We start from the raw sequence: 230,686 nt of genomic DNA, 5'->3' as shown, positions 1-230,686 counted from the left end.
CCCGAGCTGACCAAGCAAAAGGAAATCGGGGTCAAGAGCGACTGGCTCGACGACCGCTTGAGCACCACCCTCGCCGTGTATGAACTGGAGCTCTACAACCGCCGCACCCGCGACCCAGAGAAGCCACTGATCACCCTGCTCAGCGGAATCCAGCGTTCCCGTGGTATCGAGCTGACCACCACCGGCAAAATCGTCGGCAACTGGTATGTACGCGGCGGCATCGGCGTACAGGATGCCAAAGTGGTGAAAGACAACAATGGCTTTGAAGGCAAACGCATCAGCGACGTGGCCAAGCGCAACGCCAGCCTGTTCGTTACCTGGAAACCGGAAATGGGCTGGTACGCCGAAACCGGCCTGACCCTGGTGGGTGATCGTTATGCCGATAACGCCAACACCGTGGTGTTGCCGGGCTATGGCCGCTGGGACGCCCTGGCCGGGTTCCGGCACAAGGACTGGGATGTGAAGGCGGCGCTCAATAACATCAGCGACAAGACGTACTACGCGTCGGCGACCAGCGCCAACCAGATCCAGTTTGGTGAGCCGCGCAGCCTGGTGGTAACGGGGACGTACAACTTCTAAGCCACATGCGGCTCATGGGGGAGCGGGCTTGTCGGATCGCCGCATCGCCGCGAAGACGTCGGCCCAGCCAACATTGATGTTGACTGACCCACTGCTTTCGCGAGCAAGCCCGCTCCCACAGGGGATCTGCGCTTAACTGACTGGCATTAGGGCAAGCCCGCTCCCACACTTGCAGATCAGTGGCAGTCAGTTGCGGATCAATTCGCATAGCACTTGCACCTCATCCTCACTGAACAACCCCAGCGGGTAGCGCTCACTCATCACCCTGCGTGGATCAGCCTGCCGGATCCGGCGCGAGCCGTTTTCCTTCAACCAGAGTGCCAGCGCGTGAATCGCTTCGCCCCGAACTGCCAGGGGGTGGGGCGCGCGTGTATAGACCAGGTTGATATCGGCGTTCATTTCAGCGCTCTCTCCTACTGCTTGAGCGGCTAACTTACTCAAGGTTTATGACAGAACTGTGCAGTCACAAACCCCGATCACTGTCACAACGCCGATACAAGAGCTATGCCAATAAGCCCGATTTACGGGCTTGCACACACAAAAAAGCCCACGGCCCCAATGGGCCGTGGGCTTGCTGTTATTGCCCAGTGCAGTGGCTGGCGATCAGCCGTCGTACGGCGAAATCGCCTGTTACAAGTGCACTCAGTTTTTGTGCGGCGCGGGCTGTTGTTGGGTCAGACAGTGGATATTGCCGCCCCCCAGTAACAGTTCACGACCTGGCACCATCACCACTTCATGTTGCGGGAACAGACCCTGAAGGATTTCCTCGGCGCGACTGTCCAGCGGGTCATCAAAACTCGGCGCGATGATGCCGCCGTTGACGATCAGAAAGTTGACGTAGGAACCAGCCAAACGCACGGTCGGATTACGCTCCTGGGAACCGTCCACCGGATCAACACCGGCGCACTCTTCCTCAGTGGCGTACAACGGCCCCGGGATCGGCATTTTATGTACGATAAACGCGCGGCCCTTGGCGTCTGTGCTGTTTTGCAGCACGTCCATGGCGGCATGGCAGCGCGCATAGTTCGGGTCTTGCGGGTCGTCGGTCCAGGCCAGCAATACTTCGCCCGGGCGCACGTAGCAGCAGAAGTTATCCACATGGCCGTCGGTTTCGTCGTTGAACAGACCGTCGGGCAGCCAGATGATCTTATCCACAGCCAGGTTGGCGCTGAGGACCGCTTCGATCTCTTCGCGGCCCAGGTGCGGGTTGCGATTACGATTAAGCAGGCATTCCTCGGTGGTGATCAGCGTGCCTTCACCATCAACGTGGATCGAACCGCCCTCCAGCACAAAACCCTCGGTGCGATAACGCGGGCTGCGCTCGATCTCAAGGATCTTGCCGCCCACCTGGGAATCGCGGTTCCACGGCGCATACAAGCCACCGTCAAACCCGCCCCAGGCGTTGAAATCCCAGTTCACGCCACGCACTTCGCCCTGGTCATTGATCACGAAGGTCGGCCCGCTGTCGCGTACCCACGCATCGTCGCTGGACATCTCCACCACTCGGATATTCGGCACATCCAGGCGCGCCCGGGCGTTTTCGTACTGGCCGGCGGAGACCGCAACCGTCACCGGTTCAAAACGCGCAATGGCCTTGGCCACTGCCGCATGGGCCGCCTGCGCCGGCTTGCCGCCCAGGCGCCAGTTGTCGGGGCGCTCGGGCCAGATCATCCAGGCCTGGGTCTGGGGCGCCCACTCGGCTGGCATATAAAAGCCGTCAGCGCGAGGCGTGCTGTGCAAAGTGGTCATGGCGATCAGGACTCCAGGGAACCGTCGAGGGTCTTGAGCGCGCCGTACAGGTTCGGCCGGCGATCACGGAACGAGCCCCACGCGCTGCGGATGTGCTCCAGCTCATCGAGGTCGAAACTGTGCACCAGGATGCCTTCTGCGGTTTCGTTGAGCTCTTCGACTTTTTCGCCGAACTGGTTGGCAATGAACGACGAGCCGTAGAAGGTAATGTCGTAGCCGTCCTGCTCTTCGTTGCCGATGCGGTTACTGGCGATCAGCGGCATCAGGTTGGCGCCGGCATGGCCTTGTTGCACGCGCTGCCAGTGGTCGCGGGACGAAATGGTCTTGTCGTGTGGCTCGCTGCCGATGGCGGTCGGGTAGAACAGGATCTCTGCACCTTGCAGCGCCATGCTGCGGGCGCATTCCGGGAACCACTGGTCCCAGCAGATGCCCACGCCGATCTTCGCGTAGCGGGTGTTCCACACTTTGAAGCCGGTATCACCCGGGTTGAAGTAGTACTTTTCGTGGTAGCCAGGGCCATCCGGGATGTGGCTTTTACGATAAATCCCGAGGTTGGAGCCGTCGGCGTCGATGATCGCGATGCTGTTGAAACGCGCACGGCCAGCCAGTTCGAAGAAGCTGATCGGCAGCACCACTTGCAGTTCCTTGGCGATTTTCTGGAAGTGCTTGATGGCCACGTTGTCGTCAACCGAGGTCGCCAGTTGCAGATAGTCCGGGTTCGGCTTCTGGCAGAAGTACGGGCTTTCGAACAGTTCCTGGATCAGGATGATCTGCGCGCCTTTGGCGGCGGCCTCACGGACCAGCTTTTCAGCGGTCTCGATATTGGCTTCAAGGTCCCAGGAACAAGCCATCTGGGTAGCGGCGACGGTAACGATACGGCTCATGAATCATCTCCTGGGCGGTGGTCAGCGGCCAGGATAACCAGGGCCGATGACAGAAAGGGGAATGCTGCGCGACTTTATAGCGGATAAAAATCGGCTTTTAAAGCGCGCAAACATCCGACTATCTAAAAAACTCAAAATAATACCGATAACAATCGGCTTTAAAAGTGAAACCCCAATCAACTGTGGGAGCATTTCAATTTATTGAAGGGGGTTACAACCCTTCATCCAGCACCTTCGACAACATGTCGACAAAGAAATCCACACTGCGTTTAGACGTGACCATCGGCGGCTTGATCTTGAGGATGTTCAAATAGTCCCCGGTCGGCTGCATAAAAATCCCCAGCTCACGCAAGCGATCACACAGCTTGGCGGTTTCTTGCGTCGCCGGCTCCAGAGTCTGCCGGTCCCGCACCAACTCCAGCCCCAGATAAAAGCCCGAGCCATGCACCGCCCCCACCAGCGGATGGCGCTCGATCAGCGCCTCGAGCCGCGCCTTGAAGTGCCCGCCGACCACCTGGGCGTTTTCCCAGAGCTTTTCTTGCTCCATCACATCCAGCACCGCCAGACCAATCTGGCAACTGACCGGGCTGCCGCCGGAGGACGAGAAGAAGTACCCTTCGGCCTCCAGCGCTTCGGCGATTTCCCGGCGGGTAATCACCGCACCGAGGGGCTGGCCGTTACCCATGCCCTTGGCCATGGTGATGATGTCCGGCACCACGCCCTGCTCTTCAAAGCCCCAGAAGAAATGGCCCATGCGCCCATAGCCGACCTGCACTTCATCGGCGATACACACACCACCCTGGGCGCGCACCAGGGCATACACCTGCTGCAAATAGCCCGGTGGCAGGGCGATGCCACCGGCATTGCCATACACCGGCTCGCAGATAAAGCCCGCCAACTGGCGCTGGCTGGCGGCGATTTTCGCCAGGTTGTGCTCAACGCTGCGCACGTAATCCGGCGCAGTGTCCGGGCCACGGAATTCGCCGCGATAGGTATTGGGCGCGGTCACGGGGTGCACCCAGTCGGGCCGGCTGCTCAGGGCCTGGGGGTTGTCGGCGATCGAGGTGGACACCGCATCGGCCGCCACCGACCAGCCGTGATAGGCCTCCAGCACACTGAGCATGTCGCGCCCGCCGCTGTAGGCCCAGGCCAGGCGGATCGCCAGGTCGTTGGCTTCGGTGCCACTGTTGACCAGGAACACGCGGTCCATGGACTCGGGCGCCAGCGCCAGCAGACGCTCGGAAAACTCGGCAATTGCGGCGTAATGAAAGCGTGAGTTGGTGTTGAGCAGCGACCACTGCCGCGCCGCCACCTGGGCCATGCGCGGATGGCCGTGGCCCAGTACCGCGACATTGTTGAGCATGTCCAGGTACGAGCGGCCCTGCATGTCGATCAGATGATTGCGCCAGCCACGCTCGATGCGCGGCGGGTCGACGTAATAGTGCTTCTGCGAGCGGGCGAAGCTGGCGTCGCGCCGGGCCAGCAAGGCTTCTGGATCCAACTCCGGCTCGGCGTCACAGGCCAGGCCCAGCAGCGTCGCCGGCGATGGGCACAACGCCTGCCAGGCCGCAGCGCGGGACGGCGTGCAGAACAATGGCGGATCAAGGTCAACCCGGCACAGTTGCACGGTCAATGCCCCGCCCGCCTCCCCCAGTACCTGGCCTTTGAGCACCGCGGCACCGGGTTGCAAGGCATTTTTCAGGCCCTGTAGCCGTACATTCAGTTGCGCGCTATGCAGACTTAATACGCCATCGGCAGTGCTGCGCAGGATGCCGGCGAACGGCGCCTCTACGACGCTGCCCTGGGGCACATACAGTTCGACGTGCAGGGCGAACGTGTGCGGTTCGCTCGCGCAGTCCGGACGCGTGCGGGACAAGCGATACTGGCCATAACGACTGGCCGCCAAGCCGTGGACCGTTGCAGCCTGCTGCAATAGATGTTGGTCGATGCCAGGGGTTTCCCAGTTTCCGGCTTCGAAATGTTCACTGAGTACACCCAGGTCGATCAGCGCGAACTCGCGCCCCACCAGGCCCGGCAGCAGCGGGGCAAAGCCTTCGCTGGCCACTGGTTTGGGGGTTGCACCGACGCACGCCTGGATCGCCGCCTCCATCAATTCAAACGGCACCGAGGTGGCAACGTGGAAAATTTCCCACTCGTGCTCGGCATTCTTCAACAGGTAAGAGTTATCTGGGTCCAGGCGCTGCTGCTGTTCGCTGCTCAGGACTAGAACCGCCGCACGGGCCACAATCAGCGGCCACAACGCCTGCAATTCCTGGGGTTGCAAAGGGGTCAACGCGTGACAGGCCTGGATCGCCGGCAGGATCGCAAACGGGTCGCCGTCGGCGTGGTGCAATAACGCGGCGCAGGTCACCGACAAATCAGCAATCCGCCAGGTATGCACCAAATCACCGAAGTCGATAACGCCCTGCACCTGCCAATGCCGCTCGGCATCCCGCTGCCACACCACGTTGTCATCGGTGATATCCATATGCACCGCCTGCCACGGCAATTGCTCGGCCAGGGGGCGCAGGCGCTGCTCGACCTGGGCGGCGACCTGTTCCAGGGCCGCACGCTGGGGCAGGTTGTCGAGTGTCGAGAGTAAATGACGGATCAGTTCCAGGGCGTGGCGCGGGTCCCACTGCAGGGTGCGCTCCAGGCCCTCATGGGCGAAGCCGGCCAATGCCCGGCTCATCTGCCCGCACAGCTGGCCAAACCCGGCGATCAGCTCACGGCCCAGGTGCGGCAGGTGGGTCAGCGGCTGGCCGTCGATATAGTCCAGCAACCGCAGGTGCACCGCCTGCCCGGCCACCGTCAGGCTCAGCAGTTGCTCGCCATCAAGGGTACTGATGACCGTGGGCACCCGAACCGCCGCATGTGCCTGCAGGTGCGCCAGAGCGGCGTGCTGGGCGTGCAGCTCGACGGCGGCATACTCGCCACGGCAGATTTTCAGGACGAAGCGGCCCCGGTCACTGTCGACCCGGTAATTGAGGTCTTGCTGGCTGCCCAGGGACTGCAGCGTGCCACTGAGGCCGTAATGTTGCTCAAGCAACTGCAAGGCTTGCTCCGGCCCGACTTGAGGGCACGGCAAACTGGCGCGGTGGATCAATGTATCGAGCAACATGTGACGGCCCCTGGTTTTTTTGTCCGGCGCTTATATCGCCATTGTTAATAGGTCGAATGCAACCCTAGCCCATTGTGATGGTCTTCTTTGAGCACGCAAGCCGGGCCAATCTGACCACCGCCCCTTGCACCGCCCATCGCAAGCCCGCAAGCTATGCCCCATTCGCTCAATGTCCGTCTAAGGAAAAGGCCTCTCGACATGCGTATTCTTGTTACCGGTGGTGCCGGTTTTATCGGTTCCGCACTGATCCGCCATTTGATTCAAAACACTGAACATGAAGTTCTCAACCTCGACAAACTGACCTACGCGGGCAATCTTGAGTCGCTGACCAGCATCGCGACCGACAGCCGCTATGAGTTCGTCCAGGCCGATATCATCGACCAGGCCACCGTCAGTGCAGTCCTGGCACGCTTCCAGCCCCAGGCCATCATGCACCTGGCGGCCGAGTCCCATGTCGACCGTTCCATCGACGGTCCGTCGGACTTTATCCAGACCAACATCGTCGGCACCTACAGTCTGCTGGAAGCCACTCGCGCCTACTGGCAGCAGTTGGCAGAGCCGGCCAAGAGCGCCTTCCGCTTCCATCACATTTCCACCGACGAAGTGTATGGCGACCTGCATGGTGTGGATGACCTGTTCACCGAAACCACGCCTTACGCGCCCAGCTCGCCTTACTCTGCGAGCAAGGCCGCGTCCGACCACCTGGTTCGCGCCTGGCAGCGCACCTACGGTTTGCCGGTGCTGCTGACCAACTGCTCGAACAACTACGGGCCGTTCCACTTCCCCGAGAAGCTGATCCCGCTGGTGATCCTCAATGCCTTGGCAGGCAAGGCCCTGCCGGTGTACGGCGATGGCCTGCAAGTACGTGACTGGCTGTTTGTCGAAGACCACGCCCGCGCACTGCTCAAAGTAGTCACCGAAGGTGTAGTGGGCGAGACCTACAACATCGGCGGGCACAACGAGCAAAAGAACATCGACGTGGTGCGTGGCATCTGTGCACTGCTCGAGGAGCTGGCGCCACAGCGTCCGGCCGGCGTTGCCCAGTTCACCGACCTGATCACCTTCGTCAAGGACCGTCCAGGCCATGACCAGCGCTACGCTATCGACGCCAGCAAGATCGAGCGCGAACTGGGTTGGGTCCCGGAAGAAACCTTCGAGAGCGGTCTGCGCAAGACCGTGCAGTGGTACCTCGATAACCTGGAATGGTGCCGCCGGGTCCAGGACGGCAGTTATCAGGGCGAACGCCTCGGCAACACCGAAGCGAAGGACCTGATTGCATGATGAAGGGAATCGTACTGGCCGGTGGCTCCGGGACGCGCCTGCACCCCATTACCCTGGGGGTTTCCAAGCAGTTGCTGCCGGTGTACGACAAACCGATGATCTACTACCCGATTTCCGTGCTGATGCTCGCCGGAATCAAGGAGATCCTCGTGATTTCTACGCCGGTGGACTTGCCGCAATACCGCAACCTGCTGGGCGACGGCAGCCAGTTCGGCGTGCAGATCAGCTATGCCGAGCAACCCTCGCCCGATGGTTTGGCACAGGCCTTCCTGATCGGCGAAGCGTTCATCGGCAATGACCCGGTATGCCTGATCCTGGGCGACAACATCTTCCACGGCCAGCATTTCAGCGAGCAACTGCGCGCCGCCGCCAAGCGTCCATCCGGCGCCACAGTGTTCGGCTACTGGGTCAAGGACCCGGAGCGCTTCGGCGTAATTGATTTCGACGGTGAAGGCCGCGCGCTTTCCATCGAAGAAAAACCCGCCAAGCCAAAGTCCAGCTATGCCGTGACCGGCCTGTACTTCTATGACAACGATGTGGTCAAGATTGCCAAGGCCGTCCAGCCCTCGCCACGCGGCGAGCTGGAGATCACCGACGTCAACAATGCCTACCTCAAGCGCGGCGACCTGCATGTCGAGCGCTTCGGCCGTGGCTTCGCCTGGCTCGATACCGGCACCCATGACAGCCTCCTGGAAGCCTCGATCTATGTGCAGACCATCGAGCACCGCCAGGGCTTGAAAGTGGCTTGCCTGGAAGAAATCGCCTACGAAAACGGCTGGATCGACCGCGACCATCTGCTGGAGCGGGCCAAATACTTCGGCAAGACTGGCTATGGCCAATACCTGTTCTCCCTCGCAGGGGAAACCCAATGAATGTGAGCGGTACACCGTTGAAAATCCTCATCACCGGCCAACACGGCCAGGTTTCCCGCGAGCTGCAACTGCGGCTCCAGGGCCTGGGTGAACTGGTCGTGCTCGGTCGCGACCAGCTCGACCTGGCCAACCCCGAGCAGATCCGCCAACAGGTGCGCAGCCTTCGCCCTGGGCTGATCATCAACGCAGCGGCCCATACTGCTGTCGACCAGGCCGAGAACGAGCCCGAGGTGGCCTTCGCGATCAATGCCACGGCGCCCGGCATCCTCGCCGAAGAAGCCAAGGCCCTGGGCATCCCGTTGATCCACTACTCCACCGACTATGTGTTTGACGGCAGCAAGCCGGCGCCCTACACCGAGGACGATGCGCCCAACCCGTTGGGTGTCTACGGCCAGAGCAAGCTGGCGGGCGAGCAGGCCATCGCGGCGGTGGGCGGTCAGTACCTGGTCCTGCGTACCAGTTGGGTGTATTCGAGCCACGGCAAGAACTTCCTGCTGACCATGCAGCGCCTGCTCCAGGAAAAACCGCAGATGCGTATCGTCGCCGATCAGATCGGTGCGCCGACCTGGGCCGGGACCATCGCCAACAGCACCCGGGCACTGATCGAGCGCTGGCAGGCCGGCCAGGCCGGGGACTGGGGCGTCTATCACTTGACGGCCCAGGGCGAGACCTCGTGGTTCGGCTTTGCCCAGGCCATTGGCGAGCAACTGCTGGCCGAAGGCAAGGCGTGCGCCGAGCTGGAAGGGATTCCCGCCAGCGACTACCCCACGCCCGCCAAGCGCCCGTTGAACTCGCGCCTGGACTGCAGCCGTCTGCAACAGCAATGGCACGTCGGCCAACCGCAATGGCGCGAAGCATTGCGCGAGTGTCTTGCACAGCAGCACTAGGCATAATGCGCCTGTACCCACAGGCGCAGACTTACATGACTCCACCCCTTCCACGAAGACCCCGCTGGCGCAGCCTGGCGTTGCTGGCGTTATGCCTGGCACCGCTGCTGTGGCCGCTGGAGCATCTGGCCGAACGTTACTACCGCAGCGAGCTGGCCGGGCAGAACCGCCAGACCCTCGACCTGTACGTCGCCAACCTGCTGGGCACCCTGCACCGCTACGAAATACTGCCGCAAATCCTCGGCGAATTGCCGGCCTTGCGTACCGCCCTGGAAGCGCCTCACATCAGCACCAACCTGGTCGCCGCCAACCAGTTGCTCAAGGAGGTGTCAGTCCAGGCGGGCGTGGAAGTGATGTACCTGATGGACACCCGTGGCAAGACCCTGGCCGCCTCGAACTGGGACAAACAGGACAGCTTCGTCGGCCGCAACTTTTCCTTTCGTCCGTATTTCAGTGAGGCCATGGCCGGGCGCCTGGGGCGTTTCTTCGGCCTGGGCACCACCTCGGCCAAGCGCGGGTACTTCTTCGCCGCTGCGGTGCGCGAAGACGAACATGTGATTGGCGTGCTGGTGGTCAAGGTCGACCTGGACCACACCGAAAGCCTCTGGGGCCAGACCCCCGAGCAACTGCTGGTCACCGACCACAACGGCGTGGTGATCCTGACCTCACGCCCACAATGGCGTTTTCGCGCGACCCGGCCACTGACCGAGGCCGAGCACCAGGCGATCGTCGCGATCCAGCCCTACCCGACCCGCGACCCACAGCCCCTGACTTTCAGCTCCAATGCCTGGCTGCGCCAGTCCACCGAAATCGCCGAAACCGGCTGGAATGTGGAGATTCTTGCGCCGCGCACCCTGATCGACCGCCCTGTGCGCACGGTGGTTGCCGTCGGCGGCGCGACCTTACTGGTGCTGATGCTGCTGCTCGGCCTGATGATGCAGCGCCGTCGCCACTACCTGGAACGCATCGCCTTTGAAGCCAAGGCCCGGCGCGAGCTGGAAATGCGCGTGGCCGAACGCACCAGTGACCTCGAAGGCCTCAACCGCCGCCTGCGCCAGGAAGTACTGGAGCGCGAAAATGCCCAGCAGGAATTGGTGCGCGCCCAGGATGACTTGGTGCAGGCCGGCAAACTGTCGGCGCTGGGTACCATGTCGGCGAGTATCAGCCATGAACTCAACCAGCCCCTGGCGGCCATTCGCAGCTACGCGGAAAACGCTGAGATTCTCCTCGATCACCAGCGCACCGACGACGCGCGGGGCAACCTCAAACTGATCAGCGAACTGACCGGGCGCATGGCCTCGATCATCGCCCACTTGCGCGCCTTTGCCCGCCGCGACCGGCATGCCCCGGAAAGCGTGGCCTTGCAACCGGCCCTGGACGATGCGCTGGCATTGCTGGCCAAGCGCCGGCGGGCCATGGAAGTGGAGCTGATCCGCGACTTGCCAGAAGCCTCCCTGTGGGTGGAGGCCGGGGAAACCCGCCTGCGCCAGGTGCTGGGCAACCTGCTGGCCAATGCCCTGGATGCGTTGACCGAAAAGGGTCCGCCGCGCAAATTGTGGCTGAGTGCCGAATCCACCGAGCAGGGCGTCAACCTGTACATCCGCGACAATGGGCCGGGGTTCTGCATGGAAGCCCTGGGTCGCGCCAGCGAGCCCTTCTATACCACCAAGACCCGCACCCAGGGCCTGGGGTTGGGCCTGGCCATCTGTGACACCCTGATGCGTGCCTTTGGTGGTGAACTGCTGTTCGCCAACCACAAGGAAGGCGGCGCACTGATAACCTTGAAACTGCGCGCCGGGGCACCCGGCGTCAGTCTGCAACCGTCCGAGGACCGCAGTGTATGACTATCGATAACCAGATTCAGGTGGTGTTGATCGACGATGATCCACACCTGCGTCAGGCCCTGTGCCAGACCCTGGACCTGGCCGGGCTGAAAGTCCTGCCCCTTGGCGAGGCCACCGGCCTCACGGCGCGCCTGACGCGGGATTGGCCAGGGGTGGTGGTCAGCGATATCCGCATGCCCGGCATGGACGGCCTGGAGCTGCTCACCGAGCTCCACGGCCAGGACCCGGAGTTGCCAGTACTGCTGATCACCGGCCACGGCGATGTGCCACTGGCGGTGCAAGCAATGCGCGCCGGCGCCTATGACTTCCTCGAAAAACCCTTCGCCAGCGACGCCCTGCTCGACAGCGTGCGCCGCGCCCTGTCGCTGCGCCGGCTGGTGCTGGACAACCGCAGCCTGCGCCTGGCCCTGAGTGACCGCCAGCAATTGAGCACGCGCCTGGTAGGCCAGTCGGCGCCGATGCTACGCCTGCGCGAGCAGATTGGCGCGCTGGCGGCGACCCGCGCCGACGTGCTGATCCTCGGCGAAACCGGCGCCGGCAAGGAAGTGGTGGCGCGCGCCCTGCACGACCTGTCGAACCGCCGCACCGGGCCCTTCGTCGCTATCAACGCAGGCGCCCTGGCCGAGTCCGTGGTCGAAAGCGAGCTGTTCGGCCATGAGCCGGGGGCGTTTACCGGTGCGCAGAAACGGCGCATCGGCAAGTTCGAATTTGCCAACGGCGGCACGTTGTTCCTCGATGAAATCGAGAGCATGAGCCTGGATGTGCAGGTCAAGTTGTTGCGTCTGCTACAGGAGCGGGTGGTTGAGCGCCTGGGGGGCAATCAGCAGATCCCGCTGGATATCCGCATCATCGCCGCGACCAAGGAAGACCTGCGCCAATCCGCCGACCAGGGGCGCTTTCGCGCAGACTTGTACTACCGCCTGAACGTCGCGCCGCTGCGCATTCCGCCGCTGCGCGAGCGGGGCGAAGATGCCCTGATGCTGTTCCAGCACTTCGCCGACGAGGCCAGCAGCCGCCACGGCCTGCCGCTGCATGAGCTGCAGCCGGGCCAACGGGCAATGCTGTTGCGCCATAACTGGCCGGGCAACGTGCGCGAACTGCAAAACGTCGCCGAGCGCTTCGCCCTTGGCCTGGAACTGGCCCTGGACAGCGCACCGGACGGCCCGGCGCCGGGTGTACCGATGTCGACGGGGGGCTTGAGCGAGCAAGTCGAGCACTTTGAAAAAGCCCTGATCGCGGCCGAACTCGGCCGCCCCCACAGCTCTGTACGCAGCCTGGCCGAAGCCCTGGGCGTGCCGCGCAAAACCCTGCATGACAAGTTACGCAAGCACGGCCTGAACTTTGCCGACAGCGGCAACGCCCACGCTGACGACGATTGACCTTTTCCCCCCTGCCAAGAGACTGCCATGAGCCGCGATAGCCGTTACCTGGAATCCATTCTGCACCATGACATCCCCCTGACCCGGGAGATGGGCCTCAAGGTGCTCGACTGGCAGGACCGGCAACTGCGCCTGCACTTACCGTTGCAAGCCAATATCAACCACAAGAGCACCATGTTCGGCGGCAGCCTGTATTGCGGCGCGGTCTTGGCGGGCTGGGGCTGGCTGCACCTGCAATTGCGCGAGGAAGGGATTGAAGACGGGCATATCGTGATTCAGGAAGGGCAGATCAGCTACCCATTGCCTGTCACCCAGGACGCCACGGCGATTTGCCAGGCCCCGGAGGACAAGGTGTGGAAGCGCTTTTTGGCGACCTACCGGCGCCATGGCCGGGCGCGGCTGGCGTTGCAGGCGTGGATCGTGAATGAGGGCAGTGACGCGCGGGCGGTGGCGTTTACCGGGCAGTACGTGTTGCACCGCTAGGCAAGATCATCCAAGGCCTATCTGGGAGCGGGCTTGTGTGGGAGCAGGCAAGCCAGCTTGTATGGTTAGACTTGTAGGGGTGGTGGGACTAAAAGCCAGCATCTGACTCTAGCCAGTACAGACCGTGGGAGACTTCGCCCCACCCCTTCACCAAAGCGCCGATAAGGAATGCATCGGCCATGACCGACGATAGAAGCAAGCCAGCGCAACGGTGAAGCCCCGACAAGCCCGTAAACCCTAACCCGGAGCTTTTCTCATGGCAATGACTGTCTCGCAATCAATCATTGGAGTGGATGTCGCTAAAGCCGAAGTAGTTGTTTATCAAAGTGAAACTGCTGAAACAAAGATCGTATCGAACAAGAAAAGCGAGCTGAAGGCATGGCTGAAGTCTTTGCCTGCGGGCAGCGCCATCGCAATTGAAGCCACCAATATCTATCACGTGGATACCGTCAACTTGGCTCATTCGATGGGCCATATCGTTTACGTGATTGATGGATATCGCCTTAGCCATTACCGCAAAGGCACAGGTGGTCGCGCTAAAACAGACTTCAGTGATGCGCAGTTGCTGGCTCGCTACTTGAAGAATGAACAGGCTGATTTACGCGCCTGGAATCCGCCGCCGAAGATTTTATACCAAGCTTCAAAGCTTGCTGCGTCGACGCGCAGCGCTGGTGAAAATGCGTGTTGCACTGAATCAGAGCTGGGCGGGCGAGCCATCACTCAAGGCCTCGTCCAAGAGCATTTCAGCGTGTCTTGATAGGCATGAGGGGCTCATTGAGAAAAGGATATTAGATGCTGTTACTGAGGCGGGGCTTTTGCATCAGGTCAAGCGCTGCCAAGCCGTCGAGGGCATTGGTTTTCTGACAGCGGTTGCCCTGGTAATGGCGTTTCAGCGAGGAGAATTTGAAAGTGCTGACGCTTACATCGCGTTCTTGGGAATGGACTTGAGAGTATCCGATTCTGGGCAAATGAGCGGACGCCGCTCATTGAGCAAGAAGGGAGATTCAGAGATACGTAGATTGCTGCATAACGCGGCGTCAGCAGGTATCAGGTCAGAAGCCTGGAAACCTTTATACGAGGGTTATCTGGCCAGGGGCCTGAAAACGATTCAAGCCCTGGTCATCATTGGCCGCAAGCTGGCGCGCATCGCCTTTTCGCTCATGAAAAACCTGAGCGAATACCAGTCAAAAGCGGTTTTGGGGGCTTCCCCAAAACCATAGAATCTCCCACATTTGATCTGCATTGCCTTCAAGAACGGGCCAGAGTCAGCAAACGCTCGCGCCAGGCGGCCTTGGCCGGCAAGGCCAGGAAGAACGGGTTCAACAGCGACTCGCGCGCCGGGTAGCTGAACGGCTGGCCATTCAACTCCAGCACTTCGCCGCCAGCCCCTTCCAGCACGCCCTGGGCGGCGGCGGTGTCCCACTGCGACGTCGGCGCCAGGCGCGGATAGCAATCGGCGCTGCCTTCGGCCAGCAGGCAGAATTTCAAGGAGCTGCCGATATTGGCCAGCTTCAACTCCCCCAGCCCTTCACTCAACCCATCGAGCAAGCGCTCCTGTTCGGGGCTGGTGTGGCGACGGCTGGCAACCACGGTGAACGCCTCGCCTGCGGCCGGCTTCTGGCGCACCTGGATCGGCCGGGGTGCGGCATTCACGTCGGAGCGCCACGCCCCAAGCCCGGCGCCGCCGAAGTAGCAGCGGCCACTGGTGGGCATCGACACCACGCCAAACACCACCTGCCCCTGTTCGATCAAGGCGATGTTGACGGTAAATTCTTCACTGCCGCTGATAAATTCCTTGGTGCCGTCCAGCGGGTCCACCAACCACCAACGCTGCCAACCGGCACGCACGCTCTGGTCGATGTCGGCATCTTCTTCCGACAGCACCGGGATGCTTGGGTCCAGCGCAGTGAGGCCGGCGAGAATCAGGTGATGGGCGGCCAGATCGGCGGCGGTCACCGGCGAATCATCCGCCTTGGCCGTCACGGCTACATTGGCGCGCCAGTACGGCAGGATGACCTCGCCGGCCTGGCGGGCCAGTTCAATCACCGGGGCAATGTACGGGTGGCCGAGGAACAATTCGCTCATGACTGGAAGGCTCCACGCTGGGTCAACAAGTCCCGCACCAGGTACAACGCGGCCAGGGCCCGGCCTTCGCTGAACTGCGGGTTCTGCGCCAGTTGTGCCAGCTCGCGCAGGTTGACCCGGTCCACGCGCATCGGCTCGGGCTCGTCGCCTTCCAGGCGCTCTTCGTACAGCTCGGTGGCCAGCACCACCTGGATTTTCTGGCTCATGTAGCCAGGGGACAGGGACAGTTCGGTCAGGTGCTCCAACTGCCGGGCGCCATAGCCCGCCTCTTCCTTGAGCTCGCGGTCTGCCGCCGCCAGCACGTCTTCGCCCGGCTCGATCAGGCCCTTGGGCAATGACAGTTCATACTCATCCGTGCCACCGCAGTATTCTTCCACCAGCAGCGCGTGGTCAGCGTCGATCATCGCCACGATCATCACCGCGCCATACCCTGCACCCCGGCCCACCAGGCGCTCGTAGGTCCGTTCAACGCCATTGGAAAAGCGCAGTTGCACTTCCTCCACGCGGAACAAACGGCTACTGGCGACAATTTCGCGGGCGAGGACGGTGGGTTTCTGGCGCATAGAGGGCTCCTTGGCGTGATCGGGTTACTATACCGTGGCTTTTCCGATTGTCTGTGTCGGATATATTTACTTACCTGCTTGAGAACCCACCATGCCGCCACTGCCCTGGTCCGATATCGACACCGTCCTGCTGGACATGGACGGCACCCTGCTTGACCTGCATTTCGACAACCACTTCTGGATGGAACACCTGCCCCGGCGCTATGCCGAACTGCACGGTGTGAGCCTTGCCCTGGCGGAGATGGAGTTGCAGCCGCTGTTCGAGCGTAACGCCGGCCAGTTGCAATGGTATTGCCTGGATTTCTGGAGCACCGAACTGAAGATCCCGGTGCGCGAACTCAAGCTGGAAACCGCCCATTTGATCGCCCTGCGGCCGGACGCCGATACCTTTCTGGCGGCCATCAAGCAGGCCGGCAAGCGCGTGATCCTGATCACCAACGCCCACCGCGATTCGCTGTCGTTGAAGTTGGAACGCATTGAGTTGGCGCCGTATTTCGAGCGGCTGATCAGCTCTCACGACTATGGTTTTGCCAAGGAAAACCCGCAGTTCTGGGACGCCCTGCAAGCGGACATCGACTTCGACCCGGCGCGCAGCCTGTTTATCGACGACACCTTGCCGATTCTGCGCAGTGCGCGGGATTTTGGCGTGGGGCATTTGCTGGCGGTGAAAGAGCCGGACAGCCGCAAAGGGCCGAAGGATACGGCGGAGTTTGATGCAGTCGGGGATTACCGGGAATTGATCAGCGGGCTCTAAAACTAGATGTGAGGCCCCTGTGGGAGCGGGCTTGCCCGCGATAGCGGTGGGTCAGAGCTAGATCTGCTGACTGACACACCGCAATCGCGGGCAAGCCCGCTCCCACATTATTCAGTTGCTCCGGGTATTACTCAGGAATACGCAGCGTCTGCCCTGGGTAGATTTTGTCCGGGTGCGACAACAGCGGCTTGTTGGCCTCGAAGATTTTGTTGTACAGGTTGGCATTGCCGTAGACCGACAGGGAAATCGCGCTGAGGGTGTCGCCCTTTTTCACCACGACAAAACGGGCAGCCGCAACAACAGGGCCCGACACAGTGATCTGGTCATCCACGGTCGCCACGCCGGCAATGTTGCCCAGCGCCAGCAGAATCTTCTCTTTCTCCTCCTGGGTGGCGACTTCACCGGTCACCGTCACCTTGTCGCCCACCACGGTGGTCTGCACATTCGGGTTACCCAGGCCGACCTTGGCAACGTGATCCTTCAACTGCTCACTCGCGTTTGCATTACCCGGCGTCAACAGATCAACGATTTTCTCGCCGGCTTCTTTGATAAAGCTAAAAAGACTCATAGTGCGCTCTCCTTGGGATTGGGTTTCCAGATGCCAAAGACTAGACCAGTCTTACAGACCTTGGTTCCAGCCCGACCAATGACGCAAACGCGCTAGAATCCCTGCGCCATTGGAATAAGCCCCCGGAGCGAAGATGGACATCAAACAACTGAAATTCCTCATCGCCCTCGACGAAACCCGTCACTTCGGCCAGGCGGCCGCGCGCTGTCACATCACCCAGCCAACCCTGTCGATGCGCCTGCGCAGCCTGGAAGAAGAGCTGGAGCTGCCGCTGGTCAATCGCGGCCAGCGTTTCGAGGGTTTTACCGCCCCTGGCGAGCGGGTGCTGGCGTGGGCGCGTACGGTACTGGCCGCCTATGACGGCCTGCAGGCCGAAGCGGCCGCCTGCCGGGGCAACCTGGTGGGGACATTGCGCCTGGGCGTGGTGCCGCTGTCGAGCTTTGATCCGCTGGCCTTGATGCAACAGTTGCACAGGCAACACCCCAGCCTGCGCTTTGAGCTGTCGGCGTTGAGCTCCGAGCAGATCCTCGAACAACTGGCGAGCAATCGCCTGGACCTGGGGGTGTCCTACCTTGAACGCCTCGACAGCGAGCGCTTTGACTCCCTGGCCCTGGACGAAACCCGCATGGGCCTGTTGTACGACCAACGCTTTTTCAGCTTTGGCGAAAAGCCCCTGAGCTGGGAGGCGCTGATCGAGCTGCCCCTGGGCATGCTCACCAGCGGCATGCATTTTCGCCAGTCCATCGACCATAACTTCCATAGCCGCGGCCTGACGCCACACCCCTTGCTGCAAACCGATGCCGTCCATCAGTTGCTGCAGGCCGTGCATGGCGGCCTGTGTTGTGCGGTGATGCCCCTGGACGGCGGCCTCGAAGCCCTGACCGAACATCTGCGCCTGCAACCTATCGAAAACGCGCAAACCCTGGCCAAGCTGGGGCTGATCATGCGGCGCAGCGCGCCACGTTCGGCGTTGGCCGAGGCATGTTTCGCGCTTTATCAGTAATCGCTACCGGAGCATTGATCGACGTCATCTATCGGTAGATCAGTATTGGCGATTAGACGCGACCCTTTGTCGCGCCTAGTCTTCACTCTGAACACTTCGCCGGTGACTAGACTTGATGAACGCCCAGCGCCCAGCGTGCGCGGCGCCTGCCCTGACAACGCCCGCGCCTGCCGCCAGCCAGAGTTATCAATATTGCAGCCTCGACCACACGGAATCGGCCAGCACCGCGCTGGCCGAGGAAGTTGCGTTGGCGATTGCCTACAACGACATCAGCCAGGCCGTGATGCTGGTGACGCCCACCGATCTTGAAGACTTTATCGTCGGCTTCAGCCTGGGCAGCGGCATCATCAGCGACATCAGCGATATCTATGACCTGCAACTGAGCGGCGCAGGCTCGGCCCAGTACGCCCAGGTGCAGATCTGCAGCCGCGCCTTCTGGAACCTCAAGCAACAGCGCCGGCAACTGGCCGGCACCAGCGGCTGCGGCCTGTGTGGCGTGGAAGCCGTGGAGCAGGCGTTGCCGGACCTGCAGGTTTTGCCGGGCGCACCACTGCCGCCTGCCGCCTGGCTCGAGGGCTTGCGCCAGCGTATCAGCGCCTTCCAGCCGTTGGGCCAATACAGTGGCGCGGTGCATGCAGCGGTGTTCATGAATAACCAGGGCGAACTGCTGCTGGGCCGCGAAGATATCGGCCGGCATAACGCCCTCGACAAACTGATCGGCGCCCTGGTGCGCCAGCGCATCCCGACCGAAGGCGGCGTGGCGATTGTCACCAGCCGTTGCAGCCTCGAATTGATCCAGAAAGTCCTGCGCGCGGGCATCCAGACCCTGGTCAGCCTGTCGTCACCCACCGGCCTGGCCCTGCAATGGGCGCGCCGGCACAACCTCAATCTTATCCACCTGCCGCAAAAAAGCGCGCCGCGGGTCTACAGCCCTGCGATGGAGTACCAGCCATGAGCAATCATCACCAAGCCGACCAAACCCCGACCCCGCGCTACAAGCCCTACAAAGGCCCGGCGGGTGGCTGGGGCGCGCTGATCAGCGTGGCACAGGCGTGGCTGACCAGCGATAACGCGCTGAAAAACCTGCGCATGATGCTCAAGACCAACCAGAACGGCGGCTTCGACTGCCCGGGTTGCGCCTGGGGTGACTCGCCGGAAAGCGGCATGGTCAAGTTCTGCGAGAACGGCGCCAAGGCGGTCAACTGGGAAGCCACCAAGCGCCGGGTGGATGCGGCGTTCTTCGCCAAGCACAGCGTCAGCTCCCTGCTGGAGCAAAGCGATTACTGGCTCGAATACCAGGGCCGCCTGACCGAGCCGATGAGCTATGACGCCGAGACCGACCGCTACAAGCCAATCAGCTGGGAGTCGGCCTTCGACCTGATCGGCAAGCACCTGCAAGCCCTGCCAAGCCCGGACATGGCCGAGTTCTACACCTCGGGCCGCGCCAGCAATGAAGCGGCATACTTGTATCAGCTGTTCGTGCGCGCCTATGGCACCAACAACTTCCCGGACTGCTCGAACATGTGCCACGAAGCCAGCGGCGTAGCCTTGGCGCAAAGTGTGGGGGTCGGCAAAGGCACCGTGACGTTTGACGACTTCGAACACGCCGACGCGATTTTCGTCTGGGGCCAGAACCCCGGCACCAACCACCCACGCATGCTTGAACCGCTGCGCGAAGCAGTGAAACGCGGTGCCCAGGTGGTGTGTATCAACCCGCTCAAAGAGCGTGGCCTGGAACGCTTCCAGCACCCGCAACATCCACTGGAAATGCTCACCAACGGTGATAAACCGACCAACACCGCATATTTCCGTCCGGCGCTGGGGGGCGACATGGCCATCCTGCGCGGCATGGCCAAGTTCCTGCTGCTGTGGGAGCGCCAGGCCCAGGCCGAAGGCAAAGAGGCAGTGTTCGACCACGACTTCCTCAATGAACACACGGTCAATGTGCTGGATTACCTGGCCAAGATCGACGACACCTCCTGGGATGAAATCGTCGAACAGTCCGGCCTGAGCCTGGTGGAGATCGAGCAAGCGGCGCGCATGTACGCCAAAGGCAAGAACGTGATCATGTGCTGGGCGATGGGCATCACCCAGCATCGGCATTCGGTGCCGACCATCCAGGAAATCGCCAACCTGATGCTGCTGCGCGGCAACATCGGCCGCCCAGGTGCCGGCCTGTGCCCGGTGCGTGGCCATAGCAACGTGCAGGGCGATCGCACCATGGGCATCAACGAACGGCCGCCCGTGGCCTTCCTGGATGCCCTGGAGCGTCGCTTCCAGTTCAAGGTACCCCGTGACAACGGGCATAACGTGGTCGAAGCCATTCACGCCATGCTTGAGGGCCGCGCCAAGGTGTTTATCGGCCTGGGCGGCAACTTCGCCCAAGCCACGCCTGACAGCCCCCGCACCTTCCAGGCCTTGAGCAACTGCGACCTGACCGTGCAGATCAGCACCAAGCTCAATCGCAGCCACTTGGCCCACGGTAAACAGGCTTTGATCCTGCCGTGCCTGGGTCGTACCGACATTGATATCCAGGCCGATGGCCCGCAAGCGGTGACGGTGGAAGACTCGTTCAGCATGGTGCACGCCTCCAACGGCCAATTGCAGCCGCTGTCGAAGCTGATGAAGTCGGAACCGGCCATTGTCGCCGGCATCGCCGCCGCCACCCTGGGCAGCAAACCGGTGGACTGGAACTGGCTGGTGGCCGACTACCGCCGCATCCGCGACTTGATCGCCGACACCATTCCCGGCTTCAAGGACTTCAATGAGCGCGTGCAGCACCCAGGCGGTTTCTACCTGGGCAACAGCGCCGGCGCCCGCCGCTGGAACACGCCGTCAGGTCGCGCCAACTTCCGCGCCAACATCCTGCCCAAGGACCTGGTGCATGAACGCACCCGCGCCACTGGCCAGTTACCCGACCTGATCATGCAATCCATGCGCTCCCATGATCAGTACAACACCACTATCTACGGCCTGGATGACCGCTATCGTGGGGTCAAGGGCCAGCGCGACGTGTTGTTTGTCAACGAAGCCGACATCATCCGCCTGGGCTTCAAGCCGGGGCAGAAGGCCGATATCGTGTCGATCTGGGATGATGGCCGTGAACGCCGGGTCAAGGGTTTTACCTTGCTGGCGTTCGATATTCCGGCGGGACAGGCGGCGGCCTATTACCCGGAGGTCAACCCGCTGGTGCCGTTGGAAAGCACTGGGGATGGTAGCCATACGCCTACTTCCAAGTTCGTGGCGATTCGCCTGGAAGCGGCCAGCGACAATGGTCTGATCATGGCCCGGACCGCCTGATCGTCTCCATGTCTGGGAACGATTTTACGGGCACAAAAAAGGCCGCTTTTGTATAAAAGCGGCCTTCCCGAAGTAGCTAAAGACCGGCAAAAACGACTTAAGTTCCCTAGATAAAACAGTAACTTAGCTAATTGTATACAACCTGCACCACTGGTCGGAATTCGATTGTAAGAATATTCCGACAACCTCAGGATCGCGCCGTCATCCCCTTGAGGTTCACCTATGAAGTTCTCCTCGATTCTCTTGTTGTCCCTTGGCCTGGTCAGTGGCGCAGCCACGGCCGGTGGCACCACCGAAGCCGGTGTAGGCGGCGCATTGGGCGGGGTTTTAGGTTCGGTCGTCGGCCAGCAGATCGGCGGCAATACCGGTTCGGCCATTGGTGCGGCCCTGGGCGGCGCCGGCGGTAGCGCAGTGGGCGCAGACAAACGCAGCCGTGGCGAAGCAGCCATTGGCGGCGCACTGGGCGCAGCAGGCGGCAACGTGGTCGGGCGCAGTGTCGGCGGTAGCACCGGCAGCCTGATCGGCGCGGCAGCCGGCGGTGGCGCGGGCGGCGCGCTGGGTAACTATATGGGCAATAAGAGCGATGACGACGACCGTCGCTATCGCGGGCGTGATAACCGCCGCTATGACCGTGATGATCATCGTGGCCGTGGGCATGCTTATGGCCATCGCAAGAACAAGCATCACTACCGTCACCGGTAAACACAGCAAACTCAATGTGGGAGCTGGCTTGCCTGCGCTAGCGCAATGCCAGCAACCAATAGGTGGCCTGACACTGCGCTATCGCGGGCAAGCCCGGCTCCCACATTAGCTCTTCATTGTTTCGCAGGCCGCCGTCAGACCGCCAGGTGTTGCAGTGCTTCGCGCAGTACCTGTGGAATCGTCACCGGCTGGTTAGTCGCCCGATCCACAAACACATGCACAAACCGCCCCGCCGCACAGGCCTCATCTTCGCCGGCCTTGAACACCGCCAATTCGTACTGCACTGAACTGTTGCCCAATTTGCCCACCCGCAGGCCAATTTCGATACGGTCGGGGAAAGCAATCGAGGCGAAGTAGTCGCACGCCGAACTCACCACAAACCCCACCACTTCGCCGTCATGGATATCCAGCCCGCCCTGTTCAATCAGGTAAGTGTTCACTGCTGTGTCGAAGAAGCTGTAGTAGGTGACGTTATTCACATGGCCGTACACATCATTGTCGTGCCAGCGCGTAATGATCGGCTGGAAGTGGCGGTAATCGGCACGCTGCGGCATTGAGTCAGGCATGGACAAGTCTCGTTGAAGTGAATTTACAGGTCGTTCAGGTGGGCCTCGGCCCAATCCCGCACCTCGGCATACGGATACTCTTCCAGCACCGCAAACCCTGGAATCCCCCGGGCCTTGAGCTTGGTAAACAGTGGCACGCTGATCCCGCATAAAAACCGCGTCAAGCGCTCGGCCCCTGGCAAGCTGCCAGTGTGTTGATGATGCCTGTGGATAAAATCCCCGCACAGTCCCTGGAAGTTTTTATCCACAAGCGGTGCCAGGCCCGGTGGTGCCGGCAGATGGGCGACCTGTCCAGAACAAACCGAGCAATGCCCACACTGGCGGGGGGCGGCTGCATCGCCAAAATACTCGGCCAACCGAAAGCCCAGGCAACGCTCACTGGCGAACAACGCCAACATCCCATGGATCCGCGCCACTTCCGTGGCTTCGTGCTGCTTGAAGCCTGTGTATAACTCGGCGCTCAAGGCCTGGGGATCAAACCCGGTATCGAGCAGGCTATAGACCTCGGTCATCTGCTTGCTCTCCAGCTCGATCAGGCCCTGCTCCTGGAAATAATCCAGCGCCTTGACCACCCGGCCGCGTTCGGCCTGGTGCTGTTGATAAAGCGCATCAAAGTCCACGGTGGCCCAGCTCCTGGCCCGTTTGCACGCTTGGATAATCGCGGCGACAAACTGCTGCCGCTCACCGGAAAAACGCGCCAGCAATACCTCCGGTTCTACCAGGTACTTGAAGCGATACTCGGCATAAAACGCATAGCGCGGTGCAATCACCCCCTTGAGCTCCAACTGCACCAGCAAAGTCTTGAGCGGTAGCTCGCGGACATTGCTCAGTTCCGCTAACGAGCGCAGCAGAAACTCCCATTGCCCGTCATCACCGGCCGCCAGCAGTTCCTCCAGCACCAGGCGGATGCCTTCCTGCTCCGGCGTATCGCCGTACACAAAGTTCTCCAGCACATTGAGGCTGTCGCGGTTGGCCAGCACCAGGCACTCGGAAGGCTGGCCATCGCGACCGGCACGCCCGATTTCCTGGCTGTAGTTCTCGATGGATTTGGGCAGATCGAAATGCACCACATTGCGGATGTCGCTCTTGTCGATGCCCATGCCGAAGGCAATGGTAGCGACGATGCAGTTGGACTGGCCGCCCATGAACCGGCGCTGGATGCCTTCGCGCTTATCATGGGGTAAACCTGCGTGATAAGCCTCGGCCTGGATGCCATGGCGATTCAGGTGCTCGGCGATCTGCTCGGCAGTCTTCTGCAAGGTGACATAGACGATGCTCGGCTGGTTGGCCCGCTCGCCCATCCACTCCGCCAGGCGCCGGCGCTTGTCGGCGCCGCTGACCGGCTCCACCCACAGGTTGAGGTTGGGCCGGTAGAACCCCGTGGTGATCACGTCGGCGGGGGCGATGGCGAACTTGGCCTGCATGTCCGCAATGACCTTGGGCGTGGCGGTGGCCGTCAACAGCAGCGCCTGGGGAATGTTGAACTGGTGTTGGTAGTCGGGGAGTTTCAGGTAGTCCGGGCGGAAGTTGTGGCCCCACTCGGAAATACAGTGCGCCTCGTCCACCACCAGTAGCGAAATCGAAACGCTGTGCAAAAAGTTGCGAAAGCGCTCGTTCTTCAGGCGCTCTACGGAAATCATCAGGATCTTCAATTCGCCGGAGCGAGCGCGGGCCATTACGTCATTGGCCTGCTCACGGCTTTGTGTCGAATCAATGCTGCCGGCCGAAATGCCATGGCGCTGCAAAAAGTCCAGTTGGTCCTGCATCAACGCCAACAACGGCGACACTACCAGTGTCAGGTGCGGCAGCAACACGGCTGAGAGCTGATAACAGAGGGATTTGCCGGAGCCGGTGGGAAAGATCGCCGCCGCCGAGCGGCCGGCCAGCACGGCGCTGACAGCCGCCTCCTGGCCTGGGCGAAACTGTGGATAACCAAAGACCTGCTGGAGGGTGTCGTGCATAAGCTGTCACTCCATTGACCGCTGAACAGGCCTAAAACATAGCCCGGGATTTTCAGCGAATCGAGAAAGGTCGCGTGGAAAAGAGAGACAGGATGATACACAGGCGGCGAGGGTGAAGCCGGTAGCAAACGGCAATCTATAAAACACCCCAAAACAAAAGTGGGAGCGGGCCTGCCCGCGATGGTGGTGCCCCAGTCGATACTGCTGTTGACTGTTACACCGCTATCGCGGGCAAGCCCGCTCCCACATTTTCAGATCTTTGCTACAGCTCAATCAGCGGTTTTGCACACGCTCAATGGCTTTGTCATACACCGGGTTGGCCTTCTGTTCCTTGGCCAACTGATAGTGACGCAGCGCATCGGCAAACTGCCCGGCCGCTTCGTAGATCCGCGCAATGTTGTAGTAGGAACCGGCGCGCACGGTGGCCGCTGTCGGGCCACTGGCCAGGGCGATCGCCTTGCGGTTGGCCCAGATCGACTCGGCGGTGTTACCGGCTTTCTGATAGGCCAGGCCGAGGTTGCCGTAGGCTTTACCGAAGGAATTGTCCAGTTCGATAGCCTGACGGAAGTAGTCGATTGCCTGGTCCAGGTTACCGGCTTGGTAGGCCGCTTCGCCTTTGAGGTTCAGCTTCTTCGCATCGCCCTGTACCGCAGAACTGACCACCACCGCATCCACGGCAACGCTGTCGTTGAGCAGGGGTTTGACTTCGTTGAGCACATCCTTGGCTTCGACCAGTACGCCGGTAAAGGTATTGATGTCCTGGAAGTCGCCGCTGCCGGTCATGCGGAACACGGTCCACAGGTTACCGGTACGGTTGGTCGGCACGTAGTAGGTGCGAACCAGGGACTGGCCCATGTACACAAACACCTTGGCCTGGCTCTCGGACAGTGCAGTGGAGCCTGTATTGGTGCGGTTGGAGAAGTCATGCACGGCGTAGACGTAGCTTTCGCCGTAGTGTTTTTTCTGCAGCGTGATGGTTTCCGGGCCGTAGCTGTCGGTGTCATCCACATCCAACTCGGCATCGGTGCCGGTCTTGCTGTTGAAGTAGATGTTGTTGCCGGGGAAGATCATGTGGGAGTCGAGGTCCGAAGGCGATTGTCCCCAGGTCAGCACTACACGCAGGCCGTCGAGGTTTTCCATCACCGGGCTGATGGCGTATGTCATGCCTTTGCACGGGCACTTCACCACCAGGTTGGAGTAGCCGGGCTTCTTGATGATCAGCAGATTGTCGGCGCCATCGGAAACTTCGCTGGTGAGGGTGACCTGGCCCTGGGCGTTGGTGCGCCCCACCACGTTCTGTGCGCCGTTGCGTTGCAGCAAGACTTCAGCGTCGGCGATTTTCTGGTCCTTGACCACCGCACTGAGCACTTCAATTGGCAACTGCTCGGCCTGGACAGAAAACGCCACCGCACACAATGACATCGCCGAGGCGATACGAAGCAAACCCATGCTTAACTCCCTTTAAGTAGTGGGCGGAATTGCCCTACAAGATTTTGCGGTGAAACATACGCTGAATTCAGGGGTTTTGCCGGGATTTTATACAAAATGTGACGTGGTTTTTATCACGCCTGCGCCAGGATGCCCGACAGCCAAATTGCCAACATCAGAAGACTCTGTAGGAAATTGCTTGGTCGGGCACCATACGCTTCCCAAACTGCCTCAGGTGCCCACTCAACCCTCTACAGAATCGGCCAAGCCTGACCGAAACTAGCGCCCTCGCAACCTTCTCGGCAAGAAATCCGTGAACCTTGAAAGGACTCAGTACATCGGCCATTACGGCGTCACGTTCAGCGTGATTCGTTTCACTGTTTTCCCTGGCGATCGGCAGGGGCTATCCAGCCTGTATCTGCTAGAAGCAGGCATATGTGCAAACCAGCTGCGCTATCAACTGATGGATCTCTACGAAAAAATGCTCGCACGTGATTTACCCTGCAAAATGGCCGTCGCGATTTGCAAGCCACTCACTCGGCGACAGGCCGACTTACTCAATGAGCGCGGGACTATTGTTGCAGGACTAATTAGTAGCGCCTTTTCCGCCCCCATAAGCCTGGTATCGCCTCTGGTTGGAGGCGCCGTGGGAGGCACTCTTGGCCTGATAATTAAGGGCGCTATTCGCAGTTACCACGCCGGCGATGTTGTTATCGGCCTAGACGCTCAGGTCAATGGCGGGATCGGCCCTCAGCGCTCATTGTCGGCCTTGGTTCGACAGTTTCAGGGCAGGTAATACGATGACCGAATACGCCCCCTGGATCACTCTCTCCATTCTCGTCGCACTTACCGCTCTGCTCGACAAGAGAATCAAGTGCTCCATACTCAGAACATGGATTGGGTTCGCTCTCGTCGCTATCGGGCCAACGCTTTTGTTCGGCGCAACCCGATGGATTAGAGAGTTACAATTAGACAGCCTTCCGATTCTGTCTTTTCTTATAGGCATCGGTTTGCTGCTCACTCGAAACAAATACCATCAGCAACACCTCCCCCCTCACCCACTCCTGCGTGCTCCCACCATGAACCTGGCCCCCCACTTCCCCGAAGACCCTGTCATGCAGCAGCTCCTGCAATTGCTGCATGAAGAAATCGGCCTGCCCAAGCACAAGACCATCCGCCTTAAAACCTCGCTTAACTTCGACCTCGGCTGCGACGGCGCCGAAGCCAGGCAATTTATGGAGGCGCTGGAGCAGACATTCGATCTCGACCTGGGTGACTATGATGCTTATCGTTACTTCAACCCGCCGGTCTTCGATGTATTCCTCAAACACCGCGCCAAGGGCCGGGGCGAGAAAATGCCGCTCACCATCGGCATGCTCTACCTGGCGATCAAGACTCATAGCTGGGATACGCAAACGCTGGAAAATCTGAGCTGAAGAACACTGAGTGGTTAATGTGGGCCTTTTTGCCGCCCTGCTCTACGCTCATCGAGATTTCCACGCGCACAAAAAAGCCGCCCACTAGGGGCGGCTTTTCAACAGCTAGCGAATCTTACAACTTCGGACCCGCTGCCTTGATCGCGTCGCTCACTTCAAATTTCTTGAAGTTCTCGACGAACAGGCCGGCCAGGGCCTTCGCTGCTTCGTCGTAGGCAGCCTTGTCAGCCCAGGTGTTGCGTGGGTTCAACAGGCCGGTCTCAACGCCCGGTACGGCCAATGGCACGTCGAGGTTGATGGTGTCCAGGTGCTCGGTTTGCGCACCGATCAACGCGCCGCTCTGGATCGCTGCGATCACCGCACGGGTGGTCGGGATGTTGAAGCGTTTGCCGACGCCGTAGCCACCGCCGGTCCAGCCGGTGTTGACCAGGTAGACCTTGGAGCCGAAGCCACGGATGCGCTTGATCAGCAGCTCTGCGTATTCGCCAGCTGGGCGCGGGAAGAACGGTGCGCCGAAGCAGGTGGAGAAGGTCGACTTGATGCCGCTGCCCGAACCCATTTCAGTCGAGCCCACCAGTGCGGTGTAGCCGGACAGGAAGTGGTAGGCCGCTTGTTCTTCATTGAGGATCGACACCGGTGGCAGTACGCCAGTCAGGTCGCAGGTCAGGAAGATCACCGCGTTTGGCTCGCCGCCCAGGTTCTTCTCGGAACGCTTGGCAACGTGCTCCAGCGGGTACGCCGCGCGGCTGTTCTGGGTCAGGCTGACGTTGGTGTAGTCGGCGTGCTTGGCATCGTCGATCACCACGTTTTCCAGGACGGCGCCGTGCTTGATGGCTTTCCAGATGACCGGCTCGTTCTTCTCCGACAGGTCGATGCACTTGGCATAGCAACCGCCTTCGATGTTGAACACCACGCCTTCGCCCCAACCGTGTTCGTCGTCACCGATCAGGTAGCGGCTTTCGTCGGCGGACAGGGTGGTCTTGCCAGTGCCGGAGAGGCCGAAGAACAAGGTCACGTCGCCTTCTTCACCGATGTTGGCAGCGCAGTGCATTGGCAGCACGTCAGCGGCCGGCAGCAGGAAGTTCTGCACCGAGAACATGGCTTTTTTCATCTCGCCGGCGTAACGCATGCCAGCAATCAGGACTTTTTTCTGGGCGAAGTTGAGGATCACGCAACCATCGGAATTGGTGCCGTCACGCTCAGGCACACATTCAAAGTTGGCAACGTTGAGCACTTGCCACTCTTCACGCCCGCCACTCTTCACGCCCGGCCGGGTTGTACTGGGCCGGGTTGATGAACAGGCAACGACCGAACAGGTTCTGCCAGGCAGTCTGAGTGGTCATTTTCACGGCCAGGTAGTGTTCTTCGGCAGAACCTACATGCACGTGGGAAACGAAATGCTCTTGCGCGTTGTTGAAAGCCTCGACGCGAGCCCACAGGGCATCGAACTTGTCGGCCGGGAACTTGCGGTTGATCGGGCCCCAGGCAATAGCGGCCTGGGTGGATGGCTCTTCAACGATGAAACGGTCGACCGGCGAACGACCGGTACGGTGACCGGTTTCTACGACCAGCGCGCCAGTATCGGCAAGCACGCCTTCACCGCGCTGCAGGGCTTCTTTGACCAGATCGTCAACACTCAGATCGGTGTATACGGCGTTATTGGCTTGCGTCATGAGGTTCCCCGTCGGCCTATGGCCGAGTGCTCCAAACGTTTTGTAGTAGAAAGTTGCGCACTACTACCGCGAAAAAAGTGGGCCGGATTATGCCAGAAAAGCCCAAAAAAAGTAGGGCCCTCCCGTCAGAACACCTCTAATCCGGCGTTTGTCAGGTGATTTACCTGTGCTTAAACGTTTTAGTGGTGGGTACCAGAAGGGGTGTCAACGCCAGCGCCAGCGAACAATTGGGCGATATCGGCAGCGTCGAACAGGTAGCGCTGGTTGCAGAACTGGCAGTCGATCTCGATTCTGCCACCGTGCTCCACCGCCAGGTTCTGCGCATCCTCAAGGCCCAGGCTCACCAGGGCATTGCCCGAGCGCTCGCGGGAGCAGCTGCAATGGAAACGCAGCGATTGCGCATCGAACAGGCGCACTTCCTCTTCATGGTACAGGCGGTGCAGGATGGTTTCGTTGTCCAGGCCCAGCAGCTCTTCAGCGGTCAGGGTACCGGCCAGGGCAGTGAGGCCGCGCCAGCTTTCCTCGCGCTCATCCTCGTCCTTGATACGGTCCGCCGGCAGCTGTTGCAACAGCAGGCCACGGGCGCGCTTGCCGTCCGCATTGAGCCAGAAGCGGGTGCCCACTTGCTGGGACATGACGAAATAGTTGGTGAAGCAGTCGGACAGGGTTTCCCCGTCCAGATCGACAATGCCCTGGTAACGCTGGCCAACGGTCGGGTCGATGGTCAACGCCAGCACGCCGTTGGGCATCAGGTCGGCCAGGGTCGCGTCCGCCGGGATCTGGTCTGCGTCATAACGTGCCAGGCCACGGATTTCCCGCTCACTGGAGCACTCGATCATCAGCATCGGCACCGGGCCTTCGGAGCGCGCCTGGAGGATCAGCAAGCCATCGAACTTCATGGTGCCCACCAGCAGCGACGCGGCGGCCATCAGTTCGCCAAGCAACTGCGCGACCGGCTCCGGATAGGGATGCTTGGCAAGGACTTCGGCATAGCTGCGCTCCAGGGCAACCAGCTCGCCACGAGCGTCGTTGTCGTCAAAGAGGAAACGTTGGGTGAAGTCGGTATCCGGTAGATCAGTCATAGGTCTGGGTATCTGAATTGATGACAAAGTGATGACAATGTTTCTAAAATTATGCGCTTTAGCACCAATTTGGTGCGCTTTTCTTCTGATAGGTGAAGAGAGTTTAGAGCGAAGAGGAAACAGTTTATGAACAATCCGGGTTTGTTCCAAGCCAAGTGGAACCTCGGGCGATTGGCCCTGTGCAATTTACTCGCTCTGGGGCTGCTGTGTTTTTGGCTATGGCCCGCAGGCCAGATGCTTTGCGTGATATTCGACGAATGGCTGTTTCATCTGCTCAACGACCCGCTGGCCAGCAACCCGACCTGGCTGCATGTATGGGCGATCGCCAGCCTGCGGCCATTTGATGCGGTGGTCGGGGTGATCCTGCTGATGCTGCTGATTCGCGGCGAATGGGTGTTCAAGGCGATTGAAGTGCGCCAGGCGTTTTTCGGTTTCCTCGCGATTCTGCTGTTACTGCTGTTTATCCGCATGCTGTTTTCCAAGCTCGCGGCGCAGATGGGCTGGCAGCACAATAGCCCGTCGATGGTGATCAGTGGAGCGATCCATATGAGCGACTATTTCCCGAACCTGGAAAAAACCTGGGAATTGAAAGACCGTTCCAGCCAGAGTTTCCCCGGTGATCATGCTTCAGTGTTGCTGATCTGGGGGATGTTCATGAGCGTGTTTGCCAAGCGGATCGGCCAGGTGGTACTGATCTGGGGCCTGGCACTGCTGTTTATGATGCCGCGCCTGGTGGCAGGTGCTCACTGGGGGCAGGACGACTACATCGGTGGCGTACTGCTGGCGCTGTTAGCGCTGGGTTGGGGTTACTACACACCGTTTGCGGCGAAGGTCTCAGCTTGGCTGCTACGCATAACCGAACCGGTATTCCGGCTGCTTCAACGGGTACCCGCGATCAATCGCCTGAGCGTGATCCGCAACGCCTGAGCCCTGGTGCAGGAGCCTGATCGGCTCCTGCACGTAACCCCTCAATCATCATTGCCGCTGCCGCGAAACTTGAACAGGTCGCGGCGCTTTTTCTTGCTCGGCTTGCCGTCGGTGCTCATACCCAAGGCTCCGGCCTTGCGCATGGCCGCCGCATTCTCGCGCTTGGCAATACTGGCGGGGGTCTCGGTGTACAGCGCCTGGGCTTCAGGCGCGCCTCGGCGGACGATGGAGAGCGCCTCCACCAACACGGTTTTCTCATCAAAGCCGATGCGAATCTGCAACTCGTCGCCAACACGCGGTTCCTTGCCCGGCTTGCAGCGCTCGCCTCGGCAGTGCACCTTGCCGCTCTCGATGGCGGCCTTGGCCAAGGCCCGGGTCTTGTAGAAACGTGCGGCCCACAGCCACTTGTCCAAACGGACTTTTTCGTCCTCTTCCTGCTTTTGAGCCACTTGAATTCCTCGCTCTGAAAAATGTCGCAACTTAACAGTCGAATCCCTTCGACGCACAAACGCCAAGGCTCACCTAAGATACGCCAGGTGTCAGGCAGTTTCCCTTCAGCCGTCGTTTTTTATGGTGTGAAGATATCTGTCGCCATTTGGTGAATATTCTGCGTGAATACCGCGAATTCGGCGCCAAGCGCTCGTCAACGGTCCTGGGTTGTCACAATCCGTGAGCTATTGGACGCTAGTGTCGTATGACGTCGAAATTTCCCTGATTGCCGGTTGTTCATATTGAAGACATTTGACCATTTGACCGTTGTCGGTCTGCGTGAATGGGTGGCACTTCCCGATTTGGGCGTGGCGGGCCTGCGCGCAAAGATCGACACCGGCGCCAGTACCTCCAGCCTGCATGCCACCGAGATCGAGCCTTTTGAGCGTGACGGTGAAAAATGGCTGCGCTTTACGGCGCACCTGGGCAGCGTGGTGCAACTGCGTCACCGGCGCTGCGAAGCACCGCTGGTGGCCATGAAAACCATTAAAAGCTCCAACGGCCAGGCGCAGGTGCGCTACGTCATCAGCACCACCCTGGCCCTGGGTGATCGGGTATGGAGGGTGGAGTTCACCCTGGCTTGCCGCAAAACCATGCGTTACCGCCTGTTGCTAGGTTCCAAAGCCCTGATCGACGGCCAGTTAGTGGTCAACCCGGGGCTCAAGTACGTTCAAGACAAGCCGGTGTTCCCGGTCTCCACTATTGCTGCCACAGGTGTTGCATGAAGATCGCTGTGCTGTCGCGTAACCCGCGTCTGTATTCCACCCGCCGTCTGGTCGAGGCCGGCACCGAACGGGGCCATGAGATGGTGGTGATCGATACGTTGCGCGCCTATATGAACATTGCCAGTCATAAGCCGCAGATCCACTACCGGGGCAAACCACTGGAAGGCTTCGACGCGGTGATCCCGCGTATCGGGGCCTCGGTGACGTTCTACGGCTGCGCGGTCCTGCGCCAGTTTGAAATGATGGGGGTGTTTCCGCTCAACGAATCGGTGGCCATTGCCCGCTCCCGGGACAAGCTGCGCTCCCTGCAATTGCTGTCGCGCCGGGGCATCGGCTTGCCCGTGACTGGTTTTGCCCATTCCCCCGATGACATTCCCGACCTGATCGAGATGGTCAACGGTGCGCCATTGGTGATCAAGGTGCTGGAAGGCACCCAGGGCATTGGCGTGGTGCTGTGTGAAACCGCCACGGCGGCAGAGTCGGTGATCGAAGCGTTCATGGGCCTCAAGCAGAACATCATGGTCCAGGAATACATCAAGGAAGCCGGCGGGGCCGATATCCGTTGCTTCGTGGTGGGGGACAAGGTGATTGCCGCGATGAAGCGCCAGGCCAAGCCGGGGGAGTTTCGCTCCAACCTGCATCGGGGTGGCAGCGCCAGCCTGATCAAGATCACCCCGGAAGAACGCATGACCGCCCTGCGCGCAGCCAAGGTCATGGGCTTGAGTGTGGCGGGCGTGGATATCCTGCGCTCGAACCACGGGCCACTGGTGATGGAGGTCAACTCGTCACCAGGCCTGGAAGGAATTGAGACCACCACCAACAAGGATGTGGCGGGGATCATCATTCAGCATCTGGAGAAGAACAGCGGGCCGAATCTGACCCGGACCAAGGGCAAGGGCTGAAATACGCCCTTTAGGGCAGCACAAACCAGTGTGGGAGCTGGCTTGCCTGCGATGACTGACTAACATTCAACATCACTGTTAGTTTTTTTCGCAGGCAAACCAGCTCCCACATTTGATTTTCGTCGTGGCTTAGACCGCATCCCTTGGCAACATCAGCCCCAACGGCAAGCGCACCCGCGCTTCCAGCCCGCCATCGGCACGGTTGCGCAGCTCAACATTGCCACCATGCATCGAGGCAATCCGCCGCACAATCGCCAGCCCCAGGCCGGTGCCTTTGCCACCACGGGCACGGTCGCCACGGGTGAAGGGGTTGAAAATGCCCTCCAGCTCCGCCGGATCAATCCCGGCGCCACGGTCCATGACACTCAGCACCACATAGGGCGCGTTGGTGTCACCAGACACATAGGCGGCGACTTCCACCTCGGTGCCCGCATGATGCAAGGCGTTGCCGATCAGGTTGTTCAACAGGCGCTTCATCGAGACCCGGCGCAACGCAAAGGGCTGGATCGGCTCCAGGCGCATGTGTACCTGCTCGCCATTCTGGTTATAGGGCGCCACGACCTCGCGGACCAGGTCGGTCAGGTCCACTTCTTCCACCACCTCATCGCGACCATCGCGGATAAACGCCAGGAACTGGTCGAGAATCGCGTCCATGTCTTCGATATCACGGACCATGTCATCGGTCAGGTCGGTGTGGTTGCCCATCAGTTCCAGGGACAGGCGCAAGCGTGTCAGCGGCGTGCGCAGGTCGTGGGACACCCCGGCCAGCATCAGCTCACGCTCGCGACCGGCCTGTTCGACATCCTCGGCCATCTGGTTGAACGCGCTATAGACCTCGGTCATTTCGCTGGGCGTATCGCTGATCGGCAGGCGCACGCTGCGCCCCTGCCCCAGTTGCCTGGCGGCGAACACCAGGCGCTTGAGCGGCTGGTTGAGCTGGCGCACGAAAATCCAGGCCGACGCGGTGGAAAGCAGGCCGATGGCCAGGAACCAGCCGAGTACGTTCCAGATCTTCTGCCCCCGCAGCGGGTGCGGATACAGCGGAACCTTGATCCATGCATCGCCCAGGCTCGGCGCGCGCACCCAGAGGGCGGGTGATACATGCATGCGCAAGCGCACCTCGGTGTCTTCACCCAGTTCGGCCTGCATCTGGCGCTGGTAGATCTCGCTGTAAGGCCAATGCTGCTCGCCTTCCGGCACGCCAGCCCCATCCACGCGGGTCAACGTCGACGCCTTGGCGACTTTTTCGCGGTTCTCGGGATCCACAGCCCAGTAGCCACGCAATGTCAGCGCAACACCATGGCTGTACTGCCGGTCCACCAGCACGTCTTCGTTCATCAATAGATAAACGAGGGTCAGCGCCTTGGAAAACAGCACGACGATCAGCACCAGCCAAAGGGTGCGGGAGAAGAAACTTTGGGGGAACCACAGCGGGGTTTTCATAGAAGACAGCTAGACACCTGGCAAGAGCGAGCCACGCTCGCAGAATTGCAGACGCCGGGCATCCGGCCGACCCCTTGGGATCGAACTCCGGAATACCCGCATGTGCAAATCATCGATTACTTGGTTGCAGTGCCGTCCGGCACAAACACGTAACCCACGCCCCACACTGTCTGGATATAACGCGGCTTGGACGGATCCGGCTCGATCATCCGGCGCAGACGGGAAATCTGCACATCGATGGAGCGCTCCAGGGCGTCCCATTCACGACCACGGGCCAGGTTCATCAGCTTGTCACGGGTCAGCGGTTGGCGAGCGTTCATCACCAGCGCCTTGAGTACTGCGAACTCGCCCGTGGTGAGCATGTGGACTTCTTCGCCACGCTTGAGCTCACGGGTAGCCAGCGACAGCTCGTAGTCACCAAAGGTCACGCTTTCATCTTCGCTGCCTGGCGCGCCCGGTACGGGAGCCGCCTGGCGACGCAATACGGCCTTGACCCGCGCCATCAGCTCGTCGGGGTTGAATGGCTTGGCCAGGTAGTCGTCGGCGCCCAGTTCCAGGCCCTTGATACGGCTCAGCTCATCGCCCTTGGCGGTCAGCATGATGATCGGGATCTGGTTGTTGGTGCTGCGCAGGCGCTTGCAGGCGGTCAGGCCGTCTTCGCCGGGCAACATCAGGTCGAGCACGACCAGGTTGAAGACTTCGCGCCCGAGCAGGCGGTCCATCTGCTCGGTGTTCGGCACCGCGCGGGCACGGTAGCCCTTGGAGGTGAAGAACCGCTCCAGCAGGCTGCTCAGCCCCGGATCGTCATCAACGATGAGAATTTTTTCGCCTTCAGCAGTTTGTGCAGTGCTGCTCATTGGATGCTCCTCTTATCTGGCGCGCATTATGGCTTAGCTGCCGTTATACGCACGGTACGCATTGTTAGCAGATTTTTCTCCAACCACCAGTGCGCCGGCGCCTGGCGCAATCCCCCCAAGAACGGATCGCTGGTTATAATGCCGCGCCTCAGTGCCGGGCAATACCGTGGCCGGCCTGGTGTTTTTTCATCTGCTTGTCGTGACTTTTTCGATTTCGAGGGTCAATAGGCTGCCTCTTGACCCAGGCAGCGGCGCCAGTCGGGCCGCTCAACCAGCCGCGCAGAGCCTTGTTTTCCGGGCCTGCGCACTGCTTTCAAGAATTTCAGGTGGTTTTATGGACAGCATCAACAGCCGCATCGCCGAGGAACTCGGTGTACGCCCACAACAGGTCGAAGCGGCCGTCGCTCTACTGGATGAAGGCTCCACCGTGCCCTTCATCGCCCGTTACCGTAAAGAAGTGACCGGCAGCCTCGATGATATCCAGCTGCGGCATCTGGAAGAGCGCCTGCGCTACCTGCGAGAACTCGACGAACGGCGTGTCAGCATTCTCGCCAGCATCCAGGAGCAGGGCAAGCTGACCCCGCAACTCGAACGCGATATCAAGCTCGCCGACACCAAGACCCGCCTCGAAGACTTGTACCTGCCGTACAAGCAGAAGCGCCGCACCAAGGGCCAGATCGCCCTGGAAGCCGGCCTCGGCGAGCTGGCCGACGGTCTGTTCAACGACCCGTCCCTGACCCCGGAAACCGAAGCCGCGCGCTTTGTCGATGGCGAAAAAGGCGTGGCCGACGTCAAGGCCGCCCTCGAAGGCGCCAAGTACATCCTCATGGAGCGTTTCGCCGAAGACGCCAACCTGCTGGAAAAATTGCGTAACTACCTGAAACAGGAAGCCACCCTCAGCGCCCGTGTGATCGCCGGCAAAGAGGAAGAAGGCGCCAAGTTCCGCGATTACTTCGAGCACGACGAACCACTGAAAAGCATGCCGTCCCACCGCGCCCTCGCCATTTTCCGCGGCCGCAACGAAGGCATTCTCAGCTCCGCGCTGAAGGTCGGCGACGAACTGCCGGGCACCATGCACCCGTGCGAAGGCATGATCGGCCAACAATTCGGCATCCAGAATCAGAATCGTCCTGCGGATAAATGGCTCAGTGAAGTCGTGCGCTGGACCTGGAAGGTCAAGCTCTACACCCACCTGGAAACCGACCTGCTGGGCGAGCTGCGCGACGGCGCCGAGACCGAGGCGATCAACGTATTCGCCCACAACCTGCACGACCTGCTGCTGGCCGCTCCGGCCGGCCCGCGCGCAACCCTGGGCCTGGACCCGGGCCTGCGCACCGGTTGCAAGGTCGCCGTGGTCGACGCCACCGGCAAGCTGCTGGACCACGCCACCGTGTACCCGCACGTGCCGCACAACAAGTGGGACCAGACCATCGCCATCCTCGCCGCCCTGTGCGCCAAGCATGCGGTAGACCTGATTGCCATCGGCAACGGCACCGCCAGCCGCGAAACCGACAAGCTGGCCCTGGAGCTGATCAAAAAATACCCAGGCATGAAAATGACCAAGGTCATGGTCTCCGAGGCGGGCGCTTCGGTGTACTCGGCGTCGGAACTGGCCTCCAAGGAATTCCCCGACCTCGACGTGTCGATCCGTGGCGCGGTGTCCATCGCACGCCGCCTGCAGGATCCACTGGCCGAGCTGGTGAAGATCGACCCTAAATCCATTGGCGTCGGCCAGTACCAGCACGACGTGTCGCAGCTGAAACTGGCGCGCGGCCTGGATGCAGTGGTGGAAGACTGTGTGAACAAGGTCGGCGTCGACGTCAACACTGCCTCGGTTGCCCTGCTGGCGCGGATTTCCGGCCTCAACTCCACCCTGGCGCAGAATATCGTCACCCATCGCGATGAAAACGGCGCGTTCAAGACCCGAGCGGCGCTGAAAAAAGTCGCACGCCTTGGCGAAAAAACCTTCGAACAGGCCGCCGGCTTCCTGCGCGTGATGAACGGTGACAACCCGCTCGACGCCTCGGCAGTCCACCCGGAAGCCTATCCGCTGGTACAGCGCATCGCCGCTGAAACCGACCGCGATATCCGCTCGCTGATCGGCGACGCCGCGTTCCTCAAGCGCCTGGATCCGAAGAAGTACACCGACGAAACCTTCGGTGTGCCGACCATCACCGACATCCTGCAAGAACTGGAAAAACCGGGTCGCGACCCGCGTCCGGAGTTCAAGACCGCCGAGTTCCAGGAAGGCGTCGAAGACCTCAAGGACTTGCAACTGGGGATGATCCTCGAAGGCGTGGTGACCAACGTGACCAACTTCGGCGCATTTGTGGATATCGGTGTGCATCAGGACGGTTTGGTGCATATCTCCGCGCTTTCAGAGAAGTTCATCAAGGATCCGCGTGAAGCGGTGAAGGCCGGGGATGTGGTCAAGGTCAAGGTCATGGAAGTGGATATCCCGCGCAAACGCGTGGGCCTGTCGATGCGCATGAGCGATACCCCCGGCGAGAAAATCGACGGTGCCCGTGGCGCACGCCCGGGTTCAGCACCGCGCCAGTCGCAAAACCGTTCGGAAAACACTGCACCGCGTAAGGAAGCCACCACCGCAGCCCCGGCCAATAACGCCATGGCTTCGCTGTTCGCCAACGCCAAGCAACTGAAAAAGCGCTGATGGAGCTGCCAGCCGGCTTGACCCACAGCGCCTTCAGCGAGCTGCTCGGCTGCCGTCTGCAACGCCTGGACCAGGGCGTTGCCGAGGTTGCCCTGAGCCTGGAGCCACAATTGCGCAACCGCGCGGGCAAGCTCCATGGCGGGGCGATTTTCAGCCTGGTGGACATTGCCATGGGGCTGGCCTGTTCCAGCTCCCACGGTTTTGACCAGCAGAGCGCGACCATCGAGTGCAAAATCAACTACATCCGTGCCGTGTCCGACGGTGACGTGCTGTGCACCGCCCGGGTCATCCACCCCGGCCGGCGCACGCTGGTGGTCGAGGCCGAGGTGTATCAGGACGAAAGACTCGTCGCAAAAGCACAAGGCACCTTCGCTGTCCTATAGCTCCCTGTCATCAATTTGGGTTAATTTCGGCGCTGCGAAAACAGCGTCGGAATTTTCTTCCTGCGCGATAGCCAAATTCAGGGAATGAAGTCGGCACTTTCAGAGCAGGTTGTTCCGGCTCGAAAACCAGGCGATAACGCCAGTTTTAACTTCACCCTTGTAGACCGTCTTGCCCACCCCCATATTGGGGCGACTGACGCGTGAAGGAATCCAACTTGAGCGAACTTCTCAACCGCCGCCTGGCTCTGCTCGGCAAGCGCGAACACCTCTCTTTGCTTGAGCACTGCCTGCACGGCATCGAGCGTGAATGCCTGCGTGTCACCGGCGAAGGCCGCCTGGCTCAAACGCCGCATCCAGAGGCCCTGGGCGCCGCATTGACCCATGAGTCGATCACCACCGACTATTCCGAGTCGCTGCTGGAGTTCATCACGCCGGCACTGCCCAACCCGGCAGATACCCTGCGCAGCCTCGACAAAATTCATCGTTTTGCCTACAGCAAGCTCGGCAACGAGTACCTGTGGAGTCCATCGATGCCGTGCCCGTTGCCGGCCGAGGAAGATATTCCGATTGCCTACTACGGCACCTCCAATATCGGACAGCTCAAGTACGTGTATCGAAAGGGCCTGGCCCTGCGCTACGGCAAGACCATGCAGTGCATTGCCGGTATCCACTACAACTTCTCCCTGCCGGAAGAGCTGTGGCCGTTGCTCAAGGAAGCCGAAGGCTTCGTGGGCACCGACCGTGACTACCAGTCCACGGCCTATATCGCGCTGATCCGTAACTTCCGCCGCTACAGCTGGCTGCTGATGTACCTGTTCGGTGCCTCGCCAGCCCTGGATGCGGGTTTCCTGCGCGGGCGTTCCCACCAGCTGGAACAGTTCGATGCCGACACCCTGTACCTGCCCTATGCCACCAGCCTGCGCATGAGCGATCTGGGTTACCAGAGCAACGCCCAGGCCGGCCTGACGCCGTGCTACAACGATCTGGCCAGCTACACCGACAGCCTGCGCGAAGCGGTGGCAACGCCCTACGCGCCCTACGTCGAAGTCGGCACCCATAAGGATGGTGAGTGGGTACAGCTCAACACCAACATCCTGCAGATCGAAAACGAGTACTACTCCAACATCCGCCCCAAACGCGTGACCTACACCGGCGAACGGCCGATCCAGGCGCTGATGGCCCGTGGCATCCAGTACATCGAAGTGCGCTGCCTGGACATCAACCCGTTCCTGCCGATGGGCATCGACCTGCCGGAGTCGCGCTTCCTCGACGCGTTCCTGCTGTACTGCGCGCTGGACGACAGCCCGCTGTTCGAAAACAACGAGTGCGGCAATGCCACGTCGAACTTCCTCAGTGTGGTCAAGGAAGGCCGGCGTCCGGGGCTGCAATTGCAGCGTCGCGGCCAGGCGGTGGAAATGAAGGAATGGGCCGCCGAACTGCTGGAGAAAATCGCCCCGCTGGCTGCCCTGCTGGACCAGAGCCAGGGCATCAGCGAACACAGCCAGGCACTGGATGCCCAGTTGGCGAAGATCCAGGATTCGTCCCTGACCCCGTCGGCCCAAGTGTTGGCCGCGATGCAGGAGCACAAGGAAAGCTTTGCGCAGTTCTCCCTGCGTCAGAGCGAAGTGCATGCCGAGTACTTCCGTAGCGAGCCGTTGCCGGCAGACGAGCAGGCGCGTTTTGAAGAGCTGGCGCGTACATCGCTGGCGCAACAGGCGGAGCTGGAGCAGAACGAAGTGGGCGATTTCGACGTGTTTGTCGGGGCGTACCAGGCGAGCATCCTGGCGATCAGTAACTGACGCCATCCGATGCCCCCAGTGGGAGCTGGCTTACCTGCGATGAGGCCGTCACATCCAAATAAGATGTCGGCTGTTACACCGCTATTGCAGGCAAGCCAGCTCCCCCATTAATTTCATGGCCCTGAAGCTCTGTTTGCACTTTTCTCCTCATAAGCTAATTCGAAAAGGTTATTTATTTTCGGATTCTTAGATCATTTAGTCTCCTCACACGCCAACGTCTGGCCGCCTGATGAGGAGCTTCTCCATGCTACGACCTTCCCCTTTACGCCTCCTGGCGGCCCTGTCCCTGGCCGGCGCCAGCCTGTTTGCCCAGGCGGCCGACGTGAGCATCGCCTACCAGACCACCGTTGACCCGGCCAAAGTCGCCCAGGCCGACGGCGCTTATGAAAAAGCCACGAACGCCACTATCGACTGGCGCAAATTCGACAATGGCGCCGATATCATCGCCGCCATCGCGTCCGGCGATGTGCAGATCGGCTACCTCGGTTCCAGCCCGCTGACCGCAGCCATCACCCGCAAAGTGCCGGTGCAGACCTTCCTCGTCGCCACCCAGATCGGTGGCGCCGAAGCCCTGGTGGCGCGCAACGGTTCCGGGATCAACAGCCCGCAGGACCTGATCGGCAAGAAAATCGCCGTGCCGTTTGTTTCCACCGGCCACTACAGCCTGTTGGCCGCGCTCAAGCACTGGAACATCGACCCGTCGAAAGTCACCGTACTCAACCTCGCCCCGCCGGCCATCATCGCCGCCTGGAAGCGTGGCGATATCGACGCCACTTATGTCTGGGATCCGGCCCTGGGCGTGGCCAAGGAAAACGGCAAGGTGCTGATCACCTCGGGCGAACTGGCCAAGTTCGGCGCTCCGACCTTCGATGCCTGGATCGTGCGTAAGGACTTTGCCGAGAAGCACCCAGAAATTGTCAGCGCCTTTGCCAAAGTCACCCTTGATGCCTACGCCCAATACCGTAAAGACCCACAAGCCTGGCTGGCCGATAAGGGCAACGTCGACAAACTGGTGAAGCTCTCCGGCGCCAAGGCCAGTGATATCCCGCTGCTGCTGCAAGGCAACGTCTACCCACTGGCCGCCGACCAAGTGACGCTACTTGGCGCCCCGACCACCAAGGCCGTGACCGATACCGCCGCGTTCCTCAAGGAACAAGGCAAGGTCGAGGCCGTGCTGCCGGACTACGCCCCTTACGTCAGCGCCAAGTTCATCACTAACTGATCAGGAGTTCATCGCGATGGCCTTGCTACAGCTGGAGCGCATCAGCGCACAGTACCCAGGCGCAACCACGCCCGTGCTGGCGGATATTTCCCTGACCCTCGGCCCCCAGCAATTGCTGGTGGCCCTCGGCCCTTCCGGCAGTGGCAAGACTTCGCTGTTGAACCTGATTGCCGGCTTCGTCGAACCCAGCGCCGGACGCATCACCCTCGATGGCGTGCCCGTGCAAGGCCCGAGTGCCGAGCGTGGCGTGGTGTTCCAGGACGACGCCCTGCTGCCCTGGCAAGACGTGCTGGCCAATGTCGGCTTCGGCCTGGAGCTGGCCGGTGTGCCCAAGGCCCAGCGGCAAGTCCGCGCCCGGGAAATGCTTGCCCTGGTGGACCTGGCCGGCTTTGACAGCCGGCGCATCTGGCAGCTGTCTGGCGGGCAGAAACAACGCGTCGGCCTGGCCCGCGCCCTGGCTGCCGACCCACGGGTGCTGCTGATGGACGAACCCTTCGGCGCCCTCGATGCCTTCACCCGTGAACAGATGCAGGAACTGCTGCTGCAAGTCTGGCGGCGCACGGCCAAGCCGGTATTCCTGATCACCCATGACATCGAAGAAGCGGTGTTCCTCGCCACCGACCTGATTCTGCTGGCGCCCAACCCCGGGCAAATCGTCGAGCGCCTGAGCCTGGACTTTGGCCAGCGTTACGCGGCCGGCGAGTCGGCCCGTGCGATCAAGTCCGACCCACGGTTTATCGAAACCCGCGAACACGTGCTGAGCAAAGTGTTCTCGCAACGGCAGGTGTCCGCATGAGCAGTTATGAAATCCCGGCCACCGCCGTCAGCCCGGCCACCCCGGCGCTGCGCCGCAACCTGAGCACACGCTGGATCAGCGGGCTGACCCTGGGTGCGCTGCTGGCGCTGTGGTGGGCCGTGACCGCCAGCGGGCTGATCGAGCCGCTGTTCCTGCCGCCTCCGTCTGCCGTGCTGCAAAAGGGCTGGCTGCTGGCGACCAGCGGCTATATGGACTCCACCCTCTGGCAGCACCTGGGTGCCAGCCTTGGCCGTATCGGCCTGGGCCTGGGCTTTGCAGTGCTGACCGCCGTGCCGATCGGCATTGCTATCGGCGCCAACCGCATCGCCCGCGGCATTCTCGACCCGCTGATCGAGTTCTACAGGCCGATCCCGCCGCTGGCCTACCTGCCCTTGATCGTGATCTGGTGCGGCATCGGTGAGCTGTCCAAGGTGTTGCTGATCTACCTGGCGATCTTCGCCCCGATTGCCATCGCCACCGCCACCGGCGTGCGCACGGTCGACCCGGCCAAATTGCGCGCAGCGCAGTCCCTGGGCGCCACGCGGGCGCAGTTGATCCGCCATGTGATCTTGCCCAGCGCCCTGCCCGATATCCTTACCGGCGTGCGCATCGGCCTGGGTGTCGGTTGGTCGACCCTGGTGGCCGCCGAGTTGATCGCCGCCACCAGCGGCCTGGGGTTCATGGTGCAGTCAGCCGCGCAATTTTTGGTCACCGACGTGGTGGTACTGGGCATTCTGGTGATCGCGCTGATCGCCTTTGCCATGGAAATGGGCCTGCGCGCCCTGCAGCGTAAATGGGTGCCTTGGCATGGCCAGGCCCACTAGGAAGAGAACAACATGAGCCACCTGACCGTTACCCCCTTAAGCACCGCCCTGGGCGCCCAGATCAGTGGCGTCGATATCACCCAGGCGCTGAACCTCGAACAGCGCGACGCCATCGAGCGCGCGCTGCTCCAGCATTCGGTGCTGTTCTTTCGCGACCAGCCGATCACCCCGCAGCAGCAAGCGCGCTTCGCGGCGAATTTCGGTGACCTGCACATTCACCCGATCTACCCCAACGTGCCCGAGCAGCCTGAAGTGCTGGTGCTCGACACCGCCGTCACCGACGTGCGCGACAATGCCATCTGGCACACCGACGTGACCTTCCTGCCCACCCCGGCCCTGGGCGCGGTGCTCAGCGCCAAGCTGCTGCCGGCCTTTGGCGGTGACACTTTGTGGGCCAGCGGTATTGCGGCCTACGAGGCACTGTCGGAACCGATGAAGATTTTTTTGACCGGCCTGACGGCAACCCATGACTTCACCCGCTCGTTCCCTCAGGAACGTTACGGCAACACCGCCCAAGACCTGGCCCGCTGGGAAGAAGCGCGCAAAAAGAACCCTCCCCTGTCCCACCCGGTGATCCGCACCCACCCGGTCAGCGGGCGTAAATCGCTGTTTGTCAGTGAGGGTTTCACCAGCAAGATCAACGAACTGGAGCCGGCCGAAAGCGAAGTCATCCTCAAGCTGTTGTTCGCCCACGCCACTCGCCCGGAATTCACCCTGCGCTGGCGCTGGCAAGCCAACGACGTGGCCTTCTGGGACAACCGCGTGACGCAGCACTACGCCGTGGACGACTATCGGCCACAGCGGCGTGTGATGCATCGGGCGACGATTCTGGGTGATGTGCCGTTCTGATCCGACACGCCCTGTAGGCGCCGGCAAGCCGGCGCCTACAAAGGTTGCATCAGCGGACCAGATGCAGGAACTGCAAGTGCCGTTCGTACTGGTCGAGGATGTCGTTGATGATCTGCTCTTTGGTGTAGCCCACCAGGTCGTAATCCTGGCTGCCTTCGCTCAAGTGCACTTCCGCGCGGTAGTAGCGACGGTTGTTGATTGCCTTCGAGCCCAGGCCACCGAGGGCAAAGGACGGCGTGAAGTAGCCGCGCATCTGCACCTGATAGACAAACGGACGCTCTTCGCCATGGCCGATTTCCAGGCTGACGCTGTCGTTGGACGGGTCAGGCTGGGTGACGACGTTCAGGCCCTTCTCGACAAACACTGCCGTCACTTCTTCAATCGCCGGGCGTACCGTGGTTTCGAGGAAGCGGTACACCTCATCGCGCGACGGGAAATGCACCGCCTGGCTCAGGCGCTGGCGCCAGCCGCCACGGCCCCTGCGGGAGGCCGCCGAGACGGGTGCCAGGGAATGCATCCGGGCGATCTGCTTCGATTCGAGGTAGAACGCCTTGTGCAGCCCCCACACATCATCAACAGCAGGATCAACGAGAACGGTAACGACGTCAGCACCACCGCCGACTTGAGCGAGTCAATGCTACCGGCAAACAGCAAGGCGCTGGTCACCAGCGCGGTCATGGCGCCCCAGAACACCCGCAGCCACTTCGGCCCGTCTTCATCGGCATTGCCGCCCTTGGACGACAGGGTCGACAGCACCACGGTGCCGGAGTCGGCCGAGGTGACAAAGAACACAAAACTGATAAACACCGTGACCGCGATGACAGTCTTGCTCCATGGATAGGTTTCCAGCAGCAGGTACAGGCTCATCGACGGGTTGTCGATGGCCGACTGCCCCAGCGCCGCCATGCCGTGGTTGAGCACCTGGTCAATCGCACTGTTGCCGAAGATCGACATCCAGGCCAGGGTGAAACCCAGTGGGATCAGGAGCACGCCGAAGACAAATTCGCGGATGGTCCGGCCACGGGAAATGCGTGCGATAAACAGGCCCACGAACGGCGACCATGCGATCCACCAGGCCCAATAAAACACGGTCCAGCCGCCGAGCCAATCGCTGGGCTCGTTGTAGGCGTAGACGTCAAAACTCTTGGTCGGCAGTGCGCCCAGGTAGTCACCGACGTTCTGGATCAGGGTGTTGAGCAAATGCTGGGTGGGCCCGGCGAACAACACAAACAGCAGCAGCGCACAGGCCAGCAGCATGTTGATGTCGGACATGACCCGCACGCCCTTGTCGACACCGGCCACTGCGACCAGGATCGCCGCGCCCATCATCAGGGTGATCAGGCCGACCTGGATCCATTGGGTGTGGGCGATGCCGAACAGGTAGTCCAGGCCCGAGTTGAGGTGCAGCACCCCAAAACCCATGTCCGCGCCCAGGCCGAACACCGTGGCGATGATGCCGAAGCCATCCACCGCATAGCCGATGGGGCCATTGATGCGCTTGCCGATCAGCGGGTACAGCGCCGAACGCAAGGCCAGCGGCAGGTTATGCCGGTAGGCGAAGTACGCCAGGGCCATGCCGACGAACGCAAAGACGCCCCAGCCATGCAGGCCCCAATGCAGAAACAGCACCTGCATGGCCTGGCGCGCCGCGTCGGCGTTCAAGGCCTCGCCCTGGGGCGGTTGCACCAGGTGGGTCAAGGGTTCCGAGACGCAGAAGAAAAACAGCGTGATGCTGATCCCGGCGGCAAACAGCATGCCGGCCCAGGACAGGTAACTGAATTCGGGCTCGTCGTGGTCGGCACCGAGTTTGATCTTGCCGTAGCCAGACAACGCGGTGACCACCACGAAGACCAGATACAGGGTCATCGCCAGCATGTAGTACCAGCCGACCGTATTGGCCGCCCAGTTTTGCGCGGCCAGCAACCAGGCGCCGGCCTGCTCGGGGATCGCGATTACGGTGACACCAAACAGTAGGATGAAGCTGGCGGCGAAGTAAAACACCGGTGCATTCATACGCACCTGGCCGCTTGAAGGAACAGACGATGCACTCATGAACGGTGCACCTCGAGGGTATTGGATGTGGCTGTATAAAACGGACTCAGCAAAGGTAAGCCTCCTGTTGTGAGCGGGCAGCGAACCACCGGTTTAACTTGAACGAACGTTCAAGTTAAACATGGATAGGCGGTCTTGGACTAATCGCAGGGCTGAGTGGTAGGTAATTCCTACACTAGCTCAAGGAAGGGTATGACGTGTGGGGAAGGTAAAACGTTCAGCGATTGCTGGCCTAAATTGAAATGCCATCCCCTGTGGGAGCGGACTTGCCCGCGACAACTGAGTGTCAGGTTAGAGGTATTTGACTGGCCTACCGCCATCGCGGGCAAGCCCGCTCCCACACAAGCCCGCTCCCCCATCAGGTCGTCGCTACTTCTGCGTCCCGTCATCATGCTGCAAGTTCGCCTGCGTGATATTCGCCCCCGCCGGCACGCTGCGGGTCAGCCACACGTTGCCGCCAATGGTCGAACCCTTGCCGATGGTGATTCGCCCCAGGATCGTCGCCCCGGCGTAGATCACCACATCGTCCTCGACAATCGGGTGGCGCGGATGGCCCTTCTGCAACTGCCCATCTTCATCCGCCGGGAAACGCTTGGCGCCCAGGGTCACCGCCTGATAGATACGCACCCGCTCGCCAATGATCGCCGTTTCGCCAATCACCACACCCGTGCCGTGGTCGATAAAGAAGCTCGGGCCGATCTGCGCGCCTGGGTGAATGTCGATGCCGGTGGCCGAATGCGCGATTTCCGCGCTGATCCGCGCGAGCAGAGGCAGCCCGGCGCGATACAAATGGTGGGCCAGGCGATGGTGGATTACCGCGAGGATGCCCGGATAGCACAGCAGCACCTCATCCACCGTGCGTGCAGCCGGATCCCCGTGATAGGCCGCCAGCACATCGGTGTCCAACAAGCTGCGCAGCGCCGGCAAAGCCAGGGCAAAGTCCTGGATCAAGCGGATGGCCAGTGCATCGACTTCCTTATCGGCATTGCCGCCCTGGCGCGCGGCGTAGCGCAACTCCAGGCGGGCCTGGGCGAGCAAGGCGTTGAGCGCCACATCCAGGGTATGGCCGACGTAGAAGTCCTCACTTTCCTCACGCAGATCCACCGGGCCCAGGCGCATGGGGAACAGCGCACCGCACAGCGCTTCAAGAATTTGCGCCACGGCCTCGCGCGACGGTAACTCGCGACCGCCCTGCTCGCCGCTGACCCGCCCATTGCGGGTACGCCACTGATCCCGGGCGCCGCGCAACTGGCTGACGATGGTCTGTAACTGCCAATGACTGGAACGCTCACTCACGGTATTCCCTCCTGAGGTAATGGCCACACTTTACGGTATGCAACCGGGCGGCCCTTAAGAACCAATGGTGCGATGCTAATAACACTTTGGCATAAGCATCTGGCGGTTGCCCCGGCAAAAAGCCCTGCCTATAGTCCTCCCCATCTTCTATTACCCGTGCGTAACCATGATCAAACAACAGCTCGACCGTTTTAATCGTCTGAACCTGCTGGGCGGCGCCACCGCCCTGGAAAAACTCGAACGACTGTCGACCTGGCTGGGCCGTGATATCTACATCAAGCGCGATGACACCACGCCGCTGGCCATGGGCGGCAACAAGCTGCGCAAGCTCGAATACCTCGCCGCCGATGCCCTGGCCCAAGGCGCCGACACGTTGATCACCGCCGGCGCGATCCAGTCCAACCATGTGCGCCAGACCGCAGCCCTCGCCGCCAAGCTGGGCCTGGGCTGTGTCGCCCTGCTGGAAAATCCCACGGGCACCGACGACCCCAACTACCTGGGCAACGGCAACCGCCTGTTGGTCGAGCTGTTCGACGCCAAGGTCGAATTGGTCGAAAACCTGGACAACGCCGACGAGCAACTCAACGCCCTGGCCGAACGCCTGCGCAGCAACGGCAAAAACCCCTACATAGTGCCCATTGGCGGCTCCAACGCCCTGGGCGCCCTGGGTTATGTGCGGGCCGGGCTGGAACTGGCCGGGCAGATCGAAGACAGCGGCCTGCAGTTCGCGGCAGTGGTCCTGGCCTCCGGCAGCGCCGGCACCCACAGCGGCCTGGCCCTGGCGTTGAGTGAAGTGCTGCCGGACTTGCCGGTGATTGGCGTCACCGTGTCGCGCACCGACGAAGCGCAACGGCCCAAGGTTCAAGGCCTGGCCGAGCGCACGGCGCAGTTGCTGGGGGTGGCGGTACCCGACGCCTTCAACGTGATTTTATGGGACGAATACTTCGCCCCGCGCTACGGCGAACCCAACGCCGGCACCCTGGCGGCAATCAAGCTGCTGGCAAGCCAGGAAGGCCTGTTGCTGGACCCGGTCTACACCGGCAAGGCCATGGCCGGATTGCTCGACGGTATCGGTCGCCAGGCCTTCGCTGAAGGGCCGATCATCTTCCTGCACACCGGCGGCGCGCCGGCGTTGTTTGCCTATGACTCAGTGTTCTGATTGGACACATTGAATCTCTACTTCATATGCAAAAATGGAATATAAAGTTTAATTTATATTATTTTTAACGCTTTCAAACTCGCCCTATAGTCGCGCTCCCACACACCGCGTTTTTAGGGCAGGATACGACCACTGCGTCACCTGCTTCGCTCACCATAAAAAACACAGGGGCTTGTCATGACTATTTCTGTACTGCGTCGCACGTTGCTGGTTGGCACATTGGGCCTGGCGCTTGGCGCCGGCTTGCTGGGCCAGGCAGTTGCCGGCGAGCAACTGGGCAACATCAAGAAGGCCGGCGAGATCAAGATCGGCCTGGAAGGCACCTACCCACCGTTCAGTTTCGTCGATGAAAACGGCAAGCTCAGTGGCTTTGAAGCCGAGCTGTCCGAAGCCTTGGCCAAGGAGTTGGGGGTCAAGGTCAAGCTGCAGGCTACCCCGTGGGACGGCATCCTCGCCGCCCTGGAATCCAAGCGCCTCGACGCAGTGGTCAACCAGGTGACGATCTCCGAAGAGCGCAAGAAAAAATACGATTTCTCCAAGCCCTACACCGTCTCCGGGATCCAGGCGCTGACCCTGGCGAAAAACGTCGACACCATCAAGACCGCCGACGACCTGGCCGGCAAGAAAGTCGGGGTGGGCCTTGGCACCAACTACGAACAATGGCTCAAGGACAACCAGCCCAAAGCCATCATCAAGACCTATAACGACGACCCCACCAAATTCCAGGACCTGCGCATCGGCCGTATCGACGCGATTCTGATCGACCGCCTGGCGGCCCTGGAATATGCGAAAAAAGCCAAGGACACCGCCGCTGCCGGTGAAGCCTTCTCCCGCCAGGAAGCCGGGATTGCCCTGCGCAAAGGCGAGCCTGAGCTGCTTGAAGCGGTCAACCAGGCCCTCGACAAACTGCGCGCCGACGGCACTTTGAAGAAGCTGTCCGAGAAATACTTCAACGCTGACGTCACCCAATAATGGAAGCAGGTTTCCAACTCGCGCTCGATTCCGCGCCCTTTCTGCTCAAGGGCGCGTACTACACGGTGATTCTCAGCCTCGGCGGGATGTTTTTCGGCTTGCTGCTGGGCTTCGGCCTGGCCTTGATGCGCCTGTCGCGCTTCAAGCTCTTGAGCTGGACGGCCAGGGTCTACGTCTCGTTCTTTCGCGGCACGCCGTTGCTGGTGCAGCTGTTCTTGATCTATTACGGCTTGCCGCAGGTGGGCATCGAGCTGGATCCGATCCCGGCAGCGATGATCGGCTTCTCGCTGAACATGGCGGCCTATGCCTGTGAAATCCTGCGCGCCGCCATCGCCTCCATCGAGCGTGGCCAGTGGGAAGCTGCCGCCAGTATCGGCATGACCCGCGCACAGACCTTGCGCCGGGCCATCCTGCCGCAGGCAATGCGCACGGCCCTGCCACCCCTGGGCAACAGCTTTATTTCGCTGGTAAAAGACACGGCGCTGGCCGCCACCATCCAGGTGCCCGAGCTGTTCCGCCAGGCCCAACTGGTATCGGCACGCACCTTTGAAATTTTCACCATGTACCTGTCCGCGGCCCTGATCTACTGGGTTCTGGCCAGCATCCTGGCGCATTTTCAGAATCGCCTGGAAGACCGGGTCAACCGGCATGACCTGGAGTCTTGAAGCATGATCGTGGTTGAAAAACTGACCAAACAATTCAAGGGTCAGGTGGTGCTCAACGGGATCGGCCTGGAGGTCCAGGAAGGCGAAGTTGTCGCCATCATTGGCCCCAGCGGCTCGGGCAAGACCACCTTCCTGCGCTGCCTGAATTTCCTCGAAGAACCCACCAGTGGCCGGATCAAGGTCGGCGACATCGAGATCGACGGCAGCCGCCCGCTCAACCAGCAACAGGGCCTGGTGCGGCGCCTGCGCCAGCATGTGGGTTTTGTGTTCCAGGGCTTTAACTTGTTCCCCCATCGCACCGCCCTGGAGAACGTCATCGAAGGCCCGCTGGTGGTCAAGAAGATGCCACGCGAAGCCGCTGACCGCCTCGGTCGCGCACTGCTGGCCAAGGTTGGCCTGGCGGGCAAGGAAGACGCCTACCCCCGGCGCCTGTCCGGTGGCCAGCAGCAGCGGGTGGCCATTGCCCGAGCCTTGGCGATGGAGCCGGAAGTGATCCTGTTCGATGAACCGACCTCGGCCCTCGACCCGGAGTTGGTAGGCGAAGTCCTGGCGACCATCCGCAGCCTCGCCGAAGAGAAACGCACCATGGTCATCGTCACCCACGAAATGAGCTTTGCCCGTGACGTGGCCAACCGGGTGATCTTCTTCGACAAGGGTGTGATCGTCGAGCAAGGCGAAGCCAAGGCGCTGTTTGCCAACCCCAGGGAAGAACGCACCCGGCAGTTCCTCAGCAAATTCCTCACCCACTGACCCACCCCCTGTAGGAGCCGGCTTGCCGGCGCCTACAAGGTTTGTGACTTTCGGAAAAATCCCCGTATTCATTCGGCAAAGTGCCTGTCAGACCCCCCTTTAATAACACCCTCCAGTAAGACCCTTCTGAATAATCCCAAACCCGCCGCTTAGCCTTTTGCCGCCATTGACGCCCCCTGGCCAACCCTCTTATCTAGGGCTCAAAGGATTGGATCCCATCCTGGCTTTTCAAAAAAATCGTTCCTTTCGAACCCCACGCCTGAGGTTCGGAACGATCGCTGCTGGCTGCATCAAGGAGATTATTTATGACGCACATTACCCCCCCGGCCATGCTCGCCGCGCCGACAGTACCCCAAGCTCATAAACAAGGTATCAACGCGCAGGCCGCCACTCATTTGCAGGTCGATATCGCCCCCTACCCGAACATGGGCAAGGGCGACTTGATCGAGTTGTTCTGGAACAACTGCTTTGCCGCCTCCAAGCGTGTAGGCGCCGCCGATATCGGCTTGACCAGCCATCTGCGGGTGCCCGAAAGCTTTGTGCAAAACGGTGCTGCACGCATTCATTACCGGGTCATGCAAGTGGGGCGCGGCCCGGCGCGCTCCATGATTACCCGGGTGCAGGTCAAGACCGCTTGCCCGGGTGGGCCGCCTTCAGTGCTGTGTGCCGAAGAAAACCAGAACCTGGCCCCCGTCGCCCTGCCTGAAACCATCCGCCGCCATGGCGTCAACCCCAGCCAGATCCGCCGGGGCGTACCGTTGACCATCGAGCCCTACCTGAACATGGCCGCCGGTGATGCAATCACTCTGCGCTGGGGCGACGCGCGCCTGGACCTGCCCCCGATCCAGGCCGCCGAGGTGGGGCACCCCGTGCAGGTCTGGGTGCCTTCGGCGCTGATCCTGGAGGCCGGGGACGATGCCCGCCAGGAGGTCACCTACTGCGTGATCGACCGCGTGGGCAACAACTCGCGCTGGGCACCCGGGCGCATCGTGAGCATCGCCCAGGCCAACGCCACAGGCGCAGCCGATGCTTTGTCGGTGTACCAGCCCCGGCGTCCTGGCTCGCCGTGCGAACCGGGGTGACAGACCTTCTATGCATATTCCTAAAAGTTAGTTTATTTAAAAAATAAACACGCTTAGGGTATATGCACCGGACCACCGGACATTCCTGATTTTTAGCTTTTCCACGGATGTGAGGTAGGTATGGTCAACATTACCCCGGTGCACAACGCCAGGGCATTACGTGTCGCCACGCAGGGGCGCACCGATGTCTAACTTGGCGCAATCGCCCCTCCAGAGCGATCTGGATATCGCCCCGCTGCTGTTGCCCACCCAGGTGCTGCGCAACGACAGTGAAGCCCTCGCCGCTGCCCACGCGCTTGCCCAGGCCGCCCGCCTGCAAGCCGGGCTGCGCGACCGCCAGCGCAAACTGCCCTGGGCCGAAATCGAACAGTTCACCCGCAGTGGCCTGGGGAGCATTTCCATCCCCCGCGAATACGGTGGCCCGCAAGTGTCGTTTGTGACCCTGGCTGAAGTGTTCGCGATTATCAGCGCCGTCGACCCGGCCCTGGGGCAGATCCCGCAGAACCACTTTGGCATCTTGCACGTGCTGCAAGGCGCCGCCAGCGAATCACAGAAAAAACAGCTGTTCCAAAGCGTGCTCGACGGCTGGCGCATCGGCAATGGCGGGCCGGAACGCGGTACCAAAAACACCCTGGATGTGAAGGCCCGGATCAGCGCCGAGGGTGACGGTTTTGTCATCAACGGCCAGAAGTTCTACTCCACCGGCGCGCTGTTTGCCCATTGGGTCGCGGTCAAGGCCCTGGACGACGAAGGCCGCCAGGTCATGGCGTTTGTGCGCCGTGGCACCCCGGGATTGCGCATCGTCGATGACTGGTCGGGCTTTGGCCAACGCACCACCGCCAGCGGCACCGTGTTGCTGAACAATGTGCCAGTGGACGCCGATCTGGTGGTACCGATCTGGCGCCTGGGGCAAACCCCGGGCATCCAGGGCGCGGTCTCGCAATTGATCCAGGCGGCCATCGACGCCGGCATCGCCCGTGGCGCCCTCGACGACACCATCAGTTTTGTCCGTGAACGCTCGCGGCCGTGGATCGACGCCAAGGTCGAACGGGCCAGCGACGACCTCTATGTGATCGCCGACATCGGCAAGCTGAAAATCGAACTGCATGCCGCCGAAGCCCTGCTGCGCAAGGCCGGCCAGGTGCTGGACCAGGTCAGCGCCGCGCCCATCACCGCACACTCCGCCGCCCGGGCCTCGATTGCCGTGGCACAAGCCAAGGTGCTGACCACCGAAGTCTCGCTGCAGGTCAGCGAGAAACTCTTCGAACTGGCCGGCAGCCGCGCCACCCTCGCCGAGTTCAACCTCGACCGCCACTGGCGCAATGCACGGGTGCACACCCTGCACGACCCGGTGCGCTGGAAGTATCACGCGGTGGGCGCCTGGCACCTCAACGGAACCTTGCCGGCCCGGCATTCCTGGATCTGACGACCAGACCTCTGGAGAAAAACATGACGCTTTCCCATTCCGTCGCGGTCATCACCAGCGATGAACAAGCCCTGATTGTCGCCAGCGACCTGGCCGAAGACTTTCGCCGCGACAGCGCCCTGCGCGACCGTGAACGCCGCCTGCCGCTCGCCGAACTGGAAGCCTTTTCCCGCTCCGGCCTGTGGGGCATCAGCGTGCCCAAGGCATACGGCGGCGCTGGCGTGTCCAACGTCACCCTGGCCAAGGTCATTGCCCTGATCGCCCAGGCCGATGCCTCGTTGGGGCAGATCCCGCAGAACCATTTTTATGCCCTGGAAGTGCTGCGCATCAATGGCAGCCCGGCGCAGCAACAACGCCTGTATGCCGAGGTGCTGGCCGGCCAGCGCTTTGGCAATGCCCTGGCAGAACTGGGCACCAAGACCGTCCATGACCGGGTGACGAAACTTGTGCGCGACGGCGACGGTTTTCGTATCAGCGGCCGCAAGTTCTACGCCACCGGCGCGATCTACGCCCAGCGCATTCCCACCTCGGTGGTGGATGAGCACGGCGTGCAGCAACTGGCCTTTGTGCCACACGACAGCCAGGGCCTGACGGTGATCGACGACTGGAGCGGCTTCGGCCAGCGCACCACCGGCAGCGGTTCGGTGGTGTTCGACAATGTGTGGGTCGCAGCCGAAGACGTGATCCCGTTCCAGAGCGCCTTCGAGCGCCCGACCACCGTGGGCCCGCTGGCGCAGATCCTTCACGCGGCCATCGACACCGGCATCGCCCGCGCCGCCTTTGAAGATGCCCTGCATTTTGTGCGCACCAAGACCCGGCCGTGGATCGACTCGGGCAATGACACGGCCAGCGAAGACCCGCTGACCCTGAAAAGCTTCGGCCACCTGAGCATCCGCCTGCACGCCACCGAAGCCCTGCTGGAGCGCTCCGGCGAATTCCTCGACCGCGCCCAGGCCGACAGCAATGCGCAAACCGTCGCGGCGGCGTCGATTGCCGTGGCTGAAGTACGTGCCCTGAGCACCGAGATTTCCCTGGCCGCCGGCAGCGCCCTGTTCGAACTCGCCGGCAGCCAGGCAACCCTCGCCGAGCATGGCCTGGACCGCCACTGGCGCAACGCCCGGGTGCACACCCTGCACGACCCGGTGCGCTGGAAGTACCACGCCGTCGGCAATTATTACCTCAACGATGAAAACCCGCCGCTGCGGGGGACCATCTGATGTCGAAGAAAAAGATCCTGCTCAATGCCTTCAACATGAACTGCATCGGGCATATCAACCATGGCCTGTGGACGCATCCACGGGACACCTCGACCCAGTACAAGACCGTCGAATACTGGACCGAACTGGCGCAACTGCTGGAGCGTGGGCTGTTCGACGGCTTGTTTATCGCCGACATCGTTGGCGTGTACGACGTCTATCAAGGCTCGGTCGAGGTGCCGCTCAAGGAGTCGATCCAACTGCCAGTCAACGACCCACTGCTACTGGTCTCGGCCATGGCCGCCGTAACGAAAAACCTCGGCTTCGGCCTGACCGCCAACCTGACTTACGAGCCGCCGTATCTGTTCGCCCGGCGCATGTCCACCCTCGATCACCTGAGCCGTGGCCGGGTGGGCTGGAACATCGTCACCGGCTACCTGGACAGCGCCGCCAAGGCCATGGGCCTCACCGAACAGGTCGAGCATGACCGGCGCTACGACCAGGCCGACGAGTACCTGGAGGTGCTGTACAAGCTGTGGGAAGGCAGTTGGGAAGACGACGCGGTACTCAACGACCCGCAACAACGGATCTATGCCCAACCGGGCAAGGTGCACAAGGTCGAGCACCATGGCGAGTTCTATCAGGTGCAGGGCTATCACCTGTGCGAGCCCTCGCCGCAGCGCACGCCAGTGCTGTTCCAGGCCGGCAGTTCGGAGCGCGGCCTGGTGTTTGCCGGGCGCCATGCCGAGTGCGTGTTTATCAGCGGGCAGAACAAGGCTGCGACCAAGGTGCAAGTGGACAAGGTACGCGCCAGTGCGATCGCAGCCGGGCGCAACCCAGACGACATCAAGGTGTTCATGGGGCTCAACGTGATTGTCGGCGCCACCGAGGCGCTGGCCTGGGCCAAGCATGCCGAGTACCTGAGCTACGCCAGCGCCGAGGCCGGCGTGGCACATTTCAGCGCCTCCACCGCCATCGACTTCTCGCAATACGAGCTGGACGAACCGATCCAGTACGTGAAGAGCAACGCGATCCAATCAGCCACTAAAGCCTTGCAGAACAACGACTGGACCCGGCGCAAGTTGTTGGAGCAACACGCGTTGGGTGGGCGCTATATCACCCTGGTGGGTTCGCCTGCGCAGGTGGCTGATGAGCTGGAATCCTGGATCAGCGAGACCGGGCTGGATGGCTTCAACCTGACGCGCATTGTTACGCCGGAGAGCTATGTGGATTTTATCGAGCTGGTGATTCCCGAGTTGCAAAGGCGTGGGTCATACAAGACTGCTTATGAGACCGGAACCTTGCGAGAAAAGGTCTTCCACCGCGAAGCGCACTTACCCGAACAACACACCGGTTCCACCTACCGCCACTCCCACATTTAGACCTTTATTGCTCATACCAACACCTTATGACTGGAAATCGACCATGAAAACAACACTGCTCTCCCACCCAGTCAAAGCACTGGCCCTGGCCCTCGGCCTGTTCAGCTCGGCGGTGTTTGCCGCCGATGCGCCGCTGAAAGTCGGCACCACGGCGGCCTTCGCCATTCCCCTCGAAGCCGCCGTCGAAGAGGCCGGCAAGCAGGGCCTGAAAGTCGAGCTGGTGGAGTTCACCGACTGGATCGCGCCCAACGTCAGCCTCGCCGCCGGCGATATCGACGTGAATTACTTCCAGCACATTCCGTTCCTGGAAAACGCCAAGGCCGCCGCCGGTTTTGACCTGGTGCCGTTCAAGCCGGGGATCATCAATAACGTCGGTCTGTACTCGAAAAAATTCAAAAGCTTCGATGAGCTGCCCCAGGGCGCCAGCGTGGCCATCGCCAACGACCCGATCAACAGCGGGCGCGGCCTACAACTGCTGGCCAAGGCCGGCCTGATCACCCTCAAGCCGGGCGTGGGCTACAAGGCCACCGAAGACGACATCGTCGCCAACCCGAAACAGCTCAAGATCCTGCAGGTCGAAGCGGTGCAGCTAGTGCGCGCCTATGACGACGCCGACCTGGTGCAGGGCTACCCGGCCTATATCCGCCTGTCCAAGACCTTCAATGCCGAGTCGGCGCTGCTGTTCGATGGCCTTGACCACCCGGAATACGTGATCCAGTTCGTGACCCAGCCCAAGGGCACAACCGACCCACGGGTGATCAAGTTCGTCGAGATCTACCAGCATTCGCCGGTGGTCCGCGCGGCCCTGGATAAATCCCTGGGCACGCTGTACCAAGTCGGCTGGGAAGGCTGAATATGAGCGCCGCCAATGCCCAACTGCGCGACCTGGGCACACTGCCCAGGGACGCGCAACAGACAGAGCTACACCCTGACTTGAACCACGCCCATGTGCGTTTTATCAACCTGGGCAAAACCTACGACGGCACGGTGCATGCGCTGCAAGGCATCGACCTGGCGATCCAGCGTGGCGAAGTGTTCGGCATCATCGGCCGCAGCGGCGCCGGCAAGTCGTCGCTGATCCGCACCATCAACCGCCTGGAACAACCCAGCAGCGGCCGAGTGCTGATCGACCAGGTGGATATCGGCGATTTCGACGAAGACCATCTGGTGGCCTTGCGGCGACGCATCGGCATGATCTTCCAGCACTTCAACCTGATGTCGGCCAAGACCGTGTGGCAGAACGTCGAGCTGCCACTGAAAGTCGCCGGTGTGCCCAAGCCGCAACGCGAGCACAAGGTCCGCGAGCTGCTGGAGCTGGTGGGTTTGCAGGACAAGCACCAGGCGTACCCGGCGCAGTTGTCCGGCGGGCAGAAGCAACGGGTGGGCATCGCCCGCTCGCTGGTGCACGACCCGCAGATCCTGCTGTGTGACGAAGCCACCTCGGCCCTGGACCCGGAGACCACCCAGTCGATCCTCGGCCTGTTGCGCGAGATCAATCAGCGCCTGGGCCTGACCATCGTGCTGATCACCCACGAGATGGCGGTGATCCGCGAAATCTGCGACCGCGTGGTGGTGCTGGAACACGGGCGGATCGTCGAGCAAGGCCCGGTGTGGGAAGTGTTTGGCAACCCCAAGCATCAGGTCAGTAAAACCCTGCTCGCGCCCCTGCAACATGGCTTGCCCGAGGAACTGCAAAAGCGCCTGCGGGCCACGCCAGCGTCGGTGGATGCGGCCGTGGTGCTGCGCCTGCAATTTACCGGCGCCAGCGCGGATGAACCGGACCTCGCCGCACTGTTCAGCGCCCTGGGTGGGCGCGTGCGCCTGCTGCAAGGCGGGGTCGAGCGCATCCAGGGCCACGCCCTGGGGCAATTGCTGCTGGCAGTGACCGGCTCCGCCCTGGACGCCGACACATTACGCACCCGCGCCACGCGCTGGGCACAACAGGTGGAGGTGCTGGGCTATGTGGTTTGATCGTTTATTGCAGGGCGCCATCGACACCTTGTTGATGGTCGGTGTGTCGTCGTTGATCGCGCTGCTGGTGGGTATCCCGCTGGCGGTGTTCCTGGTCACCAGCGACAAGGGCGGCATCTACCAGGCCCCCGCGTTGAATAGGGTGCTGGGGGCGTTCGTCAATCTGTTCCGCTCCATCCCGTTCCTGATTCTGATGGTGGCGCTGATCCCCTTCACCCGGCTGATTGTGGGCACCACCTACGGTGTATGGGCCGCCGTGGTACCACTGACCATCGCCGCCACGCCGTTCTTTGCGCGAATCGCCGAGGTCAGCCTGCGGGAAGTCGACCATGGCCTGATCGAAGCCGCCCAGGCCATGGGCTGCCGGCGCTGGCATATCGTCAGGCATGTGCTGTTGCCGGAAGCGCTGCCGGGGATTGTCGGCGGGTTCACCATTACTCTGGTGACCATGATCAACTCGTCGGCCATGGCCGGAGCGATTGGCGCCGGTGGCCTGGGGGATATTGCCTACCGCTACGGCTACCAGCGTTTCGACAGCCAGATCATGCTCACGGTGATTGTGTTGCTGGTCCTGCTGGTGGCCGCGATCCAACTGGGTGGCGATCGCCTGGCGCGCGGGCTGAACAAGCGCTGAGGTATAGTCGGCACCTCTCTTTGCCCTGGTGCCGACTGCCATGAAACTCGCCCCCGACGACCTCGACCAGATCACCTCTACCACCCTGGGTCACTACAACCAGGTGGCCGAAGATTTTCGCGAAGGTACCCGCGACCATGATGTGAGCCAGAACATCGACGCGTTGCTGCGGCATATCCAGGCGCAGGCGCCGTTTACCGTGCTGGACTTCGGCTGCGGACCGGGGCGGGATTTGCAGACCTTCACCCGGCTTGGGCATATCGCCGTAGGCCTGGATGGCGCCGAGCGTTTCGCGCAGATGGCGCGCCAGGACAGCGGCTGTGAAGTACTGCACCAGGACTTCCTCAAACTGGATCTGCCGGCCGCGCGCTTCGACGGAATTTTTGCCAATGCGGTGCTGTTTCATATCCCCAAGCAGGAACTGCCGCGCATTCTCCAGCAACTGCAGGCTGCGCTGAAACCGGGTGGGGTGTTGTTCAGCTCCAACCCCAGGGGGGAAAACCAGGAGGGCTGGAACGGCCCGCGTTATGGCTCGTATCACGACCTTGCGGCCTGGCAGGCGCTGCTGACCACCGCAGGGTTTGTGGAGTTGGAACACTACTATCGCCCGGCAGGACTGCCGCGCGAGCAGCAGCCTTGGTTGGCCAGTGTGTGGCGTAAGGTAGGGGCTGTCTGAGCGGACGCTATCGCAGCGATGCGGCGACCCGACAAGCCAGCTCCCACATTGTTTTGTGGTGTGTCCAGAATTCCCTGCCGGGTCGAGCCCCCCCCTGTGGGAGCGGGCTTGCCCGCGATGGCGGTAGTACAGGCACTATCTTTGGTGGCTGACATACCGTCATCGCAGGCAAGCCAGCTCCCACATTGGTTTGCGGTGTGTCCAGAAGTCCCTGCCTGGTCAAGCCCCCCTGTGGGAGCGGGCTTGCCCGCGATGGCGGTAGTACAGGCACTATCTTTGGTGGCTGACATACCGTCATCGCAGGCAAGCCAGCTCCCACATTGGTTTGTGGTGTGTCCAGAATTCCCTGCCTGGTCGAGCCCCCCTGTGGGAGCGGGCTTGCCCGCGATGGCGGTAGTACAGGCACTATTTTTGGTGGCTGACATACCGTCATCGCAGGCAAGCCAGCTCCCACATTAGTTTGTGGCGTGTCCAGAATTCCCTGCCTGGTAGAGCTCCCCCTGTGGGAGCGGGCTTGCCCGCGATGGCGGTAGTACAGGCACTATCTTTGGTGGCTGACATACCGTCATCGCAGGCAAGCCAGCTCCCACATTGGTTTGTGGTGTGTCCAGAATTCCCTGCCTGGTCGAGCCCCCCCTGTGGGAGCGGGCTTGCCCGCGATGGCCTCAAGGGCGCTGCCGAGCCACCTGATACACCACCGGACTTTCACCCACCACCCACGCCGTCACACTCTGCCCCGCATACCCGTCCCTCTCCTCCTGCGCAAAGTTGGCCACCAACCGCGTGCCATCGGCAAACGTGGTCTGCTGCACCAGCCGGTCGTTGCTCAGCCAGCGAAAATCCGTCATTGCCTGGGTCGCCAGACGCTCATGCAACGGCCGGAAGAACCCATCCTGACGCTGGATCATCGGCAAGCGCTGCTTCAAGGTAGCGGCGCTCAAGTGATAGAGCGGCGGCACGTTGTACAGCAGTTGGGCCAGCTCGTTTTCCGCCTGCACATTGCTCAGCTTCAGGCTGTCGAACAACCAGTGATGGCTGGTAATGACCGAGCCATGGAACACCGCCTGATACAGCGGCAGGCGCATCGCCGGGGCAAAGTACACGCTGCGCAGCGGCTCTTTGAGCGGCACGCGTTTGAAGAACACCGCCGGTTCCTCCGGTGGATACCAGGCCCCCACGTAGTACGGTGATTGCTTGTCCTGGGTCATCTCACGATCACCCCAGCCCATGACCGGGGTTTGCATGCCATGGGCGAACAACACGCCGCGAGCGGTGGTGGCGTTGCCATCTTCGGAACCCACCGGTAACTGGAGGTGGCTGGCGATCCAGCGGGCGGCGTCGATGTTGCCTTGGGCGTTCTGCGCCTGGGTCATGCCCAGCACCGAGCGATAGCTGTCAAACAGCATGCCGGTGGCGTAGGCGTCGAGGAACCAGGCATTGAACCCGGCCTTGGCCTGCACCGCCGTCACCCGCGCCTCCAGCAATGGGCGGACGCAGCGCGGGTCGGTGTAGTGCCCGGACTTCTGGAAGCCGGTCTTGAGCTGGCCGTTCTTCAGCATGATCGCGCAGTCGCGGTAGGCGCGGCTGCCCAGGTGCGCGGTGGTCCAGTCGGGGTTTTCGCTGGCTGCCAGGGCGGTTTCATAGGAATCATAAGGCGCCATCAAGTACCCGGCCGCGACCCCGTCACGCACCGCCTCCGGGTGCCAGAGCCCGCCCTCCCAGCCTTCGCCCAGGGTCAGCAGCAGGCGTGGCAGGCCACTCTCCTGCAGGGTCTTGATCGTCGTCGAGGATAACGTGCTGCCCCAGGTTTCGGGGTTGGCACGCAAGGCACCGGCAAACGCCAGTGCCAGTTGCTGGCGCAGTGCGCCGTAGCCTTGGGCAAGCGCGGGCATGTCGGGCTCGGTCGTGGCTTGCCAGCCCTGGCGCGCCTTTTTGTTGAGCGCCGCGTTGAGCCCTCTGAGCAACACAGCTTGCTGGTAGCGATCCAGAAACGGCTGGGGGGCTTGCACCACCTGTGCCGCCTCCGAGTCCAGTAGGCCATTGAGTTGTGCGCCCAAGCCATCGGGTGCACGCAGTACGGTGCGTAACTGCTCCCAATCGCGCACATCGCCCAGGCCCAGCAGGTCATTGCCCCACAGGTAGACGTGGCTGGCACCCAATAGCTTTTCGCCGGCCGGCAGGCGTTGCAGTTTGTCGGCCAACGGCTCGTAGAGCCCCTGTTCCACCAGCCATTGGCGGTAGCGCTTGGCACCGGCCAGCAAATCGGCCTCGCCCAGATTCAGGCGCAGGGTCATGGGCGCGGTGGGGTCCAGGGCGGTGAATTCATGATGCAACGACAAGCCCAGGCCCGGGCCCTCGGCCTGCCACTGCAAACGGTTGTTGTAGGGGTTGGTCAGCAGCCAGTTGAGGGTGAAGCTTGCGTGATCAACGCCCCATAACGGCAGGCTCAGGTCCTGGGTGCTATTGACATCCCCCTGCTCCAGCAAAAAGCGCTGCCAGAGGCTGTTGCCGGCTGGCACGTAATGCCCCTCGGCAAGCGGCCAGATCAGGCCCTTGCCCATGGCGCTGGCCGGCTGGCGGACGATCTCCAGCTCGCCGGCCTCGCGGGCGGTGATGGTCAGGATCAGGTCACGCTGGTCCAGGGTGGCGTTCAGCCGATAGGCACCGTTGTCCCATTGCCAGTTGGCGTGTTGAGTGGACTGCTGCAACTGGCTGACCTTATGGGTAGCCACGCCGCTGGAGGCCTGCACCGGCTCGCCGCCGGAAGGGGTCACGCGCACGGCCAGGTTCGCCGGGTCGAGCTCGATGCGCCATTGGGGGTTTTCCAGAACGGTGCCGGCAACGGCCAGTGGCGACAGCAGCAGCACGCAGATGCACAAGGCTCGGCGCAGGTTAAGGGTCATGACGTGGGCCTTCACAGGAGCGAAAGCCCGAGGGTAAAACAGTTCGTTGACCGGAACTAATCCAATACACATTCAGAGAGTTTTCCCACTGCCTGCCCCTGTGGCGAGGGGGCTTGCCCCCGTTGGGCTGCGCAGCGGCCCCTGTAAGATCCACCGGGTTGTATCAGACACACTGAGGTGGCCGGTTTTGGGGCTGCTTTGCAGCCCAACGGGGGCAAGCCCCCTCGCCACAGTAGTGATGCCCAACAGCGTGTTTGCCTTATGGCGCGGCCTCAGGCTCGCGGATTTTGTACCAGGCCACATACAACGCCGGCAAAAACAGCAGCGTCAGCAGGGTGGCGATGATGATCCCGCCGATCATCGCGTAGGCCATCGGCCCCCAGAACACTTCCCGGGCGATGGGGATCATGCCCAGGCTGGCCGCCGCCGCCGTCAGCAGGATCGGCCGGCGCCGGTGCTCGGTGGCCTGCACCACCGCGTCCCATGGCGTGTAGCCTTCCTGTTCATAGGCGTCGATCTGGGTCACCAGGATCACCGAGTTGCGGATGATGATGCCGATCAGCGCGAGGATCCCCAGGATCGCCACAAAGCCCATGGGCGTACCCGTGGGAATCAGCGCCAGGACCACGCCAATCAGGCCCAGCGGGGCCACGCTGGCCACCAGGAACATCTTCTGCACGCTGTGCAACTGGATCATCAGGAAGGTCGCCATCAAGAACAGCATCAACGGCACCACGCTGGCAATCGGGCCCTGGGCCTTGCCGCTTTCCTCCACGGTACCGCCGGTAGCGACCGTGTAGCCCACCGGCAAACCGGCGCTGAATTTCTCGATTTCCGGCTTGAGCTGCTTGACCAGATCGGTCGGCTGCATCTCGTCGCGCACGGCGGCCTTGATGGTGATGGTCGGCTTGCGATCGCGACGCCACACCAGCGGCTGCTCCAACTCGTAACGCACGGTGGCAAAGGCCAGCAGCGGGATCGAAGTGCCGCTGGGCGTGACGATCTGCAGGTTCTGCAAGGTTTCCGGAGTGCCGCGCTCGGCGTCTTCGGCACGGCCGACCACGTTGATCAGGTAGATATCGTCGTGCACCTGGGTCACCGCCGAGCCGCTGACCACGCTGTTCATCAACTGCGCCACGTCTTCGGACGACAGCCCGAGCTGGCGCGCCTTGTCCTGGGCAATATCGATCCGCAGCACTTTGCCCGGCTCGTTCCAGTCATAGATGATCTCGCCCAGGTGGCTGTTTTTATCCAGCAACGTCGCCAGCTCGATGGCGTGTTTACGCACCTGGTCGATGTCCTTGCCCGACACCCGATACTGGATCGGCCGCCCGACCGGCGGGCCCATTTCCAGGGGCTGGACAAAGCTGCCGACGCCCACGAAATCATCGCGCAAGCGCTGTTGCAGGCGCTCGATCAACGCGCCGCGCTCCTCCAGGCCCTTGCTGACGATCACCAGCTGCGCGTAGTACGGGTTCTCCAGTTGCTGGTCCAGGGGCAGGTAGAAACGGATCGCGCCCTGGCCGATGTAGGTGCTCCAGCGCGCGATATCCGGGTCGTCCTTGATGATCGCTTCCAGCCGGTCCACAGCCTTGCGCGTTTCATTGATCGAGGCGTTTTGCGGCAGGTTGAGGTCGACGAGGATCTCCGGGCGATCCGACGACGGGAAAAACTGGTTCTGCACAAACTGCATGGAAAACACCGACGCCGCAAACAACAGCACCGTCAGGCCAATCGCCCACCAGCGATTGCGCATGGCCCACAGCATGCCGGCGTTGAACACCCGCCCGACCCGCCCCGGCTCGTCACTGTGGGGTTTGACCTTGGTGCTGAGGATATGCACGCCGATCACCGGCGCAAACAACACGGCCACCACCCACGACACCAGCATCGCCACGGCAATCACCGCAAACAGGGTAAAGGTGTACTCACCCGCCGAGCTGGCGTTAAGGCCAATCGGTACGAAGCCGGCCACGGTCACCAGGGTGCCAGTGAGCATCGGGAACGCGGTGGAGGTGTAGGCGAAGGTCGCCGCCTGCTCCAGGGTCTCGCCCTTTTCCAGGCGCGTGATCATCATTTCCACGGTGATCATCGCGTCATCCACCAGCAAACCGAGGGCGATGATCAACGCGCCCAGCGACACCCGCTGCATGGTGATGCCGCTGTACTCCATAAAGACAAATACCAGCGCCAGCACCAGCGGGATCGAGCACGCCACCACCAGCCCGGCGCGCAGGCCGAGGCTGATAAAGCTCACCACCAGCACGATGATCACCGCTTCGAACAGCGCACTGGTGAAGCCACCAACGGCCTCTTCCACCACCTCGGCCTGGTCCGAGACCTTATGCACGCCGATGCCCACCGGCAGGTCGGCAGTCAGCTCATCCATACGCTGGTGGAGCGCCTTGCCGAATTCCTGGATATTGCCGCCCTTCTGCATGGCGATGGCCAGGCCGATGGCTTGCTGGCCATTGAAACGAAACATCGGCCGCGCCGGATCCACATAACCACGGCTGATATCCGCGATATCCGCCAGGCGATAAAAGCGGTCATTGAGCCGCAGGTTGACGTCGGCCAGATCCTTCTCCGAGGCAAATTGCCCGGAGGTGCGTACCGAAATTCGCTCTGGCCCGGCCTCGATCACCCCGGCCGGGGTCACCGCGTTCTGCGATTGCAGGCTCTGCACCACTTGCCGTTGGTCAATCCCCAGGGCGGCGAGTTTGCGCGTGGAAAAATTCAGGTAAATCACTTCGTCCTGCTGGCCGATCATCTCGACCTTGCCCAACCCCGGCACCGCCCGGATCTCGGCGCGCACCTGTTCGACGTAGTCGCGCAGCTGGCGCATCGACATGCCATCGGCGGTAAAGGCATACACCGAGCCAAACACATCGCCGAACTCGTCGTTGAACGACGGACCCTGCAAGCCTTGGGGGAAGGTGCCGCGAATGTCGTCGACCTTCTTGCGCACCTGGTACCAGATCTCGGGGATCGCCTTGGCGCTGGTGGTGTCTTTGAGGAACACGAAAACCGTGGACTCACCGGGCCGGGTGTAGCTTTTCACGTAATCCAGCGAGTCCAGCTCTTCGAGCTTTTTCTCGATGCGGTCGGTGACCTGCTTGAGGGTTTCTTCCTGGGTTGCGCCCGGCCAGCGGGTCTGGATCACCATGGTCTTGATGGTGAAGGACGGATCTTCTTCACGCCCCAGGTTCATGTAGGAAAACACGCCCATCAGCAGCGCAACGAACATCAGGTACCAGACGAAGGACTGATGCTTGAGCGCCCAGTCGGATAAGTTGAAGCTCCCTTTCATCGTGGGCTGTCCTCGTCGGTTTTGACTTTTTGTCCGGGCTTGAGGCTGTTGACGCCGGCGCTGACCACACGCTCGCCAGGCTGCACCCCGCCGCTGAGCACAACACTGCTGGCATCACGGCTGACCAGGGTCACGTCACGGGGCTGCACGGTCTGCTGCTGCAGATCCATGACCCAGATGCGGGTCTTGCCCTCGACGTCCTGCACTGCGCTGGCGGGCAGTTCGATACGTGGGGCGATGGCCGAGCTCAAGGTCACACTGATCGCCGTGCCCAACCGGAACGCCGGGGGCGTCTGGGCCAGGGTCAGGCGCGCGCGACGGGTGCGGGTCGCGCTTTGTGCCTGGGGTTCGATCTCGCGCACGGTGGCGGTGGTGTTGATGCCGGGCTCCAACTGGCTGGCCACCAGAAACACCACATCGGGCGGCAAGCGCTCGGCCAGGCCAGCCGGCAGGTCGATCACCGCTTCCTTGATATCCGGGCGGGCCAGGGTCACTACTTGCTGGCCGGCGCTGACCACCTGGCCGGCTTCGGCATTCCAGGCGGTCACGATGCCGCCGTGGTCGGTGCGCAGTTCGGCGTAGTTGAGCTGATCCCTGGCCTGGGCCACCGACGCCTTGGCCTGGTCGAGAGAGGCCTGGGTGGTTTTCAGGTCGGTCTGGGCAATGTCCAGCTGCGCCTGGGCGCCGACGCCACGGTTGAACAGTTCCTGCTGGCGGCGTGCATTGGCCTGGGCATTGATAAATTGCGCCTGGACCCGCGCCAGTTCGCCCTGGGCGGCGCGCAACTGGTTCTGCTGGTCGGTGGGGTCAAGCACCGCCAGCAAGGCGCCCTTGCTCACTTCGGCGCCCACATCCACCGCGCGCCGGGCAATGCGACCGGGCACTCGGAAGCCCAGGTTGCTTTCGTAGCGTGCCTGGATCGTTCCGGCGAAGCGCCCGAGGTTTTCCTGGTCTTCAGCTTTCACCTCGACCCAGAGCACTGGCCTTATAGGCTCCGGCGCCGGCTCTTCCTTGGAACAGGCGATCAGCAACAGGCTGCTGGCGAGGATCAGCGTCAGGCGCTTCATGGCTGCACTCCGCTGGCCTGGGCCTGGTCCGGCGCCTGGGCGATCTCCACCAACATGCCTGGGTGCAGCAATTGCCCGCCGGCCACCACGACTTTTTCGCCGCCTTTGAGGCCATCGCTGATGATCACTTTGCCGGTCAGGTAGCGCGCGACAGTGACCTTGTGCAGTTGCGCCTTGCCGTCACCGTCCACCAGCCACACGGCAGGCTCGCTGAGGTCTTTGGTCAGTGCCGCCCAGGGCAGCTCGACGCTGGGTTTGGCTTGCCCATTGGCAGTGGCACTGACGACCGACCCCAGTTGCATGCCCTTGGGCAAGGCATCCAGGGCGATCTTTACTTGCACCGTGCCGCTGTTGGCGGCGACGGCCGGGGTCACTTCACGCACTCGGCCCACGGCCTTGATGCTCGGGTTGTCCAGCAGGCTGACAGTGATTGGTACATCCGGTACAGGCTCCGCCAGCAGCGATTCGTACACGTTGAACACCGCATCGCGCTCGCCATCACGGGCCAGGCTGAAAATCGGCACGGTGGCCTGCACCACCTGGCCGACTTCGGCCTGCCGTGCGGTAATCACCCCTGGCGCTTCGGCGATCAACGCCGTATAGCCCAGTTGCTCACGTGCGTTGGCCAACTGCGCCTGCGCGGCCGCCAGGGCACTTTGGCTGCTGCGCAATGCAGCCTGGGCGGCGTCGTATTCGCTGCGGCTGGTGTAGCCCTTGGGCAGGAGTTTTTCCTGGCGCACAAAGGCCGCGGCCGTCTGTTTGACCCGTGCCTGTTCCGCCACCACCTGGGCCTGGGCGGAATCGACATTGGTCTGCAAATCCTTGGGATCGAGCTTGGCCAGCACTTGCCGGGCTGTCACGCGGTCGCCGACATCGACCATGCGCTGGATAATTTTGCCGCCGACGCGGAACGACAAATCGGTCTGCACCCGCGCCTGGATATCCCCGGTTAGGGTCACTGCGGCGGCGAAATCGGTCGGCTGCACCGTTTGCACAAACACCCTGGAATGGGCCTTGGGTTCAGGTTTTTCCTGGCCACAGCCGCTCAGCAATGCCAGCAGGGCAAGGCCACAAATAACTGTTGAGGTGGGACCGCCCATGCAGACTCCTTTCGCGTAATACTGACGTGCCAGTGTGTATGCGACTGTGAGCTTAGTTCAGGGTTCCACCTTCATCTGAGTGATTTACAGGCCTGCGATGATGCGGTTCTACGCGATAAGATGTTGGTCCATGCCGGCGCGGAACGCCCTCAATGCTCAAGACCTTAGCGGTAGCCAATTACCGCTCGATCAATAAATTGGTGGTACCGCTGGATCGGCTGAACCTGATCACCGGCCCCAATGGCAGCGGCAAGTCCAACCTGTACCGCGCCTTGCGCCTGCTGGCAGAAACCGCCCAGGGCGGCGTGATCAATGCGCTGGCCCGTGAAGGGGGCCTGGATTCGACGTTCTGGGCCGGCCCCGAAAACGTCAGCCGGCGCATGCTCAATGGCGAAATCCCGGTACAAGGCAGCGTGGCCCAAGGCGCCAAGCGCTTGCGCCTGGGCTTTGCCGGGGAGGATTTCAGCTACGCGATTTCCCTGGGCTTGCCAGTACCCAGCTCGTCGTATTTTTCCCTCGACCCCGAGATCAAGAAGGAATGCATCTGGGCCGGTCACGTCTATCGCCCGGCCAGCCTGCTGGTGCAGCGCTCCGGGGCGATGGTGCGCGCCCGAGACGGGCAGGCCTGGGATGTGCTGGCCCAGCACACGCCGAACTACCACAGCCTGTTCGACCAGGTCGGCAGCCTGCACGGCTCGCCGGAAGTGCTGATGCTGCGCGAAAGCATTCGTGGCTGGCGCTTCTACGATCACTTTCGCAGCGACGCCGATGCACCTGTGCGCCAGCCGCAACTGGGTACGCGCACGCCGGTGCTGCATCACGATGGCCGCGACCTCGCGGCCGCGTTGCAGACCATCCGCGAAATCGGCAATCCCGAGGCATTGCAGCAGGCGGTGAGTGATGCGTTCCCCGGCGCACGCCTGCATATCGAGCCGTTGCAGGGCGGACGTTTTACCATTGAGTTTTATCAGGAAGGCTTGCTGCGGCCACTATCGGCGGCAGAGTTATCGGACGGCACCTTGCGTTACCTGCTGCTGATCGCCGCCCTGCTGACGCCACGCCCGCCGACGATGATGGTGCTCAACGAACCGGAAACCAGCCTGCACCCGGACCTGTTGCCGGCCTTGGCGCGCCTGATTATCCAGGCATCAAGGCACTGCCAGGTGTGGGTGGTGTCCCATGCCAGCCGCTTGATTGCGGCGTTGCAGCAGGATGAGGGATGCAATTCGATTGTGCTGGAGAAGGTGCTGGGGCAGACGCAGATTGTGGGGCAGCGGGTGTTGGATGAGCCGGCCTGGCATTGGCCGAGTTAGGCGGTGCCTGCACCGGCCTCAGATCAATACCGACTCATAGGTGCGCTCGATGATTTGCTGGCCGACCTTGATCACATCCACCACGCCGATCAGCACCGCCAGGGAACTGGTCTTGATGATCCGCGTGTAGACGTTGATGGTTGGCGGCGTCATGCGCTTGAGCGCCTGGGGCAGCAGCACGTAGCCATAGAGTTGCGGCGCCGACAAGCCAATCGGCAGGCCAAAAAACAGCAGATACAGCCACACCAGCACCGGAATCGCGCGGAACAATTCCAGGTAAATGCGCAGCAGCAGGTTGATCGCGCGCGCATTCAAAGTGCGCAGCACCCCATACACCACCCCGCCAATCGTGCTGAAGGCGATGCTCAAAAACGAAATCGACAGGGTTTGCGCAGCGCCCTTGCCCAGTTGCGGCAGCGACAGCGGCAAGAACAGCAGCACGCAAATCAGCGTGAGCACGGCGAGCATTTCGTAAGTCTTGTAGTAGAGGGCGATGTAGCTTTTGGTGGTCTAGAGAATCACTGGCGCCGCCACTGCCGAAACCACTGTGGTTTCCTTGAGCAAAAAAATGAAATTGGCGAACAGCGCCGGCAGGCTGAGGATCCCGGCCTGGGGCAGGATCACATGGCGCAGCAACTGCCAGTCGGACAGGCCGATGGACTTGCCCGACTCGATCAGCGCCACCAGCAGCGAGGTGCCAATGGCGATCAAGCCCACTTGCAGGGTTACCCCCACGGCCTTGAGAAACGCCGGCAGGGTGCTGAGGATAAACGCGTAGTCTAAGGTCATTTCAAGTCCTGGGCGCCGCAGGGGTAATGCGGCGTAAACGCAGTCCGGTTCGACGCGGTAACGTCGGCAGAAGCTGACTTTAAAGGTATAAAAACCAAAATTTAAATACCGAAATAGCATATTGATATCACCCAAAAAGCTAACCTGCGAATTCGCCGGGATGGCAGGTGACAGCTATTGTTCTGGGGGATGTAGGAAGGGTCTTTTTTCAGCGCTGAACCACAAGGAAGGACAGCGCATGGCCAGACTGAGGGCCATTTAACCAGCGAGGGAATGACAGATGAACGAGGCGAAACCGATTGATCCGCAGGACTTGGTGAAGTGGCTGGTGGCGCTGCGGCGGGCGATCAACCGCCGGGATTAACAGGCATAACACCAACCCAATGTGGGAGCAGGCTTGTGTGGGAGCTGGCTTGCCTGCGATGCAGACACCTCGGTTTATCAGTATTACCGAGGTGATGCTATCGCAGGCAAGCCAGCTCCCACACAAGCTCAGCTCCCACATTTCTTGAAGGGGGTTTGGCAAATCAGAACGCTGGCAAGACCGCGCCGCTGTATTTCTTCTCGATGAAGGCTTTGACTTCAGGGCTGGTCAGGGCCTTGGACAGTTTCTGGATCGCGGCGCTGTCCTTGTTGTCTGGACGAGCCACCAGATAGTTCACGTACGGCGAGTCGGCGCCTTCAATGATCAGTGCATCCTTGGCTGGGTTCAGGCCGGCTTCCAGGGCGTAGTTGGTGTTGATCATGTCCAGGTCAACCTGGTCCAGGACGCGCGGCAGCAGGGCCGATTCCAGCTCCTTGAACTTCAGGTTCTTCGGGTTGCTGGCGATATCCTTTGGCGTGGACAGGGCGTTTTTCGGGTCCTTGAGGGTAATCAGGCCGGCCTTTTGCAGCAGCAACAGGGCGCGACCGCTGTTGGAGCCTTCGTTGGGAATGGCCACGGTGGCGCCGTCTTTCAGGTCTTCAAGCTTGGTGACTTTCTTCGAGTAGCCGCCAAACGGTTCTACGTGCACGCCAATCACGGTGACCAGGTTGGTGCCTTTACCCTTGTTGAAGTTTTCCAGGTACGGCAGGGTCTGGAAGTAGTTGGCGTCCAGGCGCTTCTCGGCCACTTGCACGTTCGGTTGCACGTAGTCGGTGAAGACTTTGATTTCCAGGTCCACGCCTTCTTTGGCCAGGGTCGGCTTGATCAGCTCAAGGATCTCGGCGTGCGGCACCGGGGTGGCCGCGATCACCAGTTTTTCGTTGGCTTGAGCGATACCGGCAGTCAGGGCAGCCGCCAGGGCGGTGAACAACAGAACCTTTTTCATGCAGTGTCCTTAATCGAAAATCCGGGACGTCGGTGACGGCCACTTCTTATGGGGGTGCCAGCGATGTGCTATCGCGGCGTGGAATGGACAATACCGATATTTTTTATTCCCGAACAATACCTTTTATTCACGTTGATATTCCATTTTGTTCATACAGAGCCCAAGCCCCGAAACAGACGCGTCAACGCTGCGCGCTCGACTTCGCTGCCGCTGCTCAGGATCTGTCGCACCTGATGCTCAATCTGCGCCACCGACGCCACCGGCAGGTTCAGATGCTCCGGCAGGATCTCATCGCCACTGCTGACCAGCAGCGCAAAGTGGATCACGTTCTCCAGCTCCCGCGTATTGCCCGGCCAGCTGTGTTGCTCCAGCAGCCGCTGCGCGTCCTCACTGATTAGCGGCACCGGCAAGTCCAGGCGCTGGCTGTAGATGCCCAGGAAGTACTCGGCCAGGGACAGGATGTCGCCTACGCGCTCGCGCAGCGCCGGCAGCTCCAGTTGGCCTTCGCTGAGGTAATGGAATAGGCGCTCGTGGAACTTGCCGACGGCCACGGCCTGGGCCAGGTCGATGCTGGTGGCGGCGACCAGGCGCACATCCACCGGGCTCGGTTGATGCGCCCCTACGCGGGTGACTTCGTGGTTTTCCAGGGCGGCGAGCAGCTTGATCTGGATCGGCAGCGGCAAGTCGCCGATCTCATCGAGGTACAAGGTGCCGCCGTTGGCCGAGCCGAACCAACCGGCCCGGCTGCTGGCCGCGCCGCTGTGGCTGCCGGCGGCATAGCCGAACAGTTCGGCATCGGCATAAGTCGGGCTGATCGCACCGCAGTTGACCGACACAAACAAGCCGCTGCGGTCACTGCCGCGATGGACATGGCGCGCCAGCAGCTCTTTACCGCTGCCGGTTTCGCCGCGAATCAGTACGGGCAAGGCACGCGGGGCCAGGCTTTCGAGGTCTTCGCGCAGTTGCCGGGAACGGGGGTCGACAAATACCAGCGCCTTGGCGCGGATGCTCAAGGGGCTTTTTTCGGCGTCGGGGAAGGTCAGCAACGGCTGGCCGAAGGTTTCATGCAGGCTCATGGCAGGCTCCCGCCCCGTTTCCATTCAAGGGACGGGGCGTTGAAAAGGTATTAGGCGCGGCGTCGGGAGTGATGCTCCAGACGGTTTTGCAGGCGATAGAGGTAGGCGAAACCCTGCTCCCAGCGCTGGTGGCCGGACTTCACGTTGATATGCCCGGCACCTGCGAGAATCCCGGCTTCAGCCCCCCAGTTACGCGCCAGCTCCAGGGCCCGAGGGGCGCTGACCGCACTGTCGTTGTCGGAGCTGACGACCTGGCTGGGAAACGGCAGCAGGTCACGGGGAATCGGTGCAAAGTTGCGCAACGCCGGCGCACACGCCGGGCGCTCGACATCTGCCGGGGCCACCAGCAAGGCCCCACGCACCTGGCGCAGGAACTGCAACGGCGCGCTGGCCGCCCAGTGCGCCACGGTGATGCAACCCAGGCTGTGGGCGATAAGAATCACTGGGGTGCTGTCGGCCGCAATGGCTTCGGCCAGGGCCGCCACCCAGTCTTCACGGCGCGGGGTCAACCAGTCGGCCTGCTCCACGCGGGCGCTGTTGGGCAGGCTGTTCTGCCAATGGGTTTGCCAATGATCTTCTGGCGATCCCTGCCAGCCCGGCACGATCAGGTAACGGATCAACTCGCTGTGCATGGGTGTGCCCTCCTGCAGCGTTTAACGTTGCTGACCAGTATAGGGACGGGGCATATATTCGTTAAGGAATAAGAAGCTATTTACTAATAACCAAAAACACAGTCACTTCAATAAAGCCGGGGTCTTCAGGTACGCGGCGTTGGCTGAAGACCCCGGCGCCGGCAGGGAAAAACCGAGGCTCATCGGTGGAACTTCCGGCGGCACAATCGGCAGTACCGGCACCGGTTTCTGGCTGACCCAGTAGATCACCGCGCCATGCAGCGCCAGCGTCAACAGGCCCACTAAAATGCGTTCACGGCGACTTCAGGATGCTTTACGCGCCTGCAAAATATTCCTCAAAGGCATGCCTCAGCGCGGGTTGGCCTCGCATAAATCCCACAATTGCCGCTGCAGGCTCTGCCCCGCCGCCCCCATCCCATTGCGCCCATACAGCGCCAGCCGCACGCCCTGCACCGCGGGCAAACCACTGTCGGCGCCGAGCACCACATGCCCGGCCTGCACCACTCGCTCAGGCAGCAGGCTGATGCCCAACCCCGCCGCCACCGCCGAACACACACTGGCCAGGCTCGCGCTGGAATAGCCAATGCGCCAGCGCCAGCCACCGACCTCCAGATGCTGGAGCATTTCATTGCGGTACAGGCCGCCCACCGGGAACGCCACCAAGGGCAATGGATCGCGGCCCAGGGCCGGCATGTGGCGGCTGTCGACCCAGCACAACGGCTCCGGCCAGGAGGCCAGGCAGTCGTCGCTGTCGCCCATCTGCTTGACCAGCAACACATCGAACTCACCGCCGCGATACTGGCGCAACAGCGCCGGCCCCAGGCCGCTGGTGACCTCCAGGCGCACCCGTGGGTAGGCCACGACAAACGCCGACAGCAACGGCATCAAGCGCTCGGCGGCAAAATCTTCGGGCACGCCCAGGCGCAGCACGCCGTCGCTCTGCTGGTTGATCAGCACATCGGCGGCTTCTTCGTTGAGTGCCAGGATGCGCCGCGCATAGGCCAGCAGGCGCTCGCCCTCGACCGTCGCCACCACCCGGCGCTGATCCCGGTCGAGCAAGCGGCAGCCGACACTGTCTTCCAGGCGGCGCAATTGCTGGCTGACCGTAGATTGGGTCAAGTGCAGGCGCTCGGCGGCGCGGGTGAAATTCGCGCAATCCACGACGGCGACAAAACTGCGCAACAGCACGGGATCGAACATGGGCACCACCATCTCGTTTGCCACTGGTTGGCATGGTTATATTTAATTTCAGAATACCCCAGGCGGTGGCCATACTTCGCGTTCATTGCACTGAAGCGAGGTTCCCATGGCATGGCCCATTCCTTTCAAAACCGCCGTGCTGGCGCTGGGGTTGATGGTGGCGAGTAGCGCCATGGCGGCCGATAAAGATCTGCTCGACGCCGTGCGCGGCGGGCAGTTGGCACAGGTCGAACAGTTGCTGGCCAAGGGCGTTGACCTTGATGTCCGCGCCATTGATGGCAGCACCCCGCTGTTGCTGGCCACCCAGGCCAATCGCATCGACATCGCCCGCGCCCTGATCGAAGCCGGGGCTGATGTGAACCGCAAGAACCTGATGCAAGACAGCCCCTACCTGCTGGCCGGCGCCAGCGGCCACGATCAGATCCTGGCCATGACCCTGGCCCATGGCGCCGATCTCAAGAGCACCAATCGCTACGGTGGCACCGCCCTCATTCCTGCCTGTGAGCGCGGGCACGTGCAAACCGTGCGCCTGCTGATCGACGCTGGAGTCGACGTCAACCACGTCAACCGCCTGGGCTGGACCGGCCTGATGGAAGCCATCGTGCTCTCGGACGGCGGGCCGCCGCATCAGCAAATCGTCGCCATGCTGATCGCTGCCGGCGCCGACGTGAACCTGCCCGACCGCGACGGCGTCAGCCCACTGCAACAGGCGCAAAAACGTGGTCAGGTCGCCATCGCCCAACGCCTGCAAGCAGCCGGTGCGCAATGAGTTCACAGAGCGATCAAGCCTGGCTGCAGCGCGCCGTGGCCCTGGCGCAGGACAACGTGGCCCAGGGTGGACGGCCGTTTGGCGCCGTCCTGGTCAAGGACGGCGCAGTGCTGGTGGAAGCGGTCAACCAGATCCACCTCGACCAGGACCCCACCGCCCATGCCGAGATGCTCGCCATGCGCCGCGCCAGCCAACAGCTCGGTACGCGCCTTGAAGGCTGTGTGATCTACGCCAGCGGCCAGCCGTGCCCGATGTGCCTGGGCGCGATGTACCTGTGCGGCGTGTCCCGCGTGGTGTTTGCCGCGAGCAATGAAATGGCGGCACCTTTTGGCCTGTCGACCGCAGCGATTTACCAACAGATGAGCCTGCCATTGACCGCCCAGCAACTGCCCGTCGAGCACCTGCCGGTGCCGGCCATGCAAGCCCTTTACCGCCAATGGAAGACCCTGCATGCCCCTGAATAAATCCCTCGCCGGCTGGGGCCTGCTGGTCGTGCTGGGCCTCAACCTGCGGCCGATCCTCAGCTCTATCAGCCCGTTGCTCGGGGAAATCCGCCTGGCCACCGGCTTGAGTTTCCAGAGCAGTGCCCTGCTCACCAGCCTGCCGGTGGTGTGCATGGGTTTGGTGGCGCTGGTGGGCATCCGCGTCGAAGCGCAGTTGGGCGAGCGGCGCGGGATTGCCCTGGGCTTGATGATGATCCTGCTGGCGTGCCTGGCGCGCTGGCTGCTGGGTCAGGCACCGGCGCTGCTGGCCACGGCCTTGCTGGGCGGGGCCGGGGTGGCGCTGATCCAGGCGCTGGTGCCGGCGATGATCAAGCGCCAGTTCCACCACCGGGTGCCGCTGGCGATGGGGGTGTATTCGGCCTCGTTGATGGGGGGCGGTGGCTTGGCGGCGCTGCTCAGCCCGCTGGTGGCCAGCCATTTCCAGCACTGGCAGGCCGGCCTCGGCATCTGGCTGCTGCCGGCGCTCGGCGCGTTGCTGCTGTGGGCATGGCTGCCGTTGGGCGCGGCGAAAAACCTGCAGGCGACGGCGCCGCTCAAGGGCCTGCGCAATTGCCGTGCCTGGTTGCTGGCGCTGTATTTCGGCCTGGTGAATTGCGGGTACATGAGCATGGTGGCGTGGCTGCCGGCGTACTACCAGCAACTGGGTTGGGGCGTGCTGCCCAGCGGCTCGCTGCTGGCGTTCATGACGATTTTCCAGGTGATCGCCGCGCTGTTGATGCCGGCGCTGGCGCAACGCGGTATCGACCGCAGGCCCTTGCTGACCATCAGCCTGCTGGCCCAGACCGTGGGCTACCTCGGCCTGCTGCTGGCGCCGCTGCAATACCCGCACCTGTGGGTGGCGCTGATCGGCTTCGGCCTGGGGGCGTGCTTTGCCCTGAGCCTGCTGTTGACCCTGGACCATCGCCGCGACCCACGGGAAGCCGGGCAACTGGCGGCATTCGTGCAGGGCGTGGGTTTTCTGATCAATGCTGTGTCGCCATGGATGACCGGTTGGCTGCGCGAACTCACCGGCAGTTTTGTCAGCGCCTGGGTGGTGCTGGCCGTGACGGTGATCGCGATGCTGGTGGTGACCCGGGTCTTCAGCCCGGCCACCTACCGCAGCGCCACCGTCCCTGGCTAGAAGTCGTAGCGCGCCAGGTGCACGATGAACACACCGTCACCGGTTGGGAGCTGTTCGGGCGCCGGGCGATTCGCCAGGGGCAGTGGAAGGCGGTGTACATCCCCGGGCCCTTGGGGCCGGCGACCTGACAGTTGTATGACTTGGGCAGGGATCCTGGGAGATCCATGATCTGGCGTCGAGCCAGCCGGACTGAGGTTATTTAGTGCCTGGGAGGGCCCTTTCGCGAGCAAGCCCGCTCCCACATTTGACCGAGTACATTCTTTGGAATGTGGTCGGATGTGGGAGCGGGCTTGCTCGCGAAAGGGCCGCTACAGGCACCGCCTACCCCTGCGCCATCTCCCGCAACCGCTGGGCATCGAGTATCTCAATCTCCCCATACCCCAACCGCACAACGCCCTGCTCTTGCAACGCCTTGAGCAGCGCATTGGTGGTCTGGCGCGACACACCCAGCATCGCCGCCAAATCCTCCTGCGCCAATTGCACCACACGCCGCGAGCCGTCGATCTCGCCATAACCCTCGGCAATCATCCACAACCGATGGGCCACCCGCACCGATGCGGGCGCAAGGCTCAACTGCTCGATATTGATAAAGGTCAGCCGCAACTTCTGGCTCATCAGCAAGGCCATGTCCCGCCAATAGGCCGGGCTTTGCGCAAGCAAGTGCAGGATCGCCGACTGCGGGACCTGCAACAGCGTGCAAGGCCCGACCGCACAAGCGTCGTGGGTGCGTGGCAGGCCGTCGAACACGGCGATTTCGCCAAACCAGAAAGGCGCTTGCGCCAGGCTCAACAACGCTTCCTTGCCCTGCTCGTTCACCGCGCTGATGCGCAGGCTGCCATCGAGCACCGCATACAAGCCGCACGGTGGGTCGCCGCGCTTGAACAGCACCTGCCCCGCCGCCAGCTGCCGCACGCGGGCGTTGGCCAGCAAGCTATGCTGCAAGGGAGCAGGCAGATGGCGGTACCAGTGGCCGCTGGACAGGCGCCCATGCCAAGACTCTGCGTCCATGAGAACTCCAAAGATTGTCGCCCAGTTGACAGTTTGTCGCAGTCCTACAGGGCATGATCAAGCATCCTACAGGAGGAATAACAATGAAAAGCCTCGTCGACCATCTGAGCCAATACGCCGCCTACCACCGCGACCCGCGCAACATCGCCAGCCACTTTATCGGCATCCCCATGATCGTGGTGGCCGTCGCCGTGCTGCTGTCACGCCCCGAATGGCAAGTGGCCGGCCTGTGGCTGTCACCGGCGGTGCTGCTGGCACTGTTTTCTGCGGGGTTCTACCTGCGCCTGGAACTGGCGCTGGGGGTGTTGATGAGCGTGCTGATGGGCCTGTCGGTGTGGGCCGGGCATGTGCTGGCGGCGCAAAGTACGCTGGTGTGGCTCAGCAGTGGTATCGGCCTGTTTGTGCTGGGCTGGGTGATCCAGTTTGTCGGCCACTACTACGAGGGGCGCAAGCCTGCGTTCGTCGATGACGTGTCCGGGCTGATCGTGGGGCCGTTGTTTGTGGTGGCGGAGCTGGCGTTTCTGCTGGGGTTGCGCCATGAGCTCAAGCGGCAGATTGAAGAGCGGGCGGGGCCGGTGCGCGCGCGTCACAAGAACGCCACGATCTGAGAAGCACCGGTAATCCAAATGTGGGAGCGGGCTTGCTCGCGAAAGCGGTGGTTCAGTCGGTACATCCAGTGACTGACACTGCGCGTTCGCGAGCAAGCCCGCTCCCACAGATTTTTTGCAATTTTTTAAGCCTTTTGCCAGACCTTGGGCTTGAAGAACAACGTCTCGCCCCGCGCCAGCCCGGTCAGGCTGTCGTGATCCTTCACCACTTCCGCTTCGATCAGTTCGCTCTGGCCTTCGACCTTCAGCGTGACCCGCGTGGTGGCGCCCAGCGGGCGGATGTCGCGCACTTGCGCGGCATGGTGGCCTTCCAGTTCATGGCGTGACAACGACACTTCGTGGGGGCGGAACAGCAGGTGCTGGTCTGCACCCAGGTGCAGGCGGTTGGAGTCGCCGAGGAAGTGATAGACGAAATCGCTGGCCGGGTTTTCGTAGACGTCGCCCGGTGAGCCGATCTGCTCGATCACGCCCTTGTTCATCACCACGATCCGGTCGGCAACTTCCATGGCTTCTTCCTGGTCGTGGGTCACGAACACCGAGGTCAGGTTGATGTCCTCGTGCAGGCGTGCCAGCCAGCGGCGCAGCTCTTTACGGACCTTGGCGTCCAGGGCACCGAAAGGCTCGTCGAGCAGCAGTACCTTGGGCTCCACCGCCAGGGCACGGGCCAGGGCGATCCGCTGGCGCTGGCCGCCGGAGAGTTGTTCCGGGTAGCGGTCCGACAGCCAGTCCAGTTGCACCATGTTCAGCAGTTCGTGGACCTTGGCGGCGATCTGGGTTTCGTTCGGGCGCTGGTTCTTCGGCTTCATGCGCAGGCCGAAGGCGACGTTGTCGAACACGGTCATATGGCGGAACAGCGCGTAGTGCTGGAACACAAAGCCGACGTTGCGATCACGCACATCGTGGCCGGACACGTCTTCACCGTGGAACACGATGCTGCCGGCATCCGGGGTTTCCAGGCCGGCAATGATGCGCAGCAAGGTGGTCTTGCCGCAGCCGGAGGGGCCAAGCAAAGCCACCAGCTCGCCACTCTGGATATCCAGGTTGATGCTGTCCAGGGCCTTGAAGGCGTTGAAGTTCTTGCTGACGTTACGGACTTCGATCGACATGACTTATTCCTCAGCCGCACCGGCGCGCAGGCGGTTAATACGGTTCTCGCTCCACTGCTTGAGCAGCAGGATGAAGAGCGCCAGGATCAGCAACAGACTCGCCACCGCAAACGCGGCGACGTGGTTGTATTCGTTGTAGAGAATCTCGACGTGCAGCGGCAGGGTGTTGGTCACGCCGCGAATGTGCCCGGACACCACCGACACCGCGCCAAACTCACCCATCGCCCGCGCGGTACACAGCACCACGCCGTAGATCAGGCCCCACTTGATGTTGGGCACGGTGACATGCCAGAACATCTGCCAGCCATTGGCGCCCAGCAGGCGTGCGGCTTCTTCTTCCTGGGTGCCCTGCTCCTGCATCAGCGGGATCAGTTCACGGGCCACGAACGGCACGGTGACGAAGATCGTCGCCAGCACGATGCCCGGCAAGGCGAAGACGATCTGGATATCGTGATCCTGCAGCCACGGGCCGAAGAACCCCTGGGCACCGAACATCAGCACATAGACCAGGCCGGCGATGACCGGCGAGACCGAGAACGGCAGGTCGATCAGGGTCACCAGCATGCTTTTGCCACGGAATGAGTACTTGCTCACGCACCAGGCCGCACTGACGCCGAATACCAGGTTGAGCGGCACCGAAATCAGCACCGCAATCACCGTCAGCTTCAAGGCCGACAGCGCGTCCGGCTCAAAGATCGCGGCAAAGAATGCGCCCAGGCCGAGCTTGAGGCCCTGGGACACCACGATAAACAGCGGCAACAGCAGGAACAAAGCGAAGATCAGCCAGCCAAGGCCGATCAGGATGCGTCGCGACACCGCACTGCCACGGCGGGCAGCATTGGCCGAAGACGCGGCGGAAATAGACGATTGGGACATGTTCCGCGCCTCCTTATGGGTGTTCGATGCGCCGCTGCAACAAGTTGATCAGCAGCAGCAGGACAAAGGAAACCACCAGCATCAGCACGCCGATGGAGGTAGCGCCGGTGTAGTCGTATTGGTCGAGCTTGACCATGATCAGCAGCGGCAGGATCTCGGTTTTCATCGGCATGTTACCGGCGATGAAAATCACCGAACCGTACTCACCCACACCTCGGGCGAACGCCAGGGCGAACCCGGTCAGCCAGGCCGGCAGCAGCGCCGGCACGAGGATGTAGCGAAACACCTGCCAGGGCTTGGCGCCCAGGCAGGCGGCGGCTTCTTCGATTTCCCGGGGGATATCGGCCAGCACCGGCTGCACCGTACGCACCACGAAAGGCAGCGTGACGAAGGTCAGGGCCAGGGTGATGCCCAGCGGGGTGTAGGCGATCTTGAAGCCCATGTCGGTGGCGAACTGGCCGACCAGGCCGGACGGCGCGTACAGCGCAGTCAGCGCAATACCGGCCACGGCGGTGGGCAGGGCAAACGGCAGGTCGATCATCGCGTCGATGATCTTGCGCCCAGGGAAGGTGTAGCGCACCAGCACCCACGCCAGCAGCGTACCGATCACGCCGTTGATCAGCGCGGCATACAGGGCGGTACTGAAGCTCAACTTCAAGGCTGCCCAGACCCGCGGCGCCGAGATGATGGCCCAGAACTGATCCCAGGTGAGTTGGGCGGCGTGGACGAACATGGCCGCCAGCGGTATGAGCACAATCAGGCTGAGGTACACCAAGGTGTAGCCCAGCGTCAGCCCGAAGCCGGGTATGACGGGGGAGATACGACGCGACATAAAAGTCCTTGGTTAACAGTTCAATACCACTGCAGGAACGAACTCATGTGGGAGCGGGCTTACTCGCGAAAGCGGTGTGCCAGTCAACGCATTTAGTGACTGACATACCGCTTTCGCGAGCAAGCCCGCTCCCACACAAGCCGCATTCCACAGGGAGGCCGTGTTGGTTATTGGGCAGTGTAGATCTGGTCGAACACGCCACCGTCATTGAAGAATTTCGGTTGGGCAGTTTTCCAGCCGCCGAAGTCTTTGTCGATAGTCACCAGCTCCAGTTTCGGGAACTGCTGGGCGTACTTGGCGGCCACATCCTTGTCACGCGGGCGGTAGAAGTTCTTCGCCGCGATCTCCTGGCCAGCCGGGCTGTACAAGTGGTTGAGGTACGCCGTGGCGATTTCGGTGTTGCCCTTTTTCTCGGCGTTCTTGTCGACCACGGCCACGGGTGGCTCGGCGAGGATCGACAGGGACGGCACGATGATGTCGAACTTGTCAGCGCCGCCATCTTCCTTGAGGGCCAGGAAGGCTTCGTTTTCCCAGGCCAGCAACACGTCACCCTGACCGTTGTTGACGAAGGTGATGGTCGAACCGCGAGCACCGGTGTCGAGGATCGGCACGTGCTTGAACAGCGCTTTCACGTATTCCTGGGCCTTGGCTTCGCTGCCACCGACCTTGAGGCCATAGGCCCAGGCGGCGAGGAAGTTCCAGCGGGCGCCGCCGGAGGTTTTCGGGTTCGGCGTGATCACCGAGACGTCGTTCTTGATCAAGTCGCCCCAGTCCTTGATGCCCTTGGGGTTGCCCTTGCGCACCAGGAACACGATGGTCGAGGTGTATGGCGTGCTGGCTTCAGGCAGGCGGGTCTGCCAGTTCTCCGGCAGGGTCTTGCCCAGCTTGGCGATTTCGTCGATGTCGCCGGCCAGTGCCAGGGTCACCACGTCGGCGCGCAGGCCGTCGATCACCGCCCGGCCTTGCTTGCCCGAACCACCGTGGGATTGCTGGATCTTGACGTTGTCGCCAGGGTGCGCCTTTTTCCAGAAACTGGTGAATTCGGCGTTGTACGCCTGGTACAGCTCACGGGTCGGATCGTAGGAAACGTTAAGCAGCTCGTAATCCTTGGCCACTGCGGAACCGGCAAACACGGCGCTGGCCAGGGCGGCCAGGGCGTAACGGCGAATCGACGACATAGACAAGCTCCTGAAATTCTTGGGTGTTGGCTTTTCTTATAAGTACGGGTCCTGCAATCGAAGCGCCGTCTTGGCTCAGCTCGTTTTGTTGCCTGGGCTCTGCAGGCGGAATTTCTCTTTACGTTCGATCTGCACCACTTGGGCGTTGTGTACGGTGATTTCCACTGCGCCGAAACGCAGGTCACGCAATGCGCTTTGGATCTCGCGCAAAATGGCTGCTTCGTCCTGGCCGTCGACGCTGCGTAGAGATGCGCTCATGGTCGTGCTCCTGAAATGAGAAGTGCCTGGCAGTGGCGGCACTGCTTGCGGCGTGAGAGCGATAGTAGATAAGCGCTGATATTCTTAAAAATACTATTTAAGAATGTTTATATAACCAGAAAGAATTTTCAGGCAGGACACGACGTTAAGGCGTGCGCAGATAAAAATGTGGGAGCGGGCTTGCCCGCGATGACGGAGTGTCAGCCAGTAAATCTGGCACTGATACACCGCTATCGCGGGCAAGCCCGCTCCCACATTTTTTGTTGCATTCCACCCCGGAGGGTGGGGTTAGTGGATGGCGGGGGCCAGGGCCCAATCAATCTCTGCCGCCAGCATCGGCCGGCCAAACCAGTAGCCCTGGCCCAGGTCGCATTGGTGATTCAACAGGAACCGCGCCTGTTCCATCTGCTCGATACCCTCGGCTTGCACCTGCATACCCATGCTCTGCGCCAGGGCGATGACTACCCGCACAATCGCCGCATCGTCTTCATCCCACGGCAGGCCGGCGACGAAGCCCTGGTCGATTTTCAGCTTCTGCACCGGCAACCGCTTGAGGCGCAGCAGTGACGAATAGCCAGTGCCGAAGTCGTCGATAGCCAGGCTCAGGCCCAGTTCGCGCAGGCGGTGCAGTTGTTCCAGGGCCACTTCCGGGTCGTCCATCACTGCGCTTTCGGTGACTTCCAGTTCCAGCTTCGCCGGGTCCAGGCCGGTGTCGTGCAGCACCTTGGCCACCTGCTCGTACAATTCGTGACGGGCAAACAGGCGGCTGGAGATATTGACCGCCATAAAGGACAGGTTCTTGCCGTCTGCCAGCCACTGGCACATCTGGCGACAGGCCTGCTCCATGACCCAGCCGTCAATCTCGGCGATCAACCCGGTGCGTTCGGCAATCGGGATAAATTCTGCCGGTGACACCAGGCCGCGCAGCGGGTGCTGCCAGCGCACCAGGGCTTCCACACCAATCATCCGGCTGGTTTGCAGGTCGTGGACCGGCTGGTAGTAGACTCGCAACTCTTGCTGATCGAGGGCGCGACGCAGCTCATTGCCGATCTCGATCCGGTGCTGGGCGTGGGCGGTCAGTTCCTCGGTGTACAGGGCGTAGCCTTCGCGCCCGGAACTCTTGGCCTTGAACAACGCGGAGTCGGCGTTGCGCAGCAACTGTTCGGCACTCAGGGCATCGCTGGGGAACAGGCTGATGCCAATACTGACGCTGACAAACAGCTGGTGGCCGTTGAACACGAACGGCTGCTTCATGCCGTCAATGATGCGCTGGGCCAGGGCGGCCGCCTGGACCACCTGTGGACAACTTTCCGCCAGCACCGCGAACTCATCGCCACCCAGGCGCGCCAGGGTCACGCCGGGACCGAACAAGCCCTGCAGGCGCTCGCCCACGGCCTTGAGCAACTGGTCGCCGACGTTATGACCCAGGCTGTCGTTGATGATCTTGAAGTGGTCCAGATCCAGCATCAACAGCGCACAGCCACGCTTGTGAATCTGCGCCGAGGCCAGCGCCTGCTCGGCGCGGTCGGTGAACAGCAGGCGGTTGGGCAGGTCGGTCAACGGGTCGTGGTGGGCCAGGTGCGCCAGTTCGTGCTCGGAGTGCTTGATGGCACTGATGTCAGAAAACACCGCCACGTAATGGCTGACCTGGCCCTGGTCATCATGGATGACACGGATGGTTTGCCACTGTGGATAAATTTCCCCGCTTTTACGCCGGTTCCAGATCTCGCCGCTCCACTCGCCCTCTTGGTTGAGCGCGCGAAACATCTGCTCATAAAAGTCCGGCGAATGGCGCCCGGACTTGAACAGGCTCGGCTGGCGGCCCATCACGTCTTCCACCTGATAACCGGTGATTTCAATAAACGCGCGGTTGACGTGGACTATCTGCCCGCGGGCGTCGGTGACCAGCACCCCTTCGCGGGTGCAATCGAACACCGCCGCCGCCTGGCGCAGGCGCTCGCGGTTTTCCGTCAAGGGTTGCTGGATGCGATGGTTGCGGGCGCTGCGGGCGCACAACAGGAAAATAAACAGGGCGCTGAGGGTCACCCACAGGTAGCCGCGCAGTATCTGCCAGTGAATCATTTCCTTGGGTTCATCAATAAAATTGATAAATACCTGCTGACTGAGCTGTATCCACAAGACCGAAAGCAACAAGTACACCAGCCCTGCACGCAGGGCACCTCGGTATGAAAGCAGCATATGACTAGTAATCCTTACTAAAAAACAGAATCGCCTTACAGAATCTGCGGATTATAGGACAAGTAACATCTCGTCACTCCTATCTGAAAGGGTGACTGGTTTTATCTGTAGGCTAAGTGATAATGCGTCAGCTGTTCTTATCTTTATCTGAGGGCCATACAGCCTATGTGGTACAACGGTTTTCTTGACTTGTCAGCCTGGCAACTGGTGGCAGTCACTCTGTTGATGACCCACGTGACCATTATCGGTGTCACGGTCTATCTACACCGCTATTCAGCCCACCGCTCCCTGGAGCTCAATGCTGGCCTGAAACACTTCTTCCGCTTCTGGCTGTGGTTGACCACGGCGCAGAATACCCGCGAATGGACCGCTATCCACCGCAAACACCACGCCAAGTGCGAAACCGTCGACGATCCCCACAGCCCGGTGATCAAGGGCCTGTCCACGGTCCTGCGCAAAGGAGCCGAGTTGTACCGCGCCGAGGCGGAAAACCCCGAGACCCTGCGCATCTACGGCAAGAACTGCCCGGACGACTGGATCGAACGCAAGCTCTATACCCGCTATCCGCTGCTGGGCGTGGCCCTCATGGGCGTTATCGACGTGCTGCTGTTCGGCACCATCGGCATCACCATCTGGGCGATCCAGATGATGTGGATCCCGTTCTGGGCCGCCGGTGTGATCAACGGCCTGGGGCATGCCATCGGTTATCGCAACTTCGAATGCCGCGACGCGGCGACCAACCTGGTGCCGTGGGGCATCATCGTCGGTGGCGAAGAGCTGCATAACAATCATCACACCTACCCCAACTCCGCCAAACTGTCGGTGAAGAAGTGGGAATTCGACCTGGGCTGGGCCTGGATCCAAGTGTTCAGCTTCCTGCGCCTGGCCAAGGTGCAGCGCGTGGCGCCGATTGCCCATCGGGTGGAAGGCAAGGGCCACCTGGACATGGACACCGCCATGGCGATCCTCAACAACCGCTTCCAGATCATGGCCCAGTACCGCAAGTTGGTGATTGCGCCGCTGGTCAAGCAAGAACTGGAGAAGGTCGATCATTCGGTACGCCACCAGTTCCACCGGGCCAAGCGCCTGCTGTCACGGGAAACCAGCCTGCTGGATGAGCGTCACCATGTGCGCATCCAGAGCATGCTGGAGCACAGCCAGGCCTTGAAGGTGATCTACGAAAAGCGCCTGGCGCTGCAACAGATCTGGCTCAAGACCAGCAGCAACGGGCATGACATGCTCGCGGCCATCAAGGAGTGGGTGCACGAGGCCGAGGCCAGCGGGATCCAATCCCTGCGCGACTTTGCCCACCAGTTGAAAACCTACTCGTTGCGCCCCGCAAACGCCTAGGTGTTGCAGGAGCCGGGAGGACACCCAGTCCTTACCGGCTCCACAGTTTTTTGGCGCCATTTCACAGTCACCGAACATTCCCTCTCAATCGCGACTGATAACGGAACTTAGCTGCAATTCCCCTCTCTCAAACAACACTTCGCCATCCTGGCGGGCCTTGTTTTGACTGCTGTTCAATGCTGCGGCATGTCCAGAGAGAATTGTGCCGATGGTCCACGAAACGGACTCCCCGATCCCCACCACGCCTGACTCAACGGATACGTCCCGGCCGGCTGCCGCTACCTTGCTGGCGTTGATGCATGCCCAGGGCGAAGTGGAGCGTCTGAGCCAGCGTGAACAGCTGTTGAGCTCGCTGCTGGTCAGTGTGAACGCCGTGCTCTGGGCCATCGAGTGGGAGACCCGCCGCGTGCTGTACGTAAGCCCGGCCTATGAGCGCATCTTCGGGCGCTCGGCCAGCCTACTGCTGGCCGAGCACCGTGGCTGGCGCGACAGCATCCACCCCGAAGACCAGCATTACGCCGAGCACAGCCTGGCCCAGGTGCTGGAGCTGGGGGCGGTCGAGAATCGCCAGTACCGCATCATCACCGCAGACGGGCAGATCCGCTGGCTCAGCGACAAGTGCTTCACCAACCAACAGGCCACCCCAGGGAAACCGTTGATTGTGGTGGGCATCGCTGAGGACATCACCGAAAAAAAGCACCTGGAACTCGAGCTGCAGCGCCTGGCCACCACCGACGTGCTAACCCGCAGCAGCAACCGTCGCCATTTCTTCGAGTGCGCCCATCACGAATTCGAACGTGCCTGCACCCAAGGCCTGCCCCTGGCCTTCCTGTTGCTGGATATAGATAACTTCAAGGCCATCAACGACACCTACGGCCACCTGGAGGGCGATCAGGTGTTATTGCGTATCGCCGAGAGCGGCCGCGGGGTATTGCGCCGTGGCGACCTGTTCGGGCGCATTGGCGGCGAAGAATTTGCTGCGGTGCTGCCAGGATGCGAACCGGAAAGGGCCATGCAGGTCGCCGAACGCCTGGGGCAGGAAGTGCGCCAACTGGAGTTCAGCCATGACGGCCGGTTTTATGGCGTGACCGTCAGCCAGGGCCTGGCCAGCCTCACCGCCGCAGATGCAAGCCTTGATAGCCTGTTCGCCCGGGCTGATGCGGCCATGTATGAAGCCAAGCGCCAGGGCAAGAACCGGGTGATTGTCGGCTGAATGCCTGCCCTTTCACGGCGCTAAACAATAGCGCCTGGACCACCGCCATCGCGGGCAAGCCCGCTCCCACAGGGGATCTCGACCAGACTGGGAATTCTGGATACCCCACAAACCCCATGTGGGATCTCGACCAGGCTGGGAGTTCTGGATACTCCACAAACCCCATGTGGGAGCTCGACCAGGCTGGGAGTTCTGGATACCCCACAAAACCCATATGGGAGCTCGACCAGGCTGGGAGTTCTGGATACCCCGCAAACCTCATGTGGGAGCTCGACCAGGCTGGGAGTTCTGGACACACCACAAATCAAATGTGGGAGTTGTCGAGCTTTAGCGAGGCTACGATGGCGGCGGCACATTCAGCATTGTTGCTGGCGGACACAGCGCCTACCCAGGCTTGCGGATACGCGTCAGCTCTGCAAACCCGACCTTGAGCAACCTCGCCGTCTTGCCCTTGGCCAACGCCTCGACCCCTTCATGCTCGGTCAGCCCTGCCAGTTGCGCCGCGATGTTCATCACCAGCGCCTCACGGGAATACACCCCGCCTTCCAGGGAGTAGGTCGCCGCGATCAGTTGGCGCAGCTCCAGGGGCAAGCGCCAACGCGTGCGCAGCGCCGAGCCATAGCTGGCGCCAAAGGTGGACAATAACTCGCCAATCAACGCCTCATCCAGCTCACCACCGCCCTGGCGCCACTCCTGCAAGCTGCGCAGCAGGGCCAGGTCGCCCAACCGATGGAGAATACCGGCGCTGTAACAGCGTTCGTGTTCAAGATCGAGCATGCGCGCCAGTGAACGACCGTATTGCGCAGTCCGCTGGGACAACTGCCAATAACGCTCAGCGTATTCCATCAGGCTGGCATCGCTGAGGATCACGTTGTGCTTGAGGGCCAGGCCGAGGATCAGGTTCATGCTCTGCCCGGCGGCCAGTTTGTGCAGCGCCATGGACAGGGTCTGCACCGGTGTGCCGTGCTGGCCGGCGCTGTTGGCGGCGGCGATCAGCACCGCGGTGATCTGTGGATCAACCTTGACCTGCTCTTCCAACTGCTCGAGATCCAGCCCCTGCGGCGTGAGGCTGCGTTGCACAGCCGCCTTGACGTCAACCCGCAGCGGCGCGCCGTCCGACAGCTCGCGACGCTGCTCCAGGAACACCGGCAAGGACATGCCCGCCGCCAGGACGGGGGGCTCGCAATACACCGTTTCGCCTTCGTTGAGCAACAAATCCTGCAGGCGTTGCGTAAGACCCTCCATGTTCAGTGGCTTGGTCAGGTAGGCGGTGGGCGCCAGCGGCAGTGCCTCGCGCACGCTGGCGCCGTCATTGCGTGTACTGAGCAGGATAAACGGCAACACGGGCACCCGCCGACGCTGACGCACACTGCGCAACAGGCTCAGGCCGTCAACGCCCGGCAGCTCCCAATCGGCAATGATCAAATCGTAGGGTTTGTCTCGCAGCAGCTCGGCGGCGTGCTGCCCGTCGGCGCACACATCCAGCCGCGCGTCGCAGCGCACATTCAACAACACCTGCTTGAGCAGATCCCGCGACCAGGGGTCGGGCTCGGCAATCAGCACACGGGGCACAGCAGGTAAATCAACAGCAGTCATGCAGCACGCTCCATCGGCAATCCCTGCACATTAGACAAAGGAAGCACCTGCGTACAAGGAACAAGGCCTGAATAGGTGCATAGCCCACAAAAAAACCCGCCGAAGCGGGTTTTTTCGATCCAGCCAACCTGCGCTTACAGCTCGGAGAAGCACTCTTCGATGATCGCCAAACCTTTGTCCAACTGCTCGTCCGGCGAGGTCAGCGGGACCAGCACGCGCAACACGTTGCCGTAGGTGCCGCACGACAGCAGGATCAGGCCCTTGTCACGCGCCTTGGCAACCACCGCGGCCACCGCAGCAGCGTTCGGCTTGTGGCTGTCGCCGTCCTCGAACAGCTCGACCGCGATCATCGCGCCCAGGGCACGCACTTCGCCGATCACCGGGTACTTGGCCTGGATGGCTTTCAGGCCAGTGACCAGACGCTCGCCAACAGCCTTGCAGCGGTCCAACAGGTGCTCTTCTTCGAACACTTCCATCACGGCCAGGGCCGCGGCGCACGCGATCGGGCTACCGGCATAGGTGCCACCCAGGCCACCTGGGGCAATGGCGTCCATGTATTCGGCCTTGCCGCACACGCCAGCCAACGGGAAGCCGCCCGCGATGGATTTGGCAAAGGTGGTCAGGTCGGCAGCAACGCCCATCTGCTCCATGGCAAAGAAGGTCCCGGTACGGCCGGCACCGGTTTGCACTTCGTCGGCGATCAGCAGGATGCCGTGCTTGTCGCACAGTTCGCGCAGGCGCTTCATGAAGGCTTTAGGCGCGACATAGAAACCGCCCTCGCCCTGTACCGGCTCGATGATGATGGCAGCGATATCACGCGGCTCGGCATCGTTCTTGAAGATGCGTTCGATGCTGGCGATGGAGTCGTCGATGCTCACGCCGTGCAACTCATTCGGGTACAGCGCACGGAAGATACCGCCTGGCATCAGGCCCATGCCAGCGGAGTACGGCACGACCTTGCCGGTCAGGCCCAGGGTCATCATGGTGCGGCCGTGGTAAGCGCCGGTGAAGGCGATCACGCCGGCACGGCCAGTCGCGGCACGCGCAATTTTCACGGCGTTTTCCACGGCTTCGGAACCGGTGGTGACCAGCAGGGTTTTCTTGGCGAAATCACCTGGCACCTTGGCGTTAACTTTTTCGCACAGCTCCACGTACGGCTCGTAGGCCAGGACCTGGAAGCAGGTGTGGGTCAGCTTGTTCAACTGCTCGGTCACGGCCGCGATGATTTTCGGGTGCAGGTGACCGGTGTTCAGTACGGCGATGCCGCCGGCGAAGTCGATAAACTCGCGACCTTCAACGTCAGTCACGGTGGCGTTCTTCGCGGATTCGGCGAAGATCGGGTGAATCTGGCCAACACCGCGCGGTACAGCGGCTTCGCGGCGTTTCATCAAGGAAGCGTTGGTCTTGTTGCTCATAAAGTCCTCATTCGCCACTCATCGGGTGGCGTGGTCCAAGGAATACGTGACGGGGAGGCAACTACGGCAGCATGCGATGATCGACTGCCACAGCTTTCCCGGCCACTTCGAATAACGGTTTGAAGCACGCAAAGGGACAGCGCTCTCGTGCCCTTTGCGTTTGCAGCGATACCTTGCCGGTTAGATACCCAGGCAGAGGTATTTGATTTCCAGGTAATCCTCGATGCCGTACTTGGAGCCTTCACGGCCCAGGCCCGAAGCCTTGATACCGCCAAACGGCGCCACTTCGTTGGAGATCAGTCCGGTGTTGACGCCGACCATGCCGTATTCCAGGGCCTCGGCCACACGGAACACACGGCCCAGGTCGCGGGCATAGAAGTAGGAGGCCAGGCCAAATTCGGTGTCGTTAGACATCGCGATCACTTCGGCTTCGTCTTTGAAGCGGAACAACGGCGCCAGCGGGCCGAAGGTTTCTTCCTTGGCCACGGCAGCGTTTTTCGGCACGTTGGTGAGGATGGTCGGCTCGAAGAAGTTGCCTTCCATAACCTTACCGCCCGCCAACAGGGTCGCACCTTTGCTCAAGGCATCGGCGATGTGTTCCTGGACCTTGGCCACGGCTTTTTCGTCGATCAGCGGGCCAGTCGTGGTGCCTTCTTCCAGACCGTTGCCGATCTTCAATTTGGCTACGGCCACTTTGAGTTTTTCCGCGAACGCGTCGTACACCGAATCCTGGATGTACAGGCGGTTGGCGCACACGCACGTCTGGCCGTTGTTGCGGTACTTGGAGATGATCGCGCCTTCGACGGCCTTATCCAGGTCGGCGTCGTCGAACACGATGAACGGCGCGTTGCCGCCCAGTTCCAGGGAAACTTTCTTGATGTCCTTGGCGCATTCGGCCATCAACTGGCGACCGATTTCGGTCGAGCCGGTGAAGGACAATTTACGCACGGTCGGGTTGCTGGTCAGCTCGCTGCCGATATCGCCAGCGCTGCCGGAGACCACACTGAACACGCCGTTTGGAATCCCGGCACGCTGGGCCAGCTCAGCCAGGGCAAACGCCGAGAACGGGGTTTGCGACGCAGGCTTGAGGACCATGGTGCAACCGGCAGCCAGGGCCGGGCCGGCTTTACGGGTGATCATCGCGGCCGGGAAGTTCCACGGCGTGATGGCGGCGGTGACGCCGATCGGCTGCTTCATCACGATCAGGCGCTTGTCTGGCTGATGGCCAGGGATCACGTCCCCGTAGATACGCTTGGCCTCTTCGGCGAACCACTCGATAAACGAAGCGGCGTAGACGATTTCGCCCTTGGCTTCGGCCAGCGGCTTGCCCTGCTCCAGGGTCATCAGACGCGCCAGGTCATCCTGGTTCTCGATGATCAGCTCGAACCAGCGACGCAGCTTGTTTGCACGGTCCTTGGCAGTCAGTGCGCGCCAGGCCGGCAAGGCCTTGTCGGCGGCTTCGATGGCACGACGAGTTTCGGCGGCGCCCATCTTCGGCACGGTGCCCAGGATCTCGCCAGTCGCGGGGTTGTTGACCTTGATCGTTTGACCGTTGTCCGCATCGACCCAAGCGCCATCAATAAAGGCTTGCTGGCGGAACAACTGGGTGTCTTTAAGCTGCATGTCGGCTTTCCTTAACAGCACCGCGCGCGCGCGGGGCAAATTAGAGTTGTTGAAAGGCGCCTCGAAGGCTGCCGTCAGGGAAATCAGTCACTGGGCGCAAGCTGAAACATCGCGCACGGGAAACAGAGCGTTTGAAATCTCAAACGAATCCTAGGATCAATGGGGGGGCAGGGCAATAGTCTGTTCGAAAAAAAGAACGAAAACGGCGCATTAGCCGAATTATTCTGACAGGCGCACAACAGCCGGACTCAGCGCCAAGGACGCACACCGCCCGGTACAGAGCCTCGCCGCTCCAGAATCCTACCGGCAGACGGCCAAAAACCAGCATGGACGCCCAAGGTCGACATGGGTATGATGGCGCCCGCACAAGCATCCGTAGCTCAGCTGGATAGAGTACTGCCCTCCGAAGGCAGGGGTCGTGGGTTCGAATCCCGCCGGGTGCACCAGATACAGAGAAAAAGCCCCAGGTCGCAAGACCTGGGGCTTTTTTGTGGGCGCTGTCCCGTCCTGAATAAGGTTTACACCTTCTGACCTATCTTCAGGAGGAGTCAATGGAATCGGGCAAAAGGCGGAGCCAGCGTGACTACACGTTAGCCTTTAAATTATCGGTCGTAGACCAGGTCGAAAAGGGCGAGTTGAGTTATAAAGAGGCTCAACGGCGCTATGGCATCCAGGGCCGGTCCACGGTACTGGTCTGGTTACGCAAGTACGGCCGGCAGGACTGGAGCCAAGGCGCCTCAATTCGAGAGCCGAGGAGCAGGTCCATGACCGAGCCAACCCTCCCGCTGACCCCCGAGCAGCGGATCAAAGAACTCGAAGAACAGCTGGCGCTAAGCAATCAGAAAGCGCAATTCTTCGAAGCCGTCGTGAATGTTCTGAAGAATGACTACGGTGTTTCCGTCGTAAAAAAGCGACCCGGCAAGTCCTCTCGCAAGGGCAAATCCAAGGCCTGAGCATCACCAGGCTTGCCTGTTCATGGCATTTCGCGCCAAGCGTATTACCAACGCAATCGGGCTTTCGACGAGAGAGCTCGTCAAGATCAAGAAGTCATGGACTTTGTTCTTGAAAAGCGCCGCCGTCAGCCTCGGATAGGCACGCGCAAGCTGCATTACCTGATGAGCGTCGAAGTTGGCGCATCAGTGCGGGTCGGCAGAGACCGCCTGTTTAGCATCCTGCGCAATGCTCGAAAACTGGTTGTGCGCAAACGGGCTTACCACAAAACGACGGACAGTCATCACCGCTTTCGCCGCCATCCCAACCTGCTCAAAGCAGGTCAGGAGCAGGTCGTGGCCAATAGGCCAGAACAGGTCTGGGTTGCAGACATAACCTACCTGCCGACACAGGAAAGCGTGGCTTATGTGAGCCTGGTGACAGACGCCTACTCACGCAAGATCGTAGGCCATCATGTGCATGAGAGCTTGCATACCGAGTCGGTGATCAAAGCGATGGAAAAGGCCGTTGGCGAACGCCGAAGCACGCTGCCACTGATCCATCACTCAGACCGCGGAGCCCAATACTGCTCTGAGCTTTATCAACGCTTGCACGCTAGTCATGGCGTCAGATGCTCAATGACCGACGGCTATGACTGCTACCAGAATGCTCTGGCAGAGAGGATAAACGGCATTTTGAAGACCGAGTTCCTGCTGTATCGCCCTAAAAATCTGGCGGACGCAGTGAAAATGGTGGATGAGTCGGTGCTGATCTACAACGGGGAACGGCCACACCTGTCCCTGAAATACAAAACGCCCGATGCAGTGCATCGGGCGTTTTGAGACTGAAATAGGTGTAAACCTATTTCAGGACTAGACACGCTGTCACAAAGACTCTTCTGCCGGCCATATCCAACTAGGCAAAGCGCTTTTGCGTTGTAAGTTGGAGTGCGTAAACTGGCAACGCGAAGAGTGCACTACATAAGTTTGTTCTCATTTTTCATCTGGCCGTTAGCTTACTGAGTTGTCACTTCACCGGCCTTGTGAAAGAGCTTTGCGAAGATCATCCACTGGCCATCGACTTTCATCAAGTTCAAGTAGTCGACCATGACGTTATTGAATAGGCGCAAACGCACTTTAACGATGGCCATTTCCGCAGACATCACATCAATCATCAATACTTCATCAAGTTGTGGAAAACCACCTTCCTGTGGCGACTGACGGCCTTGAACCATGGCCCTGTACTCATCAAAAGACCGGACGACCACGGTCGAGTCTTGTGCGCTATATAATACGCAACCCCGATGAAAGACCCGATCAAACAGATTCAAGTCCTGGGTTTGCAGTACATCAAAGTAGTTTTTCAGAAACGACTGGATTTCATTGATCATGGCGAACAACTCCCGTTTTATTAGCATGACATTATTTAAATAATTAAATCGTCGCTATTATCGGTATCTCGCTCGCTTCACGTATAGCGGCTATTATTAGACTTTTCCGTGAAAGGAATTCACCTATTGAAGCTCCCTCCACTCGCCGCATTGCGCGCCTTCGAGGCTTTGGCCCGGCTGGGCAAGGTGAATTTGGCGGCCGTTGAGCTGCACGTGACCCACAGTGCCGTCAGCCATCAGATTGGCTCTCTTGAAGAGTATTTGGGTATTGCCTTGGTGATGCGCAGCGGACGTTCCCTGGTGTTGACGGAAGAGGGGCGCATTTATGCCTACCAGATCAGGCAGGCGCTGGGTGAAATCGCCGGGGTCACAGAGAAGTTTCTGGCGAGAAGCAATTTCCCGCAACTGACCCTGTCGGTGCTGCCCTCCTATGCCATGCACTGGTTATTGCCGCGCTTGCACGGCTTTATGAGTGCCCATCCCGGGCTGCGCCTGAAATTGGAATCGACCATGGCGTTCGCCGGTTTAGAACAGGGCCTGGTCAATTGCGCAATCCGCTTCGGTCACGGCCAATGGCCCGATATGCATTGCGAAACACTGATGAGCGACTCATTGCTGGTGGTCGCTGCTCGCGACTTCAACCACGGTGTATTGCCAGACACGCCGCACGCCATCCTCGAGCAGCCACTGCTGCACGCCAGTGAAAGCTGGGCAACCTGGCTGTGCGCCGCAGGCGTGGAGGGGCAACGCCCTCACGCCTCGCTGGAGTTCACCGACTCCACCTTGCTGCTCGAAGCGGTACGGCTCGGGCACGGCGTCGCATTGACGCGCCGCTCGATCGCCCATTCACTGATTCAACGTGGGGAGCTGGTCAAACTCACCGACATCGAACCGGCGCATTCTTCGAGCTACTATCTGGTCTGGCCACTGGGGATTAAACGTTCGGCGCAATTAACCTCCCTGCACAGCTGGCTCAAAGACCAAGTCGTGGCGTATCAAGACAGCCTATAAAACCGCTGCCTGTAGCTCTTAGTTCAAATCGGGCCGGGAGCCGCAGATACAGACGAAAAGCCCCAGGTCGCAAGACCTGGGGCTTTTTTATGGGCGCGAGTTCAACGCTTTTGCAACGCTTCCAACCGGGCGGGCAGGTCTTCGTCAGGAAAGCGCTTGTGCAGCGCCAGCAGCTTCTCATCCGCCGCCCTGCTCTCTCCCGCCTCGCGCAGATGCACAATCTCCTCAAGCCCCTGCTCCAGGGACTGCGGTTTGGCGGCTATCTGCTTGCTCATTTTCGCCACGGGCTCATCGGCCATGACCGCCGCCATCTCGGCCTGGACCGACGCGCTGTCAGCCTGTGGTGCCATCGCCATACGGGCCATGGGCGCGGGGGCGGCGGGGGCAGACAGTGCCTGCGGCGGTGGCGCAGCGGCATATTCGGCGGCTTCGGGCAGGTCGATATCAGGTACTGGCGAGCGCATTACCACGCCAATCATCAGTGCGACCCCGGCCACGGTGGCAAACGCCATCTGCCAGCGTGGTCGTTGGCAAGCTTGCAGCCAGCGTTGCCACAGGTTTGGCCCGGGAGCCGGTGCTTCGCGGCGGGCGGCGGCGAGGATGAAGGCGTCGAGGGACGCAGGCGGCTCGCTGGCGCTGTGTTGGCGAAAGTGCTGGATCAGCCCTTCGTCAGTCGGATCCTGGGGGTGTCGGGAGTCAGTCATACGGGTACCTCCTCGGCCAGCAGCCGACGCAATTTCTGCTGGGCGTAACGCAAGCGGCTTTTTACCGTTTCCAGTGGGCTGCCGGTCAGGGCGGCGATTTGCGGCAGTTCCAGGTCGCCGTGCAGGCGCAGCATAAACACTTCGCGCTGGTCTTCGGGCAGGTCTTGCAACGCTGCATCGAGACGACCCTGGTCGCGGCTCAGGCTCAGTTGCTGCTCGGGGCCGGAGCCGGCGTCGGGCTGGGCGTGCAGTTGTTCGTCGTAGCTGTCGTGCAGCGGGTTGTGGATGCCGTGCTTGCGCCAATGGTCGATCAGGCGGTTGCGGGCAATCTGGAACAGCCAGGTACGAAAACTCGCGCGGCCTTGTGGCTGGGTAGTGCTGCGGATCAGGCTGAGCCAGGTGTCCTGGTAGATTTCCTCAGCCAGTTCGGCCTTGTTGCAGAGGCCCACGAGAAACCGGTAAAGGCCCTGGCGGTGCCGGGCATAAAGGATTTCGAAGGCGCCTGCATCGCCGCTGCGGTAGCGGGCCAGCAGCGATTCGTCGCTGGGTGGATCATCTGGTACGGCCATGTTAAGTGGCGAACTCCTTTCGATGGATCACTGCAGATTACCTGTGGGAGCCGGGCAAGCCAGCTCCCACATTAGAGCTGTATCGTGTGCAAGATCAGTGTTTGAGGCTCTGGGCCAGTTCCACCAACTGTACAAATTCATTACGCAGGCCGTAGGGATCAACACCGCGGGCCGAGCGGGCCAGGGCGGCGGTGTCTTTTAGGCTCATGCTGCCAGTGTAGCGGCCATCGCCCTTGAGCTGTTGGGCGAAGGCGGCCACGGCGGCCGAGAAGCGCAGGTCGTCGCTGGGCGTGTGTTGAGCACTCTTGATCGGGTGTTCGATCAGGCGACTGCTGCCACCCGCCGCCGGCTTGTAGCGTACCCGCAACATGGCCAGTTCTGTGGCATTGCCATCGCCAGTCTTGGCCTGGGTATAGCGCAGCGGTTCCAGCCAGCCTTTTGAACCCTTGGGTACGATTTCATACAGCGCTGTCACGGTATGCCCGGCACCGATTTCGCCGGCGTCCACCTTGTCATTGCTGAAATCCTCACGTTTCAAGGCGCGGTTTTCATAGCCCAGCAGGCGATATTCGCTGACCTGGGCCGGGTTGAATTCCACCTGCAGCTTTACATCCCGCGCCACCACGGCCAGGGTCGAGCTGAGTTGCTCCACCAGTACCTTGCGCGCTTCGCGCAGGTTGTCGATATAGGCGTAGTTGCCATCGCCCGCGTCGGCCAGTTGTTCCATCAGGTGTTCGTTGTAGTTGTCCACACCAAACCCCAGGGTGGTCAGGGATACCCCGCTTTTGCGCTGGTCCACGGCCATCTGCTTGAGGCTGTCGAAGTCGCTGATGCCGACGTTGAAGTCACCGTCGGTGGCCAGCAGGATGCGGTTGATACCCTGGTCGATAAACCCTTCGCGGGCCATCTGATAGGCCAGTTCGATGCCCGATGCGCCCGCCGTGGAGCCGCCAGCGGTCAGTTGCTCGATGGCGTTGCGGATTTTTGCCTTGTCGCGCCCGGAGGTGGGCTTGAGCACCACCCGCGACTCGCCGGCATACACCACCAGCGACACGCGGTCCTGATCGCGCAGTTGGTCGACCAGCAGCTTGAGGGTGCTTTTCACCAGCGGCAGGCCTTCGCGGCGGTCCATGGAGCCGGAAACATCCACCAGGAACACCAGATTGGCCGGCGCCAATTCGGCCACCGCACGCTCGGAGGCCTTGATGCCGACGCGCAGCAGGCGCGTATTGGGGTTCCAGGGGGTGGCGGCGACTTCGGTGGTCACGCCGAACGGTGAGCCATCGCTCGGCAGTGGGTAGTCGTAGGGGAAGTAATTGACCATTTCCTCAAGTCGCACGGCACCTTCGGGCGGCAGCTGGCCTTGGTTGAGGAAACGCCTGACATTGGCATAGCTGCCCGTGTCGACATCGACGCTGAAGGTCGAGACCGGGGTTTCGGCAACGCTGTGCACTGGGTTGTCCGGCAGGTTTTGATACTGCTCACGCGGCTCGGCGCGGTACTCCATCGCCACAGCGTCATGCATGGCCATCGGTGCCGGCATCGCCATTCTTTTGAGCATGGCGCCCTGAGCCTGGACAGGCGCGCTTTGCAGTTCGGGGACGGCAGCCGCTTCGGGCGCCTTGGCCTCGTCACGGGATGACAGCCCACACCCGGCAAGCGCCACCAGCAAGGTCACGGCAAAGCCCTGGGCAGCGGGGCGCAGGAGGAGAAGAGGACGGGACATGGGCTGAACCTCGTGTGTGAATGATGCGTTCACAAGGTCAGACGTAGGAGCGTCGGGATTCGGGTTAGCGTCTGGTCACTCAACCTATGTGGGAGCTGGCTTGACCTGCGATAGCGGTGGGCGAGTCAATACATACGGTGACTGACCTACCGCTATCGCGGGCAAGCCCGCTCCCACATTGGATCGGCAGTGACTGGTCCAGATCAGTCCGAGCCGTACTTGGGCGAGCGCGGGCCGTACAGGATCCCGGTGCGTTGGCCGGCCGACAACAGGCGCGCGCTGGTGATACCAGCAATCGGATGCGCCGCGTCGGTGGAGCTGTTGATCACTTGCTTGACCGCCGCAGTGATCAGCATGCCCACCAGGCCGCCGCCGTTGTTGTTGCCTTCCTCGCTGGAAGCCCGTGCCGAGCCGGTCCACAGGGTGGTGCCGGTGCGCAGGTCGACCAGTTTGGCCGAGGCTGTCACGGAGGTGTCGCTGGTGATCAGCATGTACTTGGTGCCGTACTCGCTGACGGTGATGTACAGCGCCGCGTCTGCGCCGAAAATCTCATGCAGCTTGCCCGGCGGCACGCCCTGGATATCGTTGGCGGTGGTCAGGCCGTTCTGGCGGAAGGTTTCGTCCACCAGGGCAATCGGCATCACGTAGTAGCCGGCTTCCGCTAACGGGTAGGTCACCTGCGATACCAGGCTGTAGGAGGCCTGCACTTCAGGGGACTCGTTGATCGGTGGCAGAACCAGGATCGACTTCGGCCGCGCCTGCTTGTAGGCCGAGTAATCGACGGTCTTGGGTGCCGCGCAACCGCCCAGCAAGGCCAGGGCGAGCAAGGCGCCGGTGAGTTTCAAAAAGCTCATTTCTTCACCTCTGGGGCCTTGGCGTTCTTGAGCAAAAAGTCCATGTAGGCAGCAGACTCGGGGAACAGCGCCTTCTCGGTGCGCAACTGCTGCACCATCTGGTCATCCTTGCCCATGCTCAGGTACAGCAAGCCCAGGTGGGCGTGGTAGCCCGGCGGGGCCTGGCGGCCACTGGCGTTGATCTTTTGCAGGTCGCGTTCCAGCGCTTCGACCTGGGCTTCCTTGGGCTCGCCCTTGAAGTACTCGTAAACCTGTGGCTGGTAGCTTTCCCATTGATACAGGGGCTTGGGTGCCGTCTGGCACCCTGCAACCAGCGCGGTTGCTGTCAGCATCAGCGCTAACTTAACTGCCTTGCTCATCCGTGTACTGCTCCTTGAAAACACTTAAATCAGTTACGCGGGTTCCAGGCGCCGGCGTTGATACCGTCGACCAGGCGGTTGATCGCTTCGCGCATGGCCAGGTCCAGGACCTTGCCATTGAGGGTGGAGTCATAGCTGGCGGTGCCGCCAAAGCCCACGACTTCACGGTTCGACAGCGCGTATTCACCGGCGCCCTGGGTGGAATACACCACTTCGGAGGTGCTGATGTTGACGATATTCAGGTTGATCTTGGCGTAGGCCACCTGGGTCTTGCCACGGCCGAGAATGCCGAACAACTGGCGGTCGCCGGTTTCTTTGCGGCCGAACTCGGTCACATCGCCGGTCACCACGTAGTCAGCACCCTTGAGGTTCTGGACGGTGCCCTTGATTTTCGCTTCCTGGGAGATTTCGCCCATGTTGTCGCGGTCCAGCACGCTGAAGCGGTTGGTCTGCTGCAAGTGGGTGATCAGGATGGTCTTGGCCTGGCCACCGAGGCGGTCCACGCCATCGGAGAAGATCCCGCGCATGTAGCTGGAGCGGTTATCGAACTTGCCCACGGCAATCGGCACGCGTACGCCGGAGTAGGCGACGCTGGCGCTGGCGACTTTTTCGATCGGCAGTGCGCGGGAGCTTTCCGTGGCGCAACCGGCCAGGGTCAGCAGTGCCGTGGCGGCAAGGCCGGACAGCAGGATTTTGCAGAGTGATTTCACAGGGTGCTCCTAGGTGAATAAATCCGGGGTATTAACGTGAGGGTATGGCGCGCAGGTCGTGCACGATGTAATTGCTCAAGCCACCGGTGAAATGGCGCTCGATATTGGCGTTGCCTTCATTGGTCAGGACCCCGCCAATGGTCTTCCATTGCTGCACCTGGCCGCCCCAGTTATTGGGCACCAGGCCACCCCGATCCTGGGCAAAATGCAGCACCTCGGCGTCGGCTTTCTTGACCTTGACCTTGTAGCCGAAGTCGATGCTTTGCAGGATGGTGTTGTCGTCGACCACCAGGCTGGTGATACCGCCCTTGGAGTCGAGGATATGACGCACGTAGACGATATCCACGTCCAGCAGGTAGTCAGCGGTCTGCTTGCTGCTGGCGTAGCGCTTGGCCTTGAGCAGACGGTCGACCAGGTCGACGCCCAGTTGCTCGCGGACTTTGGCGTCCGACATGAAAATTCGGCCCTGCCCCACCACTTTGACGTCGAAGGTATCGACCCAGAAGGTGGCAGTCTTGGGAATGGTCACGGGTGCTGGAGAGATGTAGTACGGGGGTTTGGAAGCGCAGCCGGCCAGAAAGGAAAGAGCCAGCAGCAAGGCAAAAATGCGCATCTTCAAATTCATCCCTGATTAAGTGCTGCGCATTTTACGGGGTTGAGAGCGGTTCTCAAGTTGTTTCGCACTGGTGGGAGCAGGCTTATGTGGGAGCAGGCTTGCCAGTTCCCACACAAGCTCGCTCCTACCAGGACGGTTTAGAACGCGTAACGGGCCTTGAGCATGACGCCATCGGCATCAAACCCACTGCGAGCCTGGCGGGTGTAGCTGGCGCCGACGCTGAACGCCGAGACCTGGTAGTTCACACCCACGCTGGCTTCATAGCTGTCACGCGCCACCGAAGCGCCGGTCACGCTGAACGTCGAACCACCGTTCACAAAACTGGAAGTCTGCGCCACGCGATCACCCATCAGGTCGTGATAGGCCATCACGGTCGCTTCCGGTTGCAGAGTGCCGGCACCCAGCGCCAGGTTGCCTGCCACACGCAGGCCGGCGCCCAGCTCACCGACTTCGTAACGTTGGGAACCAGTGTTCAGCGCCGCCGAAGAGCCCTTCTCATGCAGGCTGTCCATGTGCACGCTGGAGTAACGCGCGGCGACACGCGGTTCGATCAGCACGCTGTCCGACGCCTTGAAGCTGTAACCGCCCACCACACTGGCCGACAGTGCCTGGCTGTCGTAGCTGCCCTTCGCTGTAGTGCCGGTGATATGACGCTTGCTGTCGTTGTCGTTGACGCCGTAGCTCAGGCTGCTATCGACAAACCAGTTCTGCAGCGACCAGTTGCCATACAGCGACAGCGCGTTGCCCTGCACTTCAGTCTTGTTGCCCAGGTCCGAGTGGATGTTGGAGTTGAGGTAGCTGTACGCCACGCCCACGCGGGTGCTGTCGTTCAAACGCCCGTCCACGCCGACGGCCACGCCGCTGCTGTTGGCTGAGTAACCGTTATCGCCACCGCGACCGTCCTGGTCCATGTTGCTGCTCAGGCCTTGCACCCACACACCGCCGCGTTCGCTGCCATCGCGCTGGCCGGCCAGGCGGTTGAGGATCGTGCCGTTGATCACGGTCTGCCCGGACAAGGCCACGTCCAGCGCGCCACGGTTTACGTCAGGTTTGAGCTGTTCGCCAATCTGCGCCAGTTGCTGGGCGCTGCCGGCGTTGGCCACGGCCTGGAACACTGCGTCGTCCTGGCTCAGTTGCCCCAGCACTTCGTTTTTCAGCAGGTTCACGGCGGTGACTACCGAGGTGCTGGCGCCCACGCCGCCGAGGTCGGTTTGCACCTGCTCGTCTGGCTTCAAGCCCACCACGGCCTTGACCGTCTGCGCATCGGCCGAGTAGCTGAGCACATCGAGCAACGACGAGCTGCTGGCGACCGTCAGGCCGTTGTTTTGCACGCTGCTGGCTTGCAGCAGGGTGTATTCGGTGCCGCTGGGCGCTGCGGTGAAATCACCGGGCTTGGCGCTCAAGGTCACCTTCGAAGCCTGGGCAAAATTCGCGGCGCCGCTGATCGTCAGGTAAGGCGTGGTCGGCACCACGCTGTTGGACAGGCGCATATCAACCCCGGCGCCGCTGGCTACATTCAGGTCGCCAGTGATGGTGGTGCCGGCGCCGGACAGGTTCAACGAACCCGCGTTGACCGATACCGGGCCGCCAATGCGCGCGCCGGTAAAATCGGCCTGGCCGTTGATGTTCACAGCCGTGACACCGAGCACATCACCGACGATTTTGCCGCCGCTCCAGTTCAGGCTCGCCAGGTTGGCCGCGTCGATGGCGGTGCCGGAGTTGCTGCGGATTTCCCCGGCTTGCTGGTTGATTTCGAAGGGGGAGGTTTGCTTGCCAGCATCGACCTTGATCGCAATGCCATCGGCGCTGACAGTGCCACGGTTGACGATGCCGCGAGAGCCGATGGGGCTGTTTTGCGCAAAGCTTGCACCACGGAAGTCGAAAGCGTTGGCGTTGGCGCCTTTGGCTTCTAGGACACCTGTATTGAGGATGTAGTCGACGGTACCGTCATAAAACACCACGCCGGACGCACCAGCGCCATTTGCCGAAAGCAGGCCGCTGTTTTCGATGCGTAAAGGAGTAGTTTCGGTTTCCACCTCAAAGGCCCAAGCGTCTTTACCCGTCACCGACAACGTCCCGGAGTTGAGGATCTTGCCCCCAATACTGGTGAGTTGCGTGCCCCGCCGGTCCAGTGCAATACCAAGGGAATCATCTCCGACCAATGAGATCACACCGGTATTGGAGACATCCCCTCCCACCGTGGCGCCATGCAGGTAAATACCATCTCCGCCTCTCTGGGAACTGGTTGTGGCTTGGATGGTGCCGGAGTTGATGACACTTCCGCCGATGGTCGCTCCACCGATTTCAAGGCCCTCATAACCACCGTTATTCAGGATGATCTTTCCAGCCTGGATCACATCCCCCCGTGATGGTGCTACTACGCGGATTAGTAGTCATTTCCAGAGATGCGTCCACGGCAAGCGCCCGAATGGGGCGGTCGTGATCACCCAGAACGATATCGGCCCGATTGATCAGCGACCCCTCGATCCTCGTATCGGCGATACTCACCCCCATCCAATTGCTCGTGACTAGGTTGGCGGTCACGTTCGTGGGCTGAGTCACCGTCCCGGTGAGGGTCAGTGATTCACTAAACTTCTCACCGCTCCAGGTGCTCTTGCCTTGACCAACGTCCACTTCAACGGCCAGCACTTGAGTGCTGATTGCCCCAACGATCAAAGCCAGCAGGCTTTTTTTAAACGGCTTTGGCTTCACGTAAAACTCCATGTATGACTGGGGCTCCGCTCACAATCTCGGCGGCAGCAGGTATAAAACCGAAACAGCCTGTTTGAGCCCTTGCACTGACCGACGACCTGCATCATTTGAGCTGATCAATGGCCTGCTAAATTTCCCGCAGATTGAGCAAGCGTTCGCGGTCATCGCCGAACAGGTTGTCAGCACACAGGCTCTCAAATTGAGCGAGGACCTCATTTTGATTCACAGCCAACCCATTGATTTATAACGAACAACTACTCATCAAACGTTTAAAGGCGCGCAACTCCGTGATTGTCAGTGGGCCGCCGAGGCGAGATAAATAGGACTACTCTTAAATTTATTGGCGAATCTTCCTGCAACAAAAGGTCACTTTTCCTACGCTCCTAGTTTTCCTGCCCCACCACCAGTTTTAACCCTGGCCGCCGCACCTCAAGGGAGTGATGCGCCGTCACCGCCTGCACCCCGCCCTCCTGATCGTTATGAATCACCAACACCCCCGGCCGGCGTAGTTGCTCAAGCTCGCCTGCCGCCAGGCGGAAGCTCTCGCTCAAGCCGTGGTCGCTCAACGCCTTGGTCGCCGCGCGCCGCTGGGCGAATTGCTTGCCGCGTCGTTGTTGGTAGCGCGCCCAGACGATCAGCAGCACCGCGTTGAACAAGGCGATCCACAGGTAGATCTGCAAGGTGTTCAGCGCGGCAAAAATCGGTGCATCGATGCGTGGGCCGCCATTGCTATCGAGCATCGGCACCAGGCCGCGCACCAGCAGGATCACCAGGCCGGCCCAGGCCATCAGGGTCAGGAAAATATCAATGGCCTGCATCACAGGCCGCTGTGGGGTACGGATCAGGTTCATGGCTTAACTTCCTTGGCAGGTGCCTTGATGCCGCGATCCGGGCTGACCCAGCGCGCGCGTTTTTGATGTTGGCGGAACAGGACTTTGGGGAAGCTGACCAGGGTGGTGAACAGGCTCACCAGCCAGAACACCAGCGGGTACCAGACGGTCCAGAACAGGGTTTTCCACAGGCCGCGCTCGTAGCGCCGGTCAATCATGATGCTCACGGCAAATTGCACCAGGCATACCACCGCCAGCAGCAAGCCGGTGAAGGCCGGCGGCATCAGCGAGCCGACGGCAATCGCCTCGGGCAACGGCACGACTTTCCCTACGCCCCAGAAGATCACCGACAGCAGGAAAGTGAAGGCCCAGCCGGTGGACAGGCAGTACTCGAACAGCAGCGGCCACAGGTAGCGATGGCGCCATTGCCAGATCCCGCGAATATTCTTGAACAGCACTTCGGCGCCGCCCTGGGCCCAGCGCAGGCGCTGTTTCCACAGGCCGCCGAGGGTTTCTGGCATGAGGATCCAGCACAGCGCACGCGGCTCGTAGAAGATGCTCCAGTGGTCCAGTTGCAGCTTCCAGCTCACGTCGATGTCTTCGGTGATCATGTCGGTGCTCCAGTAGTCGACCCGGTCCAGGGCCGCCCGCCGAAACGCCACCACCACGCCGGACACAGTGAAGATCCGCCCGAAAACCCGCTGGGTACGCTTGATCAAACCAATGATCGAAGAGAACTCGCCCACCTGTACCCGACCAATCAAGGTCGAGCGCGTGCGGATGCGCGGGTTGCCGGTGACCGCGCCAAGCCGTGGGTTGTCGAGCATCGGCGCCACTAGGTAGGCCGCCGCGTTGCGGTCGAGCAAGGCGTCGCCGTCGATGCACACCAGGTATTCGCTGCGCGCCGCCACAGCGCCCATACGCAGGGCCACGGCCTTGCCCTGGTTTTGCGCCAGGTGCAGCACCCGCAAGCGTGGCTCCTGCAGCGCCAGGGCGTCGAGCACAGCGGCGGTGTTGTCGCTGGAGCCGTCGTTGATCGCAATCACTTCCAGGTTGCGATAGCGCTGGGCCAACGCCGCGCCGATGGTCTCGGCGGCGTTGTCGCCTTCGTTGTAGCAAGGGATCAGGATCGAGATCAGCGGCTCGCCTTTGAGCACCGGCGCCGGGGTGTCATCGGACCACGGCCAGTGGCGCTCCCAGTGCAGCCAGAAGTACAGGCCGCCGGCGATCCACAGCCCGGACATGAACAACGGGTAGAAAAACACGAACTCCATCAGGAACTGCCCGGTGACCAGGAAGATCAGGCCCAGGGGCACACCCAACACCAATGCCAACACGAGAAGAGCAAGGATTCTGTCGAACATGAGTCAAGGATTCCATTTGTTGGAAAGGGCCGGACGCACGGTGTTCAGATCCGGCGAATTCTCCAGGAAGTTGTCGGGGTAGTAGCCAAAACTGCTGGCACCCTGGCGCTTGAGCACACCCATCCACTCGGCCATTTGCACGCCGGAAATGTCCGGGGCGGCTGGAGTGCGCCAATCCTTGGCCTGTAGCTCGAAGACCGTGCGCTGCATCGCACCGGGCCGGGCCTTGACCGTGGCCACGAGCTTTTCCAGCCAGGCGTTGGAGTTCTTCAGTGACTGACCTTCCATCAATGGCATCGCCATCGGCGCGGTCCAGTCGTAGTGCTGGAGGAAGTCGTCGAGGTTCTGCGCAAACCAGGCTTCGCTGGCTGGGTTGAGCATCGGCTCGGCGAAGATATTGCGCGCGGTGAGCACTTCCGGGCCGCGCAGGGCGCGGACCTTGGCGGTCAGTTCATGGGTGAAGTCGATCAGGTACCGGCTCTTGAAACGGGTCCAGCGCTGCATCACTTCAGGGTCGGCGCGCAGCGCCTGGATGCTGCCCGGCAGGCCGTTGGCGGCGTAGGTTTTCAGGGCTTGGGGGCTGGCGTCTTCAAAGTCCGAGAGCACGGCGTCATCGTGGAACAACACACCGTGGATAGCGCTGGTACGGGCCAGGTCTTCGTAGATCTCACCGATGACTTTGCGCACCTGGGGATCGAACGGCGACAGGCGCTGGTACTGTTTCGGGTCGACGGCCACCTTGCCGGTGGCCGGGTCCCAGCGGCTGACGCGGGGTAGCTTGGCATCCAGGGCAAAGCTCAGCACGGGCATCCAGGCGTAGACCTTGACCAGGCCGGCACGGGTATGCAGCTGCCAACTGACACGGTTGAACAGGTCGGCACGCATCGGCAGATGGCGGTTGGGGAAGTACAGCGAACGCGCCAGGCCATCGCCCTTGGGGTCGGCGAACGCCTGGAGGAATACAGTGTCGACGCCCATGTCCAGCACACGCTGGACCAGCGCGTCGAGGTTGCGCACCTCCTGCGCCTTGTCCGGGTCGTAGACATGATCGAGGTCCACATGCAGCACGCGCATCGGTGCTTTGACCTGCGCCGAGACCATGCTGTTGGCGAAGTCCTCACCGTACGGGTCGTTGTCCACCAGAAAGCGCGGGCTGCTCATCAAGTTGCCGAGGTTGTCGAGGCCGTCCTCCAGGGTCAGGGCCATCTGGTAACCCTGCTCACCCACCACCGTCAGAGCAGTGCCATCCGCCGCCCCATACGGCCATACCCACACACGCGGGGCCTTGCCGGTAACGGCGCGGATCTTATTGGAAATCGCCGCGACGTCGGCGCGCATCCGCGCCCGGAACTGCGCTTCGGACTCATAACTGCGGGTGACCGGGTCATAGCGCCGGGTGGCGGCGGCCGGTTCCTGGTTGCCCTGGGGGTTGGCCAGCACGCCCTTGTGGCTGGCGTCGGTGTGGGCGGCGATTTCCACCAGGCCCGATTGCGCCACTTCGCGCACTTGTTGCCAGGTCAGAAACTCCCCGCGGTTACGCGGCACGCCGGCAAAATCCACCGGCTGGTTCAACGGCGTGTCGACCCAACTGCCCACTGGCGCCAGCACGGCCGGCCACTGGTAGGCACGCAGGATCGGCATAACGCGGGTGTAAAAGCTCGAATAACCGTCGTCGAAGCTGAGCATGACGGCTTTGGGCGGCAGCTCTGGCCCGCCGGCACGGGCGGCGAGGACCTGGTCGACGCTGACCGCCTGGTAACCGTTCTCGCGCAGCCAGGACAACTGTTCGATCAGGCGTTCGGTACGCACCGCCACCACTCTCTGGTCGGGGTCACGGTCGTTGACATCGTGGTAGGCAATGCCCAGGAAATGGTTTTTCGGCCACGGCGCTTCGTTGACCGGTTTGAGTCGTTCAGCAGGTGGCGTAAAAGGCGCGGGGGGACTGGGCACAGGCACTGCTCAGCAAAAAACCCAGGGCCAGCAGGCAACGGGAAACAAGGGTCATGATCGGACTCTTCTAGAAACGGTAAGTGAGGTCGACGATCAGGCGCACATCGCTTTCGCGCTCACCGTCATAAGGTCGGTTGATCCAGCTCAGGTTGGCGCCGGTTTCCAGTACGTCGTTCCAGCGATAACGCTGGCCGTAACTGAGCAAACCAATGGCACCGGTGGAGTAATCGCGCTGGCTGTAAGTGCCCGCACCGGCCTGGAACTGCTGACTCCACTGGGTTTCGTAGCGGTGATAAAGCACATGGTTGACGCTCACCGTGGGCAGCACGCTGAAGTCTGAGCGCGGGTTGAAATACGCGGCTTCTTCCTTGCTGTTGCGGCTGGCGGCGACTTCCAGGCCAAGGTCTACTTGCACGCCCGGCGAGCGGTAGACACCCTCACGGCCGATGAGCGACGCTTCGATACGGTCGTTACCGTCACTGAAGTGGGACGGGCTCAGCGCCAGTTTCCACTCACGGCTCTCGTTGGCGCTCCAGCGGATAAACCCGCTGCCGCCGTTGGCGGTGACGTTGGCATTGAGCGCGCGCAACGGCGTGCTGGCGGCCAGGTAGTCAAGACTGCCCCCGTACTGCCAGTGGTCGTTGATGTCGCGGGCAATCGCCAGGCGTGCGCCCTGCTTGGTGCCTTTGCCGTAGGAGTGATTGGAGACTTCGGCCTCCAGGGTCATATCACGGGTACGCCGCTCCACACCCAGGCGCTGCCAGCGGTGGTGACCCGTGCCTTCTTCAAAGTCGGCGGTGGCGTAGCCGATACCGCCGAATATCCGCCAGTCTTCATCGATGGGCGGGCTGTAGAGCAGGGTTTCGATCCCCCAGTCACGACTACCGGCAACCGCCCCGCCGCCATGGCTTTTACCGGTCTCGGCTTCGATACGCAGCTCGGCCATCTCATGCACCTTGCGCAGGCGCTGGAGACGTTGGACCTGGCGATTGTCCGGGGCGCGGGCGACCACGTCATCGGCGAGCATATCGAGCTGGCGCCACTCCTGCAGATCCAGCGCGTTGTAGCCTTGGGAGACTTCCAGGTCGATGTGGCGCGGGTTCTGGTTTTCGGCGTTCTTGAGGGCAATTTCGGCACGTCGCGGCCAGGCGCGGGCGCGGAACATGTCCGCCTGGGCCACGCGCATGCCGACATTGCCGGGCGAGGTGCGCACCAGGGTTTCCAGGCTTTTTTCACTGGTCGGCAGATCGGCGCCGTAGGTCGCGGCCTGGGCCGCCAGTTGCTGGGCGGCCAGCCACGCGTCGTTGGGGTTACCGAGGGGCAGCCCCTTGAGTTCAACCCGAGGCCTTTGCGTGCTCGCCAGGTCGTTTGCGACGGCGCGAGCTTCGCGGGTCTGGTCGTTTTCCAGCAGGGAGTAGTACAGCGCGGTGCTGTCGACCACTTGGTTGCTGGGGTCGGCATCCGACGCGGTCACTGCCTGGCGATACAGCGGCGCGGCCTTCTCGGGCAAACGCTGGTCGAGGTAGGCGGCGGCCACCCAGCGCAGGGCGTAGTTGGGCAGTTGCACGCCTTGAGCTTGCAAGGCTTCGTAGTCGTGGAGCACCTCGGCGGTACGTGCGCGGGCCTTGAGCGCGCCCAGGCGGTCGATGCGCCAGCGCACCACATCGTCATGGGCACTGGCGTCCGGGGTCCAGGTGGCGAGCAATTGGTCGTAATTCTTGAGGGCGCGGTCGGCGATCACAAAGCGTTCGCTTTCACTGCGCGTCGGGAATTCAGCCAGGCGCACGCGTTCGGCAGCCAGGTCGCCTTCCAGGCGGCGCTGGGTCACCGGGTCCAGCAAGCCGGGGTGGCGGGCGCTCAGGCGCAGGGCCGGTTCCGGCATACGTGCACGTTGCAGGGCGATCAGGTATTCGCGCACCACCTCGGGCTGGTTACCGGCGCGGATAAACGCCTGGTCGAATTCGAACAGCGAATCATAGGGCTGCCCGGCACGGGACAACGCATAGCCCAGGGCCATACGCCGCTCGACATTCTCGGGCTTGGCCGCCACCAGGGTGCGGGCACGCTGCACGGCTTCGGCGGTTTTGCCGCCATCGGCCAGGGTCATGGCCAGGCCCAGTTGCAGGTCCGGGTTGCTCGGTTCGCGCAGCAAGGCCTGGCGATACACCGCCTCGGCGGGGGCCCAGCGCTGTTGATTGCGGTAGGTGCGGGCCACGGTGGTCAGCGCTTGGGTGGTCAGTTGGCGCTGGTGCCCCTGGGCCTCATAGACCTTGAGTACTTCGTCATCCTGGCGCGCCCAACTGGCGATCAACAGGTGATCGCTGACCTGGCCAGAGGTCTGGCGCTCGGCAGGCAATTGGCGCAACAGGTTGAGCGCTGGCGTGTAGTTGCCGGTACGGGCCTGGCGAATCAGGGAATCATAGGCAGGATCGGCCACGGCCAGGGTCGGCAGCAACAAGGCAGCACCGATCAGTAGACGCAGGCGGCCAGGGCCAGAGGGAGAGAAATTACGCAACATGTCGTCAGCTTCCTTACTCGGAAAGCTGTAGCGATAGGTTCGCCTGTACAACACGCATCAGGCCGCCGGTGTCTGATGACCCGGCCAAGCTTTCCTGGGCGCAATATCCCTGAGAAGGATATGGAATAGGACAAATTAGGACAATTGTTCAGAATTGTCCTACAAGCCAGTTGAGATCAAACGTGGGGCTTGTGTGGGAGCTGGCCTCTGTGGGAGCTGGCTTGCCTGCGATGGCATCACCTCTGTTTCACTGACACACCGAGGTGATGCTATCGCAGGCAAGCCAGCGCCTACACAAACCGTATTCCTACAGGGGGTCGGGCAGCCTTATTGGGCGCCGCTGACCGCACCCAGCTTGCCCAGTACGCCGCCGATAAACTGCTCGACGGTCATTTTCTGGCCATTGAAGGTCACTTCATTGTTGGCGTAATGCAGCTTGGCCAGGATGTCGTTGCCTTCCAGGGTCGCCAGTTGCGTGCCCACGGCCATGCCGCTGACCATCTCGCTGGCCATCTGGGCCTGCTGCTCGATGGCTTTGGGGTCAGTCACACCACCGATCTGCGCTTGCAGGGCGGCCACGTCAGCGATCATCGGCTTGGACAGGGTCAGATTGGCATCCAGCAGCGTGATCATCTGCTTGGCCAGTTCAACCGGCGGCAGCTCCATGGTGGACGGCTTGGTCAGGTCTACCACCAGGTTGAAGCGGCTTTCGCCATTGGCGGTCTTCAGGGACAGATTTTCCAGGGCCACTTGCGGCTTGGCGGCCAGCAGCAGATCAACGTTGGCCTGGGCCAGCACTTGCTCGGCTTCGCTCAGTTGCAGCTCAGGAATCGGTTGGCCGGCAGCCTGGGCAGCCTGCACCGGTTGCATCTTGTCCTGATACAGCTTGGTCAGCACCATGGTCGATGGCACATCGATGTTCTTGACGCTCACGGCCATGGCCGCCGAACCCACGGGCTTGCCCTGGTAACCGATCTCGGTGATTTTGTAGTCGACGCGACCGTCCAGGTTGTTGTCCTTGGTATCGCTGCTGTCTTTCTGCTCGAACCCTTTGACGGTCAGCACGGCTTGTTCCGGGCCAAAGGTGAACGTGCTGTTGCTCAACACGACGGTATTCTGGCCGACATAAAAACCAAAGCTGCTCTTGGTCAAGTTACTGGCGAGGGTCAAGCCATTGAGTTCTGCCTGGAACGGTGCCCCCTTGGGGTCGACCAGGGAGACCTTGAGGGCGTCCATGTAACCGTCGACCTTGATCTCTGTCGCCTTTTCGGTGTTGAAGTAGTCCATATTCAGGCCGGAGAAGGTGACGCTGGTGGTGCCGTCCTTGTACTCCAGGGGCAGCAGCTCCAGGTTGCCCGTGACCGAACGGTTGAAACCGATGTTGGCGACGCCTTTGACCGGCGAAACGTCCTTGGTGGCGGCGAACCATTTTTCGGTGGTCGGGTTCTTCTCAAGGGCCAGGTGACTGGTAGCCAGCACTGGCCACCACTTCAGGGTGACCAAGCGCGAGACCGGCAGCGGACCGTGTTCGATACGGTCGACAAACAGCAGTTCGCTGTCTTTGAACTGTTCACCGAACACCGCGCCTTCAGCCTTGAGACGGAAGTGGCCGGTGCTGCTGAACCAGCCGCGATCCAGGGAGACCATCTCCAGGGTCATACGGCCATCGACGCCGGCCAGGGAGCGTTCCATCTCCTTGTTGGCGTCTTCGATCGTGGTTTTAAGCACACCTTCCAATTGGCTGCCGGTGTACCAGGCACCGCCGGCACTGACCACGCCGACGGCGGCAACAAAACCCAAAAGTACAACGGCTGATTTATTCATGAAGTGTCCTGATCCAATCCTGTGCGAAGTGGGCTGTCTTCCCTGAACCCCGAAGTGGGGCGTCGGCTCAAGCCCGCCGAAAATCGGGGCAAGGTTAGCACTGGCGGGGGGGCTCGTTGCAATCTCTTGTGGCGAACAACGCGGCCCAGGGGATGGAAATGGAACATTGTGGCGAGGGGGCTTGCACCCGTTGGGCCGCGTAGCAGCCCCAATAAGACTCACTGAGTTTTATCAGGTCCACCGGACTCAGCCCTGGGTCAGGAGTATTCCATCTCGATTTCGTCGAGTTGGTGATCAAAACTCTTCAGCCGCGCCGTCCATGTGTACACCAGCACTTCAAACTCGCGGTGAATCACCGCATTGCCCGGCGTATCCGCCTTGGGGTCGTAGAAGTCCAGTTGGTAACGCTCGCGGGCCATGGCGGTGGCGACGTCGGACAGTTCCCGGGCGTTGTTCAGCCAGTGCCGCCCTTCGGCCACTTGTCGGTCGAGTACCACGCATTGTTGCTTCAAGGCTTCGAGGCTTTTTTCCAGGGGCGTGCCGGTCAGTTCGCCCATGACTTCCTGGAAGGTGCGCCCAGGCTGCCAGTAGCTGCCCCAGAAATAGCGGTCAAACACGGTTTCGACCCGACGCAGGGCGACCTTGGTGTCCCAGATCGCCACCCGCGTCTTGCCTTGTTCGAGGATTTTTTTCTGGGTGCGCTGGCCCTGGTAGGAAGCCCAGGCCACCACGCCAATGGACAACGCGGCGATCAACGCACAGGCGCTGTCGAGGAACACCATGGCCTTATCCAGTTGATGGGCCAGCATGACGCCGTAAAAGTAAGTCGCCGATAACAACACCAGTGCGAAGAGCACGCACCAGAACGCGGGAGCATAAGGGTTTTTCATTATTGGAATCCCCATGAGCAACGCAGGCAGTGATCAGCGGGCCATCACGCAAGCCCGTCTGATCAAAGCATAGCAACCGCCTCAGGGTTTGCCGGGTTGTGTGCCTTGCGTTCGTCCGCTTTCCCAGCCGCCGCCCAGGGCCAGGAACAGGTCGATCTGGCTCATCGCCACTTGGGTGTTGGCCTGAGCCAGTTGCGCACGCATATCGGTGTAGGTGCGCGTGGCTTGCAGGTCGGCGAGGAACGACTCGCGCCCGGCCTGGAAGAAGCGGTGCGTCTGGTCGGCGGCCTGTTGCGCCGACTGCTCGGCCTCGGCCAGGGCATCGCGGCGCTGCAGTTGGGCAGTGTATTGCGCAAGCCCGGTCTGGGTCTCGCGGATGGCATTGAGCACCACTCCATCGAAGTGCGCCAAGGCGCCCTGGGTCGCGGCTTCGGCTTCGTGGATGCGCGCACGCGAGCCGTTGGACGGCACCGTCCAGCTCAACAGCGGGCCGAAGCCCCAGCGGTTGGCGGCCGGTTTGCCGAGGTTGTCGATAATGCCCACGGTGCCGATGGAGGCGCCGATGCTGATATCCGGGTACAACTCGCCGGTGGCCACGCCAATGCCCGCCGTCGCCGCCGCCAGTCGGCGTTCGGCCTGGCGCACGTCAGGGCGGCGCTTGAGCAGGGTGGCGCCGTCGCCCACCGGCAGCAACTGGGCAATCTGCGGCAACTCGGCGCAATCGCGGGTGCCGGCCGGCAATTGGTCCAGGGGTTTGGCCAGGAGCATCGACAGGCGGAACAAACCGGCCTGGCGCGCCGCCTCAAAGCGCGGCAGTTCAGCGCGCAAAGACTTGAATTGGGTTTGTGAGCGGGTGACCTGGGTTTCATCGCCACGCCCCGCATCGCGCAGGCGCTGGGTCAGGCGCGTGCTCTGGGCTTGCAGGTCGAGAGACTGGCGGGCGATGTGCAGCTCTTCATTGGCTGCACACACCTGGGTGTAGGAGCGCACCACGTCCGCTACCAGGGTGATGCGTGCGGTATCCACCGCGGCTTGGGTCGCGTCGGCATTGGCCTGGGCACCTTCGATGCCGCGCTGCAAGGTGCCGAACAGGTCGAACTGATAGGAGGTGGTGATGCCGATATCACCGACATTCGCCACCGGCACTTTGTTCGCCTGCAAAAAAGCCTCGCCGGACTCCTGCAAACGCTGGGCGCCGAGCTTGACCCCGCCGCTCCAGCCTCCCGCCGATTGCGCTTCCTGCACCTGGAAGCGCGCCCGTTGCAGGTTGGCCGCCGCCACGCGCAGGTCGGTGTTGGAGGCCATGGCCTGGCGCACCAGTTCATCCAGGCGCGGGTCCTGGTACAACTTCCACCAGTCGGCGGGCACCGGCGCCGAGACCACATTACTGCCCTGCCCGGCCAGTTGGCCCTGCAGGTCGCCACGGTTGACGGCGGCTGCATCCGGCAACTGGTAATCCGGGCCCACTACCTGGCAGGCCGACAACAGCAGCCCCAGCCCAGCGGTCGCCAGCAGTTGCTTCATGGCTGGTCTCCGGACTTGGACTGGTCATCCATGATCGACACGGTGGCCGTGCGCCCGGCAATCATGCGGAAGTCCGCCGGCACATCATCAAAGGCGATACGCACCGGGATCCGCTGGGCCAGGCGCACCCAGCTGAACGCCGGGTTGACGTTGGGCAGCAGGTTGGAGCCGCTGGTGCGGTCGCGGTCTTCGATGCCGGCGACGATGCTTTGTACATGCCCGCGCAAACGGGCGTTGTCGCCAATCACACGGATATCCACGCTCTGGCCGACATGGATGCCGTCCAGTTTGGTCTCTTCAAAGTAGCCGTCGATGTGGAAGGAATTGCTGTCCACCACCGACAACACCGGGTGCCCGGCGGTCACGAACTCCTGGGCCCGAGGCGCACGGTCGTTGACGTAGCCGTCCACCGGGCTGCGGATCACCGAGCGGTCGAGGTTGAGCTGAGCGCTATCCACCGTCACCTGCGCCTCGGCCAGGGCCGACTGGGCGCGGGCCACGCGGGACAGGCTTTCTTCCAGTTGCTCGCTGGCCACCAGGTTGCCCAGGCCGCGGTTGCGCCTGGCTTCGCGCTGGGCCTGGGCCAGGGTTTCCTGGCGGTCGGCCACGGCCGCCTGGGCCTGGCGCAGGGCGAGCTTGAAACGGTCCTGGTCCACGGAGAACAGCACCTGGCCCCGGGTCACCAGTTGGTTATCGCGCACATCCACTTGCTGGATCAGCCCGGACACGTCCGGGGCGATCTGCACGATGTCGGCGCGGATATGCCCGTCGCGGGTCCAGGGGGCGAACATGTAGTACATGACCATGCGCCAGACCACGACGCAGGCAAAGGTCACTACCAGCAACGTCAGGACCACACGGCCGATCGTCAAAAAAGGTTTTTTCATGTCATCAGGTATCGACTGAGTGAGTCCACAGCGCCCAGCAACAGCGCGTAGAGAGCCACATTGAATAATGCCCGGTGCCAGACCAGGCGGTAGAAGTGGACGCGGGTCAACAACCCGTGCACCACCAGGTAAAAGCCATACGTAATGCCCATCAGCACCAGCAGCGTGGGCAGGAACACCCCGCTGATATCCAGGTCACCGATCATAGAGGCGCTCCATCGGGTAACGGCGCGTCCATCTCGCCTGTACTGACAAACTCCACGCCGGGCAACAGCGCCAGGCGCAAACCGCTGAGGGCGTGCAGCAGGTGCAGGCGGGTTTCGCCCTCGCCTTGCAGGCCCTGGCCATTGAGGGCGCGGCGGGTGCGGTCCAGGGTCATCAGCAGACCGCTGGGGGCCGGCAGGCGCTCACCGGCCTTCAGGCACGCCTTGAAGTACTCGCCGACCTCGGCCACCACCTGGTCGAGCAACACTCGCGGCACGCCGAGGATGCGGGGTGCGTAGGCCAGCAGGTCGAGCAGGTTCAGCGCCACGCGCAGCTCGCGCAGGGCGACGCCGGTGTCCTGGCCGGTCATGGCCAGGCGCGGCAGGTGCTGCATCAGGCGGTCGAGCATTTGCACGCCCAGGCGCCGGTGCTCGGCGAGGGTGGCCGGCTGCGTGAGGCCGACAATATCGCGCCAGCTGAAACGGGTCAGGCGCTTGGCCGCCAGCTCAGCGCCAAAGGGCCGCGCGATCAGGGTCCAGACAAAGGCAAACAGCAAGCCCACCGGGCCGGCGAGGTTGGAGTTGGCGAAACTCAGAAAATCCGCGTCGTAGGCGCCCTGGATGCTGATAAAGGACGAGGTGTTGACGATGGTCAGCAGCATGCCCAGGTAGAAACGCGGTTGCACCGTCAGGGTGCCGACCCAGATAAAGGGCACCGCAAACGCCAGCACCAGCATCGGAAAATCATGCAGATTGGGCAGGATCAGGAATAGGTAGAGGCTGGCGAACAGTACCGACATCGCCGTCCAGAAAAAGAACCGGTAGATCTGCGGCGCCGGGTCGTCCATCGAGGCGAAGAAACTGCACGCCACCGCCGCGAGGATCACTGCGCTGCCGCCATCGGTCCAGCCCAGCAGAATCCACAGCACCGAGGCGACGATAATCGCGCTGACCGTGGAAAACGCCGAGTAGAGCATCAGGCCGCGATCAAGGAACGGCGTCAGCCGGCCCAGGCGCCAGTGACGATAGACCGCGCGCCACGGGGCCTGGCTTTCACTGTGGATGGCGGCTTGCAGGCTGCGGCAGTCTTGCCACAGGTCGATCCACTCGCCGAGGCGATACAGCGCGTTGGAAAACAGCAACTGATGACGGTCGTCCAGGGCCTCGGCGTCGGGTTGCAGGGCTTCGAGCTGGTCACGCAGGACGCGCCAGCGTTCGACCGGCGCCTCATCGGTTGTGCTTTGCAGCCACTCGGTGGTGGCCGCCAGCAGCGGCGCGAACTTGCCGACCAACTCCGGGGTGCGGCGCTCCAGGGCATACAGCGCGTCATCCAGGGCATCCACCACCGGCAACAGATGGATCATGCGCCCGCGCAGCTCCTTGGTGTTGCGCACCGTTTGTGGCCGCGCGCCTTCGTGGGGCAGTTGGCCGATCATCAATTCCAGGGTGTTAAAGGTCGCGACCATGCCGCCGCGCAGGCTGCTGACTTCCTCGGGCTGTACGTTGCGATTGAGGAAGCGCTGGCTGTAGATCGTCGCGTCGGCAAACCATTTACGCACCGAGTCATCGAACACCGGTGCCAGGCGCCGTGGCCAGAACATCGCGCCGACCACCGCCGCTACGGCGATGCCAAGGAAGATTTCTTCGGTACGCGCCTCGGCCACATCCCACACCGCCAGGGGGTTATCCACCACCGGCAAGGCGATCAACGGCAAGGTGTAGCCCGCCAGCATCAAGGCGTAGCTGTTGGCGGTACGCAAATGCAGGGACAGAAACAGCAAAATGCCAGTCCACAACGCAATCACCACCACCAGCAGGAACGGTGTCTGCACAAACAGCGGCACGAAAAACACCGCGGCCATCGCCCCGAGAAAGGTGCCGATGGCACGGTACAAGGCCTTGGAACTGGTGGGCCCGACAAACGGGCTGGAGACGATATACACCGTGGCCATCGCCCAATACGGACGCGGCATTTGCATCAGCATGGCGATATACAGGGCAATCATCGACGCCGCGAAAGTACGCACACCGTAGAACCAATCCCGGGCCGGCGGCATGCCGGTAAAAAATCCGTTCAAGAAGCCACGACCAACGGTGGGTGGTTGGCTGCTTCAAAAGCATGCAGCACGCGCAACGCGGCTTCCAGATCGGCAGGGGCCATGTCTGCCAGCACTTCATGGCGCAAGCGCACCAGCTGGGCTTCGACCGCCTGCACCAACTCGCGGCCGCGCTCGGTCAGGCTCAACGCCTTGGCGCGGCGGTCGTGCAGGTCTTCGCTGCGGCACACCAGGCCGGCACTGCACAGTTGGTCGAGCAGGCGTACCAGGGACGGGCTTTCCATCCCCGAAGCCTGGGCCACCTTGACTTGATGCACGCCGTCGCCGAGACGGCCGATCATCAGTAAAGGCACCGCACAGGCTTCAGAAATACCGTAACTCACCAGCGTGGCCTGGCAGATTTTGCGCCAGTTACGGGCGCCCGCCACCATGCTGCTGCTGAGGCTCATATGAAGGGTTTCGAGGGTTTGAGGCACGAGGTCATTCGCATACAGTTAGTTTGCTAACTATCAATATGGTGGAGGAATGGAATCTCGTCAAGTTTTGATACAAATTCACAGATAGGCGGTGGGGCCCCTATAACGCGCCGCCTCTGTGGGAGCTGTCGAGCCTTGGCGAGGCTGCGGTGGCAGTAGCACTGCTGGCATTGATGTTGGCTGATCCACCGCTATCGCAGCCTCGCTCGGGCTAGACAGCTGCCACATTCGAATGAGTTCACTTAAGCACGGCTGCTGCGCAACAGCACATTCAACTCATCCACCACTTCCGCCCAATCCGCATCCTCCAGAATTTCTTCGCGTAGAAACGCCTTCTGGCTACCCGTCCAGAAAAACGCATCTTCGAGTTTCAACTCCGGCTTGAGCGGCGAATGCACCGCAACAAAACGCTCAATGCTGGTGGCGTCATCGGGCAGCCCGAGCTGTTTGAACAACGACGGCAGGCTGTGAACAGGCGATTGCATGGCAACTCCAAAAAATCAGTGATTGCCCTCAGTCTAGACCGATAAAACCCACAGATTGGCAGCCATTCGTGCAACATTTTGCAATGTTCACGCTATCATCTTCACCTTTCGCCCAGTGGCATTCACGGACTCCCGGAATAAGGACAATTCATGCGCATCGGTCTTCTGTCATCCCTGACCCTGGCACTGTGTGCCGCCTTTTCCCTGCAGGCCCAGGCCAGCGGCGACGACTCGTGCTACCCCGACTGGCGCGTGTCCCAGGATTCGCTGACCGCCTGCAGCAACATGCCATTCCTGAGCCCCGGCAATGACAGCCGGACCAACCTGCGCCTGTTGCTCGCGGCAAAAAAGAACGCGCCCCTGACCCCTAATGCGCTGGGTGAAGATGACCTGGCCCAGGGCTTCGGCCCGGTGCCGTTCCCGGTGTATCGCCTGGTGCCGCACCCGCCCGAAGGGCAGACGGGCGAAGAGCAAGGCACGGAGCTTGCGCAACTGTTGGCCTCGCTGGGCATCCAGCGCGAGGCCACGGCGGCGGCAGGCGATCAGTTTTTGTGGGGCGAAGGCAGCCGCTGCCGCAGCAACAATGTGCAGAGTGCCACCGACTTTGTGCGCCAAGTGATCAAGGCCGATGTGCCGGCGAATGAGCGAGTGCTGCTGGCCAATGCGCGCCTGAAATTGCTCGGCACCTGCGACTGGCAGGGGGAAGTGCTGCTGGAGCCGCAGTTGATCACTTCCATCCAGGGTCGCGAGCTGACCACCTACCTGCTCGCCGCTTCCGACTTTTACAGCGGGCGCTTTGTGTATGCCGAGCGCGGGTTTGCTGCGGTGACCCTGACCACACTGCCATGGCTCAAAGAAACGGCGGTGTACATGATCGCCCGCGCGTCGCTCAACCATGCCCAGGAAAACGCCTTCGATGAATACGGCCTACCCCAGCGCCAGGCTGTGGATAAGTCCGCGCTGGACGAAGCCGAGCACAGTTTCCTCAGCTACCTGAAAACTTATCCACAGGGTGAGTACGCCCCTTCCGCCCGTGGCCTGTTGCGCCGGGTGCACTGGTTGGCGGGCGATGCGAGCAAGCTGGCGGACGATTACGCCTGGCAACTGACCGAGGCCAGCGATGCCGAGCGCAATGGCTCCATTGATGAACTGGTGGAAGAAACCGACAACAAGCTGCTGACCAGCTACGCCGAGACCATCCGCAACCCATTGTTGCTGGCGATCAACGACCTGATGTGGATGCGCGCCAACAACCCGCCCAAGCTGACCCGCGCCACTCTCGACGGGCAAAAGGCCGCGTTTGCCAACGAGCCGGCGCTGTACGACTACTTGCAGGCGGCGTTCGCCCTGTATGTCGAGCACCAGCCAGACAACGCGTTGAAACATCTGCCACAAGAGCTGCCGTCGAGCCTGGATTACTTGGCCTTCAGCCAGCAAACCCTGCGCGGCCTGGCCCTGGAAGCCAAGCAGGACTGGAAAGGCGCCGAGGCGCTGTGGCTGCAACTGCTACCCCTGGCCAAGCAGCCCTTGCAGCGCGACCAACTGGAACTGGCCCTGGCGATGAACTACGAACGCAGCGGCCAATTGGCCAAGGTGTTCGCCGCCGACTCGCCGATCCAGACCAAGCAAGTGCGCTATATCCTGCTGCGCAGCGTGGCCGGGCCCGAGTTGCTGCGCCAGCAGATCAGCCAGGCCAGCGACCCGCTGGAGCGCAGTACCGCGCAATTTGTTTTGCTCTACAAAGACCTGCTGCGCGGCCAGTTCGCGACCTTTGCCGAGGACTTGCAGCAACTGCCGGCCTCGCCTGCCGCCGACAAGATCGGCACCAGCCTGGGCTATGTGTACGACGGCGGTCAGGCACTGACGCTGTTCCGCTGGAGCGGCGACAAGGCCGCCTCCGGCTACACCTGCCCGACCATCGCGCAAACCGCCAGCACCTTGCAGAGCGAGCCGAAAAACCCCCACGGCCTCAACTGCCTGGGTGAGTTCATCCTGCGCAACGGCCTGGATGGCATGCCCCTGGAAGAAGTGCGCTCGGCCGGTAGCCTGGGCAGCACCGCATCGGCCTTCAAAGGCGAAACCTTCTCCCGGCTCGAGGGTTACAAACAAGTCATCGCCAACCCCAAGGCGCCCCGTGACGACAAGGCCTATGCACTGTTCCGGGCGATCAACTGCTATGCGCCGTCGGGCTACAACAGCTGCGGCGGCGAAGATGTGGACAAGGCGGTGCGCAAGGGCTGGTTCCGCCAGTTGAAAACCGGGTTTGCCGACACCCAGTGGGGCAAGTCGCTGCAGTACTACTGGTAAGCCGGTGAAAGGTTTCTGGCTGGCGCTGCTGGTACTGGCGAGCCCGGCCTTCGGCGCGGTCGATGCCCGCGACTATGAGGCCTTCTGGCTGTGGAGCGGGGTCGCGCCACAGCCGGTGCTCAAGCAGGCCAAGACGCTGTACATCCTCCAGGGCCAGATCAACTCGACCCGCCGCCAGCCCTCACGCGGCGTGCAGTTCATCGCCCAGGGCATGAGCGTGCCGCGCATCCGCCAGGGCGAAGTGTGGATTGTCTACCGCGCCCACACCTTGCGCTGGCCAGAGCCGGTCTACACAAAAATGCTCGGCCAGGTGCAACGCTGGCGCGCAGCGGGCAACCCGGTGGTGGGCATCCAGATCGACTTCGACGCCCGCACCCAGTACCTGCATGAATACGCCGACTTCCTCAACGACCTGCGCCAGCGCCTGCCAAAGGATTTGCGCCTGAGCATCACCGGCCTGATGGACTGGAGCAGCAACGCCGACCCGGCCGCCATCGCCCAGCTCAAGGGCGTGGTGGATGAAGTGGTGGTGCAGACCTATCAGGGCCGCCACAGCATCCCGGATTACGCGGCGTACCTGCCACGGATGAACCGGCTGGGAATGCCGTTCAAGATTGGCTTGATCCAGGGCGGGCAGTGGCAGGAACCGGGGTATTTGCAGGGGAATGAGTGGTTTCGGGGGTATGTGGTGTTTTTGCAGAATCCGGGTTGAACCCTGTAGGAGCCGGCTTGCCGGTTCCTACAGGGGTAGCGTCTTACCAGTCGTAAGTCAGGCTCGACACCACCGTACGCCCTTCGCCGTAGTAGCAATCCAGATCGCTGGTGCACTGCGACACATAGGTTTTATTGGCAAGGTTCTGCACATTCATCGCCAACTTCACGCCTTTAAGCTTGAGAGCCGAGGCGCCCAGGTCGTAGCTCAGGCTGGCATCGTAGACGGTGTAGGACGGCACCGTGAACGCGCCGGCAACGTAGTCACCCATGCTGCTGCGCGTGTAGCGGGCCCCCAGGCCTGCGCCGAGACCAGCCAGCGGGGTGTCACCGATCACGGTGTAGTTGACCCACAACGCGGCCGTCAGGGGTGAGATACCGGCCGGGTGGCGGCCTTCGCGACCTTCGTTGTCCTTGGTGTACTTGATGTCGTTGCGCGCCGCCGAAGCGACCACATCCCAGGAATCGTTCAGCACCGCCTTGGCTTCGAACTCGACGCCGCGCGAACGCATGGCGCCGCTCTGGCTGCTGAAGTTACTCGGCGGGTTGGCCGTCAGGATGTTTTCCTGGTCCAGTTGATAGACCGAGACCTGCACAAAACTTTCCTGGCCCGGTGGCTGGTACTTCACCCCGACTTCGTACTGGTTGCCGGTGGACGGGTCGAAAGGCTTATGGTTTACATCGGTGCCGGACAGCGGCAGGAAGGACTCCGAGTAACTGATAAACGGCGCCAGGCCGTTATCGAACAGGTACACCAGGCCCGCACGGCCGGTGAAGGCCTGGTCCTTGCTGCTGGTGCGGTCATCGCTCAGCGGCGCCTTGTTGACCACATTGGCCCAGTCATAGCGCCCACCCAGCACCAGCGCCCACTTGTCCCACTTGATCTGGTCCTGCACGTACAGGCCGGTCTGGGTGATGGTGTTGTCCCAGCGATACGGCTGGCCGAAATTCAGCGGCTGGCCATACACCGGGTTGAATAGATCAATGATCGGTGGGGTGCGGTCGTAGAGGCCGAGGAACCTGGAGTTGAAGTGGTAGTAATCCAGACCCACGATCAAGGTGTGGGAGAACTCGCCAGTGGTGAATTCGGCCTGGGCGATGTTATCCACGCCAATCACTTTGTTGTTCTGCCTCCAGTCCACGCCGAAGCGTTCCAGGTAGCGTTGATCCATGGCGCCAGTGGCCGGGTTGGCGACAAAACGGTAGCCGTGCAACGGCGCCACATAGCGGTCGTCCACTTCGGCATAGCGCGCGTTTTGCTTGAGGGTCCAGGTGTCGTTCAAGCGATGGGACAACTCGTAGCCGAAGGCAAATTGTTCGCGATTGTACTTGTTGACACCCGGCTCGCCGATAAACACATCACGGTCGATCTTGCCGTTGGGGTTGCGCCAGACCGTGCCGGATGCGGGCAGGCCCTGGGCCTCGGGCATGCCCTTGTCTTTCTGGTACTGGGCGAACAGGGTCAGGCTGGTGTCGTCGTTGGGCCGCCAGGTCAGGCTTGGCGCAATGAATTGGCGGCGGTTTTCGAAGTAGTCGATCTCGCCTTGCTCGTCCTTGAGGCGCCCGGTAAGGCGATAGAAAAACTGCCCTTGATCATCCAGCGGACCACTGAGGTCGATGGCCGCGCTTTTGTGCTCGTAGGTGCCGGCTTCGAGTACCACCTGGCGCACCGGGGTCTCGCTGGGACGCTTGCTGACCATATTGACGATGCCGCCGGGCTGGTTGTGCCCGTACAGCACCGACGCCGGGCCTTTGAGCACCTCGATGCGCTCCAGGGAATAGGGCTCGATCTGCAACGCTCCGCCGGTACTGCCGCCACCGTAAGGCAGGTGCAAACCGTCGAGGTACAAGGGTGTCGGCGAGAAGCCACGGGATGTCGGTTCATCGAACAGCTTCACCCGGTCGGAGAAGCCGCCGGCACTCATGCCAGGGGTGTAGAGCAGCGCCTGGGTCACGCTTTGCGCGCCGCGCGCCTTGATTTCAGCGGCGCTGATCACGTTGATGGTCTGGGGGATTTCCACCAGCGCCGCATCGGTCTTGCTGCCCGTGGCGCTGCGGGTGGCGACGATGCCGTCGACCGGGCCCCAGGCGTTTTCCTGGTGCTGCTGGGCGCTGATCTGGGTCGCCCCCAGTTGCATCGCGTCGTCCCCCGCGAGGGCCTGCACCGACCAACCGCTCCCCGCCTGCATCGCCACCAGGCCGCTGCCGGCCAACAAGCGCTCCAAGCCCGGCCCGGTGGCATAGCGCCCCTGCAAGCCAGGGCTGCGCTTGCCGGACGTCAGTGACGCATCCACCGAGAGCAAAATCCCCGAAGCGCTGGCGAAACGGTTCAACGCCTGGTCCAGGCTGCCGGCAGGGATGTTGTATTGGCGCAAGGCTTCGCCGGCGCTCTCCTGGGCCTGGACCAGGGTCGGGACAAGCGGCACAGTCGCCAGCACACTGACAAACAGGCCACGACGCAGGGCGCGGGCCAGGGGTTGGATTGGATGGTGCGGCATTGCAGGACTCCCCGTGAGAACGCTTCTTGATTGGCTTTCAAGAGGTAACCCGGACGGGATTGGAAAACCGACAAAGAAAAATGGAAAAAAATGCGGCCACTGACTTTCCACACCAAAACACCCATCAATGTAGGAGCTGGCTTGCCTGCGATAGCGGTGTATCAGTGACAGATGGGCCAACTGACCCACCGCTATCGCAGGCAAGCCAGCGCCTACAGTTGATCGAGTCAAACCCTGGCTTTGAGGGTGACCCAATAGCGAGTCACCGCCTGTACCCGCACCGGCAGTGAGCGCTCAAGGGCGGCGAGGATCGCGTCGGTGTCATTCAGCGGAAACACGCCGGTCAGTAACAAGCCGGAGATGGCCTCGTCACAGCGCAACAACCCCGGGCGATAGCGACTCAGCTCAGCCACAAACCGCCCCAGTGGCTGGCGCTCGGCAATCAGACGGTGCTGGGTCCAACTGCTGGCGTTGGCATCCAGCGCGGTCACTGCCGAGGTCTGTGTCGCACTGAACCACAGGCTGTCACCCGCCTTCATCAGCACCGGCACACCCTGCACCGGGCGGACCTGTAAGCGCCCTTCATAGAGGTCGACGCGGCTGCCGTCGTGCAGTTCGCGCACGGCAAAGCGGGTGCCCAGGGCCTGGATATCGCCCGCGGTGGTTTCGACGATCAGCGGCCGGGATGGGTCGTGGCCGCTGGTCAGCAGGATCTCGCCGCGAATCAGGCGGATGCGCCGCTCTGTGGCACTGAAGCGCAGGTCGACGGCGCTGTCGCTGTTGAGGTCCAGCTGGGTACCGTCGCTCAGGGTCAGGTGGCGAATCTCGCCGGTGGCGGTGCGATGCTCGGCAAACGCCGCCTGCCACGGCTGGCTGCCCTGGACCAGGTAGCCGCTGCCGCCGGCCACCAGCAACAGCCCAAGCAGTTTCAACGCCGCCCGACGCTGGGGGTCCGGCGCGTCACGCAACACCGCGCGGGCGCTGTCGGCGGGGACGCCGCCCAAGGTCTGCTGCAACTGCTGCAAACGCTGCCAGGCACGACGATGCTCCGGGTCGGCGGCCTGCCAACGGGCAAAGGCCTGGCGCTGGGCCCCGTCGAGTTCGCCGCCCCATTGCAGCATCAACCACTCGCTGGCCTGCTCGACCACAGCCTGGGCAATCGGCGCGTCATGGCGGGCTCTCATTCTTCGTAGACCACCTGGTAGCAGGCGATGATCGCGCGGGTCATGTACTTCTGCACCGAGCTGACCGTCACCCCCAGGCGTTCGGCGATCTGCGCGTAGGTCAGGCCTTCGAACTGCGACAGCAGGAACGCGCGGCGCACGTTCTCGGGCATGCGGTCGAGCATGGCGTCGATCTGCATCAGGGTTTCGAGGATCAACGCGCGGGTTTCCAGGCTCGGCGACTCGGGTTCCGGCAAGTGGGCAATGCTTTGCAGGTAGGCGCGCTCGATGCGCAAGCGGCGCCATTGGTCGATCACCAGGTTGCGGGCGATCTGCGTCAGGTAGCTGCGGCTTTCTTGGGCACCGGGAAAACGCCCCGACACCAGCAGGCGCAGGAAGGTGTCCTGCGCCACGTCGGCGGCGTGCTCGCGGTCGCCCAGGCGCTTGCGCAACCAGCCTTGCAGCCAGCCATGATGGTCGCGGTACAGGAGATGAAGCTGTTGCTGGCCGTCAGTCGCGGTGTCCATGAATTGCTCGGATACACTATTGAGAGCAATTATCATTACAGCTTGTATCGCGACTGGCAAAAAACTTTATCTGTTACCGCCCGGCGGTCTGCACCGGATACACCGACTCCCAGCCCCCGCCCAGTGCCTTGTACAAGCCAACCATGGCCAGGGACACGCCGGTGGAGCTTTCCACCCATTGCTCCTGGGTCGCCAGCAACGCGCTCTGCACCGTGAGGACGTTGACGAAATCCACCACCCCTTCGACGTATTGGTGCTGGGCGGTGTCCAGGGCGATCTGGTTCTGGCGCACCGCTTCGGCCAGGCTGTCACGGCGCAGTTGGCTGGCGTTGTAGCGGGCCAACTGGTCGTCGATTTCATGCCAGGCGCGCAGCACGGTCTGCTGGTACGCCAAGGCCGCTTCCTGCTGCTGGGCTTCGCGCAGGTCGAGCATGCCCTGCAGGCGGCCACCGTTGAACAGCGGCAGGCTCAGCGACGGGCCGAAAGCAAAGGTGCGCGAGCCCCAGGAGCCCAGATCCGACAATTGCATGGCCTGGGAACCGAGGCTGCCCGACAGGGTGATCCGTGGGTAGAAGTCACCTTTGGCCACGCCGATGCTGGCGGTCGCCGCATGCAGGCGCGCCTCGGCCTGGCGGATATCCGGGCGGCGCTGTGCCAGTTGCGACGGCAGGCCAATCGCAACCTGGCGCTGGGTCTGGGGCACCGCGGCGTCCGGCGACAGCTGCGCATGCAAGGCTTGCGGAGCCTGGCCCATCAACAGGCTCAGGGCATTGATCAACTGGTCCTGGCGCTGTTGCAAATCCGGCAGGCGCGCTTCGATGGCGGCTACTTGCGCAGCGGCTTCAGCGACATCCAGGTGAGTGGCCACGCCATCGGCCAAACGCAGTTGCGAGAGCTTCAGGCTACGGCGCGCCACGTCGAGGTTTTGCTCGGTGACCGCACGGGTGCTTTGCACGCCACGCAGTTGGATGTAGTCCTGGGCGGTCTCGGCCAGCACCGATAGCAGCACCGTGCGGCGGTCGTTTTCCGCCACTTGCAGGGTGGCGTCGGCGGCTTCGGTTTCACGCCGTACCCGGCCCCAGAAGTCCAGTTCCCAGGAGGCGGCGAAACCGGCGTCCCACAGGTTGAAGGCCGAACGGCCGTTGTTGCCGGATGGATCGCTCAGGCCGTTGGCGCTATTGCGTTTGCGCCCGTAGTTGCCATCGGCGCTGAGCTCTGGATAGCGCCCGGCGGTCGTCACCTGGCGTACTGCGCGGCTCTGTTGCAAGCGGCTGCTGGCCAGTTTCAGGTCGAGGTTGTCGGTCAATGCCCGGCGCACCAGGGCTGACAGTTGCGGGTCGTGGAACACATCCCACCACTGTTCTTCCAACGGGTCGCTGACCGCGCGGCTGGCGGCCTGGCGGCCCTGGGGCTCGGCCCATTGCGTCGCTGGCTGGGCATCGGGCCGTTTAAAATCCGGGCCGACGGTGCAGGCACCCAAGCTAATCAGGCCGAGAGTAAGCAGCGCGAGTTTTCTCATTGCTGCGCCACCTCACGTTGCTGCGCAGTGGGATGGGTATTGACGCTGGCCTCCACCGACATCCCGACCCGCAGGCGATGGACCTGTGCCTGACCCGGCTCCAGGATGATTTTCACCGGGATGCGCTGCACCACCTTGGTGAAGTTGCCGGTGGCGTTGTCTGGTTTGACCGAGGCGAAGGTCACGCCCGTGGCCGGCGCCAGGCTTTCCAGGTGGCCGTTGAGGACTTCACCGTCGAGGCTGTCGACCCGCACTTCAACCGCCTGGCCGGCGTGCATATGGGACAGTTGGTTTTCCTGGAAATTGGCCACCACATAGGCGTCGGCCAACGGCACCACGGCGAGGATCTTGCTGCCCGGGGTGACAAAGGCGCCGACCCGTACCGCCCGCTCACCGACCATGCCATCCACCGGCGCGACGATGCGCGTGTACGACAATTGATAGCTGGCCATTTCCAACGCCGCCTGGGCGCGTTTCAAGCCACCTTCGGCGGCATCGCGCTGGGCGCTGAGAATCTCCACCTGCTTGCGTTCGGCGGCCAACACCGCCGTGGCGTTGGCCAGGCGTGCGGTGGCCTGGTCGATGCGGGTCCTGGCTTGCTGGGCGTTCTGCACCGTACCGGCACCGACACCGGCGAGGTGGTTGTAGCGGTTCAATTCGTGCTCGGCAAAGGCCACCTCGGCGCGATCGGCGGCCACCGTGGCCTGGGCCTGGGCGATCACCGAGCTCTGCCGCTCAAGGGTGGCCACCGCGTTTTTCAGCTGGGCCTGGGCCATCAGGGTCTCGGCATCGGCGGCCTGGGCGGCGGCGCGCAAGTCACGGTCGTCGATCAGCGCCAGCAACTGCCCGGCCTTGACCTGTTGGTTGTCTTCCACCAACACCTCTTTGATAAACCCGGCGACCCGCGGCGCCACCAGGGTGTAGTCGGCGGCGACGAAGGCGTCGTTGGTGGTCTGGCGCTTGCTGCCAAACACACCCGGCGCCAGCAGGTACACCAGCACGCCCACGGCGAATAGGCTGATAACAGTCACGGCAATCTGGTCTTTGCGTTTCATAAAAATCCTTGGTCTGCGTCAGCAATCAAGCGGGTGCGCGCGGCGGAAAAATCCGCGTCGGCATCCAGAAAATCAGGAGGATCAACGCCACCGCGACACCGGCCATGACGTAATAAAGATCCGAAGAGGTCAGCACCACGGCCTGCTGGTGCAGCCGGTGGGCCAGGCCCGTGGCGTCGCTGTCGGCCAGGGGCGAGTTGCCCAGGGCGTCCACCAGCATGGTCGAGTGGAAATGCAGGCGGTGGGTGGTCAGCACCTCGATCACCCCGGTGGCGACCACCGCCGCCAGGCCTTTGACCGTGTTGAACCAGGCCGAGGCAAACGGCCCGTCGGCGGGCACGATGCTGCCGGTGGACAACATCAACAGCGGCAACACCGCCATCGGCTGCCCGAAGATTTGCAGCAGTTGCAGCACGTAGAACTCATCACGAATCCACGCCGAGGTCAGTTGCGCGCCGCCGATGCACGACAGGGTCAGCATGCCCAGGCCAATCCCCAGCACCCAGCGGCAGTCGACCCAGCGCAGGTTGCACAGGGCGGCCACCAGGGGCAGCGCGATCAGTTGCGGCAGGGCCATGATCAGCATCACCGGCGCGGTTTGCAGCGGCCGGTAGCCCTGCACCTGCGCCAGGTAGCTGGACGGCAGGATAATCACCGCCTGCAACACCACCAGCACCCCGGCTAGCACAATCAAGGCAAAGGCCAGGTTGCGCAGGCCAAGCATCTGCAACTTGAAGAACGGCATCGGGTGTGACCATTCATTGAGCATGAACAGCACCAACAACAGCACCCCGCCAATCAGCAGCGTGGTGATCAGCGGCGACTCGAACCAGTCCAGGCGGTTGCCCTGCAAGATGCCGATCACCAGCATGCAGATCGCGGGGAAGCCCAGCAGCAGGCCGCGCCAGTTGAACTGCTTGAGGCGCTCCAGGCGCAACGGGTCCTGGGGCAAGCCATAGGCCACGGCGGCCATGGCCAGCAGGCACGGCGCGACGATCTGCCAGAACGCCCACTGCCAGCCGACGTATTCGGTCCAGAGTGCTGCCAACGGCGTGCCGAGGCTGGGGCCGAAGGTGGCGGTCAGGGCGTAGCCGGCCAGGCCGTAGAGTTTGACGTTGGCCGGTAAAAACCGCAGGGCCACGGTCATCAGCATCGGCGGCAACGCGCCGCCGGCCAGGCCTTGCAGGGTGCGCAGCACCAGCAGGCTTTCGTAGTTCGGCGCCAGCGGGCAAAGCACCCCCAGCAGGGTAAACAGGCCGATGGCCCACAGGGTGAAACGGCGCAGCGAAAACGTCACCGAACACCATGGGGCAAAGGCCATGGCCGAGACGGAGGTGGCGGTGTAGGCCGCGACCAGCCAGGTGCCTTCGTCAAACCCGATGTACAGCGCACCGCGAATATCGGCGAGGGCGACCTTGGTCACCATTTCGTTCAGGCCCGAGACCAGCACCGCCAGCAGCACGCCGACCAGGCCGATGATGATCCGTGGGCCGAACACAGGGGGGCTGACGGCGGCGGGTTTGGCGGTGGCCAAGGGCGCGGGGGCAGCGAGGGACGTCATGAAAGTACAACTCGGCAATAGAATACCCGAGCAGTTTAATAAGGCTTAGACATGACGAAAACTGACTTATCGGAAGGTTATAACTGCACCAGACGCAATGATTGAATGTGGGAGGTGGCTTGCCTGCGATAGCGGTGTGTCAGCTAAGGCATCTGTCACTGACACACCGCTATCGCAGGCAAGCCAGCTCCCACACAAGCCAGGCTAGCTCCACACATTTTGATCGTGGTCGTCAGGTGGGTTGGGCTTCGCGCCAAGTCGCGGCGCAGCTTTCGCGCATGGTTTCGCGCAGCCATTTGTGCGCCGGGTCTTTGTCGAAACGCGGGTGCCAGGCCTGGGTCAGGACCAGGGTCGGCAGGGAAATCGGCAGGGTAAATGCGCGCAGTGGCAGTTTCAGGCGATTGGCGCTGTAGAGCGCTTCCTTGGGCACCGGCAGGATCAGGTCGGAGTCAGGCAGCATAAACATCGCACCGTGAAACCCCGGCGCGATCATCGCCACACGGCGTTCCAGGCCCTGGGCACTGAGGGCGGTGTCGATCGGCCCTCGGGCGATACCGCGCCGCGAGATGCTGATATGGGAGTAGCTGGCAAAGCGCGCAGCGGTGATTTCTTCGTCGAACAACGGGTGGCCTTCGCGGGCCAGGCCGACGAAGGTGGTGGAGAACAGGTTCTGCACCTTCACTTCCGGGGTAATCGGCATGGTGTTGCCAACGCGCAGGTCCAGGCGCCCTTCGCGCAAGGCTTCGTCATCGCTGTCGCCTTCCGGGACAAAGCGCAGCTCGCAATGGGGCGCCACCCGCTCCATGGTGTCGAATAAACGACCACCATACACGCCGACAAAAAAGTCATTGGCGCGCACGCTGAACCGTCGGCGCAAGGTGCTCAGGTCAACCTCGTCCGCCGAGCGGAACAACAACGCCGCCTGCTCCACCACGTTGCGCACCTGGCCTTGCAACTCCAGGGCCTTGGGCGTGGGCACCAGACCGCGACCGGCGCGCACCAGGATCGGATCGCCCACCGCTTCGCGAATGCGCGTCAGGGTGCGGCTCATCGCCGCCGGGCTCAGGTTCATCCGCCGCGCGGCACCCACCACGCTGCCCTCGTCGAGCAAGGCGTCGAGGGCCACCAGCAGGTTCATATCCGGTAATTGCATGCCAAGCACTCGTGATGGGTTTGGAGTACAGCGCACGCAATCGTAGCAGGCTTTACCGGTACTGTTTCTACTGCGTCAGGTAACTTTAGGCGGTGGGCAAGGCGGCTGTGGTGGCGGATATAAGATCACTCTCTGGCAGTCAGGAGAGTGACTTTAAATACCGTTAGAGAATAACGATATGGCCTTTTTGCGGTAGGGCTGAGGGATGGGGTGAAGTTGAGGGCCCCTTCGCGAGCAAGCCCGCTCCCACATTCGACCGATTTCCAACATAGGAATGCGGTTGAGTGTGGGAGCGGGTTTGCTCGCGATGAGGCCCGCCCAGACACTGAAGATCAACGCTCCTGCAGCGACTCCGCCCGGGCCTTGATGATGGGCTTGAGCAGGTAGCTGAGGATGGTTTTCTTGCCGGTAATGATATCGACCGAAGCGACCATGCCGGGGATGATGATCAGCGGCTTCTCATCGGTACCCAGGTGGCTGCGGTCGGTGCGCAAGGTGATCATGTAGTAGGTGGTTTTCTTGTCTTCGTCGGTGATGGTGTCGGCACCGATGCGCTCCAGCTTGGCCTTGAGGCCGCCGTAGATGGTGTAGTCATAGGCGGTGAACTTGACCACGGCCTCTTGTCCCGGGTGCAGGAAGGCAATGTCTTGCGGGCGGATCTTGGCTTCCACCAGCAGGGTGTCGTCCAACGGGACGATTTCTACCATGTCGCTGCCCGGCTGGATCACCCCACCGATGGTGTTGACCAGCAGTTGCTTGACGATCCCGCGCACCGGCGAGGTGACCAGGGTCCGGCTCACCCGGTCTTCGAGGGCTTTGCCGGTGGCCTGGGCCTTGTTCAAGTCGGTGCGGGCTTCGTTGAGCTCGGTCAGGGCTTCACTGCGATACTTACCGCGAGTCTCGTCGATCTTGCGCTGTACTTCCTTGATCGCCGAGTCGGCACGGGGGATGGCCAGGGTGGTGGCGTCCAGTTGGCCACGGGTTTCCATTTCTGCGCGCTTGAGGCGCAGTACTTCCACCGGCGACACCGCACCCTGGGCGACCAGGGGTTCGGACATGTTGATTTCCTGGCGCTGCAACGACAGCTGGTTACGGTACTGGCTCTGCTTGGAGGTGTACTCGCGCATTTCTTGCTGGCGCTGGGGTCAGTTGTTCCTGCAAGCCGCCGATTTCGTCCTTGAACTGCTGGCGCCGGCTTTCGTACAGCGACTGCTCGTTGATGGCCTGGGTGGGCGCAGCGGCCCGCACATCTTCAGGGATGTTCAACGGCCGGTCTTCGACCTGGGCGCTCAAGCGCTCGATACGCAACAGCAGGGACAGGCGCTGGGCCTCGGTTTCCCCGGCGTTGGAGACAAAACGTGTGTCGTCCAGGCGAATCAGCGGCGCGCCGGCTTCGACGATCTGCCCTTCCTTGACGAACAGCTCGGCGACGATGCCGCCTTCCAGGTTCTGGATCTTCTGCAGCTTGGAGGATGGAATGGCCTTGCCATCGCCGCGCGTGACTTCGTCGACCTTGGCAAAGCCGGCCCACAGCAACATGCACAGGAAAAACCCGATGATCCCCCAGATGGTCAGCCGCACCACGCGCGGGGCATCTTCGATCAGGGCCTTCTTGACCTCTGGCAATGGCTGGCCGTCCAGCGAATCGGAACCAATGAAATAGCGACGGACCGCGTCCTTGAATTTACGCAACACTGATCTGCCCCTTCTTCAACGCTTCCATCACTACGGCTTTCGGACCATCGGCGAGGATTTGCCCACGGTCGATGACCAACAAGCGGTCCACCAGGGACAGCAGCGACGCCCGGTGTGTCACCAGCACCACGGTCTTGTTTTCCACAACGGCTTGCAGGCGCTGTTTAAGGCGCTCCTCGCCGGTGTTGTCCATGGCGCTGGTCGGTTCGTCCAGCAGCAGGATAGGCGGATTAAGCAGCAGGGCACGGGCCAGGGCGACGTTTTGTCGCTGGCCGCCAGAGAGGTTCTGGCCTCGCTCGCCCACTTGCAGTTCGTAGCCTTGCGGGTGCAGACGGGCAAATTCGTGGACGCCAGCCAGTTCGGCGGCTTGCAGCACCACTTCGTCTTCAACGTAGCGGGCGCCGGAGACCAGGTTGTCGCGCAGGGTGCCGGCCAGCAGTTGAATGTCCTGAGGCACATAGCCGACGTTGTGGCGCAGTTCGCTGACGTCGATCTGGCGAATGTCCACCCCGTCCACCAGCAGGGCGCCGGAGTCGGGCTGGTAGAGGCCGACGATCAGTTTGGCCAGGGAGCTTTTGCCCGAGCCGCTGCGCCCGATGATGCCAATTTTCTCGCCGGGCTTGATCACCAGGTTGATGTTCTTGAGCGCCATGTTCTGCTGGTTGGGGTAGGTAAAGTTCAGGCCCCGGCACTCGATGGCACCTTGCAGGGTGCGGCGGCTCAAGGGGCGCTCTTCGAAGTTGCGCTCCTGAGGCAGTTCCATCATCTGGTCGGTGGAGACCATGGTGACTTTGGCCTGCTGGTAGCGGGTCATCAGGCCCGACAGCGACGCCAGGGGGCTGAGGGCTCGGCCACTGAGCATGTAGCAGGCAATCAGGCCGCCCATGCTGAGGTTGCCGTCAATGATCTGGTAGACCCCGAAGACAATCATGATCACACCCGCCAGTTGCTGGATCAGCAGGGTGATGTTCATCGACAGCCCAGAGAGCATTTTCACCCGCAACTCAAGGCGGCTGAGGGTGCCAATGGTCTGCTCCCACTGGTACTGGCGCTCGCTTTCCGCGTTGTTGACCTTGACCGCATCCAGCCCGGCCAGGGTTTCGATCAGGCTCGACTGGCGCTCGGAGGCCAGGGCCATGGTGCGTTCCATGGTGGCGACCAGCGGTTTTTGCAGCAGGTAACCGATGCCCAGGGCAATCGGGAAAGCCAGCATGGGGATCCACACCAGGTGCCCGCCGAGGATGGCGATCACCATGAAGATCAGCAGGGTGAACGGCAAGTCGATCAGGCTGGTGAGGGTCAGGGACGCGAGGAAGTCGCGCAGGCTCTGAAACTCGTGGATGTTCTGGGCGAAACTGCCGACCCGCGCCGGGCGGTACTTCATCGACATGCCGACGATCCGCTCGAACAGCGTGGCCGAGATGATCAGGTCGGTTTTTTTGCCGGCCAGGTCCAGGCACAGACTGCGCAAGCTCTTGAGGACCAGGTCGAAGACGTAGGCGATGAAAATACCGGTGGCCAGCACCCACAGGGTGGCGGTGGCCTGGTTCGGCACCACGCGGTCGTAGACGTTCATCACGAACAGCGGCGCGGCCATGGCAATCAGGTTGATCAGGAAACTGGCAGCGATGGCATCGGCGTAGAGCCAGCGCGAACGCTTGAGGGTGTCGCGAAACCACGAACGGGCCCGAGGGATCAGGGTGCCGTGGCTGACATCGAATTTGTGCTGGGGCTGGGCAAAAAACACTTTGCCGATGTAGTCATCGGCCAAGGCTTGACGCTTGACGATGGTTTCACCGCCATCGCTTTCGCTGAGCAGCACCTGGGCCTCGTCTTCACCCTGCCAGCCGAGCAGCACGGCACTCCGGCCGTCCTTGAGCAACAGCAGCGCCGGCATGGCAATCGCGGGGATCGAATCGAGCTTGCGTTGCAGCAGCCGGCCTTGCAAACCGGCGCGGGCCGCGGCCCGGGCCAGCAAATCGGCGGTCAGTTGCTGTGACGGCAATGGCAGACCGGTGGTCAGCATTGCCGCACTGGCAGGCTTCTGGTGCAGGGCACAGAGAGCCAACAACCCGTCGAGTAACGGGTCGTCGTGCAATGTGCGTGGATCATGACTGAGATGGACTCGACTAACTTCTGATTCCACGCGGGCTCTCTCAACTAACGGATGGGTCTATAAGGAATAGCTCAATTCATCCCCGGCAGTTGAACTTTCGGCTTCACATCGTTCTGGACGACGGAGGCCATCGGTGCGACCACTCCCTGGCTCTTGAGCAACTCGCCCATGGTCGCCTTGATTCGGTACTGAGTAAATAACTGAACGTTTTTTATCTCTTCCAGACGACGCGAAGCGGTGAACAGTTCGTTTTCACTGTCGAGCAAGTCGAGCAGGGTCCGCTCGCCCAGGCTGAATTGCTTCTGGTAAGCGCCGCGTACTTTGCTGCTGTGGTCGACGTATTGCTGGGCAATCGGCACCTGGGCATTGGCGTTGTTCATGGCGTTCCAGGCCAGGCCCAGTTCTTCGTTCAACTGGCGCAAGGCGTTATTGCGGATATCCAGGGCCTGGTTGGACTGGTAGGACTTGGACTCCAGCTCGGCTTTGTTGCTGCCACCGGCGTACAGGTTGAAGCGCATACGCAGCATCGCTTCCCAGCCATTGTTGTGGCTGGCGTCGCCGTCGATGTTGTTGTCGGCGTTGCGGCCCAACTCGGCGTCGAAGCGTGGGTAGAAGGAAGACTTGGCGGCTTCGTATTGTTTTTCGGCGGCGGCGATGTCGGATTCGGCCGAGCGCAGGATCGGGCTGTTATCCAGCATCTGGCGACGTGCTTCGTTCAGGTCTGCAGGCAGCATCGCCATGAAGCTAGGCGGACGCTCCAACTGATCGGCTTCCTGACCGACAGCGCTCAGGTAGTTGGTCTGGGCATCGGCCAGGTTGGTCTGCTCGGTGATCACGTTGTTGCGGGCCTGGGCCAGGCGGGCTTCGGCCTGGTCCAGGTCAGCCCCGCTGCCGACGCCGCGCTGGGTGCGCAACTTGATCTGGTCGTAAATGCGCTCGTGGTTACGCAGGTTGTCTTCAGCCAGGCGCACGAATTCACGGCGGGTCAGGACGTCCAGATAAACCTGGGCTACCGTTAATGCAGTGCGCTCGGAAGTGCCAAGCAACGAAAACGCGCGGGAGTTAACGGTGGCTTGTTGACGCCCAACTTCACTGGAGGTGGCAAAACCGTCAAAAACCATTTGCTGCAGACGCAGGCTCGACTCACCGCGATTGAGGGTGTCCCAATGGCCACCACGGGCACGGGTGGACGAGCTGTCGGTGCCTTCACGGCCATAACCGGCGTTCAGGTCGACACGGGGCAGGTAACCGCCCTTGGCCGCACGCAATTGATAGTCAGCCGCGATACGAGCATTGACACCTGCCTGAATCTCAGGGTGCACATCCAGCGCTTGCTGCATGGCCTGGGGCAGGGTTTGGGCTTGTACGAAACTGGCGGCGAGAACGAACGGTATTGCCTTAAGCAGGTGCAAACGCATTTAAGAATCCCCAGGACTTCTTGTCTCAAGTCACAGCAACTTGGCGTGCTGCGTTAGAAAATGGCTACCGTAATGACCGTACGTCGGAAAGTTCAAAAGCGGAACTGGTTCACACATGTAGGACGGTTCGCCGCGTGAATATCAATGTGACATTAGCGAGGCGATTGTTTAGGATGGCGCCAAGAAGGTCAATAGTTTGGCATAAAGTAAATCGCCAAAAAATACAGCCAATTATTTGACGTCATTCGTTTTATAAACTACGCACCTCCCAGGCTGATGAATCCCATCAGATCTCAGCCCTAGGAACACCCACAGAATGGATCGCCGGAGAAATCTTCAATGAGCAGTGTTGTTGCCATCGTCAAAAGCATTGTTGGCCAAGTTTTCGTCATTTCTCCGGAAGGGGCCCGCCGGGTGCTTGTTGAAGGTGATCGCCTTTTTGCCGGCGACCAGATAGACACCGGTATGTCGGGCGCAGTCAGCCTGGAGCTGGCCGATGGTCGCACCCTGGACCTGGGCCGTGACACCCAGTGGAGCGCCACCGCGCCCGACTCCAGCACGGACCTGGCACAAGCCACCGCACAGGCTGCACCGTCGGTTGCCGAACTGCAGCAGGCAATCGCCGCCGGCGCTGACCCGACCACCGAGCTGGAAGCCACCGCCGCAGGCGCGGCAGCTGCTGGCACCGGCGCTGCGGGGGGCGGTCACAGCTTTGTGATGCTCGATGAGACCGCAGGCTCGGTTGACCCGACCATTGGTTTCCCGACGGCTGGCCTGGGTTTCGGTACCAATGCGTTGACCAACGAACTCGGCGGGCAGCCGACCGACCCGCTCACGGCAGCACCTTTGCCGTCGACCCTGTCCCTGAGCGCCACCCCGACCATCACCGAAGCCGGCGGCGTGCTGACCTACACCGCTACGGTGACCCAGCCGTCTACCAGCAACCTGACCGTCACCCTGTCCAACGGCGCGGTGATCACCATCCCGGCCGGCCAGGTGACTGGCTCCGTGAATGTGCCCCTGGCGCCTAATGACAGCCCGTACATCGACCCAGGCCAGATCAGCGTCACCGTCACTGGCACCACCGGCGGTAACAACCTGATCGTGACCGTCGACCCGACGCCGGCCGTCACCCAGATCACCGACACCATCGACACCACCACCGTGACCCTGACAGCAGGCGAAACGGTGACCGAAGGCGGTCAGATCACCTACACCGCGACCTTGACCAACCCGGCGCAGACGCCCGTCACCATTACCTTGAGCAACGGCTCGGTGATCAACATCGAGGCAGGTAAGTCCACCGGTACAGTGGTGGTCGAGACACCGGCCAACGACGTCTACAACAATGGCAGCACGGTCAGCACCACCATCACCGGGGCAACCGGTGGCAACTTCGAAAACCTGGTGCCCAACACCACACCAGCCGTCACCACGATTACCGATTCGGTCGACGACACCGGCGTGACCCTCACCGCCACTAACACCGTCACCGAAGGCGGCCAGATCACCTACACCGCGACGCTGACCAACCCGGCGCAAACCCCCGTGACCGTGACCTTGTCCAACGGCTCGGTGATCACCATCAAGGCCGGCGAGTCCGTCGGTACCGTGGTGGTCGACACCCCGGCGAACGACGTCTACGTCAACGGCAGCACCGTCACGACGACCATCACCGGCACGACCGGTGGCAACTTTGAAAACCTGGTGCCCAACACCACGCCAGCCGTCACCACCATCACCGATTCGGTCGACACCACCACCGTAACGCTGACTGCGCCAGGCGATGTCAGCGAAGGCGGGCAGATTACCTACACCGCCACGCTCTCCAATAAAGCCGACACTGACGTTACGCTGAAGCTGGATAACGGGTCGACCATCATCATCAAGGCGGGTGAAACCGTCGGCTCCGTCACCGTCGATGCTCCAGGCGATGATGTGTTTGTCGACAAAAGCACGCAAACCGTAAAGATCGTCGAGACTACTGGCGGCAACTTCGAAAAACTGGAAGTGGCCGGTGACGGCGCGACTACCACCATCAACGACACTATCGACAAGGTCGATGTGGTCCTGACTGCGACTACCACCGTGGGCGAAGGCGGTAATATCGTCTACACCGCGTCGCTGGTGGACAAGGCAGGTAACCCGGTCACCAACACCACCAATCCGTTGACCGTGACGCTGGACAATGGCCAGACCATCACCATTGGTGTCGGCCAATCCGCTGGCACTGCCACCACTGTTGCGCCGAACGACGTGTATGAGGGCAACCAGACCGTCACCACCGCTATCACCAATGTGACCGGCGGCGCGCATTTCGAAAACCTGGTACCTGGCACCACGCCGGTCAACACCACCGTGACCGACACACCCGGCACCACCGACACCACCACCGTCACCCTGACCGCGCCAGGCGAGGCCGACGAAGGTGGCAACATCACCTACACCGCGACCTTGAGCAACAAGGCCGGCAGCGACCTGACCCTGACCTTGAGCAATGGTGACGTCATCACTATCGCCAAGGGCGAGACGACAGGCCAGGTGACGTCCAAGGCACCGAGCGACGACGTATTCAAAGATGCAGGTCCGATCAACGTCACGATCAATCCGGACATCGTGGGTGGTGGTTTCGAGAAGCTTGATATCGCACCGGGTGGGGCGACGACGCAGATCAACGACACTATCGACAAGGTTGATGTGGTACTGACTGCTACTAAAACTGTGGGTGAAGGCGGCGAGATCGTCTACACCGCTACCCTTGTGGATAAAAACGGCGCGCCGGTGACCAACATCACCAGCCCTGTGACTGTGACCCTGGATAACAACCAGGTCATCACCATTGGTGTGAACCAGTCGAGCGGGACTGTCTCGGTTGTGGCTCCAGATGATGTGTACAAAGGCGATCAGACTGTTACTACCGGCATTAAAGAAGTCACCGGTGGCGAGCACTTTGAAAACCTGGTTCCAGGTACTGACAAGGTCACCACGACTGTCACTGACACACCGGGCACCGATAACACCACGACCGTGACGCTGACTGCTCCTTCGGAAGTGAGTGAAGGTGGCCAGATCACTTACACCGCCACCTTGAGCAACAAGGCTGACACTGACGTCACCCTGACACTCGATAACAAACAAACCATCACCATCAAGGCCGGCGAAACCGTCGGTACCGTCACCGTTGATGCCCCTGGCGATGACGTGTTCGTCGATAAGAGCACCCAGACTGTCCAGATCACCGGGACTGACGGCGGCAACTTCGAGAAGCTCGTGGTTGCTGGCAATGGCGCGACTACCACCATCAACGACACCATCGACAAGGTCGATGTGGTCCTGACCGCCACTAAAACTGTGGGCGAAGGCGGCGAGATCGTTTACACCGCCACCCTTGTGGATAAAAACGGTGCGCCAGTAACTAACATCACCAACCCTGTGACTGTGACCCTGGATAACAACCAGGTCATCACCATTGGTGTGAACCAGTCGAGCGGGACTGTCTCGGTTGTGGCTCCAGATGATGTGTACAAAGGCGACCAGACTGTTACTACCGGCATTAAAGAAGTCACCGGTGGCGAGCACTTTGAAAACCTGGTTCCAGGTACTGACAAGGTCACCACGACTGTCACTGACACACCGGGCACCGATAACACCACGACCGTGACGCTGACTGCTCCTTCGGAAGTGAGTGAAGGTGGCCAGATCACTTACACCGCCACCTTGAGCAACAAGGCTGACACTGACGTCACCCTGACACTCGATAACAAACAAACCATCACCATCAAAGCGGGCGAAACAGTCGGCACCGTCACCGTTGATGCCCCTGGCGATGACGTGTTCGTCGATAAGAGCACCCAGACCGTCCAGATCACAGGGACTGACGGCGGCAACTTCGAGAAGCTCGTGGTTGCTGGCAATGGCGCGACTACCACCATCAACGACACCATCGACAAGGTCGATGTGGTCCTGACCGCCACCAAAACCGTGGGTGAAGGCGGCGAGATCGTTTACACCGCCACACTTGTGGATAAAAACGGTGCGCCAGTAACTAACATCACCAACCCTGTGACTGTGACCCTGGATAACAACCAGGTCATCACCATCGGTGTGAACCAGTCGAGCGGTACTGTTTCGGTTGTGGCTCCGGATGATGTGTACAAAGGTGATCAAACCGTCACGACCGGTATTAAAGAAGTCACCGGTGGCGAGCACTTTGAAAACCTGGTTCCAGGTACTGACAAAGTCACCACGACTGTCACTGATACCCCAGGTACCGATAACACCACGACCGTGACGCTGACTGCTCCTTCGGAAGTGAGTGAAGGTGGCCAGATCACTTACACCGCCACCTTGAGCAACAAGGCTGACACTGACGTCACCCTGACACTCGATAACAAACAAACCATCACCATCAAGGCCGGCGAAACCGTCGGTACCGTCACCGTTGATGCCCCTGGCGATGACGTGTTCGTCGACAAGAGCACCCAGACTGTCCAGATCACCGGGACTGACGGCGGCAACTTCGAGAAGCTCGTAGTCGCTGGCGATGGCGCAACCACAACCATCAACGACACCATCGACAAGGTCGATGTGGTCCTGACCGCCACTAAAACTGTGGGCGAAGGCGGCGAGATCGTTTACACCGCTACCCTTGTGGATAAAAACGGCGCGCCGGTGACTAACATCACCAGCCCTGTGACCGTGACCCTGGATAACAACCAGGTCATCACCATTGGTGTGAACCAGTCGAGCGGTACTGTTTCGACTACAGCTCCGGATGACGTATACAAAGGCGACCAGACTGTTACTACCGGCATTAAAGAAGTCACCGGTGGCGAGCACTTTGAAAACCTGGTTCCGGGTACCGATAAAATCACCACCATCGTGACTGACACACCGGGCACAGATAACACCACTACCGTCACCCTGACCGCGCCAAGCGCCGTCAACGAAGGCGGCACCATCACCTACACCGCCACCTTGAGCAACAAGGCTGACACTGACGTCACCTTGACCCTCGATAACAAGCAAACCATCACCATCAAGGCCGGTGAAACTGTCGGCCGTCACCGTTGATGCCCTGGCGATGACGTGTTCGTCGATAAGAGCACCCAAACCGTTCAGATCACCGGGACTGACGGCGGCAACTTCGAGAAGCTCGTAGTCGCTGGCGATGGCGCAACCACAACCATCAACGACACCATCGACAAGGTCGATGTGGTCCTGACCGCCACTAAAACTGTGGGTGAAGGCGGCGAGATCGTTTACACCGCTACCTTGGTGGATAAAAACGGCGCGCCGGTGACTAACATCACCAGCCCTGTGACCGTGACCCTGGATAACAATCAGGTCATCACCATCGGTGTGAACCAGTCGAGCGGTACTGTTTCGGTTGTGGCTCCGGATGATGTGTACAAAGGTGATCAAACCGTCACGACCGGTATTAAAGAAGTCACCGGTGGCGAGCACTTTGAAAACCTGGTTCCAGGTACTGACAAAGTCACCACGACTGTCACTGATACCCCAGGTACCGATAACACCACGACCGTGACGCTGACTGCTCCTTCGGAAGTGAGTGAAGGTGGCCAGATCACTTACACCGCCACCTTGAGCAACAAGGCTGACACTGACGTCACCCTGACACTCGATAACAAACAAACCATCACCATCAAGGCCGGCGAAACCGTCGGTACCGTCACCGTTGATGCCCCTGGCGATGACGTGTTCGTCGACAAGAGCACCCAGACTGTCCAGATCACCGGGACTGACGGCGGCAACTTCGAGAAGCTCGTAGTCGCTGGCGATGGGCCAACACAACCATCAACGACACCATCGACAAGGTCGATGTGGTCCTGACGCCCTAAAACTGTGGGCGAAGGCGGCGAGATCGTTTACACCGCTACCCTTGTGGATAAAAACGGGCGCCGGTGACTAACATCACAGCCCTGTGACCGTGACCCTGGATAACAACCAGGTCATCACCATTGGTGTGAACCAGTCGAGCGGTACTGTTTCGACTACAGCTCCGGATGACGTATACAAAGGCGACCAGACTGTTACTACCGGCATTAAAGAAGTCACCGGTGGCGAGCACTTTGAAAACCTGGTTCCGGGTACCGATAAAATCACCACCATCGTGACTGACACACCGGGCACAGATAACACCACTACCGTCACCCTGACCGCGCCAAGCGCCGTCAACGAAGGCGGCACCATCACCTACACCGCCACCTTGAGCAACAAGGCTGACACTGACGTCACCTTGACCCTCGAACAAGCAAACCATCACCATCAAGGCGGTGAAACTGTCGGCACCGTCACCGTTGATGCCCTGGCGATGACGTTCGTCGATAAGAGCACCCAAACCGTTCAGATCACCGGGACTGACGGCGGCAACTTCGAGAAGCTCGTAGTCGCTGGCGATGGCGCAACCACAACCATCAACGACACCATCGACAAGGTCGATGTGGTCCTGACCGCCACTAAAACTGTGGGCGAAGGCGGCGAGATCGTTTACACCGCTACCCTTGTGGATAAAAACGGCGCGCCGGTGACTAACATCACCAGCCCTGTGACCGTGACCCTGGATAACAACCAGGTCATCACCATTGGTGTGAACCAGTCGAGCGGTACTGTTTCGACTACAGCTCCGGATGACGTATACAAAGGCGACCAGACTGTTACTACCGGCATTAAAGAAGTCACCGGTGGCGAGCACTTTGAAAACCTGGTTCCGGGTACCGATAAAGTCACCACCATCGTGACTGACACACCGGGCACAGATAACACCACTACCGTCACCCTGACCGCGCCAAGCGCCGTCAACGAAGGCGGCACCATCACCTACACCGCCACCTTGAGCAACAAGGCTGACACTGACGTCACCTTGACCCTCGATAACAAGCAAACCATCACCATCAAGGCCGGTGAAACTGTCGGCACCGTCACCGTTGATGCCCCTGGCGATGACGTGTTCGTCGATAAGAGCACCCAAACCGTTCAGATCACCGGGACTGACGGCGGCAACTTCGAGAAGCTCGTAGTCGCTGGCGATGGCGCAACCACAACCATCAACGACACCATCGACAAGGTCGATGTGGTCCTGACCGCCACCAAAACCGTGGGTGAAGGCGGCGAGATCGTTTACACCGCTACCTTGGTGGATAAAAACGGCGCGCCGGTGACTAACATCACCAGCCCTGTGACCGTGACCCTGGATAACAATCAGGTCATCACCATCGGTGTAAACCAGTCGAGCGGTACTGTTTCGACTACAGCTCCGGATGACGTGTACAAAGGCGATCAGACTGTTACTACCGGCATTAAAGAAGTCACCGGTGGCGAGCACTTTGAGAACCTGGTTCCGGGTACCGATAAAGTCACCACCATCGTGACTGACACACCGGGCACCGATAACACCACGACCGTGACTTTGACGGCTCCGTCGGAAGTGAGTGAAGGTGGCCAGATCACCTACACCGCCACCTTGAGCAACAAGGCTGACACTGACGTCACTTTGACCCTCGATAACAAACAAACCATCACCATCAAGGCCGGTGAAACCGTCGGTACCGTCACCGTTGATGCCCCTGGCGATGACGTGTTCGTCGACAAGAGCACCCAGACTGTCCAGATCACCGGGACTGACGGCGGCAACTTCGAGAAGCTCGTAGTCGCTGGCGATGGCGCAACCACAACCATCAACGACACCATCGACAAGGTCGATGTGGTCCTGACCGCCACTAAAACTGTGGGCGAAGGCGGCGAGATCGTTTACACCGCTACCCTTGTGGATAAAAACGGCGCGCCGGTGACTAACATCACCAACCCTGTGACTGTGACCCTGGATAACAACCAGGTCATCACCATCGGTGTGAACCAGTCGAGCGGTACTGTTTCGGTTGTGGCTCCGGATGATGTGTACAAAGGTGATCAAACCGTCACGACCGGTATTAAAGAAGTCACCGGTGGCGAGCACTTTGAAAACCTGGTTCCAGGTACTGACAAAGTCACCACGACTGTCACTGATACCCCAGGTACCGATAACACCACGACCGTGACGCTGACTGCTCCTTCGGAAGTGAGTGAAGGTGGCCAGATCACTTACACCGCCACCTTGAGCAACAAGGCTGACACTGACGTCACCCTGACCCTCGATAACAAACAAACCATCACCATCAAGGCCGGCGAAACTGTTGGTACCGTCACCGTTGATGCTCCAGGCGACGACGTGTTCGTCGACAAGAGCACCCAGACTGTCCAGATCACCGGGACTGACGGCGGCAACTTCGAGAAGCTCGTGGTTGCTGGCGATGGCGCGACTACCACCATCAACGACACCATCGACAAGGTCGATGTGGTGCTGACCGCCACCAAAACCGTGGGTGAAGGCGGCGAGATCGTCTACACCGCTACCTTGGTAGATAAGAACGGCGCGCCGGTGACTAACATCACCAGCCCTGTGACCGTGACCCTGGATAACAACCAGGTCATCACCATCGGTGTGAACCAGTCGAGCGGTACTGTTTCGACTACAGCTCCGGATGATGTGTACAAAGGCGATCAGACTGTTACTACCGGCATTAAAGAAGTCACCGGTGGCGAGCACTTTGAAAACCTGGTTCCGGGCACTGATAAGGTCACTACGACTGTTACTGATACCCCAGGTACCGATAACACTACGACCGTGACGCTGACGGCTCCGTCGGAAGTGAGTGAGGGTGGCCAGATCACCTACACCGCTACGCTTTCGAATAAAGCGGATACCGACGTCACCCTGACGCTGGACAACAAGCAAACCATCACCATCAAAGCTGGCGAAACTGTCGGTACTGTGACAGTTGATGCTCCAGGCGATGACGTGTTCGTCGACAAGAGCACCCAAACCGTTCAGATCACCGGGACTGACGGCGGCAACTTCGAGAAGCTCGTAGTCGCTGGCGATGGCGCGACTACCACCATCAACGACACCATCGACAAGGTCGATGTGGTCCTGACCGCCACCAAAACCGTGGGTGAAGGCGGCGAGATCGTCTACACCGCTACCTTGGTAGATAAGAACGGCGCGCCGGTGACTAACATCACCAGCCCTGTGACCGTGACCCTGGATAACAACCAGGTCATCACCATCGGTGTGAACCAGTCGAGCGGTACTGTTTCGACTACAGCTCCGGATGTGTACAAAGGCGATCAGACTGTTACTACCGGCATTAAAGAAGTCACCGGTGGCGAGCACTTTGAAAACCTGGTTCCGGGCACTGAAAGGTCACTACGACTGTTACTGATACCCCAGGTACCGATAACACTACGACCGTGACGCTGACGGCTCCGTCGGAAGTGAGTGAGGGTGGCCAGATCACCTACACCGCTACGCTTTCGAATAAAGCGGATACCGACGTCACCCTGACGCTGGACAACAAGCAAACCATCACCATCAAAGCTGGCGAAACTGTCGGTACTGTGACAGTTGATGCTCCAGGCGATGACGTGTTCGTCGACAAGAGCACCCAAACCGTTCAGATCACCGGGACTGACGGCGGCAACTTCGAGAAGCTCGTGGTTGCTGGCGATGGCGCGACTACCACCATCAACGACACCATCGACAAGGTCGATGTGGTCCTGACCGCCACTAAAACCGTGGGTGAAGGCGGCGAGATCGTCTACACCGCTACCCTTGTGGATAAAAACGGCGCGCCGGTGACTAACATCACCAGCCCTGTGACCGTGACTCTGGATAACAATCAGGTCATCACCATCGGTGTGAACCAGTCGAGCGGTACTGTTTCGACTACAGCTCCGGATGACGTGTACAAAGGCGACCAGACTGTTACTACCGGTATTAAAGAAGTCACCGGTGGCGAGCACTTCGAAAACCTGGTTCCGGGTACCGATAAAGTCACCACCATCGTGACTGACACACCGGGCACAGATAACACCACTACCGTCACCCTGACCGCGCCAAGCGCCGTCAACGAAGGCGGTACCATCACTTACACTGCCACCTTGAGCAACAAGGCTGACACTGACGTCACCTTGACCCTCGATAACAAGCAAACCATCACCATCAAGGCCGGTGAAACTGTCGGCACCGTCACCGTTGATGCCCCTGGCGATGACGTGTTCGTCGATAAGAGCACCCAAACCGTTCAGATCACCGGGACTGACGGCGGCAACTTCGAGAAGCTCGTAGTCGCTGGCGATGGCGCGACTACCACCATCAACGACACCATCGACAAGGTCGATGTGGTCCTGACCGCCACCAAAACCGTGGGTGAAGGCGGCGAGATCGTCTACACCGCTACCTTGGTAGATAAGAACGGCGCGCCGGTGACTCACCAGCCCTGTGACCGTGACCCTGGATAACAACCAGGTCATCACCATCGGTGTGAACCAGTCGAGCGGTACTGTTTCGACTACAGCTCCGGATGATGTGTACAAAGGCGATCAGACTGTTACTACCGGCATTAAAGAAGTCACCGGTGGCGAGCACTTTGAAAACCTGGTTCCGGGTACCGATAAAGTCACCACCATCGTGACTGACACACCGGGCACAGATAACACCACTACCGTCACCCTGACCGCGCCAAGCGCCGTCAACGAAGGCGGCACCATCACCTACACCGCCACCTTGAGCAACAAGGCTGACACTGACGTCACCTTGACCCTCGATAACAAGCAAACCATCACCATCAAGGCCGGTGAAACTGTCGGCACCGTCACCGTTGATGCCCCTGGCGATGACGTGTTCGTCGATAAGAGCACCCAAACCGTTCAGATCACCGGGACTGACGGCGGCAACTTCGAGAAGCTCGTAGTCGCTGGCGATGGCGCGACTACCACCATCAACGACACCATCGACAAGGTCGATGTGGTCCTGACCGCCACCAAAACCGTGGGTGAAGGCGGCGAGATCGTCTACACCGCTACCTTGGTAGATAAGAACGGCGCGCCGGTGACTAACATCACCAGCCCTGTGACCGTGACCCTGGATAACAACCAGGTCATCACCATCGGTGTGAACCAGTCGAGCGGTACTGTTTCGACTACAGCTCCGGATGACGTGTACAAAGGCGATCAGACTGTTACTACCGGCATTAAAGAAGTCACCGGTGGCGAGCACTTTGAGAACCTGGTTCCGGGTACCGATAAAGTCACCACCATCGTGACTGACACACCGGGCACAGATAACACCACTACCGTCACCCTGACCGCGCCAAGCGCCGTCAACGAAGGCGGCACCATCACCTACACCGCCACCTTGAGCAACAAGGCTGACACTGACGTCACCTTGACCCTCGATAACAAGCAAACCATCACCATCAAGGCCGGTGAAACTGTCGGCACCGTCACCGTTGATGCCCCTGGCGATGACGTGTTCGTCGATAAGAGCACCCAACCGTCCAGATCACCGGGACTGACGGCGGCAACTTCGAGAAGCTCGTAGTCGCTGGCGATGGCGCAACCACACCATCAACGACACCATCGACAAGGTCGATGTGGTCCTGACCGCACCAAAAACCGTGGGTGAAGGCGGCGAGATCGTCTACACCGCTACCTTGGTAGATAAGAACGGCGCGCCGGTGACTAACATCACCAGCCTGTGACCGTGACCCTGGATAACAACCAGGTCATCACCATCGGTGTGAACCAGTCGAGCGGTACTGTTTCGACTACAGCTCCGGATGACGTGTACAAAGGCGATCAGCTGTTACTACCGGCATTAAAGAAGTCACGGTGGCGAGCACTTTGAAAACCTGGTTCCGGGCATGATAAGGTCACTACGACTGTTACTGATACCCCAGGTACCGATAACACTACGACCGTGACGCTGACGGCTCCGTCGGAAGTGAGTGAGGGTGGCCAGATCACCTACATCGCTACGCTTTCGAATAAAGCGGATACCGACGTCACCCTGACGCTGGACAACAAACAGACCATCACCATCAAGGCCGGTGAAACCGTCGGTACCGTCACCGTTGATGCCCCTGGCGATGACGTGTTCGTCGACAAGAGCACCCAGACCGTCCAGATCACCGGGACTGACGGCGGCAACTTCGAGAAGCTCGTGGTTGCTGGCGATGGCGCGACTACCACCAACAACGACACCATCGACAAGGTCGATGTGGTGCTGACCGCCACCAAAACCGTGGGTGAAGGCGGCGAGATCGTCTACACCGCTACCTTGGTAGATAAGAACGGCGCGCCGGTGACTAACATCACCAGCCCTGTGACCGTGACCCTGGATAACAACCAGGTCATCACCATCGGTGTGAACCAGTCGAGCGGTACTGTTTCGACTACAGCTCCGGATGTGTACAAAGGCGATCAGACTGTTACTACCGGCATTAAAGAAGTCACCGGTGGCGAGCACTTTGAAAACCTGGTTCCGGGTACCGATAAAGTCACCACCATCGTGACTGACACACCGGGCACAGATAACACCACTACCGTCACCCTGACCGCGCCAAGCGCCGTCAACGAAGGCGGCACCATCACCTACACCGCCACCTTGAGCAACAAGGCTGACACTGACGTCACCTTGACCCTCGATAACAAGCAAACCATCACCATCAAGGCCGGTGAAACTGTCGGCACCGTCACCGTTGATGCCCCTGGCGATGACGTGTTCGTCGACAAGAGCACCCAGACCGTTCAGATCACCGGGACTGACGGTGGCAACTTCGAGAAGCTCGTAGTTGCTGGCGATGGCGCAACCACAACCATCAACGACACCATCGACGAGGTGAGGGTTGTGCTGACCGCCACCGCCAACGTCGCCGAAGGTGGCCAGATCGTCTACACCGCCAGCCTCGTGGACAAAAACGGTGCGGCCGTGACCAACGTGGGTTCCGACCTGGTGATCAAGTTGGACAACGACTTGATCATTACCATTGGTAATGGCAAGACCAGCAGTACCGCCAACTTCACCGCGCCGAATGACTTCTACGTGGGCGCCAAGGATATTTCCGCGAAGATCACTAACGTGGTCAGCGGTGGCGACAAGTATGAAAACCTGATCCCGGTCGGTACTCCGGTAGTCACCAAGGTGACGGACGTGACGAGCAACACCGTGATCAGTATCGCGGGCGATACCTCGGTGACCGAAGGCCAGACCGCTCATTACACGTTGAACCTGACCCAGCCGGCAGCCACCGAAGTCACGGTGACCCTCTCGTATAAAGGTGTGGCCCAGGACGGTTCGGACTTCAACGGCGTGTACACCGTGAAGATTCCAGCCGGCCAAAGCACTGCGACGTTCGATATCAAGACCATCGACGACAAGCTGACCGAGCCTACGGAGAAGTTCGAGATCAGCATCTCGGGTACCTCCGGCGGTAACTTCGAGAACCTGGTTGTCAGCACCACCAACGGTAAAATCGAAACGTCGATCATCGATAACGATGCACCACCGACCATCGACCTGGATGCCAACAACTCCAGCGGCGCCACCGGGAACGACTTCAAGACCACGTTCACCGAAGGCGGCACTGGCGTGTCGATTGCTGACACCGACATCCGCATCACCGACCCGGACAGCACCCAGCTGACTGGCGCCACGGTGGTGCTGACCAATACTCAGCCGAACGACTTGCTGGACTACAGCAAGGTCAGCGGTATGAACGTGACCTCGGTCACGGATCCTGTCACCGGCAAGATCACCCTGACCCTGACCGGGACGGCGTCGCTGGCTGACTACATGCAGCAGATCAAGAACATCACGTTCAGCAACAGCAGCGACGACCCGAGCACCACGCCACGGACCATCACCGTGACCGTGACCGACGGCGGCAACTACTCGAACGTAGCGACCACCACAGTCAACGTAGTGGCGGTCAACGACGCACCGGTTGCCACTGGCGGCGCCGTCACCGGCACCGAAGACACATCGCTGAAGCTGACTTGGGCCAATTTCGGGGTCACCGATGTGGATTCCCCTCAGGCCAGCCTCGGGGTGAAAATCACCGAGCTGCCAGTCGCCGGCAAGCTGCAGTACCTGGCAGCGGACGGCACTACCTGGACCAACGTGACAGCCGGCCAGACCTTCACCAAGGCGCAGATCGACGGCGGCCAGTTGCGCTTCACGCCAAACGCCAACGAATCCGGAGCCGACGGCTACGGCGGCACCGGTGTGGGCAACAAGCAGGCTGATTACGCACAGTTCAAGTTCCAGCCAACCGATGGCAAGGACCTGGGCACCAGCGCTACCGTGAAAGTCGACATCACCCCGGTTGCGGACGCGCCGACGTTGAGCGTTGCCGATAACAACATCGCATCGGTAGGCCTGACCAAGCAGAGCTGGAACAGCATTGCGAACCTGGGCACCAACGGCAATGGCGCGACACCGACCGCACTGAAAAATGCGATCGATAACGCGGGTACGCCTAACAGCACGACGCTTTCGACCAATGTCGAGTCGACGGCCAACGTACCAGCTGGCGCGGGGTCGAAAACCTCAGGCTTGATCTATCTGGAAGCCGGCAAGGCCTATACCTTCAGCGGCTATGCCGATGACAGTCTCCTGATCAGAATCGGCGGCAAAGACGTGGCTAGCGGTACCTGGGGCTCGAACTCCGGCCAGTTCAGCGGCACGTTCACCCCGACCAGCAATGGCTACTACAGCATCGATATTTACCATGCGAACCAGTCAAATGCCGGCGGCTATGACGTTAACCTGTCGATCAACGGTGGGGCGGCGACGAACCTGAGTAATACCAACATCCCGATCTACACCGGGGTCAACGACCTGATCAACGCAGGTGCCCAGGTGTCTGACCTGCATGGCACCAACGGCCAGGGCTACTACGACGCGTATAAGCTCAACGAAGGGCTGGAAAACGGCACGGTCAAACTGACCAAGGTCACCACTGGCCTGACCGATACCGACGGCTCGGAAACCCTGAGCGTGAAGATCGGCAGCATCCCGGTGGGCGCAGTGCTCAGCGATGGTGCCGGGCATACCTTTACGGCTACCAATGGCCAGACCGAAGTCAATGTCACCGGTTGGGACCTCAATAATTTGAGCCTCAAACCACTGCCTTACACCAGCGGCCAGTACAACCTGACCGTGACGTCGACCTCCACCGAAAGCCTCGGCGGCTCGGCCACAACCGTTGCCAATGTGCCAGTCAAGGTGTACCCGGCCACCTATAGCGGGAGCACGGCGACTTCGGGCGATGACAACGTCACCGGTAGCAGCGGCAACGACATCATCGTGGCGGACGTTTCTGGCCTGAACGTGGTCCAGGGCAAAAACTACAACATCGCGTTCATGATCGATACGTCGGGCAGTATGGGTTCGGACTCGGTAGCGGCGGCGAAAGCCTCGCTGACCACCGTGTTCAACTCACTGAAAAACAGTATCGGCTCCAGCACCTCTGGCACCGTGAACATCTTCCTGGCGGACTTCAGTGACCAGGTCAATCGTACGGTTACAGTCAACCTGAAAGACCCGGGTGCACTGGATGCGCTGCAGAAGGTCCTGGATAAGATGGTGTCGACCGGCGGCACCAACTACGAAGACGTGTTCAAGGCTGCATCCAACTTCTTCAAAAGTGGCCAGGCGACTGGCAACAAGGATGCAATCAACACCACTTACTTCATCACCGATGGTCAGCCGACGTACTACCAGCGCTATGAGCAGACCAATCCGAGCTTGTACGGCAACGTCAAGCTGGACGATGTTGTCAACATGAGTAACTACACCCTGGGTACCGCCACGCGGATCACTATCGATTCGGAGCACTACCTTGACATCAATACGGTAGGGACGGTGACCCTCGGGACCTACAACTGGTGGGGTTGGGGGCAGTCCAACCTGGGTACCATTCATGCCCAAGGGGATGGCACCTATGAGTTGTCGTCCGTTGGCGGCAACGGTACAGCCTCATCCTCAAACATCAACGATCCAACGCTCATCAGCAACTCGCAGAACGCGTTCGCACTGCTCAAGGGCCTGTCCACAGGTGGCGTAGAAGCCATCGGCCTCAACAGCGGGATCAGCCTGAATCAGTTGGCACCGTACGACAGCGACAACAAGCCACAAAGCAACATCGATCCGAAGGACCTGGCCAACGCCATCCTCGGTCACAGCGAGGCCACCCTGCCGGGTGCCGACCGTGTCGATGGAGGTGACGGCAACGATATCCTGTTCGGCGACCTGGTGAGCTTCCCGGGCATTACCGGCGAGGGCTATAACGCCATCCAGACCTACGTGGCAGGGAAAAACGGCGTGGCGGTTGCTGCTGTCACCGGCCAGGATGTGCACAAGTACATCACCGAGCACTACAACGAGTTCAACACCTCGGGTGCCAAAGACGGTAATGACACCCTGCTGGGTGGCTCGGGTGATGACATCCTGTTCGGCCAGGGCGGCAACGACTACCTGGACGGGGGCAAGGGCAACGACATCCTGTTGGGCGGTACGGGTAACGACACGCTGATCGGCGGCCAGGGCAATGACATCCTGATCGGCGGCACTGGTGCCGATACCTTTGTCTGGAGATCCGGTGACGTCGGCAACGACGTGATCAAGGACTTCAAGGCCTCGGAAGGCGACCGTATCGACCTGCGTGACCTGCTCAAGGGTGAAACCGACAGCACCATCGACAACTTCCTGAAGTTGACCACGGTGGATAACGTGACCACGCTGCAGATCAGTTCCGAAGGCAAGCTCAACGCTGACGGCGGCCTGGCCAATGCGGATGTGACGATCAAGCTGGAAGGTAACAACTGGTCCGGCCAGACGATCAATTCGTTGATCAGTGGTGCTGACCCGACCATCAAGGTCGATCACACCTAATGAACCAATGACCCGGCCGCCTCTTGAGGCGGCCGATTCATTTGCGGCCACCGTTCACTGGCATGGGGCAACGATTGCACGGCATACTCACGTCCAATCGCGCTCCGTTGGCCTATGCTGCTGACAGGCTGTCGTCAGTTCTCCTCATGAGGGATGTTCAATGTTCTACGTGCAACGTGATGCACAGGGTGAGCTGATTCGCGCCGAAGCGGTTGCCTTCGCCGAATCGACTGGCACCCTGCCCGCGGATCATCATGAGATCCAGGCTTGGTTTGCCAATGAAGAAGCGGAGCTGAGCCTCAAGCAGCTCAAGCACAGTGACTCGGAGATGATCCGGGTGCTGGAAGACTTGATTCAGGTGCTGATCCAGAAAGGCGTGATCAACCTCACGGACCTGCCGGTTGCCGCGCAAGCCAAGCTCAAGGATCGCAGCCACGCACGGGAATCACTGGGTGGCCTGAGCCACCTGATCAATGATGATGAGACCGGCCTGATCTGAGGCCGGCCACGGCCTCAGCGCCAGGGCGCCGGCTCGCCAAACAGCTGGCCCTGCACGCCAAAAATCCCCATCTCGCGAATCACCTGCAACTCACCCTCGGTTTCGACCCGCTCGGCAATCAGCGGCAAGTCGATGCTGTGGGCTGCGCGCTGGATAGCTTCGATAAACAGGCGCTTGTCGCTTTCCTGGTCGATGTCGCGGATGTAACTGCCATCGATCTTCAGGTAGGCCAGGCCCAGGCGCGCCAGGTTGCCGATCATGCTGAAGCGCCCGCCAAAACGTTGCAGGCTGAGGGAGAAGTTCAGCTCTCGCAGACGCTGGGTCAACTGCTCCAGTACCGCCTGTTCGGGCCGTTGCTCTTCTTACCGATTTCCAGGGTCAGGCGCGGGCCCAGGTTGGAATGCTGACGCAGCAGGTCGAACACGCGGTTCAGGGCTTGGGGGTCTGCCAGCGTGGCCGCAGACAGGTTCAAGGCCAACGAATGTTCATGGCTGGCCATCTGCTTGAGCACCAGCTCGAGCATCAGTCGGTCCAGACGCGCCGACCAGCCAAACCGCTCCAGCCAAGGCAGGAAACGGCCGGCCGGGATGGTGTGGCCCTGATCGTCCACCAAACGCGAGAGCACTTTGTAGTGCAGGATCAGTTGCGGATCCTGGGCGGCCACCACCGGCTGGAAGTACAGCTCGAAGCGTTGCTGGCTCAGCGCCAGGTCCAACAGTGAGTGCCAGGCATGATGATCGTCGCCGACGCTGGCGGCAGCGCTGTGGTCCAGGCACACCCAACTCACGTCACCCAGGGTTTCGGCCTGGGCCAATGCCTGGTCGGCCAGGGTCAGCAGGGCCTGGGGGGAATCACCGTGACTGAACGGCGCCAGGCCGATACAGGCAACCGGCGAAACGTCACTGGCGCCGGTGGCTTGCAGGCTTTGCAGGGTGCTTTCCAGGTTCTGCGCCAGCTGCATCGCCTCTTCACGCATCAGCCCCGGCGCCAGCACGGCAAACTCGCCGCCGCGGATGCGCGTAATCAGGTTATGGGTTTCCGGGTACGGCTCGCACTGGCGCAGCAGTTGTTCGCCGACTGCCTGCAGCAGCTGGTCGGTGCGCTGGCCACCGAGGCGCTGGTTGAGGCCGGCCAGGTCCTTGACCCGCAGCACCAGCAGGTAGCCTGAGCTGGTTTCTTCGGGGTTGCTGACCCGGGCATTGAGTTGCATCTCGAAATAACGACGGTTGGCCAGGCCCGTGAGGTTGTCCTGATAGGATTCCACCCGCAGTTTTTCGCTGCGCTCGGCCTGTTCCTGGAACAGTGCCTTGAGCTTTTCCACCATCTGGTTCATCGCCTGTACCACGCGGCGCAGCTCCGGGGTGCGCGGCAGATCCGGCAGGCTCAGGAACTCACGGCGGGCAATGGCATGGGACTGTTTGACCATATAGTCCAGAGGCTTGAGTTGCCGGCGCAGTAACAGCGCACCCAGCACCGCACTGACGGCGCCGCACAGCAGCAGCCAGCCCAGGCTGCCCAGGGCGCTCTGCCACAGCTTGGCCAGGGCGAACATCGGATGGCTGACCACCTCGACCCGCGCCGCCTGCTCCCAACCACGGCTGACCAGGGCGTCGCCGCCGGCCGGTTCCAGGCCGATCAACTTGACGAACCAGTTGGGCACGCCGTTGTTGTCGGGGATACCACTGCGCTCGACGATGACCTGGTCATTGGTCACGTCGACCACGCGGATGCTCGCGTAATAACCGCTGTCGAAGATCGAGCTGACCAGCAGTTCGACCATCGCCGGGTCGTCGATATTGGGCGTCAGGGACAGCGCCAGAGCGGTCGCCGCGTCCTGCGCGTGGGAGCGCAGTTGGTTCACGTATTGGGTACGCGAACTTTCCAGGCTGACCATGAAGCTGCCGCTGAAGGCGACCACCAGGAACAGACAGATAGCGATCAACAGCTGTTTGAACAGTGACATCTGAACAGTTACTCCTAGTTGGCCGGCTCGGCTGGGAAGCCTTCCGCCCGCATTTTTTTCAACACATCCTGCCAGCGCGACAGGCGCTTGGTGTCGCCAACCTTTTTGTTGCCTTTGGCGCCGGGCAGGTACAAGCCTTCGGCGTTGAAGGAGTAGACCGGCAGCAAGTCGGTCCGTTGGCTGGCAGGCTGGATCTCGTCGATCAGGCTGTCGAGTACCAGTGGCATGGCCTCTGGCGTCGAATAATAGGTCAAGACCATATGGGCGCGATTCTGCCGCAATGCCTTGACGTAGGTAATGCGCAATTTGTCGCTGGAGACGCCCAGGTGTCGCAGGCTGAAATACTTGGCAATGGCATAGTCTTCACAATCGCCGGCGCCCTTCCACAGGGCTTCGATGGGCGTCTCCCAATAATCGACCTGGCTCCATAAGTCGACATCTTCGACATAGCGCACCCGCTTGTTGAAGAACAGGTTGACCACCTTGAGCTGCTCCAACTCGCTGCCTTGTTTTTGCGTGGCCAGCAGCCGCTGCCAGTCGTCGATACGCTGCTGGCCCGCGCCCAGCGGTCCATAGAGCGCTGTAGCGCGCCGGCTGATCTGGGAAAAATCCCAATCGGCATGCAGCCCGCCAGGCAATAAGCCAGCCAGCAGCAGCGCTGAAAACAGCCAGCACAGGATCCGCGAGGGAGTAAAACGTACCGCCAATGGCTTCAGTCCGTAGAAAGAGACGGAGAATCATTCGATGGTGAAGGGTCAGTCGGAAAAAGACAATGGCACAGTGCAATCACCCAGCGTCCACTCAGCTAAAGCAATCGCACTTGTAAGACGCCCGCCAGCCATAATGTGCGATGTAAAACCGCGCTGTTGAGTTGCTTACAAAGGGAAACTTTGCCTGTTTGACAAGCCTGCATGCAATCTCTAGTGTTCTTTGGATCCAATCAGCCAAAACCCATTCCAACAAGAAAGGAGGATAGCGTAGTCGTGACGCACAAGCCGAACCCTTTGAGCAGCATCAAGATCAGTGGGCCCATTCCCGCTCACCTCGCGCGCTCCGTTATTGAAGAAACATTGCGCAACGCCATACTGGATGGTCGCCTGCCCTGCGGCACCGCCATGCGCCAGCAAGAGCTGGCCAGCCTGTTCGGGGTCAGCCGGATGCCGGTGCGCGAAGCCCTGCGCCAGCTGGAGGCACAGTCGCTGTTGCATGTGGTAACCCATAAAGGCGCCGTGGTTGCTCCGCTGATTGAAGATAACTCGGCGGAGACCTACGCCCTGCGTATTCTCCTGGAGTCGGAAGCACTGCGCTTGTCTATCCCATTACTCACCCAGAGCGATATCGAGCAGGCGGGTGCCTTGATCGACACCCTTGAGTGCGAAACCGACTACACCGAAATCGGCCGGCTCAACCGCCTGTTTCACATGGCGTTGTATGGCAAGGCACCCAACCAGCGGTTGTTGAACCTGGTGGAACACGGGCTGAACGAGGAGGAGCGGTTCCTGCGCTTCAACCTTGAAGCCATGGGACTGGGCAAAACCTCCCAGGAGGACCATCGCGAGCTGCTGAATCTGGTCGCGCAGAAAAAAGTCGAGCAGAGCGTGCTGACGCTGCGTAATCACCTGATGCGCGGCATGGAAGTGATCACTCAATACCTCAACAGCATTGAACAGGACAACGACAAAGGTCCGCGTTGACTTCTCCCGGCTTTAGCCGCCCAGTGCGCGACCTGGATGACCAGGCGCCGCACACGCCCAAAGCCGGTCCATGCCTGCCGTCACCCTCCTGGATGGTTGCGCCAACAGACTCGACATCGACCGATAGGAACCTGCAGCGTTGCAAAGCAATAATGGATCAAACCCTGCCCGTTAAGTCCACCCACATAAAACTCGCAAACAACAAGGAAAGTTCCCACCCCGAACAGTAAGTTCAACTGCAGCATTTCCCTTCCTGCAAAAAAACCTTATACAACTCAGAAAGTATTTGAACACTTAACCAAGTGATTATTCTTTAATTGGTCTTGGCACTTCATTCGAACGCGTAGGCACAGGCTTGGGCATAGCTGTGGACGACGCGCGCTCCAACAAGAATAGGATGCTTTGTCACTACCTGTTGCTTGCCGGGCAACGAAGTACTCGCCAACAACCCACGCTTGGTTCTAAACAAACTTTTTATTTGAGTCGGCATAACGACTTATAGGCATTAACCATGTTTCAACTACAAGAACTACTTAGACATAAAAAACAACAATTACATGAACATCCGATTTTCCTGGAAATCAATTCTTTCCCGCAACTACAACACTTTATGCAAAACCATGTGTTCGCCGTCTGGGACTTCATGACCCTGACCAAACGCCTGCAACAGGACCTGACCTGCATCCGCCTGCCCTGGCTGCCGCCGACAGACCCACAGGCGGCGCGGCTGATCAACGAAATTGTCCTGGACGAGGAATCAGACCAGCGCCAGGGCGTCGGGCACAGCAGTCACTTCGAACTGTATCTGGAGGCCATGCGCGAGGTGGGAGCCTGCACCATCACCATCGAACGATTCATCGCGTTGCAGCGTGAGGGAGCAAGCGTCGACAGCGCCTTGGCACAGATCACCATTGACCCTGCGGTAGAGCGCTTTGTGCGGCACACCCTGGACGTCGCCTTGAACGCACCGACCCATTGTGTCGCCGCGACCTTCCTGCATGGCCGCGAAAGTGTCATCCCGGCGATGTTCAAGCGCCTCCTGGAAGGCTGCGATGTCGCTAATCGGCAAGCCCCCAGCTTGTGCTATTACCTGCAGCGGCACATCGAGCTGGACGCCCAGGGTCATGAACCGGCCGCAGAACACCTGCTACAGCGGCTGATCCAGGCAGATCCCCTGCGCGAACAACAGGCCTGGAATGCTGCCATCAGCGCCGTAGAGAGCCGCATCGCCCTGTGGGACGGCCTGCGCCGGCACGCAGGATGCCAGGAGGTGAGCCTGTGACCGCTGCCGACTACCGCTCATTCGCGACCGACTGGGAGCAGCAGGCGACCATCCGTACTCGCCCGCGTCGCCTGCTGGAAGATGACGACAAGTTGATCTATCCCCTATGTCGTCAACCGTTGGTGCTCAGTGCAGGCTTTCTGGAGCATTGTCCGCAGTGGCGCGAGTTTGTCCTGGTGCAGACGTTCTACAAATTCATCAACGACGTGGTGATCTTTGAAACCGAGATCGTCGATAAAACCGCGAGGAGCATCGCCAAGAATCGCTTTTCAATCCCCTTCCCTGTGGCCTGCCGCTACGCCGCCATGACCGTGGTGGTCGATGAGGATTACCACGCCCTCGTTGCCCTGGACTTCATGCAGCAAACGCAGGAGAAGACGGGTATTGCGCCGCTGGCGCTACCTGCGGCCATCGAGTTGAGCCGTGCCATACCCAGCGCGCAGGCCCGCGTACCGGCACATCTGCGTGATGCCGTGGAGCTGATCGGCGTGGCGATTGCCGAGAACACAGTCACCCATGACGTGGCGGCGTTTGCCAAGGATGACAGCGTCAAACAGTCGGTAAGGGGGTTGATGGCCGACCATCTGGCTGATGAGGGCCGCCACGCCAGCTTCTGGACCGGCCTGGTGCGGCTCTACTGGCAAACGGCAAGCGAAGCAGACCGCCACTGTCTCGCCCAGATGCTGCCGATCTTCCTGCAGCACTATTTGACCAGTGACCTGCAAAGGGACTTCGACCTGCTGTTGATCGACCATCTGGATATCAGTCCCTCCGTCCGCGAAGCTTTGCGGGTCGAGGTAAATGCCCTGGCCTTTCCCATCACCCGCCAGCACCCGCTGATCAGCAACATCATGGGTTTCCTGCGCCGCAGCGGGCTGCTGCAAACACCCTGCGTCGCCCAGGCGATGAGCGCGTATCTGCCCGTATCCGGGAGCCCGTCATGAGACGCCTAGGGATTAGGCCGGTCGGTACCAGTACGGCCTTGCACGAGCTGACGCAGGCACTGGAACCCTATGGTCATGACCTTGGTGCGCAGGAGCCGGCCATCGACTTGCTGATTGAAGACGGCACTCAGCCCGTCGCCCAGGATTCGCCCGGCATGGTCGTGATGAGCCTGCGCCTGGCCATCGGCCCCTTGAGCGAGTGCGGCCTGCCGGCCCTGCAAATACGCTGCTATGACCGCGTATCGCAACTGCTGGCCGTGCTGGATGTAGCACCGCCAGCCTGCGGCAACGGTCAACAACTGCGACGCCAGGCGGTGACACAGTTGGTCGAGTGGATTGTGCGGCAGGTCAGCGGCTTCGCGCGCAACCCCGGACATTTTGCCCAACGTGCGAGCGCCTCCCCCCTTCCAGAGCAAAGCCTGCAAGGCCTGGAGGGGCTGGCCTACCTGCATCGCCTTAACCGGACCGATGAGCCGGCGCTGCTGCAAAAAGCCCGGACGCCGCTGGTCAAACAGTTGGAGCACAGCTTGCGGGTCTTCGCCGATAGGCCGGCCCTGGAGATCGCCGGCCTCAGCCTGAGTTATCGACGCCTGTTGCGGCACAGCCTGGCGATCCAGCAGGTTTTGCGGCCGTTGCTCGGGCCTGGGCAGGTGCCCGTGGTCGGTATTTGCCTGGGCAAGTCGGTTGAGTTGTATGCCAGCATTCTGGCGATTCTTGGCTGCGGCGCAGTCTATCTGCCATTGGAGCCGGGCCATCCGCTGCCGCGCCAGCGGGCCATGCTGGAGAATGCAGGGGCCACGGTGTTGCTCGATGACGGCCAACATCCGTTGCGCGAGCATTTCACTGGGGTGGATGTCAGCGGCATAGACAGCCGGCACATGGACGAGCGCTGCCCCCTGGCCCTGACGTTACCCTCGATTGATAGCGCCAGCATGGTGCTCTACACCTCCGGCACCACCGGCCAGCCCAAGGGCGTTTTGCTCAGCCAGCAGAACCTGGCCCATTTCTCGGCGTGGTACAGCCAGTATGTCGAGCTCAGTGAGCACAGCCGCGTACTGCAATTTTCTTCCTTGAGTTTTGACTCTTCACTGATCGACCTTTTTCCGGCCCTGAGCCAGGGCGCGACCCTGATTGTTCCCAGCGAAGAACAGCGTCGCGACCCTCGCCAGTTGGTGGAACTGATCCGGCAACGGCGCATCACCCATGCCTTCCTGCCACCTGCGCTGTTGAGCCTGCTGCCGATGGATCGGCCGCTGGGCCTGGAGCACCTGCTGACCGGCGGTGATATCTGTGAGCCCCATGTCATTGAGCAAATGGCCGGGCAATGCGCCCTGCACAACCTGTATGGCCCGACAGAGGCCACGGTGCTGGTCAGCTGCCGGCGGATGCGGGCTGACGACAGCAATCTCAACCTCGGCATGCCCATCGCCAACAGTCAGGTGCTGATCCTCGACGAGCAGCGCCGACCGGTTGAGGATCAGGTGGTTGGCGAGCTGTACATCGCAGGCCCTGGAGTAAGCCTTGGGTATGTGAACCAGCCACGGCAGACCGCCGAGCACTTTGTGCACCTTGCGCTGCCTGATGGCCGAACCCTGCGCACCTATCGCACGGGAGACATGGCGAAATGGACTGCAGAGGGCATCGAACTGGTCGGGCGCCAGGACCAGCAGGTGAAGATCCGCGGTTTTCGGGTCGAACCCCAGGAGATTGAGCAGTGTTTGCGCGCCAGCCAGTTGTTTCGCCAGGTGGCGGTGGTGATTAACCGTGAGCGAAGAATTCTCGTGTTCGTGGCACACGCTGATCCCAGCTATTCGGGCGCGGCCCTGGCAGCGCTCAAGCAACACGCCAGGCAAACGCTGCCGGACTATATGCAGCCGACCGTATTCACTGAGTTGACGAGCCTGCCCTATGGCAGCAATGGCAAAGTTGATCGCCAGGCATTACAGGCACTGGTCGTGCAGGCCGTCTCGGATAACCCCCATTGCCTCCCCCAAACGCCGGTGGAAGCGCAATTGCTGGACCTGTGGAGTGAGCTGCTGGGGTTGCCGGTCAACGAGATCTCGACTGACGACAGTTTTTTCCATCTCGGCGGTCACTCCATTCTGCTTTCGACCATGCTCCTGCGGATTCGCGAGTTGTACGGACGCAGCCTGCCCCTCAACCGGTTTATCGAAGCGCCAACGGTGCAGACACTCGCGGCGTTGATGGGCGACAGCGCGCCGGGGACGGCGCCCACCGCCCGGGCGATAAGCGATGCACTACGCCCGCTGGATATCCCCGTGCTGCCAGGGGCGCGTGCCGGTGATCGCCACAAGGCTATCGTGACCGGCGCCAACAGCTTTTTGGGTATACATATCGTCGAAGCCTTGCTGGTGGCCGGAGCGACAGAAGTCGCCTGCCTGGTTCGCGAAAACCCAGGACAATCGGCCGCCATACGGTTTGCCGACGCCATGCGTGAATACCGCCTGGAACACCTGGACCTGAGCCGCGTACGGGTATACACCGCTGACCTGCGCCAACCTCGTTTAGGCCTGGAGGCACAGGTCTATGAACGCCTCGCCCGCCAGTTCGGGGTGCTGGTACACAGCGCGGCCCACGTCAATCACGTCATGGACTACGCATCGCTGGCCAAGGACAACGTGGAGCCGGTCATTGAATGCCTGCGCCTGTGCGAAACCCATTGCAAGAAAGTGCTCAATTTCGTCTCCACACTATCCGCGTCGAGTAGCGTTGGGGCCGACGGGCAAGTGCTTGAAGCGCCGGCGGCAAGCACCCCACCGCTGTACATCAAGAACGGCTACAACCTGTCCAAATGGGTGGCCGAACGTCTATTGGGGCGTGCCGCCGGACAAGGTGCCTGGATCAATATCTATCGACCCGGGAACATCAGTTTCAATAGCCACAACGGTGTCTGCCAACCCCACAAGAACCGCCTGCTGCTGATGCTCAAGGGATCGCTGCAGCTGGGCCGGGTGCCACGCCTGGGCTTGAACTTCGACCTGATGCCGGTGGATTTCCTGGCACGGTTCATTGCCTTCCACAGTGGCAACTACGTTGCCGAGCGTAGCGTCTTCAACCTGCACAATCCGCAGCCCCTGAGGTGGGAAACCTACGTGGAGTCGTTTCGCCAGGCAGGTCATGCGTTCGAGTTGGTGAGCGTCGCGGATTGGCAGCACCATCTGCGCGAAGTAGGTCGCGAGAATGCCCTTTTCGGTGTGCTCGGGTTCTACCTCAATGGGCTGGGAGAAGACATCGGCGATATTTCGATGATTCGCCATGAGAACGCACGCCATGGCGTCGAACAAATGGGTGTGCAGTATCCCGAAAAAGCACCCGAGTTATTACGCAGAGGATGCCAATACCTCAATGCCATCGGCTTTCTGTGACCCCCGCCTTCAGGAAATACTTATGAGACAGCTGCAACCCGATACGTTGATCAAAAACCCCCTGGGCAGGCCTGTGGTGTCATCTGTGGTGATTGCCTGCAGCGCCGATGAGCTATGGGCGGTCGTGGGGCGTTTCGCGGGATTTGACGCGTTCATTCCTGCCCTCGCCCGTATCAGCATGACGGGCAGCGGGGTGGGATCGCTACGCAAGAAATGGTTCCACGATGGCAATATCGTCGTGGAACAGCTCAACAGCCACGATGCGCGGACGATGCACATGACGTGGACGACGATCTATAACACCTTGGGCGTGGCCCGACTGTGGGCGGCAATGGCTGTTGAGTCGCTTGAGGGGCAACAAGCGCGGGCGACCTGGACCATCATCGCCGAGCCCGTTGATGCCCGCGATAAAAAGGGGTTTGAACAGTTTATTCAGGACTTCGCCGACAGTGCACTGGATAACGTACGCCGGTTGCTTGGCTGAAAAAAATGGCGCAGTGCACTGCTGCACTGCGCCATATTTACCCCGTGGTGATCAGATCTTGAAACTGTCGACCAACTGCTTCAAGCGATTGGCTTGTTGTGACAGCGCGTCACAGTCTTTCAAGGTCTCATTGAGGTTGGCCACACCTTGCTGGTTCAGCAGGTTGATCTGGTTGATATCAACATTGAGGGTTTCCACCACGGCAGTCTGTTCCTCAGTGGCTGCCGCCACCGATTGGTTCATGCCATCAATCTCGACGATTCGCTGGGTCACGCTGATCAAGCGCTCACCGGCCTGGTTGGCAACCTCGACACTTTCTTCGCTGGACACCTGACTGGCGTTCATTGTGGTGACCGCTTCGCGTGAACCGATCTGCAACGAGGTGATCATCTTGTGGATCTCCTCCGCCGATTCCTGGGTACGGTGAGCCAGGTTGCGCACCTCGTCGGCGACCACGGCAAAGCCACGGCCGGCTTCACCGGCACGGGCCGCTTCAATGGCGGCATTGAGGGCCAGCAGGTTGGTTTGCTGAGAGATGCCTTTGATCACATCAAGAATGTGGCCAATGTTGTCGGTACTGGCATTCAAGGTTTCGATCTGCGTGCAGGACAAGCTGATCTTCTGCGACAGCTCGGACATCGCCAGGATGGTTTTCTCTACCACCTGGCGACCGTCATCGGCTTGCTCGCTGGCGCCACTGGCGTGTTGCGAGGCGTCAGCGGCGTTACGGGCGATTTCCTGGGTGGCGGCACCCAGTTCGTTAATGGCCGCAGCAACGCTGTTGGTACGGGCGCTCTGTTCGTCGGAGCCGATGATCGAGGCGTTGGACGATGCCATCACGCGCTGGGAAAGATCGTGTACATGCCTGGTCGCCGAGGACACTTCGCTGATCGAGGCATGGATACGCTCGACAAACTGGTTGAACGCACTACCCAGCTCGCCGAATTCATCTTTGCTTTCCACGACCAGGCGGCGGGTCAGGTCACCCTCGCCTTGAGCAATGTCCTGCATCGCGCGGCCCATGGTGGTCAGTGGGCGCATCAGCACCTGGATCAACAGGCTCAGCAACACGGCAATCGCTGTGACGGCAATAAACATCGCGATCAAAGCGGAGGTGCGGAATTTACCCAGGGGGGCGTAGGCTTTGTCTTTGTCGATCGACAGGCCTATGTACCAATCTGCACCCGGCAAGCCGCTGATCGGGGTGAAGGACAGGATGCGGTCCTGACCATTGAGGACGACATCCTGATTAACCTTCTCAATCCGGACACCGCTGCCTGGATAGATATCCTTGAGGTTTTTCATTACCTGCTCTTGGTCAGGGCTGACGATTACCTGCCCATCGCCGCTGACCAGGAACGCGTGGCCAATCCCGCCGAAGTCCACCGAGTTGATGATTTTCACCAGGGTTTGCAGGCTCAAGTCACCACCCACTACACCCAGCAGCTCACCATTTTTCTTGACCGGCATCGCGATGGTGACGATCAAACCACCGACGGCGGCCATATAAGGCGGCGTCAGCATGGGTTTGTCGGCAGCGACCGCTTGCTTGTACCACGGGCGCTGACGCGGATCGTAGCCTTCAGGCATTTTCGCGTCAGGACGCTGAGTGAAGACACCGTTGGTTGAGCCAACGTAGGTGAACTGGAAGTTCGAGGTGAACGCCGGTTGATCAACCAGGCCGGGGAGGTCGGCGTTGGCGCCTTGATGAGCAACGTTCTGCGCGAGATTCTCCAGGACCAGTATCCGGCCACTGAGCCAGTTCTGCACACTGCTAGCAGTCAGGTCACCCGACTGCTCAATAGATGACTCCAGATTTTGCCTGATGGTGTTGCGCTGCAGGTAGTCGTTGTACAACGTAAACAGCGCGAAGGCCAAAACCACAACGCCTGACGCGGCCAACAGAATTTTATGACTGAACTTGAGATTCATTTCATCGACTTCTTTTTGCCAAAAGGGGGTGAGCGTGCCGAATGCAACGTTCCATGTACGGTATAGGCGGACTCTACGACCGCTCTATTTCGGTGCACGCATGGCTCATCAGGCTTTCGGCCAAGGTTGGATAAATCTTAGGAATTTGTGGGATACATCTTCTTTTTATGCAGGAAACTGACAGGCGGTCAGCAGAGGACACATAAGCCCCCAAAACGACAAAACCCCCGTCTGCGTTAACAGACGGGGGTTTCGGAATTTGATCTTGACGATGACCTACTCTCACATGGGGAAACCCCACACTACCATCGGCGATGCATCGTTTCACTGCTGAGTTCGGGATGGGATCAGGTGGTTCCAATGCTCTATGGTCGTCAAGAAATTCTGTGTACCAGAGCGTTGCACTAGCAACGGTTCGGTGAAATTCATGGACTTCTACATAAACAAAACCCCTGTTTGCGTTAGCAAACAGGGGTTTCGGAATTTAATCTTGACGATGACCTACTCTCACATGGGGAAACCCCACACTACCATCGGCGATGCATCGTTTCACTACTGAGTTCGGGATGGGATCAGGTGGTTCCAATGCTCTATGGTCGTCAAGAAATTCGGGTACTGAGTCGTGACCAGATGGTCTCGCTTCAGCAAATTGGGTATGTGACAGCTTTCGGTATTTTGTGAGATTCGAACTTTCGGTTCATTTCGTCTTCACACACCGCAATCTGATGCTTTTGCTTGTTTCCAAGTCAAGAGTAGTCAAATTGCTTGGGTGTTATATGGTCAAGCCTCACGGGCAATTAGTATTGGTTAGCTCAACGCCTCACAGCGCTTACACACCCAACCTATCAACGTCGTAGTCTTCGACGGCCCTTTAGGGAACTCAAGGTTCCAGTGAGATCTCATCTTGAGGCTAGTTTCCCGCTTAGATGCTTTCAGCGGTTATCTATTCCGAACATAGCTACCCGGCAATGCCACTGGCGTGACAACCGGAACACCAGAGGTTCGTCCACTCCGGTCCTCTCGTACTAGGAGCAGCCCCTCTCAAATCTCAAACGTCCACGGCAGATAGGGACCGAACTGTCTCACGACGTTCTAAACCCAGCTCGCGTACCACTTTAAATGGCGAACAGCCATACCCTTGGGACCGGCTTCAGCCCCAGGATGTGATGAGCCGACATCGAGGTGCCAAACACCGCCGTCGATATGAACTCTTGGGCGGTATCAGCCTGTTATCCCCGGAGTACCTTTTATCCGTTGAGCGATGGCCCTTCCATACAGAACCACCGGATCACTAAGACCTACTTTCGTACCTGCTCGACGTGTCTGTCTCGCAGTCAAGCGCGCTTTTGCCTTTATACTCTACGACCGATTTCCGACCGGTCTGAGCGCACCTTCGTACTCCTCCGTTACTCTTTAGGAGGAGACCGCCCCAGTCAAACTACCCACCATACACTGTCCTCGATCCGGATAACGGACCTGAGTTAGAACCTCAAAGTTGCCAGGGTGGTATTTCAAGGTTGGCTCCACGCGAACTGGCGTCCACGCTTCAAAGCCTCCCACCTATCCTACACAAGCAAATTCAAAGTCCAGTGCAAAGCTATAGTAAAGGTTCACGGGGTCTTTCCGTCTAGCCGCGGATACACTGCATCTTCACAGCGATTTCAATTTCACTGAGTCTCGGGTGGAGACAGCGCCGCCATCGTTACGCCATTCGTGCAGGTCGGAACTTACCCGACAAGGAATTTCGCTACCTTAGGACCGTTATAGTTACGGCCGCCGTTTACCGGGGCTTCGATCAAGAGCTTCGCGTTAGCTAACCCCATCAATTAACCTTCCGGCACCGGGCAGGCGTCACACCCTATACGTCCACTTTCGTGTTTGCAGAGTGCTGTGTTTTTAATAAACAGTCGCAGCGGCCTGGTATCTTCGACCGGCATGAGCTTACGGAGCAAGTCCTTCACCCTCACCGGCGCACCTTCTCCCGAAGTTACGGTGCCATTTTGCCTAGTTCCTTCACCCGAGTTCTCTCAAGCGCCTTGGTATTCTCTACCCAACCACCTGTGTCGGTTTGGGGTACGGTTCCTGGTTACCTGAAGCTTAGAAGCTTTTCTTGGAAGCATGGCATCAACCACTTCGTGTTCTAAAAGAACACTCGTCATCAGCTCTCGGCCTTAGAATCCCGGATTTACCTAAGATTCCAGCCTACCACCTTAAACTTGGACAACCAACGCCAAGCTGGCCTAGCCTTCTCCGTCCCTCCATCGCAATAACCAGAAGTACAGGAATATTAACCTGTTTTCCATCGACTACGCTTTTCAGCCTCGCCTTAGGGACCGACTAACCCTGCGTCGATTAACGTTGCGCAGGAAACCTTGGTCTTTCGGCGTGGGTGTTTTTCACACCCATTGTCGTTACTCATGTCAGCATTCGCACTTCTGATACCTCCAGCAAGCTTCTCAACTCACCTTCACAGGCTTACAGAACGCTCCTCTACCGCATCACCCGAAGGTGATACCCGTAGCTTCGGTGTATGGTTTGAGCCCCGTTACATCTTCCGCGCAGGCCGACTCGACTAGTGAGCTATTACGCTTTCTTTAAAGGGTGGCTGCTTCTAAGCCAACCTCCTAGCTGTCTAAGCCTTCCCACATCGTTTCCCACTTAACCATAACTTTGGGACCTTAGCTGACGGTCTGGGTTGTTTCCCTTTTCACGACGGACGTTAGCACCCGCCGTGTGTCTCCCATGCTCGGCACTTGTAGGTATTCGGAGTTTGCATCGGTTTGGTAAGTCGGGATGACCCCCTAGCCGAAACAGTGCTCTACCCCCTACAGTGATACATGAGGCGCTACCTAAATAGCTTTCGAGGAGAACCAGCTATCTCCGAGCTTGATTAGCCTTTCACTCCGATCCACAGGTCATCCGCTAACTTTTCAACGGTAGTCGGTTCGGTCCTCCAGTTAGTGTTACCCAACCTTCAACCTGCCCATGGATAGATCGCCCGGTTTCGGGTCTATTCCCAGCGACTAGACGCCCTATTAAGACTCGCTTTCGCTACGCCTCCCCTATTCGGTTAAGCTCGCCACTGAAAATAAGTCGCTGACCCATTATACAAAAGGTACGCAGTCACCCAACAAAGTGGGCTCCCACTGCTTGTACGCATACGGTTTCAGGATCTATTTCACTCCCCTCTCCGGGGTTCTTTTCGCCTTTCCCTCACGGTACTAGTTCACTATCGGTCAGTCAGTAGTATTTAGCCTTGGAGGATGGTCCCCCCATATTCAGACAAAGTTTCTCGTGCTCCGTCCTACTCGATTTCATGACTAAGAGATTTTCGCGTACAGGGCTATCACCCACTATGGCCGCACTTTCCAGAGCGTTCCGCTAATCTCAAAGCCACTTAAGGGCTAGTCCCCGTTCGCTCGCCACTACTAAGGGAATCTCGGTTGATTTCTTTTCCTCAGGGTACTTAGATGTTTCAGTTCCCCTGGTTCGCCTCTTAAGCCTATGTATTCAGCTTAAGATAACCATCTTATGATGGCTGGGTTCCCCCATTCAGACATCTCCGGATCAAAGTCTGTTTGCCGACTCCCCGAAGCTTTTCGCAGGCTACCACGTCTTTCATCGCCTCTGACTGCCAAGGCATCCACCGTATGCGCTTCTTCACTTGACCATATAACCCCAAGCAATCTGGTTATACTGTGAAGACGACATTCGCCGAAAATTCGATAATACTCAATTTGAGTAACTCACAAATTTTACCTTAGCCTGATCCGTTACCAGTGAAAGTAACGTTCAGTCTATCTTTCTATCACATACCCAAATTTTTAAAGAACGAACTAGTCAAAGACTAGAAATCAACATTCACCATCGCATGGATGGAATGCTCATTTCTAAGCTTTATACAAACAGAAGCAGTAGTGGTGGAGCCAAGCGGGATCGAACCGCTGACCTCCTGCGTGCAAGGCAGGCGCTCTCCCAGCTGAGCTATGGCCCCGTATTTCTACAGGCGTTTCCCACACAAAATTGGTGGGTCTGGGCAGATTCGAACTGCCGACCTCACCCTTATCAGGGGTGCGCTCTAACCAACTGAGCTACAGACCCAATTTCGGGCTGCTTCTTTCGTCTTCTTCAATGAATCAAGCAATTCGTGTGGGAACTTATGGAGCAGCTGATGTCGTCGATTAAGGAGGTGATCCAGCCGCAGGTTCCCCTACGGCTACCTTGTTACGACTTCACCCCAGTCATGAATCACACCGTGGTAACCGTCCTCCCGAAGGTTAGACTAGCTACTTCTGGTGCAACCCACTCCCATGGTGTGACGGGCGGTGTGTACAAGGCCCGGGAACGTATTCACCGCGACATTCTGATTCGCGATTACTAGCGATTCCGACTTCACGCAGTCGAGTTGCAGACTGCGATCCGGACTACGATCGGTTTTGTGGGATTAGCTCCACCTCGCGGCTTGGCAACCCTCTGTACCGACCATTGTAGCACGTGTGTAGCCCAGGCCGTAAGGGCCATGATGACTTGACGTCATCCCCACCTTCCTCGGTTTGTCACCGGCAGTCTCCTTAGAGTGCCCACCATTACGTGCTGGTAACTAAGGACAAGGGTTGCGCTCGTTACGGGACTTAACCCAACATCTCACGACACGAGCTGACGACAGCCATGCAGCACCTGTCTCAATGTTCCCGAAGGCACCAATCTATCTCTAGAAAGTTCATTGGATGTCAAGGCCTGGTAAGGTTCTTCGCGTTGCTTCGAATTAAACCACATGCTCCACCGCTTGTGCGGGCCCCCGTCAATTCATTTGAGTTTTAACCTTGCGGCCGTACTCCCCAGGCGGTCAACTTAATGCGTTAGCTGCGCCACTAAGAGCTCAAGGCTCCCAACGGCTAGTTGACATCGTTTACGGCGTGGACTACCAGGGTATCTAATCCTGTTTGCTCCCCACGCTTTCGCACCTCAGTGTCAGTATCAGTCCAGGTGGTCGCCTTCGCCACTGGTGTTCCTTCCTATATCTACGCATTTCACCGCTACACAGGAAATTCCACCACCCTCTACCATACTCTAGTCAGTCAGTTTTGAATGCAGTTCCCAGGTTGAGCCCGGGGATTTCACATCCAACTTAACTAACCACCTACGCGCGCTTTACGCCCAGTAATTCCGATTAACGCTTGCACCCTCTGTATTACCGCGGCTGCTGGCACAGAGTTAGCCGGTGCTTATTCTGTCGGTAACGTCAAAATTGCAGAGTATTAATCTACAACCCTTCCTCCCAACTTAAAGTGCTTTACAATCCGAAGACCTTCTTCACACGCGGCATGGCTGGATCAGGCTTTCGCCCATTGTCCAATATTCCCCACTGCTGCCTCCCGTAGGAGTCTGGACCGTGTCTCAGTTCCAGTGTGACTGATCATCCTCTCAGACCAGTTACGGATCGTCGCCTTGGTGAGCCATTACCCCACCAACTAGCTAATCCGACCTAGGCTCATCTGATAGCGCAAGGCCCGAAGGTCCCCTGCTTTCTCCCGTAGGACGTATGCGGTATTAGCGTCCGTTTCCGAACGTTATCCCCCACTACCAGGCAGATTCCTAGGCATTACTCACCCGTCCGCCGCTCTCAAGAGAAGCAAGCTTCTCTCTACCGCTCGACTTGCATGTGTTAGGCCTGCCGCCAGCGTTCAATCTGAGCCATGATCAAACTCTTCAGTTCAAACATCTTTGGGTTTTTAAGAAACCCTAAACTTGGCTCAGCAATCGTTGGTTACATCTTTGATTTCTCGCGGAGTAACTTGTGATGCTGATAATCTGTTGACTATCAGTCTGACTCCACAAGCACCCACACGAATTGCTTGATTCAGTTGTTAAAGAGCGGTTGGTTAAGATCTTTCGTCTCAACCGAGGCGCGCATTCTACAGCAGCCTCATTTGCTGTCAAGTGATTATTTTCAGAAGCTTTTGAGGATTTCCTCAACAACTTCAACCACTTGCGCTTCCGATCTCTCGTTAGCGGGAGGCGAATTCTACAGCGTTACACGCTGCTGTCAACACCTCTTTTTCTCCGCTTTCGACCGAGAGGATCGAAACGTTAATAGAGCCAAACAACACTGCTCTACCAACTCCTTCTGGGCTTCGATGATCTGAAGCAACTCGCTGTCGAATTCTGCGTAACTCTTTGTTTACCAAGGAGTTTTCCGTTTCGACTGCGCCGGAAGTGGGGCGAATTATAGACTTCCAGAATCTGCCGTCAACCCTTAATTTTGCTTTTCTATCAATTAGTTACGATCGTTTAAAAAACAACCAGCCTTTCTATATAGAAACCCCCTCTATATAGAAGAAACACCTCAAATGACCCCCGCTTCCTTTAAAGCCGCCACATGGGCCGCCCCCAATCCCAGCACCTGGCTTAGCACCTGAGCCGTATGTTCGCCCAGCAGAGGCGGCGCACTGCGATACTCCACCGGCGTCTTGGACAGCCGCATAGGGCTCCCCACCTGCGGCACCTTGCCTGCCAGCGGATGCGGCAACTCGATAGCCAACCCGCGCGCCTGCACTTGAGGATCGGCAAACACCTGCGCCAGATCATTGATCGGCCCACAGGGCACACCGACCTGCTCCAGCTGGCTCACCCACTCGGCAGTGGTCTTGAACACTGTGGCCTGGCGAATCAATGGAATGAGCACCGCCCGATTGGCCACCCGCAGCTTATTAGTAGCAAACCGCGGATCATCAGCCCACTGTGGCTGCCCGGCAACCTGGGCAAACTTGCGAAACTGACTGTCGTTACCCACGGTCAGGATGAAATCGCCGTCAGCGGTGGGAAAGTCCTGATACGGCACGATATTCGGATGCGCATTGCCCAACCGCTTGGGCGATACACCCGTCGTCAGGTAATTCATCGCCTGATTAGCCAGGCAAGCCACCTGGACATCCAGCAACGCCATATCAATATGCTGGCCGCCACCATCATGGTCGCGGTGCGCCAACGCCGCCAGAATCGCCACCGTAGAGTAAAGCCCGGTCAAAATGTCGGTCAGTGCCACACCCACCTTGACCGGACCTTCGCCCTCATCACCCTCGGGACGCCCCGTCAGACTCATCAGCCCGCCCAACCCCTGGATCATAAAGTCATAGCCCGCGCGCGCCGCATACGGCCCGGTCTGGCCAAACCCTGTGATAGAGCAGTAGATCAGCTCCGGGTTGAGCTCCTTGAGCGACTCATAGTCCAGGCCATACGCCGCCAAACCGCCAACCTTGAAATTCTCGATCAAGATATCCGACTTCGCCGCGAGGTCCCGGACCAGCTTCTGCCCCTCCGGTCGGGTGAAGTCGATAGTCACCGACTCCTTCTTACGGTTGGCCGATAAGTAGTAGGACGCCTCAGTGGTGTTCTCACCATAAGCGTCCTTAAGGAACGGCGGCCCCCAGGCGCGCGTATCGTCGCCACTGCCAGGTCGCTCGATCTTGATCACCTCGGCCCCGAGATCCGCAAGAATCTGCCCGGCCCAGGGCCCTGCCAGCACCCGTGACAAATCCAGTACCCGCAGATGCGATAGCGCGCCCATGGTCACACTCCTATTAATAGAACGCCTGGATACCAGTCTGTGCACGTCCGAGGATCAGCGCATGGACGTCATGCGTGCCTTCGTAGGTATTCACCACTTCCAGGTTGACCAGGTGCCGGGCGATCCCGAACTCATCGGAGATGCCGTTGCCACCCAGCATGTCACGAGCCATACGGGCGATATCCAGGGATTTGCCGCAGGAGTTACGCTTCATGATCGAAGTGATCTCCACCGCAGCCGTTCCTTCATCCTTCATCCGCCCCAGGCGCAGGCAACCCTGCAGGGCGAGAGTGATCTCGGTCTGCATATCGGCGAGCTTTTTCTGGATCAATTGTGTGGCAGCCAATGGACGCCCGAACTGCTGGCGATCAAGGGTGTACTGACGCGCCGTGTGCCAGCAGAACTCCGCTGCCCCCAACGCGCCCCAGGAGATGCCGTAGCGCGCCGAGTTCAAGCAGGTGAACGGCCCTTTCAAGCCGCGCACATCGGGAAAGATGTTTTCTTCGGGAACGAACACGTTATCCATGACGATTTCGCCGGTGATCGAAGCGCGCAGGCCGACCTTGCCGTGAATCGCCGGGGCACTCAGGCCTTTCCAGCCCTTCTCCAGGACAAAACCACGGATATCGCCGGCGTCGTCCTTGCCCCAGACCACAAACACATCGGCAATCGGGCTGTTGGTGATCCACATCTTGCTGCCGGTAAGGCTGTAGCCGCCATCCACCTTGCGCGCACGGGTAATCATCGCGCCCGGGTCCGAACCGTGGTTGGGCTCGGTCAGGCCGAAACAACCAATCCACTCACCCGAGGCCAGCTTGGGCAGGTACTTCTGTTTTTGCGCCTCAGTACCGAACTCATTGATCGGCACCATGACGAGGGACGACTGCACGCTCATCATCGAGCGGTAGCCGGAGTCGACACGCTCCACTTCACGGGCAATCAAGCCGTAGCTGACGTAGTTCAAGCCACTGCCACCGTACTGCTCGGGGATCATCGCGCCGAGCAGGCCGGTCTCGCCCATTTCACGGAAAATTGCAGGATCGGTCTTTTCATGACGGAAGGCTTCCAGCACACGCGGCGCCAGCTTGTCCTGGGCAAATTGCTCAGCGCTGTCGCGCACCATGCGCTCTTCTTCTGTGAGCTGTTGATCCAGCAGCAGTGGATCGATCCAGTTGAAGCTTGCCTTACCGCCCATGAGTGAGTCCTCGCGAAGTAAATCAAAAGTCGTGCATGGAGCCTAGGCCGGACAGGCGAGGAGGGCAAACGAGGTTTTTGCATAGGCTTGTGCTAATTTCTCACTTCGTAATGATTGAAAAGGGCAAAACTGCTCTTTATTAGTGAGGCGACGGTACATGCGCAGGAAGATCCCCAGCACCACGGCCCTGGTCAGTTTTGAAGCGGCAGCCCGCCACGAGAGCTTTACCAAGGCCGCGCAGGAGCTATCCATTACCCAGGGCGCAATCTGCCGACAGATCGCCAGCCTCGAGGAGTTTTTGAGTGTCGAACTGTTTCGACGCTCGCGACGTGGCGTAAAGCTCACGGAAGCCGGGCTTTCCTATAGCCGGCGGGTCGCGACGCAACTAGATGCCGTGGAGCGCGACACTCTCTCAGTGATGGGCCAGCAGGGCGCCAATGTCATCGAGCTGGCAGTAGTGCCCACGTTCGGCACGCAGTGGCTGATCCCGCGCCTCAAGGACTTCCAGCAGCAACACCCCGAAGTCACGGTGAACCTGACCAACCGCACCCGCCCATTCCTGTTTGCCGATACGCAATTCGATGCCGCGGTCTATTTCGGCGATGCCGACTGGTCCGGGACCGAATCCCACCGACTGATGGGCGAAAACCCGGTTCCCGTTTGTAGCCCGCGATTGCTGGAGAACCGCTCGCACTTCAGCGCAGAGGAAATCGCCGAACTGCCGCTGCTACAGCAAACCACACGGCCCTACGCCTGGCGCCAGTGGTTCAACGCCCAGCAACTGAATATCCCCCGGGACATGACAGGCCCGCGTTACGAACTATTCTCCATGCTGTCCCAGGCGGCCATGCATGACATGGGCATTGCGCTGATCCCACCGTTCCTTATTCAACGCGAACTGGGCGAGAAGCAATTGGTGATCGCCAACCCGCAGGCGCTGACCAGCAGCAAGGCTTATTACTTGATGATTCCCGAGAGAAAGGTCGAATCCGCGTCGCTGCGCGCCTTTCGAGACTGGCTGGTTGATCAGGCACAACGCTACAGCCACCAGTTCTAGACGCCCGTGATATTTACTGACCTTGTAGTCAGATAATTTATAGCACTACAGATATAAATATATGTCGCCTTTAGACAGACTGTACCGATCAATGCAAAAATGACCTGAAAGCCAATAGCTATCAGCGCTACAGGGGTTATTCACCCCCCCATGACCCGCTATTCATGACGACAATTGCAAAAATTGTCTTTTTTCGCCCGAAGCCTTTAAACACCTGTATTCAAAGAGGTTATTTCGGCACGTTGCGACAATCAGTCACAGGGTGACTTGTAGTTAATTTTTCGTCACCCGTCATAATCCCTTGAAGGCCGTAAAGTTCGCCTGCAAAATGCCGCGCCCTGCTGTCATTTCAGCGGGGTCGTGCTGATCGGCCGCCCCAGTTGCGCCACTCGCGGTGCACTGGCCTTTTTACAAAAATCAAAAGCAAAAAGATCATGCAGGAGATTTGACGTGCACATTGGTGTTCCTCTCGAAACCCAGACCGGTGAAACGCGGGTTGCTGCAACCCCGGAAACCATCAAGAAGCTGATCGGCCAGGGCCATAAGGTCACTGTACAAAGCGGCGCAGGCATCAATGCCAGCGTCGTCGACAGTACCTATGAAGCGGCAGGCGCAACCATTGGCAGTGCCAGCGACGCGTTTGGCGCCGAGCTGATTCTCAAGGTGGTCGCCCCCAGCGACAGCGAACTGACGCTGATTAAAAGCGGCACCGTGTTGGTGGGCATGCTCAATCCGTTCAGCAACGAAACCATCACCCGCCTGGCCGAACATGGCATCACTGCCTTCGCCCTGGAGGCCGCCCCGCGCACCTCCCGTGCGCAGAGCCTGGATGTGCTGTCGTCCCAGGCCAACATTGCCGGCTACAAGGCGGTGTTGCTCGCGGCCCATCACTACCCGCGCTTCATGCCGATGCTGATGACTGCCGCCGGTACGGTGAAAGCCGCCCGTGTGCTGATCCTCGGTGCTGGTGTGGCCGGCCTGCAGGCCATCGCTACGGCGAAACGCCTGGGTGCCGTCATCGAAGCGTCCGACGTCCGTCCGGCCGTGAAGGAACAGATCGAATCCCTCGGCGCCAAGTTCGTCGACGTGCCCTACGAGACCGATGAAGAGCGCGAATGCGCCGTCGGTGTCGGCGGCTACGCACGCCCCATGCCCACCAGTTGGATGCAGCGTCAGGCCCTGGCCGTGCATGAGCGCGCCAAGCAAGCCGACATCGTCATCACCACCGCCCTGATCCCGGGTCGCAAGGCCCCGACGTTGCTGAGCGCCGAAACCGTCGCCCAGATGAAGCCAGGCTCCGTGGTGATCGACCTGGCCGCTGCCCAAGGTGGCAACTGCCCACTGACCGTCGCCGACCAGGTGGTGGTGGAGAACGGCGTGACCATTTGCGGCCCGACCAACCTTGCCGGTGCCGTCGCTGCCGACGCTTCAGCCCTTTATGCGCGCAACCTGCTGGACTTCCTGAAGCTGGTCTTCACCAAGGAAGGGCAGTTTGAAATCAACCTCGAAGACGACATCGTCGCCGCGTGCCTGATGTGCCGCGACGGCCAAGTCATCCGCAAAAACGCCTAAGCAGGGATTCAGACGATGGAAGAGCTTATCTCCCCCGGTATCTACAACCTGATCATCTTCGTGCTGGCGATTTATGTCGGTTACCACGTGGTCTGGAACGTCACCCCCGCGCTGCATACGCCGTTGATGGCCGTGACCAATGCAATCTCGGCGATTGTGATCGTCGGCGCCATGCTCGCCGCCGCACTCACCGTCACGCCACTGGGCAAGACCATGGGCACCCTGGCCGTGGCCCTGGCTGCCGTTAACGTGTTCGGCGGTTTCCTAGTTACCCGTAGGATGCTTGAGATGTTCAAGAAGAAAGCGCCCAAGGCTAAAGAAGAGGTGCAGAAGTAATGAGCATGAACCTCGTCACGACGCTCTACCTGATCGCGTCGATCTGCTTCATCCAGGCCCTCAAAGGCCTGTCGCACCCAACCACGTCCCGACGCGGCAACCTGTTCGGCATGCTGGGCATGGCGCTGGCGGTACTCACCACCGTTGGCCTCATCTATAAGCTCGGTGCAGAACTTGCCACTGCCGGCATCGGCTACGTGATTGTCGGCCTGCTGGTCGGCGGTACCGCCGGCTCGATCATGGCCAAGCGCGTAGAAATGACCAAGATGCCGGAACTGGTCGCCTTCATGCACAGCATGATCGGCCTGGCAGCGGTGTTTATTGCGATCGCCGCAGTGGTCGAGCCGCAATCCCTGGGGATCGTCAAGCAACTGGGCGATGCGATTCCTGCGGGCAACCGCCTGGAGCTGTTCCTCGGTGCCGCTATCGGTGCCATTACCTTCTCCGGTTCGGTGATTGCCTTCGGCAAGCTGTCAGGCAAGTACAAGTTCCGTCTATTCCAGGGCGCACCGGTACAGTTTGGCGGCCAGCATAAATTGAACCTGGTGTTGGGCCTGACCACCCTGGGTCTGGGCCTGGTGTTTATGTTCACCGGCAACCTCAGCGCCTTTGCCCTGATGCTGGCCCTGGCCTTCGTGCTGGGCGTGCTGATCATCATCCCGATTGGCGGCGCGGATATGCCGGTAGTCGTGTCGATGCTCAACAGCTACTCCGGCTGGGCTGCGGCGGGTATCGGCTTCTCGCTGAACAACTCGATGCTGATCATTGCCGGCTCCCTGGTAGGTTCGAGCGGCGCGATCCTCTCGTACATCATGTGCAAGGCGATGAACCGCTCGTTCTTCAACGTGCTGCTCGGCGGTTTCGGCAATACGCCGGATGCGGCAGGGCCGGCCGGTTCGAAAGAGGCGCGCCCGGTGAAGTCCGGTTCGGCTGACGACGCCACCTTCCTGCTGACCAACGCCGACACCGTGATCATCGTCCCAGGCTATGGCCTGGCGGTAGCGCGGGCGCAGCATGCACTTAAAGAACTGACCGAGAAGCTGACCCATCGCGGCGTCACCGTGAAATACGCGATCCACCCGGTCGCCGGGCGCATGCCTGGTCACATGAACGTGCTGCTGGCCGAGGCCGAAGTGCCGTATGACCAGGTGTTCGAGATGGAAGACATCAACTCCGAGTTCGGCCAGGCCGACGTGGTGCTGGTGCTCGGCGCCAACGACGTGGTCAACCCGGCCGCCAAGAACGATCCGAAATCGCCGATCGCCGGCATGCCGATTCTCGAAGCCTTCAAGGCCAAGACGATCATCGTCAACAAGCGCTCGATGGCCAGTGGTTATGCCGGCCTGGATAACGAACTGTTCTACCTGGACAAGACCATGATGGTCTTCGGCGACGCGAAGAAGGTCATTGAAGACATGGTCAAGGCTGTCGAATAAACACTGCTCCAGCGCAATACCCAAAACCCCGGCCTCCCGTAGGCTGGGGTTTTTTATTAACGGGAAAAACCCGACCAAAGGCTCTAAATCGCCACCTGGCATTCGACCATGGTAGCGGGACGAACGCCTTTGAAATCACTAGACTGCCCACCTTGCCTCCGTTGCCCGAGATAACAATCCATGTACCGTGATCGTATTCGCTTGCCTTCGCTGTTGAACAAGGTCATGAGCGCCGCCGATGCTGCCGCCCTGATCGAGGACGGTATGACCGTCGGCATGAGCGGCTTTACCCGCGCCGGTGAAGCCAAGGCTGTGCCCCACGCCCTGGCAGAACGCGCCAAGACCTCGCCCCTGAAAATCACCCTGATGACCGGCGCCAGCCTGGGCAACGACCTGGACAAGCAACTTACCGAAGCCGGCGTGCTGTCGCGCCGCATGCCGTTCCAGGTCGATAGCACGCTGCGCAAGGCGATCAATGCCGGCGAAGTAATGTTTATCGACCAGCATCTGTCGGAAACCGTCGAACAACTGCGTAACAACCAGCTCAAGCTGCCGGACATCGCAGTGATTGAAGCCGTGGCCATCACCGAGCAAGGCCATATCGTGCCCACCACCTCCGTGGGCAACTCGGCCAGTTTCGCGATTTTTGCCAAGCAGGTGATCATCGAGATCAACCTGGCGCACAATCCGAACCTCGAAGGCCTGCACGACATCTATATCCCGACCTACCGCCCGACCCGCACCCCGATCCCGCTGGTCAAGGTGGATGATCGCATCGGCAGCACCGCGATCCCGATCCCGCCAGAGAAGATCGTCGCCATCGTCATCACCAACCAGGCCGATTCCGCCTCCACGGTCACGCCGCCCGACAGCGACACCCAGTGGATCGCCAATCACCTGATCAACTTCCTCAAGCAGGAAGTGGACGCCGGGCGCATGACCAACAAGCTCGGCCCACTGCAGGCCGGTATCGGCAATATCGCCAACGCGGTGATGTGCGGCCTGATCGAATCGCCGTTCGAAGACCTGACTATGTACTCCGAAGTCCTCCAGGACTCGACCTTCGACCTGATTGACGCCGGCAAGCTGAGCTTTGCCTCCGGCAGTTCGATCACCTTGTCAGAGCGGCGCAATGCCGACGTGTTCGGCAACCTGGAGCGCTACAAAGACAAGCTGGTGCTGCGCCCGCAGGAAATCTCCAACCACCCGGAAGTGGTGCGGCGCCTGGGCATAATCGGCATCAACACGGCGCTGGAGTTCGACATCTACGGCAACGTCAACTCCACCCACATCTGCGGCACGCGGATGATGAACGGCATTGGCGGCTCGGGGGATTTCGCCCGCAACGCGCACCTGGCGATCTTTGTTACCAAATCCATTGCCAAGGGCGGGGCGATTTCCAGCGTGGTGCCGATGGTCAGCCATGTCGACCATACCGAGCATGACGTCGATATCCTCGTGACCGAGATCGGCCTGGCTGACCTGCGTGGCCTGGCGCCACGGGAGCGGGCACGGGTGATCATCGATAACTGCGTGCACCCGGACTACCGTGACGCCCTCAATAACTACTTCAACGCCGCCTGCGCCATCGGCGGGCATACCCCGCACATCCTGCGCGAAGCCTTGAGCTGGCACATCAACCTGGAAGAAACCGGGCACATGCTCAAAGGTTGATCAATACAGATCCGGGCGGATGCAAACACAGTTGCATTCGCTCGGAACTGAGCGCGGCATCTTTTAAAAAACTGTACTACTGTACCGGTCATTTCCTACCGAAAAACCCTACACCCCCTCTCCAAAATGCCTAAAACGCACCAAATAAGTGCCGACAGGTACAGTTGCCCCATTTCCGTACAGTACAGCCGCTATAAACAGTTAACTGGCCCCTCACAATACAGGTGAACTGTATCTAGAGAGTCTTGCGCCGGAGGAGGATCATTGGCATCAGTTAAACCACTACCTAATCCCGCCACAAGCGGAAGGATGTCATCATGGAACGTACACTCAGTTCCGAACTGTTCTTCGAAGATAAAGCTGTAAACACCCAGGCTTCCCTGCCTCTGCGCGTTATCGCCAACCTGATGTTGTGGCAGCGCCGCATCTCCAGCCGCCATCAACTGGCTCGTCTGGACTCGCGTCTGCTGGCCGATGCCGGGATCAGCGAAGCTCAACGCTACGAAGAGCTGAGCAAGCCGTTCTGGCGCTGATTTAGCGCCCGCTGGCCCTGACCTAACAGGTCCACAGCCAGCAACCCGAATTGTTGTAGCAGAACCCGCCCCGGGTAACCGGAGGCGGGTTTTGTGGTTTCTGGGAGGCTGAAAAGTCAGTGCTCAGCCTCGCAACAAGTACAGTTTCATTGATTTAAGAATCGACCAGTACAATTTTATAACGATCGTTTTGTACTACCCCAATAGCCTTTCCGGGCAACGACTTCTCACTGCGTACTACCCGAACAGATAGGCGCCCGCTACTATCGCGTCATTAGTTCGTCCCATACACAGGAGTCACCCCATGTCCCGTCTTCGTTTGCTGAGCGCTGCAGCCCTGCTTGCCGTCGCCGCCAATGCCAGCGCCACCAGCCTGATTGTGACCACCGACTCGATTGTGGGCGCGCTTAAAGCCACGTCCGATGCCAGCTCCGATGCCACATCGTCCCTGCGCGACAACAAGGTCGTACGTGCTGCCCGTGACGATGCCGCCAGCTTCGTCGCCAGTGAAGGCGCGATCCGTGGCGTGAAGCTGGAAAGCGCCCTGGCGCAGATCCGCCAACAGGCGCCACAACTCAATGCGGCCACGGATGTGCAACTGGCCCAGGCGATCCTGGCCATCTGAGCCGGAGCTGTTTTGTAGGAGCCGGCAAGCCAGCTCCTACATAGAGGTGCCCGCGCTGGCTCTCGCCCGGGCATTACGCTAGCCTTGGCGCTCGTTTTCAGTTGTCGAGTCCCATGGCTTTTTCATACCGTTTGTTGATTGTTCCCACAGTGCTTGCCGTGTGCGGGGCCGGGCCTGCCCAGGCCTTTGATGTGTCCACGCAAGGCCTCGTCGCCAGTGCCTATGCCACCAGCAAAGTGACCTCGGCGCCGTTCGACCGTAAATTGCTACTGGCCGCCCAGGATGACGCTGCCGCGTTTATTGCCACTGACGGCCAATGGCGAGGCGCCCGGCTGGAAAGTGCCCTGGATTATCTGCGTCGCACCCAACCAAAACTTAAGTCCAGTGACCTTGAACTGGCCCAGGCAATTCTCGTCCAATAATCATCCTTTCTCTTTGGAGTCATTCCATGCGTCGCCCGTTGATCGCTGCTGTTCTCGGCCTGTTCCTGCTGGCCGATATCGCCCAGGCTCAAACCCTCGTGGCTACCAGTAACATCATTGTTCGTGCCTTCGGCCGCACCATTGATTTCACCTCGGACACCACCACCTCCATCCGTGACTCCAAAGTCGTGCGCGAAGCCCACGACGATGCCGCCAGCTTTGTCGCCAGCAATGGCGATATCCGTGGCGCGCAACTGGAAGCCGCCTTCGACACCCTGCGCACCCGCGTGCCAGAAGCCCGCGACGCCAGCGACCAGGTCCTCGCCGAAGCCATCCTCGCATTGTGAGGCGCTTCACCGCCTGGCTATCGGCTGCGACGGTACTGCTGGCAGGCAGCGCCGCCCAGGCCAGCCTGCAACTACGGCTCAAGACCGACGGCTTGAGCCCAGCCCAACAGCAGGCCAGCCAGGCATTGCTTGATGAAGCCATGCAGGCGCTGCCGCCGCGCTTCATCGAGCAACTGGACCGGCGCATCGACGTCGGCTGGACCGACGAGATGCCCGCCAATGCCTATGGCCAGGCGTCACTGGTCTCGGAACTGGACCTCAACCGCAAGCTGCTGGCCAGCCTCACGGACGGCACCGCCGCCACCCAGCAGACTCAGCGCCCCCATGGCACCGTGCGCCGGGAACTGCTCGCCACCGTGCTGCATGAACTGACCCACATCTATGACCGTGCGCGCCTGTGGCCCAAGGACCAGCGCTCGCTGATCCAGCGCTGCAGCCGCCAGAACAACATCACCGGCCTGATTGGCCTGCCCGATCAATGCCGTGGCCAGAATGACCGCCGTTTCACCCTCAGCGACGACCCTCGCTTGCTCGACCTGGCCGGCTGGCCGCAATACGTCGGCCGCCGTGGCGAGCGCGAGCAACACAATCGGCAAGTGGCCCGTAGTCCGGACCTGTACGAAATCACCAACCCCAAGGAGTTCGTCGCGGTCAACATGGAGTACTTCCTCCTCGACCCGAGCTACGCCTGCCGCCGTCCTGCGCTGTATCGCTACTACCAGGCACACTTCGGCTGGGCCCCGCCGGCCAAGGACACCTGCGCCAACACTTTCGCCTTCCTCAATGCCGGTAACGATTTTGCCAAGACGCCCTTGGGCCAGGTCGATCCCGAGCGCGTGTACGCCATCGACTACCTGCTGGCCGAGGCCAACCAGAACCTGGTGAGCCGCTGGGGCCACAGCATGCTGCGCCTGGTGATCTGCGCCCCGGGCCGCCCCCGTGGCCCGGATTGCCGCCTGGACCTGGACCAGCACTTGGTGTTGTCCTACCGCGCATTCGTGGGCGACGTGCAACTATCGAGTTGGGACGGATTGGTAGGCAAGTACCCCTCACGCCTGTTTGTACTGCCCCTGGCCCAGGTGATCGACGAATACACCAAGACCGAACTGCGCGGCCTGGCATCGGTGCCCTTGATCCTCACGCGCCAGGAGATCAACGACACCGTCGAACACGCCGCCGAAATGCACTGGAGCTACGACGGCAATTATTACTTCCTCTCCAACAACTGCGCGGTCGAAGGCCTGAAACTGCTGCGCAGCGGCAGCGCCAACCCGCAACTGACCACCCTGGACAACATCACCCCCAACGGTTTGCTCGAAGTACTCAAGGCCCGTGGGCTGGCCGACACCAGCGTGCTGGATGACCGCCGCGAAGCCTTGCGCCTGGGCTATCACTTCGACTCCTTCCGCGAGCGCTACCAGGCGATGTTCGAGGTGCTGAAGAAACACCTGCCGATCCCGCAGACCCAGGTCGAAGACTGGCTGGCCTTGAGCGCCGAGCAACGCAGGACCTGGTTCGACAAGGCTGACCTGCGCACCAGCGCCGCCTTGCTGCTGCTGGAACAGGCCAGCTTTCGCAAACAGCTGATGCTCGCCCAGGACGAGGTCAAGCAACGCTACCTCGGTGCCCGTGAGCTGAAGAACGGCGGCATGGCCAAGGCCGATGCCACCTTGCAGCAGATCCTCGCCAACAGCGGCTTCCTCAGCCGCCCGGCGGAGCTGCTCGGCAGCGGCGGCTATGGATTGCCCCAACCCAAGGAGTGGCAACGCCTGGAGTCGGAAAGCGCATCGCGCCAGAAACAGCTGCAATCGTTGACCGGCGACCTGGACAAAGAGGTGAGGGCACTGCTGGAGCCTTCGCGGGCTGCAGAGATTGCCGCCTGCGAGGCCAATCTCAAGCAGGTGGGCGAACATCTGCGGGCCTTGCACAAGGCGGCCGGTGGCCTGCAACTGCCTTAAGGTCAACAGCATCGCGGGCAAGCCCGCGATAGCGCCCTTACAGACATCAAAACCAGACCAGTCCCACGAAGCATCTGTTCATCGCCTGTTTACCCAGCGAAAGCTGGCTGAAAGCTTTCGCGATTAGGATCGCCCTCACTACCGGCAATAGACCGGTTGGCCAACCTGAGCTTTTCTACGCCCAGGGGCCCAATTAACAACAACAATGGTGATTCTGATGTCCGCTCCTACCCGCCTGTTTTTCCCGACTCCCCCCGTACGCCTCGCGCTTTTCGTTCTGCGCTGACCCCAACCCGGTTCGCCATTCCCTAGCCGCGCTACGCCTGGAGTATTCCTATGCTGACTTTCCTTGGCTTTGCCATGGTCATCACGTTCATGTTCCTGATCATGACCAAGCGCCTGTCGGCGCTGATCGCCCTGATCATCGTGCCGATCCTGTTCGCGCTGTTCGGTGGCTTTGCGCCAAAGATCGGCCCGATGATGCTCGAAGGCATCACCAAGCTCGCGCCCACCGGCGTGATGCTGATGTTTGCCATCCTCTACTTTGCCTTGATGATCGACTCTGGCCTGTTTGACCCGGCCGTGCGCAAGATCCTCAAGCTGGTCAAGGGCGACCCGCTTAAAGTCGCCGTCGGTACTGCCGTACTGGCACTGGTGGTGTCCCTGGATGGCGACGGTGCCACCACTTACATGATCTGCGTGGCCGCCATGCTGCCGCTGTACAAGCGCATTGGCATGAGCCCGCGGATCATGGCCGGCCTGATCATCCTCGCCGGTGGCGTGATGAACATGACGCCCTGGGGCGGCCCGACCGCCCGCGCCGCCAGTGCGCTGCACGTGGACCCCTCGGATATTTTCGTACCGATGATCCCGGCCATGGCCGCCGGCGTGGTCGCCATTCTGGTAATCGCCTATATGTACGGCCTGCGCGAGCGTGCTCGTCTGGGTGTGCTGCACTTGCAAGGCGATGAAGTCGACCATAGCGAAATCAGCGTCTCGCAGTTCCCCGATGCCCGTCGCCCGAAACTGATCTGGTTCAACGGCGCCCTGACCCTGGCCCTGATGTGCACCCTGATCGCCGGCCTGTTGCCGCTGCCTGTGCTGTTCATGGTGGCCTTCAGTATCGCGATGATCGTCAACTACCCGTGCCTGCAGCAGCAGAAAGACCGCGTTGCCGCCCACTCGGGCAGCGTGCTGGCAGTGGTCGGCCTGATCTTCGCCGCGGGTATCTTCACCGGCATCCTGTCGGGCACTGGCATGGTCGACGCCATGTCCAAGAGCCTGCTGGCGGTCATCCCTGAGGCTCTGGGCCCGTACCTGGCGGTGATCACCGCGCTGGTGAGCATGCCGTTCACCTTCTTCATGTCCAACGATGCGTTCTACTACGGCGTACTGCCGGTATTGGCCGAAGCCGCCAGCCACTACGGAATCACCGCCGCAGAAATGGGCCGTGCCTCAATCGTTGGCCAGCCGGTACACTTGCTCAGCCCGCTGGTGCCCTCGACTTACCTGTTGGTCGCCCTGGCCGGTATCGAATTTGGCGATCACCAACGCTTCACCCTGAAGTGGGCAGTATTGGTATGCCTGTGCATAATGTTCGCTGCATTGTTGTTGGGCACATTCCCGCTGTTCAGCACTCTATAATCGTAACAACCCACTGCGCCGGTCCTACTGCCGGCGCGGTCTAACACTCGCGCAAAGGAACACATATGGAATGGCTGACCAATCCGGAGATCTGGATTGCCTTCTTCACCTTGACGGCTCTCGAGATCGTCCTGGGCATCGATAACATCATCATGATTTCGATCCTGGTCAGCCGTATGCCCAAGCATATGCAGGCGCGCACCCGGATCTTCGGCCTGGCCCTGGCCATGGTCACGCGGATCCTGTTGCTGCTGTCGATCACCTGGGTCATGCAATTGACCGCCGACTTGTTCACCATTGCAGGCCAGGGTATTTCCGGTCGCGACCTGATCCTGTTCTTCGGCGGCCTGTTCCTCCTGTGGAAAAGCTCCCAGGAGATGTACCACGCCCTGGAAGGTGAAGACGAAACCCACGAAGAGCCGAAAGGCAAGGGTGGCAAGTTCATCTACACCATCATCCAGATCGCGATCATCGACATCGTGTTCTCCCTGGATTCGGTGATTACCGCCGTGGGTATGGTTTCCCACGTTCCGGTCATGGTCGCGGCGATCATCGTAGCGGTACTGGTGATGATGCTGGCAGCTGGCACCATCAGTGAGTTCATCGACAAGCACCCGTCGCTGAAAATGCTCGCGCTGTCGTTCCTGTTGATCGTGGGTACCGTGCTGATCGCTGAATCCTTCGACGTCCACGTGCCAAAAGGCTACGTGTACTTCGCCATGGCGTTCTCCCTGGCGGTAGAAGCGGTCAACATCAAGATGCGTAGCGCCATCGCGAAGAAGAAAAAGCAGCAGGATCCAGTGAAACTGCGCAAGGACATTCCGGGCCAGTAAACCTGCGATGACCGAATGAGGGGCCCCATGCGGGCCCCTTTTTTTCGCCTGCAAAAAGCTGATTTCATGACAGTTTTGTTTCAAAGCCGACTTTAGCTATGCGATGCTGGCGCACAGGCCGTTCGCCAACTACAGCTTAAGTACACAACCCAAAACGGCACGCGGCACTTTTTGCTCCACTTCGAGCACGACTCAATACAGGGGGCCGAGCATGCTGACCCTGCTCAATCTTCTTTCTGCGGTAACCCTGCTGATCTGGGGCACGCATATCGTCCGTACTGGCATCCTGCGGGTCTACGGTTCCAACCTGCGCCAAGTCATCGGGCAGAACATGGCCAGGCGCTGGCTGGCGTTCATTGCCGGGATCCTGGTGACCGCCATGGTGCAAAGCAGCAACGCCACGGCGATGCTGGTGACCTCGTTTGTCGGCCAGGGCCTGATGGGCCTGACCCCCGCCCTGGCGACCATGCTCGGTGCCGACGTCGGTACCGCATTGATGGCGCGGGTGCTGACCCTGGATCTGTCGTGGCTGTCGCCGCTGCTGATCTTTCTCGGGGTGATCTTCTTCCTGTCGCGCAAGCAGACACGCGCCGGGCAGATGGGGCGGGTGGGGATCGGCCTGGGCCTGATCATTCTCGCCCTGCAACTGATCGTTGAAGCCGCCGGGCCGATTACCCAGGCCCAAGGCGTCAAAGTGCTGTTCGCCTCGCTGACCGGCGACATTCTGCTCGATGCCCTGGTGGGCGCGCTGTTTGCGATGATTTCCTACTCCAGCCTGGCCGCCGTGCTGCTGACCGCGACCCTGGCCGGCGCCGGGGTGATTGGCCTGCATGTGGCCATCGGCCTGGTGATCGGCGCCAATATCGGCAGCGGCGTGCTGGCCTTCCTCAGCACCAGCATGCAAAACGCCGCCGGCCGCCAAGTGGCCCTGGGCAGCCTGCTGTACAAGCTGATCGGCCTGTTGCTGATCATTCCCGTGCTTGACCCGCTGGTGCAGTGGATGGACACCCTGGACTACAGCGCCCAGGGCATGGTCATCACCTTTCACCTGCTCTACAACGTCACCCGCTGCCTGATCCTGCTGCCGACTATCGGCCCCATGGCACGCCTGTGTGCCTGGCTGCTGCCGGAGCGCCCAGAGGCCAATGGCCTGGCCAAACCCCGCCATCTCGACCCCACGGCGTTGTCCACGCCGAGCCTGGCCCTGGCCAATGCCGCGCGGGAAACCCTGCGCCTAGGCGACCTGATCGACAACATGCTGACCGCCATGCTGGAAGTGCTGCGCGGCAAACAAACCGCGATCACCCAGGAAATGCGCAGCCTCAGCGATGATGTCGAGGCGCTCTACAGCGCGATCAAGCTGTACCTGGCGCAAATGCCTCGGGAGGACCTCAGCGAGCACGACAGCCGGCGCTGGGCCGAAATCATCGAGCTGTCGATCAACCTGAAGCTGGCCGGCGACTTGATCGAGCGCATGCTGCGCAAGGTCCAGCAGCAGAAAACCTCCCAGCGTCGCTCGTTTTCCGAAGTCGGGCTGGAGGAACTGGCCGACCTGCACAGCCAGTTGATCTCCAACCTGCGCCTGGGCCTGTCGGTATTCCTCAGCGCCGACCCGGAAAGCGCCCGCCAATTACTGCGCGAGAAGCGCCGCTTTCGCGCCCAGGAACGGCGCCTGGCCCACGCCCACGTCAGCCGCCTGCAACGCAAGATCGTGCAAAGTATCGAGACCAGCTCCCTGCACCTGGAGCTGATTGCCGACATGAAACGCCTGAACTCGTTGTTTTGCAGCAGTGCTTATGTAGTGTTGGAAACCTCCGAGACCGGCGCGCTGGCAGCGGACAATATTGCCGACATCACCCATTCGCCCTGAACGAACCGCACGCCCGGGGAGTCAGTTAAAAACACCGCCCAACCAATGTGGGAGCGGGCTTGCCCGCGATAGCGGTGTGTCAGCAGAAAAATGCATGCCTGACACACTGGCTGCTCCCAAAGTCATCACCCGCCAGGAACCCCGTTATGCGTCGCCTGTTATTCGCCTGCCTGCTCATAGGCTCGGCCCACGCCTTTGCCTTTGACCGCTTGCAGGTCGAAGGCTATCTGTTGCCCAACGGCCTGCAGTTGCTGCTCAAGCCGGGCACCGAACGTGGGCACGTGGCGATCCGCCTGGTGGTCGGTGTAGGCCTGGACGACTTCAGTTGCGCGGACAAGGAACTGCCGCACCTGCTGGAGCACCTGCTATTCAGCGGCATCAATGGCGGCGGCGAGGGCGAACTGGAAGAACAGATGCAGGCCCTGGGCGGGGAGTGGAACGCCTACACCAGCAATGCCGACACCACCTTCGTCATCGAAGCCCCGGCGCGCAACCAGCGCAAGGTGCTGGACCTGCTGATGGCAATCGTGACCCGTACCGAGCTGAGCGACGCCGCAATCAACGCGGCCAAACAGGTGGTGGAGCGCGAAGACGGCGGCCACTCTTCGCACCTGCAACGCCTGCTGGATCGCCAGGACCTGGGCCACAACGCCAGCAATCAACTGGCGGTGGAACTGGGCCTCAAATGCGCCGAGCGTGCCGAAGTCGAGCACCTGACCCGCGCCCAGTTGGAAAAGGTACGCCAGGACTGGTACGCCCCCAACAACATGACCCTGATCATCGTCGGCGACCTCGACAAACTGCTCCCGGCCTATCTGGAACGCACCTATGGCCAGCTCGAGCCGGTAGACCCCAGTGAACACCGGGCCTTACCGCAAACCCTTGAGGCCGCAGCGACCCAGCGTGACCTGGTCCGTGGCTGGGTCGGCGATGGCGCCAAGCTGCACTGGCTGTTTCCCGAGCCGATACTGGACGACCAGCACGACGCGACCTACGACCTGCTCAAGGACTATCTGGATTGGACGTTGTATCGCCAGTTGCGCCTGCAGCATGGCCTGTCCTACGGCCCGCGGAGCGAGCGCGAAGTGCTGGGCGGCGTGGGGTTCATGAGCCTGAACGCCGACCTGGACCGCGACAACCTGCCTGAAGCCGAACACGTCCTCGAAAACCTCAAGGCCAAGCTGCTTGAGGATGGCCTCGACCGAGTCACCTTTAGCCGCCTGCAACAAGCTGCCATCGACCGCCAGGCATGGGCCGTGCAGGGCAACAGTGGCCTGGCCGACTATTACTGGGGCGCCTTGGCCGACTACGCCGATGGCCGCTTCAGCGACCCGGCCAAGCGCATCAAGGCCGTAAGCCTGGCGCAAACCAACCAGGCTATGCGCCAGTTGCTCAACCAGCCCGGCTACTGGCGCATCGAAAAGCCGTTGCTCAGTTACGACGCCCTGGGCTGGATCGCCGCAGGCGTGCTGGGGCTGATTGCCATTGGGCTGATTGGCGTGCTCCGTTATCGCAAAGCAGTTGCGTAATCGCACGCCACTCAGAGGGCTAAGACGTTATTCTGTCTGGGATTTTTTCCTACAAAGACTGCGAACCGCCGAATGCCAAACCTGACCCATCTCATCCAGCGCATCCTCGAACTGATGAAGCGCTACCCAGGGGTGATCGCACTCGGCGGTTTTATCTCGGGGGTGGGCAGCTTTATCCTGGTGGACCGCCAGCAAGGCATGGCCAGCTGGATCGCGATCATCATGCTGGTGAGCTGGCTGTGGCTGATGCTGGAGAACAGCTTCACCCAGTTGTTCAGCAAGGTCTTCAAGCGGGAAATCCCCGAGCCGCTGCTGCGCTACGCCACGCAAATGATCCACCAGGAAAGCCTGTTTTTTGTCCTGCCATTCTTTTTTGTCACCACCACCTGGAACAGCAGCCAGGCAATCTTCACCGGTTTGCTGGGCGCCGCCGCACTCGTCTCGATCACCGACCCGCTGTACTACAAATGGCTGGCACCCAAGCGCTCGCTGTTTCTGGCGCTGCACACCCTGACCCTATTTGCCGCCTTGCTCACCGCGTTGCCGATCATCCTGCACCTGACCACCGCCGAAAGTTACAAACTGGCCCTGGGCGTAGCGATGGCCTTGTCGATCCCCAGCCTGGCAGTAAGCCTGCCACTGCGCAGCGTCAAGGGGTGGCTGATGCTGCTGGGCGTGACGGCGGCGATCGGTTGCGCGGGCTGGTTCCTGCGCAGTTGGGTGCCGCCGGCGACCCTGTGGATGAGCGAAGTGGCAATCAGCACCCAATTGCAGGACCGTACCCCCGGCGATGACCTCAAGGAAGTCAGCGCCAGCCAACTGCGCAGCAGCGGCCTGTACGCCTACACCGCGATCAACGCACCGCGCGGCCTGGACGAGCGCATCTACCATGTGTGGCAGTTCAACGGCAAAGAGGTCGACCGCATTGCCCTGGACATCCATGGCGGGCGCAAGGAAGGCTATCGGGCCTGGACGCACAAGCAGAACTTCCCGGCGAATGCCGCGGGCCGCTGGCAAGTGCGGGTGCTGACCGAAGATGGCCAGGTGATCGGCGTGTTGCGCTTTAAAGTCACGGACACAGCACCAACGGACACGCCAAAGTAGGATGGATCGTGCTATTACATAGCAATTGTGGAATAGCCAAACAAGCTCGGAGCTTATGACCAGTAGCACAACGGCAGGCAATGCCCACCTGGACGCGTCCACCCAACCGCCCCAACTCAGGGTCACCGGGGACTGGACGCTGGCCCACTACAGCGCCCTCAAGCGGTTGTCGGCGAGCCTCGACGGCCAGTACGACGCCAGCACCCGCGTCGACCTCAACGGCCTGGGCGCGCTAGACACTGCCGGCGCCTCGCTGCTCGTGGAACTGTTGGGGCCCGAGCGCATCGAGCACTCCGCCGAACAGTCCGACTGCAGTCTGCCCGCCGCCGACCGCGCGCTGCTCAAGACCGTCTACCGCTCCCTGAATGATTTCTGTGTGCCCGTCAAAGAGCCGCAGGAAAGCGCCGGCATCCAACTGCTGGCGCGCATCGGCGGCGCGGTGGATACCGTCTGGCAAGATGCCATGAAGCTGCTCGGCTTTATCGGCCTGATCCTCGAAACCCTCGCCCGTGGCGTGTTCCGGCCCAAGCGCTGGCGCCTGACGCCGATGGTGGCGCATATCGAACAGACCGGGCTCGACGCCGCGCCTATCGTCGCCTTGCTGACCTTTCTGGTGGGCGCCGTGGTTGCGTTTCTCGGCGCCACGGTGCTGGAAAGTTTCGGCGCAAGTATTTTCACCGTGGACCTGGTGGCGTTCTCCTTCCTGCGGGAGTTTGGCGTCCTTCTCACGGCAATCCTGATGGCCGGCCGTACCGCCAGTGCCTTCACCGCGCAGATCGGCTCGATGAAGGCCAACGAAGAAATCGACGCCATCCGCACACTGGGCCTGGACCCCATGGAGTTGCTGGTGCTGCCCCGCGTTCTCGCGTTGCTGGTGGCGCTGCCGATGCTGACCTTCCTCGCCATGATCTCCGGAATTATCGGCGGCGGCGTGGTGTGCGCCGTGGCCCTGGATATTTCGCCGGCGATGTTCCTCTCGCTGCTGCAATCGGATATTGGCGTCCAGCATTTGCTGGTGGGCCTGGTCAAAGCGCCGTTCTTCGCCTTCCTGATCGCCGCCATTGGCTGCCTGGAAGGCTTCAAGGTCAGCGGCAGCGCCGAATCGGTCGGTGCCCACACCACCTCTGCGGTGGTGCAATCAATTTTTGTGGTGATCGTGCTCGACGCGGTGGCCGCATTGTTCTTTATGGAGATGGGCTGGTGAGCCGTTTACAGCGTGCGCCCAGCGAGGCGGTGATCGAAGTCCGTGGCCTGTGCAACCGCTTTGGCCCGCAAAGCGTGCATGAAAACCTCGACCTGGACCTGTACAAGGGCGAAATCCTCGCCGTGGTCGGCGGCTCGGGCAGCGGCAAGTCGGTGCTGTTGCGCAGCATCGTCGGCCTGCGCCAGCCCAGTGAAGGCCAGGTGCGGGTCTTCGGGCAGAACCTGCCGAGCCTGGCGGAGCACGAGCGTTCCCTGGTGGAGCGGCGTTTCGGTGTGCTGTTCCAGAAGGGCGCGCTGTTTTCTTCGCTGACGGTCACGGAGAACGTCGCCCTGCCATTGATCGAACACGCCGGTCTCAGCCGTGCCGATGCCGAGCACCTGGCAGCGGTGAAGCTGGCCCTGGCCGGGCTGCCGTTGTCGGCGGCCGACAAATACCCGTCGTCACTCTCGGGCGGGATGATCAAGCGTGCGGCCCTGGCCCGCGCCCTGGCCCTGGACCCGGACATTCTGTTTCTCGATGAACCGACTGCCGGCCTCGACCCCATTGGCGCAGCAGCCTTCGACCAGTTGATCCTGACCCTGCGCGATGCCTTGGGCCTGAGTGTGCTGCTGATCACCCATGACCTGGACACGCTCTACACCATCACCGACCGCGTGGCGGTGCTGGCGCAGAAAAAGGTATTGGTGGCCGGAGCCATAGATGTTGTTTCGGAAACGGACGACGCCTGGATTCACGAATACTTTCATGGCCCACGGGGCCGTGCGGCACTGGATGCCGCTCAACAGCTTAACGAGGTATGACATGGAAACCCGAGCCCATCATGTGATGATCGGTCTGTTCAGCGTGATCGTTGTGGTCGGCGCCATGCTGTTCGGCTTGTGGCTGGCCAAGTCCAGCGTCGACAGCGCGTTCCAGGATTACGAAGTGATCTTCAACGAAGCGGTCAGCGGCCTGTCCCAAGGCAGCGCGGTGCAGTACAGCGGGATCAAGGTCGGTGATGTCACCAGCCTGCGCCTGGACCCGAAAGACCCACGTCGCGTCCTGGCACGCATCCGCCTGGCCGGGCAGACGCCGATCAAGGAAGACACCCAGGCCAAGCTGGCGCTGACTGGCATCACCGGCACCTCGATCATTCAACTGAGCGGCGGCACCCCGCAAAGCCCCGAACTCAAGGGCAAGAACGGCAACCTGCCGCAGATCACCGCCTCGCCATCGCCCATCGCCCGGCTGCTGAACAACAGCAATGACCTGATGACCAGCATCAACCTGCTGCTGCACAACGCCAACCGCATGTTCTCGCCCGCCAACGTCGATCGCCTGAGCGGCACCCTGGCACACCTGGAGCAGACCACCGGGGCCATCGCCGAGCAACGGGGCGATATCAAGGTGGTGATGCAGCAACTGGCCCAGGTCAGCAAACAGGCCGGTGCCACCCTGGAGCAGACCACCGCGCTGATGCGCAACGCCAACGGCCTGCTCAACGACCAGGGCAAACAGATGTTCGGCAGCGCCGAAGGGGCCATGCGCTCCCTGGAGCAAAGCACCGCGACCATCAACACTTTGTTGAGCGACAACAAAGAGTCCCTGAACAGCGGCATGCAGGGCCTCAATGAACTGGCGCCGGCCGTGCGCGAACTGCGCGATACCCTCGGCTCCCTGCGGGCCATTTCCCGTCGCTTGGAAGCCAACCCCAGCGGGTACCTGCTGGGCAGTGACAAGAACAAGGAGTTCACGCCATGAAGCGTGCTTACCAAATGATCCTGCCGGTGGCCCTGGCCCTGGTCAGCGCCTGCTCGATCCTGCCCAAGGCCGATCCATCCAACGTCTATCGACTACCGGCAGCCCAGGCCACAGCCCATGGCAGCCCGGGCACCTGGTCATTGCGCCTGGCCAAGCCACAGGCCAGTGAGTTCATCGACAGCCCGCGCATTGCCGTGGTCCCCGAGGGCAACTTGATCAGCAGCTATGCCCAGTCGCGCTGGAGCGATCCGGCGCCGGTGTTGTTGCGCAACCGTCTGTTGGACGGTTTCCAGCGCGATGGCCGGGTGGCGTTCCTGAGCACCGATGACACCAACCTGCAGGCGGACTTCGAACTGGGCGGGCAGTTGCAGGCCTTCCAGAGCGAGTACCGGGGCGGGGCAGTGGAGGTGGTGATACGCCTGGACGCGCGACTGGTGCGCGGCAGTGACCAGCGGATCGTGGCGGCCAAGCGCTTTGAAGTGCGCCAGCCAGTGAGTGATACCCAGGTGCCGGCGGTGGTGGCCGGGTTTGGGTTGGCGGGGGATCAGTTGAACAAGCAGGTGGTGGATTGGGTGGTGGCGCAGGGCAATGCAGCGCCGAAACGCTGAGGGCCTCATCGCAGGCAAGCCAGCGCCCACATTCTGATGCGTAAACACCTTCAGATGTGGGAGCTGGCTTGCCTGCGATAGCGATCTAAGCCTTAGCCAAAGAACCAGTAGCAAACGGTAATCGCCGCCACCACACCGGCCAATTCCGCGAGCAACGCACACCCCACCGCGTGCCGCGCCCGCTGGATACCCACCGAGCCAAAGTACACCGCCAGCACATAGAAGGTGGTCTCGGTACTGCCCTGGATCGTCGCCGCCACCAGCGCCGCGAAGCTGTCCACTCCCTGGGTCTGCATGGTCTCGATCAGCATCGCCCGCGCCGCGCTGCCGGAGAAGGGCTTGACCATCGCCGTAGGCAAGGCGTCGACAAAACGCGTGTCCAGGCCGGCCCAGGCCACCAGGTGGCGAATGCCTTCCAGGCCAAACTCCAGCGCCCCGGAAGCACGCAGCACGCCGACCGCACACAACATCGCCACCAGGTACGGCAGCAGGTTCTTGGCAACGTCGAAGCCCTCTTTGGCACCTTCGACAAACGCTTCGTAGACCTTGACCTTGCGCAGCGCGCCGATCAGCAAGAACAGCATGATCAGGCCAAACAGCGTGAGGTTGCCGAGGATCGAGGACAAGCCTGCCAGGGCCGTCGCCGACATCGTGGCCAGCAAGGCCATAAAGCCACCCAGTACCAGCGCACCGGGGATCAGGTACGCCAGCACCACCGGGTCCCACAGGCGCAGGCGTTGCATCAGTGCTACCGACAGCAGGCCCACCAGGGTCGAGGCGCTGGTGGCCAGCAGGATCGGCAGGAACACCAGGGTCGGGTCGGGCGCGCCTTGCTGGGCGCGGTACATGAAGATCGTCACCGGCAGCAGGGTCAGGGAGGACGCGTTGAGCACCAGGAACAGGATCTGCGCGTTGGTCGCGGTGTTGGGGATCGGGTTGAGCTCTTGCAGCGCCTTCATGGCCTTGAGGCCGATCGGCGTCGCCGCGTTATCCAGGCCCAGGCCGTTGGCGGCAAAGTTGAGGGTGATCAGGCCGATGGCCGGGTGACCGGCCGGCACTTCCGGCATCAGCCGCAGGAACAGCGGGCCCAGAGCCTTGGCCAGCCACTCGACAATCCCGGCCTTCTCGGCGATGCGCAGAAAGCCCAGCCAGAGGGTCAGGGTACCGAACAGCAGCACCATCACTTCGACCGACAGCTTGGCCATGGCGAAGATACTCTCCACCATCGCCGCAAAGATCCCGGCATTGCCGCCCACCAGCCATTGCGCCAACGCCGATACCATTGCCACGACAAAGAAGCCAAGCCACAGGCCATTAAGCATCAGTCACACCCCTTTAAATATGTGGCGAATGATAGCGGGGCTGGCAGAAACGACAAACCCCCGGATTTACCGGGGTTTGTGCGAATCAGGCAGGGATCAGCCGTGGCTGGTCTCGCCAGCCGGCAGCGCGGTCTTGGTGCGCCAGTGTGGCAGGGAGTTCCAGTAGCGCTCGCCCTTGGCATCGTCGTACATGCCTTCCCAGCGCGCGATGACCAACACGGCCAGGGCGTTGCCGATCACGTTCAGGGCGGTACGCGCCATGTCCATGATGCGGTCGACACCGGCGATGAACGCCAGGCCTTCCAATGGAATGCCCACGCTGCCCAGGGTTGCCAGCAGTACCACGAAGGACACGCCCGGCACACCGGCGATGCCTTTGGAGGTGACCATCAGGGTCAGTACCAGCATCAGTTGCTGGCCAACCGACAGGTCGATGCCATACAGCTGAGCAATGAAGATTGCCGCGATGCTCTGGTACAGGGTCGAACCGTCGAGGTTGAACGAGTAACCGGTAGGTACCACAAAGCTGCAAATGGCTTTCGGCGCACCGTAGGCTTCCATCTTCTCGATCACGCGCGGCAGCACGGTCTCGGAGCTGGCGGCGGTGGAGTAGGCCAGTACCAGCTCATCTTTGAAGATGCGCATCAGCTTGATCACCGAGAAGCCAAACAGGCGAGCGATCAGGCCAAGAATCACAAAGGCAAAGAACAGGATGGCGACGTAAACCAGGATCACCAGCTTGGCCAATGGCAGCAGCGAGGCGAAGCCGAAGTTGGCCACGGTCACCGCGATCAGGGCGAATACACCGATAGGGGCGTACTTCATGATCATGTGGGTGACTTTGAACATGCTCTCGGACACGCCCTGGAACATGGTTACCAGGGGTTCGCGCAGGTCTGGCTTGAGGCTCGACAAGCCCAGGCCGAACAGCACGGAGAAGAAGATGATCGGCAGCATCTCGCCACGGGCTACGGCGGCAAAGATGTTAGACGGGATCAGGTTGAGGATGGTCTCGATGAACGCATGTTCATGCTGCACCTCGGCGGCGGTCGCCTGGTACTTGGAGATATCCACGGTACCCAGGGTACTCATGTCGATCCCGGCACCGGGGTGGAACAGGTTGGCCAGCAGCAGACCGACCACAATCGCAATGGTAGTGACCACTTCGAAGTAAACGATGGTCTTCACACCGATCCGACCGAGCTTTTTCGCATCCCCTACACCGGCGATTCCGACAATCAGCGACGAAATCACGATCGGGATCACGATCATCTTGATCAGGCGGATAAAGATATCGCCCGCCGGCTGCAACACGTTGCTGATCCACCAGGCTTTTTCGGCACTGAAGTGGTTGAGTACAGCACCGATTGCAATCCCTAGCACCAGACCGATGAGGATCTGCCAGGCGAGGCTTAGTTTTGCCTTCTTCATGTCATTACCCTTGTTTCAAGTGGACTCAGGCAGATGCGCCAGCTGGAACGCCCGGGAGCGAAAAAGTGTGAGCATCAGCCTCCGTAGAAGGTCACCGCAGATGGCCGATATGGCTTACTGGCAAGCGAAAAAAGGCGCAACTATTCCGATGCGGGGGGGCATAGTCTAATGCCGTAAACGCCTACCCTATGCCGAATCGGCATGGGTTTTTGCAAATAAAACTGTCTGTTTGGTCAGTTCGAATGCGACATTCTGTCAGGCATACATGCCGTGAACCGGCCATTTCAGGCTCGCTCAGGGATTTTCGGTTTTTTTGCCGGGAGGGAAAAACTCTTGAAAATTCCTACGCATACCATCGAAAAACCAGTCTGGCCGAGACCAAACTTTCTCGATAGATGGTCGCGCAGTAACACCGTGAAATGGTTGTGATGTAGCAGAAGGGAATTTTACAGCTATGGGCGGCATAAGCGCCTAGCGATCGCTCTCAAGCCCGCCGCAAGTCCATCAGGCCATAACGGCCTGCGGACCTGCGTCGCAGCTTTTCTCCTGACCCGGCCCTTGCGCAGGCACTCCCTGTACCCGTAGGTCACGCCGATCCACCTTGATCAGAGCAACCCGGCCCCCTGGTCATGCATCGCCGTCAGGTGGCGGTGCAAACGGAAACAGGCAGTTGGCCGGTTTCCATGTTGGTGAGGCCCGCAGACGGACCTAGTACCAATTCGGATCTTTCTTCAGTTGCTCCATCAGCAACTTCTGCATGCCTTCATCCGGCTTGCCAAGAAAACGGTAGTCCGCATGCCGTGTCGGTGACTTGTCTGCCGGAAGCCCCGCAGGCACTTCGACCAACATCGCGTAGGCATCGTCCTTATCCATGCTGAAAGCCACGATCAGACGTTTATTCAGGCAGGTATCGGCCGTTTCACACAGCGGCCCGACCAAATAACCATCACCGTCTTCCGTCACGGCATTCATTTGCTCAGCAGTGCCCGAAAGATTGATCACCCATTCAGGCAAACGCTCTTCCTGCTTGACCACGCCCTGCCAGGTTTCGCGATATTGCGGGTCGGTATTGAGCAGGTCATTGGCCCGCGCCTGGCCGTCATTGGCGGCCATGGCCAAGCCACTGCCGCCCAACAGCAGGGCGGCAGCAAGGGTTTTAAAAAACAAGTTGGCCATGTTCAGCCTCGACCGCGACGGCCAAAGAAGAAGGAAGCGATGAACATCACCAGGAAAACGACAAAGAGAATCTTGGCGATACCCGTGGCGGTGCCCGCGATACCACCGAAGCCCAGGACTGCAGCCACAATGGCAATGATCAGGAATGTGATTGCCCAACTCAACATGGTGATTCTCCTTTTGCGTCTATAGAAGTGACTGCTGTGTAGCCATCCTGTCGCGACCCAACGGGGCGGCAGGTTCGTGCCTAGAACACCCAGCGTTCCTGGACAGGTTCGTCGTACAGGGCGATGTCCTGTTCAACGGCCATCATGCGTGGGGTTGCCACGTCGGCGCTGGAGCTGCCAACGGAACGGAAATGGGTCTGCGTCATGGGTGCGCGTTCGAACTGCGGGGTGGACGCCTGGCTCTGCTGCCAATGCTGTAACTGCTGGCCACCGATCAAGGTCACCATCAACGCAAGGCTGGCGAACAGACCCTGTTGAAGGCGCAGTGGCGATACACGCAATGGCTTGAGGCTTTGGCGAGTCATCCTGAATCTCTCCCGCATTTGTTTTGTTCGTTAATCACGCTTGTAAGAGAGATATTGCAGAGTGCGTGCCAGTTTTTTCGCCGAATAAAAACCAATAAAATCAGTAGCTTATAAGATCATTGGTTTTCTTATCAGCAGCATCCTGCACGATGCGCCTATCCTCACCGTGCGAAATGCACGATGGTCGTTGGTCGGATCAAGGGATCAGAACGGGCTGTGGGGCTGCCGAAGCATCAAGAAGGGTCAAAAACCCACTGCCCAGGCATATAAGTAGGAAGGGTCTTAGATAGCTGCGCGATAGGACCTTGAATCAATCAGAATAAACCATGCAACTTGCCCGATTATTCCGGGACTAACCAAAATCAATCATTCTTAATTTAAGGAGCGCGGGACAGATGGAATCAGCCAAGGAACTTCAAGGCCGCATTCTTTTAGTGGACGACGAGTCCGCGATCCTCCGCACCTTCCGCTACTGCCTGGAAGATGAAGGCTATACCGTCGCCACCGCCAACAGCGCGGCCCAAGCCGATGCCTTGTTGCAGCGCCAGGTGTTCGACCTGTGCTTCCTGGACCTGCGCCTGGGCGAAGACAACGGCCTGGATGTGCTGGCGCAAATGCGGGTCCAGGCGCCCTGGATGCGCGTGGTGATCGTCACCGCCCACTCAGCCGTCGATACTGCCGTGGATGCGATCCAGGCGGGCGCGGCCGATTACCTGGTCAAGCCGTGCAGCCCGGACCAATTGCGCCTGGCCACCGCCAAGCAACTGGAAGTGCGCCAGCTGTCGGCACGCCTCGAAGCGCTGGAAGGCGAAGTACGCCAGCCCAAGGATGGCCTCGACTCCCATAGCCCGTCGATGATGGTGGTGCTCGAAACCGCCCGCCAAGTGGCCGGCACCGATGCCAATATCCTGATCCTCGGTGAATCCGGTACGGGTAAAGGTGAGCTGGCCAGGGCCATTCATGGCTGGAGTAAAAGGGCGAAAAAATCCTGCGTCACGATCAACTGCCCATCCCTGACCGCCGAACTGATGGAAAGCGAGCTGTTCGGCCACAGTCGCGGGGCCTTTACCGGCGCCAGCGAAAGCACCTTGGGGCGGGTCAATCAGGCGGACGGCGGTACGCTGTTTCTCGACGAGATCGGCGACTTTCCCCTGACGTTGCAACCCAAGTTGCTGCGTTTCATCCAGGACAAGGAATATGAACGGGTCGGCGACCCAGTCACTCGGCGCGCCGATGTGCGCATCCTGGCAGCGACCAACCTGAACCTGGAAGACATGGTGCGCGACGGGCGTTTTCGCGAAGACTTACTGTATCGGCTGAACGTCATCACCTTGCATCTGCCGCCCCTGCGCGAGCGCAGCGAAGATATCCTCGCCCTTGCCGACCGCTTCCTGGCGCGCTTCGTCAAAGAGTATGCGCGGCCGGCTCGCGGCTTCAGCGATGAGGCCCGTGAAGCCCTGCTCAACTACCGTTGGCCGGGCAATATCCGCGAACTGCGCAACGTCGTAGAGCGCGCGAGCATCATCTGCGCCCAGGAGAAAGTCGAAATCAGCCATCTGGGGATGGCCGAGCAACCGACCAACAATTCCCCGCGTATTGGTGCGGCGTTGAGCCTGGATGAATTGGAAAAGGCCCACATCGGCGCCGTCCTGGCCACCAGCGATACCCTGGACCAGGCGGCCAAGACCCTGGGCATTGATGCATCGACGCTGTATCGCAAACGCAAGCAATACAACCTGTGAGCTGCACCTTATGAAGTTGGCGATGAAACTGCGCACGCGGCTGTTCCTGAGTATCTCTGCGCTGATCACCGTGGCCCTGCTTGGGTTGCTGCTGGGGCTGGTGAGTGTCATGCAAATGGCCAAGACCCAGGAGTCCCTGATCCGCAGCAACTTCATTACCCTGGACCTTGGACTCAAGCTGCGCCAGACCCTGGGCGACCAGTTGATCCTGATGCTCAACGACACCCCGGACCCGGTCGCGCTGAATACATCCAAGCAGGAGTATTTCAAGCTGCTGGACCAAGGCATCGCCCATGAGAGAAGTGTGGACCGGATCGGCGGTCTCACTCAGGCCAAGGCCGATTACCTGAGGTTTATCGAAGCCTTCGACGAAAATGAAAGTACGCCGCCGTCCCTGCGCAATAACGCAAAACTTACCGCCAGCTTCAACGCCTTGCGCAATGGGCTGATCAGCGAACACAAAACCGCGCTGGAAAACATCAGCGAAACCGTGCGGCAATCGCGTGAGCGAGCCTTGTGGATCGCCGGCCTGCTCGGGCTGGTGGGGCTGGCAGTGCTGATCATCGGGTTCATCACCGCCCATGGCATCGCCCGGCGCTTTGGCGGGCCGATCGAGGCGCTGGCCAAGGCTGCCGATAAAATCGGCCAAGGCAATTTCGATGTCACGCTGCCTATTTCTTCAGCTGCAGAAATGAACCTGTTGACCCGGCGCTTTGGCATCATGGCCGAAGCCCTGCGTCAGCATCAGGCCACGAACGTCGATGAACTGCTCGCCGGCCAGCAACGCTTGCAGGCCGTGCTCGACAGCATCGACGACGGTTTGCTGATGATCGACCGCCAAGGCCGTCTTGAACACCTCAACCCGGTCGCCCAGCGCCAGTTGGGTTGGGACGAGACCCGCCTGGGAGAGGGCTTGGGCGAAGCGTTACAGCGCCCGGAACTGGATGAGCAACTGCATCTGGTGCTGCGCGGCGGCAACCTGGAGCGCGCGCCTGACGACCTGGAAGTGGAAGTCGAAGGCGAATCACGCCTGCTGACCTACAGCATGACGCCGGTCAGCCACCACCAGGGGCACATCCTCGGCGCGGTGATGGTGTTGCATGACGTGACCGAGCAGCGGGCCTTCGAGCGTGTGCGTAGCGAATTCGTGCTGCGCGCCTCCCATGAACTGCGCACGCCGGTCACCGGTATGCACATGGCATTCGGGCTGTTCCAGGAACGGGCGAAGTTCCCCGCCGAGTCGCGCGAAGCCGACCTGCTGAATACGGTCAATGAAGAAATGCAGCGCTTGATGCAACTGATCAACGACTTGCTTAACTTTTCCCGCTATCAGAACGGCCTGCAAAAACTCACCCTGGCGCCCTGCGACACCAACGATCTGCTCGAACATGCCCGCGCGCGTTTTGCCGAACTGGCGAATGCGCAAAACATCGACCTGGTGATAGAGGCACAGGCGCAACTACCCAGGCTACACGCCGACCGGGCGCAATTGGAGCGAGTCCTCGACAATCTGCTGGGCAATGCCCTGCGCCATACCAGCGAAGGCGGGCAGATTCGCCTGCAAGCGCGGCGCCATGGCGAACGGCTGATCATCAGCGTGGAGGACAACGGCGAAGGCATCGCCTATGGCCAGCAGGGCAGGATTTTCGAACCTTTTGTTCAGGTAGGCCGCAAGAAAGGCGGCGCCGGCCTGGGGCTGGCGCTGTGCAAGGAGATCGTGCAGCTGCACGGCGGCAGGATGGGGGTCTATTCCCGGCCGGGGCAGGGCACGCAGTTCTATATGGCGTTGCCGCTGTAACTATCAGTCAGCACGCCACTCAAGGGCGGCAACGATCAAAGGTGGGAGCTCGACGGCTCCCACCTCAATTGCGCGCAGCGCTTAAAGACCTTAGCGGTGGTTCAGTGCCCGCAGGATCGCTGCACTTTGCGCATCCGGCGTACCGTCGAACAACGCCGGCCGGAAGCGCATCTGGAAGGCGGCCAGTACACGCCGTGTCGCCACATCCAATTCACCGGTTTGCGGCGTGGCATACCCCAAGCGTGCCAACTCTTCCTGGAACCAGGTAATGCTCGGCAACTGCCCGGCGTACTCGGCCTGATACCGCGCAACTGCCTGGGCCTCGGGCCAGATCCCCAGACCTTCATCAGCCAGGCGCTTCCACGGGAACAATGGACCCGGATCGAGTTTGCGGCCAGGCGCGATATCGCTATGACCAATAATGAATCGCGGGTTGATCCGGTTGCGCTGACTGATGTCCTTGAGCAAGGTCACCAGGGACTGGACCTGCGCCTCGGAGTACGGATACCAGACCCGACCTGTTGGCGTGTCGCGATAACCCGGATTGACGATCTCGATGCCAATGGAGCTGGAGTTGAGCCAGGTACGCCCCATCCACTCACTCTCTCCGGCGTGCCAGGAGCGCTTGTCTTCATCCACCAACTTATAGATGGTTGCGCGGGCATCATCGCCAATCAGGTAATGGCTGCTGACCTGGCCTTTGGTCAACAGCCCCAGCGAGCTTTGAAGGTTGGTAGCGGTGTAGTGCAGGACGACGAACTGGATACGATGATCGAAGTTCACCGATGGGTGGCTGGTATCCAGCCGCGGGCCACTCGCACAACCGGCGAGGGTGAGGAACAGTAGAGCAGTAACTAGAAATTTCATGGCAACAGACAGTACGCTAAAGACGATAATGCAACAGTGTAACGTACGGTTTGCCGGCCAGCGGCCGGCAATACAAAATCGAACAAATTTTCAGGCCGCCTGCACCTGGTTGCGTCCCGCCGCCTTGGCCCGATACAACGCCTCGTCCGCGCGCTTGAGTGCCAGGTCGCTGCGCTCGCCGGGCTGGAACTGCGCCATGCCGATGGACATCGTAATGGTCACCCGCTCGCCCTTGAAGTGAAACGGGCACGCCTCGATGGCCGCCCGCAGGCGTTCGCCGAGTTCCAGCGCACCGCCCAACGCCGAATCCGGCATCAGCAGCACAAACTCCTCACCGCCAAACCGTGCGATAAAGTCCGTCGGGCGCAGGTGCTTGCTCAATACAGTGGCGATGATTTTCAGCACCTTGTCGCCCGCCAGATGGCCGTAGCTATCATTGATGCGCTTGAAGTGGTCGAGGTCGAGCATCGCCAACGACAGGCTGTTGCCCTGTTGATGCCAGGTATTGACCTCGTACTCCAGGCGCTCGCTCCAGGCCGCACGATTGGGCAATCCAGTGAGCGGGTCGATCAAGGCTTTCTGGCGCTGCACCTCAAGGTGGTCCCGATAGCCCTGGGCCTCCTGCTCCATACTCGCCACCCGCTCGGCCAAACCCTGCAACCGCGCGGCGACTTCATGTTCACGCTGGTCACGCTGCTTTTGATGCTCGTCCATGGCACCCAACAGCCCCTCAAGATGACTTTCCAGCACTTGCTTGAGGTCATCGAGGTCGGCCGCTTCCTGGACACTGCTTTGCAAGCCATCCATCTGTTCACGGATTTGCGTGTCCATCTCGCGCGCGGCGCTGCGGCTGTCGGCGTGCCCGTCGCTGGCCGCCTGCAGGTTGCTCTGGAAGGCTTCCAGCCGCTCGTTGAGATGCTTGAGGTAGGCCTCGAACTCATGCTGGCCGCTATCGGTGATGGCCAGCATCAATACCGCCAGGTCATCGAGGATCGGTAGCAGTTCGTACCAATTCAGCCCCTGGGCCAGGCGTTCGCGCATGGCTTGCGCCTGGGGCCGGTGCCGCTCGGGCAGAGCGAGGTCGCCCAGCAGGCCGAGCAGGGTGTCTTCGATATGTTTGGCGACAGAGCTGTAGGACGGCTCGGGGGAATCGGGCAGGGCGTACAGCGCCTCAGGGTCAACCTCTGCCGATTCGTCGTCCAGCACAGGCGGCAATGACAGACTGCCGATCTCGGTCGGTTGCGGCACCAGGGGCAGGACCTCGGGCGCAACTACCGCCGCAGCGACAGCCCGTTCAGGCAGCGGGGCAAGGCTCACTTCGACAGGTCGGGGCGGTTCCGGGGTTTCGATGGCGACCGCGAGGGTCTCGACGGGTGATAAGCGAGGAGCGCCAACCTCGGGCACTGATGCCACACGCTCATCCACATCAACCCGAGGCGCCACAGGCTGAGGTGCAGGTGCAGGTGCAGGTGCAGGCGCAACTTCAAGTACCGGCTGCTGCGGGGCCTGGGCTTGTGGCGCGAAGGCACGCAGGGCCTGGGCCAGCTCGGCCGCATCCTCAACCACCGGGGTGGCCGGGCTTGCTGCTACCGCAGGGGGTTGCCGGGAAGGCGGAGAAACAGCGGGCTCAACCGGCGCAACCTCTGTACCCGCCTCCTTGCCACCAAACAGGCGCTGCAACAAACCTGGACGAGCAGGTTCGTCATCCGACTCAAGATTACTCAGGGCCTGCCCTTGCAGACCGCTCAACTCACTGAGCAGCAGGGGAATTTCCCGCGCCTGGCCGACTCGGCTATCCAACTGCTTGGCAAAGCTCTTCAGCGGGCGACTGACTTCCCGGGGCAAGGGCAGGGCCTGTAATTGCGAGACCAAGGCGGTCAGCGCCGTACTGATCTGATCCACCCGCGTTTCACGGCGTTGCTCGGAGTCCAGCACGGCCTTTTCCAGGCGTGGCAACAAGGCGGCGAGCGCGGCGTCCATGTCATCGGTGCGCACCACATCGCGCATCTCTTTCATACACTGGTCCACGGCCCGATCCGTGCCTTCGGCCGCCAGCGTGCTGCGCACCAGCCCACGACGCAGCAAGTCGAGGCGCGCAGCCCAACGACGTTCGAGCTTTTCTTGTTGCTCGATGCTTAACAGGTATTTTTCTTTCCAGCGCTGGGCGTCGTCGCTCATGCAAGGGGTCCGCGAGGGCCGGGGCTCAACGCGGGTAATGCATCAGCCGTGAGCGAACCCGGCAGACGAATCTCTACCGCGACCGGCAGGTGATCGGAAATGGGCTGCGCCAGCACCTGCACGCGTTCCAGCGTCAGGGTCGGGCTTAACAGAATGTGATCTAGACAGCGTTGCGGACGCCAACTGGGGAACGTGGCTTCGACCTGCGGCGCCAGCAGCCCGAGGTCGCGCAGCGGAGAATTCTGCAACAGGTCGCTGGCGTGGGTGTTCATGTCCCCCATCAGCACCTGGTGTTTGTAATCGCCAATCAGCTCACGGATGTAGGCCAACTGCAGGGTCCGGGTACGCGCCCCCAGCGCCAGGTGCATCATGACCACCACCAGCGCCTCGGGCCCTTCGCCGAAGCGCACCAGAATCGCCCCACGCCCTTTCGGGCCCGGCAGTGGATGGTCTTCGATCACCGAGGGCTTCAACCGGCTGAGCACGCCATTGCTGTGCTGGCCCAGTCGGCCGAGGTTGCGATTGAGTTGTTGGTACCAGTAGGGGAAAGCACCGAGGTGGGCCAGGTGTTCGACCTGATTGACGTAGCCTGAACGCAGGCTGCCACCGTCGGCCTCCTGCAGGGCCACCAGGTCGAAATCGCCCAGCAGGTCGCCAATCTTCTGCAGATTGCCGGCCCGACCGTTGTGGGGCAGCAGATGCTGCCAGCCCCGGGTCAGGTAGTGGCGGTACTTTTCGGTACTGATGCCTACCTGGATATTGAAGCTCAGTAAGCGCAGCCGGCTATCCGCCGGCAGGCCGGTGGACGTCAGGTGGTGTTCGTTGACCTGCGGATCATGCAGGCCAACCACTCGTTCAGTACCCCAGCGACGCATGGCGAGCCCCTTACTTGGCTGCGCGCTCTTTGGCGATCAACTGGTCGGCAACGTTGAGGGTCGCTTCAGGACCACCTGTGGAGCCCAGGTCAAAGCGGTACTTGCCGTTGACGATCAGGGTTGGAACGCCTTGCACGCCGTACTTCTGCGCAAGATCCTTGGCCTGTTTGATCTGGCCCTTGATGGCAAAGGAATTAAAGGTGGTCAGGAACTTGTCCTTGTCCACGCCCTGGGTGGCGAGGAAGTCAGCCATTTCCTCAGGCTTGGTCAGGCGCTTGCCTTGTTTCTGGATTGCCTCGAACACCGCGTTGTGGACCTTATGCTCCACACCCATGGCTTCCAGGGTCAGGAACATCTGGCCGTGGGCATCCCAAGGGCCGCCGAACATGGCCGGGAGGCGCTTGAAGTTCACGTCCGAAGGCAGCTTCTCGGCCCAAGGGTTGATGGTCGGCTCAAAAGAGTAGCAATGCGGGCAGCCATACCAGAACAGCTCTACGACTTCGATCTTGCCCGGCACGGAAACCGGCACCGGATTGGCCAATTCAACATAAGTCTTGCCCGCTTCAAGCGGCACATCGGCGGCTTGGGCGGTCATGCCGAACAGGCTGGCAGTGACGAGAGCGGCGCTGAGGATCAATTTACGCATGCTTTACTCCTGGACAAATAAAGTCGCCTCGCGCGACCTTTTTTATGACAGGTCTACACGGGCATGAGTTCGTTAGTGTAACGGTAGCGGCCACAAAAAAGGGCGGCCTCAGCCACCCTTTTTATGCTTGCATCGACGGATTAATCGAGCGTTAACGTTACCGCTGATGTACCCCCGGTCTTGCGCACCTTACTTGTGCAGGCCCTGGATGTAGCTGGCTACCGCTGCAATGTCTTCGTCACTCAGTTTGCGCGCAATCGTACGCATGGTCATTGCATCGCCATCGTTGGCACGGCCGGCTTCTTCCTTGCGGAAATCAGTCAGTTGCTTGGCAATGTACTGGGCGTGCTGGCCACCCAGGTGCGGGAAGCCTGCTGCGGCGTTACCCGAGCCATCCGGAGAGTGGCAGCCGGTACAGGCCGGCAGGCCTTTGTCGAGGTCGCCGCCACGGAACAGCTTTTCACCACGTTCGACCAGTTTTGGATCCGCCGCCCCCACGCTGCCTGCCTGGCTGGCGAAATACGCCGCGATATCCGACAGGTCCTGATCGTTGAGATTGGTCAGCATGCCGGTCATTTCCAATACCGTTCGCTTGCCGTCCTTGATGTCGTGCATCTGCTTGGTCAGGTATTTCTCACCCTGGCCCGCCAGTTTTGGAAAGTTGGGTAACGGACTGTTGCCATCCGCTCCATGGCAGGCACCACATACAGCGGCCTTTGTCTGGCCAGCAGTAGCGTCACCTGCAGCATGGGCAACACCAGTGATGCCCAAGGTCAACAGCAGACTCACGATCAATTTGTTCATCAGCTAATCCAATTACGGCTAAAGGTTATAGAGTTATGGACCGGGTCTACTCGCTCATCAAAACAATGATGGCCTGGTAATCCTCGGCACGGCATTCCATGCACAAACCACGCGGCGGCATCGCCTTGAAACCCTGGGTCACATGCTGCACCAGCGTATCCATGCCTTGCGCCAGTCTCGGCGCCCAGGCTGCCTGGTCACCCCGCTTGGGGGCCATTGGCAACTGCCCGGCATGACAAGCCGCACAAACGCGGTTGTACACAGCTTCCGGATCCTGTGTAGCCTGCGCACTGTAAAGTGGTATCAGGACACCGACAGCTAGCAGCCACTGGGTCATACGTCGACCTTTTCAGGGTTTGGAAGCGTTTTGCGTTCTAATGCGCAATAAAGGTCTATCGCTCCCGTGAACTTCATCCTTCGCTGGGACAAAGCACACACAAAATCTGCGGCATTATATACTGGCGCCACTGAAACGGGAACGACACTACTTGCCGCACCCATTCCCGGCACCGCCCACATCGGAAATCCCATGCAACTCAAGAACCCCATCCTCGGTCTGTGCCAACAGTCCACGTTCATGCTCAGCGCCGCCAAAGTCGACCAATGCCCCGACGACGAAGGCTTTGAAGTGGCCTTCGCCGGGCGCTCCAACGCCGGTAAGTCCAGCGCGCTCAACACCCTGACCCATGCCAGCCTGGCTCGCACCTCGAAAACCCCGGGCCGTACACAGCTGCTCAACTTCTTCAAGCTAGACGATGATCGGCGTCTGGTCGACCTGCCGGGCTACGGTTACGCAAAAGTACCTATCCCATTGAAGCTGCACTGGCAGCGTCACCTGGAAGCCTATCTGGGTGGCCGCGAAAGTCTGAAAGGGCTGATCCTGATGATGGATATCCGTCATCCAATGACCGATTTCGACCTGTTGATGCTCGATTGGGCGGTCGCCAGTGGCATGCCAATGCATATTTTGCTGACCAAGGCCGACAAATTGACCTACGGCGCAGCCAAGAACACCTTGCTCAAAGTGCAGGCCGAAATCCGTAAGGGTTGGGGTGATGCGATCACTATCCAGCTGTTCTCGGCGCCCAAGCGCATGGGCCTGGAAGACGCCTATACCGTGCTGGCAGGCTGGATGGAGCTGGCGGACAAGGGCGCGGAAATCGCCGAGTAACTTTTCTGCAGGCAAAAAAAACCCCGGACTTCGTATGGGGAGGGGAAGTTCGGGGTCCAAGTTCCGGACCGCTAGGGCGGGGTCCAGATATCTGCCAACACTTAACACAACATAGGAGCATTGAAGGGCTTCACCACCCATTCAGTAACTCTGAGTGACTTTTCATGGGTTAAGTTCCGGCGCCCGGAAAAACTATTGGAAATAACCCTCGGAGCTTTCCGATCTATAGGCAGTGCTGCGACGTCATGCCGCAGCACTGCCAGATGATCAGTGCGCCTGGTCCCAGTTATCGCCCACCCCGACTTCCACCAGCAGCGGCACATCCAGGCTCGCCGCACCGCTCATGTGCTCGCGAATCTTCTCGCTGACCTCAGCCACCAGGTCTTCGCGGACCTCCAGTACCAATTCATCGTGTACCTGCAGGATGACCTTGGCGTCCAACCCCGACTCCGTCAGCCAGTTGTCGACCTTGACCATGGCTTTCTTGATGATATCGGCGGCAGTGCCCTGCATCGGCGCGTTGATCGCGGTACGCTCTGCGCCCGCGCGCTCCTGGGGCTTGTTGGAGTGGATATCCGCCAGATACAGGCGGCGCCCGAACAGGGTTTCCACATAGCCCTGGTCGGATGCCTGGGCACGGGTGCGCTCCATGTACTCGCGCACCCCTGGGTAGCGGGCAAAGTACACATCGATGTAGGCCTTGGCCGTCTTGGTATCGACGCCAATATCCTTGCCCAGCTTCTGCGCGCCCATGCCGTAGATCAGGCCGAAGTTGATCGCCTTGGCGCTACGGCGCTGGTCGGACGTGACCTCACCCAGCTCGACCTTGAACACCTCGGCCGCCGTGGCCGTGTGTACATCCAGGTTGTCGCGGAAGGCGTTGAGCAAGCCCTCGTCCTTGGACAGGTGCGCCATGATCCGCAGCTCGATCTGCGAGTAGTCCGCCGCCAGCAGCTTGTAGCCCTTGGGCGCAACGAACGCCTGGCGGATCCGCCGGCCTTCGGCGGTGCGCACCACCGGGATGTTCTGCAGGTTCGGATCACTGGACGACAAACGCCCGGTAGCGGGCCACGGCCTGATGATAAGAGGTGTGGATCCGCCCCGTGCGCGGGTTGATCTGCTCGGGCAAACGGTCGGTGTAGGTGCTTTTGAGTTTGCTCATGCTGCGGTACTGCATCAGCACCTTAGGCAATGGATAGTCATCTTCGGCCAGCTTGGCCAGCACTTCCTCGGCGGTAGAGGCCTGGCCCTTGCCAGTCTTCTTCAACACCGGCAGCCCGAGTTTTTCGTAGAGGATTGCCCCCAATTGCTTGGGCGAACCCAGGTTGAACTCCTCGCCGGCGATTTCATACGCCTGACGCTCCAGTTCCACCATCTTGTTGCCCAACTCGATGCTCTGCACGCCGAGCAGCGCGGCATCTACCAGGGCACCCTGGCGCTCGATCCGCGCCAGTACCGGCACCAATGGCATCTCGATATCCGTCAGCACACTGGCCAGGCTCGGCAGGGCGCAGAGTTGTTCGTACAGGGCCAGGTGCAGGCGCAGGGTCACATCGGCATCTTCAGCAGCGTAGGGGCCGGCCTGCTCCAGGGCAATCTGGTCGAAGGTCAGCTGTTTGGCGCCTTTGCCGGCGATGTCCTGGAAGCTGACGGTGTCATGCTCCAAGTACTTCTTCGCCAGGCTGTCCATGTCGTGCCGGGTCGCGGTGGAGTTCAGCACGTAGGATTCGAGCATGGTGTCGAAGGCGATGCCGCGCACGGTGATGCCGTGCGCCGGGTCGCCGCCAATGGCGCAATTGGCCAGGATATTCATGTCGAACTTGGCGTGCTGACCGACCTTGAGCTTGTTCGGGTCTTCCAGCAGCGGCTTGAGAGCCAACAACACCGTATCGCGGTCCAGTTGCTCGGGCACGCCGATGTAGGAATGGGTGAGCGGGATGTAGGCCGCTTCATTGGCCTGCACCGCAAATGAAACCCCCACCAGTTGCGCCTGCTGGGCGTCGACACCGGTGGTTTCGGTATCAAAGGCAAACAACTTCGCGTCATTGAGTTTTTTCAACCAGACGTCAAAGCGGGCCTGGTCGAGGATGGTCTCGTACTGCGCTTCGACCGGGGCCACAGGCGCTTGGGCCGCAACTGCAACCTGAGCCGGTGCAACGTCAGCGGCAGCCTTGAGCTCGACCCGCTTGGCATCACGCTGAATCTCATCGATCCAGCTCTTGAACTCCAGCAGGGTGTACAGCTCAAGCAGCTTCTCGCGATCCGGCTCGATCAGGTGCAAGTCTTCCAGGCCAACATCCAGGGGCACATCGACCTTGATGGTCGCCAACTGGTAGGACAGGAACGCCATCTCTTTGTGCTCTTCCAGCTTGGCCGGCAGGGTCTTGGCCCCACGGATCGGCAAGCTCGGGACAATATCGAGCTGCTCGTAGAGCTCTTTCAATCCGCCGTTCACACCGACCAGCAGTCCCGAAGCGGTCTTAGGACCGATACCGGGAACACCCGGGATGTTGTCGGAGGAATCGCCCATCAACGCCAGATAGTCGATGATCTGCTCGGGAGCGACACCAAATTTCTCCTTTACGCCGTCCACATCCATGGCGCTACCGGTCATGGTGTTGACCAAGGTAATGTGCCCATCGACCAACTGCGCCATGTCCTTGTCACCCGTGGAGATCACCACCGGGCGGTCGGCAGCCGCACTGCTGCGGGCCAGGGTGCCGATCACGTCGTCGGCCTCGACACCTTCGACACACAGCAGCGGGAAGCCCAGGGCGATCACGCTCTGGTGCAGCGGCTCGATCTGCACGCGCATGTCATCGGGCATGCTCGGGCGGTTGGCCTTGTATTCGGCGTACATGTCATCGCGAAATGTCCCGCCCTTGGCGTCGAACACTACCGCGAACGGACTGTCCGGGTACTGCTTGCGCAGGCTTTTGAGCATGTTCAACACGCCCTTGACCGCACCGGTCGGCAGGCCTTTGGACGTAGTCAGCGGCGGCAGCGCGTGGAAGGCGCGGTACAGATATGAAGAACCGTCCACCAGGACGAGGGGGGCTTGGCTCATGAGCAGGATCAACCTTTTCGGCGGGTCTGGCGCTAGAATAGCCGGACCATTGACAACAAAGGGACAAGGTTATCATGCGCACATTCAATCGCCTGCTGTTGACCGGCCTGATTGCACTCGCTCCGATGGCTGCCATAGCGGCAGACGATGCTCCTTCGGGCGATCCGGAAGTCACCATTCGCACGGAAGGCGACAAGACCATCCAGGAATACCGCCAAAACGGCTTCCTGTATGCAATCAAGGTAACGCCCAAGGGCGGCAAACCGTATTTTCTGGTGCGCGCGGACGGAACCGATGCGAACTTCATCCGCTCAGACCAGCCGGATATGCTGATCCCGTCATGGAAGATCTTCGAATGGAAATGATTTCTTAATTTTAATCGGCGCTGCGGCCCGCGGCGCCCGTACTGGCAGTTTTAACCATGTCTGTGTTCACCCCCCTGGCTCGGCCCGAGCTGGAAACCTTTCTCGCCCCTTACGGGCTCGGCCGCCTGCTCGATTTCCAGGGAATTGCCGCTGGTAGCGAAAACACCAACTTCTTTATCAGCCTGGAACAGGGCGAATTTGTCCTGACCCTGGTTGAACGCGGCCCCGTGGACGAAATGCCGTTCTTCATTGAACTGCTCGACGTACTCCACGACGCCGACCTGCCCGTGCCTTACGCCCTGCGCACCACCGACGGCGTGGCCCTGCGCGAATTGGCAGGCAAGCCGGCGCTGCTGCAACCGCGCCTGGCGGGCAAGCACATCCAGGACGCCAACGCCCAGCATTGCGTGCAAGTAGGCGAGTTGCTTGGCCACTTGCACCTGGCCACCCAGGGCGACAAGGTGCTGGAGCGCAAGACCGATCGTGGGTTGGATTGGATGCTCGAGGAGGGCGCGCAGCTGATTTCGCACCTCGACGCCCACCAGCAGCAGCTGTTGCAAACGGCACTGGATGAAATCCAGCAACACAAGGAACAGATCCTCACGCTGCCCCGCGCCAACCTCCACGCCGACCTGTTTCGCGACAACGCGATGTTCGAAGGCACCCACCTGACTGGGTTGATCGACTTCTACAACGCGTGCTCCGGGCCGATGCTGTACGACGTGGCGATTGCCCTGAATGACTGGTGCTCGGACGCCGCCGGGGTGATCGACGGCCATCGCGCCCGCGCACTGCTGGGCGCCTACGCGGCACTGCGGCCGTTCAGCGCCAAGGAAGCCGAGCTGTGGCCGACCATGTTGCGCGTGGCGTGTGTGCGGTTTTGGCTGTCACGGCTGATTGCTGCCGAGTCATTTGCCGGGCAGGACGTGCTGATTCACGATCCAGTGGAGTTCCAGCAACGACTGGAGCAGCGCCAGCAGGCCACTCTCCAACTGCCGTTCGCCCTCTGACGCTGTGGGAGCGGGCTTGCCCGCGATGAGGGCGTGTCAGTCGCCTATCAGCGCCTGATACACCGCTATCGCGGGCAAGCCCGCTCCCACACAAGCCTGCTCCCACAGGGGTTCTATGTCGTCGGTTACAACGACTCCAGGCACCCTGCCAAATCGTTACCCAGTTTCTCCAGCAACTGCTCATACCCCTGGCCCGTGGCCGGGGTGTAGCCGCCCAGGGCATCCAATTCCGCCAGTTTCACCGGCAGGCCAGCCACCAGGGTCTCGGCCAGGCGGGGGCGCAAGGGTGGCTCGCTGAACACGCAGGTCTTGCCCACTTCCTGCAGGCGCGTGCGCATCGCCGCCACATGCTGGGCACCGGGTTGTACCTCGGCGGCCACGCTGAACACGCCGGTGTGCTTGAGGCCGTAGGCATCTTCAAAGTAATCGAAGGCTTCGTGGAAGACGAAGTAAGGCTTGCCGGCGATCCCCGTCAGGCGCGCTTTCAAACGCAGGTCCAAGGCATCCAGGCGCCCGTTGAACGCTTGCAGGTTGCTCTGGTAGCGCTCTGCGTTGGCGGGGTCAGCCGCGCTCAAGTCCGCCGCCATCCTGGCCGCAATCACCCGCGCATTCACCGGCGACAACCACAAGTGAGCATCCAGGCTGCCGGGGCGATGATCGTGATCATGGTCGTCGGCTTCTTCGCCATGGGAGTGATGATCTTCGGCGAAATGCCGCAGCTTCAGGCCCGGCAGTTCCTGCACGGCCACTGTGGGCAAGTTGCGACCCTTGAGGACCCGTGGCAGGAAGCCTTCCATGTCCGGACCGATCCAATACAGCAGATCCACCGATTGCACACGCCGTACGTCGGATGGGCGCAATGCGTAGTTATGCGGCGAGGCTCCCGGAGGCAACAACACCTCTGGAACCGCCACGCCGTCCTGCACAGCGGCGGCAATCAGCTGTAAGGGTTTGATGCTGGTGAGCACCCGAACCTCGGCCTGGGCAGCCCCGGCAATCAATAAACTGGTGACAAATACGACAAAAACGGCAAAAAGTCGGGACACGATAAGCACTCAAGTCAGCAGGAACGGGTAACATAATAACGTCTCTCACAAATATCTGTCGCCGCTCATGCCTAAAACACCGCTTGCCAGCCGTCCCCACGACCACTCTCACTGCGTGCACAACGCACTGTCGGAGGCCGATGCCCTGTGCGCACGCCAAGGCCTGCGCCTGACCGCCCTGCGTCGGCGGGTGCTGGAACTGGTGTGGCAGAGCCACAAGCCACTGGGTGCCTACGACATTCTCGGCGTGCTCAGCGAGCAGGACGGCCGCCGCGCCGCGCCGCCCACGGTGTACCGTGCGCTGGACTTCCTGCTGGAAAATGGCCTGGTGCATCGCATCGCCTCGTTGAACGCGTTTGTCGGCTGCAACCACCCGGAACACGCGCATCAGGGTCAGTTCCTGATCTGCCGCGAATGCCACGCCGCCATCGAGCTTGAACAAAAAAGCATCAGCGACGCGATTATCAAGAGTGCCGGCGATGTCGGCTTCCGAGTCGAAGGGCAGACCGTCGAAGTGGTTGGCATCTGCTCGGGCTGCCAGGGGGCTTGATGAGCACTGCGCTGATCCGCCTGGAACAGGTCGGCGTCACGTTCGCCGACCAGAACGTGCTGGACAACATTGACCTGAGCGTCGAGCCGGGGCAGATCGTCACCCTGATCGGCCCCAACGGCGCCGGCAAGACCACCCTGGTCCGCGCGGTACTGGGGCTGCTCAAGCCCGATAGCGGCAGTGTCTGGCGCAAGCCCAAGCTGCGCATCGGCTACATGCCGCAAAAACTGCACGTCGATCCGACCTTGCCGCTCTCGGTGCTGCGTTTCCTGCGCCTGGTACCGGGCGTGGACCGCACTCGCGCCCAGGCTGCGCTCAAGGAAGTGGGTGCCGAGCAGGTCATCGACAGCCCGGTCCAAAGCATCTCCGGCGGCGAAATGCAGCGCGTGCTGCTGGCCCGCGCCCTGCTGCGCGAACCCGAATTGCTGGTGCTCGATGAACCGGTGCAGGGCGTCGACGTCGCCGGCCAGGCCGAGCTCTACAGCCTGATCACCCGCCTGCGCGACCGGCATGGCTGCGGCGTGCTGATGGTGTCCCATGACCTGCACCTGGTGATGAGCACCACCGACCAGGTGGTCTGCCTCAATCGCCACGTCTGCTGCTCCGGCCACCCGGAGCAGGTCAGCGGCGACCCGGCCTTCGTCGAGCTGTTCGGCAAGAACGCCCAGAGCCTGGCGATCTACCACCACCGTCACGACCATGCCCACGACCTGCATGGCGCCGTGGTCGCCGATCCGACTGCCCCTCATACCCACGTCCACGGAGATGGCTGCAAGCATGGCTGATTTTCTGCTCTACGCCCTGCTTGCGGGCTTGGCTCTGGCGCTGGTGGCGGGCCCGTTGGGTTCGTTCGTGGTCTGGCGACGCATGGCCTACTTTGGCGACACCTTGTCCCACGCCGCCTTGCTCGGCGTGGCCCTGGGCTTTTTGCTGGACGTCAGCCCGACCATTGCCGTGACCGTCGGCTGCCTGCTGCTGGCGGTGCTGCTGGTGACCCTGCAACAGCGCCAGCCACTGGCCTCGGACACCCTGCTGGGGATCCTCGCGCCGAGCACCCTGTCCCTGGGCCTGGTGGTGCTGAGCTTTATGCATGAAGTGCGGATCGACCTGATGGCCTATCTGTTCGGCGACCTGCTGGCCATCAGCCCCACGGACCTCGCCTGGATTCTCGGCGGCAGCGCTGCGGTGCTGATTCTGCTGGTAGCCCTGTGGCGACCGCTGCTGGCAATTACCGTCCACGAACAGCTGGCCACTGTCGAAGGCCTGCCCGTACCAGCGCTGCGCATGACCCTGATGTTGCTGATCGCGGTGGTGATTGCTGTCGCAATGAAGATAGTCGGCGTATTGTTGATCACGTCGCTATTGATCATCCCCGCCGCCGCCGCCCAGCGTCATGCACGCTCGCCGGAACAGATGGCGGTTGGCGCCAGTTTGCTGGGGATGCTTGCCGTGTGTGGTGGCCTGGCACTGTCCTGGTTCAAGGACACCCCGGCCGGGCCGTCGATTGTGGTCACGGCCGCCGCACTGTTTCTGCTGAGTTTTGTCCTGCCCCGTCGAGGGGTGTAGACTTGCTCGCTTTTTGCGCAATTAGAGAGTCGCAGGAATGAAGCCGTTCACCTCCCGTTATCTGCTCCTTGCCGCATTTTCCCTGCTGCTGGGCGCCTGCCAAAGCACCCCACCCGTCGCCCCCGAGGTGCCGGATGCGCGCGCGGTGGCCATTGCACAGCTGGAACAAAACCTGGCCAGCAGTGAGCTGGCCACCGCCGAGGACCAACTCGCCGCGTTGCAGGCCCAATCGCCCGACGACCCGGCACTCGAGCCGTATCAGCGCCAACTGGCCGAGGCCTATTTGCAGCGCAGCCAGATCGTCCTGCAAAAAGGCGATGTCAACGCCGCCGCTACGGCCTTGAGCCGCGCCCGGGCGTTGATGCCCAAGGCTCCCGCGCTGACCGGTGGGGTCAACAACGCCATCGCCCACGCGCGCAAGGCCGAGCTGGATAAAGCCGAGGCCGCCCTGAAAGCCGCCGAAGCCAAGCCGCCAGCCAAGGTCATCGACCCCACCGCCGAAAGCACCACGGTGGCGCTGAACCTCACGGATATCCAGGAATTGCGCCATCAACTGGATGCCATCGCCACCGATGTGGTGAATTACCAGTGTGATGTGAGCATCCAGGTGCCGCGCACCGAGGATTACCCGTGGCTGAACACGCTGCTGACTAAACGGGTGAAGCGGATTGATTCAGGGTACGACCTGAAGATTCATCGGCAGATCCTCAGGCATATTCCGGCGCAGGTTGTGTTGATTCCGCGTAAAGCCGACTGAAGCCAGTCGCGGGCAGTGCGACGATTCGACTTGCCCGCGATGGCGCCCTATCAAGCAACCAATGACTTAAGCCGGAACCGCCTTGGCCCTAGGCTCCCGTTCCCAGACCCGATGCTGGGCAATCGCCGCAATAAACGCCTTCAACGCCTTGGCATCCCCGCCGACAATCAGTCCCGCATCCGCCTCCAGCTTCAACACCGCCAGCAACTGCTTCGCCTCACCCGCCAAGGCAATCGCCTTCAAATGCTTGTACGCCTCCAGCAGGTAATGCAACGCCACGCCGTCGCCGCTCAACGCCTGGATCGACTTCGCCCCACCCGGCACAAACACCGCATCAAACGCGACTGACGGCAGGCCTTCCATCGAGGCGTCCACCGCCAGGCTCTTGCCATCGGCGGTGGTCACCGGCGCCGAGGTCGGCCCAAGCAACTTGGCATGGGCGCCTTCTGCGGCCAGCGCCTTTTTCAGCGCGGCAATCGCGGCACCATCCACACCATTGGCCGCCAGGATCGCCACCTTGCGCGTCTTGATATCCCCCGACAGCAGGTTGGCCTGGCTCAAGGCCGGCGAACGCTCCGGTGCAGTATTGCGCACCGGCACGGTGCCTTTTTTCGGCGCCGGCAGGCCCAGGTTCTCGGCCACGCGCTTGGCCAGGCTCAGGTCGATATTGGCGAGGATCTCATTGACCTGACGCGCGCGGATAAACTCACGCTCGACCTTGCCCAGCTCAAAGCTGTAGGCCGCGATGATGTGCTCCTGCTCGTGCTTGCTCATGCTGTTGAAGAACAGGCGTGCCTGGGAAAAATGGTCGCTGAACGATTCACTGCGCTCACGGATCTTGTGCGCGTCGATGCGCTCCGGGTACGACTCGAAACCGCCGTCCTGTGCTGCCGGCGGGGTTTCTTTCGGCCAGCCGCCATCAATAGAGTTCGGCTCATAGGACGCGCGGCCTTTATCGACGGTGCTGCGGTGCATGGCATCGCGCTGGTTGTTATGCAGGGGCGTCAGCGGCTGATTGATCGGCAACTGGTGAAAGTTCGGGCCACCTAGACGGCTGATCTGTGTGTCGGTGTAGGAAAACAACCGACCTTGCAGCAGCGGGTCATTGGAGAAGTCGATACCCGGCACGATATGGCCTGGGCAGAACGCGACCTGTTCGACTTCAGCGAAGAAGTTGTCCGGGTTGCGATTGAGCACCATCTTGCCCAGCGGGGTGATGGGCACCAACTCTTCCGGAATCAACTTGGTCGGGTCGAGGATATCGAAGTCGAACGAGTGCTCCTTATCTTCCGGAATCACCTGTACGCCCAATTCCCACTCCGGGTAATCGCCCATCTCGATCGCATCCCACAAATCGCGACGGTGGTAGTCGGTATCTTTACCGGCCAATTTTTGCGCTTCGTCCCACACCAGGGAGCAGGTACCCGCTGTCGGGCGCCAATGAAATTTGACGAAGTTGGATTGACCCTCGGCATTCACCAGACGGAACGTGTGCACCCCAAAACCCTGCATGCTGCGCAGGCTTTTTGGAATGGCGCGGTCGGACATCGCCCAGATCACCATGTGCGCCGATTCCGGCTGCAGCGAGACAAAATCCCAGAACGTGTCGTGAGCCGAGCCGCCGGTAGGAATTTCGTTGTGCGGCTCAGGCTTTACCGCATGCACGAAGTCAGGAAACTTGATCGCGTCCTGAATGAAAAATACCGGCATGTTGTTGCCCACCAGGTCGAAGTTGCCTTCGTCGGTGAAGAACTTCACGGCAAAGCCGCGCACGTCACGCACCGTATCGCCTGAACCACGCGGGCCCTGCACTGTGGAAAAACGCGTGAACACCGGGGTTTTACGGCCTGGGTCACGCAGGAAACCCGCCTTGGTCAGCGCCGAATGGTTTTCATAGGTCTGGAAGTAGCCATGGGCGCCAGTGCCGCGGGCGTGCACGATGCGCTCCGGGATACGTTCATGGTCAAAGTGCGTGATTTTTTCACGCATGATGAAATCTTCCAGCAGCGAAGGCCCCCGGGCGCCAGCTTTCAGGGTGTTCTGGTTATCGGAGATTTTCACCCCCTGGTTGGTGCGCAGCGCCTGGCCAGTGGCGTCGGAACGGAATTTTTCCAGGCTTTGCAGCTTGGCATTGGTGTTGCCACGGTCCAGGGTATCGGTGCCTGCAAGCTCGCTCTTGGGCGGCGTAGCGGGTTTTTTGGTACTCATCAGACAAAACTCCTCGTTTGCGTAGGCCAGAGCGGTCCCTGGCTCGTGTGAGCAAAACCCCGGGCACGGCACCCGGGAAATCGAGTTGCTTAAGTAGTGACTGACGGGATTTTTTACCGTTCCTTTTTTATGACCTTTGATCGCGTTATTGCCAAATCGCTGGTTGAATACGAAATAAATGCTAAGAAACGCTATACGGACAGGCTAAAATGCGCGCCCGGCTAACCGCTGATCCCTTTTCAATGCGCCCCACAAGGTTCGCTACGTGATCGAGTTTCATAACGTCCATAAAACCTACCGGGTCGCCGGCAAGGATATTCCCGCACTGCACCCCACCAGCCTGCGCGTCGAGAACGGCCAGGTGTTTGGCCTCATCGGCCATTCCGGCGCGGGAAAAAGTACCCTGCTGCGCCTGATCAATCGTCTGGAAGAGCCTTCGGGCGGCCAGATCAAGGTCGATGACGAAGAAGTCACCGCCCTGGATGCCAACGGCCTGCGCCGTTTCCGGCAGCAGGTCGGGATGATCTTCCAGCACTTCAACCTGCTGGCCTCCAAGACCGTCGCCGACAACGTCGCGCTGCCACTGACCCTGGCGGGCGAACTGTCGCGCCGCGAGATTGATGCGCGGGTGGCCGAGCTGCTGGACCGGGTCGGCCTCGCAGACCATGCCAAGAAGTACCCGGCGCAGTTGTCCGGCGGCCAGAAGCAGCGCGTCGGTATCGCCCGCGCCCTGGCCACCAAACCGAAAATCCTGCTGTGCGACGAAGCCACCAGTGCCCTCGACCCGCAGACCACCGCCTCGGTCCTGCAACTGCTGGCCGAGATCAACCGCGAGTTGAAGCTGACCATCGTGTTGATCACCCATGAAATGGACGTGATCCGCCGTGTCTGCGACCAGGTCGCCGTGATGGACGCCGGGGTGATTGTCGAGCAAGGCCCGGTGGCCGACGTGTTCCTGCACCCCAAGCACCCGACCACCAAGCGTTTTGTGCAGGAAGCCGAGCAGGTCGATGAAGGCGAGCAGCGTGATGTGTTCGCCCATGTGCCAGGCCGCATCGTGCGCCTGACGTTCCAGGGCGAAGCGACCTACGCGCCACTGCTGGGTACCGTCGCCCGCGAAACGGGTGTGGACTACAGCATCCTCGCCGGTCGTATCGACCACATCAAAGATACCCCTTACGGGCAACTGACCCTGGCCATCACCGGCGGTGACATGGAAGCGGCGTTCGCGCGCTTTACCGCAGCCGATGTGCATATGGAGGTCCTGCGTTAATGGACGTGCTACTGCATTACTTCGACAACGTCGACTGGGCTGATATCTGGGTTGCCACCAGCGACACCATGCTGATGCTCAGCACCTCGCTGTTTTTCACCGTCCTGGTCGGCCTGCCACTGGGCATCCTGCTGTTTCTTTTCAGCCCACGGCAGTTGCTGGAGCAGAAAACCACTTATGCCGCCCTGGCATTCGTGGTCAACGCCATCCGCTCTCTGCCGTTTATCATTCTGTTGATCGTGATGATCCCCACCACGGTGTTCCTCACCGGCACTTCGCTGGGCGTGGCCGGTGCGATTCCACCGCTGGTGGTAGGCGCTTCGACGTTCTTCGCACGGCTGGTGGAAACCGCCCTGCGCGAGGTCGATCGCGGCATCATCGAGGCGACCCAGGCCATGGGCGCCACCACACGGCAGATCATCACCAAGGCGCTGCTGCCCGAGGCAAAGCCGGGCATCATTGCTGCAATCACCGTGACCGCCATTGCCCTGGTGGGCTACACCGCCATGGCGGGTGTGGTGGGGGCCGGCGGCCTGGGCGACCTGGCGATCCGTTATGGCTACCAGCGCTTCCAGGATGACGTCATGGTCGTGACCGTGGTGATGTTGATTGTGCTGGTGCAGATTCTGCAAACCATCGGCGATAAGCTGGTGACACACTACTCTCGAAAATAAAGGCGATTGCCGGCCCCCGCCGGCAGATGCCCGAACAAGGAGCTTGTTGGATGAAAAAACTACTGGTTGCTTTCGCCGCGGTTGCCGCGTTTTCCGCCCACGCCGCCGAAACCCTGACGGTCGCCGCCACACCGGTGCCGCACGCGGAAATCCTTGAATTCGTGAAGCCGGCCCTGGCCGCGCAAGGCGTGGACCTGAAGGTCAAGGTGTTCACCGACTACGTGCAGCCGAACGTACAGGTGGCCGAGAAGCGCCTGGACGCCAACTTCTTCCAGCACCAGCCGTACCTGGATGAGTTCAACAAAGCCAAGGGCACCCACCTGGTCAGCGTCGCCGGCGTGCACCTGGAGCCACTGGGCGCGTACTCCAGCAAGTACAAGACCCTGGCCGAGCTGCCGAACGGTGCCAATGTAGTGATCCCTAACGACGCCACCAACGGCGGCCGCGCGCTGTTGCTGCTGGCCAACCAGGGCCTGATCACCTTGAAGAACCCGACCGATATCCTGTCGACCATCAAGGACATCACCGGCAACGAAAAAGGTCTGAAATTCCGCGAACTGGAAGCCGCCACCCTGCCGCGCGTGCTGACCCAGGTCGACCTGGCGCTGATCAACACCAACTACGCCCTGGAAGCCAAGCTGGACCCTTCCAAGGATGCCCTGGCGATCGAAGGCAACGACTCGCCTTACGTCAACATCCTGGTGACCCGCGAGGACAACAAGGATTCGGACGCGGTGCAGAAGCTGGTCAAAGCCCTGAAGACCCCGGAAGTGAAGAAATTCATCAACGAGAAGTACAAAGGGGCGATCCTGCCGGCGTTCTGATCGGGCTCCAACACACCGCAGTTCAGAATGTGGGAGCAGCTTTATGTGGGAGCGGGTTTGCTCGCGATGCAGGCGCCGCGGTGTATCAGTTACACCGCGGTGATGCTATCGCGAGCAAGCCCGCTCCCACATTTGTTTTGTATGGTCAGCAAAATAGCCGTTCGGCTCAGTTGCGCTGCAACAACCCCGGCAACTGCGCCACCAGCTTCTGGTTGTTCAACGGCGCACGAATAAACCCGCGCTGGGTGCCGTCCGGGCCGATCAACGCCAAGTTACCGCTATGGTCGACGGTGTAGTTCGGCTTGCTGGTATCCGCCGGAATAAACGGAATGCTCACGGCATTCGAGACCTTCTGCACCTCTTCCACATTCGCCCCGGTCAGGCCTGCAAATTGCGGATCGAAGTAGCTCAGGTATTGCTTGAGCTGAGTCGGCGTGTCGCGATGCGGGTCAACGCTGACCAGGATCACTTGCAGCTTATCCACCACGTCCTTGGGCAGCTCGCTCTTGATCTGCCGCAACTGGGCGAGGGTGGTCGGGCAAATGTCCGGGCAGAAGGTGTAGCCAAAGAACAGCACGCTCCACTTGCCCTTCAACTCATTGACCAGTACCGGCTGGCCGTCCTGGTTGGTCATGGTCACAGGCGGCAGCTGGCGGCTTTGCGGCAGCAGGATAATGCCCGCGTCGATCAATGCCGTGGGGTCGCCCTGGCCCTTGCCAGACAGCACTTTGTTGACGGTCAGGCCCATGATCAACGCCACCAGGGCCACCAGGATAAAGACAGTTTTTTGAGTTCGAGTCATAGGTTCAACAATAAGTAGTGGTCTACGAGCAGGGCGATAAATAGCAAAAACAGGTACCAGATAGAGTACTTGAAGGTATTGATCGCCGCGTGCGGCCGACTGCCACGGTACAGCACCCAGGCCCATTGCAGAAAGCGCGCGCCCAGAACCAGCGCACACCCCAGGTACAACAGCCCGCTCATATGGATCACATAGGGCATCAGGCTCACCGCCAGCAGCGCGAAGGTGTAGAGCAGGATATGCACCTTGGTGTAGTGCTCGCCGTGGGTCACCGGCAGCATCGGGATATCGGCCTTGGCGTACTCCTCCTTGCGATGGATGGCCAGGGCCCAGAAGTGCGGCGGGGTCCAGGCGAAGATAATCAGCACCAGCAACAACGGCTCGGCACTCACATGCCCGGTGACCGCCACCCAACCGAGCAACGGCGGCGCCGCGCCGGCCAGGCCGCCGATCACGATGTTCTGTGGCGTCGCCCGCTTGAGAAAACCGGTGTAGATCACCGCATAGCCCAGCAGTGAGGCCAAGGTCAGCCAGGCCGCCAGTGGGTTGGTAAACGCCAGTAACAAGCCCAGCCCGGCCACCGCCAGCGCCAGGGCAAATGTCAGCGCGGCGGCCGGCGACACCCGGCCTTCCGCCAGCGGCCGCTTATGGGTGCGCGCCATCAGCGCGTCGATGCGCCGGTCCACCACATGGTTGACCGCCGCTGCGCCGCCGGCACACAGGGCAATCCCCAGGTTGCCGAAGATCAGCACCGTCCACGGCACCCCGGCGCGGGTGGCGAGAAACATACCCACCAGCGAGGTGATCAACATCAGCACCACCACCTTGGGCTTGGTCAGCTCCAGGTAGTCGCGCCAGATCGCCTGGCTGTGACGCTCGCCAATCAAGGTCGCCATGGCATCTCTCCTTTAAGGGTAATCAGACCCGACACGTGCTTGCGCGGGCTGAAGCGCCAACCGAACGGCACTTGATGGCGGACCCGCACCAGGCTGGTACGGGCGTGGTAATTGACCAGCACCAGGGTCAGCAGCAACGCTGCACCGCCGGCGTTATGGGCGACCGCCACCGGCAGCGGCAAATGAAAGTACACATTGCTCAGGCCCAGGCCGATCTGCACGGCCAGGGCGACCAGCAGCAGGCCCGCCAGGCGGGTCATGCCCACCGCCTTGAGCTGCCAGGCCAGGCCCAGCAGCGCCACAGTCACCACCAGCGCGCCCAGGCGATGGGTCAGGTGAATCGCCGTACGCGCATCACTGTCCAGTTGCCCGCCCAGGTAGTTGGGGCCGATATGCTGGGTCAGGTGAAAGCCATTGGCAAAATCCGCCGCCGGCCACCACTCGCCATGGCAGGTCGGCAAGTCGATACAGGCCACCGCCGCATAGTTGGAACTGACCCAGCCGCCGAGGGCGATCTGCCCGATCACCAGCACCAGGCCGGCGGTGGCCCAATACTGCAAACGCCGGGGCACGATCAGCGCCGGCAACACCCCGGACAGACGCAGGGTCAACAGAAACAACAGGCTTAACGTCGCGAAGCCACCCAGCAAATGCCCAGTGACCACCTGCGGCCAGAGCTTGAGCGTCACCGTCCACATGCCAAAGGCTGCCTGGGCAAACACCACAACCAGCAGGAACAGCGGCAGCTTCAACGGCTGCCCCGGATGCCGGCGATGGGTCCAGGCGCGGGTGGCCAACAGCGCGATCAACAACCCCAGGGTGCCCGCCGCATAGCGATGGACCATCTCGTTCCAGCCTTTGTCGGCCTCCACCGGCGTGTCCGGGAAGTGCAACTCGGCATGGGCCAACTGGGCCTCGCTTTTCGGCACGCTGATAAAGCCATAGCAACCCGGCCAGTCCGGGCAACCGAGGCCGGCATGGGTCAGGCGCGTGTAGGCGCCCAGCAGCACCACAATCAGCGCCAGCAGGGTGGCAAACAGCGCGAGGCGAAATCCAGGTTTGGCCATGACGATGCCCTTATCCGATATTCGACAGTTTCAGCAGGTGGCGCAGGTCGTTGAGCAGATCCTTGCCCTTGACCCGCGCGTCATAGCGCAGCACCAGGTTGCCGTGGGGGTCAACGATCCACAGTTGCGCATCGCCCGGCGCGGCGGCATTTTGCTTGAAGGTCGGCAGGTCCAGGGGCAAGCGCCGCAATTGCGGGTATTCGGCTTTGAGCTTGGCCTCGTACGCGGCGCTGACCGGCTGCGCACTGGCCAGGGCATGGCTGGCACGGGACGCATCACGCCCCAGGCCGATCTGCAGTTGGCGCGCGAGGTAGACCAACTGCTGGCAATCGGCGGCGCAGGCCGCGGGTGCGGTCACCAGCAATTGCCAGCGCCCCTCGTCGGCCTGTACGCCGATATCGGCGCGGGTCTGGCCGTTGCCGATCATCTCGCCATGATCACTGCGGTTATCCGGCACCCAGAACTGCCACTTGTACATCAGGGTCGCCAGCACCATCGGGCCGATCACCATCAGCAGGATCAGAATCAGTTGCCAGCGCCCCTTGCTGCGATTGGGCGCCGCTGGCGTGTCAGACATGTTGAGTGGATTCATGGCCGCTCCCATGGTGCTTCTCCCTTGCGTTGTGCCAGCCGAGGTAGAGGTAAAGGCCCAGCAACGCCAGCGCCATGGCGAACCACTGCACGGCATACCCCACGTGTTTTTCCGGCCCCATGGCCACCACCGGCCATTGGGTTTCATAGGTCGCCGGGCCCGCTTCGGCCCGTAGTTCAAAGGCAAACCCGCTGCGCTCCAGCTCGGCCCACAGCGCCTGCGGGTGCAGCGCCGTCAGCAGGCGCGGCCATTGCGCGGCTGCCGGGTCGGCGTGTAGCTGGAACGTCTCGCCGGGGGCGACATACACCCAGGCGTTGATATTCAAAGGTTGGTCGGGGGTGGTGAAAGCTGGCGGCGTGCGCCGATCCGGCCACGGCAGCCAGCCGCGATTGAGCAACAGCCACTGGCCGCTGGCCTGGTCATGAAAGGGTTGCAGCAACTCGACGCCGGCCTTGCCGTCGCGCATGCGGTTATCCAGCAGCACGCTGTGCCCGGCATCGAACTCCCCGCGCAACTGCACCCGGCGAAAGGCCGGATCAGCCACCGCCGCCAGTTGCGCAACGCTGAGAGGCTGCGCCGCCCGGCGCTCGGCGTAACTCTGGAGCAGCGCCTGTTTTTCCTGGCCACGGGACAACTGCCAAAAACCCAGGAACACCATCAACGGCAGCAACACCAGCACCACCAGGGTCGGTGCAATCCCGGGGCGAAAGCGTTTCATGGCGTTACCGCGAAGGTCGATGCTGCGCTGGCTATACTGAATCTCATTGCCCGCCCCTCAAAATAAAGAGCCCTGGAGCCTGACCATGCTCAAAGCCGCTATTGCCCTGATGCTGATCGCTACTGTAGTGAGCCTGTTCAGTGGCTTGTTCTTTCTGGTCAAGGACGAAGGCCACTCCAATCGCCTCGTCACCGCCTTGACCGTGCGTGTGGTGCTGGCCGTGATCACCCTGGCGCTGATCACCTGGGGGTTCTTCAGCGGCCAGCTGGTTTCCCACGCCCCCTGGTAAGTCGCTACAGCACGTAGACGAAGAAAAACAACCCGATCCACACCACGTCGACAAAGTGCCAATACCAACTGGCCGCTTCGAAACCGAACTGGTGCTCGGCATTGAAATGCCCCTTGAGGATGCGCATCAGCATCACGAACAAAATGATCGTGCCGATGGTCACGTGGGCGCCGTGAAAGCCGGTGAGCATGAAGAACGTCGCGCCATACACCCCGGACCCCAGCGTCAGGCCCAGCTCTTTATAGGCGTGGATGTATTCCTCAGCCTGGAAGCCGAGGAACGCCACCCCCAACAACACGGTAATCGCCAGCCAGATCTTCAGCGCGCCGCGATGGCCCTTGCGCAGGGCGTGGTGGGCGATGGTGATGGTCACGCTGGAGCTCACCAGCAAGATGGTGTTGACCAACGGCAGGCCCCACGGGCTGATGGTGCCTTCCGGCGCCGGGAACAGCTTGGGATCCGGGTTGTTGAGCAGCGGCCAGGCGAACTCGAAGTTGGGCCACAGCATATGGGCAATGCCCTTGGAGCCCTCACCGGCGAGCCACGGCGCCGACATATGCCGCACATAGAACAGCGCGCCAAAGAACGCGATGAAAAACATCACCTCGGAGAAGATGAACCAGGTCATGCCCCAGCGGAACGAGCGGTCCATCTGCGCGCTGTACAAGCCGGCGCGGCTTTCTTTGATCACCGCGCCAAACCAGCCAAACATCATGTAGGCCAGCAGCAGGCTGCCAACGAAAAAGATCAGCGGACCGTGGGATTCCGGGCGGGCCGCCTTAAGGTCGTTGAACCACACACCCAGGCCATACACGGTGATCAACAGCCCAAACGTGGCAATTATTGGCCATTTGCTTTGCGCTGGTACGTAGTACGTATCATGAGTCGACATGTATCCGTTCTCCTAATCGAGCCCGCAGGCACGCCTAGCCGCCGGTATGGACAGCCACGGGCGGTTGGCGCGCAGTGATATCGAACAGCGTGTACGCCAGGGTCAAATGCTTCACATCCTTGGGCATGTCGCGATCGACAATGAAGCGCACCGGCATCTCGATGCGCTCTCCCGGCTGCAGCACTTGCTGGGTGAAGCAAAAACACTCGGTCTTGTGGAAGTACATCGCCGCTTCGGCCGGGGAAATACTCGGGATCGCCTGGGCTGTCATCGGCTTGTCGGTGGGGTTGAAGGCCACGAACACCATCTCGTTGACCGCACCGGGATGGACCACGATTTCGTCGGCCCTGGAGTGGAATTCCCAGACCATATCGATGGCATTGGTCGACAGGAACTGCACCCGTATCTGGCGCGAGGGGTCGACCACCTGCGAGCCCTCGTACTGCCCGGCGGTCTTGCCGTTGATGCCAAACGCTTTGCACATCACGTCGTAGATCGGCACCAGGGCAAAGCCGAAGGCGAACATCGCCAGCACCAGGATAAGCAGGCGCGTGACCAGGCGGTTGAGAGGTACGGAGTCAGCCATGACGCCCACCTGGGCGAGCTGGCTTCGCGATGAGGCCCTCAAGCTCTGCAGGGGTCTTGAGGCCGCCATCGCGGGCAAGCCCGCTCCCACAGGGGATCGGGAGTGTTTTCATGACCGGGTTCATTTGACCTCCGGCGGCGTGGTAAAGGTGTGGTAGGGCGCCGGTGAAGGAATGCTCCACTCCAGCCCTTCGGCGCCATCCCACGGCTTGGCCGGCGCCGGCTCGCCGCCACGGATGCACTTGATCACGATAAACAGGAAGAAAATCTGCGTGGCGCCGAACATAAAGGCGCCAATCGACGACACCATGTTGAAGTCGGCGAACTGCAGGTTGTAGTCCGGCACCCGCCGCGGCATCCCGGCCAGCCCCACGAAGTGCATGGGGAAGAACGCCATGTTCATCCCCACGAACGACAGCCAGAAGTGCAGCTTGCCCAGGGTTTCGTCGTACATGTGGCCGGTCCATTTCGGCAGCCAGTAGTAGGCCGAGGCGAAGATCCCGAAGATTGCGCCGGGCACCAGTACGTAATGGAAATGCGCCACCACAAAGTAGGTATCGTGGTACTGGAAGTCCGCCGGAGCGATGGCCAGCATCAGCCCGGAAAAGCCGCCGATGGTGAACAGGATCACAAAGGCCACGGCAAACAGCATCGGCGTCTCAAAGGTCAGCGAGCCTTGCCACATGGTGCTGACCCAGTTGAACACCTTGACCCCGGTGGGCACCGCGATCAGCAGGGTGGCGTACATGAAGAACAACTCGCCCACCAACGGGATACCCACCACGAACATATGGTGCGCCCACACGATAAACGACAGGAACGCAATGCTCGCCGTGGCGTAGACCATTGAGGTGTAGCCAAACAGCGGCTTGCGCGAGAAGGTCGGGATGATCGAGCTGACGGCACCGAAGGCCGGCAGGATCATGATGTACACCTCGGGATGGCCGAAGAACCAGAACACATGCTGGAACAGCACCGGGTCTCCGCCGCCAGCGGCGCTGAAGAAGCTGGTGCCGAAGTGGATATCCATCAGCATCATGGTCACGCAACCGGCCAGTACCGGCATCACTGCAATCAGCAGGAAGGCGGTGATCAGCCAGGTCCAGACAAACAGCGGCATCTTCATCAGGGTCATACCGGGTGCGCGCAGGTTGAGGATGGTCGCGACCACGTTGATCGCGCCCATGATCGAGCTGATACCCATCAGGTGGATGGCAAAGATAAAGAACGTCACGCTTTCCGGGGCGTAAGTGGTAGAGAGCGGGGCGTAGAAGGTCCAGCCAAAGTTCGGCCCGCCGCCCGGGCTGAACAACGTCGAGACCAGCAGCAGGAACGCCGCGGGCAGCAGCCAGAAGCTGAGGTTGTTCATGCGCGGCAGGGCCATGTCCGGCGCACCGATCATCAGCGGGATCATCCAGTTGGCCAGGCCGACAAACGCCGGCATCACTGCGCCAAACACCATGATCAGGCCATGCATGGTGGTCATCTGGTTGAAGAACGCCGGCTCGACGATCTGCAGGCCCGGCTGGAACAGCTCGGCGCGGATCACCATGGCGAACGAACCACCCAGCAGGAACATGGCGAAGCTGAACCACAGGTACATGGTCCCGATATCTTTGTGGTTGGTGGTCAGCACCCAGCGCATCAAGCCCTTGGCGGGACCGTGGGCGTGGTCAGCGGCATGACCGTGGTCATCAATCACAGTGCTCATGACCGTTCTCCTGCAAGCGGATGGGCGGGGCGGTTAAGGGCATACGCAATGAAGAGGTTCATTTGCTTTCCGCCTGTTTGATGGCCAGCACGTCTTTAGGCGTGACCATGTCGCCTTTGTTGTTGCCCCAGGCGTTACGTTCGTAAGTCACGACCGCCGCAATATCGACTTCCGACAGTTGCTTGCCGAAGGCCGCCATCGCTGTACCGGGCTTGCCGTGGTAGACGATGCTCAGGTGGTCTGCCGCCGGTCCAATGGCGATCTTCGAGCCCTTGAGCGCCGGGAACATCGGCGGCAAGCCCTGGCCTTCGGCCTGGTGACAGGCCACGCAGGCGGTGTGGTAGACCTTGTCGCCACGGGCCACCAGCTCTTCGAGCGTCCACTCTTTAGAGGTCAGCTCCTTGAGCTTGGCAGCTTCCTCCTTGCGCTCGCCGAGCCAGGTGGCGTAGTCGGCCTTGGACTTGACCTCGACCACGATGGGCATGAAACCGTGGTCTTTGCCGCACAGCTCCGCGCACTGGCCACGGTAGATGCCGGGCTTCTCGACCCGGGTCCAGGCCTCGTTGACGAAGCCGGGGATGGCATCGCGCTTGACCGCAAACGCCGGCACCCACCAGGAGTGGATCACGTCGGCGGCAGTCACCAAGAAGCGCACCTTGGCGCCCACCGGCAGCACCAGCGGCTGGTCGACTTCCAGCAGGTAGTGTTCGCCCTTGGTGGCCTGGTTATGGATCTGCTCGGCGGGGGTGGCCAGGTTGCTGAAGAACTCGACGTCCTGGCCCAGGTATTTGTAGTGCCACTTCCACTGATAGCCGGTGACCTGGATATCGATATCCGACTCACTGCTGTCGTAGATGTTGATCAGGGTCTTGGTCGCCGGAATGGCCATGGCGACGAGGATCAGCAAGGGCACCACGGTCCAGAGAATTTCCACCGTCGTACTTTCGTGGAACTTGGCCGCCACCTGGCCCGTGGAACGTCGATGCATAATCATCGACCAGAACA

General features: G+C 60.9%; 178 protein-coding genes, 3 tRNA genes, 4 rRNA genes and 13 pseudogenes (2 of these 198 only partly in view). 95 read left to right on the top strand and 103 right to left on the bottom strand.

The window, feature by feature from the left end; translation table 11 throughout:
• Positions 1–579, top strand: partial view of a TonB-dependent siderophore receptor gene (locus tag PSH80_RS01260; RefSeq protein WP_305418872.1) — the 3' portion only. It extends 1,488 nt beyond the left edge of the window; only the last 579 of its 2,067 coding nucleotides appear in the window; its start codon lies beyond the left edge, outside the window; its stop codon occupies positions 577–579.
• Between the two features lie 186 nt (positions 580–765).
• Here PSH80_RS01260 and PSH80_RS01255 read toward each other — a convergent pair whose 3' ends face one another.
• The 4 genes from PSH80_RS01255 to PSH80_RS01240 form a co-directional block, all read right to left on the bottom strand.
• Complete coding sequence (locus tag PSH80_RS01255) at positions 766–978, bottom strand: hypothetical protein (RefSeq protein ID WP_057958013.1); 213 nt, start codon at positions 976–978, stop codon at positions 766–768.
• Between the two features lie 243 nt (positions 979–1,221).
• Complete coding sequence (aguA, locus tag PSH80_RS01250) at positions 1,222–2,328, bottom strand: agmatine deiminase (protein WP_057437092.1); 1,107 nt, start codon at positions 2,326–2,328, stop codon at positions 1,222–1,224.
• Positions 2,329–2,333: 5 nt separating this feature from the next.
• Positions 2,334–3,212 carry an N-carbamoylputrescine amidase gene (gene aguB / locus PSH80_RS01245; protein WP_057437091.1) on the bottom strand — a complete coding sequence of 293 codons (879 nt, stop codon included), beginning with the start codon at positions 3,210–3,212 and terminating at the stop codon, positions 2,334–2,336.
• 211 nt (positions 3,213–3,423) lie between these two features.
• On the bottom strand, positions 3,424–6,333 hold the full coding sequence (locus tag PSH80_RS01240) for an aminotransferase (RefSeq protein WP_305418870.1): 2,910 nt from the start codon (positions 6,331–6,333) through the stop codon (positions 3,424–3,426).
• A gap of 198 nt (positions 6,334–6,531) precedes the next feature.
• Here PSH80_RS01240 and rfbB point away from each other — a divergent pair, with 198 nt between their 5' ends.
• The 7 genes and pseudogenes from rfbB to PSH80_RS01205 all read left to right on the top strand — a co-directional run bounded on the left by rfbB (position 6,532) and on the right by PSH80_RS01205 (position 14,299).
• Positions 6,532–7,614: a dTDP-glucose 4,6-dehydratase gene (rfbB, locus tag PSH80_RS01235; protein WP_120731259.1), complete on the top strand. Its 1,083-nt coding sequence runs from the start codon at positions 6,532–6,534 to the stop codon at positions 7,612–7,614.
• Positions 7,611–8,486 (top strand): glucose-1-phosphate thymidylyltransferase RfbA, encoded by an 876-nt coding sequence (gene rfbA, locus PSH80_RS01230; RefSeq protein WP_057437086.1) that lies wholly within the window; start codon positions 7,611–7,613, stop codon positions 8,484–8,486. The genes rfbB and rfbA overlap by 4 nt, the downstream gene beginning before the upstream one ends.
• Complete coding sequence (gene rfbD / locus PSH80_RS01225; RefSeq protein WP_128593032.1) at positions 8,483–9,373, top strand: dTDP-4-dehydrorhamnose reductase; 891 nt, start codon at positions 8,483–8,485, stop codon at positions 9,371–9,373. The genes rfbA and rfbD overlap by 4 nt, the downstream gene beginning before the upstream one ends.
• Positions 9,374–9,408: 35 nt before the next feature.
• Positions 9,409–11,217 carry an ATP-binding protein gene (locus PSH80_RS01220; protein WP_198791962.1) on the top strand — a complete coding sequence of 603 codons (1,809 nt, stop codon included), beginning with the start codon at positions 9,409–9,411 and terminating at the stop codon, positions 11,215–11,217.
• Positions 11,214–12,596 (top strand): sigma-54 dependent transcriptional regulator, encoded by a 1,383-nt coding sequence (locus tag PSH80_RS01215; protein WP_169989227.1) that lies wholly within the window; start codon positions 11,214–11,216, stop codon positions 12,594–12,596. The genes PSH80_RS01220 and PSH80_RS01215 overlap by 4 nt, the downstream gene beginning before the upstream one ends.
• 27 nt (positions 12,597–12,623) lie before the next feature.
• Complete coding sequence (locus PSH80_RS01210) at positions 12,624–13,079, top strand: thioesterase domain-containing protein (RefSeq protein WP_057437082.1); 456 nt, start codon at positions 12,624–12,626, stop codon at positions 13,077–13,079.
• 256 nt (positions 13,080–13,335) lie between these two features.
• Positions 13,336–14,299: pseudogene (locus PSH80_RS01205) on the top strand (IS110 family transposase).
• Positions 14,300–14,327: 28 nt separating this feature from the next.
• On the opposite strand, the gene cysQ reads toward PSH80_RS01205, so the two are convergent.
• Both cysQ and nudE read right to left on the bottom strand, forming a co-directional pair.
• Positions 14,328–15,164 carry a 3'(2'),5'-bisphosphate nucleotidase CysQ gene (gene cysQ, locus PSH80_RS01200; RefSeq protein ID WP_057958007.1) on the bottom strand — a complete coding sequence of 279 codons (837 nt, stop codon included), beginning with the start codon at positions 15,162–15,164 and terminating at the stop codon, positions 14,328–14,330.
• Complete coding sequence (gene nudE / locus PSH80_RS01195) at positions 15,161–15,727, bottom strand: ADP compounds hydrolase NudE (protein WP_128593033.1); 567 nt, start codon at positions 15,725–15,727, stop codon at positions 15,161–15,163. Before nudE ends, cysQ begins: the two co-directional genes overlap by 4 nt.
• A gap of 91 nt (positions 15,728–15,818) precedes the next feature.
• Between nudE and yrfG the strand changes: the two genes are divergently transcribed.
• Entirely contained in the window at positions 15,819–16,481 is a 663-nt protein-coding gene (gene yrfG / locus PSH80_RS01190; protein ID WP_057958005.1) for a GMP/IMP nucleotidase, read from the top strand.
• Between the two features lie 127 nt (positions 16,482–16,608).
• Here yrfG and lysM read toward each other — a convergent pair whose 3' ends face one another.
• Entirely contained in the window at positions 16,609–17,049 is a 441-nt protein-coding gene (gene lysM, locus PSH80_RS01185) for a peptidoglycan-binding protein LysM (protein WP_128593831.1), read from the bottom strand.
• 133 nt (positions 17,050–17,182) lie between these two features.
• On the opposite strand from lysM, the gene PSH80_RS01180 reads away from it, so the two are divergent.
• From PSH80_RS01180 to PSH80_RS01165, 4 genes are all read left to right on the top strand, one after another.
• The gene (locus PSH80_RS01180) at positions 17,183–18,052 is read left to right on the top strand and encodes a LysR family transcriptional regulator (protein WP_115127156.1); all 870 of its coding nucleotides are present in this window, start codon (positions 17,183–17,185) and stop codon (positions 18,050–18,052) included.
• Positions 18,053–18,167: 115 nt separating this feature from the next.
• Positions 18,168–19,007: a formate dehydrogenase accessory sulfurtransferase FdhD gene (gene fdhD, locus PSH80_RS01175; RefSeq protein ID WP_057958003.1), complete on the top strand. Its 840-nt coding sequence runs from the start codon at positions 18,168–18,170 to the stop codon at positions 19,005–19,007.
• Positions 19,004–21,352 carry an FdhF/YdeP family oxidoreductase gene (locus PSH80_RS01170; protein ID WP_186625090.1) on the top strand — a complete coding sequence of 783 codons (2,349 nt, stop codon included), beginning with the start codon at positions 19,004–19,006 and terminating at the stop codon, positions 21,350–21,352. The genes fdhD and PSH80_RS01170 overlap by 4 nt, the downstream gene beginning before the upstream one ends.
• Positions 21,353–21,574: 222 nt before the next feature.
• Positions 21,575–22,054, top strand: coding sequence for a YMGG-like glycine zipper-containing protein (locus PSH80_RS01165; protein ID WP_198791963.1), 480 nt, complete (start codon positions 21,575–21,577; stop codon positions 22,052–22,054).
• A 134-nt stretch (positions 22,055–22,188) separates the two neighbouring features.
• On the opposite strand, the gene PSH80_RS01160 is transcribed toward PSH80_RS01165, so the two are convergent.
• From PSH80_RS01160 to PSH80_RS01150, 3 genes are all read right to left on the bottom strand, one after another.
• Complete coding sequence (locus tag PSH80_RS01160) at positions 22,189–22,620, bottom strand: thioesterase family protein (protein WP_057437070.1); 432 nt, start codon at positions 22,618–22,620, stop codon at positions 22,189–22,191.
• A gap of 23 nt (positions 22,621–22,643) precedes the next feature.
• A complete protein-coding gene (locus PSH80_RS01155) occupies positions 22,644–24,581 on the bottom strand; it encodes an ATP-dependent DNA helicase RecQ (protein ID WP_128593829.1) in 1,938 nt (645 codons plus the stop codon).
• A gap of 273 nt (positions 24,582–24,854) precedes the next feature.
• On the bottom strand, positions 24,855–26,030 hold the full coding sequence (locus tag PSH80_RS01150) for a tetratricopeptide repeat protein (protein WP_305418857.1): 1,176 nt from the start codon (positions 26,028–26,030) through the stop codon (positions 24,855–24,857).
• Positions 26,031–26,322: 292 nt separating this feature from the next.
• On the opposite strand from PSH80_RS01150, the gene PSH80_RS01145 reads away from it, so the two are divergent.
• Together PSH80_RS01145 and PSH80_RS01140 are read left to right on the top strand one after the other, a co-directional pair.
• On the top strand, positions 26,323–26,805 hold the full coding sequence (locus PSH80_RS01145) for a hypothetical protein (protein WP_198791965.1): 483 nt from the start codon (positions 26,323–26,325) through the stop codon (positions 26,803–26,805).
• A 4-nt stretch (positions 26,806–26,809) separates the two neighbouring features.
• A complete protein-coding gene (locus PSH80_RS01140) occupies positions 26,810–27,445 on the top strand; it encodes a DUF1493 family protein (RefSeq protein WP_233093219.1) in 636 nt (211 codons plus the stop codon).
• A 115-nt stretch (positions 27,446–27,560) separates the two neighbouring features.
• Here PSH80_RS01140 and PSH80_RS01135 read toward each other — a convergent pair.
• Both PSH80_RS01135 and hslO read right to left on the bottom strand, forming a co-directional pair.
• Positions 27,561–29,118, bottom strand: a pseudogene (locus PSH80_RS01135) (phosphoenolpyruvate carboxykinase).
• Between the two features lie 179 nt (positions 29,119–29,297).
• Positions 29,298–30,200, bottom strand: a complete 903-nt coding sequence (gene hslO, locus PSH80_RS01130) for an Hsp33 family molecular chaperone HslO (protein WP_057437064.1) — start codon at positions 30,198–30,200, stop codon at positions 29,298–29,300.
• Between the two features lie 126 nt (positions 30,201–30,326).
• Here hslO and PSH80_RS01125 point away from each other — a divergent pair, with 126 nt between their 5' ends.
• Positions 30,327–31,127 carry a phosphatase PAP2 family protein gene (locus PSH80_RS01125; protein WP_057957999.1) on the top strand — a complete coding sequence of 267 codons (801 nt, stop codon included), beginning with the start codon at positions 30,327–30,329 and terminating at the stop codon, positions 31,125–31,127.
• 41 nt (positions 31,128–31,168) lie between these two features.
• Here PSH80_RS01125 and PSH80_RS01120 read toward each other — a convergent pair whose 3' ends face one another.
• Positions 31,169–31,576 (bottom strand): RNA-binding S4 domain-containing protein, encoded by a 408-nt coding sequence (locus PSH80_RS01120; protein ID WP_305418853.1) that lies wholly within the window; start codon positions 31,574–31,576, stop codon positions 31,169–31,171.
• A 348-nt stretch (positions 31,577–31,924) separates the two neighbouring features.
• Here PSH80_RS01120 and PSH80_RS01115 point away from each other — a divergent pair, with 348 nt between their 5' ends.
• Both PSH80_RS01115 and rimK read left to right on the top strand, forming a co-directional pair.
• Positions 31,925–32,341 carry an ATP-dependent zinc protease gene (locus PSH80_RS01115; protein ID WP_239688414.1) on the top strand — a complete coding sequence of 139 codons (417 nt, stop codon included), beginning with the start codon at positions 31,925–31,927 and terminating at the stop codon, positions 32,339–32,341.
• Complete coding sequence (gene rimK / locus PSH80_RS01110) at positions 32,338–33,243, top strand: 30S ribosomal protein S6--L-glutamate ligase (protein WP_057957998.1); 906 nt, start codon at positions 32,338–32,340, stop codon at positions 33,241–33,243. The genes PSH80_RS01115 and rimK overlap by 4 nt, the downstream gene beginning before the upstream one ends.
• A gap of 129 nt (positions 33,244–33,372) precedes the next feature.
• On the opposite strand, the gene PSH80_RS01105 is transcribed toward rimK, so the two are convergent.
• Together PSH80_RS01105 and ompR are read right to left on the bottom strand one after the other, a co-directional pair.
• Complete coding sequence (locus tag PSH80_RS01105) at positions 33,373–34,686, bottom strand: ATP-binding protein (protein WP_057437058.1); 1,314 nt, start codon at positions 34,684–34,686, stop codon at positions 33,373–33,375.
• A gap of 116 nt (positions 34,687–34,802) precedes the next feature.
• Entirely contained in the window at positions 34,803–35,543 is a 741-nt protein-coding gene (gene ompR, locus PSH80_RS01100; RefSeq protein ID WP_032856582.1) for a two-component system response regulator OmpR, read from the bottom strand.
• A 334-nt stretch (positions 35,544–35,877) separates the two neighbouring features.
• Between ompR and PSH80_RS01095 the strand changes: the two genes are divergently transcribed.
• From PSH80_RS01095 to tauD, 7 genes are all read left to right on the top strand, one after another.
• A complete protein-coding gene (locus PSH80_RS01095; RefSeq protein WP_115127153.1) occupies positions 35,878–38,214 on the top strand; it encodes a Tex family protein in 2,337 nt (778 codons plus the stop codon).
• The gene (locus tag PSH80_RS01090; protein ID WP_057437056.1) at positions 38,214–38,597 is read left to right on the top strand and encodes a PaaI family thioesterase; all 384 of its coding nucleotides are present in this window, start codon (positions 38,214–38,216) and stop codon (positions 38,595–38,597) included. The genes PSH80_RS01095 and PSH80_RS01090 overlap by 1 nt, the downstream gene beginning before the upstream one ends.
• A gap of 215 nt (positions 38,598–38,812) precedes the next feature.
• Entirely contained in the window at positions 38,813–40,396 is a 1,584-nt protein-coding gene (gene gshA, locus PSH80_RS01085; RefSeq protein WP_057437054.1) for a glutamate--cysteine ligase, read from the top strand.
• 244 nt (positions 40,397–40,640) lie between these two features.
• Entirely contained in the window at positions 40,641–41,618 is a 978-nt protein-coding gene (gene tauA / locus PSH80_RS01080; RefSeq protein WP_305418846.1) for a taurine ABC transporter substrate-binding protein, read from the top strand.
• Between the two features lie 16 nt (positions 41,619–41,634).
• Positions 41,635–42,414, top strand: coding sequence for a taurine ABC transporter ATP-binding subunit (gene tauB / locus PSH80_RS01075; RefSeq protein ID WP_057957995.1), 780 nt, complete (start codon positions 41,635–41,637; stop codon positions 42,412–42,414).
• Entirely contained in the window at positions 42,411–43,238 is an 828-nt protein-coding gene (gene tauC / locus PSH80_RS01070; protein WP_057957994.1) for a taurine ABC transporter permease TauC, read from the top strand. Before tauB ends, tauC begins: the two co-directional genes overlap by 4 nt.
• A 12-nt stretch (positions 43,239–43,250) precedes the next feature.
• Positions 43,251–44,087, top strand: a complete 837-nt coding sequence (gene tauD, locus PSH80_RS01065) for a taurine dioxygenase (RefSeq protein ID WP_057437048.1) — start codon at positions 43,251–43,253, stop codon at positions 44,085–44,087.
• A gap of 49 nt (positions 44,088–44,136) precedes the next feature.
• On the opposite strand, the pseudogene betT reads toward tauD, so the two are convergent.
• Positions 44,137–46,100 (bottom strand): annotated as a pseudogene (gene betT, locus PSH80_RS01060) (choline transporter BetT).
• Positions 46,101–46,508: 408 nt separating this feature from the next.
• The gene (epsC, locus tag PSH80_RS01055) at positions 46,509–47,435 is read right to left on the bottom strand and encodes a serine O-acetyltransferase EpsC (protein WP_057957992.1); all 927 of its coding nucleotides are present in this window, start codon (positions 47,433–47,435) and stop codon (positions 46,509–46,511) included.
• A gap of 166 nt (positions 47,436–47,601) precedes the next feature.
• On the opposite strand from epsC, the gene PSH80_RS01050 reads away from it, so the two are divergent.
• From PSH80_RS01050 to PSH80_RS00995, 12 genes are all read left to right on the top strand, one after another.
• Positions 47,602–48,594, top strand: a complete 993-nt coding sequence (locus PSH80_RS01050) for a D-cysteine desulfhydrase (RefSeq protein WP_057437042.1) — start codon at positions 47,602–47,604, stop codon at positions 48,592–48,594.
• Between the two features lie 177 nt (positions 48,595–48,771).
• Complete coding sequence (tcyJ, locus tag PSH80_RS01045; RefSeq protein WP_057437040.1) at positions 48,772–49,566, top strand: cystine ABC transporter substrate-binding protein; 795 nt, start codon at positions 48,772–48,774, stop codon at positions 49,564–49,566.
• Positions 49,566–50,231, top strand: a complete 666-nt coding sequence (gene tcyL, locus PSH80_RS01040) for a cystine ABC transporter permease (RefSeq protein WP_032884921.1) — start codon at positions 49,566–49,568, stop codon at positions 50,229–50,231. Before tcyJ ends, tcyL begins: the two co-directional genes overlap by 1 nt.
• Before the next feature lie 3 nt (positions 50,232–50,234).
• The gene (gene tcyN / locus PSH80_RS01035) at positions 50,235–50,981 is read left to right on the top strand and encodes an L-cystine ABC transporter ATP-binding protein TcyN (protein ID WP_305418840.1); all 747 of its coding nucleotides are present in this window, start codon (positions 50,235–50,237) and stop codon (positions 50,979–50,981) included.
• 305 nt (positions 50,982–51,286) lie between these two features.
• Complete coding sequence (locus PSH80_RS01030) at positions 51,287–52,063, top strand: hypothetical protein (protein WP_220172633.1); 777 nt, start codon at positions 51,287–51,289, stop codon at positions 52,061–52,063.
• Between the two features lie 184 nt (positions 52,064–52,247).
• On the top strand, positions 52,248–53,489 hold the full coding sequence (locus PSH80_RS01025) for an SfnB family sulfur acquisition oxidoreductase (protein ID WP_169990613.1): 1,242 nt from the start codon (positions 52,248–52,250) through the stop codon (positions 53,487–53,489).
• Between the two features lie 23 nt (positions 53,490–53,512).
• Positions 53,513–54,706 (top strand): SfnB family sulfur acquisition oxidoreductase, encoded by a 1,194-nt coding sequence (locus tag PSH80_RS01020; RefSeq protein WP_305418837.1) that lies wholly within the window; start codon positions 53,513–53,515, stop codon positions 54,704–54,706.
• The gene (locus PSH80_RS01015; protein WP_305418835.1) at positions 54,706–56,067 is read left to right on the top strand and encodes an LLM class flavin-dependent oxidoreductase; all 1,362 of its coding nucleotides are present in this window, start codon (positions 54,706–54,708) and stop codon (positions 56,065–56,067) included. Before PSH80_RS01020 ends, PSH80_RS01015 begins: the two co-directional genes overlap by 1 nt.
• A gap of 43 nt (positions 56,068–56,110) precedes the next feature.
• Positions 56,111–56,920 (top strand): MetQ/NlpA family ABC transporter substrate-binding protein, encoded by an 810-nt coding sequence (locus PSH80_RS01010; protein ID WP_115127148.1) that lies wholly within the window; start codon positions 56,111–56,113, stop codon positions 56,918–56,920.
• Positions 56,921–56,922: 2 nt separating this feature from the next.
• Complete coding sequence (locus tag PSH80_RS01005; RefSeq protein ID WP_169990616.1) at positions 56,923–58,038, top strand: methionine ABC transporter ATP-binding protein; 1,116 nt, start codon at positions 56,923–56,925, stop codon at positions 58,036–58,038.
• Complete coding sequence (locus PSH80_RS01000) at positions 58,028–58,672, top strand: methionine ABC transporter permease (RefSeq protein ID WP_057957985.1); 645 nt, start codon at positions 58,028–58,030, stop codon at positions 58,670–58,672. Before PSH80_RS01005 ends, PSH80_RS01000 begins: the two co-directional genes overlap by 11 nt.
• A 40-nt stretch (positions 58,673–58,712) precedes the next feature.
• Positions 58,713–59,348 carry a bifunctional 2-polyprenyl-6-hydroxyphenol methylase/3-demethylubiquinol 3-O-methyltransferase UbiG gene (locus tag PSH80_RS00995; RefSeq protein ID WP_057444596.1) on the top strand — a complete coding sequence of 212 codons (636 nt, stop codon included), beginning with the start codon at positions 58,713–58,715 and terminating at the stop codon, positions 59,346–59,348.
• A 665-nt stretch (positions 59,349–60,013) separates the two neighbouring features.
• On the opposite strand, the gene PSH80_RS00990 is transcribed toward PSH80_RS00995, so the two are convergent.
• From PSH80_RS00990 to PSH80_RS00975, 4 genes are all read right to left on the bottom strand, one after another.
• Entirely contained in the window at positions 60,014–62,251 is a 2,238-nt protein-coding gene (locus tag PSH80_RS00990; protein WP_305418829.1) for a glycoside hydrolase, read from the bottom strand.
• A 259-nt stretch (positions 62,252–62,510) separates the two neighbouring features.
• Positions 62,511–65,561, bottom strand: a complete 3,051-nt coding sequence (locus tag PSH80_RS00985; protein ID WP_120731218.1) for an efflux RND transporter permease subunit — start codon at positions 65,559–65,561, stop codon at positions 62,511–62,513.
• Entirely contained in the window at positions 65,558–66,628 is a 1,071-nt protein-coding gene (locus PSH80_RS00980) for an efflux RND transporter periplasmic adaptor subunit (protein WP_057957981.1), read from the bottom strand. The genes PSH80_RS00985 and PSH80_RS00980 overlap by 4 nt, the downstream gene beginning before the upstream one ends.
• Positions 66,625–67,728: an efflux RND transporter periplasmic adaptor subunit gene (locus tag PSH80_RS00975; RefSeq protein ID WP_057957980.1), complete on the bottom strand. Its 1,104-nt coding sequence runs from the start codon at positions 67,726–67,728 to the stop codon at positions 66,625–66,627. The genes PSH80_RS00980 and PSH80_RS00975 overlap by 4 nt, the downstream gene beginning before the upstream one ends.
• 152 nt (positions 67,729–67,880) lie before the next feature.
• Between PSH80_RS00975 and PSH80_RS00970 the strand changes: the two genes are divergently transcribed.
• Positions 67,881–69,041: an AAA family ATPase gene (locus PSH80_RS00970; protein ID WP_200659231.1), complete on the top strand. Its 1,161-nt coding sequence runs from the start codon at positions 67,881–67,883 to the stop codon at positions 69,039–69,041.
• A 21-nt stretch (positions 69,042–69,062) separates the two neighbouring features.
• Here PSH80_RS00970 and PSH80_RS00965 read toward each other — a convergent pair.
• The 7 genes and pseudogenes from PSH80_RS00965 to PSH80_RS00935 all read right to left on the bottom strand — a co-directional run.
• Positions 69,063–69,464, bottom strand: a pseudogene (locus tag PSH80_RS00965) (ABC transporter permease subunit); the annotation flags it as partial.
• A pseudogene (locus tag PSH80_RS00960) lies at positions 69,456–69,830 on the bottom strand (ABC transporter permease subunit); the annotation flags it as partial. The pseudogenes PSH80_RS00965 and PSH80_RS00960, both read right to left, overlap by 9 nt.
• A gap of 527 nt (positions 69,831–70,357) precedes the next feature.
• On the bottom strand, positions 70,358–71,140 hold the full coding sequence (locus tag PSH80_RS00955) for a MetQ/NlpA family ABC transporter substrate-binding protein (RefSeq protein WP_057437018.1): 783 nt from the start codon (positions 71,138–71,140) through the stop codon (positions 70,358–70,360).
• 149 nt (positions 71,141–71,289) lie between these two features.
• Positions 71,290–72,216, bottom strand: a complete 927-nt coding sequence (locus tag PSH80_RS00950; RefSeq protein ID WP_057437016.1) for a sigma 54-interacting transcriptional regulator — start codon at positions 72,214–72,216, stop codon at positions 71,290–71,292.
• 50 nt (positions 72,217–72,266) lie between these two features.
• The gene (locus tag PSH80_RS00945) at positions 72,267–72,848 is read right to left on the bottom strand and encodes an alpha/beta hydrolase (RefSeq protein WP_032856553.1); all 582 of its coding nucleotides are present in this window, start codon (positions 72,846–72,848) and stop codon (positions 72,267–72,269) included.
• 102 nt (positions 72,849–72,950) lie between these two features.
• Positions 72,951–73,130: a hypothetical protein gene (locus PSH80_RS00940; RefSeq protein WP_057957977.1), complete on the bottom strand. Its 180-nt coding sequence runs from the start codon at positions 73,128–73,130 to the stop codon at positions 72,951–72,953.
• Positions 73,131–73,196: 66 nt separating this feature from the next.
• On the bottom strand, positions 73,197–74,048 hold the full coding sequence (locus PSH80_RS00935; RefSeq protein WP_057957984.1) for a LysR family transcriptional regulator: 852 nt from the start codon (positions 74,046–74,048) through the stop codon (positions 73,197–73,199).
• 154 nt (positions 74,049–74,202) lie between these two features.
• Here PSH80_RS00935 and PSH80_RS00930 point away from each other — a divergent pair, with 154 nt between their 5' ends.
• The 4 genes and pseudogenes from PSH80_RS00930 to PSH80_RS00915 all read left to right on the top strand — a co-directional run.
• Entirely contained in the window at positions 74,203–74,817 is a 615-nt protein-coding gene (locus PSH80_RS00930; protein ID WP_225923862.1) for an ankyrin repeat domain-containing protein, read from the top strand.
• On the top strand, positions 74,814–75,281 hold the full coding sequence (locus PSH80_RS00925; RefSeq protein WP_128593630.1) for a nucleoside deaminase: 468 nt from the start codon (positions 74,814–74,816) through the stop codon (positions 75,279–75,281). The genes PSH80_RS00930 and PSH80_RS00925 overlap by 4 nt, the downstream gene beginning before the upstream one ends.
• On the top strand, positions 75,268–76,440 hold the full coding sequence (locus tag PSH80_RS00920; protein ID WP_057957974.1) for a CynX/NimT family MFS transporter: 1,173 nt from the start codon (positions 75,268–75,270) through the stop codon (positions 76,438–76,440). Before PSH80_RS00925 ends, PSH80_RS00920 begins: the two co-directional genes overlap by 14 nt.
• Positions 76,441–76,457: 17 nt before the next feature.
• Positions 76,458–76,627 (top strand): annotated as a pseudogene (locus tag PSH80_RS00915) (arylsulfatase); the annotation flags it as partial.
• 134 nt (positions 76,628–76,761) lie between these two features.
• Here the strand turns inward: PSH80_RS00915 and PSH80_RS00910 are convergent.
• Positions 76,762–77,448 carry a Crp/Fnr family transcriptional regulator gene (locus PSH80_RS00910; RefSeq protein ID WP_057957973.1) on the bottom strand — a complete coding sequence of 229 codons (687 nt, stop codon included), beginning with the start codon at positions 77,446–77,448 and terminating at the stop codon, positions 76,762–76,764.
• An 83-nt stretch (positions 77,449–77,531) separates the two neighbouring features.
• Between PSH80_RS00910 and PSH80_RS00905 the strand changes: the two genes are divergently transcribed.
• Positions 77,532–78,056 (top strand): DUF962 domain-containing protein, encoded by a 525-nt coding sequence (locus PSH80_RS00905; protein ID WP_305418818.1) that lies wholly within the window; start codon positions 77,532–77,534, stop codon positions 78,054–78,056.
• A gap of 125 nt (positions 78,057–78,181) precedes the next feature.
• Here PSH80_RS00905 and PSH80_RS00900 read toward each other — a convergent pair whose 3' ends face one another.
• The 6 genes from PSH80_RS00900 to dibA form a co-directional block, all read right to left on the bottom strand.
• Positions 78,182–79,162 (bottom strand): sulfate/molybdate ABC transporter ATP-binding protein, encoded by a 981-nt coding sequence (locus PSH80_RS00900; RefSeq protein WP_169990531.1) that lies wholly within the window; start codon positions 79,160–79,162, stop codon positions 78,182–78,184.
• Positions 79,163–79,165: 3 nt separating this feature from the next.
• Positions 79,166–80,038, bottom strand: a complete 873-nt coding sequence (gene cysW / locus PSH80_RS00895; protein ID WP_029299486.1) for a sulfate ABC transporter permease subunit CysW — start codon at positions 80,036–80,038, stop codon at positions 79,166–79,168.
• Positions 80,039–80,051: 13 nt separating this feature from the next.
• On the bottom strand, positions 80,052–80,870 hold the full coding sequence (gene cysT / locus PSH80_RS00890; RefSeq protein ID WP_057436992.1) for a sulfate ABC transporter permease subunit CysT: 819 nt from the start codon (positions 80,868–80,870) through the stop codon (positions 80,052–80,054).
• Positions 80,871–81,037: 167 nt separating this feature from the next.
• A complete protein-coding gene (locus tag PSH80_RS00885; RefSeq protein ID WP_198818430.1) occupies positions 81,038–82,048 on the bottom strand; it encodes a sulfate ABC transporter substrate-binding protein in 1,011 nt (336 codons plus the stop codon).
• Between the two features lie 75 nt (positions 82,049–82,123).
• On the bottom strand, positions 82,124–82,306 hold the full coding sequence (oscA, locus tag PSH80_RS00880) for a sulfur starvation response protein OscA (RefSeq protein ID WP_057436988.1): 183 nt from the start codon (positions 82,304–82,306) through the stop codon (positions 82,124–82,126).
• Positions 82,307–82,594: 288 nt separating this feature from the next.
• Complete coding sequence (gene dibA / locus PSH80_RS00875; RefSeq protein ID WP_057957970.1) at positions 82,595–84,505, bottom strand: phosphodiesterase DibA; 1,911 nt, start codon at positions 84,503–84,505, stop codon at positions 82,595–82,597.
• A gap of 165 nt (positions 84,506–84,670) precedes the next feature.
• Between dibA and desA the strand changes: the two genes are divergently transcribed.
• Together desA and PSH80_RS00865 are read left to right on the top strand one after the other, a co-directional pair.
• Positions 84,671–85,855 carry a delta-9 fatty acid desaturase DesA gene (gene desA / locus PSH80_RS00870; protein ID WP_057436984.1) on the top strand — a complete coding sequence of 395 codons (1,185 nt, stop codon included), beginning with the start codon at positions 84,671–84,673 and terminating at the stop codon, positions 85,853–85,855.
• Between the two features lie 208 nt (positions 85,856–86,063).
• Complete coding sequence (locus PSH80_RS00865) at positions 86,064–87,068, top strand: sensor domain-containing diguanylate cyclase (RefSeq protein WP_198799811.1); 1,005 nt, start codon at positions 86,064–86,066, stop codon at positions 87,066–87,068.
• 384 nt (positions 87,069–87,452) lie between these two features.
• Here the strand turns inward: PSH80_RS00865 and PSH80_RS00860 are convergent, their stop codons facing one another.
• From PSH80_RS00860 to gabD, 3 genes are all read right to left on the bottom strand, one after another.
• Positions 87,453–88,664: an HDOD domain-containing protein gene (locus PSH80_RS00860; RefSeq protein WP_305418808.1), complete on the bottom strand. Its 1,212-nt coding sequence runs from the start codon at positions 88,662–88,664 to the stop codon at positions 87,453–87,455.
• Positions 88,665–88,798: 134 nt separating this feature from the next.
• Positions 88,799–90,079, bottom strand: coding sequence for a 4-aminobutyrate--2-oxoglutarate transaminase (gene gabT, locus PSH80_RS00855; protein ID WP_057436980.1), 1,281 nt, complete (start codon positions 90,077–90,079; stop codon positions 88,799–88,801).
• 180 nt (positions 90,080–90,259) lie between these two features.
• Positions 90,260–91,702: an NADP-dependent succinate-semialdehyde dehydrogenase gene (gene gabD, locus PSH80_RS00850; protein ID WP_057957966.1), complete on the bottom strand. Its 1,443-nt coding sequence runs from the start codon at positions 91,700–91,702 to the stop codon at positions 90,260–90,262.
• A 369-nt stretch (positions 91,703–92,071) separates the two neighbouring features.
• Between gabD and PSH80_RS00845 the strand changes: the two genes are divergently transcribed.
• Positions 92,072–92,148: transfer RNA gene (locus PSH80_RS00845), tRNA-Arg, on the top strand.
• 105 nt (positions 92,149–92,253) lie between these two features.
• Positions 92,254–93,474 (top strand): annotated as a pseudogene (locus PSH80_RS00840) (IS3 family transposase).
• Between the two features lie 173 nt (positions 93,475–93,647).
• Here PSH80_RS00840 and PSH80_RS00835 read toward each other — a convergent pair.
• Positions 93,648–94,022 carry a nuclear transport factor 2 family protein gene (locus PSH80_RS00835; protein ID WP_057436977.1) on the bottom strand — a complete coding sequence of 125 codons (375 nt, stop codon included), beginning with the start codon at positions 94,020–94,022 and terminating at the stop codon, positions 93,648–93,650.
• Positions 94,023–94,148: 126 nt separating this feature from the next.
• Here PSH80_RS00835 and PSH80_RS00830 point away from each other — a divergent pair, with 126 nt between their 5' ends.
• Entirely contained in the window at positions 94,149–95,033 is an 885-nt protein-coding gene (locus tag PSH80_RS00830; RefSeq protein ID WP_057436975.1) for a LysR substrate-binding domain-containing protein, read from the top strand.
• Positions 95,034–95,134: 101 nt separating this feature from the next.
• Here PSH80_RS00830 and PSH80_RS00825 read toward each other — a convergent pair whose 3' ends face one another.
• The 20 genes and pseudogenes from PSH80_RS00825 to PSH80_RS00730 form a co-directional block, all read right to left on the bottom strand.
• The gene (locus tag PSH80_RS00825; RefSeq protein WP_057957964.1) at positions 95,135–95,737 is read right to left on the bottom strand and encodes a hypothetical protein; all 603 of its coding nucleotides are present in this window, start codon (positions 95,735–95,737) and stop codon (positions 95,135–95,137) included.
• Entirely contained in the window at positions 95,734–96,306 is a 573-nt protein-coding gene (locus PSH80_RS00820) for an RNA polymerase sigma factor (protein ID WP_057957963.1), read from the bottom strand. The genes PSH80_RS00825 and PSH80_RS00820 overlap by 4 nt, the downstream gene beginning before the upstream one ends.
• A 94-nt stretch (positions 96,307–96,400) precedes the next feature.
• Positions 96,401–98,032, bottom strand: a complete 1,632-nt coding sequence (locus PSH80_RS00815; protein ID WP_305418804.1) for a VWA domain-containing protein — start codon at positions 98,030–98,032, stop codon at positions 96,401–96,403.
• 203 nt (positions 98,033–98,235) lie between these two features.
• Positions 98,236–98,886, bottom strand: a complete 651-nt coding sequence (locus PSH80_RS00810; RefSeq protein ID WP_057436967.1) for a DUF799 domain-containing protein — start codon at positions 98,884–98,886, stop codon at positions 98,236–98,238.
• Positions 98,883–99,245: a DUF4810 domain-containing protein gene (locus PSH80_RS00805; RefSeq protein WP_057957961.1), complete on the bottom strand. Its 363-nt coding sequence runs from the start codon at positions 99,243–99,245 to the stop codon at positions 98,883–98,885. Before PSH80_RS00805 ends, PSH80_RS00810 begins: the two co-directional genes overlap by 4 nt.
• Before the next feature lie 29 nt (positions 99,246–99,274).
• Positions 99,275–99,955: a CsgG/HfaB family protein gene (locus PSH80_RS00800; protein ID WP_057436965.1), complete on the bottom strand. Its 681-nt coding sequence runs from the start codon at positions 99,953–99,955 to the stop codon at positions 99,275–99,277.
• A 31-nt stretch (positions 99,956–99,986) separates the two neighbouring features.
• Positions 99,987–100,568: a hypothetical protein gene (locus PSH80_RS00795; protein WP_057437666.1), complete on the bottom strand. Its 582-nt coding sequence runs from the start codon at positions 100,566–100,568 to the stop codon at positions 99,987–99,989.
• A gap of 140 nt (positions 100,569–100,708) precedes the next feature.
• Positions 100,709–103,283: pseudogene (locus PSH80_RS00790) on the bottom strand (autotransporter outer membrane beta-barrel domain-containing protein).
• Between the two features lie 383 nt (positions 103,284–103,666).
• Positions 103,667–104,134, bottom strand: a complete 468-nt coding sequence (gene pgaD, locus PSH80_RS00785; protein ID WP_186625056.1) for a poly-beta-1,6-N-acetyl-D-glucosamine biosynthesis protein PgaD — start codon at positions 104,132–104,134, stop codon at positions 103,667–103,669.
• Positions 104,131–105,477 carry a poly-beta-1,6-N-acetyl-D-glucosamine synthase gene (gene pgaC / locus PSH80_RS00780; RefSeq protein ID WP_057438950.1) on the bottom strand — a complete coding sequence of 449 codons (1,347 nt, stop codon included), beginning with the start codon at positions 105,475–105,477 and terminating at the stop codon, positions 104,131–104,133. The genes pgaD and pgaC overlap by 4 nt, the downstream gene beginning before the upstream one ends.
• A 3-nt stretch (positions 105,478–105,480) precedes the next feature.
• Positions 105,481–107,482: pseudogene (gene pgaB / locus PSH80_RS00775) on the bottom strand (poly-beta-1,6-N-acetyl-D-glucosamine N-deacetylase PgaB).
• Between the two features lie 12 nt (positions 107,483–107,494).
• Positions 107,495–109,945 carry a poly-beta-1,6 N-acetyl-D-glucosamine export porin PgaA gene (gene pgaA, locus PSH80_RS00770; RefSeq protein WP_200659227.1) on the bottom strand — a complete coding sequence of 817 codons (2,451 nt, stop codon included), beginning with the start codon at positions 109,943–109,945 and terminating at the stop codon, positions 107,495–107,497.
• A 327-nt stretch (positions 109,946–110,272) separates the two neighbouring features.
• Positions 110,273–111,769, bottom strand: a complete 1,497-nt coding sequence (locus PSH80_RS00765) for a YdgA family protein (protein WP_057957945.1) — start codon at positions 111,767–111,769, stop codon at positions 110,273–110,275.
• A 257-nt stretch (positions 111,770–112,026) separates the two neighbouring features.
• Complete coding sequence (locus PSH80_RS00760; protein ID WP_057438948.1) at positions 112,027–112,659, bottom strand: hypothetical protein; 633 nt, start codon at positions 112,657–112,659, stop codon at positions 112,027–112,029.
• 81 nt (positions 112,660–112,740) lie between these two features.
• Complete coding sequence (locus PSH80_RS00755) at positions 112,741–114,183, bottom strand: efflux transporter outer membrane subunit (RefSeq protein ID WP_057957944.1); 1,443 nt, start codon at positions 114,181–114,183, stop codon at positions 112,741–112,743.
• A complete protein-coding gene (locus tag PSH80_RS00750; protein ID WP_169990434.1) occupies positions 114,180–115,070 on the bottom strand; it encodes an efflux RND transporter periplasmic adaptor subunit in 891 nt (296 codons plus the stop codon). Before PSH80_RS00750 ends, PSH80_RS00755 begins: the two co-directional genes overlap by 4 nt.
• A complete protein-coding gene (locus PSH80_RS00745) occupies positions 115,067–115,276 on the bottom strand; it encodes a DUF1656 domain-containing protein (RefSeq protein WP_057438946.1) in 210 nt (69 codons plus the stop codon). Before PSH80_RS00745 ends, PSH80_RS00750 begins: the two co-directional genes overlap by 4 nt.
• Positions 115,273–117,351 (bottom strand): FUSC family protein, encoded by a 2,079-nt coding sequence (locus tag PSH80_RS00740; protein WP_057957942.1) that lies wholly within the window; start codon positions 117,349–117,351, stop codon positions 115,273–115,275. Before PSH80_RS00740 ends, PSH80_RS00745 begins: the two co-directional genes overlap by 4 nt.
• Positions 117,348–117,779 (bottom strand): MarR family winged helix-turn-helix transcriptional regulator, encoded by a 432-nt coding sequence (locus PSH80_RS00735; RefSeq protein WP_057438945.1) that lies wholly within the window; start codon positions 117,777–117,779, stop codon positions 117,348–117,350. Before PSH80_RS00735 ends, PSH80_RS00740 begins: the two co-directional genes overlap by 4 nt.
• Before the next feature lie 269 nt (positions 117,780–118,048).
• On the bottom strand, positions 118,049–118,291 hold the full coding sequence (locus tag PSH80_RS00730) for a DUF2789 domain-containing protein (RefSeq protein ID WP_057957941.1): 243 nt from the start codon (positions 118,289–118,291) through the stop codon (positions 118,049–118,051).
• A gap of 150 nt (positions 118,292–118,441) precedes the next feature.
• On the opposite strand from PSH80_RS00730, the gene PSH80_RS00725 reads away from it, so the two are divergent.
• Positions 118,442–120,598: an outer membrane assembly lipoprotein YfiO gene (locus tag PSH80_RS00725; protein WP_186625052.1), complete on the top strand. Its 2,157-nt coding sequence runs from the start codon at positions 118,442–118,444 to the stop codon at positions 120,596–120,598.
• Positions 120,599–120,602: 4 nt separating this feature from the next.
• Entirely contained in the window at positions 120,603–121,310 is a 708-nt protein-coding gene (locus PSH80_RS00720; protein ID WP_186625051.1) for a DUF3142 domain-containing protein, read from the top strand.
• A 43-nt stretch (positions 121,311–121,353) separates the two neighbouring features.
• Here PSH80_RS00720 and PSH80_RS00715 read toward each other — a convergent pair whose 3' ends face one another.
• From PSH80_RS00715 to PSH80_RS00670, 10 genes and pseudogenes are all read right to left on the bottom strand, one after another.
• The gene (locus PSH80_RS00715) at positions 121,354–123,807 is read right to left on the bottom strand and encodes a TonB-dependent siderophore receptor (RefSeq protein ID WP_305418790.1); all 2,454 of its coding nucleotides are present in this window, start codon (positions 123,805–123,807) and stop codon (positions 121,354–121,356) included.
• Positions 123,808–124,034: 227 nt separating this feature from the next.
• Positions 124,035–124,991, bottom strand: coding sequence for a FecR domain-containing protein (locus tag PSH80_RS00710; RefSeq protein ID WP_128593623.1), 957 nt, complete (start codon positions 124,989–124,991; stop codon positions 124,035–124,037).
• Positions 124,988–125,497, bottom strand: coding sequence for a sigma-70 family RNA polymerase sigma factor (locus PSH80_RS00705; protein WP_057438940.1), 510 nt, complete (start codon positions 125,495–125,497; stop codon positions 124,988–124,990). The genes PSH80_RS00710 and PSH80_RS00705 overlap by 4 nt, the downstream gene beginning before the upstream one ends.
• Positions 125,498–125,570: 73 nt before the next feature.
• Positions 125,571–127,016 (bottom strand): efflux transporter outer membrane subunit, encoded by a 1,446-nt coding sequence (locus tag PSH80_RS00700; RefSeq protein ID WP_305418789.1) that lies wholly within the window; start codon positions 127,014–127,016, stop codon positions 125,571–125,573.
• A complete protein-coding gene (locus PSH80_RS00695) occupies positions 127,013–128,071 on the bottom strand; it encodes an HlyD family secretion protein (RefSeq protein WP_057438939.1) in 1,059 nt (352 codons plus the stop codon). The genes PSH80_RS00700 and PSH80_RS00695 overlap by 4 nt, the downstream gene beginning before the upstream one ends.
• Positions 128,072–128,096: 25 nt before the next feature.
• Positions 128,097–129,632 carry an MFS transporter gene (locus PSH80_RS00690; protein ID WP_057438938.1) on the bottom strand — a complete coding sequence of 512 codons (1,536 nt, stop codon included), beginning with the start codon at positions 129,630–129,632 and terminating at the stop codon, positions 128,097–128,099.
• A 232-nt stretch (positions 129,633–129,864) separates the two neighbouring features.
• Positions 129,865–130,785 carry a LysR family transcriptional regulator gene (locus PSH80_RS00685; RefSeq protein WP_057444856.1) on the bottom strand — a complete coding sequence of 307 codons (921 nt, stop codon included), beginning with the start codon at positions 130,783–130,785 and terminating at the stop codon, positions 129,865–129,867.
• Positions 130,786–131,117: 332 nt separating this feature from the next.
• Positions 131,118–132,477, bottom strand: a pseudogene (locus tag PSH80_RS00680) (HlyD family type I secretion periplasmic adaptor subunit).
• Positions 132,470–134,626: a type I secretion system permease/ATPase gene (locus PSH80_RS00675; RefSeq protein WP_057957933.1), complete on the bottom strand. Its 2,157-nt coding sequence runs from the start codon at positions 134,624–134,626 to the stop codon at positions 132,470–132,472. Before PSH80_RS00675 ends, PSH80_RS00680 begins: the two are co-directional and overlap by 8 nt.
• A 41-nt stretch (positions 134,627–134,667) precedes the next feature.
• Entirely contained in the window at positions 134,668–136,014 is a 1,347-nt protein-coding gene (locus PSH80_RS00670) for a TolC family outer membrane protein (RefSeq protein WP_057438932.1), read from the bottom strand.
• Between the two features lie 339 nt (positions 136,015–136,353).
• Between PSH80_RS00670 and PSH80_RS00665 the strand changes: the two are divergent.
• The 8 genes and pseudogenes from PSH80_RS00665 to PSH80_RS00635 all read left to right on the top strand — a co-directional run.
• Positions 136,354–141,153: pseudogene (locus PSH80_RS00665) on the top strand (retention module-containing protein); the annotation flags it as partial.
• Positions 141,154–141,228: 75 nt separating this feature from the next.
• Complete coding sequence (locus tag PSH80_RS00660) at positions 141,229–141,867, top strand: immunoglobulin-like domain-containing protein (protein WP_370693727.1); 639 nt, start codon at positions 141,229–141,231, stop codon at positions 141,865–141,867.
• Between the two features lie 91 nt (positions 141,868–141,958).
• Positions 141,959–145,327, top strand: coding sequence for an immunoglobulin-like domain-containing protein (locus PSH80_RS00655; protein ID WP_305418781.1), 3,369 nt, complete (start codon positions 141,959–141,961; stop codon positions 145,325–145,327).
• Entirely contained in the window at positions 145,324–146,373 is a 1,050-nt protein-coding gene (locus PSH80_RS00650) for an immunoglobulin-like domain-containing protein (RefSeq protein ID WP_305418779.1), read from the top strand. Before PSH80_RS00655 ends, PSH80_RS00650 begins: the two co-directional genes overlap by 4 nt.
• Positions 146,354–147,454 (top strand): immunoglobulin-like domain-containing protein, encoded by a 1,101-nt coding sequence (locus PSH80_RS00645; RefSeq protein WP_305418777.1) that lies wholly within the window; start codon positions 146,354–146,356, stop codon positions 147,452–147,454. The genes PSH80_RS00650 and PSH80_RS00645 overlap by 20 nt, the downstream gene beginning before the upstream one ends.
• A 156-nt stretch (positions 147,455–147,610) precedes the next feature.
• A complete protein-coding gene (locus PSH80_RS27225) occupies positions 147,611–147,760 on the top strand; it encodes an immunoglobulin-like domain-containing protein (protein WP_370693713.1) in 150 nt (49 codons plus the stop codon).
• A 72-nt stretch (positions 147,761–147,832) separates the two neighbouring features.
• Positions 147,833–152,809: an immunoglobulin-like domain-containing protein gene (locus PSH80_RS00640; protein WP_305418775.1), complete on the top strand. Its 4,977-nt coding sequence runs from the start codon at positions 147,833–147,835 to the stop codon at positions 152,807–152,809.
• Between the two features lie 160 nt (positions 152,810–152,969).
• Positions 152,970–153,308 (top strand): hypothetical protein, encoded by a 339-nt coding sequence (locus PSH80_RS00635; RefSeq protein WP_057441348.1) that lies wholly within the window; start codon positions 152,970–152,972, stop codon positions 153,306–153,308.
• 14 nt (positions 153,309–153,322) lie between these two features.
• On the opposite strand, the pseudogene lapD reads toward PSH80_RS00635, so the two are convergent.
• Both lapD and lapG read right to left on the bottom strand, forming a co-directional pair.
• Positions 153,323–155,271 (bottom strand): annotated as a pseudogene (lapD, locus tag PSH80_RS00630) (cyclic di-GMP receptor LapD).
• Between the two features lie 14 nt (positions 155,272–155,285).
• Positions 155,286–155,978, bottom strand: coding sequence for a cysteine protease LapG (lapG, locus tag PSH80_RS00625; protein WP_057441344.1), 693 nt, complete (start codon positions 155,976–155,978; stop codon positions 155,286–155,288).
• A gap of 276 nt (positions 155,979–156,254) precedes the next feature.
• Between lapG and PSH80_RS00620 the strand changes: the two genes are divergently transcribed.
• From PSH80_RS00620 to PSH80_RS00600, 5 genes are all read left to right on the top strand, one after another.
• Positions 156,255–156,965: a GntR family transcriptional regulator gene (locus tag PSH80_RS00620; RefSeq protein ID WP_057957930.1), complete on the top strand. Its 711-nt coding sequence runs from the start codon at positions 156,255–156,257 to the stop codon at positions 156,963–156,965.
• A gap of 511 nt (positions 156,966–157,476) precedes the next feature.
• Positions 157,477–158,247 carry a DUF3050 domain-containing protein gene (locus PSH80_RS00615; RefSeq protein ID WP_305418772.1) on the top strand — a complete coding sequence of 257 codons (771 nt, stop codon included), beginning with the start codon at positions 157,477–157,479 and terminating at the stop codon, positions 158,245–158,247.
• Complete coding sequence (locus tag PSH80_RS00610) at positions 158,244–159,191, top strand: diiron oxygenase (protein ID WP_120731171.1); 948 nt, start codon at positions 158,244–158,246, stop codon at positions 159,189–159,191. Before PSH80_RS00615 ends, PSH80_RS00610 begins: the two co-directional genes overlap by 4 nt.
• Positions 159,188–162,577, top strand: a complete 3,390-nt coding sequence (locus PSH80_RS00605) for an amino acid adenylation domain-containing protein (RefSeq protein ID WP_186626322.1) — start codon at positions 159,188–159,190, stop codon at positions 162,575–162,577. The genes PSH80_RS00610 and PSH80_RS00605 overlap by 4 nt, the downstream gene beginning before the upstream one ends.
• A 22-nt stretch (positions 162,578–162,599) precedes the next feature.
• The gene (locus tag PSH80_RS00600; protein WP_305418767.1) at positions 162,600–163,061 is read left to right on the top strand and encodes an SRPBCC family protein; all 462 of its coding nucleotides are present in this window, start codon (positions 162,600–162,602) and stop codon (positions 163,059–163,061) included.
• A 51-nt stretch (positions 163,062–163,112) separates the two neighbouring features.
• On the opposite strand, the gene PSH80_RS00595 is transcribed toward PSH80_RS00600, so the two are convergent.
• The 9 genes from PSH80_RS00595 to PSH80_RS00555 all read right to left on the bottom strand — a co-directional run bounded on the left by PSH80_RS00595 (position 163,113) and on the right by PSH80_RS00555 (position 173,755).
• Positions 163,113–164,993 carry a methyl-accepting chemotaxis protein gene (locus PSH80_RS00595; RefSeq protein WP_057441336.1) on the bottom strand — a complete coding sequence of 627 codons (1,881 nt, stop codon included), beginning with the start codon at positions 164,991–164,993 and terminating at the stop codon, positions 163,113–163,115.
• Between the two features lie 263 nt (positions 164,994–165,256).
• A 5S ribosomal RNA gene (gene rrf, locus PSH80_RS00590) occupies positions 165,257–165,372 on the bottom strand.
• Positions 165,373–165,481: 109 nt separating this feature from the next.
• A 5S ribosomal RNA gene (gene rrf, locus PSH80_RS00585) occupies positions 165,482–165,597 on the bottom strand.
• Positions 165,598–165,769: 172 nt separating this feature from the next.
• Positions 165,770–168,663 (bottom strand): 23S ribosomal RNA (locus tag PSH80_RS00580).
• Between the two features lie 248 nt (positions 168,664–168,911).
• A tRNA-Ala gene (locus PSH80_RS00575) sits at positions 168,912–168,987 on the bottom strand.
• A 30-nt stretch (positions 168,988–169,017) separates the two neighbouring features.
• Positions 169,018–169,094: transfer RNA gene (locus PSH80_RS00570), tRNA-Ile, on the bottom strand.
• An 81-nt stretch (positions 169,095–169,175) separates the two neighbouring features.
• Positions 169,176–170,709, bottom strand: a 16S ribosomal RNA gene (locus PSH80_RS00565).
• Together the 16S, 23S and 5S rRNA genes with 2 tRNA genes alongside form the textbook arrangement of a ribosomal RNA operon.
• Before the next feature lie 630 nt (positions 170,710–171,339).
• Positions 171,340–172,560 carry a CaiB/BaiF CoA-transferase family protein gene (locus PSH80_RS00560; protein ID WP_305418763.1) on the bottom strand — a complete coding sequence of 407 codons (1,221 nt, stop codon included), beginning with the start codon at positions 172,558–172,560 and terminating at the stop codon, positions 171,340–171,342.
• Between the two features lie 13 nt (positions 172,561–172,573).
• Positions 172,574–173,755: an acyl-CoA dehydrogenase gene (locus PSH80_RS00555; RefSeq protein ID WP_029290432.1), complete on the bottom strand. Its 1,182-nt coding sequence runs from the start codon at positions 173,753–173,755 to the stop codon at positions 172,574–172,576.
• A 157-nt stretch (positions 173,756–173,912) separates the two neighbouring features.
• On the opposite strand from PSH80_RS00555, the gene PSH80_RS00550 reads away from it, so the two are divergent.
• The 19 genes from PSH80_RS00550 to PSH80_RS00460 all read left to right on the top strand — a co-directional run bounded on the left by PSH80_RS00550 (position 173,913) and on the right by PSH80_RS00460 (position 194,247).
• Positions 173,913–174,812, top strand: coding sequence for a LysR family transcriptional regulator (locus PSH80_RS00550; protein WP_057442148.1), 900 nt, complete (start codon positions 173,913–173,915; stop codon positions 174,810–174,812).
• A 450-nt stretch (positions 174,813–175,262) separates the two neighbouring features.
• On the top strand, positions 175,263–176,384 hold the full coding sequence (locus PSH80_RS00545; protein WP_120731164.1) for a Re/Si-specific NAD(P)(+) transhydrogenase subunit alpha: 1,122 nt from the start codon (positions 175,263–175,265) through the stop codon (positions 176,382–176,384).
• A gap of 15 nt (positions 176,385–176,399) precedes the next feature.
• Positions 176,400–176,720 carry an NAD(P) transhydrogenase subunit alpha gene (locus PSH80_RS00540; RefSeq protein WP_003233786.1) on the top strand — a complete coding sequence of 107 codons (321 nt, stop codon included), beginning with the start codon at positions 176,400–176,402 and terminating at the stop codon, positions 176,718–176,720.
• Positions 176,720–178,156 (top strand): NAD(P)(+) transhydrogenase (Re/Si-specific) subunit beta, encoded by a 1,437-nt coding sequence (locus tag PSH80_RS00535; protein WP_057957922.1) that lies wholly within the window; start codon positions 176,720–176,722, stop codon positions 178,154–178,156. Before PSH80_RS00540 ends, PSH80_RS00535 begins: the two co-directional genes overlap by 1 nt.
• A 180-nt stretch (positions 178,157–178,336) precedes the next feature.
• Positions 178,337–179,830: an acetyl-CoA hydrolase/transferase family protein gene (locus PSH80_RS00530; protein ID WP_057957921.1), complete on the top strand. Its 1,494-nt coding sequence runs from the start codon at positions 178,337–178,339 to the stop codon at positions 179,828–179,830.
• A gap of 317 nt (positions 179,831–180,147) precedes the next feature.
• Entirely contained in the window at positions 180,148–180,363 is a 216-nt protein-coding gene (locus tag PSH80_RS00525; RefSeq protein ID WP_007911656.1) for a DUF1127 domain-containing protein, read from the top strand.
• A gap of 304 nt (positions 180,364–180,667) precedes the next feature.
• Positions 180,668–180,988, top strand: coding sequence for a DUF2388 domain-containing protein (locus tag PSH80_RS00520; protein WP_057442142.1), 321 nt, complete (start codon positions 180,668–180,670; stop codon positions 180,986–180,988).
• A 113-nt stretch (positions 180,989–181,101) separates the two neighbouring features.
• Complete coding sequence (locus PSH80_RS00515) at positions 181,102–181,410, top strand: DUF2388 domain-containing protein (protein WP_057442140.1); 309 nt, start codon at positions 181,102–181,104, stop codon at positions 181,408–181,410.
• Between the two features lie 26 nt (positions 181,411–181,436).
• Positions 181,437–181,757 (top strand): DUF2388 domain-containing protein, encoded by a 321-nt coding sequence (locus PSH80_RS00510; RefSeq protein ID WP_057442137.1) that lies wholly within the window; start codon positions 181,437–181,439, stop codon positions 181,755–181,757.
• A complete protein-coding gene (locus tag PSH80_RS00505) occupies positions 181,754–183,715 on the top strand; it encodes a DUF4105 domain-containing protein (RefSeq protein ID WP_120731162.1) in 1,962 nt (653 codons plus the stop codon). The genes PSH80_RS00510 and PSH80_RS00505 overlap by 4 nt, the downstream gene beginning before the upstream one ends.
• A gap of 336 nt (positions 183,716–184,051) precedes the next feature.
• Positions 184,052–185,359: a CitMHS family transporter gene (locus PSH80_RS00500; protein ID WP_057442133.1), complete on the top strand. Its 1,308-nt coding sequence runs from the start codon at positions 184,052–184,054 to the stop codon at positions 185,357–185,359.
• 65 nt (positions 185,360–185,424) lie between these two features.
• The gene (locus PSH80_RS00495; protein WP_057442131.1) at positions 185,425–186,192 is read left to right on the top strand and encodes a TerC family protein; all 768 of its coding nucleotides are present in this window, start codon (positions 185,425–185,427) and stop codon (positions 186,190–186,192) included.
• 211 nt (positions 186,193–186,403) lie between these two features.
• Positions 186,404–188,062, top strand: a complete 1,659-nt coding sequence (locus PSH80_RS00490) for a Na/Pi cotransporter family protein (protein ID WP_057957918.1) — start codon at positions 186,404–186,406, stop codon at positions 188,060–188,062.
• Between the two features lie 146 nt (positions 188,063–188,208).
• Complete coding sequence (locus tag PSH80_RS00485; RefSeq protein WP_057957917.1) at positions 188,209–189,591, top strand: pitrilysin family protein; 1,383 nt, start codon at positions 188,209–188,211, stop codon at positions 189,589–189,591.
• 72 nt (positions 189,592–189,663) lie between these two features.
• Positions 189,664–190,695, top strand: a complete 1,032-nt coding sequence (locus PSH80_RS00480; RefSeq protein ID WP_169989900.1) for a DUF5924 family protein — start codon at positions 189,664–189,666, stop codon at positions 190,693–190,695.
• A gap of 55 nt (positions 190,696–190,750) precedes the next feature.
• Complete coding sequence (locus PSH80_RS00475; RefSeq protein WP_057957915.1) at positions 190,751–191,899, top strand: ABC transporter permease; 1,149 nt, start codon at positions 190,751–190,753, stop codon at positions 191,897–191,899.
• A complete protein-coding gene (locus PSH80_RS00470; RefSeq protein ID WP_057439238.1) occupies positions 191,896–192,699 on the top strand; it encodes an ABC transporter ATP-binding protein in 804 nt (267 codons plus the stop codon). Before PSH80_RS00475 ends, PSH80_RS00470 begins: the two co-directional genes overlap by 4 nt.
• A 1-nt stretch (position 192,700) precedes the next feature.
• The gene (locus PSH80_RS00465; RefSeq protein WP_057439239.1) at positions 192,701–193,639 is read left to right on the top strand and encodes an MlaD family protein; all 939 of its coding nucleotides are present in this window, start codon (positions 192,701–192,703) and stop codon (positions 193,637–193,639) included.
• Complete coding sequence (locus PSH80_RS00460) at positions 193,636–194,247, top strand: ABC-type transport auxiliary lipoprotein family protein (protein WP_057957913.1); 612 nt, start codon at positions 193,636–193,638, stop codon at positions 194,245–194,247. The genes PSH80_RS00465 and PSH80_RS00460 overlap by 4 nt, the downstream gene beginning before the upstream one ends.
• A 92-nt stretch (positions 194,248–194,339) precedes the next feature.
• Here PSH80_RS00460 and PSH80_RS00455 read toward each other — a convergent pair whose 3' ends face one another.
• The 5 genes from PSH80_RS00455 to PSH80_RS00435 form a co-directional block, all read right to left on the bottom strand.
• Positions 194,340–195,569, bottom strand: a complete 1,230-nt coding sequence (locus tag PSH80_RS00455; protein WP_057957912.1) for a nucleoside recognition domain-containing protein — start codon at positions 195,567–195,569, stop codon at positions 194,340–194,342.
• A gap of 96 nt (positions 195,570–195,665) precedes the next feature.
• Positions 195,666–197,000 (bottom strand): glutamate/aspartate:proton symporter GltP, encoded by a 1,335-nt coding sequence (gene gltP / locus PSH80_RS00450; protein ID WP_305418747.1) that lies wholly within the window; start codon positions 196,998–197,000, stop codon positions 195,666–195,668.
• A 708-nt stretch (positions 197,001–197,708) separates the two neighbouring features.
• Positions 197,709–198,176 (bottom strand): inhibitor of vertebrate lysozyme family protein, encoded by a 468-nt coding sequence (locus PSH80_RS00445; RefSeq protein ID WP_305418745.1) that lies wholly within the window; start codon positions 198,174–198,176, stop codon positions 197,709–197,711.
• A 2-nt stretch (positions 198,177–198,178) separates the two neighbouring features.
• Complete coding sequence (locus PSH80_RS00440) at positions 198,179–198,343, bottom strand: DUF1328 domain-containing protein (RefSeq protein WP_003170804.1); 165 nt, start codon at positions 198,341–198,343, stop codon at positions 198,179–198,181.
• Positions 198,344–198,423: 80 nt separating this feature from the next.
• Positions 198,424–198,708, bottom strand: coding sequence for a hypothetical protein (locus PSH80_RS00435; RefSeq protein WP_057439242.1), 285 nt, complete (start codon positions 198,706–198,708; stop codon positions 198,424–198,426).
• A gap of 395 nt (positions 198,709–199,103) precedes the next feature.
• Here PSH80_RS00435 and algB point away from each other — a divergent pair, with 395 nt between their 5' ends.
• The gene (gene algB, locus PSH80_RS00430) at positions 199,104–200,450 is read left to right on the top strand and encodes a sigma-54-dependent response regulator transcription factor AlgB (protein WP_305418743.1); all 1,347 of its coding nucleotides are present in this window, start codon (positions 199,104–199,106) and stop codon (positions 200,448–200,450) included.
• Positions 200,451–200,460: 10 nt separating this feature from the next.
• Positions 200,461–202,248: a KinB sensor domain-containing domain gene (locus PSH80_RS00425; RefSeq protein WP_057957908.1), complete on the top strand. Its 1,788-nt coding sequence runs from the start codon at positions 200,461–200,463 to the stop codon at positions 202,246–202,248.
• A 90-nt stretch (positions 202,249–202,338) separates the two neighbouring features.
• On the opposite strand, the gene PSH80_RS00420 is transcribed toward PSH80_RS00425, so the two are convergent.
• The 6 genes from PSH80_RS00420 to PSH80_RS00395 all read right to left on the bottom strand — a co-directional run bounded on the left by PSH80_RS00420 (position 202,339) and on the right by PSH80_RS00395 (position 207,955).
• Positions 202,339–203,115, bottom strand: a complete 777-nt coding sequence (locus PSH80_RS00420; RefSeq protein ID WP_305418741.1) for an N-acetylmuramoyl-L-alanine amidase — start codon at positions 203,113–203,115, stop codon at positions 202,339–202,341.
• Between the two features lie 90 nt (positions 203,116–203,205).
• Positions 203,206–205,293, bottom strand: a complete 2,088-nt coding sequence (locus tag PSH80_RS00415; protein ID WP_305418739.1) for a diguanylate cyclase — start codon at positions 205,291–205,293, stop codon at positions 203,206–203,208.
• Positions 205,290–206,168 carry an endonuclease/exonuclease/phosphatase family protein gene (locus PSH80_RS00410; protein WP_305418738.1) on the bottom strand — a complete coding sequence of 293 codons (879 nt, stop codon included), beginning with the start codon at positions 206,166–206,168 and terminating at the stop codon, positions 205,290–205,292. The genes PSH80_RS00415 and PSH80_RS00410 overlap by 4 nt, the downstream gene beginning before the upstream one ends.
• 10 nt (positions 206,169–206,178) lie before the next feature.
• Complete coding sequence (gene dsbA / locus PSH80_RS00405; RefSeq protein ID WP_057439247.1) at positions 206,179–206,814, bottom strand: thiol:disulfide interchange protein DsbA; 636 nt, start codon at positions 206,812–206,814, stop codon at positions 206,179–206,181.
• A gap of 189 nt (positions 206,815–207,003) precedes the next feature.
• The gene (locus tag PSH80_RS00400) at positions 207,004–207,618 is read right to left on the bottom strand and encodes a cytochrome c4 (protein ID WP_057439248.1); all 615 of its coding nucleotides are present in this window, start codon (positions 207,616–207,618) and stop codon (positions 207,004–207,006) included.
• Positions 207,619–207,664: 46 nt separating this feature from the next.
• A complete protein-coding gene (locus tag PSH80_RS00395; RefSeq protein WP_057439249.1) occupies positions 207,665–207,955 on the bottom strand; it encodes a cytochrome c5 family protein in 291 nt (96 codons plus the stop codon).
• A gap of 192 nt (positions 207,956–208,147) precedes the next feature.
• Here PSH80_RS00395 and yihA point away from each other — a divergent pair, with 192 nt between their 5' ends.
• Entirely contained in the window at positions 208,148–208,789 is a 642-nt protein-coding gene (gene yihA / locus PSH80_RS00390; protein WP_032862650.1) for a ribosome biogenesis GTP-binding protein YihA/YsxC, read from the top strand.
• A 267-nt stretch (positions 208,790–209,056) separates the two neighbouring features.
• Here the strand turns inward: yihA and polA are convergent.
• A pseudogene (polA, locus tag PSH80_RS00385) lies at positions 209,057–211,856 on the bottom strand (DNA polymerase I).
• A 74-nt stretch (positions 211,857–211,930) separates the two neighbouring features.
• Between polA and PSH80_RS00380 the strand changes: the two are divergent.
• Positions 211,931–212,221, top strand: coding sequence for a DUF2782 domain-containing protein (locus PSH80_RS00380; protein ID WP_057444840.1), 291 nt, complete (start codon positions 211,931–211,933; stop codon positions 212,219–212,221).
• Positions 212,222–212,277: 56 nt separating this feature from the next.
• Positions 212,278–213,231 (top strand): homoserine kinase, encoded by a 954-nt coding sequence (locus PSH80_RS00375; RefSeq protein ID WP_057439250.1) that lies wholly within the window; start codon positions 212,278–212,280, stop codon positions 213,229–213,231.
• A gap of 125 nt (positions 213,232–213,356) precedes the next feature.
• Here the strand turns inward: PSH80_RS00375 and PSH80_RS00370 are convergent, their stop codons facing one another.
• Positions 213,357–214,286, bottom strand: a complete 930-nt coding sequence (locus tag PSH80_RS00370; RefSeq protein ID WP_057439251.1) for a zinc ABC transporter substrate-binding protein ZnuA — start codon at positions 214,284–214,286, stop codon at positions 213,357–213,359.
• Between the two features lie 58 nt (positions 214,287–214,344).
• Between PSH80_RS00370 and zur the strand changes: the two genes are divergently transcribed.
• Genes zur through PSH80_RS00350 form a run of 4 tightly spaced genes read left to right on the top strand, consistent with a single transcriptional unit; the run spans position 214,345 to position 217,150 of the window.
• Positions 214,345–214,827, top strand: coding sequence for a zinc uptake transcriptional repressor Zur (zur, locus tag PSH80_RS00365; RefSeq protein ID WP_029290345.1), 483 nt, complete (start codon positions 214,345–214,347; stop codon positions 214,825–214,827).
• On the top strand, positions 214,827–215,612 hold the full coding sequence (gene znuC / locus PSH80_RS00360) for a zinc ABC transporter ATP-binding protein ZnuC (protein ID WP_057444838.1): 786 nt from the start codon (positions 214,827–214,829) through the stop codon (positions 215,610–215,612). The genes zur and znuC overlap by 1 nt, the downstream gene beginning before the upstream one ends.
• Positions 215,605–216,393, top strand: coding sequence for a zinc ABC transporter permease subunit ZnuB (gene znuB / locus PSH80_RS00355; protein ID WP_029290341.1), 789 nt, complete (start codon positions 215,605–215,607; stop codon positions 216,391–216,393). Before znuC ends, znuB begins: the two co-directional genes overlap by 8 nt.
• Before the next feature lie 37 nt (positions 216,394–216,430).
• Positions 216,431–217,150 (top strand): PA5502 family lipoprotein, encoded by a 720-nt coding sequence (locus tag PSH80_RS00350; protein WP_057439252.1) that lies wholly within the window; start codon positions 216,431–216,433, stop codon positions 217,148–217,150.
• Between the two features lie 66 nt (positions 217,151–217,216).
• On the opposite strand, the gene katE is transcribed toward PSH80_RS00350, so the two are convergent.
• On the bottom strand, positions 217,217–219,358 hold the full coding sequence (gene katE, locus PSH80_RS00345; RefSeq protein WP_305418732.1) for a catalase HPII: 2,142 nt from the start codon (positions 219,356–219,358) through the stop codon (positions 217,217–217,219).
• Between the two features lie 265 nt (positions 219,359–219,623).
• Between katE and PSH80_RS00340 the strand changes: the two genes are divergently transcribed.
• From PSH80_RS00340 to PSH80_RS00330, 3 genes are read left to right on the top strand one after another with little or no spacing between them, the layout of a single operon-like run.
• A complete protein-coding gene (locus tag PSH80_RS00340; protein ID WP_057439253.1) occupies positions 219,624–220,631 on the top strand; it encodes a methionine ABC transporter ATP-binding protein in 1,008 nt (335 codons plus the stop codon).
• Entirely contained in the window at positions 220,631–221,305 is a 675-nt protein-coding gene (locus PSH80_RS00335; protein ID WP_029290333.1) for a methionine ABC transporter permease, read from the top strand. Before PSH80_RS00340 ends, PSH80_RS00335 begins: the two co-directional genes overlap by 1 nt.
• A gap of 50 nt (positions 221,306–221,355) precedes the next feature.
• Positions 221,356–222,129 carry a MetQ/NlpA family ABC transporter substrate-binding protein gene (locus PSH80_RS00330; RefSeq protein ID WP_057444837.1) on the top strand — a complete coding sequence of 258 codons (774 nt, stop codon included), beginning with the start codon at positions 221,356–221,358 and terminating at the stop codon, positions 222,127–222,129.
• 166 nt (positions 222,130–222,295) lie between these two features.
• Here PSH80_RS00330 and PSH80_RS00325 read toward each other — a convergent pair whose 3' ends face one another.
• The 5 genes from PSH80_RS00325 to PSH80_RS00305 are packed head-to-tail and all read right to left on the bottom strand — an operon-like array spanning position 222,296 to position 226,204.
• Positions 222,296–222,931: an SCO family protein gene (locus PSH80_RS00325; protein WP_057439255.1), complete on the bottom strand. Its 636-nt coding sequence runs from the start codon at positions 222,929–222,931 to the stop codon at positions 222,296–222,298.
• A complete protein-coding gene (gene cyoE / locus PSH80_RS00320) occupies positions 222,928–223,827 on the bottom strand; it encodes a heme o synthase (RefSeq protein ID WP_057444836.1) in 900 nt (299 codons plus the stop codon). Before cyoE ends, PSH80_RS00325 begins: the two co-directional genes overlap by 4 nt.
• Positions 223,815–224,894: a heme A synthase gene (locus PSH80_RS00315; protein ID WP_128593083.1), complete on the bottom strand. Its 1,080-nt coding sequence runs from the start codon at positions 224,892–224,894 to the stop codon at positions 223,815–223,817. Before PSH80_RS00315 ends, cyoE begins: the two co-directional genes overlap by 13 nt.
• 10 nt (positions 224,895–224,904) lie before the next feature.
• Complete coding sequence (locus PSH80_RS00310) at positions 224,905–225,498, bottom strand: hypothetical protein (protein ID WP_115129339.1); 594 nt, start codon at positions 225,496–225,498, stop codon at positions 224,905–224,907.
• Complete coding sequence (locus PSH80_RS00305) at positions 225,464–226,204, bottom strand: SURF1 family protein (RefSeq protein WP_057439256.1); 741 nt, start codon at positions 226,202–226,204, stop codon at positions 225,464–225,466. Before PSH80_RS00305 ends, PSH80_RS00310 begins: the two co-directional genes overlap by 35 nt.
• Before the next feature lie 85 nt (positions 226,205–226,289).
• Between PSH80_RS00305 and PSH80_RS00300 the strand changes: the two genes are divergently transcribed.
• Positions 226,290–226,493 (top strand): twin transmembrane helix small protein, encoded by a 204-nt coding sequence (locus tag PSH80_RS00300; protein WP_017528731.1) that lies wholly within the window; start codon positions 226,290–226,292, stop codon positions 226,491–226,493.
• A 4-nt stretch (positions 226,494–226,497) separates the two neighbouring features.
• Here the strand turns inward: PSH80_RS00300 and PSH80_RS00295 are convergent, their stop codons facing one another.
• The 4 genes from PSH80_RS00295 to coxB form a co-directional block, all read right to left on the bottom strand.
• Positions 226,498–227,385 carry a cytochrome c oxidase subunit 3 gene (locus PSH80_RS00295; protein WP_057957900.1) on the bottom strand — a complete coding sequence of 296 codons (888 nt, stop codon included), beginning with the start codon at positions 227,383–227,385 and terminating at the stop codon, positions 226,498–226,500.
• Between the two features lie 34 nt (positions 227,386–227,419).
• The gene (locus PSH80_RS00290) at positions 227,420–227,971 is read right to left on the bottom strand and encodes a cytochrome c oxidase assembly protein (RefSeq protein WP_057439257.1); all 552 of its coding nucleotides are present in this window, start codon (positions 227,969–227,971) and stop codon (positions 227,420–227,422) included.
• A 120-nt stretch (positions 227,972–228,091) separates the two neighbouring features.
• Entirely contained in the window at positions 228,092–229,681 is a 1,590-nt protein-coding gene (ctaD, locus tag PSH80_RS00285; protein WP_057957899.1) for a cytochrome c oxidase subunit I, read from the bottom strand.
• A 58-nt stretch (positions 229,682–229,739) separates the two neighbouring features.
• Positions 229,740–230,686, bottom strand: partial view of a cytochrome c oxidase subunit II gene (coxB, locus tag PSH80_RS00280; RefSeq protein ID WP_057957898.1) — the 3' portion only. 181 nt of this gene lie beyond the right edge of the window; 947 of the gene's 1,128 nt are visible here — the last part of the coding sequence; its start codon lies off the right edge, out of view; the stop codon is at positions 229,740–229,742.

This window comes from Pseudomonas sp. FP818 (assembly GCF_030687335.1).
GTDB classification, from domain to species: Bacteria; Pseudomonadota; Gammaproteobacteria; order Pseudomonadales; family Pseudomonadaceae; genus Aquipseudomonas; species Aquipseudomonas shahriarae.
The sequence above is the reverse complement of the archived record's forward strand: the minus strand, read 5'-3'. Positions and strand labels throughout refer to the sequence as shown.

What these genes read in the sequence shown, in the direction of transcription:
- PSH80_RS00335 (WP_029290333.1), top strand. Translation starts at nt 220,631, where the DNA reads ATGGACGTGCTACTGCATTACTTCGACAACGTCGACTGGGCTGATATC.
- PSH80_RS00560 (WP_305418763.1), bottom strand. Translation starts at nt 172,560, where the DNA reads ATGGGCGCGCTATCGCATCTGCGGGTACTGGATTTGTCACGGGTGCTG.
- PSH80_RS01025 (WP_169990613.1), top strand. Translation starts at nt 52,248, where the DNA reads ATGTCTAACTTGGCGCAATCGCCCCTCCAGAGCGATCTGGATATCGCC.
- tauA (WP_305418846.1), top strand. Translation starts at nt 40,641, where the DNA reads ATGCTACGACCTTCCCCTTTACGCCTCCTGGCGGCCCTGTCCCTGGCC.
- PSH80_RS01140 (WP_233093219.1), top strand. Translation starts at nt 26,810, where the DNA reads ATGACCGAATACGCCCCCTGGATCACTCTCTCCATTCTCGTCGCACTT.
- tauB (WP_057957995.1), top strand. Translation starts at nt 41,635, where the DNA reads ATGGCCTTGCTACAGCTGGAGCGCATCAGCGCACAGTACCCAGGCGCA.
- PSH80_RS00295 (WP_057957900.1), bottom strand. Translation starts at nt 227,385, where the DNA reads ATGTCGACTCATGATACGTACTACGTACCAGCGCAAAGCAAATGGCCA.
- PSH80_RS01020 (WP_305418837.1), top strand. Translation starts at nt 53,513, where the DNA reads ATGACGCTTTCCCATTCCGTCGCGGTCATCACCAGCGATGAACAAGCC.
- PSH80_RS00550 (WP_057442148.1), top strand. Translation starts at nt 173,913, where the DNA reads ATGCGCAGGAAGATCCCCAGCACCACGGCCCTGGTCAGTTTTGAAGCG.
- rimK (WP_057957998.1), top strand. Translation starts at nt 32,338, where the DNA reads ATGAAGATCGCTGTGCTGTCGCGTAACCCGCGTCTGTATTCCACCCGC.
- PSH80_RS00515 (WP_057442140.1), top strand. Translation starts at nt 181,102, where the DNA reads ATGGCTTTTTCATACCGTTTGTTGATTGTTCCCACAGTGCTTGCCGTG.
- PSH80_RS00885 (WP_198818430.1), bottom strand. Translation starts at nt 82,048, where the DNA reads ATGTCGTCGATTCGCCGTTACGCCCTGGCCGCCCTGGCCAGCGCCGTG.
- PSH80_RS00600 (WP_305418767.1), top strand. Translation starts at nt 162,600, where the DNA reads ATGAGACAGCTGCAACCCGATACGTTGATCAAAAACCCCCTGGGCAGG.
- PSH80_RS01255 (WP_057958013.1), bottom strand. Translation starts at nt 978, where the DNA reads ATGAACGCCGATATCAACCTGGTCTATACACGCGCGCCCCACCCCCTG.
- PSH80_RS00900 (WP_169990531.1), bottom strand. Translation starts at nt 79,162, where the DNA reads ATGTCGATCGAAGTCCGTAACGTCAGCAAGAACTTCAACGCCTTCAAG.
- PSH80_RS00350 (WP_057439252.1), top strand. Translation starts at nt 216,431, where the DNA reads ATGAAGCCGTTCACCTCCCGTTATCTGCTCCTTGCCGCATTTTCCCTG.
- PSH80_RS01090 (WP_057437056.1), top strand. Translation starts at nt 38,214, where the DNA reads ATGGAGCTGCCAGCCGGCTTGACCCACAGCGCCTTCAGCGAGCTGCTC.
- gltP (WP_305418747.1), bottom strand. Translation starts at nt 197,000, where the DNA reads ATGAAGAAGGCAAAACTAAGCCTCGCCTGGCAGATCCTCATCGGTCTG.
- pgaA (WP_200659227.1), bottom strand. Translation starts at nt 109,945, where the DNA reads ATGTTGCGTAATTTCTCTCCCTCTGGCCCTGGCCGCCTGCGTCTACTG.
- PSH80_RS00310 (WP_115129339.1), bottom strand. Translation starts at nt 225,498, where the DNA reads ATGGGAGCGGCCATGAATCCACTCAACATGTCTGACACGCCAGCGGCG.
- PSH80_RS00805 (WP_057957961.1), bottom strand. Translation starts at nt 99,245, where the DNA reads ATGAGCAAGGCAGTTAAGTTAGCGCTGATGCTGACAGCAACCGCGCTG.
- yihA (WP_032862650.1), top strand. Translation starts at nt 208,148, where the DNA reads ATGCAACTCAAGAACCCCATCCTCGGTCTGTGCCAACAGTCCACGTTC.
- PSH80_RS00325 (WP_057439255.1), bottom strand. Translation starts at nt 222,931, where the DNA reads ATGACTCGAACTCAAAAAACTGTCTTTATCCTGGTGGCCCTGGTGGCG.
- PSH80_RS01050 (WP_057437042.1), top strand. Translation starts at nt 47,602, where the DNA reads ATGATCAAACAACAGCTCGACCGTTTTAATCGTCTGAACCTGCTGGGC.
- PSH80_RS00410 (WP_305418738.1), bottom strand. Translation starts at nt 206,168, where the DNA reads ATGCGTCGCTGGGGTACTGAACGAGTGGTTGGCCTGCATGATCCGCAG.
- PSH80_RS00860 (WP_305418808.1), bottom strand. Translation starts at nt 88,664, where the DNA reads ATGACTGCTGTTGATTTACCTGCTGTGCCCCGTGTGCTGATTGCCGAG.
- pgaC (WP_057438950.1), bottom strand. Translation starts at nt 105,477, where the DNA reads ATGTTCGACAGAATCCTTGCTCTTCTCGTGTTGGCATTGGTGTTGGGT.
- PSH80_RS00425 (WP_057957908.1), top strand. Translation starts at nt 200,461, where the DNA reads ATGAAGTTGGCGATGAAACTGCGCACGCGGCTGTTCCTGAGTATCTCT.
- PSH80_RS00700 (WP_305418789.1), bottom strand. Translation starts at nt 127,016, where the DNA reads ATGAGAAAACTCGCGCTGCTTACTCTCGGCCTGATTAGCTTGGGTGCC.
- PSH80_RS00945 (WP_032856553.1), bottom strand. Translation starts at nt 72,848, where the DNA reads ATGCACAGCGAGTTGATCCGTTACCTGATCGTGCCGGGCTGGCAGGGA.
- znuB (WP_029290341.1), top strand. Translation starts at nt 215,605, where the DNA reads ATGGCTGATTTTCTGCTCTACGCCCTGCTTGCGGGCTTGGCTCTGGCG.
- ompR (WP_032856582.1), bottom strand. Translation starts at nt 35,543, where the DNA reads ATGAGCAGCACTGCACAAACTGCTGAAGGCGAAAAAATTCTCATCGTT.
- PSH80_RS00380 (WP_057444840.1), top strand. Translation starts at nt 211,931, where the DNA reads ATGCGCACATTCAATCGCCTGCTGTTGACCGGCCTGATTGCACTCGCT.
- tcyL (WP_032884921.1), top strand. Translation starts at nt 49,566, where the DNA reads ATGGAAGCAGGTTTCCAACTCGCGCTCGATTCCGCGCCCTTTCTGCTC.
- znuC (WP_057444838.1), top strand. Translation starts at nt 214,827, where the DNA reads ATGAGCACTGCGCTGATCCGCCTGGAACAGGTCGGCGTCACGTTCGCC.
- PSH80_RS00750 (WP_169990434.1), bottom strand. Translation starts at nt 115,070, where the DNA reads ATGAAAAAACCTTTTTTGACGATCGGCCGTGTGGTCCTGACGTTGCTG.
- cyoE (WP_057444836.1), bottom strand. Translation starts at nt 223,827, where the DNA reads ATGGCGACCTTGATTGGCGAGCGTCACAGCCAGGCGATCTGGCGCGAC.
- PSH80_RS00690 (WP_057438938.1), bottom strand. Translation starts at nt 129,632, where the DNA reads ATGACGTCCCTCGCTGCCCCCGCGCCCTTGGCCACCGCCAAACCCGCC.
- PSH80_RS00500 (WP_057442133.1), top strand. Translation starts at nt 184,052, where the DNA reads ATGCTGACTTTCCTTGGCTTTGCCATGGTCATCACGTTCATGTTCCTG.
- PSH80_RS00820 (WP_057957963.1), bottom strand. Translation starts at nt 96,306, where the DNA reads ATGGCCGTACCAGATGATCCACCCAGCGACGAATCGCTGCTGGCCCGC.
- PSH80_RS00485 (WP_057957917.1), top strand. Translation starts at nt 188,209, where the DNA reads ATGCGTCGCCTGTTATTCGCCTGCCTGCTCATAGGCTCGGCCCACGCC.
- PSH80_RS00725 (WP_186625052.1), top strand. Translation starts at nt 118,442, where the DNA reads ATGCGCATCGGTCTTCTGTCATCCCTGACCCTGGCACTGTGTGCCGCC.
- PSH80_RS01015 (WP_305418835.1), top strand. Translation starts at nt 54,706, where the DNA reads ATGTCGAAGAAAAAGATCCTGCTCAATGCCTTCAACATGAACTGCATC.
- PSH80_RS00330 (WP_057444837.1), top strand. Translation starts at nt 221,356, where the DNA reads ATGAAAAAACTACTGGTTGCTTTCGCCGCGGTTGCCGCGTTTTCCGCC.
- katE (WP_305418732.1), bottom strand. Translation starts at nt 219,358, where the DNA reads ATGAGTACCAAAAAACCCGCTACGCCGCCCAAGAGCGAGCTTGCAGGC.
- cysQ (WP_057958007.1), bottom strand. Translation starts at nt 15,164, where the DNA reads ATGAGCGAATTGTTCCTCGGCCACCCGTACATTGCCCCGGTGATTGAA.
- PSH80_RS00670 (WP_057438932.1), bottom strand. Translation starts at nt 136,014, where the DNA reads ATGCGTTTGCACCTGCTTAAGGCAATACCGTTCGTTCTCGCCGCCAGT.
- yrfG (WP_057958005.1), top strand. Translation starts at nt 15,819, where the DNA reads ATGCCGCCACTGCCCTGGTCCGATATCGACACCGTCCTGCTGGACATG.
- PSH80_RS00465 (WP_057439239.1), top strand. Translation starts at nt 192,701, where the DNA reads ATGGAAACCCGAGCCCATCATGTGATGATCGGTCTGTTCAGCGTGATC.
- cysW (WP_029299486.1), bottom strand. Translation starts at nt 80,038, where the DNA reads ATGTCCCAATCGTCTATTTCCGCCGCGTCTTCGGCCAATGCTGCCCGC.
- PSH80_RS00985 (WP_120731218.1), bottom strand. Translation starts at nt 65,561, where the DNA reads ATGAAAGGGAGCTTCAACTTATCCGACTGGGCGCTCAAGCATCAGTCC.
- PSH80_RS00635 (WP_057441348.1), top strand. Translation starts at nt 152,970, where the DNA reads ATGTTCTACGTGCAACGTGATGCACAGGGTGAGCTGATTCGCGCCGAA.
- PSH80_RS01165 (WP_198791963.1), top strand. Translation starts at nt 21,575, where the DNA reads ATGAAGTTCTCCTCGATTCTCTTGTTGTCCCTTGGCCTGGTCAGTGGC.
- PSH80_RS00520 (WP_057442142.1), top strand. Translation starts at nt 180,668, where the DNA reads ATGTCCCGTCTTCGTTTGCTGAGCGCTGCAGCCCTGCTTGCCGTCGCC.
- PSH80_RS00950 (WP_057437016.1), bottom strand. Translation starts at nt 72,216, where the DNA reads ATGAGCCTGCATGAAACCTTCGGCCAGCCGTTGCTGACCTTCCCCGAC.
- PSH80_RS00525 (WP_007911656.1), top strand. Translation starts at nt 180,148, where the DNA reads ATGGAACGTACACTCAGTTCCGAACTGTTCTTCGAAGATAAAGCTGTA.
- PSH80_RS00605 (WP_186626322.1), top strand. Translation starts at nt 159,188, where the DNA reads ATGAGACGCCTAGGGATTAGGCCGGTCGGTACCAGTACGGCCTTGCAC.
- PSH80_RS01240 (WP_305418870.1), bottom strand. Translation starts at nt 6,333, where the DNA reads ATGTTGCTCGATACATTGATCCACCGCGCCAGTTTGCCGTGCCCTCAA.
- algB (WP_305418743.1), top strand. Translation starts at nt 199,104, where the DNA reads ATGGAATCAGCCAAGGAACTTCAAGGCCGCATTCTTTTAGTGGACGAC.
- PSH80_RS00710 (WP_128593623.1), bottom strand. Translation starts at nt 124,991, where the DNA reads ATGAGAGCCCGCCATGACGCGCCGATTGCCCAGGCTGTGGTCGAGCAG.
- PSH80_RS00490 (WP_057957918.1), top strand. Translation starts at nt 186,404, where the DNA reads ATGCTGACCCTGCTCAATCTTCTTTCTGCGGTAACCCTGCTGATCTGG.
- PSH80_RS00715 (WP_305418790.1), bottom strand. Translation starts at nt 123,807, where the DNA reads ATGCCGCACCATCCAATCCAACCCCTGGCCCGCGCCCTGCGTCGTGGC.
- PSH80_RS00995 (WP_057444596.1), top strand. Translation starts at nt 58,713, where the DNA reads ATGAAACTCGCCCCCGACGACCTCGACCAGATCACCTCTACCACCCTG.
- PSH80_RS01095 (WP_115127153.1), top strand. Translation starts at nt 35,878, where the DNA reads ATGGACAGCATCAACAGCCGCATCGCCGAGGAACTCGGTGTACGCCCA.
- PSH80_RS01220 (WP_198791962.1), top strand. Translation starts at nt 9,409, where the DNA reads ATGACTCCACCCCTTCCACGAAGACCCCGCTGGCGCAGCCTGGCGTTG.
- PSH80_RS00765 (WP_057957945.1), bottom strand. Translation starts at nt 111,769, where the DNA reads ATGAATAAATCAGCCGTTGTACTTTTGGGTTTTGTTGCCGCCGTCGGC.
- lysM (WP_128593831.1), bottom strand. Translation starts at nt 17,049, where the DNA reads ATGAGTCTTTTTAGCTTTATCAAAGAAGCCGGCGAGAAAATCGTTGAT.
- tauD (WP_057437048.1), top strand. Translation starts at nt 43,251, where the DNA reads ATGAGCCACCTGACCGTTACCCCCTTAAGCACCGCCCTGGGCGCCCAG.
- PSH80_RS00375 (WP_057439250.1), top strand. Translation starts at nt 212,278, where the DNA reads ATGTCTGTGTTCACCCCCCTGGCTCGGCCCGAGCTGGAAACCTTTCTC.
- tcyN (WP_305418840.1), top strand. Translation starts at nt 50,235, where the DNA reads ATGATCGTGGTTGAAAAACTGACCAAACAATTCAAGGGTCAGGTGGTG.
- desA (WP_057436984.1), top strand. Translation starts at nt 84,671, where the DNA reads ATGTGGTACAACGGTTTTCTTGACTTGTCAGCCTGGCAACTGGTGGCA.
- PSH80_RS00455 (WP_057957912.1), bottom strand. Translation starts at nt 195,569, where the DNA reads ATGCTTAATGGCCTGTGGCTTGGCTTCTTTGTCGTGGCAATGGTATCG.
- PSH80_RS00440 (WP_003170804.1), bottom strand. Translation starts at nt 198,343, where the DNA reads ATGTTGAGTTGGGCAATCACATTCCTGATCATTGCCATTGTGGCTGCA.
- PSH80_RS00420 (WP_305418741.1), bottom strand. Translation starts at nt 203,115, where the DNA reads ATGAAATTTCTAGTTACTGCTCTACTGTTCCTCACCCTCGCCGGTTGT.
- aguA (WP_057437092.1), bottom strand. Translation starts at nt 2,328, where the DNA reads ATGACCACTTTGCACAGCACGCCTCGCGCTGACGGCTTTTATATGCCA.
- PSH80_RS00905 (WP_305418818.1), top strand. Translation starts at nt 77,532, where the DNA reads ATGAAAAGCCTCGTCGACCATCTGAGCCAATACGCCGCCTACCACCGC.
- PSH80_RS00910 (WP_057957973.1), bottom strand. Translation starts at nt 77,448, where the DNA reads ATGGACGCAGAGTCTTGGCATGGGCGCCTGTCCAGCGGCCACTGGTAC.
- PSH80_RS00955 (WP_057437018.1), bottom strand. Translation starts at nt 71,140, where the DNA reads ATGAAAAAGGTTCTGTTGTTCACCGCCCTGGCGGCTGCCCTGACTGCC.
- PSH80_RS00835 (WP_057436977.1), bottom strand. Translation starts at nt 94,022, where the DNA reads ATGATCAATGAAATCCAGTCGTTTCTGAAAAACTACTTTGATGTACTG.
- gabT (WP_057436980.1), bottom strand. Translation starts at nt 90,079, where the DNA reads ATGAGCAACAAGACCAACGCTTCCTTGATGAAACGCCGCGAAGCCGCT.
- PSH80_RS00475 (WP_057957915.1), top strand. Translation starts at nt 190,751, where the DNA reads ATGACCAGTAGCACAACGGCAGGCAATGCCCACCTGGACGCGTCCACC.
- PSH80_RS01005 (WP_169990616.1), top strand. Translation starts at nt 56,923, where the DNA reads ATGAGCGCCGCCAATGCCCAACTGCGCGACCTGGGCACACTGCCCAGG.
- PSH80_RS00980 (WP_057957981.1), bottom strand. Translation starts at nt 66,628, where the DNA reads ATGAAGCGCCTGACGCTGATCCTCGCCAGCAGCCTGTTGCTGATCGCC.
- PSH80_RS00755 (WP_057957944.1), bottom strand. Translation starts at nt 114,183, where the DNA reads ATGAAGCAACTGCTGGCGACCGCTGGGCTGGGGCTGCTGTTGTCGGCC.
- aguB (WP_057437091.1), bottom strand. Translation starts at nt 3,212, where the DNA reads ATGAGCCGTATCGTTACCGTCGCCGCTACCCAGATGGCTTGTTCCTGG.
- rfbA (WP_057437086.1), top strand. Translation starts at nt 7,611, where the DNA reads ATGATGAAGGGAATCGTACTGGCCGGTGGCTCCGGGACGCGCCTGCAC.
- PSH80_RS00290 (WP_057439257.1), bottom strand. Translation starts at nt 227,971, where the DNA reads ATGGCTGACTCCGTACCTCTCAACCGCCTGGTCACGCGCCTGCTTATC.
- oscA (WP_057436988.1), bottom strand. Translation starts at nt 82,306, where the DNA reads ATGAGCGCATCTCTACGCAGCGTCGACGGCCAGGACGAAGCAGCCATT.
- PSH80_RS00815 (WP_305418804.1), bottom strand. Translation starts at nt 98,032, where the DNA reads ATGTCCCGTCCTCTTCTCCTCCTGCGCCCCGCTGCCCAGGGCTTTGCC.
- PSH80_RS01030 (WP_220172633.1), top strand. Translation starts at nt 51,287, where the DNA reads ATGACGCACATTACCCCCCCGGCCATGCTCGCCGCGCCGACAGTACCC.
- PSH80_RS00745 (WP_057438946.1), bottom strand. Translation starts at nt 115,276, where the DNA reads ATGATCGGTGACCTGGATATCAGCGGGGTGTTCCTGCCCACGCTGCTG.
- PSH80_RS01000 (WP_057957985.1), top strand. Translation starts at nt 58,028, where the DNA reads ATGTGGTTTGATCGTTTATTGCAGGGCGCCATCGACACCTTGTTGATG.
- PSH80_RS00795 (WP_057437666.1), bottom strand. Translation starts at nt 100,568, where the DNA reads ATGCGCATTTTTGCCTTGCTGCTGGCTCTTTCCTTTCTGGCCGGCTGC.
- PSH80_RS00930 (WP_225923862.1), top strand. Translation starts at nt 74,203, where the DNA reads ATGGTGGCGAGTAGCGCCATGGCGGCCGATAAAGATCTGCTCGACGCC.
- PSH80_RS01125 (WP_057957999.1), top strand. Translation starts at nt 30,327, where the DNA reads ATGAACAATCCGGGTTTGTTCCAAGCCAAGTGGAACCTCGGGCGATTG.
- PSH80_RS00540 (WP_003233786.1), top strand. Translation starts at nt 176,400, where the DNA reads ATGGAAGAGCTTATCTCCCCCGGTATCTACAACCTGATCATCTTCGTG.
- rfbD (WP_128593032.1), top strand. Translation starts at nt 8,483, where the DNA reads ATGAATGTGAGCGGTACACCGTTGAAAATCCTCATCACCGGCCAACAC.
- PSH80_RS00305 (WP_057439256.1), bottom strand. Translation starts at nt 226,204, where the DNA reads ATGAAACGCTTTCGCCCCGGGATTGCACCGACCCTGGTGGTGCTGGTG.
- tcyJ (WP_057437040.1), top strand. Translation starts at nt 48,772, where the DNA reads ATGACTATTTCTGTACTGCGTCGCACGTTGCTGGTTGGCACATTGGGC.
- PSH80_RS01160 (WP_057437070.1), bottom strand. Translation starts at nt 22,620, where the DNA reads ATGCCTGACTCAATGCCGCAGCGTGCCGATTACCGCCACTTCCAGCCG.
- PSH80_RS00865 (WP_198799811.1), top strand. Translation starts at nt 86,064, where the DNA reads ATGGTCCACGAAACGGACTCCCCGATCCCCACCACGCCTGACTCAACG.
- PSH80_RS00595 (WP_057441336.1), bottom strand. Translation starts at nt 164,993, where the DNA reads ATGAATCTCAAGTTCAGTCATAAAATTCTGTTGGCCGCGTCAGGCGTT.
- PSH80_RS00495 (WP_057442131.1), top strand. Translation starts at nt 185,425, where the DNA reads ATGGAATGGCTGACCAATCCGGAGATCTGGATTGCCTTCTTCACCTTG.
- PSH80_RS01010 (WP_115127148.1), top strand. Translation starts at nt 56,111, where the DNA reads ATGAAAACAACACTGCTCTCCCACCCAGTCAAAGCACTGGCCCTGGCC.
- PSH80_RS00975 (WP_057957980.1), bottom strand. Translation starts at nt 67,728, where the DNA reads ATGGGCGGTCCCACCTCAACAGTTATTTGTGGCCTTGCCCTGCTGGCA.
- pgaD (WP_186625056.1), bottom strand. Translation starts at nt 104,134, where the DNA reads ATGAACCTGATCCGTACCCCACAGCGGCCTGTGATGCAGGCCATTGAT.
- dibA (WP_057957970.1), bottom strand. Translation starts at nt 84,505, where the DNA reads ATGCTGCTTTCATACCGAGGTGCCCTGCGTGCAGGGCTGGTGTACTTG.
- PSH80_RS00730 (WP_057957941.1), bottom strand. Translation starts at nt 118,291, where the DNA reads ATGCAATCGCCTGTTCACAGCCTGCCGTCGTTGTTCAAACAGCTCGGG.
- PSH80_RS01150 (WP_305418857.1), bottom strand. Translation starts at nt 26,030, where the DNA reads ATGGGTTTGCTTCGTATCGCCTCGGCGATGTCATTGTGTGCGGTGGCG.
- PSH80_RS00435 (WP_057439242.1), bottom strand. Translation starts at nt 198,708, where the DNA reads ATGACTCGCCAAAGCCTCAAGCCATTGCGTGTATCGCCACTGCGCCTT.
- PSH80_RS01105 (WP_057437058.1), bottom strand. Translation starts at nt 34,686, where the DNA reads ATGAAAACCCCGCTGTGGTTCCCCCAAAGTTTCTTCTCCCGCACCCTT.
- PSH80_RS00535 (WP_057957922.1), top strand. Translation starts at nt 176,720, where the DNA reads ATGAGCATGAACCTCGTCACGACGCTCTACCTGATCGCGTCGATCTGC.
- PSH80_RS01170 (WP_186625090.1), top strand. Translation starts at nt 19,004, where the DNA reads ATGAGCAATCATCACCAAGCCGACCAAACCCCGACCCCGCGCTACAAG.
- PSH80_RS00315 (WP_128593083.1), bottom strand. Translation starts at nt 224,894, where the DNA reads ATGGCCAAACCTGGATTTCGCCTCGCGCTGTTTGCCACCCTGCTGGCG.
- zur (WP_029290345.1), top strand. Translation starts at nt 214,345, where the DNA reads ATGCCTAAAACACCGCTTGCCAGCCGTCCCCACGACCACTCTCACTGC.
- PSH80_RS00735 (WP_057438945.1), bottom strand. Translation starts at nt 117,779, where the DNA reads ATGAGCCTCAGCAGCAGCATGGTGGCGGGCGCCCGTAACTGGCGCAAA.
- PSH80_RS00705 (WP_057438940.1), bottom strand. Translation starts at nt 125,497, where the DNA reads ATGGACACCGCGACTGACGGCCAGCAACAGCTTCATCTCCTGTACCGC.
- PSH80_RS00480 (WP_169989900.1), top strand. Translation starts at nt 189,664, where the DNA reads ATGCCAAACCTGACCCATCTCATCCAGCGCATCCTCGAACTGATGAAG.
- PSH80_RS00935 (WP_057957984.1), bottom strand. Translation starts at nt 74,048, where the DNA reads ATGTTCGATCCCGTGCTGTTGCGCAGTTTTGTCGCCGTCGTGGATTGC.
- PSH80_RS00825 (WP_057957964.1), bottom strand. Translation starts at nt 95,737, where the DNA reads ATGACTGACTCCCGACACCCCCAGGATCCGACTGACGAAGGGCTGATC.
- PSH80_RS00555 (WP_029290432.1), bottom strand. Translation starts at nt 173,755, where the DNA reads ATGGGCGGTAAGGCAAGCTTCAACTGGATCGATCCACTGCTGCTGGAT.
- hslO (WP_057437064.1), bottom strand. Translation starts at nt 30,200, where the DNA reads ATGACTGATCTACCGGATACCGACTTCACCCAACGTTTCCTCTTTGAC.
- ctaD (WP_057957899.1), bottom strand. Translation starts at nt 229,681, where the DNA reads ATGAGCACTGTGATTGATGACCACGGTCATGCCGCTGACCACGCCCAC.
- PSH80_RS00615 (WP_305418772.1), top strand. Translation starts at nt 157,477, where the DNA reads ATGTTTCAACTACAAGAACTACTTAGACATAAAAAACAACAATTACAT.
- PSH80_RS00510 (WP_057442137.1), top strand. Translation starts at nt 181,437, where the DNA reads ATGCGTCGCCCGTTGATCGCTGCTGTTCTCGGCCTGTTCCTGCTGGCC.
- PSH80_RS00300 (WP_017528731.1), top strand. Translation starts at nt 226,290, where the DNA reads ATGCTCAAAGCCGCTATTGCCCTGATGCTGATCGCTACTGTAGTGAGC.
- PSH80_RS01180 (WP_115127156.1), top strand. Translation starts at nt 17,183, where the DNA reads ATGGACATCAAACAACTGAAATTCCTCATCGCCCTCGACGAAACCCGT.
- gabD (WP_057957966.1), bottom strand. Translation starts at nt 91,702, where the DNA reads ATGCAGCTTAAAGACACCCAGTTGTTCCGCCAGCAAGCCTTTATTGAT.
- PSH80_RS00445 (WP_305418745.1), bottom strand. Translation starts at nt 198,176, where the DNA reads ATGGCCAACTTGTTTTTTAAAACCCTTGCTGCCGCCCTGCTGTTGGGC.
- PSH80_RS00760 (WP_057438948.1), bottom strand. Translation starts at nt 112,659, where the DNA reads ATGAAAAACCCTTATGCTCCCGCGTTCTGGTGCGTGCTCTTCGCACTG.
- PSH80_RS01215 (WP_169989227.1), top strand. Translation starts at nt 11,214, where the DNA reads ATGACTATCGATAACCAGATTCAGGTGGTGTTGATCGACGATGATCCA.
- PSH80_RS00810 (WP_057436967.1), bottom strand. Translation starts at nt 98,886, where the DNA reads ATGAGCTTTTTGAAACTCACCGGCGCCTTGCTCGCCCTGGCCTTGCTG.
- PSH80_RS00990 (WP_305418829.1), bottom strand. Translation starts at nt 62,251, where the DNA reads ATGACCCTTAACCTGCGCCGAGCCTTGTGCATCTGCGTGCTGCTGCTG.
- PSH80_RS00530 (WP_057957921.1), top strand. Translation starts at nt 178,337, where the DNA reads ATGTACCGTGATCGTATTCGCTTGCCTTCGCTGTTGAACAAGGTCATG.
- rfbB (WP_120731259.1), top strand. Translation starts at nt 6,532, where the DNA reads ATGCGTATTCTTGTTACCGGTGGTGCCGGTTTTATCGGTTCCGCACTG.
- PSH80_RS00395 (WP_057439249.1), bottom strand. Translation starts at nt 207,955, where the DNA reads ATGACCCAGTGGCTGCTAGCTGTCGGTGTCCTGATACCACTTTACAGT.
- PSH80_RS00460 (WP_057957913.1), top strand. Translation starts at nt 193,636, where the DNA reads ATGAAGCGTGCTTACCAAATGATCCTGCCGGTGGCCCTGGCCCTGGTC.
- PSH80_RS00970 (WP_200659231.1), top strand. Translation starts at nt 67,881, where the DNA reads ATGCTCAAGACCTTAGCGGTAGCCAATTACCGCTCGATCAATAAATTG.
- PSH80_RS01155 (WP_128593829.1), bottom strand. Translation starts at nt 24,581, where the DNA reads ATGCACGACACCCTCCAGCAGGTCTTTGGTTATCCACAGTTTCGCCCA.
- cysT (WP_057436992.1), bottom strand. Translation starts at nt 80,870, where the DNA reads ATGTCGCGTCGTATCTCCCCCGTCATACCCGGCTTCGGGCTGACGCTG.
- PSH80_RS00695 (WP_057438939.1), bottom strand. Translation starts at nt 128,071, where the DNA reads ATGAAACGCAAAGACCAGATTGCCGTGACTGTTATCAGCCTATTCGCC.
- PSH80_RS00925 (WP_128593630.1), top strand. Translation starts at nt 74,814, where the DNA reads ATGAGTTCACAGAGCGATCAAGCCTGGCTGCAGCGCGCCGTGGCCCTG.
- PSH80_RS00685 (WP_057444856.1), bottom strand. Translation starts at nt 130,785, where the DNA reads ATGCAATTACCGGATATGAACCTGCTGGTGGCCCTCGACGCCTTGCTC.
- PSH80_RS00400 (WP_057439248.1), bottom strand. Translation starts at nt 207,618, where the DNA reads ATGAACAAATTGATCGTGAGTCTGCTGTTGACCTTGGGCATCACTGGT.
- PSH80_RS00415 (WP_305418739.1), bottom strand. Translation starts at nt 205,293, where the DNA reads ATGAGCGACGACGCCCAGCGCTGGAAAGAAAAATACCTGTTAAGCATC.
- fdhD (WP_057958003.1), top strand. Translation starts at nt 18,168, where the DNA reads ATGAACGCCCAGCGCCCAGCGTGCGCGGCGCCTGCCCTGACAACGCCC.
- nudE (WP_128593033.1), bottom strand. Translation starts at nt 15,727, where the DNA reads ATGCGCCAGAAACCCACCGTCCTCGCCCGCGAAATTGTCGCCAGTAGC.
- PSH80_RS00920 (WP_057957974.1), top strand. Translation starts at nt 75,268, where the DNA reads ATGCCCCTGAATAAATCCCTCGCCGGCTGGGGCCTGCTGGTCGTGCTG.
- PSH80_RS01210 (WP_057437082.1), top strand. Translation starts at nt 12,624, where the DNA reads ATGAGCCGCGATAGCCGTTACCTGGAATCCATTCTGCACCATGACATC.
- tauC (WP_057957994.1), top strand. Translation starts at nt 42,411, where the DNA reads ATGAGCAGTTATGAAATCCCGGCCACCGCCGTCAGCCCGGCCACCCCG.
- dsbA (WP_057439247.1), bottom strand. Translation starts at nt 206,814, where the DNA reads ATGCGTAAATTGATCCTCAGCGCCGCTCTCGTCACTGCCAGCCTGTTC.